The organism is Leuconostoc suionicum, from assembly GCF_001891125.1.
Classification (GTDB): Bacteria; Bacillota; Bacilli; order Lactobacillales; family Lactobacillaceae; genus Leuconostoc; species Leuconostoc suionicum.
Genome location: NZ_CP015247.1, coordinates 1583429 through 1772500, shown reverse-complemented (window position 1 = coordinate 1772500; position 189072 = coordinate 1583429). Strand labels below are relative to the sequence as shown.

The following is a 189072-nucleotide window of genomic DNA, read 5'->3' as shown; positions in this document are numbered from 1 at the left end:
GAAGAAGCATTGAAGGACGTATACGAACGTTTGCGTCCAGGTGAACCAAAGACAGCTGATTCGTCGCGTGCACTATTAGTTGCTCGTTTCTTTGATCCAAAGCGTTATGATTTAGCGTCTGTTGGCCGTTATAAGATTAATAAAAAACTGGCACTTAAGACACGTTTGTTAAACCAAACCTTAGCGGAAACATTGGCTGACCCTGATTCTGGTGAAATTCTTGCTGAAAAAGGTACGTTAGTTGATAAGGAAGTTATCTCTAAATTAACACCATATTTGGATCGTGAAGACTTTAAGACAACAACATATACTCCATCAGGTGATGCTGTTCTTGAAGAACCTGTAACCCTTCAAAAAATCAAAATCGAATCTCCCGAAAACCCAGAGAAGACATTATTGTTGATTGGGAATGGGCACATTGATGAAGATGATCGTACAGTACGTCCAGCTGATATCTTGGCAGGGATGAACTACTTCTTGAACTTGCAAGAAGGTGTTGGCCATGTTGATGATATTGACCACCTGGGTAACCGTCGTATCCGTTCCGTTGGTGAATTGTTGCAAAATCAATTCCGTATTGGATTGACACGTATGGAGCGTGTCGTTCGCGAGCGCATGTCAATTCAAGATGCCAACACGGTTACACCACAACAATTGATTAATATTCGACCTGTTGTCGCTGCTGTTAAAGAATTCTTCGGATCATCACAGTTGTCACAGTTTATGGATCAGACTAATCCTTTGGGTGAAATGAACCACAAGCGTCGTCTGTCAGCTCTTGGACCTGGTGGTTTGACTCGTGATCGCGCTGGTGTTGAAGTTCGAGATGTTCATTATACACACTATGGTCGTATTGACCCCATTGAAACGCCAGAAGGTCCTAACATTGGGTTGATTAACTCGTTGGCCACTTATGGTCGCATTAATAAATATGGTTTCGTCGAAACACCATACCGCCGTGTTGATTGGACAACTCATAAGGTTACAGATAAAATTGATTATTTGACAGCCGATGAAGAAGATAACTATATTGTTGCTCAAGCCAACTCACCATTGAATGAAGATGGTAGCTTTGTGCACAGCACGGTTATGGCTCGTTTTGGTGAAGAAAACATTGAAACACCCATTGATCGCATTGACTACATGGACGTTTCGCCAAAGCAAGTTGTTTCTGTTGGAACAGCTGCTATTCCGTTCTTGGAAAACGATGATTCCAACCGCGCTTTGATGGGTGCCAACATGCAACGTCAGGCAGTGCCTTTGCTTGATCCACATTCACCATTAGTAGGAACAGGAATTGAGTATAAAGCAGCTCACGATTCTGGTGTTGCGATGATTGCACGCGCATCTGGTGAAGTTGAGTATGTGGACGGTCGCCAAATCCGGGTTCGCCGTGAAGATGGTCAACTAGACACTTACGAATTAATGAAGTTCCGCCGTTCAAACGGGGGTAAAAACTATAACCAAAAGCCAATCGTACATGTTGGTGAGCACATTGAAGCTGATGAAGTTTTGGCGGACGGCCCTTCAATGGAACAAGGCGAATTAGCCTTGGGGCAAAATCCATTAATTGCTTTCATGACTTGGCAAGGATATAACTTCGAAGATGCCATTGTCTTAAATGAACGTTTGGTTCGTGAAGATGTTTATACTTCAATTCACATCGAAGAATACGATTCAGAAGCACGAGACACAAAACTTGGACCGGAAGAAATGACCCGTGAAATTCCTAATACTGGTGAAGATCAGTTGAAGGATTTGGATGCGGACGGTATTATTCGTGTCGGTGCTGAAGTTCATGATGGTGACATTTTAGTTGGTAAGGTAACACCTAAGGGTGTTACTGAACTTTCTGCTGAAGAACGTTTGTTACATGCTATTTTTGGTGAAAAAGCGCGTGAAGTACGTGATACATCATTACGTGTTCCTCATGGTGGTGGCGGTGTCGTTCAAAACGTTCGTATTTATACACCTGAAAATGGTGATGAATTAGCACCTGGTGTCAACATGATGGTTCGTGTTTACATTGCGCAAAAGCGTAAAATTCAAGTCGGTGATAAGATGGCTGGTCGTCATGGAAACAAGGGAACTGTTTCTGTTGTTGTGCCAGAAGAAGATATGCCATATATGCCTGATGGAACACCTATTGACATTCTATTGTCACCCATGGGTGTGCCATCACGTATGAATATTGGGCAAGTACTTGAGTTACACTTAGGATTTGCTGCCAAGAAACTTGGTATTCATGTTGCTTCACCTGTTTTTGATGGTGCAAGTGATGATGAAATTGAAATGGCTTTGCGTGAAGCTGGATTACCTCAAGATGGTAAGTCAGTTGTATATGATGGCCGTACAGGTGAAGCTTTCGATAAGCGTGTCGGTGTTGGTGTCATGCATTATATGAAACTAGCGCACATGGTTGATGATAAGATTCACGCACGTTCAATCGGCCCTTACTCACTTGTTACGCAACAGCCTTTGGGTGGTAAAGCACAATTCGGTGGACAGCGTTTCGGTGAAATGGAAGTATGGGCCTTGGAAGCTTATGGTGCCGCTTATACCTTGCAAGAAATTCTGACTTATAAGTCAGATGATGTTGCTGGTCGTGTTAAGGTTTATGAATCAATTATCAAGGGTGAACCAATTCCACGTCCTGGTGTTCCTGAGTCCTTCCGTGTCTTGGTCAAGGAATTACAAGCTCTTGGATTGGATATGCAAGTATTGGATGGTGCAGGTGATGAAGTTGAATTACGTCAAATGGATGAAGATGATTCAATTTTGCCTGTCGATGCACTTGAAAAGTTAGCCCGTACAAATCCTGATCTGTTAAACAAAGATGATGAAGAAGTTACTGCAGCCTTCTCTAAGGTTGAAGAACAAAGTCAAACATTCGAAGAAAAATAATTTAGAAAGGTAACAGCAAATAGATGGCAATCGATGTTAACAAATTCGAAAGTATGCAAATCGCTTTGGCTTCTCCTGATAAGATTCGTTCATGGTCTTATGGTGAAGTAAAGAAGCCAGAAACGATTAACTATCGAACACTTAAGCCAGAAAAAGATGGTTTGTTCGATGAACGTATTTTCGGACCTACAAAAGACTATGAATGCGCCTGTGGTAAATACAAGCGAATCCGATATAAGGGTATTGTTTGTGACCGCTGTGGTGTTGAAGTAACATCATCAAAAGTTCGTCGTGAACGTATGGGTCACATCGAATTAGCTGCTCCTGTTACACATATTTGGTATTTCAAGGGAATTCCTTCACGTATGGGACTTGTTTTAGACATGTCCCCACGTTCACTTGAAGAAATTATCTATTTTGCTTCTTATGTTGTTATTGAACCAGGTGATGCACCTGTTGAAAAGAAGCAAATGATGACGGAACGTGAGTACCGTCAACTGAAAAAAGAATATGGTGCTGGCTTTAAGGCTGGCATGGGTGCAGAAGCAATTAAAGAATTACTTGCAAACGTTGATTTAGCTACAGAAGCTGATGAATTAAAGCGCGAATTGCAAGAAGCAACAGGACAAAAACGAGTACGTGCGGTACGTCGTCTAGATATTATTGAAGCTTTCCTTCAGTCAGACAACAAGCCGGAATGGATGGTAATGGAAGTTATTCCAGTTATCCCTCCTGATTTACGTCCAATGGTTCAACTAGAAGGTGGTCGTTTTGCCACATCTGATTTGAATGATTTGTATCGTCGTGTTATCAACCGTAATAACCGTTTGAAGCGTCTGCTTGATTTGAATGCGCCAGGTATCATCGTGCAGAACGAAAAGCGTATGCTACAAGAAGCTGTTGATGCTTTGATTGATAATGGTCGTCGTGGTCGTCCAGTTGCTGGTCCAGGTAATCGTCCATTGAAATCACTTTCACACATGTTGAAGGGGAAGCAAGGCCGTTTCCGTCAGAACTTACTTGGTAAGCGTGTTGATTATTCTGGTCGTTCGGTTATTGATGTTGGACCTTTCTTGAAAATGAACCAAATGGGATTGCCTGTACCAATGGCTATTGAACTATTCCGTCCATTTATCATGAAAGAATTAACAACACGTAAGTTGGCTGGCAATGTCAAGTCTGCTAAACGTAAGATTGATAAAGCTGACGGCGACGTGATGGATGTTTTGGAAGACGTTATTAAGGAGCACCCTGTTCTTTTGAACCGAGCACCTACCTTGCACCGTCTGGGGATCCAAGCGTTTGAGCCAGTGTTAGTTTCAGGTAAAGCAATGCGTTTGCACCCATTGGTTACTGAAGCATATAACGCCGATTTTGACGGTGACCAGATGGCCATCCACGTTCCATTATCTGATGAAGCACAAGCTGAAGCACGTTTGTTGATGCTTGCTGCTGGACATATCTTGGCACCTAAAGATGGGAAGCCAATTGTTGCGCCATCACAAGATATGGTTATTGGAAACTACTATTTGACTACTGAAGAAGCCGGTCGTGAAGGCGAAGGAATGATCTTCTCAAGCGTGGATGAAGCACGAATTGCTTTTGCAAGCAAGGTTGTTCATTATCATACAAGAGTTGGTATTCAGACTTCTTCATTCCCAACTGAAAAGCCATTTACTGATGAGCAACGTTCAAAGATTATGATCACTTCGGTAGGTAAATTGTTCTTTAATGAAATTTTGCCTTCAGATTTCCCATATATCAACGAACCATCAGAAGATAACTTTAAGCGAGTTGATGATAGTTTCTTTATTGATGCTGGTGAAAATATACATGATTATTTGGCAGATACACCAGTTGTTAACTCGTTCAAAAAGGGATTCTTGTCGGATATCATCGCTGAAGTTTATAAGCGATATAAGGTAACAGAAACTTCATTGTTATTGGATCGTATGAAGGACTTGGGTTATGAAAAGTCTACGGAATCAGGGTTGACAGTTGCCATGACAGACGTTACTGATTTGAAAGAAAAGCCTGCTATTCTTGAGGATGCTCATAGTCAAGTTGCTACAGTAACAAAACAATTCCGTCGTGGATTGATAACAGATGCAGAACGTTACCAACGTGTAACCGAAATCTGGACGAAGGCAAAAGATATTATTCAAGACAAGTTGATTGAATCATTTGAGCCAACAAACCCTATTTTCATGATGCAAGATTCAGGAGCTCGTGGTAACATTTCAAACTTCGTTCAATTAGCTGGTATGCGTGGTCTGATGGCCGGACCTGGTGGTAAAATTATTGAATTGCCAGTTACAGCTAACTTCCGTGAAGGTTTGACAGTGATGGAAATGTTTATTTCTACTCACGGTGCCCGAAAGGGAATGTCAGATACGGCCTTGAAGACGGCTAACTCAGGATACTTGACACGTCGACTAGTCGATGTTGCGCAAGATGTTATTGTTCGTGAATTCGACAATGATTCTGATCGTGGTGTTGCAGTTAAAGCAATCATGGATGGTACATCAGTTGTTGAACCACTTTACGATCGTATTTTGGGACGATATGCGATGAAGTCAGTGTTTGATCCAGAAACTGGTGAAAAGATTGTTTCACGTAATGAAATGATTGATGAAGATGTTGCTAAGAAGATTGTGAATGCTGGTATTAAAGAAGTAACTATTCGTTCAGTCTTTACATCAACAACGGAACACGGTGTTTCAGTGCTTGACTACGGTCGGAACTTAGCATCTGGTGAAGAAGTTGAAGTTGGTGAAGCTGTTGGAACTGTTGCTGCACAATCAATCGGTGAGCCAGGTACACAATTGACTATGCGTAACTTCCACACGGGTGGAGTTGCCGGCGGTAATGATATTACGCAAGGTTTGCCTCGTGTTCAAGAAATTGTTGAGGCGCGTATTCCTAAGGGACGTGCAGAAATTTCTGAAGTTACGGGCACAATTACCGTAATTGAAGAAAATCCTGCAGACCGTACAAAGTCAGTTACAATTGAAGGTGAAACTGATACAAGAACTTATACATTACCTTTGACAACACGTATGCGTTTTGGTGAAGGTGACGAAATTAAGCGTGGTGAGGCTATCAACGAAGGACCAATTGATCCTAAAGAGTTGTTAGCTGTTACAGACACTTTGACAACAGAGTCATATATGTTAACAGAAATTCAAAAGGTTTACCGTTTGCAAGGTATTGAAGTTTCTGACAAACATATTGAAGTAATGATTCGTCAAATGTTACGTAAAATCCGTGTCATGGATCCAGGTCAAACAGACTTGTTGCCAGGAACATTAATGGATATCGCTGATTTCAAGCGCGCTAACGAACCAGCTTTGTTTGAAGGCTTAGTACCAGCGACTGCTCGTCCAGTTCTGCTGGGAATTACTAAGGCTGCGCTTGAGACGAATTCATTCCTATCTGCCGCATCATTCCAAGAAACAACACGTGTTTTGACAGATGCTGCTATTCGTGGCAAAAACGATCCACTTGTTGGTTTGAAAGAGAACGTTATTATTGGTAAGATTATTCCTGCCGGAACTGGTATGGCTGAATATCGTAAGATCAAGAGTAAAGTTGTCGGTGATGTTATCGCCCAACCTGAGTCTGAAAGCGAAGAAGCTTCAGATATTCCTAAGTTAGACGATGTTGCAAAAACATTTGACAACTAAAAACATAGTATTTAAAAACACTTATCATATATGATAAGTGTTTTTTTAATTATAAAAAAAGATGTTTTTAAAATAAATGTGCTTATTATGCCAAAAATGATACCATTTATGCCAAAGAGCTTCTCATATTCAGTAAAAATAGGTAAACTTAAATAGTTCTGCAGAACATTTATTGAAATTTGTACGCAAGTCAACATAATTGCGTATAATTGAATTATGCATAATTTAAATTACAGACAAATGAACGGATTATCGCTGGCTTATATTGGCGATGCAATCTATGAACTAGAAGTACGACGGCACTTATTGTCTTTAGGCTTAACAAAAGTAAATGAACTACAAAGACGTAGTAAACATTATGTTTCCGCGAAAGCGCACGCTGCGTTATTTGAGCAAATGATGGTAACCAATATCCTAACCGACGATGAATTAGATTATTTTAAACGTGGTCGCAATGCTAAGTCACATACAAAAGCAAAAAATACTGATGTCATTACGTATCGAATTTCAACGGGTGTTGAGGCATTATTTGGTTATTTATATATGTCCGAACAACATGAACGCATTTTAGAACTAATGACATGGATTTTTGAACAGGTGGAGACAGGGAGTACAAACAAATGAAACCAACAGAATCAACAGAATTCGTTTACGGGCATCATGCCAGTGTTGAATCATTAAGAAGCACGCAAGAAATCAATAAGGTTTGGCTACAAACAGGGTTACAAGACAAAATTCGTAACGAAATTACGCAATTGGCCAAGAAGAAAAAGTTGGTTATTCAGCAGGCACCAAAGTCAAAACTAGATGAACTAACCGATGGTGGTAATCATCAGGGTGTTGTTCTAAGTGTGGCGGCCTTTGAGTACGCGTCAATTGATGATTTATTTGATCAGGCTGACAAGAAAGGCGAAGCACCATTTTTTGTCATTTTAGACGGCATTGAAGATCCACACAACTTAGGGTCTATTTTGCGTACTGCTGATGCAGCTGGAGTTCACGGTATTATTATTCCAAAACGTCGGGCAGTTCAACTGACGGCAACCGTTGCTAAGACATCTACCGGAGCCATTGAACATGTTCCTGTTGCTCGAGTGACGAACTTAGTGAATGTAGTGGAAGAGCTTAAAAAGCGTAATGTTTGGGTTTTTGGAACAGACATGGCAGGTGATGATTACCGCCGTTGGGATGCAAACGGTGCGGTAGCGTTAATTATTGGTAATGAAGGAAGAGGCATTTCGCCATTATTAAAGAAAAAAGTTGATGGTATGGTTACGATTCCAATGGTAGGGCATGTTCAGAGTTTGAATGCTAGTGTCGCTGCTAGTTTGTTGATTTATCAAGGATATAATTCACGAAATCCGTTATAAGTAGTTGATTAAACTACTAATATGGCGGGAGTATATAATTGGGGAGAGATAGATTAATTGGAGCAGTTATCGCGGCGCAAAGGGGACACGAATTTGCGTATAATGTATTGATTAAACATTTGAAAGCAGCTATATTTGATGTGCATTCGCGAAAAATTAGCGGTCGAATGAAACAGGATGATTGGTATTCAGAGGGATTAGAAATCCTAATGAAGTGTGTACAAAAGTATGATTGTAGCCGACCACGTGCTAAATTTTCGACTTATTTTATTACGGCTTTATCAAATAGGGCTACTGATTTAATTCGTCATCACTACACTGAAAAAGCGCAATTTAATCATAAAATGCTGGCTATGGATGACGATTTAACTAGTATTAATATAGGAACTGACACATATAATCCAGAGCATATTTTTTCATTGCGTGAATCACTTTCAAAAATAAATATGGCTGAATCCGTTGCGTTCAAAGAAGCATTATTACAAATCATAGGGGCACTTAAATATGATATTGAAGATAGTGAAAAAAGACGATTTGAGCAAATGCAATATCGTTTAAAAAAGATCATACAAGAAATTGCTATAAAATAAAAGCAGCCCAGATGGGCTGCTTTTATTGTGGTTTTCGAAAGTTATTATTAATGTTGTCCTTAAGTATATGTTCTTGTATTAATTTCACAACTTCTGTATTTTCTGGAAGACTTGAATGTTGCGCATCATCACCAGAAACAGTAATTTGAGTATAGGATTTGACATGCTTTTGGAAAATATACTTTCCGGCTAAAACACTTTGAACTGGAACTATACCGTCATCTGTATAATCTTCTGTACCAGCTATCGAATACATAATCAAATTAGAGGGTAATTTGGTGCTTTTTTCAATAAAGTCTTTTAACATGACTGTGCGGCGTTGTGATGAGGATTCGGAGAAGTTGAAGGGGGTACCTAGCGTCATTAGAGTTGCCATATTGAAACTATCAGAACTGTAGTAGTTTTCTAAATATCTAGTCCAAATGAGTCCACCGTTTGAGTGACCAATTCCTTGGAAATTATGGAAATGGTAACGATCTTGCAAATCAATAAGAGCAGTATTTAGCCATTTAGCCTGCTTTTTAATATTGTCGTAACCATCAGCATTATTTTGAAAACCAACGACAATAAATGGTTGCTCATCACTAGATCGAATTTTGCCACTATATACCAATTTACCATCTTTAGTGACCAAAACTTTTAAAACATCGTGTCGCTGGCTCTTAGTGTTGAGCTTAGTTAATAGACTATCAAATCGATTGACTGAGGCACTTGAACCAGGAATTAGAATAATTGGTGACATATGTGATGTTTGTATCTGCGATTGTGTGGTACGAGTGTGGACAACCCAACTATGACTAAAAATGCCAATTATTATTAATAATATGAAACTGAATAAGATAATTAGTTTATTTCTCATTTTGTACCTCAGCATTATCAAGTTCGATAAATGGCTTGTAAATCAATATTGTCAATCCAAAGACTATTGCTACCACAATTAAGGAAGACAATTTACCGCTCCCTAAGAATGCAGTTAATAAATTAGGAGCATTGTTTGGTATCACTAAGACAGCCGGTTTTATCAAATGTGTGGCAATCGCTACATAGCCAACCAAGGTGCCAGCTATGCTAGACAAAATCATAGGAACCAACATCAGAGGTCTTAAGAATAGTGGTAATCCAAAATAAAGCAACTGATTATTATTGAATAAGCTAGGAAATATAGATAACAGTCCTAAATTTTGCTTTCTTTTTGACGACATAAATAAAAGCAAAAAACTAATTGCTAGTGTATTGCCAATGCCGCCAAGTAATGAAAACGTACCATACACACTATAGAGATTTTCAGGGTATGGCAATGTCGCGTGAGTATTTTTCAAAATAACATCTAAATTTTTGACGACAGCATTAATTGTTGTTTGATTAGAAGTCAGCTCGTTTGGCAATGCAATGCCTAACCAATACAGAACTGGTGCACAAGCTCCTACTAATAGAAGACCAACGAATGTTGTGAAGAAATTAGATGACAAAATGTTACTGATTAGTAACTGTAACGTAGTTTGTTGAACATACGGTTGAACCAAAAAATAGAGGGTAAGGATAAAAGCGGACCAAATCAAAAATCTTGCCGAATAGGGTTGTAGGTTTTTACGAAAGAGTCTTTGGTATTGATAGTAGGCTTCACTACTGAGCAAAGTTAATACGGTGACCACTAAATATTGTGAAACATTATGTGAAAAATTTTGTGTATTGACAGTGAAAAGGAGGTAGGTGGCCAAAAAATTGGTTAATATTGGTAATATGTTATTTTTTATGCCGCGGTAAATCAAGTAATTATTTGTTAAGGCAGCGGCAAAAATCATGAGTATAACGACATCCAAAATAGAAAGAATTATCTGCAAACCTGTTATTTTTAAATTGATGTTAAAAATGACAGAAAATAAAGCATTTGGTGCTAAAAATAATATGAACAGCAGACGTTAGTAAACGTCGATCGCCAAAACGGGAAGTGTTTGGCGCATCGCTGAGAATATTGCTTGGAAAATATGGTTCTTTAATACGATATTGTCTAGTTTAACAATAAGCGAGAAACATTTTTTAATCATAAGTAATCTATCGTTCCGTTCTTTGATATATAAGTTTAACATTCTGAAATATATATGTTATAATAAAATTCATTATATTATTGACGATAATTTAAAGTTAAATTTAATAAATTTTAAATAGACAATTTATACGGGGGTTACTGCGAATGTTAAAGCATTTTTTCCAACATCCAGTTGTTAATTTTGTTGGACGTACTGTTTTTTATTTCTTAATCATTCTATCACTTTTGTACTTATACGGCTATTCTGGCGTTGGGGAAGGACATTTTCTTTACAATGAATTTTAAATGGGGGAGCACACATGATTGATAATGTGTTAAAACAGGTTGATCTCATCGCGACAACGCAGCCTAAAAAAGTTGCGTATGATGAATTGGGAGAAAAACATACTTATGAACAGCTGAAAAAAGCATCTGACAGTTTAGCTCATGCTTTAGATGAACTAAATTTGCCTAAAAAAGCGCCAGTTATGGTATATGGTGGGCAGCAATTTGAAATGATCGCAAGTTTCTTAGGCAGTGCTAAATCAGGCCATGCCTATATTCCGGTTGATGTTAATTCAGCAGAGGAAAGATTGACAGATATTATTGAAATTGCTAAGCCTGCAGTGATCTTAGCCATTGATGAGTTACCAACATCAATTTCAGATATTTCAATAATTGATAAAGAACATCTTGATCGTATATTTTCTACGAATGTACCTTATGAATTGACACATTCTGTTCAAGACGATGATAATTTTTATATTATTTTCACTTCTGGGACAACAGGGCGTCCAAAGGGCGTTCAAATTTCACATCGTAATTTACTAAGTTTTACTAATTGGATGATTGGCGACACGTTTGATTGGCAAGAAGGCAGCAATGTGTTATCACAGCCACCATATTCTTTTGATTTATCAGTGATGGACTGGGTTCCCACTATTGTTACCGGTGGAACTTTGAAAGCATTACCCAAATCAGTAGCTGAGGATTTTAAACTATTATTTGCTACTTTACCAAAGTTAGATCTAACTACATGGGTGTCGACGCCATCATTTGCTGATGTTGCCCTCCTGGATCCAGAATTTAATCAAGCGAACAATCCAAATTTGAAGGCCTTTTTGTTTTGTGGCGAAGTTTTAACACGTACGACAGCCGAGAAGTTACTAGCGCGCTTTCCAATGGTAAAAATATATAATACTTATGGACCGACGGAAGCCACAGTTGCTGTTTCAAGCATACGCATTACTAAGGAAATCATCGAAAACTACGATAAAATGCCAATTGGTTATGTAAAGGAAGATACGGTAATTAGTATTCAAGATAGCGATGACCAAGAAGTTTCTTTTGGGGAAAAAGGTGAAATTATCATTTCAGGCCCTTCAGTTTCCAAAGGTTATTTGAACAACCCTGAAAAAACAAATGCTGCTTTCACGAAATTTAACGGTGAACAGGCGTATAAAACTGGTGATTTAGCAACAATTGATGAAAATGGTTTGTTGCATTATAAAGGACGTAGTGATTTTCAAATCAAATTACATGGGTTCCGAATTGAATTGGAAGAAGTTGCGCAACAACTACAACAAAGTCAATGGATAGAACAAGTGGTCGCTGTGCCACGTTATGACGCTGATGGTAAAGTTAAGCAGTTATTGGCCATTGTAGTGCCTAAAGAAAATGATTTTTCTAAACCTATGTTGTTAACAAATGCAATTAAAGACGACATGAAAGACATTATGATGCCTTATATGATGCCGAGTCGATTTATATATCGTGAGTCAATGCCATTGACACCGAATGGTAAAATTGATTTAAAAGGGTTGATTACTGAGGTGAACGGCAATGCTTAATCTACAACCCTATGCAGATCCGCAGTACTTCATTATTTTATTGTTGGCACTAGTGCCTCTAGCCATCGGTTTATACTTTGGAAAGCGTCTAGCTTGGTATGAAGTATTGGTCTCGCTTGTCTTTATTTTCTTGATGTTTGATGGTGAGAAATACCATGAAGGTATCGCATTAATTATCTACATGATTTGGCAATGGCTGCTTGTTTGGACCTATACTTTGTATCGTAAAAAGTACAACCAAACTTGGGTGTTTTATGTCACAACTATTTTAGTCATCTTGCCACTAGTATTAATTAAGGTTGCGCCAGTTACTAATTGGTTGCAAGTGACAACCTTACTCGGATTCATGGGTATTTCGTATTTGACATTCCGTTCAGTTGGTATGGTGATGGAAATACGTGATGGTTCGATTCAAGAATTTAAGCCTTGGCTTTTCTTGCGCTTCATGCTGTTCATGCCAACAATTTCGTCAGGTCCTATTGATCGGTACCGTCGTTTTGCAAAAGATGTTGAGAAAGCACCGACACGTGATAAGTATCTAGAAATGCTTGGCAAAGCTGTCAAATACCTTTTCATTGGTTTTTTGTATAAATTCATTGTGTCTCATGCTTTGGGAACTGTATTAATGCCAAATATTGAGCATATGGCGATTGTTTCTGCACATGCTCAAGGCGGGTGGTCATGGTGGATTATAGCGTATATGTATATTTACGGTTTGAATTTGTTTTTTGACTTTGCAGGATATTCAATGTTCGCTGTAGCAACTGGTTATGTGATGGGAATTGAAGTGCCGATGAACTTTAATTTACCATTTTTGTCCAGAAACTTAAAAGAATTTTGGAATCGTTGGCATATGACTTTATCATTTTGGTTCCGTGACTTTGTCTTTATGAGGCTCGTGTTTCTGATGATGAAGAAAAAGTGGTTTAAAAGTCGAATCACAACCTCAAATGTGGCTTATATCATTAATATGTTGATTATGGGATTTTGGCACGGATTGAAATGGTACTATATCGCTTACGGTTTGTTTCACGGTGTTGGTCTTGTTATTAATGATATGTGGTTACGCTATAAGAAAAAACATCACGTACCGCATAATAAGTTTACGAATGTATTAGCGATTGTGATAACATTCAACGTAGTAATGATTAGTTTCTTATTATTTAGTGGTTTGTTGGATAAGATCTGGTTCCAACGTTAATGTAATGGAAATAAATGGATAGTAATAGCTATTATATAAATGATAGTATTAGAATCGAGGGAAAAAATAATGGACTTGAAAGAACAAGTAGTAGAAATTTTAAACACAATTATTGGTGAAGATATTTCTGACCAAATGGACGATGATTTTTTTGAGAATGGGTTGCTAGATTCAATGGCGACGGTGGAATTGTTGCTTGATTTAGAAAGTAAGTTCAATATCCAAGCACCTGTTTCTGAATTTAATCGCGATGAATGGAATACACCAAACAAGGTAGTTGCTAAAGTTGAATCATTGATTGGATAAAAAAATGCTGAAAAAACGGGGGCTATGGTGGATATTTGGTCCAGTAATCTTGGCATTCGTCATGGTTACTGCACTATTTTTGGCACCATTTTCATTAAACTATTTATCAAATAAAGATATTCAAAAAGCGTCTGTGTCATTTTCTAAAAATGTTTTTAAAGGCGAAAGTGTCAAAATGGCGGCCTTCAGTAATTCAAAGACAAACTATGTGCCTTTCTTTGGGTCAAGCGAACTACTCCGTTTGGACACAATGCATCCATCGGTGTTGGCGGCAAAGTATAAGCGTAATTATCAGCCATTTTTGCTTGGTCAGGCTGGAACAGAATCTCTTTCGCATTACTTGGGGATGCAAGAAATGACACCGGCTTTGCATAAAAAGCAGGCGGTATTTATTATTTCGCAACAGTGGTTTACCAAACGTGATAGTAAGTGGGCATTTTCACAGTTTTACTCACCGTTACAGACCGTTAACTGGTTGCGAAACATTAAGGAAATTAGTGCAACTGATCGATTTATTGCGAAACGATTATTGGAACAAAAGCAAATTAGTGATAATAGCTTTTATGCTCGTCTCATTACAAAAATTAAAAATAATGAATCTTTGTCAGAAACTGACCAGAGCTTGTTAATGTTACGAAACAGAATGTTATTGCGCGAAGACCAACTATTCTCGAATTTTACAGTATCTAATAATTGGGATAAGCAAGTTGAGCCAGCACTAAAGTCGTTACCAAAAACTGATGACGTATCGTTGCTAGAGCGGGAAGCGATGAGAGTTGCGAAGAAGCAAACTGGTAATAATAAATTTGGCATAAAAAACTCATTTTTCAGAATGCGAGTCAAACCAAGTTTGAAGAAGCTGGAAAACTCTCAAAGTCATTTTGATTACCGACAGTCTGATGAGTATTCTGACTTTCAGGCTGTATTACAAGAGTTTGCAAAAGAGCATACTGACGTTTTGTTCATTATTCAACCTGTTAATAAAAAATGGTCAAAGTATACGGGGCTGAGCACAAAAAGATATTATCAGAGTGTGGATAAAGTAAAAAAACAGTTAAAGTCACAAGGCTTTAACCAAATTGCTGACTTTTCTCATGATGGTGGACATAAGTACTTTATGCAGGACACCATTCATATGGGATGGCGAGGCTGGGTAGCTGCTGATACGAAAATAAAGCCCTTTTTTGCACGAGGTTACCAAGAACCAACATATCATATCAATGATAATTATCTATCCAAAAAATGGCAAAATTTGATACCAACAGACACAAATCTTAAAAACTTTAAATAATAAGGGTCAAAAAGGTTAAGTGTAGGCAAAAAAACTTTGTCAACACTTGACCTTTTGTTACAATAGAACCATGATTATAGGAATTGGAAATGACACAGAAGCGATCAGCCGAGTCGCAGAAATAGTCGAGCGTCAGAAGAGTTTTATAACGCTCATTTTAACGCCAGCAGAATGTGCTGCAGCGGCTGAGCGAAAAGGTAAGCACCAAAACGAATATATTGCCGGACGTTTCTCTGCCAAAGAGGCTTTTTCAAAAGCTACCGGCTATGGAATCGGTGAGAAAGTTCAGTGGCAAGATATTGAAATTTTAAATGAGCCAAATGGTCGACCTGTAATGAAAGTGAAAAACTTCCCCTATCACACTTATGTGGCCATCACACATAGTGGTGATCAAGTGAACACGGTTGTTGTTATTGAACGTTTGACGCTGCTGGAAAAAATGAGTATAAAGCTGTTTCCTAAACGAGGAGTATTATCATGACAGACAATGATATATTATGTTTAAGGCCTACATGGCTAGATATTGATTTACAGGCAATTCAGACAAATGCTAAATTAATTATGAAGCACGCGGGCGCACAAAGATTGATTGCCGTGGTTAAAGCCAATGCTTACGGACACGGTGCAAAACAAGTTGTAGGGGCGTTACTTGAAGTGGGTGTCTATGATTTTGCGGTAGCAACGATCGGTGAAGGTGTTCAACTGCGTAAATATTATCCCCAAGCAAAAATAAATATTTTTCTGCTTGGTGTCCAAGATGTTGCCCAAACAGAAGTTATGGTGGAAAATCGTTTATCACCAGCTGTTGGAACAGTTGAATGGCTTAATGAGGCAGTAAATTACATCAAAGACGGGCAGAGGCTAGATGTTCAATTAGCTGTTGATACTGGTATGGGGCGAATGGGTGCTCATTCAGCAAGTGCTGTTGAAGACATGTATCATCTGATCCAAAGTACTAAAAAGTTTCGATTGGCTGGTGTGTTTACTCATTTTGCCACAGCTGATGATAATAATCAAAACTATTATGATGAACAAGTCCAGCGTTTTTACCAATGGGTGCAATCAGCTGGTATTCCTAAACAGTACTGGCATTTAGCAAATTCAGGGTCTGCGATTTGGCATCATGATGAAATTTATACGGATACGATCCGGGTTGGTTCTGTGCTCTACGGGTATAATCCTGGTGCCCCTGAAAAAAAGATGCCCTTACCCTTGAAACCAGCTCTACAATTGAAATCAAAGTTGGGCTCAGTGCATCAACTAAAAACTGGCGAGTCAGTAAGTTATGGTGCAACATATACGGCAAAGAAGCCACAATGGATAGCTACTTTGCCTATCGGTTACGCAGATGGCTATCTGCGTCGCATGAGTGGTATGAAAGTCTTGGTCGATGGACATATTGAACATGTAATTGGACGTGTCACAATGGACCAGATTGTGATAACATTAAAGCAGAAATACCCTGTTGGAAAAACTGTGACTTTGGTTGGCTTTGAAGGTGAGAATCAAATATCGGTAGAAGAAGTTGCGGAATATGCTCAGACGATTCCGCATGAAATACTAACAAATTTTGGTGCTCGTTTGCCTAGAATTTATTAAAAAGCGTCTCACGGCGCGTACATAGAAGTGAGAATATTATGACAGAAGAACATCAAGCAGTTATGCGTGGTGACGTATTTTACGCCGATCTAAAGCAAGGAATAGGATCTGAGCAGGCTGGTGTACGGCCCGTTTTAATCATTCAAAATGATGTAGGAAATGCCAATTCACCTACAACTATTGTCGCTGCGATAACGTCCCAAATTTCTAAACCAAAATTGCCGACGCATGTATTATTACCTGAACATATGAGCGGCATGAAAAGAGACTCAGTCATTTTAGCAGAGCAAGTGCGAACTATAGATAAGCGCCGCTTACGTGACAAAATTGCGCATATAAATGCTTCTTCAAATGAAATGCAACTGGTGGCGCATGCTTTGCGAATTAGTGTGGGGTTGAAGTGAAGTTGTCAGTATATTTAACTTATTTTTAACCTACGATTTGTATAATAAATGTAATAAAACAGGTAAATAGGAATATGAAAATGTCAAAAGCAATTAAAATACTATTAATCGAAGATGATGTCAATCTAGCAGATAATGTTGTTGGTTTTCTGCAGGACTTTGCAGATATCAATGCTGTTACAGATGGACTTGACGGTGAATTTGAGGCGCAAGAAGCGCCATATGACTTGATTATTTCTGACCTCATGCTACCTGGCGAAACTGGCTTAGAGTTGATCAAAAATTTGCGTGCAAATGATGTTGAAACACCAGTTTTGATTTTAACAGCAAAAACTTCACTGGATGATAAAATAGAAGGTTTCAATGTTGGCGCTGATGATTATTTAACCAAGCCCTTTCATCGAGAGGAATTACTTGTTCGTGTAAAAGCTCTTTTGCGCCGCTCAGGAGTCTATTCTGAGGATAATACGCTAGCGGTTGGGGATGTGATGATTAACCTAGAAAATCGCGGTGTACAAGTGCATGGTCAACCGGTTAAATTGGTTGGTAAAGAATTTGATATTTTAACTTATCTTGCACAAAACAAAAATATTATTGTCACTCGTGATCAAATTTTTGATCGCGTATGGGGTATTGATTCAGATACGACAATTAACGTTGTTAATATTTATTTGAATAATTTACGTCGAAAATTAGAAGCTGTTGGACAAAACAATTTAATTAAGACCTTACGTAATATAGGGTTTATTCTAGAGGTAGAGGATGCCGAACGCAATCAATAAAAAGCAGCAAGTACGTGGATTTATCTGGTTACTCGCCAGCTTTTTTGTTATATTTTCAATTTTAGCTAGTGTCATTTTCGTATCATACACTCGAACGGTCTTTAACAGTGCGGATCTTGCGATTAGCCAGACGATTTCAATGTATGATAGTGGCGGTCTACTATCAACATCTGATAAAGATGTTAAACACACGCAACCTGTGTATAGTAACTCAAGCACGAGAACAGAGACTTGGTTATTTGATAAAAATGGTAAATTAATTATTGATAATAATGTGGCCGATACGAGACAAGCATCGTTGCAAAAGTCTTTGCAGCAAGCAATCAAATTTGATAAAGCCACTATGACCGTTAAACCAAATACATATAAATTTTATGGTAACTACTATCGCATTATTGGTTTTAAATTCAAGAAAAATGCGGCTAAAGGTTACGATCAAATTGCTGTTCATGGGATGGTAACAGTTAACGTTACAGATACAATTAATAATTTAAATAACTTTAAAAAAGTGTTATTTTGGTCTTTTGGACTGTTTGGTATCTTATCAGTAATTGTGTCATATATGATTTCTAGAAGAAATATGAAACCAATTCTAAAATCTTGGCAACAACAACAAGATTTTGTTAACAATGCTGCTCATGAGTTAAGAACACCGATGGCTGTTATTCAAGGAAAGCTAGAAACAATGCTGACGAAACCAGAATCAACAGTTCGTGATCAATCAAATGCTATTATTTTATCTTTATCTGAAGTACGGCGCTTGAATTCATTGACTAATAATATGTTAACATTGGCAAAAACTGGTTCCAATATGACAAAAATTGAAAAAGAAGCAACAAATGTAACTCAGTTTTTGGATGATATCATTACGCCATACCAAGAAATGGCAGAATTTGAGGGAAAAAAAGTTACACTTGATGTTGATGTTACTCAAGAAATATACATCGATAAAAAACGTATTCATCAATTGCTGGTTTTGTTGTTAGATAATGCTTTAAAATATTCAGATGAAGGAGCAACTGTTTCAGTAAAAGCAGGTATCGAAAAAAAGAAATTTGTTCTTAGTGTTGCAGACACTGGTCGTGGAATTAGTGATGAGGCTAAAAAGCATGTCTTTGACAGATTCTATCGTGAGGATAAAACGGGAAATCGTCAAACAGGCGGTACTGGCCTGGGCTTATCTATTGCTGAGTGGGTAGTTCATGCTCATGGTGGTAAAATAACAGTGTCAGATAATCAGCCACAAGGTGCTGTGTTTAATATTATTTTACCGCTTTAATGTTTGATTTATTTTATATTGTTATCATTATAGTAACGAACGTACTGTATATTTTTCATGAAAACAATAATGTGCACGTATGAAAGGGCGAGTTATGAAAAAATATTCTTTAATTATGGTTGCTATTGTTTCAGCATTGGTGGCAAGTTTTGTTGTTTACTCAGGCTTGCAACCAAATTCCTGGTTTCAACAGCATTCTTATGCAACAAAAACAACGAATTCAGTTGGTACAACAACAGTAGCCAAAACAGCATATACAAGTAATGATACGGCAACAACTGCCTATAATAAAGTTAAAAATGCAGTTGTTACAGTACAAAATTTGCAGAAAACATCAACATCAAGTAGCGGTTGGTCTTCTTATTTTCAACAAAATCAACAAGAAAGTAGTTCAGAATTAGAGACGGCGTCAGAAGGTTCAGGCGTTGTTTATAAAATTTCTGGTGGCTATGCGTATATTATTACTAATAATCACGTGGTAGCTGATTCTGATGAATTACAATTAATTACCGCTAGCGGTAAAAAAATTGAAGCAACTATCGTTGGCACAGATTCAAGTAAAGACTTGGCTCTGTTAAAGGCAAAAACCACAGATATCAAAACATCAGCATCCTTTGGCAATGCCAAAAAACTGCAGTCAGGTCAACAGGTCTTAGCTATCGGCTCTCCTTTGGGTTCTGATTATGCTACTTCTTTGACTAGTGGTATTGTTTCAGCTCCACGCCGTACACTTTCGGCTGAAGAAACGGGTTCTTCAGCAACTACTGCTATTCAGACAGATGCTGCTATCAATCCTGGTAATTCTGGTGGACCATTGATTAACCTAAAAGGGGAAGTAGTTGGTATTAACTCATCAAAAATAGCTTCTTCTACGGATGGTACGAGTGTTGAAGGAATGGGATTTGCTATTCCAGCAGATATTGTTCAGACATTTATTAAGAATACCGAAAAGTAGTAACTAGTATATTAATGAAACATAAAAATAGCCTACAAGCATCACAAGTTTAGTAATTTCTTGCGATGTTTGTGGGCTATTTTTGGCACTGAAACTAAAGTGTTGAATGATACCAATCTACAATTTCTTTTGGTGTTAGGCGTTCACCGTGTCCGATACGTGAAACTTCTTGTCCATTCTCAAACAAAACAAAGGATGGAATACCACGCATGTTATGTTTTGTTGCGACATCAATATTTTCGTCTCTATCAGCATCAAACCATTCAGCAGTTTGTGTAACTTCATCTTTGATAGTTTGAATAAAAGGCTTTATGGCCTTGCAATCGCCGCACCAATCTGCAGAAAGAAACATGACATGCCGACCTGGCTTGTTTATATGTTCTTCAACAGCTTCATTTGAGTTATGTGTTGGTTCGTACATAATTTATTCACCTCACTAAATTCTAGTAGAATTGTACCATAAAGCAGTTTCTAATGCTGAATATAAAACCGAGATGAAAGAAGGTATAAGAAAATACCATGAGAAATATTAAAAACTATTGACATATATCAAATTAAAAGTTATAGTAATAATCAATATAAACGTTGAAAAGATAAGTACATCTTTGAGTCTTAGTTAGAGAGCTCGTGTTTGGTGAAAGCGGGTAAGATAATTAGTTGGAAAATGGTCTTGGAGTTTTTCACGGATACGAGCAAGCGGACACTCATATGTGTTACGCGGTAAGTTGAAATCGGGCGTCCCCGTTACTGGACAACGTATAAACCAAAGCTTTCACAGATGTTCTCGACGAAAGTTTTTGGCGTACGTTTTGAGAAGTGTAAGCTGGCAATGTTTACATAAATACCGGGTGGTAACACGTCAATTAACGTCCCGTAGTGTCTTTGGATACTACGGGACGTTTTTTATTTCTTAAGAATTTGGAGGGAACGTATGAGTGTTATATTAAATAACGGTTTGTTGAAGCGGGAAAGCTTTGTAATCGGTCGTTTTGAAATATTAGAACCGACTATTAATATACTCTTGGTCAACTTAATGCCCAATCGATTACAAACTGAAAAGCAGTTCACGAGATTATTGAGTCATTTATCTGTGAATGTGCGAGTAACATTTGCAGTACCAAGTCAGCATAAAATTCGCCACGACACGGATGCAATTATGACTAGCTATGTCACACTCAACGACATTTGGCACAAAAAATTCGATGGCATGATCGTTACAGGTGCGCCAGTGGATCGCATGAAATTTGAACAAATTGATTACTGGGATGAATTTCGTCATTTACTAGAATGGCGAAAGACACATGTAACTGAAAGTCTATTTGCATGTTGGGCAACATATGGCGCTGGTTATGCAGAGAGAAACTTTCCTGTTAAAGCCTTGTCAGAAAAAATTTCGGGCGTCTTTCAAGCTAGCCAAATTTTTAAACGTCATTCATTATTAAAAGATTTGGAGAACATTAGTATGCCGCAATCTCGTTATTTTACGGTACCAAATTTTGGTGTGGCTCGACGCTTGAAAGTTGCTGGCGACGATATTTTAGGCGCATTCATTTTGAGGGATGAACATGTAAATTCAACTTACATTACTGGCCATTTCGAATACGACACTGAGACTTTAGAGAACGAATATCTTCGTGATATAGCAATTGACCCAAACACAATTAAACCTAAGAACTATTTTTATAATAATAAACCAACTAATACATGGCAGACTTATGCTGAAAAATTTTTTGTAAATTGGGGGGAACTGTTGGTGGAAAAGATGATTGCATCAAAATCAACAATCCTAACATTAAATCAAGAGAGGAATAAGCTGGGTCTAGGGACCTCGCAATGTAAATACTTATGAGCGTTAAAATTGATACATTATTAGCACAGGGCGGTAACGGCAGTGATGACATTAAAACAGGGGCAGTAGTTAGTCCACTATATTTTTCAACAGCCTATCGACATCCTAATTTGGGTGAATCATCTGGCTTTGACTATGCACGTTTACAAACACCCACACGTCAAATATTGGAAGAGCAGTTAGCGGATTTGGAACAGGGCGTGCAGGCATTTGCTACCAGCTCTGGTATGGCAGCAATTGATCTTTTGTTTGCTTCATTGATTAAAAATGGTGACCATTTTGTTACCTCGGATGATCTATATGGTGGCACATATCGCTATTTTGATGCCATTGTTGAACAGAGTGGTGTGAACTATGATGTTTGGAATGGGGTGGATGACATTTCGAGCTTAATTAACGAAACTACGCGACTTGTTTGGTTGGAAACCCCATCTAATCCAACGATGAAAGTGATTGATATTCAGAAGTTAAGTGCAAAAGTTAAAGATATTAATCCTGATATTTTAATTGCTGTTGATAACACTTTCTTGACACCTATTTTTCAACAGCCGTTAACACTTGGCGCGGATATTGTCGTTCATTCCGCCACAAAGTATCTTGGTGGACATAATGATATTTTGGCTGGAGCAGTAATTGTTAATAGTGATGTTTTAGCTGAAAAATTAGAAGCATCATTAACAACACGTGGTCAAGTTTTAGATTCATTTAGTTCTTGGTTATTGTTGCGCAGTCTGAAAACACTGCATCTACGGATGCAACGGCACAATGAAAATGGTCAATATTTGGCCAAAAAATTACCGTGTATTCCCGGTATAGATAAAGTCTTATATGCTGGTGTTGGTGGAATGTTAAGCTTTTATTTGTCAAACAATCATGATGTAGACGCTTTTTTGAAAGGACTGCAAATCGGTTCTTTTGCGGAAAGCTTGGGTGGTCCAGAAACGCTAGTTACGATTCCTGCGGTGCAAACACATCACGATATGAGTCAAGAGCAGCGTGATCACTTGGGTATTACCAACCAATTGGTGCGTGTGAGTGCCGGGTTAGAAGATAAAGAGGACCTATTGGCAGATTTAAGGCAAGCAGTTGAAGGAGCAAAGCGATGAGTGATTGGACAAATATTATTGATGCAGCAACAACAAATGATCCACTGTCAGGTGCAATTAATACACCGATTCAACTAAGTTCAACCTTTAGTCAAAAATCTTTTGATGAATTTGGAGAATATGACTACGCTCGCTCTGGAAATCCAACTCGTGATGCGGGTGAAAAAGCAGTTGCACAGCTTGAACATGGAAATTATGGGTACCTTTTTAGTACTGGAATGGCAGCAATTAGTAGTGTGCTATTCACCTTATCAGCTGGCGATCATATTGTTGTTAGTAAACATGTTTATGGTGGCACATTTCGAGTTTTAGAAGATGTTTTGCCACGCTGGGGTATCACACACGACTTTGTTGACTTTAGCGATTTGGCAGCAATCGAGAAAGCTATTAAACCAGAGACCAAAGCATTGTATATTGAAACACCCTCAAACCCAGTTTTGAACATTACTGATATTCGTGCGGTAGTTGGTATCGCAAAGAAACACCAGTTGTTTACAATTGCTGACAACACATTCTTATCACCATTCTTGCAGAAGCCTTTGGATCTAGGTGTTGATATTGTGGTTCATTCGGCAACAAAGTTTCTGGCAGGACATTCTGATATCCTTGCTGGTGCTGTTGTAGTTAATGATAAAAAGTTAGCAGACCAAATTTATTTTGTTCAAAATGCGGTTGGGGCAACACTTAGCGTTTTTGATACGTGGCTGTTGTTGCGTGGTATAAAGACACTTGGTGTTCGTATGACACATTCAAGTGAATCAGCGTATAAAATAGCTGAGCATTTAGAGGCACATGAAAAAGTATCAAATGTCCTATACCCAGGGTTAAAAACACATAAAGGTTATGAAATTCATGCTTCACAAGCTAAAAATGGTGGGGCGGTGTTGAGCTTTGATGTGGGCAGTCAAGAAAATGCTAAGAAAGTAGTGGAGTCCTTACATATCCCAGTATTTTCGGTTAGTTTAGGAGCGGTGGAAACAATTATCAGTTACCCGCCAAAAATGAGCCACGCAGAGTTAAACGTTGATGAGTTGGCTAAATGCGGTATTACTCCTGGTTTGTTACGCTTCTCGGTTGGATTAGAGGATGCCGATGATTTGATTGCAGATTTAGATAGTGCATTAGCCTTAATTTAGCTTGATAGATTACGTGTAGGTATTAAAATACCGATGTTTAAGGAGAAAAACATGACAGCTACAGAAACAAAAAAATTAAATTATCGTTTTGATCAAGTGGGATCTTACTTACGTCCAGAAAACCTGAAAAAAGCGCGTGAGCAATACGCTCAAGGCGAAATTTCGTACGATGATTTACTAAAAGTTCAACATGATGAAATTAAAAATCTAGTTGATGAACAAGTCAAAGTTGGTTTATCAGCTGTCACTGATGGTGAATTCAATCGTTCATGGTGGCATTTAGACTTTTTAGGTCAACTTGGTGGATTTGAGTTTTATGATCAAAATGACTCGTACAAGTTTCACGGTCAAAAAACGCGATCAACTAATGTTCGTCTAAATGGGAAAGTGCATGCTAATTTAGACCATCCATTCTTTAAGGATTTTGAATATTTGAAGTCAGTGACGCCTGAAGGGGTGGAGCCAAAACAAACGATTCCATCACCGAGCTTGATTATTAATCGCGATCACCGTTCTGATTTATGGTCAAAATATTATGATTCATGGTCAGAATTTTTAGACGATTTAGCTCAAGCTTATCATGATACACTGCAGAAGTTCTATGATCTAGGCGCGCGTTATGTACAAATTGATGATACAACTTGGGCATACTTGATAGCGCAATTGAACGCTAATGCTGACAATCCCGAGGAGCGTGCAAAATTTGAAAAAACAGCAGCCGATGATGTTTATGTAATTAACAAGGCATTGGCTGGCTTGCCAGAGGACTTGAAATTAGCAACACACATTTGTCGTGGTAACTTTAAGTCGACTTACTTGTTTGAAGGCGGTTATGAGCCGATTGCAAAATATCTAGGCCAACTTAACTATGATGCCTTTTTCTTAGAATATGATAATGATCGTTCGGGTGGCTTTGAGCCTTTGAAAGAAATATACAACAATCGTCAAAATGTTGAAATTGTATTAGGATTGTTAACTTCTAAGTCAGCAGATTTGGAAGATGTTGATGAAGTCGTTGCCAGAATTGACGAGGCAGCAAACTATGTGCCCAAGTCTAACTTGGCTCTGTCAACACAATGTGGATTTTCTTCAACGGAAGAGGGAAATATCTTAACGATTCCTGATCAATGGAAAAAATTAGCGTTGATCAAACATATTGCTGATGAGGAACTTGCTTGAGAATGAACACATGTGTTAACAATCACACCTGTAAAATGTTAATATAATAATAACCGCGGCTAAAAATAAAGATCAAAAGACAGATAAAATGTTGGCAACGTTGTACCGCGCAAAAACGTTCCAACAGTATGTCACTAAGAAGTAGTATGTCACTAAGAAGTAGTATGGCATAAAGGCGAAAGTCATTAAGCCACTATCTTATCTTGAAGGAGAAAAATAATGTCAGAAACAGTTGTTGAAAGTTTTACTTTGGATCATACAAAGGTTAAGGCACCTTATGTGCGTGTGATTGAAACACAAGCTGGTCCTAATGGTGGTAGCATTACAAACTACGACTTGCGTTTAACACAGCCTAATGAAACATCTATTGAAACGGGTGGATTACATACGTTAGAACATTTATTTGCGGGTCTTGTTCGTGATGAAATTGATGGCATTATTGATATGTCACCATTTGGATGCCGTACAGGATTCCACGTTATTTCTTGGGTAAATTATGATTCTGAAACACTAGCCAAGGTTTTCAAAAAAGTATTGGAAAAAATTGTTAGTGATGAAGTAACCGAAGTGCCCGCAGCAGAAATCGAAAGTTGTGGTAACTATAAAGATCATAGCTTACATTCAGCTAAAGAATGGGCAAAAATCATCTTGGCACAAGGTATTTCCAGTGATGCGTTTGAGCGTAAAATTGTTTAACGTTTAATGAAAAAAGTATTGACAAATTATTATAATATAGTATGATTATTTTAACAAAGAAAAGATAAGTAGTGTTGTAGCGTTAAAAAGAGAGTTTACGTTTGGTGAAAGTAGACATCGCGAACACATGAAAATGGTCTTGGAGTTACTGTTATTGCGAACGCACGCTGATTCATTTGTTGAAACGACGCAAGCGATAACCGGGAGAGCCCGATATAGCGACATCAATTCTCAATATTATGTACAGATGTTCTCGAAGCATAATAAAGATGATTGATATTGAGGTGTGTAGGCTATTTGTCGACACATAAACACCGGGTGGTAACACGACGAGTCGTCCCGCAGTCTAAATTAATTAGACTGCGGGATTTTTTTATTGTCGCGAAACTGCTAAAAAAAGTACAGGGGAAAAATTATGACAACACAGACACTAAAGGCATTAGGATTTCAGCATGTTGGTTCATTTCTACGACCAGCTGAATTAAAACAAGCACGGCAAGATTTTGAAGCTGGTAAATTAACACAAGAAGAACTTGAAGGTGTTGAAAATTCAACGATTGCACATTTGGTTGATCAACAAGTGGCTGCTGGAATAGCAGTAGTAACAGATGGCGAATTCCGTCGCTCATATTGGCATTTGGATAATTTCTGGGGATTTGGTGGCGTTGAAAGATTAAGCTACGGAGAAGGTTACTTCTTCGCTCATGAGGAAACACGTGATGATTCAGCACGCTTAAATGGTAAATTGAGCTTTGACGCCAATGTACACCCATTTATTAAACATTTTAAGTTTCTCAAAGCACTTGCTGATGAAGCGGGCGTAGAGGCCAAAATTACAATTCCGGCCCCATCTCAATTTTATGCGGAACTAGTTCGTGGCACAAATGCTAATGTTGTATCGAACTTCTATGATTCTGACGAAGAATTTTTTGCAGATATTAAGCGTGTTTATCATGAAGAGATTCTTGCATTGTATGAAGCAGGTGCTAAAACAGTTCAATTAGATGACTGTACATGGGGTATGTTAGTAGATGCTGATTTCTGGGAAAAAATGGCTGGATCAGGATTTGATTTTAAACAACTAAAGGCGTTGTATTTAGACTTGAATAATGGTGCAATTGCTAACTTACCAGAAGATTTAACCATTAACACACATATTTGTCGCGGAAACTATCATTCAGATTGGGCAGCTTCTGGTGGTTATGACGCAGTTGCTGATGAATTGTTTGGGCAAGAAAATGTATCAAGTTACTTCCTAGAATATGATTCAGAACGAGCAGGTGGCTTTGAACCTTTGGCTAAAGTATCAGGGGATAAAAAAGTTGTTCTCGGCTTGATTACAACTAAAACAGGTGAATTAGAAAAGAAGGAAGATATTATTAAGCGAATCCATGAAGCGGAAAAATATTTACCATTGGATCGTTTATGGTTGTCAACACAATGCGGATTTGCTTCTACTGAAGAAGGTAATATTTTAACAGAAGAACAGCAATGGGCTAAGTTAGCACTTGTTAAAGAAATCCTCGATGAAGTTTGGGGATAGATGAATACATCATATATGGTGTGATATTTGTAAGGAGTAGAAAGATGCAAGCAACAACGCCTAATCGATTTTTTGAGACAACACGAGCATTAAGTACACTTCTTGGTTGTGGTTTAGTACAAACACGAATGTGGTATCAGTAATAAGTTTATTAAATGTTGCATAAAAATAACTCACATGAGGAAAATATTCTATGACTAATCCAGAAAAAAAATACGCATTTGAAACACTACAACTTCATGCTGGCCAAGAAGAGCCAGATTCAGCGACAGGTGCGCGTGCTGTACCAATTTATCAGACAACTTCTTTTGTCTTTAAGGATGCTAAACAAGCTGCTGGGCGATTTGCTTTAACGGATGCTGGCAATATTTATGGGCGGTTAACCAATCCAACAAATTCGGCTTTTGAGGCAAGAGTTGCAGCGCTCGAAGGTGGTACAGCGGCTATATCGTTAGCTTCTGGTGCAGCTGCAATTACCGCAGCAATATTGAATGTCGCTGGAGCTGGCGATCATATTGTTGCCGCATCAACGTTATATGGTGGCACGGTCGAGTTGTTTTCAGAAACATTGAAGAAGTTATCTATTGATACAACATTTGTTGACCCAGATGATCCTGAAAATTTTGAAAAGGCTATTCAAGATAATACAAAAGTTATTTTCTTCGAAAGTTTAGGAAACCCCAAAATAAATATTATTGATTTTGAAGCCGTTGCAGCAATTGCAAAAAAACATGGTATTATTTCTATTGTGGATTCTACTTTTGCAACACCATTTTTGACTCGTCCGCTGGAATACGGCATTGATGTAGTTGTTCATTCAGCTACTAAGTTTATTGGTGGACATGGTACAACATTGGGTGGGGTAGTGATTGAAAAAGGAGATTTCGATTACGAGGCCTCAGGACGCTATCCTGATTTCACCACGCCAACACCATCGTACAACGGTATTGTTTGGGCCGATCTAAAAGGTGGCGCATTTGTCACTAAAATTCGTGCTGAACATTTACGTGATACAGGCGCAACATTATCACCACAATCAGCGTTTTATCTGTTGCAAGGACTAGAGACATTATCTTTGCGTGTTGAGCGCCATGTAGAAAACACACGTAAAATTGTTTCTTACTTGAATAATAATGACAAAGTTGCTTGGGTCAGTTATCCAGAATTAGATGATTCTCCATACAAGCCACTCGCTGACAAATACTTTAAGAACGGTGTTGGATCGATTTTCACATTTGGCTTAAAAGCTGGCGAAGCTGGTGCAGAAACATTGATAAATAACTTAGATATCTTCTCGTTATTGGCTAATGTTGGGGATGCTAAGTCTTTGATTATTCATCCAAAATCAACAACACACGCCCAGTTAAATGATGAGCAGTTGCAAGCAGCGGGTATTACACCAGATTTGATACGTATTTCAATTGGTATTGAAAATGTAGATGATTTAATTAACGCTTTAGACGAAGCGTTATCATATGTTAAATAAGTAGTGTTTACTACTGTGGGAGAGATTTAACAGCATTTAATAGTGATTATTGCTTTTATTAAGTTATAGGCATGTTAAAATGACACTATTAATGTATTTGGGAGCGAAAGAATATGAATAAAAAAATAGTCATTGGTGCAGTAGCTATTATTGTGGTTGCTGGCATTTATGCTACAACGCGTCCGTCAAAATCAGCCAAAGGTCATACGTTAAGAGTTGCTGTTCAAAACAACATCTCAACGTTGGATCCAAATCTAGCTGATCAAGTTGGTGCGAATTGGGCAGAAGTGCAAACACTTGAGGGGCTTTATACAACATCTGCTAATGGCAAAATTATTCCGGGGGTCGCCCAAAAAATAGTTCAACCAACCCAAGGTAATAAGGTTTATACAATTAAGCTCAAGAAGAATCAAAAGTGGTCTGATGGTTCACAAGTAACGGCGTCTGATTTTGTTAATTCAGTTAAACGTCAAGTAAATCCAGCGACAAAATCTACTCGTGCTAACCATTTTAAGGATATTGCTGGGTATGATGCTGTATATAATAATAAAGAAAACGTTAATAAACTTGGTATTAGTGCACCAGACAAATACACGGTGAAAATCGAACTATCCCATCCAGTCCCTTATTTTAATTTTATATTGGCTAACCAACTGTATCCAATTAATTCGGATAAATTAAAAGAATATGGTAGCAAGTATGGCCAAACAGCTAAGACGACTGTCTCAAATGGTGCTTATACGATTAAAAAGTGGAACCAATCATCAACGACTTGGGAATTTGTCAAAAATAAGTATTATGCTGATGCTAAAAGTGTTCATTATGATACCATTAAGGCTACTCAAGTCACTGATGCAACGCTAGCTTCTAAGCAATATTTAGCGAAGAAGGTCGACGAAACAGAAATTTCTGGTGGTATTTTAACAGATTTGAAGAAGAGCCATGCTACTGATATTAAATCAACACAAAAAGGACGTGTGGCGTTTATTGTTTGGAATGCTGCTGATAAGACAGTCAGCAATACAAATCTCAAGCGAGCTTTGAGTTTAGCAATAAACCGTAAGGAGTTAACAAAGTCAGCGTTGGCTGATGGTTCAACACCTGCCAAATCAATTGTGCCAAGTGGTGAAGTAAAAGTAGATGGTAAAGATTTCAATGCGAACTTGTCGCTGCCATATAATAAGGCATTGGCTCAAAAGTATTTGAAACAAGCGCAATCAGAATTAAATCAACAAAAAATTACAATTACGCTTAATACAGCTGACACCGATGCTTATAAGGCATTAGGGGTTTACTTGAAACAGAGCATTGAAGCAACATTGCCTGATGTTACAATTAACCTAAAGCAGTTGCCATTAAACGCTGAAATTTCCGCTTTTGAAAATCATGATTTTCAGGCTGGAACTTTAACATGGTCAACAGATTATAATGATCCCATTGATTTCTTGGATATAGCTTATTCGAAGGGCGCGATTAATTTTACAAATTGGACTAATTCGGAATATGAGAGGATAATCAACAAGGTTTCTGAGCAACATGAGGCCAATGACGCCCGTTATAAGTTGGAACAACAAGCAGCCAAGTTAAACAATGATTTAAATGGTGTTACGCCATTGTATCAAGTATCTAATGTTCACTTATTACGCTCATCGGTTAAAAACTTAGATTATCCCTTAATTGGTTATCAGAACTATAAGTATGCAAAGTGAGTGGAAAGATGAAAAAAATAGGTATACCAAGTAATAATCTTGTTCATGCGAATGCTCATTTTGGCACCAATTATGTCGACTATATCCAAAAAAATTATATTGATGGTATTAGCGGTGCGAATGCGCTACCTATTGTGTTCCCAATCGGTGATATAAAGTTGGCTAAGGCATATATCGATTCAGTAGATGCTTTGCTATTAGCAGGCGGTCAAGATGTTTCACCAGTGTATTTTGGTGAAGATCCACATATTAATTTACATGAAACTGATGCTCGACGTGATGCTTTTGAAGTGGCGCTGGTAATCGAAGCGCTTAAACAAGAAAAACCAATTCTCGGTATTTGTCGTGGATTGCAAATTATTAATGTTACACTGGGTGGCACCTTGTACCAAGATTTAGGTAGTCAGTATGACGGCTTGTCAGTAAAGCATAATCAATATCCGACAAAATGGCATGTACCAACACACCATATAGTATTGCAACGTCAAAGTTGGCTGAGTGATATTTTTGATGAAAAATCACTTGTCAATTCTTTTCATCATCAAGCAGTGAAAAGATTGGCAGATGGGTTGAAGCTGGACGCCATGAGTTCGGATAACGTTGTAGAGGCATTTTCGGATGAATCACGACGTATTTATGCAGTACAGTGGCATCCAGAAATGTTATTGATGGACAATCCAGATGCTCAATTATTGTTTGATTCATTTGTGGCAAAGATTGAATAGTTTTATACGAAGAAAAGATGAGTAGTGATTGATACATTTATAGAGAGCCCGTGTTTGGTGAGAACAGGTAATGTCATATCATGAAGATGGTCTTGGAGTTTCGCTTTAGTGAGCGTGTTATGATTTTTGAAATCAAAGCGACGTAAACTATGGCCGGGAAAGCCCGTTATAGCTGTTTTGGTTTTCTAATCCTGTATTGGAAGACTGAAGTTAAGGTGTGCAACAAAGCATACGAATAACGGGTGGTAACACGAGAAATCGTCCCGCAATCTGAATTTTTTCGGATTGCGGGATTTTTTATGTTTTAAGAGTAGAGAGTTTGCTAAGGTGAGTTTAATTAGCAAGGAGAGAAGATTGTGCGCGTAAATAATCAAACAATTTATTATTTACACACTGATAAAATGACGACGGCAGTTTATTTAAATGGCAGTGGAGCCGTTGATGCGGTTATATTAACTCAATTTTCACTGATTTGGTAGTAAAAATTGAGAGGATATCTATGACTAGAATTACGGACATTTATAAAAAGAAGTCAGCTCCAGTGCTGTCTTTTGAAATATTTCCGCCAAAAACAGAAGATGGACTACACGCTTTGTATAAAACTTTACAAAAAGTAAATCCAAAAGAAACTGGCGTTGATTATATTAGTGTGACATATGGTGCAGGCGGCGGTAGTAATCATAAAAGGACTAAAGAGATTGCGGAATATATCGAAAGAAATTGCGGTATAACAGCTTTACACAATCTCACTGGTATTAACCAAACACCAAGCAGTTTAAAGGATAATCTTGAAAAGATAAGCGTGGCGGGCATTGAAAATATATTTGCACTTCGCGGTGACACACCGACAAAAGATTATGTGAATGAATATTATCCGTTTGCAAAAGATTTAATTAAAGAGATTAAAAAAGACGGACGGTTTGATATTGGTGCAGCAATTTATCCCGAAGGACACGTTGATAATCCAATGACAGGAATTAGTGTAACTGGGGTTAAAGAAAAAGTGATTAGTGGTACAGAATTTCTAATTTCTCAACTATTTTTCGATAATGGTGTTTTCTATAACATGCAAGAGGCACTGAAGGAAAATTATATTAAGGTACCAGTATCTGCTGGTATTTTGCCTATCATTAGTCGTGCGCAAGTCGAACGTATTACTTATATGATTGGTTCATCTTTACCGGCACGCTTGGCAAAGATTGTTCATAAATATGAAAATCAACCAGAAGCCCTGCAACAGGCTGGAATTGAATATGCATTGGAGCAAATTCATGATTTGTTAGATCATGGGGTTGACGGTATTCATTTGTATGCGATGAATCAACCAAATGTTTTGAAGATAATGTTGCCAGAAATTAATAAGCACATTCAATCAAAAAAATTAACGCTTTGATGCAATAAACGAAAGAAGAAGCTCATGAAAGTAACATGTCGAAAAGTCTATTACTTGCATGCTAATAAAATTCTAACGGCTGTTTTTCTTACCGGTAGTGGTTCGGTTGATCGGTTTAAATGAAGCTATTTGTCAATTACAAGCTTATTTAAAATTAGGAGAAAAACATGACAAATACAGTAAAATCATCAAACTTAGGTTACCCAAGACTAGGCGAACACCGTGAGTGGAAAAAACTACTTGAATCTTATTGGCAAGGTAAAATAGATGAAGCGCAGTTTAATGAAACTGCTAAAAAACTACGTTTGATTAATTTAAAAAAACAAATTGAATTTGGCTTGGATATTGTTCCTGTCGCGGACAATTCAAACTACGACCATGTATTAGATACGATAGCTACTTTTAACTTAATTCCTACTCGGTTTGGTAGTTACGATCGTCCCTTAACTTTAGATGAATATTTTGCAGTGGCTCGGGGGAACAAAGACAATGTGGCTGCGGATATGACAAAGTGGTTTAATATCAATTATCACTACACGGTTCCTGAATTTGATAATACAACCCCACGTTTGTTAGAAAATCGTTGGTTAAAGTACTGGCAGGAAGCTAAAGATGAATTAGATATCAATGGTAAGCCTGTCATTGTTGGTCCGGTGACATTGATCAAGCTTGGTAAGTTGAGAGGTGAATATGTATCTGCTTCATCTGACATTAATCAATTATTAGAACAAATTTTACCACTCTATGGACAGGTATTTAAGGAGCTACAAGCAGCTGGTGTGACATGGGTCCAACTAGACGAACCCACGCTAGTCAAAGCAGTGGATGAAGCTGACGTGGAACCATATCGTCGTGCTACTGAGTATTTGAATGAGGTGGCACCGCAATTAAACATTGAGTTGCAAACGTATTTTGATTCAATTGATCCTTATCAGGCAGTCACTAAATTACCCGTACAAGCGATCGGATTAGATTTCGTTCATGGTAACGGTGAAAATTTCGATAATATTCGCAAGTTTGGATTTCCAGAAGACAAAATATTGGCAGCAGGCATAATTGATGGGCACAACGTTTGGACCGCTAATTTGCAAGAAAAAGCTAATTTTGCTGAAGAACTACGTACGTTAGCACCAAAACTATGGTTACAGCCTTCCAATACGTTGCTTCATGTACCCATTACAAAAAAGTATGAAACTAAGGCTAGTCCTGAACTGTTTGGTGGATTAGCATTTGCTGACGAGAAAGTGCAAGAGTTAGTTGCTTTAACTAAGAAGTTGAATGGCGATGATGTGAAATCAATATTTGAACAGAATACCGCTGCTCTGGAGGCATTGAATAGTTCACAAGCCCGGAATAACAAAGTAGTGCAAGAAGCCATACAACATTTATCACAAGAACGGTTCGAGCGCGATTCAAAGTATGCAGAACGTTCTAAGAAGCAACAAGCCAGTTTGCACCTGCCATTGTTACCAACAACTACAATTGGATCATTCCCGCAATCAGCCGATGTACGAGCTAAGCGTGCTGCCTGGCGTAAGGGTGAACTGTCTGAGGAACAATACAATGATTTCATTGAAGCAGAAACCAAGCGTTGGATACAGCTACAAGAAGACATTGGTCTAGATGTTCTGGTCCATGGTGAGTTTGAACGCACTGATATGGTAGAATACTTTGGTCAAAAACTAGCTGGTTTCTTTGCTACACAAAATGGGTGGGTTCAATCCTATGGTTCTCGTGGCGTTCGTCCACCAGTTATCTTTGGAGATGTTGATTATACTGAGCCAATTACTGTTAAGGAATCTGCCTTTGCACAAGCGCAAACTAATAAACCCGTGAAGGGGATGTTAACTGCGCCATTAACAATTATTAATTGGTCATTTGTACGTGATGATATTCCACGGGCTACAGTTCAGAATCAGATTGCCTTATCTTTGCGTCAAGAAGTTATTAATTTGGAAAAGGCTGGTATTAAGATTATTCAAGTAGATGAACCAGCTTTGCGTGAAGGGCTACCATTGAAACAACGTAACTGGCAAGATTATTTGGACGAAGCAATTTATTCATTTAAAATCACTACAACTGGTGTGCGGGATGAGACGCAGATTCACACACACATGTGTTATTCAGATTTTGAGGATATTATCAGTACTATTTCCGGATTAGACGCTGATGTGATTTCCATTGAAACTTCGCGTTCACATGGTGAAATTATTTCAGCTTTTGAAGATGCACATTATGATAAGCAAATTGGGTTAGGTGTTTATGACATTCATTCACCTCGTATTCCTTCAGTTGCAGAAATTGCGGACAATATCCGTCGTGGCTTGAAAGTTATTGATCATAATCAGTTCTGGGTCAATCCAGATTGTGGTTTGAAAACACGTAATGAAAAGGAAACCCTTGAAGCGTTACAAAATCTGGAAGATGCGCGCGATCTAGTCTTTTCTGAGATATCTAGTAATTAAGTGATGATTAAAAAATCGGTAAAACAGCAATGAAGTAATCTTGATGAATGCCTTATGGTTTAACAATAAAATTACATTACAGAAGCTTTTATTTATAATAAGGAAAATATTCATGACGAAAACAACATTAAAACGTGCTATGAGCGCAAGACAAATACAAATGATAGGTTTAGCCAGTGGTATTGGAACGGGTCTATTTTTATCTTCAGCTTACACAATTCATACTGCCGGGGCATTGGGTACAATTTTAGCTTATACTATCGGCGCTGTTCTAGTTTATTTGATTATGTTAAGTGTTGCTGAATTATCTATAGCTATGCCGCAAACAGGCGCTTTTCATTACCATGCGCAAAAGTTAATTGGTCCAGCGACTGGGTTTTTAGTGGCCATCTCTTATTGGTTAACATGGACCATTGCATTGGGGTCTGAATTTACCGCTTCTGGAATAATTATGCAACATTGGTTTCCGCATGTCCCCGTATGGGCGTTTTCAGGTTTCTTTATTCTTATTATTTTACTCAGTAATGTTTTCTCAGTAAAAATATTTGGTGAAAGTGAGTACTGGTTAGCAGCTATCAAAGTTGTAGCTATTATTGTTTTCTTATTTATTGGCGTGTCGATTTTAACAGGTATTGTGCACACAAATACGAAAACACCAGTCGGTTTTCAGAATATTTTTAGTCATGGTGCATTTCCTAATGGGATCGGCGCAGTATTTACAACCATGCTAGCTGTTAACTTTGCTTTTAGTGGTACAGAATTAATGGGTATCACAGCAGGGGAGGCTGTTAACCCTGAAAAAGCCATTCCAAAAGCCATAAAAGCTGTTTGGTGGCGACAAGTAGTATTCTTTATTGGCAGTATTACTATTCTAGCGGCGATTATTCCTTATGAGAAAGCTGGTCTAACGGAGAGCCCATTTGTTACGGTATTCAGCATGGTAGGAGTACCGTACGCTACCGATATTATGAATTTTGTTATTTTGACGGGTATATTGTCTATGGCTAATTCGGGATTATATGCGTCAACTCGTATGTTGTGGTCTTTGAGTCATGAAAACTTAATCAGTCCAGTTTTTGAAAGAACCAATAGAAATGGTATTCCTGTTGTGGCGCTAATAGCAAGTTTGGCAGGTGGATTGTTGGCACTCTTTTCAAGTTTTGTAGCTGCGGGTTCGTTATATTTAATTTTAGTTTCGATTTCTGGTTTGGCTGTTGTGTTTGTCTGGATTGCTATTGCGTGGTCACATTTTAAGTACTATCGGCTTTTAAAAAAGGAAGATCGTATCAATGAACTACGTTATCCTAAATGGGCGTACCCAGTATTACCATTAGCTGGTTTTATTGGTTCGTCACTTTCTGTCATTTTAGTGATTTTTGATCCTAACCAAAGAGACGCACTAATTTGGTCAATACCATTTGTGTTGGGTGTCTATGCTTATTACTATATTCGCTTTAAATGGTGGCCAAAACACCAATCAGTTAAAACAGCAAATTCTAAAATAAGGCAGGTTATTGATAAATGACAAAGGTAGATCATATTATTGAAAATAATATTGTAACATTAGATGGTGGTTTGGGAAGTGAATTAGAAAAAAAGCATGTTGAAGTTAATAACAATCTATGGTCAGCCTCGGCATTGATTCAGAATCCAGGAATTGTGCGTGATATTCATAAAAGTTATTTTAATGCTGGTGCGCAATTGGCGATTACTGATACTTATCAAGTACACATACCATTTCCAAACGGTGATCAATTAAGGGGATATGAACTAATTGATTTAGCCGTTGACTTGGCCAAGGAAGCCTTAAGTGATTCAAACCAAAGACAGGAGAGTGGATTGATTGCAGGTTCCGTAGGACCATATGGTGCATACTTGTCGAATGGCGCGGAATACACAGGGGACTACCAGCTTTCTCAGTCAGAATATAAAGATTTTCATCGGGAGCGTGTCAATCGTCTAGTTCAAGATAATGTAGATGTTTTATTATTAGAAACAATGCCTAATTTTGAAGAGGCCAAAGCGGTCGTCGACCTAATAAGTACTGAATTTTCAAAAATACCTATATTTTTGTCATTTTCAACGGAATTGGGAGAACATTTGTGGGATGGAACATCTTTAAAAGAAGTGATTTCTTATTTTAATCAGAATGAACAAATTCGAGCGATAGGTGTGAATTGTACGGCTCCTGAAAATATTATAAAAGCACTTCATAATATAGCACCATACACAGAAAAGAAAATAATCGTTTATCCAAACGCGGGTGACACATATGATCCAATAAGTAAGAGATGGGTTACAGATCATGGACCGATAAACTGGTCTGAACTAGTACCCACTTGGTATGAAGCAGGTGCTTGTTTAATAGGCGGTTGTTGCCGTACTAGTCCAGATGATATTTATGAAATCAATGAGGCGGTTCAACAATTAAAAAAAAGGACTGCTAATATTAATGAACAAAAAAGATGAGCCTTGCGGTTCATCTTTTTTTAATGATTGAATTTTTGTATTTGGAAAAAATCAAGTAAGAAAGTCAAAATGGGTAATCCAATAATTAGACCCCAAACACCAAAAAAATGTTCCATGATAATTAAGTTTAATAAGATAATTAAAATTGGCATGTGTGTTTTTTGAGACATTAGGTGAGGATGTAAAAAGTAAGACTCGAACAGATGAATTAAAGCAACAGCAATTACAATGATAATCACGGTATCCCAATCACCAATGATAAAAGCAGTGATAGTCAAAGGCACTAATGAAATAACGACCCCAAATACAGGAATTAATCCCAACACGAAAATTAAAATAGTAAATCCTAATAAATAGGGGAAATGCAATGACAATAGCACTAAGAACATCAGCGCCGTATTGATGGTACAAATGATGAGTTGGATTTCAAACAACTTACCCAAAATAATAATAAAACGGTGGACGATAATATAAAACTCACCAAAAAATTTTTTGAATGGACTATGTAAAAAATTCATGCTCCACAAGCGTAATTTTGGATAAGTCATACTAAATATAAAACTAAATAGTAGCGCTAACACCAATTGATAAATCACGTGTCCAATATGATTTAATTGTGATAAACTCTCAGAAATTAAATTTTTACTATTAAAAATCGAAGTATATTGATTAACGTTTTTGTATACATTTTGCAACAGTGCATTGTCTTGCCAATTCCAATTCATGGCCAAAGTAATCATACTCTTGATTTGCTCAATTAGCGTAGCAGCGCCGTGTTGAATGGCTAATGAAACGACACTGATAAAAATAATGTAAACTAACGCAATTGATACAGCCCGAGATATTTTCAAAAAATGAGCTAATGGCTTAGCAACACTCATAGCTAGGTAAGAAAATATAATTGTTAATAACAGCAAAGACATAAACTGCTTTAAAGCAATAATCAGAAGAATGATTGCTAACAAAACACCATAACGATAAGGTATTCTTTTCTGAATAGTTTCTAGTAAATTCATGTAACTTCCCCTTAAGTAATTGTAATATCTATTATATCTAAAATTAGGGGAAATGGTTTACGTTTGTAAAAATAAAACCTTTTCTATAAATGTGTTTTAAATTAATATAATTAGACTATTGACATTTTATATTTGTCGTGTCATAATAATTTTATTAACTAAAAGGAAAAAACTCTTATGAAAAGTTTAAGTTCAACTAACTTCACACAAGTCATTAAGATCAACGTCGTCATTATTATTTGACTTCTCGGTTGGTCTACTTTTTGATGCCAGCCTTGAAGAAAGGCTGGCGTGGAGTTGTTGAATTTTTTCGACATACTTTAGGAAGCGCTAGTTTATCTAGCGCTTCCTTTTTTCTTATAGTTTTACCATAATAATTGTGCGAACAATTATGGTGGAGAGCAAATTATTGTTGATAATACAGGAGGATAAGACCATGGATGCACCATTGTCTACAACACCGGCCAAAGAAGAGGCCAAAACAGTAAGTGATATGAAAGCACAGCCACGTAAAGTGAGTGAAGTTGTTTTTGATGTTTCACAAGGAATTTCAAACGCCATTTTGGCTGTCCTCGGTATGGGACTCTTGATGTCGTCTATTGGAAGTATTTTTCATTATACCCCACTAATTCAGGCTGGCTTAATGGGCCAAAAGATGTTGGCCCCAGCCTTAGGAGTCGGTATTGCGATGATGATGCGGGCAAATATTTTGACAACTGGGGCAGCTTTGATTGCAGCCACGGTTGGATCCAACGCTGTTTATTTCACGTCAGCGGTAGCTCCAGCAACACATACAGCAACCGGCTGGGTTGCTGATCAGGCTGCAGGCTCATTGGTTATGACATCTGGACAACCTGTTTCGGCTGTATTAGCAGCCCTAGTTGCGGTACTAGTTGGTAATTGGTTGACCGGTAAAACGCCTTTGGATATGATGCTAGTTCCTTTGGGAGCGGTATTGGTTGGAACGTTCTTTGGCTTGGCTACAGCTTCTGTAACAACACCTTTCTTGAATTGGGTTTCTGAAGAACTTGCTTCTACAATGAAAATCAATCCATTCTTAGGTGCGTTCGTTGTTGCTGTGGTGTGGTTCTTATTCTTAATGACACCAGCTTCATCCGCGGCTTTGGCAATTGCGGTTATGTTAGATCCATTGTCAGGTGGGGCAGCTCTTGTCGGTACAACTGCAGGATTTGTAATGTATACAGCTATGGGCTGGAAGCAAAATAATTTAGGTGCTAACTTGGCACAAGTAATTGTTACACCAAAAGTTCAGTTTCCTAATTTATTAAAGAGTCCATTATTGCTTTTTGGTCCAGCTTTCATTGCTGGTGTTTCAGCTGTATTTGCTGTAGGTGTTTTCAGTTTTAAAGTACCTTATGCAATTGCTGGATTGGGTTTGAATGGTTTTATTGCACCTATTGCTTTAGCAACAACTGATTTGCGTGGTTTTCTCTTAATGGTTGTCTTTGGGGCCGTTGTACCAACTGTAGCAGGATTGGTATTCTACTATGTCTTGAAAAAGCTTGGCAAAACTAAGAAAAACGATTTGCATCTCGATGTGGTATAAATATAACTAAAGTTTAAAAACAGACAATCAATGCAAATGTCATCGAGTCGTCACATAGACGGCTTTTTTTAGTACAAGAAATGGCGTAGAATATGTTGAGTAATAAATAATTGTATTGAGAGAAACGATATGTTTGAAAATATCAAACGGACCTTAATTGGAAAACCCTTGAAGACACTTGATGAAGGTGGTCAATCATTATCTAAAACCAAAGCACTGGCACTTTTATCATCTGACGCTTTGTCATCAGTAGCCTATGGTACTGAGTCGATTACAACTGCTTTATTGGCTGCCGGTGCAGTGGCATTATGGTTACAAATTCCAATTGCATTGCTTGTTTTAGTATTATTAGCTGCTATTGTTATGAGTTATCGGCAGATTATACACGCTTATCCGTCAGGTGGCGGTGCTTATGCAGTAGCCAGTGAGAATTGGGGAGCAAAAGCGGGATTAATTGCTGGTGGATCATTGCTTGTTGACTATATGTTGACTGTGGCTGTTTCCGCCTCAGCTGCCGCGGATGCGATTACAGCCGCTTTCCCAGCTACGCTACCATTTACGGTGCCATTGTCAATTATTATTGTTTTGTTGCTAACTGGTATGAATTTGCGTGGGTTACGTGAAAGCGCTAATTTTTTGATGGTACCAGTTTATTTCTTCATTGTGGTAATAGTAACCATGATTGCTTGGGGTGTTTTCCAGGCACTGACTGGGCAATTGCCATATCATGCAGCCGCAAAAATTGGCACAAGTTTTAGTGGTTTATCATTGGTTTTGTTTATGCGTGCGTTTTCGAGCGGATCATCATCTTTGACAGGTGTTGAGGCAATTTCTAACGCTGTACCTAATTTCAAGGAACCAAAAGAAAAACATGCGGCCGCAACATTAGCAACAATGGCTGTTATTTTGGCGACTTTCTTTGGTGGTATCACATTTTTGAGTTACTGGTTAGGTATTACGCCAAATAGTAAGTCGACCGTGTTATCGCAGATTGCTGCGACAACATTTGGTGGGTATCACGTTGGTTTTTATGTTGTACAATTTGCAACGGCAATGATTTTAGCTGTTGCCGCCAATACTGGTTTTTCTGCTTTTCCAATGCTTGCATTGAATTTAGCTCGCGATAAATATCTCCCACATCTTTATATGGACAGGGGAGACCGGCTAGGGTATTCTAATGGTATTCTATCATTGGCCTTTGGTGCAATTGTGCTTATCATGATTTTTCATGGGTCAACAGATGCTTTGATTCCACTATATGCTGTTGGTGTCTTCGTACCATTTACACTATCGCAATCTGGAATGATTATTCATTGGTGGCGTAATAAACCACAACATTGGGTGGTTAAGGCGATTATCAATTTTATTGGTGCCTTTATTTCTGCCGTTTTGGTTATCACACTTTTTGCAACGAGAATCGAACATGTTTGGCCATACCTTTTCATTATGCCAATGATTTTGTTTATGTTCTTGAAAATTAAACATCATTATATGAGTATTGGTAAACAATTACGTTTACAATATCTAAAAAATGACAATGCTGAGCGTCACCATTACGACGGCGCAACAGTTATTGTTTTAGTTTCAAATATTACGAAGGTAACTATGGAGGCCGTTGATTACGCGCAATCTATTGGAGACTACGTAGTGGCTATGCATGTCAGTTTTGATGTTAATCCCAAAAAAGAGTTGAAAACATCAACTCAATTTAAATTAGATTTTCCTGATGTGCGTTATGTTGATATCCATTCTTCTTATCGCTCGATTGTTAAGCCTTCTTTAAGCTTTGTGGATGCTGTAGTTAAACAAGCAAAAAAGCGCAATCATTCAGTGACAGTATTAATTCCACAATTTGTACCAAAACAACCATGGCAAAATATTTTGCATAACCAAAATTCACTTCGTTTACGCGCTGCTTTCGCTGCTCGTGAGGATATTTCGGTATCAACGTATTATTACCATTTATCAGAATAAACTAATGCAGCCTAGTGGCTGTGTACATATAGTAATTTGAAAGGAAAAATGCAGGTCGCACGGTAATCTGTGTTAGTTATAATAATGTCACAAGATACAAAATTAATTCTATTTTTTATTTGGGTAGTCATTGCCATGTTGATTTCAACAGTGGGTTTGGTCATGATTATGCGTTGGTATCATAGAGAAGTTACTAAGGTTAAGAAGCAACAAGCTGAAGAACATCAGAAACAAAATAATCAGGACAAAAATATTTAAAAAGCAACAACTGTTCGGACAGCTGTTGCTTTTTTATGGTTATTAAAATGTCTCTGTTTCAATCACATTTAACTTTGCTTGCCAATCAATAGTCGGATACTTTTTATTTAAGACTGTTGTTAAGACACGCTTAGCTAAATTACCGTTGCGGGTGAAAATCGGTCCATGGAAATATGAGCCGTAGACGTTGCGGTAAATAACACCTTCGGTGTTATCCATACCATTATTACCATTACCGGAAACAACAGTACCTAATGCACGTTCGCTTTCACCTAGGAATGTGCGTCCTTGGTGATTCTCAAATCCATGGTAGGTTTCACCAGTTTCGTTGTTTTTGATCACAATATTACCAGTTAGTCGCTCGTCTTTTAGCGTTGTCAATTTTTCATCATGCATATTGGTGGTGTAGTGATCCATTACACCGATACCATCGACTTTTGTGCCATCGGCCATTAGCATATATTTACCTAACAATTGAAAACCACCACAGACAGCCAACAATGCACCATCATTCTCAATATAATCTTGGATTGGTTTCGCTTTAGATTTCAAATCATGGGCGACAATAGTCTCTTCATAATCTTGTCCACCACCAAATAAGACAAAATCATATGCGTTAGCATTAAATTCATCCCCAAGAGAGACCAAATGATAATCAACCGATACACCAATTTGCTTAGCATAGTAAGTTAAAGCAATTATGTTACCATAATCACCATATGTATTCATTAGGTTACCGTATAAATGAGCCACAGAAATATCATAATCATCCATTAGAAACCTCCTTTGATGTAACCTTTGGCACTTAATTGTTCTCTTAGTTGTAGCATGGCCGTATAAGTAGCAGCGATGTAAACCTTTTTGGTTGGTAATGACTTGATAGCTGTTACAACTTCTGAAAGATTTTCATATACGGATTGGTTTGCAAATCCAGCCATCTTTAAGCGAACTCGTAGGTCTTTATACCGTTCACCACCAGTGGCAACTGCTTGAATTTTGGTATCATGTAATTTTTCAAATTCGGCATCCCAAATCCAACTAGTGTCAATTCCGTCGGCATAATTTGCATTTAATAGGGCTAAAAGAGAAAATTCATCTTTTTCAGTTAACATCATGTCGATTACTGAATTTGTGCCAACTGGGTTTTTAATCAATACAATAATGACATCTTTGCCATCAACGTTAATTGCTTCTTGACGTCCAAAAATTTGAGCATTTGATTCAAATGCTTTTTTTATTTGTTCGGGGGCTACACCAAATTCACGACCAACTGAGAATGCTGCTAGGGCGTTGTAAATATTATATAAGCCGCCAATTTCAATACGAAGTGGTGTATTGTCAATACTAAACGTCGAGTATCTAGGTGTTAGGTCATCAATACTTGTTACTTGGTAGTCTAGTTTTGGGCGGCTAAATTCATCTGTTACACTAAAATATTTTCCTAGGTTGGCATAAGTAATGAAATCATAGTGTAGTACAGAATTGTCTGTTGGTGACAAAATGCCATCGGTGTTTATTGGCGCAACATTAGGTTGGTAATCTGATGGTGCAATTTGATTAAAACCAAAGTACCGTCGTGTATTGGTAAAATCACCACGCGTAAAGATAGGTGAATCTCCATTCGCTAAGACAAGCGCCTCAGGTGCATTTTTAATCCCAGCAACAATCTTATCGTAAGTTGTGTAAATTTCACCATAACGGTCCATTTGATCACGGAAAATATTTGTTAGTACGAACATTTTTGGTTGAATTGCTGTTGTAATTTTTTCAACGTTAGCTTCATCAACCTCGAGCACGGCTAGTGGCTTTTTACCATTTGGTGATGTTTTGATTTTAGTAGTCACTAACGTACCAGTAATACCTTGAATCATATTTGATCCAGAAGGGTTTGTAATTACATGGTATCCACCTGCCTGTAAAACACGAGTGATTAAGGCTGTCGTAAGTGTTTTTCCGTTCGTTCCTGTAACAATAATTAAATCAAAATCTTGTTGAATTGTTTTTAAAATGTTAGGGTCGATTGAAACAGCTAGTTTACCTGGCAAGCTGGTTCCACCACGATGCAAAACATTTCTTAAAAACCAATACGAAGATTTGGCTGTGGCGCGTGCAATTGAACTTTTAAGTGTCATAATATCCCCACTTTCATGTTTATAATTTTACCATGAACGGATATGTGGTGGGTGATTTCATTAAAAGGTTCTGAACAATTTTACAAACATGATACCCAGCCAACTTGTAAATTATATTTTTGGTAACCGTAATCAGCGTGGTAAAATAAAAGCTATATTGTAAAGGAGACAAACAATGGGGACTATTCATTTACCAAATATGCGCTTTTATACTTACAATGGGGTATTTGCTGCTGAAAAGCAGCTTGGGCAACCACTTTCTATTGATGTGATGGTAACGTACCCGATTGAGACAGCTGTTCACGATGATGATTTGAATACGACCATTTCTTATGTCGATATCTATCAAGAAGTTGAAAAAAAAGTAACTAGTACGCAAGTCAATTTGATAGAATCATTGGCAAATGATATATTGTTTGATTTACTGAAGCACTTTGAGTTAGCTGAGAAAGTTGTAGTTTCAGTTAAGAAGCACGCTATTCCGTTACCAGGAATTTACGATCCTTTTGTGATAACAGTTAGTGGAACACAAGGTGATTTGTTAAAAAGAGGGCAGATATGACAATTGTATATTTAAGTTTGGGATCAAATTTAGGGAATCGTGCAGATAATTTGCAGCAAGCTATCAGGTTATTACATAAAAATCCGAACATTGATATTGAAGCTACGTCGCCCATTTATGAAACTCAACCCGTTGGTGGCGTGGTGCAAGATGACTTTTACAATATTGCAGTGCGTGCGAATACATCTTTAGATGCCTATAATTTGTTAACTGTATTGCAAGAAATTGAAAAGAAGTTAAAGAGAGTGCGCTTACAACATTGGGGGCCTCGCACCATTGATTTAGATATTCTGTTGTTTGGGGATGAAAAATGGTCAACAGAAACACTCACTATTCCTCATCGTGAGATGGCAAATCGACTGTTTGTTTTAACACCATTGTTAGATGTGGTTTTACCTGAACGAAAGCATGAAGTACAGCAACTCATATCGACAACGACAGATAAAAATTGGGTGCGTCAAGTAAGTAATCAACAAATCGGGAGTTTTCATGAAGATATTTGATACTGAAACAAATCAACGTTTAGAAAAAGATGTAAAAAATGTTTTAACGACAATTGGCGATGATGTTTCACGTGATGGCTTACTAGAAACACCAGCACGTGTATCTAGGGCGTATGCTGAAATATTTGCTCATACTGGTGAAAGAATATTTCAGGATTATAAAGTGTTTTCCACTGAGAGTGATACGGATATTGTGATTGTTGAAAATATTCCATTTTATTCGATGTGTGAGCATCATCTATTACCTTTTTTTGGAACAGTTGATATTGCCTATGTTCCTAATCATAAAATTATTGGCTTAAGTAAACTGCCGCGTTTAGTTGATTGGTCTGCTCGTCGTCCCAGTGTGCAAGAAAGTTTGACAACATTAGTTGCGGATGAAGTGACTCGCATTGTGGAACCAAAAGGAGTTGCCGTAAATATTACGGCACGCCATATGTGTATGGAAATGCGTGGTATTAATCGGCCAGGTACACAGACCAATACGAGTGTGTACCGAGGGGTATTAAAAACAGATGCGCTATTGCGACAGCAGTTTATGCAGCGTGTTATTCGATAATAGGTTCAAAATTCAAGTTATATAAAAAGGAATAATCATGCAAAGATTAGTAATTGCTTCCAACAACTCAGAAAAGACACGCGAGATTCAGCAAGTATTTTCCGAATTTGGTGTTGATGTACTGAATTATCGTTCATTTATCGATGAGCAGGTCTTCCCACCAGAAACTACAGATGATCAGTACGAGAATGCATTAGCTAAGGCTTGTTTTATTCAAAAATTTTTGCCAAACGAATGGATATTGGCTGATGATACAGGGGCTTACTTTGATGCGTTTCCTGAACGTTTTGGATTAACAATTGCTAGGGAATTTAAAAGACTAGGATTGAAATCTATACGTGAAGAAGATGAGTACTTGTTGAATCTATATACGCCAGAGATGGCGCGTGGTGCTTATTTAGAAACATTATTTGTTTTACTAACACCAGACGGTCGTGCGCAAAAAGCGATTGGACGAGGAGGAGTCACATTGGCATCTGAAGAGCGCGGTAGCTTTTCAGTAGGATTCGATACCTTGTTTGAGGCTGAAAATGGTAAAACATTTGCGGAAATGCCAATGAATGAACGGGTAAATTTTTCACATCGTGGTCGTGCTGCAAAAGCATTGTTACGAGAACTAGGGGGGCTCTATGACAAGAGTTGAAGTTTTATTACCAAATAACCCTGTTTTAGCTAAATCCCAAGCCAAAGGAGAAGGCGCTTTGATTAGCGTTGACCAGTTAAGCGAGCCCATGGAAAAATTTCTATTGGAGGTTCAGGCGGTTTCAAGTGACTCAGGTTACTGGCTAAGTCGTGGTGCAATCAAAGCACTGAATCAAAAAATAGACAGTCCAAAATTAGTAAACTGGTTAAATCAAAATAATTATTTATGGCAAGCTAATAAACACAAATTGTACGATGATAATGGTATTATTTATGGCGTATTGAATGTTAGCCCTGAGTCATTTTACAATGGTGAGGATGTTGCTGATTTAGAAACAATGTTGCTACGTGTTGAGCAGATGATTCGACAAGGTGCAGATGTTATTGAAATAGGTGGTCAAACTACCAAACCAGGTTATATTGAGGCAGGCTTGGAACTGCAGCCGAAAACTGAGATTGAACGAGTTGCGCCATATATTATTGAAATCAAAAAAAGATTTCCAAGTGTAGCATTGGCGATTGATACTTATAAATACGAGGTTATGGTAGAGGCTGTCAATTTAGGTATTGATATTATTAATGATGTCAATGGTTTTACAGATGATAATCGCAAATTATCTTTTTTGGCTGGTAAATCTGTTGGCTTGCTGACTATGTGGAATCCACGTGCAGATAATGTGAAAAGTGTCGTTTCAGAAATGGGCGAGTGGTTTGAAGAAAATCTAAAAATAATGCGTTGTGCGGGAATCGATGAATCAAGAATTGCTTTAGATCCAGGTATTGGCTACGCAAAGAATTCGGACATGAATCAAGATTTGGCAATGATGAATAGTATCGATCATTTGCAACGTTTTAAGCGCCCTGTGATGACCGCTGTGTCCAATAAAGGATGGGCAAAATTCTTGTTAAATTTACCGAAAAATGAAAGGGCTGACGTTTCTTTAGTGGCTGCCACTGAGATGTTTAATCGTGGTGCACGCATTTTAAGAGTGCACGATGTACAATCTGCCAAGCAAATGACAACGGTTGTGAGAAAGATGGCTGGTAGTTTTTGGGTAAAAGAATAAGATTATTTATTATATTATTACTTCTTCAATAAACATCATTATTTATGGTGTTTTTTTAGTATAACTAAGAGATAATATTTAAAGGGAACTACTACGTATGACTCTTTCTTAAAATAGAGTTATACTGTTTGCGAGACAAACCATCTTTAATTACCAAGGAGAAAATCATTCAAATCTTGGATATAAAGTCATTTCACTAACTTATGTATAGTTTAATCTTCTTGTAAAGTACGTCTGTTAAGATATGTTTTGGGGTTGGAATTGGCTATTGTGAAGGAATTTAAGATAAATGAAATCAAGAAAAAAAACATCAAGATATAAGTCAAGAAGACGCAGGCGCCATCTGCATTGGGTGTTCATTACAATACCCATAGTTGTTGGTGCAGCAGGTGTACTAATTACCACACACATTATCAGTCTACCTGAAAGTATTCAGGAGTTACCGACAAAAGTATTGAAAACAACAGGGTTAAAGAAACTGACCGTTAAAAGTAGTTCACAACATTTCACAACTGTTAGTGGTGAAAAAGTTATAATGAAAACGACTACTCTTGGCAAAACATATTTGATTTCAGAAACAACAAAAAAGAAACTGACAGGATTACAAACCATTGGTAAAAAAGAATATTATTTTTCTCCTGAAAATAGTGAAATGGTGTACGGATTTAAAAAAATTGACGGGTATTATTATTACTTCGATGATGACGGCGTGAATGATACTGTCAAAGCTTATAAAAAAATTGCTTCCTCGGTTAAGAGTGATAATACGATTATTGAAAAAGTTATTTCAGGTGGTATGACTTTGGTCGGAAAGAGCCCCTACGCTTATGGAGGTGGTCGTACTGATAGTTCTATAGCTAAGAATGAATTTGATTGTTCATCATTCATTGCATGGTTTTATAGAAAAGCCGGGTTACCATTAGTGGTGCAATCTGCTGCTTCTACGACTTTGTTAGCACAAACAGGAACTGAGGTTGCATGGTCTGATATGCAACGAGGAGATATTCTTGTTACTCCAAGCACTTACACTGAGGATCGCCTTCATACTGCCATTTACCTCGGTAATGGATTCATTTTACATGATTCATCGCCTACTAATGGTGTCGCAGTTAGTCGTTTAAATGAATTGGTTAACTATAAAACATCTAAGACATTAACGTGGGCTGATTTATTAAAGCCAGGAACAGTACGTCGTGAAGTAACGGAATAAAGATTTATTATAGCGCCACTTAATCGTGGCTTTTTTGTTGCTGTAAATATTGGTATAATATTATTAGCAGTGTCTGCATGTCTGTGTGGATAAATATTTTAGCAAAAATATCATTCATTTATATATGGTACTCAGGCTTCATTCAAACTAATAAAAAGGGGAATAAGTGTTTATAATCTATGGATTAAACACAGTAAAGATATGGCACAATTATTTTTTGAATATGGCGCAATGAGTTCCGGAAAGTCTATTGAAATCCTCAAGGTCGCCCATAATTATGAATCACAAGGTCGGAAAGTGTTGTTGATGACACCTATTGTGGATTCACGAAATGGTGTTGGTGTTGTGGCTAGTCGAATTGGTTTGTCTCGTGAAGCAGTGACAGTTCAACCAGATCAAAATTTGTATCAATTAATTAAAAAAATGAAAAATGATAATTTAGCAGTAGTGTTAATTGATGAAGCGCAATTTTTAGCCGCTGAACAGGTTGATCAACTAGCGTATGTTGTTGATAACCTTAATATTCCTGTCATGACTTTTGGCTTAAAACAAGATGCTTTTAATCATTTGTTTGAAGGTTCAAAACGCTTAATCGAATTAGCTGATAAATTAGAAGAAATGAAAACAATTTGTTCATTTTGTGGCAAGAAGGCAACGACTCAATTACGTATTGTTGATGGAAAACCACAACGCGAAGGTGCGCAAGTTTTCATTGGTGGCGATGAAGCTTATATTCCTACGTGTCGTCACCATTGGTTTAATCCCGACTTAGATAAAATTGCTGAGATGTTTTCAACTGACCATGATCAGTGAATCAAGGGGCCATCGACCCTGTACATAAAAAATAAAATGTTGTTAGTGTGTCAGCACTGGCAGCTTCTACTGGAGAATAAAATGGATCCAATATTTCAATCTTTACAAACCGTCGTTGATCACTATGATGAGCTAAATGAGCAACTGGCTGATCCTGAAGTGATGAATGATGGTCAACATTATATGAAGCTTTCTAAAGAAGCTGGTGAAATACGCCAAACCGTTGAAGTTTATACACGTTATAAGCAGGTAATTCAAGATATTCAAGATGCCGAAGAACTTTTAAATGATGCTGAAATGGCACCTTTAGCTAAAGAAGATCTCAATACCTTGAGACCTGAAAAGGAACAATTGGAAGCGCAATTGAAAGTTTTGATGTTGCCAAAAGACCCTAACGACGATAAAAATATTATCATGGAAATACGTGGAGCAGCTGGTGGGGATGAATCGTCACTTTTTGCTGCTGACCTATTAGACATGTACCGTCGGTATGCCGAACGTCAAAACTGGTCATTGAGCATCATTGATGAAAGCAGTACTGAAGTTGGTGGTTATAAAGAAGTTGCTGTTATGATTACGGGTGACAATGTTTATTCTAAGCTAAAATTTGAATCTGGTGCTCATCGAGTGCAACGTGTTCCGGCTACTGAAACGCAAGGACGTGTTCATACTTCCACAGCAACGGTTGGTGTCATGCCAGAATTTGAAGAAATTGACTTTGAACTAAATGAATCAGATTTGGAAGAAGAATTTTTCCGTTCAGGTGGTGCTGGTGGACAAAACGTCAATAAGGTGTCAACAGCAGTTCGCTTAATTCACAAACCAACAGGTATTATGGTTAAGATGCAAGAAGAGAGAACGCAAATTAAAAACCGTGATAAGGCCCGAAAGTTATTGGCAAGTCGTGTTTATGATTTTTATGCACAACAAAATGAATCTGAATATGCAGCACAGCGGAAATCAGCGGTCGGAACTGGTGATCGTTCGGAACGAATCAGAACCTACAACTATCCGCAAAATCGTGTAACAGATCACCGCATTGGTCTGACACTGAATAAGTTGGATCGTATTATGAACGGTGAACTTGGTGAGGTTATCGATGCATTGGTTATTGCAGATCAAACAGCAAAGTTGGCGGAACTAAACAAATGACTGGAAAGCATTTTGAAACGCCAGATCAGTTTAAAAAATCTAAATCAGATTCCAAAGTACTTTCGAGCAAATTAAACACACCAAAATGGTTTGAATGGGACGACATTCAAAAACCAGTTAATTCAGCCACAGTAAAAATTTCATTGCTTGAGGCCAAAAAATGGGCTCTTTTAGAGCTGACCAGTGTTGGTATGCCGGCAGAAGATGCTAAGGATAATATTGATTTTCTTCTCAGTGGAGCACTGAATGTTAATTATGGTATGCTACGAGCAAATATGTCGCGACAAATGCCGGCAGCTTTAGCGGCACTTTGGCCCACATGGGTATCAGAATTAGTTAAAAATAAGCCGCCACAATATATTTTAGGTCATGCACCATTTTATGGCCGTGAATTTATGGTAGATGAACGTGTGTTGATTCCACGGCCAGAAACCGAGCAACTGGTTGAATGGATTTTGAAAGATGCTGGTAATGCTAAACATCCCGTTTCTGTGTTAGATATTGGCACAGGTAGTGGGGCAATTATTGAAACATTAATGCTTGAGAACCAGCGAGTGAAAGGGTTTGCCGCAGATATTTCTCAAGATGCTTTGACGGTAGCTGAAATGAATGCACAACGTTTTAATTTATCACATCTACATTTTGTTGAAAGCGATGTTTTTAGTGCATTAAGCGGATTGAAATTTGATCTTATTGTTAGTAATCCACCATATATTTCTAATAGTGATGAAGATGAGATGGATGACAGTGTGTTAACTTTCGAACCGCATACAGCTTTATTTGCTGAAAATGATGGTTTAGCAATTTACGAAAAACTTGCGCGTGGATTAGATGCGCATTTAACTGAACATGGCCGTGCGTATTTTGAAATTGGTTATAAACAAGGAAAGGCAGTACAGCAGTTACTACAAGCGGCATTGCCCAAAGCGAAGATAACTTTGCGACAAGATTTTGCAGGTCTTGATCGCATGATTCGAGTAGAAAAATGAAAACAAAAATTTTTGAAACCACTAAAAATGATATTGAAGAAGCTAGCCGACTTATTCAAAAAGGCGAAGTAGTTGCTTTTCCAACAGAAACAGTTTACGGACTGGGAGCCGATGCAACGAATGAATCAGCAATTAAAAAGGTATTTGTCGCTAAGGGACGACCTGCTGATAATCCTTTGATTATGACCGTAGCAGACGCTGCACAGTTGGATGAATTTGTAACTATTTCTGACCAAGCTAGGGGATTGATGGACCATTTTTGGCCGGGTTCGTTAACTATTATCCTACCTATCAAACCAGGAAAGGTGTCCATGTTGGTGACCGGTGGATTACAGACGGTTGCTTTTCGCTTACCTGCTAACGACGCGGCACGTACGTTAATTCGTGCTGCTGGTGTACCAATTGTGGGACCAAGCGCAAATACATCAGGAAAGCCATCCCCAACAACAGCACAGCATGTGTGGCACGATATGCAAAATAAAATTGCCGGAATTGTTGATGATGGACCGACGCAAGTAGGTGTTGAGTCAACGGTTGTCGATATGTCGATATCGACACCGATTATTTTACGCCCAGGCGCAGTGACTCAAACACAACTTGAAAATGTTTTACAAATGAAAGTTATTGATGCAACTAGTACAGAATCTGTTGCGAGCAATGTAACACCTAAGGCACCAGGCATGAAATATCGCCACTATGCCCCAGACAAAAATGTCGTAATGTTTGACGAATTAGATGCCTTAGACTTAAAACAAGTACTTGCACCAAATGATGTTGTAATGGCCCAAGATGATATGATTGAAAAAATGGGATTAACGAAGCGTCAGGCGTGGTCATTAGGAAACACCTTAGAAACGGCTACTGAACAGTTATTTGCTGGGTTACGTTTTTACGATGATGATAGTCAGATAACCACGATTTACGTTCAAAAGATGCCGCCGATTGGTATTGGTAAGGCCTTTAATAATCGTTTAGGTAAAGCAGCGGGAAATCAGGAATTTCAAAACTAAAAATAAAAGGAACTAAATCTGCTAACAGGTCTAGTTCCTTTTTATTTTTAATTAAGACAGTTTTCTAAATAATGACAAATGATGACACATTTCTTCAAATGAAATGATAAAATGATTATTAACTAAAAATATTCTAATAGGAGCTATATATGACGACACAACACGATTTATTTGATTCAGTTAAAGAGCAGACTATTTTGACACAAATAGCTGCACTTTCAGGTTGGGATGCTTTGACGGGGATGCCAAAGGATGCGGGACATTTTCGTGCAGAGATGGACGCATATCTAGCTGAGAAGTTATTCCAAGTTTCAACTGGAAGTGCTCGAAAAAAGATATTAGAAGATTTGGAAGCTGACGATTCATCATTAGATAATCTAGGTCATCTTGTGCTTCAAAAGGCACGTAAAGATTTTGATATGACAGGCAATATTCCTGAACAAGATTTTATTGCTTTTCAGAAAACACTTTCGGAAGCACAAGACTTTTGGGCAAGAGCGCGTGAGGCTAACGACTATAAAGTTTATCAGCCATATTTGGAACGAATTATTAGCTATTTGAAGCAATTCATTCCACTATGGCAAAAAAATGAAAAAACACCATACGATGTTTTATTAAATCAATATGAACCAGGACTAACTGTCGAAAAATTGGATGCAGTATTTGACCAAGTTAAGAATGGTATCACAACATTGCGTCACAAATTGTCGGCCAATGATTCGATACCGAATGATGAATTCTTAAGTCGTAAGGTCACTAAGGCACAACAAAGTAAGTATGCTATGGCGGCTGCACAAAGATTGGGTTACAACCTAAATAAAGGTCGGCTAGATGATACAATCCATCCATTTATGGAAGCTCTGAATCGTGATGATGCTCGTATCACCACACGTTGGGACGAAAATAATTTTCAAATGGCAGTTCTAGGCATTCTCCACGAGGCAGGCCACGGACTCTTTGAACAAAATGTTGATTCTAAGTATGACGATGTACGTTCAGTTTTGCCAATCAGCATGAGTATTCATGAATCGCAATCGTTGTTTAATGAAGTTATGGTTGGAAGATCAAAAGAATTTTGGGCAGTTGAATATCCAAAGTTACAAGCAATTGTGGCACCAACATTTGATGATATTAATTTTGATCAATTTTATCAAGCGTGGTTAAAAACTGAAGCCACACTGATTCGTACTGAAGCGGACCCGCTAACTTATCCACTGCACATCATTATTCGTTATGAAATTGAAAAAGCAATTTTTAACGATAACGTTGATATAAGTGATTTGCCAGCACTCTGGAATAAGAAATATAAAGAATATCTTGGTTTAGAAGTACCAGATGATTTGACTGGTATTTTACAGGACATTCACTGGGCGGGCGGATCATTTGGGTACTTCCCAAGTTATGCACTCGGTCACTTATATGCAGCTCAATTTAGAGCAACCATGACAAAGACGTTAGATTTTAAAGCTATCTTTGAATCGGGCGATTACTCACCAATTTTTGAATGGCGGAAGGAGCATATTTGGCAATATGGTGGGGCCGTAGACCCTAATAAAGTATTGGAAGATGCTACGGGAGAGCCTCTAAATCCACAGTACTGGCTAGACTTTGTTAACGGCCTGTATGAAAATGTTAATTGAGAAAAAGGCGTTGAACTGATGATGTTTAACGCTTTTTTATTGTGGATATTAGTTGTTTCAAGTATGAGCAAACCATTTTTCAGAAAAGAGAACACATAATCAATGAAAACGTTTTCATTGAAAAAGCCGGTAAATAGGCATTTCTAGCTTTAGTGCTTGATATAACAGTGATTTGTGCAATATTCTACTTGATATTTTGTAAGCGCTTTGATAAACTATATTCAGAAGCTGATTAACAGCACAAAGGAGAATTTTAAACATGGCACAATCAAAAGACTTTCATATCATCGCAGAAACAGGTATTCACGCACGTCCAGCAACTTTGTTAGTACAAGCAGCTTCAAAGTTCGCTTCAGATGTTACTTTGTCATATCAAGGTAAGGATGTTAACTTGAAGTCAATCATGGGTGTAATGTCATTAGGTGTTGGTCAAGGAGCCGATGTTACTATCAAGACTGAGGGTGCTGATGAAGAAGCAGCCATGACAACAATTGCTGAAGCAATGGCTACAGAAGGACTAGCAGAATAAAATGACGAAAAACTTCAAAGGAATCGCGGCAAGTAACGGCGTAGCAATTGCTAAAGCCTACTTGTTAGTTGATCCAGATTTGTCTTTTGAGAAGACAACAGTAACAAATGTGGCGGCTGAACAAGCACGTGTCGACGATGCTTTGAAGGCTTCTAGTGATGATGTTAAATTGATAAAGGCAAAGGCAACCGAAAGTTTAGGTGCTGCAGAGGCTGAAGTATTCGAAGCACACCTAATGGTTTTGGCTGATCCAGAAATGTCTGGTGCAATTAAACAAAAAATAGAAGATGACAAAGTTAACGCTGAGCAAGCTGTCAAAGAAGTCACAGATATGTACATCAGCATGTTTGACGCGATGACGGATAATGAATATATGCAGGAACGTGCAGCAGATATTCGTGACGTAACGAAGCGCATTTTGTCACACTTATTGAATATTTCTTTGCCCAATCCAGCATTAATTGACGAAGAAGTAATTCTTGTATCAAAGGATTTAACTCCTTCTGATACAGCACAACTAGATCGTCAGTTCGTAAAAGGTATTTTAACTGACCTTGGTGGTCGAACGGCTCATGCATCAATTATGGCACGTACATTGGAAATTCCAGCGGTGGTTGGTTCTGAAAAAGCAACAGTTGAAGTTTCTAGTGGTGATTTGGTTATTGTTGATGGCTTGACAGGTGATGTAATTGTTAATCCTGATGCCGATACACTTGCTACTTATCAAAAAAAGGCAGCCGATTATTTCGCACAACGTGCGGAATGGGCTAAATTGAAAGATGAGAAATCAGTGTCTGCTGATGGTAAAGAATTTATCGTTGGTGCTAACATTGGCGCACCAAAAGATATGCAAGCTGTTTTAGACAATGGTTCTGAAGGCGTTGGTTTGTATCGAACAGAATTCTTGTATATGGAATCTGATCATTTACCAACTGAAGATGAACAGTTTGAGGCTTACAAGGCTGTTGTCGAACAAATGGGTGACAAGCCCGTTACAGTTCGTACGATGGATATTGGTGGCGACAAACATCTTGATTATTGGAAATTACCTGAAGAAGAGAATCCGTTCTTAGGTTATCGTGCCATTCGTATTTCATTGGATCAGACTGATATTTTTCGCACGCAATTACGTGCATTGATACGGGCATCTGCGTTTGGCAACTTATGGATTATGTTCCCAATGATTGCAACACTAAGCGAATTCCGTGCTGCTAGAAAAATTTACCTTGAAGAACGTGAAAAGCTTGAAAAAGCGGGCGTGGCTACGGGTGAAGTTAAGTTGGGTATTATGATAGAAATTCCAGCTGCAGCAATTTTAGCCGATAAATTTGCCAAAGAAGTTGATTTCTTCTCTATTGGTACGAATGATTTGATTGCCTATACAATGGCTGCGGATCGTGGAAATGATCGTGTGGCGTATTTGTATCAACCTTATAATCCGTCTATCTTACGATTAATTAATACTGTGATTTCAGCTGCGCACAAAGAGGGCAAGTTTGTCGCAATGTGTGGTGAGATGGCTGGTGATCCTGTGGCAGTGCCACTATTAGTGGGTATGGGATTAGATGAGTTTTCAATGAGTGCGCCATCTGTTTTGCAAACTCGTTCCTTGATGAAAAAGCTCAACACAGCTGACATGAAAGTGTTGGCTGAAAAAGCATTGGACGTTGAAACGAACGACGAAGTGATTGAGTTAGTTAAGAAAGCAACCAAGTAATGTTTAGAAAAAGCGCCATTGGCGTTTTTTTTTGCTTTATAACCGTTTTTACAACTACTAATAAATATAACAATTCTCCTTCAAGTTTTATTATTTGTGATAAAATTAAACTTATGAAGATTTTAGCATTTGATACAAGTAACCAACCACTAACAGTGAGCTTGGCAGAAAATAATAGCGTAAAAAACGTTTTCACTACCAATGTAGCACGTAACCATTCCATTCAGTTGTTACCAGCAATTCGAGATATTGTGGCCTCTGAAAATTGGGCACTACAAGATATCGATCGTGTTGTTGTGGCTCAAGGGCCAGGATCGTTTACGGGATTAAGAATTGGTGTCACAGTGGCAAAAGTTTTAGCCGATACCTTGGATGCTGAATTATGTGGTGTATCTAGCTTAGCCATTTTAGCGGAACAAGTTAAAGCTGACGGGCTAGTGGTACCACTATTTAACGCCCGCAATAGAAACGTTTTTGCTGGTGTATATCAAAATGGCGTGAGTATATTTGCTGAATCTCATCAGCCAATTACAAATCTATTTGCTTTTTTGGAATCAAAGGACGCACCAATTACTTTTTTGGGTGATACCTCAGAATTTAGTGATGAAATGCAAACGCTTTTTGGTGAACGCGCAAAAATTTTGTCACCAGAAGAGAGTTTACCGGATGGGGTGGGTATTGTAACACTTGGGTTGCAAGAAACACCTACAGAAAATATTCAGGATTTTAATCCAAATTATCTACGCAAAACGCAAGCAGAGCTGAACTGGATTGCTGCTCATCCTGGTGAGGATAAACCAGAAAACTATGTTTTTGAAATTTAGAAAATCAAAGCATTTATTAAATAGTTTGCCAAAATATACCGAAAAAGTCGTTGATGTCCAAGGGACAACATTCTTATTAAGGCGAGCTACGATGTCAGACATCGATATGCTAATAAAAATTGAAGAAGCAGTTTATAATGGTTCAGCGCCATGGCTTTTACGTGATTTTGTGAGTGAACTGTCACGTCCCCATGTCCGACTGTATTTGGTCATTGAACGACGTGGTCAAATTGTTGGTTTTGCTGGTGCTGCTTTACGCACTGACATTCATGACATGCATATTACTAATATAGCTGTCCTGCCCGTGTGGCAAAATAGCGGCTTAGGCACGATGCTCATGCAAGAGCTGAAATTGTTTACCAAAAAAACCGATGTGTCATCAATGACTTTGGAGGCCAGAGTGTCCAACATAGGCGCACTGGCATTGTATGAACGACTAGGCTATAAGCAAACAGGTATTAAGAAAGGATATTACCTCGATAATCGCGAAGATGCGGTATCGATGGCACTACACTTTGATGATTCGACGAGCAACAACTGAAGATATTGACTTGATATGGCATATAGCCGATGCTGCTTTTGGATCATCCCCTTGGCCCAAAAGCGTTTTTGAACATGATTTAGCTAGTCCCAGGACAGCTTATTTTATCGGGGATGGTGGTTTTGTTGGTGTCACGACAATACTTGATGAAGCTGAAATTGTTAGTGTTGCAGTACATCCTGATTATCAAAAACAAGGTGTAGCACAGAACATTTTTAAACATATTTTTAATATGAAGCAAGTTACTCGATTTTTGCTTGAAGTATCAGCACAAAATGGAGGCGCCCAAGCATTATATAGAAAACTGGGATTTACAGAGTATTATCGTCGTGAAAAATATTATAGAAATGGTGATGATGCAATTATGATGGAGAAAAAAATTGACTAAAATAATTTCCTTTGAATCAAGTGCGGATGAAACAAGTGTCGCCATTGTTGAAGACGGTAACATTGTTCTAAGCAACAGTGTGGCTACTCAAATTAATTCACATCAACGCTTTGGTGGTATTGTTCCTGAAGTGGCTAGTAGACATCATATTGAATGGATTACCCGGGTACTAAATGATGCTTTAGACACGGCTCATGTAGAACCCAAAGCGCTTGATGCGGTTGCTGTAACATATGGACCGGGACTAGTCGGCTCTTTATTAGTAGGCTTAATGGGGGCGAAAACATTTGCTCTGGCGCATGGTTTGCCAGTTATTCCAGTTAATCACTTAGCAGGCCATATTGCGGCGGCAAATTTCAACAAACCAATTAAATATCCAGCCATGGCATTAATGGTTTCTGGTGGACATACTGAACTTGTATTGATGCGTGAAGAAAATCAATTTGAAGTCATTGGTGAAACACGTGATGACGCAGCAGGAGAAAGCTTTGACAAAGTTGGGCGGCTATTAAATTTGCCGTATCCTGCTGGGAAGACAATTGATGAGATGGCTCATAGAGGCCAACCAACCATTAAATTTCCAACTGCCATGGCACATGAAGATAACTATGATTTTAGTTTTTCTGGTTTGAAGAGTGCGGTAATTAATTATGTGCATCACGCCAATCAAAAAGAGGAAACAATCAACCAGGATGATTTGGCGACTAGCTTTCAAAATGCTGTTGTTGATGCATTAATTGGTCGAACAAAACGAGCATTAGAAAATTTTCCCGTTAAAAGTTTCGTATTAGCTGGCGGTGTCGCCGCAAATTCTCAATTACGTGAAGAATTGACTATGCTATTAAACGATTTTCCAAAGACAGAATTTATCCCCGTTCCGATGCAGTATACAGGGGATAATGCGGCAATGATTGGTGCTGCAGGTTATTGGAATTACAAGAAAAATATTTTTGCTGATTTAGATTTAAACACGGATCCGGGATTAGATTTTGAATTGTTACAATCTTGACATCATTGTGAAAACATCACTATCTTTTGCTAAAACCTTTTTATATATGGTATACTAGTTATGCAAAAGTTCACAAGTTTAACTAATGGAGATAATTATGACTCAACAACCTAAAATACCGCGTGCAACTGCTAAGCGGCTACCTATATATTTTCGTTATCTAACATTTTTACATGATGCTGGCAAGGAACGGATTTCTTCCTCAGAGTTGAGTGAAGCTATTAAGTTCGATGCGGCAACAATTCGTCGAGATTTTTCATATTTTGGTGCGCTAGGTAAGCGTGGCTATGGTTATGATGTCAAAGCGCTTTTAGATTTTTTTGCCAATGTATTGGACCAAGATAGCTTAATTAATGTGGCTTTAATTGGTGCTGGTAACCTTGGACAAGCGCTGTTGAATTTCAATTTCCATCAATCATCAAATATGCGTATTGCAGCAGCATTTGATGCTGACGAAAAACGTGCGGGTACAATTTTATCAGGTGTGCCTATTTATTCTATGGCAGAATTACAAGAACAGATGACAGCACAACGCATCAATATCGCGATTCTAACTGTTCCTCAAGGCGTAGCACAAGAAATAACAGACCAATTAGTAGAAACGAGCGTTAAGGGCATTTTAAACTTTACACCGGTGCGTGTAACTGTTCCGGCAGGTGTTCGTGTACAAAACGTTGACTTAACAAATGAATTACAGACGTTAGTTTATTTCATCGAAAACTACGGCTCAATTACGACAGGACTATAATTTCACATGACTATTTTAAATTTAGATGATTCCAAAAAAGTAACTGATTACCAGCAATTCGTTCGTGAAAATCCCCGTGGGCAAGTAACACAGGATCCATTGTGGGGAGAGTTAAAATCCAACTGGGGACACATTTACGTTTACCACGAAACTGACGGAAAAATTGATGCCGCTATGTCTATTTTAACCGTCGAAGCAGTGCCAGGAAAACTATTAGCTTATGTTGGCCGAGGGCCAGTAGCTGATGTTGAGGATATTGACTTGATTAAGTCAATGATTAATGAAGCATTGACGGCTTTGCCAGATAATGTATTTTTGGTACGTATGGATCCTGAGGTATCATATTCTGATGCGTTAAATCAAAAGTATATTGATGCTGGATTTAAAACAAGAAACAAACAAGTTGAGCATATGCATGGTAACATTCAACCACGTAAGAATGTTGTTTTGTACTATGATGGTCGTGGTGAAGGGGCTAAACCCATTACAAATGAAGAAGAGTTAATGCTTCATTTTAAGCCGAAAGTCAGAAATGATATTCGTCGTGCTTTTCGTGACGGGGTTACTGTTACAAGTGGTGATAGTGAAGAAGACATTCGCGCATTGTTTGATACATATGTATCGATGGCGAAGAGCCATGGTATTACCCATCGACCAATTGACTATTTCTTACGAATGCAAAAGTTATGGGCTGGCACGGGATTATTCCGTGTTTATCTAGCCCATTATGAAAATCAAGTTATTGCCAGTGGCCTTGGTTTCTCTTATGGTGATGAAATTTGGTATATGTACGCTGGTTCATATCGTGAATTTGGAAAGCATAATGCGCCTGCAGCTATTCAATATGAGATGCTTAAGTGGGGACTTGAATTAAGCAAAGTTGAGTACGATTTTGGTGGCATCGGTGAGTTTGATAATTCAGATGGATTGTACAAATTCAAGCATGAATTTGCTTACCATGATCCCCATGCTGAGTATATTGGTGAACTAGATTGGGTAATTGATGAATCTGGTTATCAAGAATATCTTAAACAATTTGAATGAAATTAGCGCTTAACGGCGCTTTTTTGGTACAATTGAAAGATAGTATTTACGAGTAGGAGACAAGGAATGTCAATTAAATTAATTGCGTCGGACATGGATGGCACGTTTTTAACGGCAAATGACGAATATAGTCAAGCTAGATTTGAACGCGTTTTATCAGTCATGAAGACACGCGATATGCGTTTTGTTGCGGCTTCAGGGCGCCAAGTTAAAAATCTACAACAATTGTTTGCCCCAACAATTAATAATGGCTTTGAAATGGATTTTGTTGGTTCCAATGGTGCAGTTGTATCAACATTTGACCAACAATTGTATTCGGTACATTTGTCAGCTAATCAATTAGAAAAGGTCATTGACTGGAATGCTAAAAATCCGGAGTCAGCGGAAAACATTATTATCATGACAGGTGATAAAGGCACATACGTGTCTAACCATGCTACGGGTCAAGTTGCGGAAATGGTTTTTCAATTTTATCCCAACGTCAAGCAAGTTGAAAAATTAATGCAAGTTGATGATCACATTTTGGGTATTACTTTTGTGTGGCCAAATAATGAAGTGCAGCAACATGTATCAGCGCTTAGAAATATTTTTGGCAACGAATTGCACGCAACTGGGTCAGGATTTGGCTCTGTTGATGTTTTAGGAAAAGGTGTGGATAAGGCAGCAGGGCTACAAGTTTTGCAGGATTACTACAATGTTTTAGATAGTGAAGTGATGGTATTTGGCGATAACGGTAATGATTTAGAGATGTTGACTAAATACGAAAATGGGTTCGTGATGCCTAATGCGGAGCCGTTTATGCAACAAAGAGTAACTAAAAAAGCCGTCGATGTGAACACAAACGACGGTGTTTTGAAGACAATCGAACAATATTTAGGTATTTAAAAAAGCGGCTCACGTCGCTTTTTTTGGTGACCAAAATCGGTTAATCGCGATGGCTATGACCACACCGATGAAAGTATCAATAATACGGTCAATGACATAAACTATGGTTGCGCCAGCTGGAATGTTTAATGAGATCATTAATAAGGCAGCCATTGCCCCAATAACACCGCTATTGTAGTTGAAGCCATCCAATAAAACGATCACAACAATAACAAGTAGAGGTAAAAGAATCATGGAAACCCAAGCAGCTTGATGCGTTTGTTGGTGAATAATGAAATAAAATAGTGCAAAAGCACCACCAACTGTGTTGGAAATTAACCGCACCTTGGCAAAGTTAAGCGTTTTATCCCAACTTTCTCGCAGTGCAAAAACCGCCGCTAAACACGCAACAAAAGGCGGACGATTAAAAAAATAAAATGACGTGATGATTAGCATAACGGCTAGAGCAGTCTTTAATGTACGTAACCCTAATCGAAAATTCCCGAATTGCATAAATTTCTCCAATTAATATTTTATTATTTTATCATAATTTTATGGTACTATCTAGTTATGAATATTATTTGGCTTCATGAAAGGATTTTACTATGTCTAACCCAACCTTAGATGTGCTTAATCAACATATGTCCATACGTTCCTTTACAGATGAAATGGTCTCTGATCAACAGGTTTCAGAAATTATTCGTGCTGCAACTGCTGGGCCTAATATGAATAATTACCAACCAGTAACTTTTGTAGAAATTACGTCACAAGATATAAAAGCCGATATTACCACTAAAGTAGGCATGAAATATATTGAAACTGCGGCAAGATATTTTGTTGTAACAGTTGACTACAATAAAGATTTAATAGGCTTAAACGATGAACAGCGCCGTCAGGCAGAAGAGAACATACAGAGCTACGCAGTACTTGAAGGTGGTATTGTGAGCGCCGGAATTGCTCTCGGACGGGCTCAGGTTGCTGCTGAATCACTGGGATTGGGCAGTGTGACAATGGCTGGTGCATTAGGGGCTTTTGAAATTTACGAAGAGCATCTTAACTTGCCACGTTATGTGAAAGCGGTGATGGGCTTTTCAATCGGTCATCCGGCGGATAACCCTGGTATTAAGCCAAAACTTGGTGAAAGCGGCTTTTTGATGAAAGATCGCTATAAGCAATCACAGTTAGAAGAGGCAGTTACTGTTTATAATAAAGTGATGGTTGAATATTACGCGAATCGAGGTATTGAACGTTCCTGGACAGAAAACAATGCCCGAATGTTAACTCGTGAACAAAAAACAACACCATTATTGACGCAGTATGCTAAAGATAAAGGATTTAACCTAAAATAAAATTTTTTAAATAAAAATGAAAGCGATTACATTATGACGATATTACATTTACAAGCAGAGTTACATGAAAAGATGTGGGGTGGAAGCGCCTTGAAAGCCTTTAATTATAAAATTCCGAGTGATCATACTGGGGAGGCTTGGACAATTGCTGCCCATAGCAATGGACAATCTACTGTAATTAACGGGGAATTAGCAGGTCAAGGATTAAGTCGCGTTTGGCAAAACCATCCAGAGTTGTTTGGTGGTCATGGACGTGATGAAGCATTTCCACTATTAGTGAAAATTTTGGATGCCCATGAAAATCTATCAATTCAGGTTCATCCGAATGATGAACAGTCTCACGAAAAATTTGGCAAAACAGAAAGTTGGTATATTTTAGATGCAAAGCCAGGATCTAAAATATATTATGGTCATCATGCGAAAACACGAGATGAACTAAAAAAGATGGTTGATCAAAAAGAATGGCACAAGTTATTGCGCACGATTCCAGTGCAGAAAGGAGATTTCTTTTATGTCGCTTCTGGTACATTTCACGCTTTAGGGGCTGGCATTATTGCTCTTGAGATACAGCAGAGTTCTGACACAACATATCGATTCTACGACTTTGATCGAATTGATGCCACCACAAAAGAAAAGCGCCCGCTCCAAATTGAAGAGGCCTTAGCAGTTACGACTGTGCCTCATGTAGATCCTACCTTAATTCAAGATACAACGATTGTTGATCAAACTGTCATTGAACGTTTGGTAGTAGCAACAAAATTTACCATAGATAAGTTGTTGGTTCGCGGTCCATCATTGTTTGAACAAACTCATCATTATGAACTGTTTACAGTGATTGAAGGGTCCGGTTTTATCGATGCCGATCAAATCAAAAAAGGTGATAGTTTTATCGTATTGAGTGATGCAAAAAACTACCGATTAGATGGTGATATGACACTCATACGCAGTTTTGTCACGCCTACAACAACAAATAAAGACGTATTTGTGAGATAAGTTTAGAAGATGTCGCTAAATTGTAAGTTATTATTTCATTAGTTTTCATCACAATTTACTTTTAGAAAAATTATTTTATGAAAAGAAAATACAAGGTATGTAAGAAAAGGTGAAAGCTTGTACTTTTTTGTAAACTAGGATTATAATTAAATATGTAAACGGTAACAAAAAACTTACTTGAAAGCGTTTACAAAACTGTTTTGTTCCGTTATAATCATATAGTAAGTATTTTAATGAGAAGGAGATAACCGTATGGTTAATCTAATTATTGCCAGTCACGGAGACTTTGCAAAAGGTATACTGATGTCGGGTTCAATGATTTTCGGTGAACAAGAAAATGTTGAAGTTGTTACATTTTTACCTAATGAAGGTCCAGATGACTTAGATAAACATTTTCAAGAAGCACTAGCCAAGTTCAACAATGACGATCAAGTCTTGTTTTTAGTTGATTTGTGGGGTGGCTCACCATTCAATCGTGCTAGTCTGATTCAAAAACAAAATCCAGAAAAAATGGCTATTGTAGCTGGATTGAATTTGCCAATGCTAATTGAAGCGTATGCTGGTCGGTTAAGTCAAGATACAGCAGCCGGTTTGGCGACTTATTTGGTTCCAGTCGCTAAAGACGGTGTGAAGTCAGTTCCGGAGGCTGAGGAGGATACCTCTGCGGATAACGCAACTAAAGCATCTACAGCAGGTTTGAAAGAGGGACACATTAATATTAAGTTAGCGAGATTGGATACTCGTTTGCTTCACGGTCAAGTCGCCACTGCATGGACACCTGATTCAAAAGCAAATCGCATTATCGTTGTTTCAGATGCGGTTGCAAAAGACGAATTACGCAAAAGTTTGATTCAGCAAGCTGCGCCTAACAATGTCCGTGCAAACGTTGTGCCAATCAGTAAAATGATTGAGGTTGCAAAAGACGATCGTTTTGGTGGCGTTGATGCTTTCTTGTTGTTTGAGACTGTTGAGGATGTTTTGGCTGCTGTTGAAGGCGGGGTTCCAATCAAAACGTTGAATGTGGGATCGATGGCACATTCAGAAGGAAAAACAATGGTCAATAAGGTCTTATCAATGGATAAGACTGATGTCGCGGCCTTTGAAAAGTTACGTGATTTAGGTGTTGAATTCGATGTTCGAAAGGTTCCTAATGATAGTAAGGCTAACTTGTTTGAATTGATTAAGAAAGCGAATGTTAAATAATTTTACATGAAAAATGTTTAATTAAGAAAGGTGTCTAATATGTCTGTTATTGCGATAGTGTTAGTCGTAATTATTGCCTTCTTTGCAGGTATGGAAGGTATTCTTGATGAATTTCAAATTCATCAACCACTAGTATCAGCCACGTTGATTGGTTTAGTAACTGGTCATCTTACGGCAGGTATTATTCTAGGTGGTACATTACAAATGATTGCTTTAGGTTGGGCTAATATTGGGGCTGCTGTTGCTCCGGATATTGCTTTGGCCTCAGTAGCCTCTTCGATTATTATGGTTAAGGGTGGCGATTTCTCAGGAACTGGTATTTCAGTGGCTGTTGCTTCTGCTATTCCGTTGGCTGTTGCCGGTCTTTTCTTAACCATGATTGTTCGTACTATTGCGGTGGGTTTGACTCACGGTGCTGATGCTGCCGCTAAAGAAGGAAAAATAGGTACAATTGAACGATTGCACTTGTTTGCTCTTATATTACAGGGTCTACGTATTGCCATTCCGGCTGCAATATTAATTGCTGTTCCTGCAGCAGCTGTTCGAGCAGTATTAACATCAATGCCTGAATGGTTGACCGGTGGTATGACAATCGGTGGTGGTATGGTTGTTGCCGTAGGTTATGCCTTGGTTATCAATATGATGGCAACACGTGAAGTATGGCCATTCTTCGCCATTGGTTTTGCACTTGCAGCTGTTAGTGAACTGACATTAATTGCTTTAGGTGCAATCGGTCTTGCTCTTGCTTTGATTTATATTAATTTGTCAAAGATGGGTGGTAACAACAACGGCGGCGGTTCAAATGGTGGCGGCGATCCAGTCGGCGACATTTTGAATAAGTACTAGAAAGGGGCAAGATAATGGCTGAAACAAAAATTGAACTAACACGAAAAGATCGTATGTCAGTTGCATGGCGTTCACAATTCTTGCAAGGATCATGGAACTACGAACGTATGCAAAACGTTGGATGGGCTTATGCCATGATTCCGGCGATTAAAAAGTTATACAAGTCAAAAGAAGATCGTTCTGCGGCCTTGCAGCGACATCTAGAATTTTTTAACACTCATCCTTATGTTGCTTCACCTATTCTTGGTGTGACATTGGCCTTGGAAGAAGAACGTGCCAACGGTGCTCCGATTGATGATACTGCTATTCAAGGGGTTAAGATTGGTATGATGGGTCCGCTAGCTGGAATTGGTGATCCTGTCTTTTGGTTTACGATTCGACCAATTATAGGTGCATTAGGTGCATCCTTAGCAATGAGCGGTAATATTCTTGGCCCTATCCTGTTCTTTGTTCTTTGGAATATTATCCGTATGGCCTTCTTATGGTATACACAAGAATTTGGTTATAAAGCTGGTAGCGCCATCACACAAGATTTATCAGGTGGCTTACTAAAAGATATTACCAAAGGTGCTTCGATTCTAGGAATGTTTATCTTAGCGGTCCTAGTTGAACGTTGGGTATCAATTAAATTTACTCTTCAGTTACCTGCAAAGAAGTTGTCCGAAGGGGCTTATATTAACTTCCCAAATGGCGCCGTTACAGGTGGACAATTACAAAAAATTCTAAGTGAACAGGCATCAGGGTTGTCTTTAACTAAAGTAGCGCCTAATACTTTACAAAGTAACTTAGATAGCTTGATTCCTGGTTTGATGGGTCTTTTGTTGACATTCTTGGCAATGTGGTTGTTAAAGAAGAAGGTTTCTCCAATTGTTATGATTATTGGTATTTTCATCTTTGGTATCGCAATGCATGCTTTAAACATAATGTAATAAAATTTCTGATAAAAGTGCTTGTCGATGAGGCGAGCGCTTTTGTCAATACATAAGAAGTTAGGGGAAAGAAATCATGGTACAATCTTTGAATACGACGGCAGAATTGACAACACCGGGGATTTCTTATCTTGGTATTGGGGCTAAATATGGTAAGATTTTAGTAGGTGATAGGGCATTTGAGTTTTTCAATGATAATAACGTTGAAGATTACATTCAAATTCCATGGCAAAATGTCACGGCCGTATATGTACACGTTTCAGGAGAACGAGTAAGTCGTCGATTTAAAATTAAAACGGATAAGGTAGATTTGGATTTTTCTGCTAAGGAGTCAGGTAGCGTACTTAAAGTAATGCGTGAGCATCTTGGAAATGAAAAAATACTACGAATGCCTACTTTATGGGACACAATCCGGTCACACTTTAAACACAAATAAATTTTCAAATGCCACAAACAATGAGGATACTAAATGAAACTACTTAAAAACTATCAAGCACTACGCTATATCGTTATTGTAATGGCACTGGAAATTGTGGCAATTAGTATCAATTTTTTCTATGCACCCGCAAAGGTTGCTGCCGGTGGTGCTACGGGATTTGCTATTTTGATGAATGAATTGGTTGGATTTGATCGTGCAGCAACTGTTTTGGTTGTTAATTTGATTATGATTGTTTTGGCGGGTGTTTTTTTAGATCGCGGTACGACGGCTCGAATTGCATTTGGCAGTATTGTGTTGCCAATTTTGTTAAAAATCACACCGAGCTTTCAAGTATTGCACGATAGAACATTTTCTGTATTAGTTGGTGGCAGTATTTTCGCGGTAGGTGTAGCATTGCTATACCGTATTGATGCCTCAAGTGGAGGTACAGCAGTACCGCCAATGATTTTTAAAAAATATTTTCGTATCTCACCAGCGTTGTCATTATTGGCAATTGATACGATTGTATCATTAGGAAACTTGGCTACTGAAGGGCTAGAAGCGCTGATTTTGGCATTGTTTTCATTAGTTATTACTGCCGTGGTCATGAATTATATTGAGACAGGATTAGATCGTCGTAAAATGGTTTATATCACGACAAATGACCGTATTGATGATCTGAAAAAGTATTTAATTGATGGCGACAAAGGTTTTACAATTATGGATGTACTTGGTGGTTATATGGGCGATGGCCGAGAAATGCTTATGGTTGTTCTTGATAATCACGAATATAATCATTTTTTGCGTGGTATTCACCAAGTTGATCCTGAGGCATTCACAATTGCTTACGATATTTCTGAAGCTCATGGTGGTACATTTTTTTAAAGACATGATGTTTATATCATGTCTTTTTTGTTGACATTTAGTACGATAGTGATATACTTAAAGTTGTAATTAGCACTCATTATAAAAGAGTGCTAAAAAAGAAAATCTCGGAGGTATGAATCCATGTTGAAGCCATTAGGTGATCGTGTGATTATTGAAGTAACGGAAGCTGCAGAAGAAACTGTCGGTGGGATTGTTTTGGCAAGTAATGCCAAAGACAAGCCTGTTACTGGTAAAGTTGTAGCTGCGGGTACGGGTTATGTCTTAAATGATGGCACAGTCCGTGATTTGACAGTTAAAGTCGGTGATGAAGTCTTGTTTGATAAGTATGCAGGACAAGAAGTGTCATTTGAGGGGCAAGATTACTTAGCATTGCACGAAAAAGACATTGTTGCAGTCGTCGAATAATTATCAAATCAAAGGAGATATTTAAATCATGGCTAAAGAATTAAAGTTTTCAGAAGATGCACGCGCAAAGATGAAGGCGGGTGTTGATAAACTAGCTGATACAGTTAAAACTACAATTGGACCAAAGGGTCGTAACGTGGTCTTGGAACAATCATACGGTGCACCAACAATTACAAACGATGGTGTGACAATTGCCAAGGCAATTGAATTAGAAGATCATTTTGAAAATATGGGTGCTAAGCTTGTAGCTGAAGTTGCTTCAAAGACAAACGATATCGCAGGTGATGGTACAACAACTGCTACTGTTTTGACTCAAGCAATTGTTGGTGAGGGCTTGAAGAATGTGACTGCCGGTGCTAATCCTGTTGGTATTCGAACAGGAATTGAAAAAGCTACTGCTGCAGCCGTTGCAAAGCTGCATGAAATGTCACACACAGTTAATACTAAAGATGAAATTGCACAAATTGCATCAATTTCAGCCGCCAATGAAGAAGTTGGTGAATTAATTGCTGAAGCAATGGATAAAGTTGGTAATGACGGTGTAATCACCATCGAAGAATCAAAGGGTATCGAAACAACACTTGATGTTGTTGAGGGTATGCAATTTGATCGTGGTTACATGTCACAATACATGGTGACTGACAATGACAAAATGGAAGCCAACTTAGATAATCCATACATCTTGATTACTGATAAGAAGATTGGTAACATTCAAGATATTTTGCCAGTATTGCAAAGTGTTGTTGAACAAGGACGTGCTTTGTTAATCATTGCTGACGATATTACTGGTGAAGCATTGCCAACACTAGTTTTGAACAAGATGCGCGGTACATTTAATGTTGTTGCGGTTAAGGCACCAGGATTTGGTGATCGCCGTAAGGCACAATTGGAAGATATCGCTATCTTAACTGGTGGTACAGTAATCACTGAAGATCTTGGTTTGAATTTGAAGGATGTTACAATTGATCAACTTGGTCAAGCTTCAAAGATTAACATCACAAAGGATAACACAACAATTGTTGAAGGTTCAGGTGATAAGGGTGCTGTCGCATCTCGTGTTGACACAATCAAGCAACAAATTGCTGAAACAACTTCTGATTTTGATCGTGAAAAGTTGCAAGAACGTCTTGCAAAGTTGGCTGGTGGTGTCGCTGTTATTAACGTTGGTGCAGCCACAGAAACTGAACTGAAAGAACGTAAGTACCGCATTGAAGATGCTTTGAATGCAACGCGTGCTGCTGTCGAAGAAGGTTTCGTTGCCGGTGGTGGTACAGCCTTGGTAAATGTTATTGCTGCTGTTTCAGCTTTGTCAGAAGAAGGCGACGTTCAAACTGGTATCAATACTGTTATTAAAGCATTGGAATCACCTGTTCGTCAAATCGCTGAAAATGCTGGCTTAGAAGGATCAGTGATTGTTAACAAGTTGAAGGAACAAAAAGAAGGATTTGGTTACAACGCTGCTACTGATGAGTGGGTAGACATGATTGCCGCTGGTATTGTCGATCCTACTAAGGTAACACGTTCAGCATTGCAAAATGCCGCCTCTGTTTCAGCATTGTTGTTGACAACAGAAGCTGTCGTTGCTGAAGAACCAAAAGATGACGCACCAGCCGCTATGCCACAAGGTGGTATGCCAGGTATGATGTAGTCATACATCTAAAAGCGACCCAATTAAGGGTTGCTTTTTTGTTTGCAAAATAACGCTTGACAATTGTATCTAATAGATATAACATGATTAAATGAATATATCTATTAGATACACGAGGATGTTTTATGTATGAACTATATATTTTAGGTCAATTGCTATTTACAGATCGCTCAGCATATAAGCTGCGTTTTGTCTTGGAAAATATTTTAGGTGCCCATCGAAAAGTTAGTTTTGGTGTTTTGTATCCCTTATTGGAAAAGATGAAAGATGCTGGGACAATTGTGATGACAGATGATATTGATTGGCGAGGCAAGAAAAAAATACATATTACCCCTGCTGGCAGAGTTCGTTTTGATGAATTGATGAGAGAACCAGTTCAGCAAAATGCGCACCTAGATGATGTTTATTTGTTCAAATTATCTGGCTTGGAGTTAGTTGATGCGCAATTAGCGCACCAAATCATTGATGATTTTCGTTCGGAAAAATTATCTCAGCGTGATGGTTATAAGGAACATTTGGCGGAATTAGAAGTACGTCACGCAGGGGCCTCATTTTTACCATCTGCGCGGAGGTTAAATCAGTTACAAATTGATTTAGCCAACACCTATTTAGATTATGTCGACAAAATTGAAAGTGAATTAGAATAATGCAAAATATAGTACACGAAAAAACAAACTCTAAGCGTTGGTTAGCATTAATTGCTATTTCACTCGGGGTGTTTATGGCGTTAATTGACACCACAGTGGTTAATGTCGCTTTACCTAGTATTCAGACCAGTTTGAATGCGTCATATTCCGACCTACAATGGGTCATTTCTTCTTATACAATTGTTTTCTCGGTGTTATTGTTGATTTGGGCAAAGCTAGGAGATTTATACGGCCGCAAATTGATGTTTATGCTTGGATTGGTCATTTTTACGATTGGTTCAGGTCTGGATGCTGTGTCAACAACAATCAGTATGTTACATATTTTCCGTGCAGTTCAAGCTGTCGGTGGATCCGCCCTCATGTCATTATCGTTTGCTTTAATTGGCACAAGTTTTGATGGCAAAGAGCGTGGCATTGCCTTAGGTATTTTAAGTTCAATTATTGGTCTTTCAACTGCTTCGGGTCCGCTCTTAGGTGGCTGGTTAGTGGATGCCTTTTCATGGCAATCCATTTTCACAATTAATTTGCCAGTTGGTATCATAACAATAATTTTGGCATGGTTCTTCATTCCTAACAAACAAACCCATCGTGCCAGTGGTCGAGTAGACTTTTTGGGTATGATATTATCAGCTGGAACCATTTTTTCTTTGGTTTTTGGCTTGGTTCAGAAGGAAATGCACGCTAATTGGAGTTGGGGTGAGCTTCAAGTGGCTGGCTATTTAGGTATGGCTGTTGTCTTGTTTGCATTGTTCATCTGGCGTCAATGGACCACTAAAAATCCCATGATGGATTTGAGTATGTTCAAATCATCTTCCTTTACAGGAGCAGTCATTATCGCATTTTTCTTAGGCGCTGGTTTGTATGGATTTTTTGCTTATCTATCTACCTTTATGCAAAACTATGTCGGCTATACAGCTTGGCAAACAGGATTACGGCAAGCAACCATATCAGGATTTTCGCTTATTTTAGGACCCATCGCTGGTATGTTAACAAACCGTTTGCGCCATGGCTATATGCTGGCATTTTCAGCCTTCTTTATAGGCATCGGCTTGTTTACCTTGAGTGCACTAACGACGGAAACGGCAACATTTGCTGATTTCTGGCCAGCCTTTATTATTATTGGTATTGGTGGTGGTTCGATAAATCCACCAATGACAACAGCAGCTATGTCATCTGTAGAACCTCATCAAATGGGTATGGCTTCTGGAATGATATCTACGTTTATGCAGGTTGGTGTGAGTTTTGGTGTGGTATTCCAAGGCTTACGTTTAGCTGATGGTTATCAAGCAGGATTGTCACAATATTTACCAAAAGTTACTGGTGCACCAACAGCAATGATTACTACATTACACCGGGTATTAGTTGATGCTGGACCATTTTCTGGTCATGCAATTGTGACAAGCAAACGAGTATTAGCAACACCTTTTGCGCACGACTTACAGACGGCTATTCGTTTGTCATTTAATCGAGGATTTATTAGTATTATGCATTTAGATGCCGTTTTGTTAATTGTCGGTGGTATTATTGCAGCTATCTTAATTAAAACAGGTGGAAATGACAACAGTTCAAAATAAAAAAACTGGGAGTTGATTATCAACTCCCAGTTTTTTTGAACAATCTTGCTGCAATTTTGAAAAAATAAAAATTCTTGTAGCCTGATTTTAAGCTAGTGCACCCATAGGATCCCATGGTGCCAAAAGTTTGGGCGTGGCGTTTTCGTAAATATCAACTAGTTTTGAATCCAGATACTTTTTTTCAACAACAATTTGATAAGCATATTCACTCATCCATTCATCTGACATTGTAAAGTAGCCTTTTTTACCAACTTTTTCACCCCAAGAGTTTTCAACTTTCCACTTTTTGGGTTTTCCTGCTTCGTCAAGATCAACACCGGTTAATACCATGGCATGAGTCATCAAACTTTGCCCATAGTCCAATCGTTGTGCTTTGGTCATACTCGAATTAACGCTGAACAATTCATCTGTCGAGAAAATATTATTAGCCATTAGACCACTGTCACGATCAACTTGAGGTCCCATATCTACACCAAACCAGACGCTCTGGCCATCCTTAAGTTGTTCAATAGCCAGATTTTTCATTTTGTTAACATCCACATTGAGATGTTTTACGTCACGACCACCAATGACATTGCCCAACATTTCAACATTATAGGTAGCATTATAGGGTTTATCTATAGTTGGCGCATTAATAACAGATACATATTCACCCAAATCCCAACCAACAAACTTTTTGTAATAGTCTTGTGGTGAAATCTGGTGTTCAACATGGAAATTATTTAATTCATCACGATATTCAAAATCAAACTTAACCGGTGGTTCGCCTAAAGTTAGAGACAAGAGACGATAAACGTTGGCAAGCATACTATTACGCATGTCCGCGATATCTTTTTCTGTGGCCTGATTAGCCACTAGGTTACGGAGAACAGTTGCATCGTGGCGTAAAAGCGTATTCAGCGTACTATTAAGCTCTTTAGTGGCAGAAGAAGAACTTGACTCAGGATAGATTGCCTGAGGGACGACGCCATATTTTTCAATAATTGAGACCATCATATCCCATTGACCGCCATCTTGTTGCGGTGTGGTTAGCAAAAAGGAGACGCGACGGGAATCCAATGATTCAGTTGCCGTTTTTAGGATGTTTTCATAAAAATAATTCGCTTTTTCAAATTTATCCCAGAACAGTGTATAACTTTGTGAAAGTTGAAACTCATCACTAACATGAAATCTGTCTTTAATATCATGTCTCATAGTATTCAATGCGGCAAACATCCAGCAACGGCCGGACTGTTTTTGGTTTGCCACTTTACCTGTGTCTAAGTCAATGGAAAATATTGGCATATTAGCGTTCACAACCGATTGATTGAAACTTGCATTGTAAATGCCATTTTTAACAACAGCGCGACGAATGACATCATTTTGATGAGTTGATGTCTGTTCGCGCAACAATTGAATTTGTTGTTCTGTAATTTCTGTTTTCAAGATAAAGGCTCCTTTTTTTAAGTAAGTATAATACAAATAATATAGCGCTTTTTATGCATAGGTTCAAGCAAGGTCAATCATCTCGCAATGTATTTTTCAGATATGGTATGATAATTAGCGAGGTAATTTTTGAGATGAATTTTTATTCTGTTGATTATTTAGTAAAACAAACTAATATAAACGATACTATTGGTAAATATCTGATGGTTGTTGTTTTTGTATTGATGGCAATAGGAGCAGTTGCTTCAGTTAGAAATCGTTTGCAAACCCGTTATCGCGAATTGAGTATTATAGCGTTATTGCTTTTTTTATTCCTAGCTGGGGCACGATACACAGACTATCAACAAGCTAAATCACAAGATGATCAAAAAACGCAAATGGCTGCTTTTGTAACTAAGTTTGCCAAAACGCAAGGTGTTTCCAAAGATAAATTATATTTTAATTCGACAACAGTGAGTGATGGTATGTTGGTTAAAATGGAAAAAAAATATTATCGACTCACAATTAGCGCTGATCAACAATCTTATAGCCTGACACGTGCATACCTAATTAACTCGAAAGTGAAGGTGGTCAAATGAGTATTTATCTACCCATATTAACTAAGCTAGCAATTGGGTTGGTGGCTTTAATAATTCAGATTAATGTTATGGGCAAGGGTAATTTAGCACCAACAAACGCGTTAGATCAGGTTCAAAATTATGTTTTGGGTGGTATTATTGGCGCAGTTATTTACTCAGACACCATCACAGTTTTTCAATTTACAATTGTATTGATTATTTGGACAATGTTAGTCATGACATTCAAGTTTTTAAAAGAACATAATCGTTACGTCAAACTATTAATTGATGGACAGCCTAAGGTTGTCATTGAACGAGGAAAAGTGAACATCAAAAACGTCCTGTCTTCTGGCTTATCAGCGAATGATTTAATGTTTAAATTACGATCACAAAGTGTTTATGATTTGTCTCAAGTTAAAAGAGCTGTGCTTGAAATAAATGGACAGCTGACAGTAATCTTAGCTGGTGAAGAGAATATGAAATATCCTATTATTTTTGATGGACAAATCAACACAGATGTATTGGAGGTCATTGATCGTGATGAGTCATGGTTAACTGACACTGTACAAAATCAAGGTTATGAAAGTATTAACGACATATTCGTTGGCGAGTATATCGACGGTAAAGTTCGCTTAACGCCATATGAAAGTAAGTGATAGTACACACTAATTCAAAGTTTAACATTTATTGTAACGACACGATGCAGTGTCGTTTTTTGTTTTCTGATACAATAAATGTCAGAGGATTTATAAAATGATGACATATAAGCAGTTCTTAGATTTGGTGGAGATTCGGGTTGTTGTACCGAGTATTGCACCATTATTAGTTGGTTTAGCATATAGCCAGTGGCAGTATGCTCGTGTTAATTGGTTGAATACATTACTGTTAATTATTGCAACGGTTGCGGTACATTTAGCAGTTAATACTTTCAATCGTTACGAGGATAATAAACGCCAAAAAGAAAACTCATTTTTGAGGGAGTCTGATGATGCTGAAGCAATTACTGATAAACAAGTATTGCATGTTGCAGAAGCTCTGGCTTTGATTGCAGTGATTGCAGGAGTTAGTGTCGCTTTGCGAACGGATTATATCACTTGGATTATTGGAATTGTTAGTTTTTTAATTGGTTATTTTTATTCTGCCGGACCAAAACCAATCACAAATACACCGTTTGGTGAAATTGTGTCTGGAATAACAATGGGCTATTTTATTTTTGTGGCTCAAGTATATGTAAACACACGCATGGTGCCGACAGGTAATGTCCTGTTTCAATGGTTTATCGTTAGTTTACCATTGACCATTTTTATTGCAGAGATTATGTTTGCTAATAACATTGCTGATTATGATGAGGATCAAGCAAATGATCGACATACGTTAGTTCACTACATAGGCATTAAAAATGCGAAAAAAATATACGTCTTTTGGGCTATTTTAGCTTTTGTTGAAATTATACTCGTGACACTAGTTGGTTGGTTGCCAACAACTTCTTATGCTTTATTAATTTTACTGCCGATTATTATCAAAAATGCACGCGCATTCGTAAATCATCCTGTCAAAAAAGAGACATTCATTTTAGCCATTAAAAATTTAGTTGTCATTTTTATGGGGATGCTTGTTACTTTATTAGTAGGCATATTTTTATAGTTGGTGGGAAGCGTTTTAATTAGTGATTGAGGTAAAGAAAATGAAACAGCTTACATTTGTTTAACGATTGTCATTTGTAAGGGGTGAATTTTTTCTGAAATCTATGCACTATATGGGATTAATCGCGTGCGTTAGCTCGTGAAATAGGGTACAATTATAGATGAAATAAAATTTTGGAGGATCTTATGAAGATTTTTGCTTACGGCATTCGTGATGATGAAAAGCCATCACTTGAAGAATGGAAAGCGGCTAACCCAGAGATTGAAGTGGACTACACACAAGAGCTATTGACACCTGAAACAGCTAAGTTGGCTGAGGGATCAGATTCAGCTGTTGTTTACCAACAACTGGACTATACACGTGAAACATTGACAGCTTTAGCTAACGTTGGTGTTACTAACTTGTCATTGCGTAACGTTGGTACAGATAACATTGATTTTGATGCAGCACGTGAATTTAACTTTAACATTTCAAATGTTCCTGTTTATTCACCAAATGCTATTGCAGAACACTCAATGATTCAATTATCTCGTTTGCTACGTCGCACGAAAGCATTGGATGCCAAAATTGCTAAGCACGACTTGCGCTGGGCACCAACAATTGGACGTGAAATGCGTATGCAAACAGTTGGTGTTATTGGTACAGGCCATATTGGCCGTGTTGCTATTAACATTTTGAAAGGCTTTGGGGCAAAGGTTATTGCTTATGATAAGTACCCAAATGCTGAATTGCAAGCAGAAGGTTTGTACGTTGACACATTAGACGAATTATATGCACAAGCTGATGCAATTTCATTGTATGTTCCTGGTGTGCCTGAAAACCATCATCTAATCAATGCAGAGGCTATTGCTAAGATGAAGGATGGCGTGGTTATCATGAATGCTGCGCGTGGTAATTTGATGGACATTGATGCTATTATTGATGGTTTGAATTCTGGTAAGATTTCAGACTTCGGTATGGACGTTTATGAAAATGAAGTTGGCTTGTTCAATGAAGATTGGTCTGGTAAAGAATTCCCAGATGCTAAGATTGCTGACTTGATTTCACGCGAAAATGTATTGGTTACGCCACATACGGCTTTCTATACAACTAAAGCTGTTCTAGAAATGGTTCACCAATCATTTGATGCAGCAGTTGCTTTCGCCAAAGGTGAGAAGCCAACTATTGCTGTTGAATATTAATATAATGGAATTCCCAGATTCAATGTTTGGGAATTTTTTATCCAAGGGGTTTGTGAAAAAATAATCAAACAATTTTGATTATAGTATCGTAGGTTTGGGAGAGAGTGTGGCGCAGTGAGGGGTGTGTCACAAATATGAATTGAAAAGAGGAAATGATAGTATGTCTATCAAAGCAGAAGGCGAGAAGTGGTCTTCCAAAGAATCGCAGGATTTGCGTAATGAAGAATATGCACGTAAAGCGAAAGAAAATGCCCCCGTTGAGTTTAGTGGTCAAACTGATTTACGTTTGAAGGACTTCTTTTTTAAGGTTTTGTCAGGTTCAGCGCAAGGTATTTTAATTGGTGTTTTACCATCAGCTGTTATGAAGTACATCATTCAGTATTCAGGTCTGGGTACTACGGCATTTGGTGCTAATTTGAGTGCTATTTTAACGTTATTCACATCATTGATTCCATTTTTGATTGGTATGGCGGTTGCTTTACAGTTCAAAATGAAGAGTTTAGATGTTGGTGTTGTTGCGGTAGCAACAGCCGTGGCTTCTGGATCAATCAAGTGGGCCGTTGCACCTAAAGGGTGGCTTAATCCAGTGACTGGCCTCAACTCTGTAGCACCTGCTAACGTTTATATAGCATCTGGTGCTGGTGATGTGATCAATGCAATGATTGTTTCCGCTATTGCGGTTTTCATTACTTGGCTTGTTGCCCGTTACCTAAAAGGATTTGGATCAGTTGCTATTATTTTAAGTCCTATCCTTGTCGGTGGTGGCGTTGGCTTGATCGGTAAAATGATTGCGCCCTATGTCGGGGATGTTACTACTTGGATTGGTCAATTAGTTGAAACATTTACTAAATTAGCTCCTATACCTATGGCAATGTTAATTGCAATGGCTTTTGCTATTATTATTATTACACCAGTTTCAACTGTTGGAATTGCTTTGGCAATTAGTTTATCAGGAATTGGATCTGGTGCGGCCGCCATGGGTGTTGTTGCTACAACCATTGTGTTATTAATTAATTCATGGAAAGTCAATAAGCCAGGTGTAACAGTTGCTATTGCATTAGGTGCCATGAAAGGTATGATGCCATCAGTATTTGCAAAGCCGGTAACGATGCTATCATTCTTGTTGGCTGCCGCGATTTCTGGTATTCCAGTTGCGTTGTTTAATATCCAGGGAACGCCAACAACAGCTGGATTTGGTTATATTGGATTGGTATCACCAATCCAATCAATGGTCAAAGATCCTACTGTACCTTCAACAGTTATGAATCACTTCATTAATCCAGCTATTGCAGTTCTGGCATGGTTGGTTATTCCTATTATTGCAGGATTCATTGCACAATTTGTGTTTAGCAAACTATTGAAACTTTATACACCAATGGATTTCCAACAAGATTTATAATAAGTAGTTAATAAAAGATACATCTAAGAGTTTAACTTTTAGGCGTGTCTTTTTTTGTGTCTTCAAAAAAAGGACTAGGAGTTTGAGTAATTGTTAAAAACTTATCAAAATTTTTTAAAGTAATATTTTGATGTAGGTACGTAGCAATACTATAGGCGTGCCTAATTTTGTTATTATTATTCTCAAACACCCCAGTCCAAAATAGTAGCCACGTTTGAAACTTAAAGTCATCGGTGTTAAATTTATATTTTTTAACTTTATCTAGTAGATATCTAGTAAAGTCATCTTTTCTTTGTATGATGCTTGTTTCTAAAGCATTAATCAATATTTTGCTCACAGTTTCAACGGATGCCATTGGCATATTATTTGTAGCGTACTGTTTAAGAATGTCAGATATGTAAGGTGTGCTTCTTTCAACATGTATCATGTTAACTACATTTTCCAGTAAACATAAGTCATAGAACTGCCAGTAACTAATATTAAAAAAGTAATCAATCAATTCATTCTGATCGTCGATTGATGCAACCAGGAAATCTAAGTGATACAAAGTAGATAGCGACATTAAATAATAATGACGCATGAAAGGGTCGTTAGGATTCTTGATCATATCATTTTGTAATAATTGTGTCAATTGATTCAGTTTTTGACGATCATTGTCTTGATAATATTGATTTAAAACAGCTGTTAGAGTTTTTAAGTTGTTTTTTTTTTTCCAAAAATAGCGGAAAAATATTCTTCAAATGAAATATTGAGGGCGTTACACAGCAAAAATACTGTGTGATCAGTTGGTTCTGTCTTATTATTCTCTATTCTAGATACCATTGATTGTGAGCCAATTAAAACACCCAACCGTTGTTGAGATATTCCTCGTATCTTCCTAATTTCTTTGATAACAGATCCTTTTTTATTATTCATATCCTTAGTAACCTATAATTATTTAATTTTTTCTATTTTATTTAAAAGCAGTGACTTATTATATATTAGAATAACCTTAATACTTTCTAATTATTCAATTCTGCATAATTTATTTTAAATATTTGTTTCATTATATATTAAAATAGTTAGTTTTAATGATTAACGTTTGTAAAAACAATTGCTGACAAAACATTCTTAGTCACAAATGTTTATGATCTCACAAACACAAATAACCGTTTTACTCGGAGAATAGTCATTTGTGTCAGAAAGGGAAAGAATGAAGGGAAGAAGTAAATGAGAAATAGAAATGTAACAAGCGTTTTCCGGAAAAAGATGTATAAATCTGGGAAAATGTTAGTCATTGCAGGGAGTGTTTCAATAATTGGTGTTACCAGTTTTATTCAACAAGCACAAGCTGATGTTTCACAAAACAATGGGGTAGTAGTAACCACGGCAGTCGATCAATCGAATGCGGGTGCGACTGACAAATCAATCACAACGAATGATAAGGCTGCAACAACAGCCGACACATCAACGAATGATAAGGCTGCAACAACAGCCGATACGTCAACGAACAATAAGGCTACAACAACAGCCGATACATCAACGAATGATAAGGCTACAACAACAGCCGATACATCAACGAATGATAAGGCTACAACAACAGCCGATACATCAACGAATGATAAGGCTGCAACAACAGCCGACACATCAACGAATGATAAGGCTACAACAACAGCCGATACGTCAACGAACAATAAGGCTACAACAACAGCCGACACATCAACGAATGATAAGGCTACAACAACAGCCGATACATCAACGAACAATAAAGCTACAACAACAGCCGACACATCTGATAATAATAATTCAGCCACGACAAGCGATAAAGATGTGAGTTCATCGGCACAAAAAAGTCAAACGAATGACAATAATTCGAACACGACCGATACTACTGCAGCATTAGAAGCTAGTTCAAAGAACCTGAAAACTATTGATGGTAAAACATATTATTACGACGATGATGGTCAAATAAAAAAGAACTTTGCTACCGTAATTGATGGTAAGGTACTTTATTTTGATAAAGATACTGGCGCATTAGCTGATACAAATGACTACCAATTTTTAGAAGGATTGACTAGTGAAAATAATAATTATACGGAGCATAATGCCTCAGTTGGTACATCTTCTGATAGTTATACAAACGTTGATGGGTATCTAACAGCCGACAGTTGGTACAGGCCAAAGGATATACTTGTCAATGGCCAAAACTGGGAATCATCAAAGGATGACGATTTACGACCTTTGTTAATGACTTGGTGGCCAGATAAGGCAACACAAGTAAACTATTTGAATGCGATGAAGTATTTAGATACCACTGAAGCGGAAACTGTTTATACTTCAGACGACAGTCAAGACGCCTTGAATAAAGCAGCACAAAACATTCAAGTGAAGATTGAAGAAAAAATTAGTCAAGAAGGCCAAACACAATGGCTCAAGGATGACATTTCAAAATTTGTTGATAGCCAATCAAATTGGAATATTGCTAGTGAATCAAAAGGAACTGATCATTTGCAAGGTGGTGCATTGTTGTATGTCAATAGTGACAAAACACCAGATGCAAATTCTGATTATCGATTACTTAATCGCACACCAACAAATCAAACAGGCACGCCTTTGTATACGACAGATCCAACTCAAGGTGGTTATGACTTCCTCTTGGCCAACGATGTGGATAATTCAAACCCAGTTGTTCAAGCAGAACAACTAAATTGGATGTATTACTTGTTAAACTTTGGATCAATTACTAATAACGATGCAGATGCTAACTTTGATAGTATTCGAGTAGATGCTGTTGATAACGTTGATGCCGATTTATTGCAAATTGCAGCTGACTATTTCAAGGCAGCATATGGCGTCGATAAGAGTGATGCAATTTCGAATCAACATGTTTCCATTCTTGAAGACTGGAGTGACAATGATGCTGAATATGTGAAAGACAATGGCGACAATCAATTATCGATGGATAATAAATTGCGTTTGTCATTAAAATATTCACTCACTATGCCACCAGTTGATCAATATGGTAATAAAAGAAGTGGATTAGAACCATTTTTGACAAATAGTTTAGTTGATCGTACAAATGATTCGACAGATAACACTGCACAACCAAATTATTCTTTTGTTCGTGCACATGATAGTGAAGTACAAACAGTTATTGCTGAAATTATTAAACAACGAATTGATCCGGATTCTGATGGCTTATCACCAACGATGGACCAATTAACAGAAGCATTTAAAATTTATAATGCTGATCAATTGAAAACGAATAAAGAATTTACACAATATAATATTCCAAGTACTTACGCCACAATATTAACGAATAAAGACACAGTGCCACGTGTGTACTATGGTGATATGTATACAGATGACGGTCAATACATGGCAACAAAGTCACTTTATTACGATGCAATTGATACTTTGCTGAAGTCTCGTATCAAGTATGTTTCTGGCGGGCAAACAATGTCTATGAAATATATGCAGGGTGATAGTAGTATGGCTGCTGATAGTTATCGAGGCATTTTGACATCAGTCCGTTATGGTAATGGTGCGATGACTGCTACCGATGCAGGGACAAATGAAACGCGTACGCAAGGTATTGCAGTAATTGAAAGTAATAACCCAGATTTGAAGTTAAGCAATACAGATCAAGTAGTTGTTGATATGGGTATAGCACATAAGAACCAAGCATATCGTCCTGCTTTGTTAACAACTAAAGATGGCATAGCTACTTATGTATCTGATAGTGATGTCTCACAAAGCTTAATAAGATATACAAATAGCAATGGGCAACTTATTTTCAATAGTTCAGATATTGTGGGTACAGCAAATCCACAAGTTTCTGGATATTTGGCGGTCTGGGTACCCGTTGGTGCTTCAGATACTCAAGATGCGCGAACTGAAAGTAGTACAGCAACAACTACTGATGGGCAAACATTGCATTCAAATGCTGCGCTTGATTCTCAAGTTATTTATGAAAGTTTCTCTAACTTCCAATCTACACCAACCACAGAAGCTGAATATGCTAATGTGCAAATTGCAAACAATACTGATTTATATAAGAGTTGGGGAATTACAAACTTCGAGTTTCCACCACAATATCGTTCAAGTACGGATAATAGTTTCTTAGATTCAATTATTCAAAATGGTTATGCATTTACTGATCGTTATGACCTTGGATTTAATACACCAACGAAGTATGGTACTGTAGATCAACTCCGTACAGCTATTAAAGCTCTGCATGCGACAGGTATCAAGGCAATGGCAGATTGGGTACCAGACCAGATTTATAATTTGACAGGTAAAGAAGTGGTTGCGGTACAACGTGTTAACAACTCGGGAATCTATAATCAAGATTCTGTAATTAATAAAACATTGTATGCTTCGCAAACTGTTGGTGGTGGAGAATATCAGGCACTATATGGTGGAGAGTTCCTTGATGAAATCAAGAAATTGTACCCTGCTCTATTCGAAAAAAACCAAATTTCAACAGGCGTACCAATGGATCCTAGTGAAAAGATAAAAGAATGGTCCGCTAAGTACTTTAACGGTACTAACATTCAAGGTCGTGGCGCTTACTATGTCCTTAAGGACTGGGCTACAAATGAGTACTTCAAGGTAAGCACATCAAGCAATAGCAGTGTGTTTTTGCCAAAGCAGTTGACGAATGAAGAATCAAATACAGGATTTGTTTCAACTGATGGTGGGATGACATATTATTCTACAAGTGGATATCAGGCAAAAGATACATTCATTCAAGATGATAAATCTAATTGGTATTACTTTGACAAGAATGGTTACATGACTTATGGTTTCCAAACGGTTAATGACAATACTTATTATTTCTTGCCCAATGGTATTGAATTACAAGATGCTATCTTAGAAGATAGTAAAGGAAATGTGTATTATTTCAATCAATACGGCAAACAAGCAATTGATGGGTACTATATGTTAGCTAATAAGACTTGGCGTTACTTTGATAAAAATGGTGTTATGGCTAATGCTGGCTTAACAACAGTAACTGTTGATGGGCAGAAGCATATCCAATACTTTGATAAAAACGGTATCCAGGTCAAAGGGACTTCCGTGAAAGACGCAGACGGAAAGTTACGCTACTTTGATACTGATTCTGGTGATATGGTGACAAATCGCTTTGGTGAAAACACAGATGGTACATGGTCATACTTTGGCGCTGACGGTATTGCTGTAACTGGTGCACAGACAATTAGTGGGCAAAAATTGTTCTTTGATGCTGACGGACAACAGATTAAAGGTAAGGAAGCGACTGATAAAAAAGGAAAAGTGCATTATTATGATGCTAATTCTGGTGAAATGATCACTAATCGTTTTGAAAAGTTATCAGATGGATCATGGGCGTACTTTAATAAAAAAGGTAACGTCGTAACCGGTGCACAGGTCATTAATGGTCAACATTTGTTCTTTGAAAGCAATGGTAACCAAGTTAAGGGTCGTGAATACACGGCTACTGATGGCAAGATGTATTACTACGATGCAGATTCTGGTGAAATGGTGACGAACCGCTTTGAACGAATATCAGACGGATCATGGGCATATTTTGGTGCTAATGGAGTTGCTGTAACTGGGGAACAAAATATAAATGGACAACAACTATACTTTGATGCCAAGGGTCATCAAGTTAAGGGGGCCGCAGTAACACAAGCTGACGGTAGCCAAAAATATTATGACGCAAATTCTGGAGAGCTGATTAAAAGCTAACTGAATTTAGCTAATAACACAAAAAAGTGTCATCAATTAATTGGTGGCACTTTTTTTATGCTAATATTTTTTCAACAAGATGTGTTATTTGACCAAGACCAAAGGCTTCAATAAAGTGAAATCGCCGTTCCCAACGTTCTTGTTTTAAGGGGATTTCTGAGAAATAAAAATCTACTAAAATTTGAATAGCATGTAAATTAGCTTCCGTTTCATCTGATAATTTTGAAAGTGGCGAAAACGCATAAGTATCATTGCTTCTTGTATAAATTAAATGAGATATTTCATGCGCAATTCTAAAATAGCGGCTGAAAGTTGTTTTATAATTGTTGTTGATGATGATAGCTCTTTTGCGACCATTGGCCACATCTGGGTCAAGTTCTGTGCCATCAATATGTATTAATGTCAAACCATTTTTTTGCACGATTTGTTCAAGATAGTTTGAAATTCTGTCATCTATGTACACTAAAAATTAATCCTTTTTTGTTTTCTCATCGGCATCTGGCAAGGTGCGGAGTATGGACAAAATTGCTTCGCGATATTCTGGGGATAAAGGTTTTCCTTCAAAAGACAAGAGTAAATCATCATCGGCAAATTGTTTGCCAAGATCTACACTGTTCGGGTGTTTAGGTGAAGTATGTGAAGTAATTCCGGCAATATGTAATATTTCATCTTTTGATATTCTTAATCCTTTAGCAATTCGATAAAGTGTTTCAACTTTGGGAATATTTTTATTGCCATTTTCGATCTGAGATAAATAAGCGGATGAAAAATTACCTTGTAGGGCAGCTTGACGAACAGTATAATGCTTTTTTTCTCTAATATGTTTAATTTTTTGGCCGAACTGTTCTTTTGTTACCATATTTGCAAACCCTCCTGTTAATTGTTTACTTTTATTATATACAAATGAAAAACAAACATAAACACAATAAGTTGCAAAGCAGTATATAAAACGTTTGACAATGTGATACAACGCCTATATAATGACACTATGATAAAAAATGGGGAAGATAAATGTCACTAACACTACAATTTCGAGATGCTACTTCAGTTAGAAAGGAAATCGCAATACGCGGGGAAAGCATTGCGATTTTTTCCAGAAGAATAGGGGTCAATTATTCATTAATGACAGAATATTTAAATAATAAGAAGCATCCATCACCACCAACGGCTAAAAAAATTGCTAAAGGACTTGATAAAGAAATCAAGGATATTTTTTTTATTTAAATGTTTGCTAAAGTTATACAATTATTGTTTAACGTTTATCAAAATGATATAATGAACACTTACAATAATTACTCGGGGGAGCATATGGGAAATAGAAAAGATCGGCATAAATTATATAAGTCAGGAAAATTATGGATAACGGCAACTGTTGCTGTGACATTGTTTAATGCATCTATAACAGTTGTCAGTGCTGATGATGGAAATACTACAGAGCAGAGCAGTTTGGTTCAAAATGATAAAGATGTCGCTCTTGTATCAGACAATCAGACATCTCTGGCTGTAGATGATACGGAAATCATCAGTGCTGTTGAATCGGCTGAAAGTGTGGGGGTTACTGTTACACAGGAACCTACCCGAAGTAATATAGTGAGCGATTCTGAGAACACGGAGGATATTGCTAAGGTCAAAAACGATATTGCAAGTGACTATGCACAACAAATTTCTGAACTACAGAATGCTGAAAAGACGCAACAGCAAAATAATCAACAATTTGATCAATATATTGAAGAATACGAATCAGCTTTACATAAGGGAAAACAGCAAAATAGGGATGGCAAAACACAGATTGCAACATCAGCTGCTAAACAGGCTTTGAATTTCGATACTTCAAAACCTGCAGATGAGAGCAGCCCAACATCGAATATAGAACCCAGTAAAGTTTACACGGGCATTGGTTCACATTCAAACCTCAGTGATAGTACAAAAGTATGGGAGTATACAGGACCACAGGTATTGAATGCAACAATCGAAAAAACGTGGTCCAGTTCTGGAAGTATCGAGGATGCTAATGGTAATAAGAGAAGTGTCGACTTTCACGAAATTTTCCATGATTTTCAATTACAAAATGGTAATTGGAATGACAGCAACAATTATAAGGAGTCTGGCATTCCGCATATAGCTATCAGTAGCAATGCTGTTGATAACGTATGGGCAACGAATCTAAATTGGCAAACAACTTTCTGGTTTACTTATAGTGATAGTCATGAAGTTGTACCGATTTCTAAAGTTCCTAGTTCAAATGAGGAGCCTAAAGTATATTTTTTGTCTGGATCCTTAAGCTCGACAAATTTCGCAGGCCCAGAGTGGGATAACTGGAATGGTAATCGCAAAGAGTATGTTCAAACGAATGATGCCAAAACAGCTATTATTAATGAGCAATCAACAATTGGCTTAGATTATATCAGCTCTGAGGGCATTGTAGACAATGCCCCTGATGGGCTTGCTTATGTAAACACAAGTGCTGATTTTCAATCTCCAAATTGGGATGAGGATACCAACCCGCAACACTATGCTATCGAAGAGGGTGTATCTTTTACAGATTTCACAACAGATAAACCAACATTGTATATTGGTGCGGTCCCGATGAATAAAAATGCGCGTTGGTGGCATGAGAATCATAATATGAATTCTGATGAACTAGCATTTTTGAAAAAGCCGGAAAAGATGGATCCAGTTACCGTTGCTTATCATTTAAACACTATAACGTACGAAAAAAACAATAATGTTCAACCATCAGTAGGAGAAATTACTAATTCAGACGACGAAGTTCATCAGGAAAATGAAGTACCAAATGATACAACAACACCTGAAAATGGGCAAAAGGGGTATGGCGCAGCGGCAAGCCCAACTTCGATGGCATCAAGCGAAAAAAATCAATCCGAAGTCGCAGTTCACTATGTTCTTAAGCGGATAAATGGTAAAGAATTACAGCCAACACAGATTATTAAAGGAACTAGTGGTCAATCTTATTACGATGAGGTCGGTAATTTCATTAGTAACAATTCAGACGGAGATGTAACCACATATGAGATTCCAGAAACACTTAATCAAGAAGTAGCAGGCATTACCGATTCTAATGACGGATTATTACACTATACTTATACTGCCGATGGTAATGGCGGTGTATTTGTTGAGCAAAAAAGTATTTCTAATCCAAAACAGAATGTTTGGGTGATTTATACTTATTCTATTGATGGCAAGAATGGTGCTGATGGCAAAGATGGCGTAAATGGTGTTGATGGTAAGAACGGTGTCGATGGCAAAGATGGCGTGAATGGCATCGATGGCAAAGATGGTGTGAATGGTGTTGATGGTAAGAACGGCGTCGATGGCAAAGATGGTGTGAATGGTGTTGATGGTCAGAACGGTGTCGATGGCAAAGATGGCGTAAATGGCATCGACGGCAAGAACGGTGCTGATGGTAAAGATGGTGTGAATGGCATCGACGGCAAAGATGGCGTGAATGGTGTTGATGGCAAGAACGGTGTCGATGGCAAAGATGGTGTTGATGGTCAGAACGGTGTCGATGGCAAGAACGGTGCTGATGGCAAAGATGGTGTGAATGGTGTAGATGGTCAGAACGGTGTCGATGGCAAGAACGGTGCTGATGGCAAAGATGGTGTGAATGGTGTAGATGGTCAGAACGGCGTCGATGGCAAAGATGGCGTGAATGGCATCGATGGTCAAAACGGTGTCGACGGCAAAGATGGCGTAAATGGTGTTGATGGCAAGAACGGTGTCGATGGCAAAGATGGCGTGAATGGTGTTGATGGCAAAAACGGTGTCGACGGCAAAGATGGCGTAAATGGCATCGATGGTCAAAACGGTGTTGACGGCAAAGATGGCGTGAATGGCATCGACGGTCAGAACGGTGTCGATGGCAAAGATGGCGCAAATGGTGTAGATGGTCAGAACGGTGTCGATGGCAAAGATGGCGTAAATGGTGTTGACGGTCAGAACGGTGTCGATGGCAAAGATGGCGCAAATGGTGTAGATGGTCAGAACGGTGTCGATGGCAAAGATGGCGTAAATGGTGTTGATGGCAAGAACGGTGTCGATGGCAAAGATGGCGTGAATGGTGTTGATGGCAAAAACGGTGTCGACGGCAAAGATGGCGTAAATGGCATCGATGGTCAAAACGGTGTTGACGGCAAAGATGGCGTGAATGGCATCGACGGTCAGAACGGTGTCGATGGCAAAGATGGCGCAAATGGTGTAGATGGTCAGAACGGTGTCGATGGCAAAGATGGCGTAAATGGTGTTGACGGTCAGAACGGTGTCGATGGCAAAGATGGCGCAAATGGTGTAGATGGTCAGAACGGTGTCGATGGCAAAGATGGCGTAAATGGTGTAGATGGTCAGAACGGTGTCGACGGCAAAGATGGCGTAAATGGTGTTGATGGTCAGAATGGTGTTGACGGCAAAGATGGCGTGAATGGTATAGATGGCAAAAATGGTGTCGACGGCAAAGATGGCGTGAATGGCATCGACGGTCAGAACGGTTTAGACGGCAAAGATGGTGTAAATGGCATCGACGGTCAGAACGGTGTCGATGGCAAAGATGGCGCAAATGGTGTTGATGGCAAGAACGGTGTCGACGGCAAAGATGGCGTGAATGGCATCGATGGCAAGAACGGTGCTGATGGCAAAGATGGCGTGAATGGTGTTGATGGCAAGAACGGTGTCGACGGCAAAGATGGCGTGAATGGCATCGATGGTCAAAACGGTGTCGACGGCAAAGATGGCGTGAATGGCATTGATGGCAAGAACGGTGCTGATGGCAAAGATGGCGTAAATGGCATCGACGGCAAGCACATTTTAGTAGATAGCCAAGAGGTCTCAAATAGTATTGAGAGCAAAGATGTTATAGACAACATTGATAATAAAAACGGGCGAGACCGTACGGAGAACTTTAAAAGTAGTACCCTAAGCACCTTCAAAATAAGCGACGATTCTATGGAGAAAATGATAGTTAAAGAAGAGCACTCTTCTACTGAAAACAACAATCAAATTCAAGAAGACCAAGTTTCAACTAATGATGTAGATAAAGTACCCAGTCAAAAATTGGCGGGTTATTATCAAGCTGATCACAATTCTGATGACAGCACTTTTCCAGTTGGCCAGCTAAAGGAAAATAATTTATCCGGTAACATTGAAGAGAAAATAGGCTCCCGCAAAAGTGAGCAAAATCAGAGTGAAATAAAAACTTCGCAGCCAAACAATTTAGAGGCAAAAGATAACTCTAGTGATGTTTCCTGCTTAAATCAAACTGCCGATGAATTAGGTTCTCAAAAAGATCTTGAAAAACATAAAATGGAACAATTCAAAGATAAAGGGCTACAGCTCCCCAAGACAAACGGACACCGAGATTCTGCATCAGTATTGGAAGCCCTTATATTAGGAATGTTGATTATAATTTCTAAATTATACAAAAAGATTAAAATTTGATGCTATAAATAATAATTACTTGTGATTATAATGGCTTTATACTTATTATTAAAAACGTGATGCAATTATAAAATACTAATTTCATTATACTTAGTATATTTATTACTAAATACACCAGTTTTATTAAATGTATTTTTTATATATCATTTACATTATGAGGGTTTATTTTATTTTATTATTATTTTATATCCAATAAAATCAATGACTAATTAATAATAATTAACATTGTTAACTTATCAACGGATAAGTTAACAATGTTTTTTTATAAAAAAATTAATGTTTGTAATATTAATATAATTCTCTGATTGCCCGTTTTTACAATGTTTTTTTAAAATATGTCGATTATGTATCGAAAATCTTACTGTTTTTACAAATGAATTAAGTTATAATTTTTCAATGTAATAGAAGAGAATATTATAGGGAGAAAACTTATGCCATTTACAGAAAAAGTAATGCGGAAAAAACTTTATAAAGTTGGGAAAATTTGGGTAGTTGGTGGGGTTTGTACTTTTGCACTGACCGCGTCATTTGCTTTAGCAACACCAAGTGTTTTGGGAGACAGCAGTGTGCCTGAGGTGAGCGCTAATAACGTTCAATCTACTTCAAATAATGCAACGGATACTACTACAGTTACAGAAGAAAATGACAAAGTACAGCTTGCAGCTACTAGTGACGATGTAACAACAACAGCTGCAAACGACAAAACACAATCTGCTGATACCAATGTGACAGAAAAACAGGCAGATGATCATACGCTTGATAATGACAAAGTCGATAACAAACAAAATGAAGTCGCTCCAACCAATGATACTAACGAAAATTCCGAATCAGTAGCCGTTTCAACTAACAGTGGTTCTGCTGAAAAGACTACAGAAGAAGTACAGCAAGTTAGCGGCAAGTACGTTGAAAAAGACGGTAGTTGGTATTACTACTTTGATGATGGCAGAAATGCTAAAGGTTTATCAACAATAGACAACAATATTCAATATTTTGATGAGGATGGTAAACAAGTCAAAGGACAGTACGTCACAATTGATAATCAAACATATTATTTTGATAAGGATTCAGGTGATGAGTTAATTGGGCTGCAAAGTATTGATGGGAAGATAGTTGCTTTTAACGATGAAGGACAACAGATTTTTAATCAATATTACCAATCTGAAAATGGTACAACGTACTACTTTGATGATAAAGGACACGCTGCTACTGGTATTAAGAATATTGGGGGTAAAAATTATTATTTTGATAATCTTGGTCAACTAAAAAAAGGTTTCTCTGGTGTGATTGATGGTCAAATAATGACATTTGATCAGAACACGGGACAAGAAGTTTCTAACACAACTTCTGAAATAAAAGAAGGTTTGACGACACAAAACACGGATTATAGCGAACATAATGCAGCCCACGGTACGGATGCCGAGGACTTTGAGAATATTGATGGCTATTTAACAGCTAGTTCATGGTATCGTCCAACAGATATTTTACGTAACGGAACAGACTGGGAACCTTCTACAGATACTGATTTTAGGCCAATATTATCAGTGTGGTGGCCAGATAAGAAAACACAGGTCAATTATTTAAACTACATGGCCGATTTAGGATTCATTAGTAATGCGGACAGTTTTGAAACTGAGGATAGCCAAAGCTTATTAAATGAAGCCAGTAACTATGTTCAAAAATCAATTGAAATGAAGATTAGTGCGCAACAAAGTACAGAATGGCTAAAGGATGCAATGGCGGCTTTCATTGTTACGCAACCACAGTGGAATGAGACTAGTGAAGATATGAGTAATGATCATTTACAAAATGGCGCATTAACTTATGTTAACAGTCCGCTGACACCCGATGCTAACTCGAACTTTAGATTACTCAACCGCACACCTACAAACCAAACCGGTGAACAAGCCTATGATTTAGATAACTCAAAAGGCGGATTCGAATTATTACTAGCAAATGATGTTGACAACTCAAATCCCGTAGTACAAGCAGAACAATTAAACTGGTTATATTATTTAATGAATTTTGGTACGATTACAGCGAATGATGCCGATGCTAATTTCGACGGAATTCGTGTTGATGCGGTGGATAATGTCGATGCTGATTTGTTACAAATTGCTGCCGATTATTTCAAACTAGCTTACGGTGTTGATCAAAACGATGCTACTGCCAACCAACATCTTTCAATTTTGGAAGATTGGAGCCATAACGATCCTTTGTATGTAACGGATCAAGGCAGTGATCAATTAACAATGGATGATTATATGCACACGCAGTTGATTTGGTCATTGACAAAATCATCTGACATACGTGGTACAATGCAACGTTTTGTAGATTATTATATGGTTGATCGGTCTAATGATAGTACAGAAAACGAAGCAATTCCTAACTATAGTTTTGTACGTGCCCACGATAGTGAAGTGCAAACAGTTATTGCACAAATTGTTTCAGATTTGTATCCTGATGTTGAAAATAGTTTAGCGCCAACAGCAGAACAATTGGAAGCAGCGTTCAAAATTTATAATGAAGATGAAAAATTAGCAGACAAAAAGTACACACAATATAATATGGCCAGTGCTTATGCGATGTTATTAACTAATAAAGATACAGTGCCACGTGTATATTATGGCGATTTATATACAGATGATGGACAATACATGGCCACTAAGTCGCCATATTATGATGCAATTAACACTTTACTACAAGCTAGAATACAATATGTTGCTGGTGGACAATCAATGTCAGTTGATAATAACGATGTCCTAACTAGCGTTCGTTATGGTAAAGATGCGATGACGGTCACTGATGCTGGCACATCAGAAACAAGAACCGAGGGTATTGGTGTCATTGTAAGCAACAATGCATCGTTACAGTTAGATGAAGGCGATACAGTTACCTTGCATATGGGTGCAGCTCATAAAAATCAAGCGTATCGTCCTTTACTGGCAACAACTGCCGATGGATTATCTTATTATGATACTGATGACAATGCGCCGGTAGAATACACAGATGATAATGGTGATTTGATTTTTACTAGTGACTCAATTTATGGTGTACAAAATCCCCAAGTTTCTGGTTATTTGGCTGTTTGGGTGCCGGTTGGGGCGCAACAAGATCAAGATGCACGAACAGCTTCTGATACAACAACGAATACGAGTGATAAAGTGTTCCATTCAAACGCTGCTCTTGATTCTCAGGTCATCTACGAAGGTTTCTCAAACTTCCAGGCATTTGCGACAGACAGCAGCGAATATACAAACGTAGTCATCGCTCAGAATGCGGACCAATTTAAGCAATGGGGCGTTACAAGCTTCCAATTGGCACCACAATATCGTTCAAGTACAGATACAAGTTTCTTAGACTCAATTATTCAAAATGGTTATGCATTCACAGATCGTTATGACCTAGGTTATGGCACACCGACAAAATATGGAACTGCTGATCAATTACGCGATGCTATTAAAGCCTTACATGCTAGTGGTATTCAAGCAATTGCCGATTGGGTGCCAGATCAAATTTATAATTTGCCAGAGCAAGAATTGGCTACAGTCACAAGAACAAATTCATTTGGAGATGACGATACAGATTCTGATATTGACAATGCCTTATATGTTGTACAAAGTCGTGGTGGTGGACAATATCAAGAGATGTATGGTGGTGCCTTCTTAGAAGAGTTACAGGCGCTGTATCCATCCCTATTTGAAGTGAATCAAATCTCAACTGGTGTTCCAATTGATGGCAGTGTAAAGATTACTGAGTGGGCGGCTAAGTACTTCAATGGTTCTAACATTCAGGGTAAAGGTGCTGGATACGTATTGAAAGATATGGGTTCTAATAAGTACTTTAAGGTCGTTTCAAACACTGAGGATGGTGACTACTTACCAAAACAGTTAACTAATGATTTATCAGAAACTGGATTTACACACGATGATAAAGGGATTATCTATTATACATTAAGTGGTTATCGTGCCCAAAATGCATTTATTCAAGATGATGATGATAACTATTACTATTTTGATAAAACAGGTCATCTAGTAACAGGTTTGCAAAATATTAATAATCATACTTACTTCTTCTTACCTAATGGTATCGAACTAGTTAATAGCTTCTTACAAAACGAGGATGGTACAACTGTTTATTTCGATAAGAAGGGTCATCAAGTCTTTGACCAATATATAACTGATCAAAATGGAAATGCGTATTACTTTGATGATGCTGGTGTAATGCTTAAATCAGGATTTACAATGATTGATGGACATCAACAGTATTTTGATCAAAATGGTGTGCAGGTTAAGGATAAGTTTGTGGTTGGCACTGATGGTTATAAGTATTACTTTGAACCAGGTAGTGGTAACTTAGCTATCCTACGTTATGTGCAAAACAGTAAGAATCAATGGTTCTATTTTGACGGTAGTGGACATGCTGTCACTGGTTTCCAAACAATTAACGGTAAAAAACAATATTTCTATAATGATGGTCATCAAAGTAAAGGTGAATTTATTGATGCAGATGGTGATACTTTCTATACGAGTGCTACTGATGGTCGCCTGGTAACTGGTGTTCAGAAGATTAACGGTATTACCTATGCTTTCGATAACACAGGAAATTTGATCACAAATCAGTATTATCAATTAGCAAATGGTAAGTATATGTTGTTAGATGATAACGGTCGTGCAAAAACGGGATTTGTATTGCAAGATGGTGCACTCAGGTACTTCGATCAAAACGGTGAACAAGTGAAAGATGCTATCGTTATGGATCCAGATACCAACTTGAGTTATTATTTCGATGCAACACAAGGTATCGCTGTAAAAAGTGATTATTTCGAGTACCAAGGTAATTGGTATTTAACAGATGCTAATTATCAACTTATCAAAGGTTTTAAAGCAGTTGACGACAGTTTACAACATTTTGATGAAGTCACTGGTGTTCAAACAAAAGATAGTGCTTTAATAAGTGCTCAAGGAAAAGTTTACCAATTTGATAATAATGGAAATGCTGTGTCAGCATAAGCTTTCTGTATATATAGTGAGAAGCTAGGGGTCATTTTGACCTTTGGCTTTTTTATTTAATTGTCTGTTTGAATTTCCTTAATGATATCAGCTAATTTAATTTTATTCATTTCTTTTTCGGCAGCTTCTTGTACTTGATTATAGTATTTATCCAAAGTTGTCTGAATGTGACGACCGATATTACAATTTTGATTTGTTTTGGTGTCAATCTTGAGAAATGAGGTGTCTTCTTCCACAGCGCGATAAATATCTAATAAACTAATTGTGTCAGCTGGACGAGCTAATTTTGGATCTGCGCGTCCATTACTTGATAATAAACAACCGTCATTTTTGAGCTGTGACATAATTCGTCGAATAACCACAGGGTTAGAGTTGACACTCTTAGCAATTTGCGTGCTTGACAGGTCGGTACCTTGATTAATGACGATATAAGTTAGAATATGTATAGCATCGCTTAACTTAGTAGAGTATTTCATGGGTATGTTCACTTTCTAGTATCTTTTCGATATTTTTTTCTTGACAAATTTTCATTATCCGTAGTATGATTTACCTGTAACAAATATTGTTACAGTCTATAATTAAAAGTATACTACAAAATGAAAGAGGTGTCACACATGGTTAATCAAGATTACATTGAAACAATTAAGAAAAGGCGATCGATTTATTCATTAGGCAAGAATGTATCTGATAACAATGAGGACATTGCCGAATTAATTCAGTCAGCAATTAAAGAATCACCAAGTTCTTTTAACAACCAAACGGTCAGAGCTGCTATTTTATTTGGGGAATCATCCGACAAATTATGGGAAATAGTTGCTGAAAGATTAAAGTCAGAAGTTCCTGATGAAGAAAGTTACAAAGCAACTCGTCAAAAAGTTGATAGTTTCAAGGCTGGCGTTGGGACAATCCTGTTCTTCACGGATGATGATATTGTTCAGCAATATCAAGAACAGCTTTCTTTATATGCGGAAAACTTTCCAATTTGGGCTGATCAAGCAAATGGTATGGCTCAGATTAATGTTTGGCAAGCCCTAGCAGCAAATGAAATTGGTGCTAGCCTGCAACACTATAATCCTTTAATAGATGACGACGTACATACAGCATTTGATATACCTAAATCATGGAACTTACGTAGTCAGATGCCATTTGGATCAATTGAAGCAACAGCGGGTACTAAAGAATACATGACGGATGATGCCCGCTTTAAGATCTTTAAATAATTAGTACCCAGAAAGAAGGTAAACATGGCGATTAAAATTGGCGTTATTGGCGCAACAGGTATGGCCGGTTCTGCAGTGTATCAAGAAGCTGTCGATCAAGAATTTGATGTTACCGCAATTGTCAGATCTACCGCCAAAGCGCATAAAACACTTGGTCAGGACGCAAAAGTCTTGGAAAAAGATGCGTTTGCATTGACTAAAGAAGAATTGTTACAGTTTGATGTAATTATTAATGCATTTGCTACAGTTCCCGCGCTGGCGTATCAACATATTGATTTGGCAGCCTATCTTATTAAGCTGCTCCGAGAAACAACTGTTCCACGTTTAATCTTTATTTTAGGTGCAGGTAGCTTGATAACTGGGGATGATAACCACCTATTGTTAGAGGATTTAAAAAAATTGCCGGATGCTGCCTCTTGGGTATCAATACCAGATAATCAGAAAAAAGAACTAGAGTTTTTACGAAATATTGATAATGTCAATTGGACTGGTGTATCACCTGGTATTACTTTCCAAGCAGGCAAAGCAACCCAATATAAGTTAGGAACAGACTATCTGCTTTTTGGTGAAGATAACGAATCCGTTACAAACAGTGGTACGATGGCCAAAGCAATTGTGTCAGAAATTATTAAACCAAGTGCTGAAAAAAAGCGTTTCACAGTGGTTAACGCTTAATATTTTGAACAATAGAGCGACCTCTTTATGAGAGTTGCTCTTTTGTAATATAAAAATAACGTGTAGTATAAAAAGTGTATTATTTTAGTTGGTAAGGGAGAAATTTATGTTGAATTTTTTGTTGGCTATCATTGTAATTGGAACGATTGCAGGGGTTATTTCTGGAATGGTTAAAATCGGCTGGGAAGCGATTTTGCCACCAAGAACACAAGAACGTGATGAAACTAATCCGCCACAGCGGTTGCTGCAACAAATGGGTATACCACGAAAATGGACACACGCCTATTTTTATTATGCTACTGATCAAAAAGTGCACTATGTAGCGCTCATCATGCACTTTTCTTTCTCGATTGTCTTCGGTGTATTGTTAGTTTTGCTTGATCAATATTTCCCAATTGTTACATTTGGACAAGGTAGTGTGTACGGTGTTGTGATTTGGATCATTTTCCATATTATTGTTTTACCAGCTACGAAAACCATTCCATCCGCTTTAAAACAACCGTTTTCAGAACACTTCTCTGAATTTTTTGGTCACATTGTATGGGCTTGGTCAATGTATTTAATAATGGTTGCGTTGATTGTGATAACTAATTGGTTGCCAAATTACTAAATATTACACATTTAGTTAAACGCTTATCAAAGTTTTGTATATTAAGTATTTTTAGACCACGTTTTTATCATTATTTGTAATATTAATGTAATATTTTGACGGCACAATGGATTACATGATGAAGAGAATAATAATAATGAGTGCCCTATTGACTGGTTTATCTTTAGTTGCTTTGGGAACGCAACTTGAAACAGAAAACCAGCCTGCTGAAGCCGCTACTATGAATCAAACCGTGAATGTCAAAGCAGTTAGTTCTGCCATTTCATCATTTACGGATGTTAAGCTTACTAAAGTTGAAGCAATACCTAAAAAAGTAGCAACTTCTAGTGAAAACAATGAAGTTAAAGCGAATTCACAACCAAGTGAAGCACAAGAAAAGGCTACAGATACAGCGCAAGTAACTAGTGTATCTTCTGAAACAGCGACAGCCGAAGGATCAAAAACAGCTGCTACAGTGAATGAGACGCAACCAACACAGGTCGTTGCAGAAAGTAATCAGTCAACACAGAATACAACAGCCGTAACAGAAACACCGGTTGTATCATCGGACATACAGTGGTTAATCCAACATGAAAGCGGCGGAAACGTCAATGCTCAAAACGGTGCATACTATGGTATCGGTCAGTTGTCTGAAAATTACTACGCGCAATATGTTCCAGGGAAAGATTATCATGGTAATTATGCAGTCCAGTTAGAAGCAATGCAGAAGTATATCTCTGCTCGCTACGGAACTGTTGCTAATGCTATTGCTCATTGGCAAGTTAATAATTGGTATTAGTCAAACACGTAACACGGCTTACGTGTTTTTTTGTTATAATAGAAAAGAATAAAATAAACGGACGATGGGATATAATGCGCTTAGAACACTTTACACCAACATATATGGTTGAACGAATTTACGATTTAACTGTCGAAGATTTGAAAGCGCGTGGTATTAAAACCGTACTCGCGGATTTAGATAATACATTGTTAGCGTGGAACAACCCAGACGGAACGCCTGAATTAAAGCAGTGGTTACAAGATTTACGGGATGGTGGTATTGAATTAATCGTGGTTTCTAATAATACTACGAAACGCGTCGAAAAAGCAGTTAAACCATTGAATGTCAAGTTTGTTTCTTGGTCGTTAAAGCCAATGCCGCGCGGTATTTTGCACGTATTACGTACGCATCATCTGAAGCGTGAAGAAGTCATTATGGTGGGAGACCAAATGTTGACTGATATTTGGGCAGCACACGGTGCGGGAGTACGTAGCGTACTTGTACAACGCCTCATTGAATCAGATATGTGGCAAACATGGTTAAACCGTAGAATTGAAAAATATGTAAAAAAAATTGTGTTTCAAGCACATCCACACCTAAAATGGGAGAAAACATTACGTGACAACTGAAATTACTGACGAATACGTTCAAGAACAATTAAATGAAGGATTGCGCTGCATTGGTTGCGGAGCTTTGATGCAAGTTGAAGACAAAAACAAGGTTGGCTATTTGCCAATGAGTGCCCTCAAAAAATCTATTAGTAGTGAAGAATTATTTTGTCAACGTTGTTTTCGTTTACGTCACTATAACGAAATTCAGCCAGTAGAGCTTACTGATGATGATTTTGCTAATTTGCTCCATCAAATCTCAGATACCAAGGCATTGATTGTTTATGTTATTGATGTGTTTGATGTAACTGGTTCAGCAATTTCTGGATTACCTCGCTTTGTTGGAAAAGATAATCCTATTTTAGTAGTAGCTAACAAGGTTGATTTATTGCCTAAGCTATTAAATAAGAATCGTTTGAAAAACTGGCTACGCGCTGAATTGAAAGCACAGGGGATTCAACCCGTCGACGTCTTTTTGACATCTGCGACCCGTCCCAAAAATTTAGATGACTTATTGGGTACCATCGATGATTTGCGTGACGGACGCGATGTCTTCGTCGTTGGGGTTACTAATGTTGGTAAATCAACATTAATCAATCAAATTATCAAGTCTCGCACAGGTATTCAAAATTTGATTACTACATCAAGATTTCCAGGGACCACACTTGATCGAATTGAAATTCCACTGGAAGATGGTCAGCAACTAATTGACACACCAGGAATTATTAAGCGCGATCAGATGGCTCATGTGCTAACCGATAAGGACTTAAAGTTTGCACTACCAAAAAATGAAATTAAGCCACGGACATATCAATTGAATCCAGAACAAACAATTTTTATTGGCGGTCTGGCACGTTTTGATTTTATCAGTGGTGCGCGTAGTGCTATAACGGCTTATTTTGAAAATAACTTGAATTTACACCGCACGAAGCTTATTGGTGCGGATGATTTTTATGAACAGCATGCAGGTGGGCTGCTAGTACCAGCACCAAGTCAACCACAAAATCTAATTAAACACGAATTCAGCATTACTGAAGACAGTGACATTGTGTTTTCAGGTTTAGGTTGGATTAGCGTACCGGCTGGTATAAAAGTGGCTGGTTGGGCACCAAAGGGCGTCAGCGTCCTCATTCGAAAGGCAATGATTTAATGCAATTAACAGGAAAACAAAAACGTTATTTACGTTCACAAGCAAACACTTTATCGCCAATTTTTTCAGTTGGGAAAAATGGATTGACTCAGAATTGGGTTGATGAAATTGTTCTGGCATTGGCTAAAAGAGAGCTAGTCAAAATTAGTTTGCAGCAAAGTGCTGACGAAACAGCAAAAGAAGTGGCTGATTTTATCGAAGCTCATTCAGATATTACGGTTGCACAGACAATTGGTCGTACGGTTGTCCTGTATTTACCAGCAAAAGAAGACAAATATAAGAAAATTTCGTTAGATCTAGCAAAAATCTGAGGAGATGGCTATGATTGGAACATCAACAACTGCACTAAAACATCAATTAGAACTAGAACCAAGTGAGACCAAACATCGTATTGGAATTTTTGGTGGTACCTTTAATCCACCGCACGTTGGGCAATTGATTCTAGCAGAATGTGTTGGGAAACAGCTTGGACTTGAAAAAGTTTACTGGATGCCTAATGCACAGCCGGTTGATGCTACTCATGCTAGCGCAATTGAACCGTCTTATCGAATGCAATTGGTTCACATGGCAATTTTGGATAATCCTTTTTTTGAACTTGAATTATTGGAAATCCGTAATGGCGGTGAATCTCATACTTACCAATCAATGAAAGAGCTTGTGGATACGCATCCAGAAAATGAATATTATTTTATCATGGGTGCAAATACAGTTAGAAAGTTACCCACTTGGGATCACATTGATGAGTTAAGTCAAATTGTTACGTTTGCTGCAGGTGTCCATTCTGGGCAAGAGACAACGTCCGATTATCCAGTGCTATGGTTTGATGTTCCAAACATTAGCGTCAGCGCCTCAGAAGTGCGGACGCGAATCCGTATGAATCAGAGTATTAATTATTTGGTGCCAGAACGAGAAGCACTATTTATTCGAGAGTACGATTTGTATAGAGGTTTATATGACTAAGTATTTTAATGGTACAATTACTGATTTAGAAGCAAAAATTTCCGAAAAATTATCTGATTATCGTTACCAGCATGTTTTGCGTGTACGAGACTATGCAGTGAAATTGGCCGAGGCTAATGATGTTGATGTTGACAAGGCGGAAGTTGCTGCTTTGGTGCACGATTATGCCAAAGAGCGATCAGATAATGATTTTATAAAGGTTATTAAAGCCCAGCATATGGATCCAGATTTAATTAACTGGGGAAATTATGTCTGGCATGGTATTGTTGGAGCGGAGATGATTCGTAACGAGCTAGGAATTGTTGATGAAGATATATTAACTGCTGTCCGTCAGCACACAACAGGTGCGGGCGCTAGTATGAATAAGTTGTCACAAATTATATTTATGGCAGATTATTTAGAATTAGGTCGTGATTTCAAGGGGGTAGAGGAAGCCCGCACAATTACTGACCAAAGTTTAGCACAGGGTGTTAAATATCAAATTGTTCATACTTTAGCACGCTTAATCCAGAAAGAAACACCTATTTATCCAAAATCACTCGAAACATACAATTATTGGGTCAAGAAAGAAAAATAAAATATGACAATAACAGCATTAGATACACAAGAAACTTTAAACACGGCCGTGCAAGCGGTTGATAACAAGAAAGCAAATAATATTGTTGCACTTGATATGCGTGAAGTGAGCTTAATGGCAGATTACTTCGTTATTGCAGACGCTGCGTCTACACGACAGGTGCAAGCTATTGCTACAGAAGTTAAAGATAAAATACAAGAAGCGGGCGGATCAGTTCGTTTTATGGAAGGGTTCCAAGCAGGGGAATGGGTTCTTATGGACTTAGGGGATGTTATCGTCCACATATTCTCCACAGAAGGTCGCGATTTTTACAATCTAGAACGTTTGTGGAATGATGCCCCCTATGTTAATCTTGATAATTTATTAACAGAAAACTAAGCAAAATCGAGGCCACTGTCTCGATTTTTTAGTTTGTAAGAATAATAATATAACCGTTCAGACCGACACCATGTTAAAATTAAAATTATGAATAATGAAATAAATAACAATTACTCCACATTTGCGGAAAAATATGACCAACTGTTTGATTCGGAATTATATCAAGAGTGGGTTGATTTCGTAACAAAAAGTAGTAAAGCTACATCTATTATGGATTTAGGTGGAGGTGCTGGACGATTAGCAGTTTTATTAGCACAGCTTGGCTACACTGTTGATGTGCTAGACTTGTCACCAGAAATGCTGTCATTGGCACAAAAACATGCTAATGATGCAAACGTTGACTTAGCTTTATTGCAAGCTGACATGCGTGATTTTTCTGATTGGAAAAAGGAATATCCTATCATTGTTAGTTTTGCGGATGCTTTAAATTATTTACCAAATTTATCTGATTTTAAATTAGCTATTCAACAAGTGTATGATCATTTAGCAGTGGGTGGACAGTTTTTATTTGATGTGATAACACCTTATCAAGTGAATGTATTGTACGATAATTATTACTACAATAATGATGACGACGATGAAAACATTTTTATGTGGACTAGTTATCCAGGTGAGCAAGAGAATAGTGTTGATCATGACTTAAAATTTTTTGTGTATGATGGGGCAATTGACGCTTTTAAGATTATGCGCGAAATTCATCATGAGCAAACCTATGATTTAAAAACTTATCAAGAAACCTTAAAAAATGCTGGTTTTCATGATATTGAAGTTTTTGCTAATTTTGGACAAAATGATATTGTTGAAAGCACAGAACGTTGGTTTTTTAGGGCGGTGAAATAATGCAAGCAGTCGGAATAATAACGGAATACAATCCATTTCATAATGGTCATATTTATCATATTCAACAAGCCAAGAAATTAACTGGTGCGGATGTAGTTGTAGCTGTTATGTCTGGTAACTTTGTGCAACGTGGTGAACCAGCCTTATTTGACAAATGGCAAAGAACACAAATGGCTTTGGAAAATGGTGTGGATTTAGTCATTGAGTTACCCACTTTTTTTGCAGTGCAACCAAGTCATATTTTTGCTGATGGAGCGATTCAATTATTATCTGCTCTTGGTGTCGATAATATTGTATTTGGCAGTGAGCATCCAGAGGTAGATTTTCTATCCATAGCTAAACAAGCACCAACAATTGAAGAAGGACAAGAATTTAAGAATCATACGCAAACCTTTGCTAGTGCGTATGCCAAACAATTAGAGGCTGAAACTAGCTTTAAACTGGAAGAGCCTAATGATATTCTAGCGCTTGGTTATGCTAGTGCTATTCTAAACCAACAGGCTAACATTGGCATTATACCTATTCAGCGCGCTGAAGCAAATTATCATGATGACAACTTTACAGACAAACAATCGATTGCCTCAGCGTCATCTATTCGTTTAGCTTTACACAAGGGAAAAACTGAAAAAATCAAAAATGTGGTGCCTGAAGCGACTAAAGTAGCATTAGCTACTGCTGCCAATACAATTGATTTCGAAAGTAAATTCTGGTCAATGCTGAAGTACCGGTTAACAACAGATACAGTTGGGCAACTTGGCCAAATTTATCAAATGGCCGAGGGGTTGGAGCATCGTTTTGCTAAAACAGCTTTAGATGATTCTGGTCCACAAAGCTATCAAAGCTTTATTAAATCGACCAAATCTAAACGTTATACGTTTACTCGAATACAGCGCACATTATTATATACTTTGCTTAATATTAAGGTAGACCAGATGCAAGCGGCTATGCAGGACCCATACTTGCGTATTTTAGGATTTACTTCAACGGGGCAGCAATACTTAAATGAAATTAAAAAACAAGTAACATTGCCTCTTTTCAGTAAAGTTGATTCAAGTTTGGCTAAAAGTAATTTGCGCTTAGATTATAAAGCTGGTAAAGTGTGGCAATTACTGGCAAATGAAGGCGCGCCGACACAAGATGTGACACGAATGCCATTATATTGGGAGAAATAGTATGAAATATGCAAAAAATCAATTATTAAAATACCGTCAAAGTCCGTTAGTTATCGAAGAAACATTGAATTTGGAGGAACAAGCTAAAAAACGTTTTTCAGAAACTGTCTTAGCGCTATCGCCCCTTGAGGTTACGGGGAGCATTAGCTATTTAGATAATGATGATATCACTCTAGATGTGAATGTTCTAGGAAATATCACAGTGCCATCTTCACGGTCATTAGACCCTGTGATTGTGCCAATTAATTTAGCATTTTCTGAATTATATATTGAGGATGAAAATCGTCTCAAGGATTTTGAAGAAACCGATGCTGTTTTTGTGCTTGAGAATGATTCTTTAAATGTGGACGATGCTATTTTGGATAATATTATAGCAACTTTGCCTTTACAAATTTTAACGCCCGAGGAAGAGGCCGGTGATAGTTTACCCTCCGGAAAAGATTGGCATGTTATCAGTCAAGAAGCTTATGAAAATGAGAAAATGATAGAAGACGAACCCGAAATTGACCCGCGATTGTCAAAATTAGACGATTTTTTCAAAGAATGAGAAAACACTTGCAAGAGTTAAACAAATGCTCTAAAATAAAGGGAAGTAATACAAATAGACTCGGCTTCTGCCGATTTAAAACATTGAGGACAAAAAATGAGTAAAGTATTGATTGTTGAAGATGAAGAAAACTTGGCAAAGTTTGTTGGTCTTGAGCTTAAACATGAAGGATATGAAGCTGAAACGGTGAATGATGGTCGTTCTGGGCTAGATTTAGCATTAGAAAATGATTATGATGTTATTTTGCTCGATTTGATGTTGCCTGAACTAAATGGTTTGGAAATTGCACGTCGATTGCGTGAAGTTAAAAAAACACCAATCATCATGATGACAGCGCGTGATTCAGTGATTGATCGTGTTTCTGGATTAGATTATGGTGCTGATGATTATTTGGTAAAGCCATTTGCAATTGAGGAATTATTGGCTCGTATTCGTTCACTTTTGCGCCGTATTGCAATTGAGACAGAAACAAACGATAAGCATCGTTCAATTATTAACTTCAAAGATCTCCGTATTGAAAAGGAAAATCGTATTGCACGCCGCGATGATCAAATTATTAATTTGACAAAGCGTGAATACGACTTGCTTTTAACATTAGTAGAAAATATTAATGTGGTTCAATCTCGTGAGCAATTATTGAAAGAAGTTTGGGGCTTTGATTCTGAAGTAGAAACGAATGTTGTTGATGTGTATATTCGTTATTTGCGTAATAAGATTGATGATCCTGAAAGTAAAGCATCATATATCCAAACAGTACGTGGTACTGGCTACGTGATGCGCAGCTAAATCTGATTAATTATGGACAATAATGAAAAAGAAACAACTAAAAAAGCTGTACGCCGATTCTCACTGCGCTGGCAGTTAGCACTTGGAATGGCGTCCGGCTTTTTTGTTATATTTATAGTATTTGCTTTATTGCTTTCTGGGTTGATCAAACATCACTATGGTGTGCTGCCGAATGAAGTTATTTTTTGGTTGTGGGTTATTATTGCTTTTGGTGGTTTGGCAATATTTATATTTGCACTTATCTTAACTAAAGTAATTTTAAGGCCGGTCCGATTAATTGAAACCACCATTGAAGCTTTTGAAGATGATCCGATGACAGAAGTACGTGCCAGTGAAGTTGGTGCAAATGATGAGTTTTCTGATTTAACACGTATTTTAAATCGCACAATTGATCGTCTACAAGCATTAATTAGTGCGCAGCAGCAATTTGTTTCAGATGTGTCCCATGAACTCCGTACACCGGTAACAATCGTGAAAGGCCACATGGAACTTCTGAATCGCTGGGGTAAAGATGATCCAGAGGTTTTGGAAGATTCAATCAAATCCTCGCTGGCAGAAGTACAACGAATGGAGACACTAATTAACGAAATGCTCAATTTAACACGTGCGGAGCAAATTCCAGTTGACAATGTGAAAGAAATTACTGATGTTGGCGGTACAATGAATCGTGTTTATGACAACTTTAAAATGATACATCCTGACTTTTCTTTTACCTTAGATGATGATTTATCAACAAAGGCAAGGGTTAAGATTCGTCAAGATCATATGGAACAAATTTTGATTATTCTAGCCGATAATGCTGTAAAGTATTCTCTAGATCGTCATGAAATTCATTTTGCCTTGTCACAGACAGCAAATCGTGTTGAAATTGGCGTACAAGACTTTGGTGAAGGATTGACACCAGAAGACGCAAAACGTGTCTTTGATCGCTTTTATCGCGTTGATAAGGCGAGATCACGAGCTAAAGGTGGAACTGGGCTGGGGCTAAGTATTGCGCAACGTTTGGTAGAGGCTTACGGTGGTACAATTGCATTAGAAAGTGCAGAAGGGTCAGGGTCAATTTTCACAGTGTATTTGCCTTTGTATGTTGAGGAAAAAAATGAAAGCAATTGAAGTTGATGTTTTTGGTTTAGTACAAGGTGTTGGTTTCCGGTGGTTTGCACAACGAGCTGCACAGGAACACAATATTGTTGGCTGGGTAAGTAACCAAACAGACGGTTCTGTTAAAATGCAAGCTCAGGGTTCACAAAGTGATTTAACAGATTTTTTGTCAGTGCTTGAGAAGGGGCCTGGCTTTTATAGTCGTGTTGACAAAGTTATCACAACAAATATTCCATTGTTTGAGGCAAATGACTTTGCTATTCGTGGATGATTCTTGCTATAATAGTATCTTGTAATTGTGCGCAATTTTTTTAACATGATTTTCAAGGAGAAACCCTGATTATGAAACAATTAAAACGCGTTCTGACGTTTGCGTTTGTTATTTTTGATATTATTTTGCTTACTGGTGGTTATAATCAACACAGTAGAATGTATCGTTGGATTGGTCAGCCATTGGCTGAATTAATGACGAATATCGCTCATTTTATCGGTGGTGTTAACGGTATTGGATGGGCAATTATCATTATAACTGCAATTTTCCGCTTGATTTTGTTACCGTTTTTCTTGAATCAACAAGTTAATACAACTGTCAACCAAATTAAAATGCAGAAGTTGAAGCCGGAAATTGATAAATTACAAACTTTATCTCGTAAGGCAGCGACGACAGAAGAACAACAAAAAGCTAGTATGGCGATGATGTCATTATATCGAGAAAATGATGTCAGTGTTATTGGTGGCATTTCATTTTTGACAATGGCGATGCAATTGCCTATTTTCTCAGGATTATATTCTGCTATTTTGCATGCACCAGCTTTACAGGGGACATCCTTCTTAGGATTTGACCTTGGGAAACCGCAATTAGTTTTTGCTATCGTTGCCGGTATTATTTATCTGATTCAAGCTTGGTTAATGATGCAACATATGCCTGAGGAACAACGTAAGACATCAGCTGCAATGATGTTTGTTAGTCCTGTAATGATTTTTGTTTTTGCTATGATTGCAAGTGGTGCTATTGGCCTATACTTCGTTATCGGCGGTATATTCGCTTTAATCCAGACATTAATTCAACACTACCAACGTCCTGGTTTAGAAAAACGCGTTACAGCTGAATTTAAAATTCAAAAGACTGCTGATGATTTAATGGCTGAAGATATTAAAGTACCAAATGCCAATGCAGGAAAAACAAAAGTCACTGATGCGCCAAACGTTGTAAAAAATCAAAACAAAAAGAATCGCAATGCTGGGAAGCAACAGCGGTCGAAGTAAGTACGTCAATTTTTTGACGTACTTTTGTCAGTTCTTAGAAAGAACAGAAAGAAATACACATGGAAAGAATTATTTCAAATCAAAATGCACGTGTGAAAGCATGGGCAAAACTTGCAACAAAGAAAGGTCGTCAAGAGAATCATACTTATTTGCTCGATGGCTTGCATTTAGTTGAAGAGGCAGTTAAGGCTGGTGCAAAATTCCATGCAATAATGGCTACAGAAAAGCAAATGGCTGACTATCTCCCAAATGTGCCTCATGGTGTTCCGGCTTTTGAAATCAGTGAAGAAGTTGCCAAACATATTGCTGGTACGAATACCCCACAAGGTATTTTTGCAGAGATTAGCTTACCCGAAAAGACATTTGATCCTAGCTATGTTCATGATGGTGCATGGTTGTTGTTAGATAAGATTCAAGACCCTGGAAATGTTGGTACATTAGTGCGAACAGCAGACGCAGCAGGTTTTAAAGGTGTTGTTTTAGGTGCTGGCACAGCTGACGCATTTGCTCCCAAAGTTGTACGTGCTATGCAAGGGTCTCAATTCCATTTAGAAGTCTTGAATGGGGACTTAAGTGAATGGGTTGCTGCCTTGACAGCTAATAATCTTCCAGTTTATGGTTCACAATTAAATGAAAAAGCAAAATCATATCGTGATGTTGAACCAAGCACACAATTTGGCTTAATTGTTGGTAATGAGGGACAAGGCATGTCAGCTGAATTGGCAGAAAAAACAACAGCCAACTTATACATTCCTATTCAAGGACAGGCTGAAAGTTTGAATGTAGCTATTGCTGGTGGTATTCTAATGTTTAGTTTGGCATTGGGAAACTAATAACATTTTGCTAAAATTGGCGATTTAGCGTAAAATTTGCTATAATAAATGTTAACGATTTAATAGAGGATATAACTGTGGAAAAACTACTTACTATTGCTCTAATTGTTGTAGGCTTTTTGCTTATTATGACAGTTATGATGCAACCAAGTAAACAACAAGATGCATTATCAGCATTATCAGGTGGCGCAGGAGATTTGTTCGCAGAGCGTAAGTCGCGTGGATTTGAAGCTGTTATGCGTCGTACAACAGCAGTGCTTGGGGCATTATGGTTTGTCATTGGATTTGCCTTAATGTACATTTCAGCACATTAAAAAATCAGTTTACGCTTTTTCGTAAACTGGTTTTTTTTATCTCAATTTATAGTAAATAACATACATATTGTATGGCAGTGAATTAAACTAACAAGGAAAACATATGGAACTAGAACAATTAAAATCACAGCTTACTGGCTTCTTGAAAGCCAACCGTGAGCAAATATTTACCGCACAAAACTTAGCTGACGGCTTAAGAATGACAGATAGCAAAGGATACAAGCAAGTTGTCAATGCTTTAAATGCTAGTGTACGTGACGGGGATGTTATCGACATCAAAAATGGTTATCAATATAATAAAAATGCTGGCTATACAATTGGCGAGTATCGCGCCAATGATAAGGGCTTTGGGTTTGTTAAATACGATGACGAATTACCTGATTTTTTCATTAATCCAGAAAACACATTACAAGCAATGCAGGGTGATACGGTACGTGTTTCAACATTAAAGCCGTCACCAACACCAGATCGTGGACCAGAAGGTAAAGTAGAAGAGATTCTTGAACATGCTTACGAGCGTATAGTAGGTACTTTTTCATTAGGATCAGAAGCTCGCAACATGATCGGTGAATTACACCTCAGTGACAAGAAAACAATGAATTTTAAAGTGTTAGTTAGCGGTGACGGATTAACACCTAATGATGGTCAAGTAGTCGTAGCGGAAGTTACTCGTTTTCCTGATAAAATCCATCCACGAGAAATAGTTGCTACGGTAACCGAAACACTTGGATACAAAGATGAACCAGGAATGGACATCTTACAAATTGTCTACAGTAAGAAAGTCCCAAATGAATTCCCGCAAGAGGTGTTAGATGATGCACTCGAAATTCCAAGTGAAGTCTCTGAATCTGAATGGGCTGGTCGAGAGGACATCACAGAGCAAACATTAGTTACAATTGATGGTGCTGACACGAAAGATATTGATGATGCTGTAGTTGCTTGGAAGTTAGATAATGGCAACTACCATCTTGGTGTGCACATTGCAGATGTTTCACACTATGTGACGGAAGGTTCTAGTATTGATGCTGAGGCTTATAATCGCGGTACATCTGTCTATCTGACTGATCGTGTTATTCCAATGCTGCCTAGAAATATATCTAACGGTATTGCATCGTTAAATCCTAACGTTGTGCGTTTGGCGATGTCTGCAGAGATGGAAATTGATCCACAAGGAAATGTAGTGAATCATAGACTTCATACTTCAGTTATGAAATCTCATGCTCGTATGACTTACGATGCAGTCAATAAAATTTTGGAGGGTGATGTTTTCGTCCAAGATGAGTACGCCAAATTAGTACCCATGTTCAAAGTGATGGGTGAGCTACATGAAATTTTGTATAGTATGCGTAAAAAACGTGGCGCAATAGAATTTGATGCACCTGAGGCACAAATTATTGTTGATGAAGATGGTAAAGCCACTGATATTAAGTTGCGAGAACGCGGTACCGCTGAACGAATGATTGAATCCTTTATGCTAGCAGCCAATGAAACCGTTGCCGAGCATTTTGATAAACTCAAAGTACCATTCTTGTACCGTATTCACGAGACGCCTGATGCTGATCGTGCTAAGTCGTTTTTTGAATTTTCAAAGGCTTTGGGTCACCCAGTTGTTGGTGATCCAAGTAAAGTAACACCAATCATGTTACAAAAGTTAATGGAAGATGTTGCTGGTGATCCTGCTGAACAAATGATTTCTACGATGATGTTGCGCGCGATGAAACAAGCGAAATATTCACCGGATCCAGTTGGACACTTTGGTTTGGGTGCGGAATATTATACTCACTTTACTTCACCAATTCGACGTTACCCCGATTTGACAGTCCATCGATTGATTAAATGGTATGAGAAACATGGTCATGGTGTTCAAGCACAAGAAAAGTATGCTAGTCATCTTGGTAAAATTGGTGAAGATACAAGCTCACGCGAGCGTCGAGCCATTGATACTGAACGTGATGTTGATGCTTTGAAGAAGGCTGAATACATGATGGATAAAGTTAACCTCGAGTTTGATGGGGTAGTCAATTCAGCGTTGAAGTTTGGTTTGTTCATTAGTCTTGAGAATACAGTTGAAGGATTGGTTCATATTTCGAACTTGACTGATGATCATTATGAGTATGACGAGTCTCACGCTGCATTAATTGGCCGTTCGAAGCATCGTATTTTCCAAATTGGTCAAAAAGTACGAGTCAAGGTTTTGCGTGTTAATAAAGATGAGCGCGTAGTTGATTTTGTGTTGGTTAATCCAGAAGATGCGCCAACAACAGATATTCGTGTAGCCTCAAAGGCACATGGTAAGTTTGGTAAAGGTCGTAATCGTGATGAGAGGCGTAAAAACGAGCGCCGTGGTAAATCAGAAGGACCACGTCCAAAGAGAGCACCCTTAGATAGTAAACAGGGGCATAAACGGGATAGCAAACGTAACTTTTAAGGTGGTTTGTCATGGCAAAAAAGAAACAAAATACTGAAAATTATCTTGCTCAAAATCGTAAAGCGCGATTTAACTATGCCATTGCGGAAACTTTTGAAGCCGGCATCTCGTTAACGGGAACGGAAATTAAGTCCGTTCGGGCGGGTCAAATTACCATAGGGGATGGATTTGTAACGATACACAATGGTAGTGCTTTGCTGACCAACGTGCATATTTCCTCTTATGTGCAAGGAAATCAATTTAATGTTGACCCATTACGTACCAGACAATTACTGCTGCATAAAAGAGAAATTCGAGTTCTTGAGAAGGCAGCACAGGAACAAGGCGTAACAATTATCCCTTTGAAGGTTTATTTAAAGCATGGCTTTGCTAAAGTATTGATCGGTATAGGTCGTGGAAAGAAAAAATATGATAAACGAGAAGATATTAAAAAACGTGATCAAGAGCGAGAACTAAGCCGTCGATTTAAAAATTAGGAGCTAAAACGCTCTTTTTTATTTTTCCAAAACAACTCACAGGTCTCTGGAATACTCTATTGACCCGTCATGAATTAACATATATACTTAATATATGTGAAATCTAATATTCACAAGCTGAAAGGATATACTAACATGGTAGTTACAGTCATTTCAGTGTTTTTCGCAATTGTGATTGGTCTTGGTATTGGATACTATGTGCGCAAGTCACAAGACGCGCATAAAGTTATTTCTGCCGAGCAAATGGCAACTAACATTCTTGAACAAGCAAATAATGAAGCTAAGAGTTTGAAACGTGCAGCGGAAGTTGATGCTAAAGATTTGGCACAAACTTATCGAAATCAAGTTAATGATTCGTATAGTGATCGCCAAAAGCATCTGCAGCAACAAGAACAAAGGCTAGAAGATCGCATCAATAACCTCGATAAAAAGGATGCGGCCTTGAATCAACGTGATGCATCGTTGATTCAAAAAGAAAATCAAGTACAGACACGCCTTGATGAAGCAGATAAAAAAGAAGTATTAGCACAGAAGTTGTTGACTACACAACAAGATAAGTTGGAAGAAATTGCTCAACTGTCTCCTGATGATGCTAAGAAACAAATTTTAAGTGAAACTAAAGCAAGTTTGACTCGTCAACGAGCAGCCTTGATTAAAGAAGCGGAAGAAGAAGCAACTAGCGAAGCTGAGAAGCGTGCTCGTAATATTATTGTGCAAGCTATTCAACGTTCCTCAGCTGATTCTGTTGCTGACGTGACCGTCTCTGTTGTCAATTTGCCAAGTGAAGATATGAAAGGAAGAATTATTGGTCGTGAAGGCCGTAATATTCGAACTTTAGAATCTCTAACTGGCATTGATTTAATTATTGATGATACACCAGAATCAGTCGTTTTGAGTGGATTTGATCCTGTCCGACGTGAAATCGCAAAAATGGCGTTAGATGCCTTAGTTGCGGATGGTCGAATTAATCCGTCTCGTATTGAAGAAATGGTTGAAAAATCACGACGTCAAATGGATGAAACGATTCGTGAAAAGGGTGAACAAGCTGTCTTTGAACTAGGATTACGAGGCATGCACCCAGACTTAATTAAGATGATAGGTCGTATGAACTATCGAACTTCATACGGTCAAAATGTGCTCCAGCATTCAATCGAGGTCGCAAAACTTGCGGGAATGATGGCAGCAGAGCTTAAAATGGATGTCGCGCTTGCGAAACGCGCTGGATTAATACACGATATTGGAAAAGCAGTTGATGCTGAGGTCGAAGGTTCCCATGTGGAATTAGGCGTCAGATTAGCTGAGAAGTTTAATGAGAAGCCAATTGTAATCAATGCAATTGCTTCTCATCATGGTGATGTTGCGGCAATATCACCGATTGCTGAGTTAGTAGCTGCGGCTGATGCTATTAGCGCTGCTCGTCCAGGGGCTCGTAGTGAGTCACTAGAAAATTATGTGCAACGTTTAAAGGATCTTGAAGCGATCGCAAATAACTATCAGGAGGTTCAAACAGCATATGCAATTCAAGCAGGTCGAGAAGTGCGTGTGATTGTTGAACCTACAAAGGTTACAGACTTGCAAGCTAAAGTATTGGCACACGACATTAAGTCGGATGTCGAAGAAAAACTTGAATATCCTGGGCATATTAAAGTTACGGTTATTCGAGAAACACGTGCAATTGATTATGCACATTAAATCATGATAAATAATACACTATTAAAAAAGTCGTTCGTAGAGCGTCTTTTTTTGTTATAATTAATGTAAGTGAGAATGTTTTAAATTTTTCATAAAAAGTTAAACAAAGTATAATCATAACTATGATATTTAGCGGAGGATTTTATGGAACCAGGACAATTAGCATTAATTATATTTGCCGTCGCCTTTCTACTTTTGGTGATTTTTATTGGCATATTCTTGTTACGTCTAACACGTTCATTGAGTGTTATAACGATGGATGTCGATACGATTGCACGTTCAAGTAATGAAATTTTGGGAAACGCTAATGTATTGCTAAATGATATCAATGGCAAAGTTAAAACCCTTGATCCAACGGTGCAGGCAATGGCTGATTTATCAGTAACTGTGTCAAAACTAAATAATTCAGCACAAAATGTTACTCACAAGTTTTCAGGTGTTAAGGCCGGTGCAACTGGTGTTGCGGCTGCTATGACTAAAAACGCAACAAAAGCAGCTATGGGTAGGTTTAGAAACAAAAAGAAGACGGAGGTCTAATTATGTCAAAGACAAAAGTATTTATTGCAGGTGTTTTAGCAACTACGGCAGCATACGTTGCTTATAAAGCATTGCCTAAAGATAAGCAGGATGAGTTGTCAGCTAAAGCACACAAAACGGGTGAATTACTACGTGATAAGGCCTATGATGCTGCATATAATGTAGCGGATGTAGCGGCTGATATGACAGAAAAGGCCAAAGAAAAAACCGCTGCCTTGAAGACGGATAGTCAAGAAAAATATGCTGACCAAATTGACGCTGCAACTGAAAAAATTAAGGATTTAACAGATCAAGCAGCACCATATGTTGATAAAGCTAAAGACTTTGTTTCACCATACATTGAAAAAACACAAGATGCACTGACTGATTTACGAGATAAATTTGCCAGTGAGGATATCGAATTAACACAAGATGATGTTGATTTGGAAGAAGCTTTGGCTGATTTAGCCGACGATGAAAGCGTAAAAAAAGATGAATCGACATCCGTTGCAGACAAAACTACTTCAGAAACAACAACAAAACCAGAAGCATAAATAAAAAGCAGAAAGTCTATAATAGGCGTTCTGCTTTTTTAGTATTGGCAAAATGTAGTTTAGCGTAGTGTTTTAAATCAATACCGCGTCGTAATAATTCCGCAGCAACAGTATCAACTTCACGTCCTGCACCAATGGGTAGTTTGATACCAGCTTCAGCACTTAATTTTGACATGGCGTCTAATTCTACTACACGAGCTAAGATAGAAGCAGCGGCAACACTCAAATGATATTGCTCCCCCTTAGTAGTGAAGTATACATTTTCATGAATTATTCGTTGTTGATTGGCTTTTTTGAGATAATTGAAGTATGTGCTTTGCTGTGCAAATTGATCAATTAAAATGGCTTGGGGTATGGTTGGAAAAATTTTATCCAATACTTTACCTAAGGCAAAGTTATGCGAAATTGCTTTCATCTGGTTCACATTGTGCAACGGTTGCAGTTGATTATATTTTTCAGGCATTAAATTAACAACATGGTGAGGCAACTTAGAAATAATTTGGGGAGCAATTTTTTTCATTCTGTCATCTGTTAAGGTTTTGGAGTCTGCAATTCCTAGTGCTCGCACCCATTCTAAGTTTTCTTTGGATACATAAACGGCGGCTGTTGTTAGTGGACCAAAATAGGCACCAGCGCCAACTTCATCAGAACCTAGAACTGACCAGTTGGCAAAATCAGCCGGGAGGCCAATAACTGTTTTTTTGGTTGTTTTAGATTTGTGTGATGAATTTGTTTGCCACTTAGCAACTTCAGTATTAACTGATCTGCCTTGAAACATGATTTTTCCTGAATAATAGCCGGTTACAGTGACAGATCCGGTGGTAACCGAAAATAAGGCCCCAGCAGGTACCTTGTTGGAAGGAAATTGGTGATAATAATTTGTTATTTGCTCTAATTGTTCTTTATTAACTTGGATAACTGTTTGCATATTAGCAGTATATCAGTTTTTTGGATCCGTGTGTTTAGATAAAAAAGAATTGTTTGGCTTTCAGTAATGTTCATTGGCTGTTAATGAAAATATTCTCAAAAATAGTTGGTAATGTGTTAATATTGTATAATTACAATGTTTTATTTAATGTAATGAGTATTATTGAATTACATTAAAAAGGGGGAGAGAATAAAGTATGTCGAAAGCTAAATCACTATTAATAGCCCTTATAACAGTAGTCATTTTTGGTGGAATATCTTTTTTGTTGTGGGAAATCACTGTTGGGGCAGATTACACAGTGGTCAATAAAAGAGATGAAAGAAATTTTTACCAGGTTCTTCATAAAACTGATGTGTCTGATAAAATTCTTCAATTTAAGATAGATGATAAAGTTATTAAAGGGGATTCGATTTTATTACAGTTGCCAAAAAATAAGAGTAAGAAGGTTAGTATTTTAGTTAAAAATAATCATATTGATAGAATATTTAAAGTTGGTGACATAATCACTGTTAAGCTTAATCACAGTATAAAAATTGACGATAATTTTTACATTGTAAGTGCTGATATTGAATAATTTTAGAAACCATACAATATCTTTTCCTTCTATAGGGTGTCTATTAATGAAGTTTATGGGGTTGGTAGTTTTCCCGCGCAATTATGGGATTTATTGTATAATTAATGTATGACAAAACAACAAAGAAGACAATACAAGGCAATTATTGCCGGTAAAACATATATTATTTCTGGAGAAGCAAGTCTGCCTCATTTTAAATCAACAGAGGAATTACTTAATAAACAGATTAAGCAAATTAAAGTTGTTGCTCCAAAGTTGTCCCAATTGGATCAGGCGATTCTTTTGACATTCAATTCAATATCTGATCAGTTGTATAAACAAGCAGAAATTGATGAATTACGTGAAAAAATTGATGAAATGCAAGCAGAAATTAATTTGCTACAATCACAAAAAGAAAGGCTGAAGCCTAAAAAAAGTGCCGTTTCAAGTATTATTGCTACAGCTAAGCAAGAGAGCCGCACGCGCGCATCAAACAAAATATTTAAGGAAACTGACAAATGATTTTATTAGGATTGGCAGTAATTTTTATTTTAATTACTATTAGAATGGGTTATCGCATGGGATTAGTCAATGCGGTGCTTCGTTTTATATTGTGGGTAATTGTTTGGTATATTGCTATTAAATTTTCTAAACCGTTTGGACAGCTATTAACCGATTTCGTCTCGGGACAATTTGTGCGAACAACAATACCGCAGAATGTTGTTGGTGACGGGTCACAATTTTTAGCCTCAGGATTAGTATTTACAATAATATTCATCTTGGGTGGCATTGTTAGTCACTGGATATTAAAATCTTTTAGCGTTGTTCGACACATTCCATTATTGGGGTGGCTTGACGCGGTCCTCGGTGGTCTGCTGTATGGTATCATGGGCGCTGTTATAGCATTTTTTGCCCTAGAACTATTGTCTGTAATGCCTAATGTCTGGATCCAAGACCAATTCTTAAAAACGCCGTTATTGAATGATATATTAGACAATATGCCATTCTTTGCTAATCAAATATATAATTGGTGGCTATAAAATCTGACATAGAACAGAATCTAGTAACATTTTTGTTCTAGATATTTGGGAAAATAAAATGAATCAAAAAGTACTACAAACATTAGAATATGATAAAATCAAGTCACAACTGAGTGATTTTTTATCAACGCCCATTGGACGACAGGAAGCAGATGCGCTGCAGCCAATTACTGATGTACATATAATTAATTATTGGCTGCAAGAAACAGCAGATGCGATGATGATTGACCGTTTGAAAGGCGGCATCCCGCTAGCTAAATTAGCCGATATCACACCGCATTTGAAAAGACTAAATATTCAAGCAAGCTTAAGTGCTACTGAATTAGCTGAAATAGGAAATGTTTTACGTAATACAAGTGCTATTTCTAATTTTTTCATTCAGATGAAAGATGAGTCAATTGGTGAATCTTTAGAAGTGCTTGTGGAACAAGCTGAGCAATTAGAAACGTTGCCTGAGGTTACTAAATCAATTCAAACTGCTATTGACTCAACTGGTCGTATTAATGATGAGGCATCATATGAGTTAAAATCAATTCGAGGTAAAATAGTCGGTCACGAAAATGCCATTAAAAATAAGATGCAGGACTTTACTAAAGGCAAAACTGCACAATATTTGAGTGATCCGATTGTTACTATTCGAGGTGATCGATATGTTTTACCGGTAAAAGCAGAGTATAGAAATCAATTTGGTGGTGTTGTTCATGATCAAAGTCAAACAGGATTGACACTTTATATCGAACCACAAGCTGTTGTTGAATTGAGTAACAAACTAAGCGAGCTTCGCGTGAAAGAAAATGCAGAAGAGCAGCGAGTGTTGCAAGAACTATCAGCAGAATTAGAGCCACATACAAATGAGATTCAACAAAATGTTCAAATTTTAGGCCATTTTGACTTTGTTAATGCCAAAGCTCGATTAGCCGCCCGCTTGGACGCTATGCAACCAACTGTCAGCGTAGATAATCACATTAGCTTGCGACAAGCTTGGCATCCATTACTGGATAAAAAAATTGCAGTAGCTAATGATATAAGCCTTGGGGATAGCTACAAAACTATCATTATTACTGGTCCTAATACTGGTGGTAAAACGATTACGATTAAGACGCTTGGGTTGTTGCAATTAATGGCTCAATCTGGATTATTTATAACGACAAGGCAACCCTCTACGGTAGGTATTTTTGATGAAGTTTTTGCAGATATTGGTGATGAACAGTCAATTGAGCAAAACTTATCCACCTTCAGCTCTCACATGGCTAACATTGTGTCAATGCTTGACCACATTGATGATAAAACATTAGTTATTTTCGATGAACTTGGCGCTGGAACTGACCCAGCAGAAGGGGCAGCACTGGCAATTGCTATATTAGACAAAGTTGCTAGCCTAGGAGCGTATACGATAGCTACGACGCACTATCCTGAGTTGAAGTTATACGGTTATAATCGACCAGAAACTAAAAATGCTTCAATGGTATTTGATGTGGAAACGTTACAACCAACTTATCAATTTTTGATGGGTGTGCCAGGACAATCTAATGCCTTAGCAATCGCGAAACGTTTAGGATTTGGTGAAGATGTCATTGGTTCAGCAATGGCTTTAACTGATGAATCGGATCAAGACTTGAATAATATGATTGCTGATTTGGTTGCACAGCGAGATGAAGTCAAAAAAAATAATGAAGAGCTTAGATTACAACTAAAGGCGACAGAAAAAAAGTCAGAAGCCTTAAGCGAAGAACAAAGCAAATTGGAAAAACAGCGCGCGCATGTTATTTTAGACGCTAAAAACGAAGCTAATCATATTGTAGCAGCTACCAAAAAACAGGCAGAGCAATTGATTAGTGAAATTCGTAAAGAGCGTTTAAGAGCAGGGCAGCGTGGTGAGTTAACTGAGCAAGAACTGCAAGCTAGAAAAGGAGAGCTAGATAAGTTACGTCAGAATGACTCTTTGGAAAAAAATAAAATTTTGCAAAAAGCTAAAAAGGTAAAAGAACTAGCCCCTGGGGATGAAATTACCGTTCGTTCTTACAGCCAGCAAGGTACTTTAGTCAAAAAGCACAAGAATGGTCAATGGGAAGTGGAGATGGGCATTTTAAAAATGCTTGTTGATGAAGACGATATTGTTAAAACTGAAGCAACTGTGAAGGCTCAAAAAGGTAAAGCTAAGAAGAAACAACAAAAAATTATTCGAAAAACAACAAGCAATGGATCAGCGCGGGCTTCTGTGAAATCATCATTGGATTTGCGTGGTGTACGTTATGAAGCTGCTTTAACCGAGTTAGATCGATATTTAGATACGGCAGTATTAGCAAACATTAGTCCTGTTGAAATTATACATGGAAAAGGCACAGGTGCGTTGCGTCAAGGTGTTACCGAGTTTTTGAGATCTGATCGTCGCGTGAAGTCGTATCATTTTGCTAGTGCAAATGCAGGTGGTGACGGTGCAACGATTGTAGAATTGAAGTAATTTAACTATTGATTAAGAAGGAGGCTTTCGACGAGAAAGCCTCCTTTTTTCGTAAGAATGAGTAATAAATTGGGATTAATACGACGAATATTGATTGTGCAATTTGATTGGTTTTTTATAGTATACTTGTATTGAAACTATTTTAAGGAAAACACATGGCAAAAGAAAAATTTAACTCTCAAGAATTTTTATCATCATTATTTCACTATGCGCACGGATTTAATTTTAATCATATTATTTTTGATGCAAACAGATATAGGGTCTCAGTTAGTTTGATGCGCAGGTCAGCAACATACGGGAACGCAGAGATGTTTTATGTGTCTGCGGATCCAAAAGAGTTTGCCCCAGTGATGTCAGCTATTAATAGCGCGATTGAAATTGCCGAATTAGAGGGCAAACAACAGGCAACTGTTGTCACACCTAATTTAGAGCGTAACGAGCAAGTATTTCAGTTCAAGTTACGCGAGTTTGGTAGTGGAAAATACAATTTAGATTTGAGTATTTAAAAAGGAGGATGTGTTGAGTGCAGATCACGAATTATAGGTGGTCTAATTTGATACTTTTATGATATGAAACAAGGAAAATCAGCGCAAATAAAAAAAATGCGTCATATAAAATCAAAGCAGAAATTTACTTCAAAAAGTGTATTGCCAGAATTTAACTATAATGATTTTGCGGGCTTTTTACGCGCACGATATTATTTGACATACAATACCAAATATTCTACAGAAACATTTGAAGTAGCTTCTTTTTTCTTGGATGACGTGATCGCTACGATTGTGCAACAAAATTTTACGAAATTTACTAGCAACGAACGCGCCACTGTTAATTTAAACGAGGTTATGCAAGCAGCATTAGTGAATAGCGATGATCGTGATTGGCGTTATTTTGTACTGTTGGTACCCGTCTTGTATGATATGCAACAATTCTTGGTAAAAGAAAGCAGTGTTAACAAGAGATTTATCGCCCACGCACCAAAGTTTGATATTAATTTTTGGCGTATGATTATGCGTACGGTAATCGCGATTAATTTTTTCAAGTGGCAAGGTAAAGATGTTGCGGAAATGATGAAAACGTCAAACGCCATTGACGAACTGCAATTTAAGTTTTTGTCAGAAAATGAAGATGATGATGATTTTAATCTTGAAATTATTAATGAGACATTCCGCGGACTATCACCTAAAATAAAGCCTTTGAAGAATACCGATGATGTGCAAAAATTGCAACCATCGTTGTCTCCAGATGAAATGCAAGCAGAGCTTGAATTTGCTGATAAAAGCCTGCAAAAGTTCCAAGAAGCTTCTGTCAAAGATGTTGTTAGTGAGAATGTCATTAATATGCTTCATGCGTTGCACGAGGGAATAGCACGTGAGTTTAACGCAACCCATAAATTATGGCGAGCAAATTTATTAAATGCATTTGTTGAAAAATATCTGTTAGATTATTGGACACCACAGTGGCGTGATTTAGATGGCATTGGTGGTGAGGTCAAATCTTATTTAACTTTTTTGAGTAGTAAAAAAGCCCTCACAGGGTTAGGTGACCTTGTAGCAGGGACTCTTGATATTGATCGTTATATTGATGTAATTGCGATTAATTCTTTACTAGAAAAGTTAGATATGAAAGAAATAGAGAAACTTAGTTAAAGTACAATTATGATTGTACTTTTTTTACGTAAAAATATGGTTGGTTGACAGTCAATTAAACGAAATATGTCGGATCATTCCTGGTTTTATATTAGAGAACTTGTGAGTCTTATAGGATTGCATGAAAAGTTGGCCATGGTTATTTTGGTAAATGTATCCCGATAACTGCGTAATGCGTTCATTGAATAAAGAATCATTAATCTGAACGGTTACAGGATCAGTTGTATTTAGTGCTAGTTCTAAGCGTACAATGATTTCCTGTGCGTTTAATTGGCGCTTTAAAGGCACTGCTTTTTTTGAAGCAACGTATTTAATAAGTTTTTGAAGTATATGATGTAATGGTGCTTGAAATTGATGTTGGACAATATAATTTTGCATACCAGTCTTCTCCACTCGTTGTTGTATAAATTTATTATACGAACAAATGTTCAAATAAGCAAATTATGAATAGTTTCTTAAATGTTTCTTGAATATTATTATGATCAGTATGTTGATAAATAGGCATAGTTTGTTTATAAAGTCTATATTTGTCTATACGAACAAATATTCACCATGGTGGCTGTATTTATGTTAACATTGATATTGTGAATGTAAATTGCTATAATATTCCTATTAGTTTATAAAGAGGAATATTATGACTCAGCGTGGTTTATTAATCGTACTTTCAGGACCCTCAGGTGTCGGAAAAGGCACTGTACGTAAAGCAATTTTTGAAGAAGAAAGCATTGATTTTCAATATTCGATTTCCGCTACAACACGACAGCCTCGTGCTGGAGAAGTAGACGGTGAAGATTATTTCTTTGTAACCCGTGAACAGTTTGAAGAAAAAATTAATAATGGTGACATGTTAGAGTATGCAAAATATGTCAGCAACTATTACGGAACACCTAAAAGCTTTATAGACGAGACATTGGCGAGCGGGCGTGATGTTTTTTTGGAAATAGACGTACAGGGTGCCTTGCAAGTTAAATCAAAAATGCCAGAAGGTATTTACATATTTTTGACACTTCCGGATCTAGCAAATCTACGTGATCGCTTGGTCGGCCGTGGCACAGATTCTGCTGATGTGATTGAAAAACGAGTTGCAGCTGCTCGTGACGAACTTAAAATGATGATTAATTACGATTATGCTGTTGAAAACGATGTGGTTTCAAACGCAGTTGAACGAATCAAATCAATCATTACAGCAGAACGCTTACGCGTAACACGTGTATTTGATAAGATACAATAAGGAGAAAGACATGTTACTATATCCATCAGTTGATAAGCTATTAGAAAAAGTTGACTCACGCTATAAGCTAATTGCTTTAGGCGCAAAGCGTGCTCGTGAATTGGATGCTGGTTTACCAGCAACTCAAGAAACATTTGAATCGAATAAGTCTGTTGGGCAAGCGTTAGAAGAAATTGAAAATGGCGCTGTCATTATTGACCCCAAATTTGAAGACGAAGTATAAACGCCAACAGGCGTTTTTTATAATTTTAGGAGAAAATTCATGGTAGATTATCCACAATTAGACGCTGCTAATTATAGTGGCCCTGTAGCAACTTTTAAAACAAATAAGGGTGATATTAGAATTAAATTGTTTTCTGATATTGCGCCAAAAACTGTCGAGAATTTCATTACACATGCAAAAAATGGATATTACAACAATGGCATTTTTCATCGTGTTATCAGTGACTTTATGATCCAAGGTGGCGATCCTGAAGGAACTGGCATGGGCGGTGAAAGTATTTGGGGCGGCAGCTTTGAAGATGAGTTTAGCAATCGTTTGTTTAATACTTATGGAGCTCTTTCGATGGCTAACGCCGGTCCTAATACAAATGGATCGCAGTTCTTTATTGTACAGGCATCTAATTTCCCATCACAAATGGCTTCGGCATTGCGTGATTTACCGGCAGAGGTCGCTGACTTTTATCGACAAAAAGGTGGTACGCCATGGCTTGATGGCAAACACACCGTGTTTGGTCAAGTGATTGAAGGATTAAATGTTGTTGATGAAATAGCACAAGTAAAAGTTGATATGATGGATAAGCCACGGAAAGACGTAGTTATCAATACGATTGAGATCGCAGGTGCATAACCTGCTTTTTTATTGTTCAAAAGAACGAACAACTAAGAGACCATGATATAATGGAATATAGAGGCAAAAAAATGAAGTATTCTGTAGGTCAAAAACTAAAAGGGCGCATAACAGGGATTCAACCATATGGGGCATTCGTATCATTAGACGATCATACACAAGGGTTGATCCATATTTCTGAATGCAAATCTGGTATTGTTCGTGATTTGAACGGTGAATTAAAAGTGGGCAAAGAAGTCAATGTCGTAATTATGGACATCGAACAGTATAATGGCAAAATAAGTTTGTCACTGCGTCAAGATGAAATGATAAACACTAACAAAAAAATGATGGGCAAAAATCATAATTTAAAAAAACGTTTTTGGACAAACTATCATTTAGAATACGGCTTTACATCTATTGCCAACAAACAAAAAGAATGGATTGAAGAGGCACTTGAGCGTCTCGGAAGGTGAGCAAACATGTCGTTAATAGCAGTTACAGCAATTGCAGTGAAGGACAATCTACCTTATTTTTTGGTGCAAAAAAAAGAAAATGGCTACCAATTTTTCACTACAAAGATGCATAAACACAATAATGATACATCCTTGGGAGCAGCACTACGCGGTTTAAAAGAGTTGGGACCAGTGAATTTTGATGATTGGCGTCTTGGTGAATTGACTAGCGTGGAAATTGAAGGTGAGTTATTATCAATTTATTCTTTTGAGGTAAAAAATACTGAGAAGATTGAACAAGAATTAAATTTTAGACTTAAATTTATGCCAGCCAACAAGATTCATGGGCTCTTAAAAACCTTAAAAACCACATTGTTTGTCAGTTTTGAAGAAAATTGAAAAAAGGGTTGACTTTTTTAATAAAGCGAGTATAGTTATAGGAGTTGTTTCATACGAAGCAACAGCGTGAAAGTAGTGAAGTCGAGAAAAACTTCTTAAAAGAAGTAGTTGACAAAGCGAAATGAGCGTGGTAAGATAATATAGTTGTCTCAGCGACAACGAGTAGCACATTGAAAACTGAACAAAACTTTGAACAAACGAATCTGTAGCTGTTACGTAAAGTAACAAAAACAAATTTGCGAAGTCAATTCGTAACAAACAATAAACGGATTACGTTATAGAGATATAGCGAAAGATAGTCAGTTTAATCGAAGAGCAATCTTCAAATTTTCAAATTGAGAGTTTGATCCTGGCTCAGGATGAACGCTGGCGGCGTGCCTAATACATGCAAGTCGAACGCACAGCGAAAGGTGCTTGCACCTTTCAAGTGAGTGGCGAACGGGTGAGTAACACGTGGACAACCTACCTCAAGGCTGGGGATAACATTTGGAAACAGATGCTAATACCGAATAAAACTTAGTGTCGCATGACACAAAGTTAAAAGGCGCTTCGGCGTCACCTAGAGATGGATCCGCGGTGCATTAGTTAGTTGGTGGGGTAAAGGCCTACCAAGACAATGATGCATAGCCGAGTTGAGAGACTGATCGGCCACATTGGGACTGAGACACGGCCCAAACTCCTACGGGAGGCTGCAGTAGGGAATCTTCCACAATGGGCGAAAGCCTGATGGAGCAACGCCGCGTGTGTGATGAAGGCTTTCGGGTCGTAAAGCACTGTTGTATGGGAAGAACAGCTAGAATAGGAAATGATTTTAGTTTGACGGTACCATACCAGAAAGGGACGGCTAAATACGTGCCAGCAGCCGCGGTAATACGTATGTCCCGAGCGTTATCCGGATTTATTGGGCGTAAAGCGAGCGCAGACGGTTTATTAAGTCTGATGTGAAAGCCCGGAGCTCAACTCCGGAATGGCATTGGAAACTGGTTAACTTGAGTGCAGTAGAGGTAAGTGGAACTCCATGTGTAGCGGTGGAATGCGTAGATATATGGAAGAACACCAGTGGCGAAGGCGGCTTACTGGACTGCAACTGACGTTGAGGCTCGAAAGTGTGGGTAGCAAACAGGATTAGATACCCTGGTAGTCCACACCGTAAACGATGAACACTAGGTGTTAGGAGGTTTCCGCCTCTTAGTGCCGAAGCTAACGCATTAAGTGTTCCGCCTGGGGAGTACGACCGCAAGGTTGAAACTCAAAGGAATTGACGGGGACCCGCACAAGCGGTGGAGCATGTGGTTTAATTCGAAGCAACGCGAAGAACCTTACCAGGTCTTGACATCCTTTGAAGCTTTTAGAGATAGAAGTGTTCTCTTCGGAGACAAAGTGACAGGTGGTGCATGGTCGTCGTCAGCTCGTGTCGTGAGATGTTGGGTTAAGTCCCGCAACGAGCGCAACCCTTATTGTTAGTTGCCAGCATTCAGATGGGCACTCTAGCGAGACTGCCGGTGACAAACCGGAGGAAGGCGGGGACGACGTCAGATCATCATGCCCCTTATGACCTGGGCTACACACGTGCTACAATGGCGTATACAACGAGTTGCCAGCCCGCGAGGGTGAGCTAATCTCTTAAAGTACGTCTCAGTTCGGATTGTAGTCTGCAACTCGACTACATGAAGTCGGAATCGCTAGTAATCGCGGATCAGCACGCCGCGGTGAATACGTTCCCGGGTCTTGTACACACCGCCCGTCACACCATGGGAGTTTGTAATGCCCAAAGCCGGTGGCCTAACCTTTTAGGAAGGAGCCGTCTAAGGCAGGACAGATGACTGGGGTGAAGTCGTAACAAGGTAGCCGTAGGAGAACCTGCGGCTGGATCACCTCCTTTCTAAGGATAATCGGAAAGCGACAGGGACTTAAGTGTCAATTTGTTTGTTTCAAAGTTTTGTTTAGTTTTGAGTGTGATACTTTAATAGGTATCATTGTCTCAAAGTGATCCTATGGGGAATTAGCTCAGCTGGGAGAGCACCTGCTTTGCAAGCAGGGGGTCAGCGGTTCGATCCCGCTATTCTCCATAGCTAGCCGAAAGGTTAGCATGTTGTACATTGAAAACTGAATAGTAACAAATTCTTTTAAAAGCAATCGAAAGATTGTACTAAAATGAACCGAGAAACAACACAAAAAGTTCTTTAAAAAGAACGGTTTAATCGCAGGTCTGAAAAATGACCAACTCATAAACTTAAACCACAACTACGGTTGTATAGGTTAAGTTAATAAGGGCGCGTGGTGAATGCCTTGGCACTAGGAGCCGATGAAGGACGTGACTAACTACGATAAGCTTTGGTGAGCGGTAAGTACGCTATGACCCAAAGATTTCCGAATGGGGAAACCTAACTCGTAAGAGTTGTCTGTATCTGAATACATAGGATATTTGACGGAATACGCTGTGAACTGAAACATCTCATTAGCAGCAGGAGCAGAAAGAAAAATCGATTCCCTAAGTAGCGGCGAGCGAACGGGGAAGAGCCCAAACCAACGTGCTTGCATGTTGGGGTTGTAGGACTGATATATAAGAGTTACAAAAGTGTTTTATAGCAGAACAAGTTGGGAAACTTGGCTATAGAGGGTGATAGCCCCGTAAGCGAAATGAAGCACACTCTTTTCAGGATCCTGAGTACGGCCGGACACGTGAAATCCGGTCGGAATCTGCGGGGACCATCCCGTAAGGCTAAATACTCCCTAGTGACCGATAGTGAACCAGTACCGTGAGGGAAAGGTGAAAAGCACCCCGGAAGGGGAGTGAAATAGTTCCTGAAACCACGACGCCTACAAGAAGTCAGAGCCCGTTAATGGGTGATGGCGTGCCTTTTGTAGAATGAACCGGCGAGTTACGGTATCGTGCGAGGTTAAGGTGGAAAGACCGGAGCCGCAGCGAAAGCGAGTGTGAATAGCGCGAATAGTACGATGCTGTAGACCCGAAACCAAGTGACCTACCCATGGTCAGGATGAAGGTGAGGTAAAACTTACTGGAGGTCCGAACCGGTGCATGTTAAAAAATGCTCGGATGAACTGTGGGTAGCGGTGAAATTCCAAACGAACTTGGAGATAGCTGGTTCTCTCCGAAATAGCTTTAGGGCTAGCCTCATTATAAGCATACTGGAGGTAGAGCACTGTTAAGCCTAGGGGCCCATCTCGGGTTACCAAAGTTTGATAAACTCCGAATGCCAGATATGTATGAATGGGAGTCAGACGATGAGTGATAAGATCCACCGTCGAAAGGGGAACAGCCCAGATCGCCAGTTAAGGTCCCTAAATATATGTTAAGTGGAAAACGATGTGATAGTGCATAGACAACTAGGATGTTGGCTTAGAAGCAGCCACCATTTAAAGAGTGCGTAATAGCTCACTAGTCGAGTGCCATTGCGCGGAAAATGTACCGGGGCTAAACATATTACCGAAACTGCGGGTGCCACTAAGTGGCGCGATAGGAGAGCGTTGTAAGGGCGACGAAGGTAGATCGTAAGGACTGCTGGAGCGCTTACAAGTGAGAATGCCGGTATGAGTAGCGAAAGACAGGTGAGAATCCTGTCCACCGAATGACTAAGGTTTCCTGGGGAAGGCTCGTCCACCCAGGGTTAGTCGGGACCTAAGGCGAGGCTGAGAAGCGTAGTCGATGGATAACAGGTTGAGATTCCTGTACCAGTTGTAATGCGTTATTACCGATGGAGGGACGCAGGAGGCTACCAGATGCGCACTGATGGATATGTGCGTGCAAGCAGTAAGTCTTGAGAAGAGTGAAATGCTTTTCTCTATAAGGACAAGCTGTGATGCGGATCGAAATAAAGTAGAGAAGTCTGAGATGTCACACTGCCGAGAAAAGCTTCTAGGAAGTATTACACTGCCCGTACCGCAAACCGACACAGGTAGTCGAGTGGAGAACACTAAGGTGAGCGAGAGAACCCTCGTTAAGGAACTCGGCAAAATGACCCCGTAACTTCGGGAGAAGGGGTGCTCATGGTAAAACATGAGCCGCAGTGAATAGGCCCAGGCGACTGTTTATCAAAAACACAGGTTTCTGCAAAATCGTAAGATGAAGTATAGGGGCTGACGCCTGCCCGGTGCTGGAAGGTTAAAAGGAGTGCTTAGCTTCGGCGAAGGTACGAATTGAAGCCCCAGTAAACGGCGGCCGTAACTATAACGGTCCTAAGGTAGCGAAATTCCTTGTCGGGTAAGTTCCGACCCGCACGAAAGGCGTAACGATCTGGGCACTGTCTCAACGAGGGACTCGGTGAAATTTAAATACCCGTGAAGATGCGGGTTACCCGCGACAGGACGGAAAGACCCCATGGAGCTTTACTGTAGCTTGATATTGAATGTTTGTGCTGCTTGTACAGAATAGGTAGGAGACGTAGAAGATTGGACGCTAGTCTAGTCGGAGTCGCACGGTGGGATACTACCCTCGTTGTATGAACATTCTAACACTGGTCACTCAACGTGATCGTGGACAGTGTCTGGCGGGCAGTTTGACTGGGGCGGTCGCCTCCTAAAAGGTAACGGAGGCGCTCAAAGGTTTGCTCAGAATGGTTGGAAATCATTCGTAGCGTGTAAAGGCATAAGCAAGCTTGACTGCGAGAGCTACAACTCGAGCAGGTACGAAAGTAGGACTTAGTGATCCGGTGGTTCCGCATGGAAGGGCCATCGCTCAACGGATAAAAGCTACCCTGGGGATAACAGGCTCATCTCCCCCAAGAGTCCACATCGACGGGGAGGTTTGGCACCTCGATGTCGGCTCATCGCATCCTGGGGCTGTAGTCGGTCCCAAGGGTTGGGCTGTTCGCCCATTAAAGCGGTACGCGAGCTGGGTTCAGAACGTCGTGAGACAGTTCGGTCCCTATCCGTCGCGGGCGCAGGAAATTTGAGAGGAGCTGTCCTTAGTACGAGAGGACCGGGATGGACATACCGCTGGTGTACCAGTTGTTCCGCCAGGAGCATTGCTGGGTAGCTATGTATGGACGAGATAAACGCTGAAAGCATCTAAGTGTGAAACTCGCCTCGAGATGAGATTTCCCATCTATTTAATAGAGTAAGACCCCTTAGAGATGATGAGGTAGATAGGCTAGAAGTGGAAGTTGAGTGATCAATGGAGCGGACTAGTACTAATAGGTCGAGGACTTAACCAAAGTCTAAAGGATAGAAATATTCGATAAGCAATTATGAGTGGTTTAGGATAGAAGAAGAATTTGTTACTATTTAGTTTTGAGTGGCTAACACTCAAGGTGTCGTGTCGATAGCATAGAGGACACACCTGTTCCCATACCGAACACAGAAGTTAAGCTCTATAGCGCCGAAAGTAGTTGGAGGATCGCTTCCTGCGAGGATAGGACGATGCGGTGCCGTACATAGCAAAGAAGTATCTCATTGAGATACTTCTTTTTTGTTAGTTGATTGCACTAGGTTCATGTACTTTGTTCAGTAATTACGGTATAATGTAATTACTAAGATTTTTGGGAGGTCAACATTCTTATGGTTACATTATTTTTATCACCGAGTTGTACCTCATGCAGAAAAGCGAAGCAGTGGTTGGAAGAACACAATATTTCCTACCTTGAAAGAAATTTAAGTAAAGAACCATTACGAGCAGAAGAAGTGAGTAAAATGTTGCGCTTAACTGAAGATGGTACGGACGAAATAATTTCTAGACGTTCAAAAGTTTTTGCAAATTTAGATATGTGTTTAGAAGATCTTACTATAAATGGGTTGATTAAGTTGATTGTGGAATATCCTTCATTACTTAAGCGACCAATAATTATTGATGATAGACGCATGCAAGTGTGTTACAATGAGGATGAAATTCGTCGTTTTCTGCCACGAACTGTTCGGCAGCGCGAATTAATCCGCGCAACATATAAGGCTGACTTTGAGGAAGAAGCGAAGAACTTAGTTGTTGAAGAAGTGTGAGATCTCTTTGAATGTAATATCAGCTCTGATCTATAAATTTTGAAAGGAATATTAATATGGAAAAGGAAAGAATTAATGAAAATACAATCCGTGTTATGATTGATAATTCTGATTTAAAAGATCGTGGAATTACTGTAATGGAATTATTAGGTAATCATGAAAAAATTGAATCTTTTTTTTATAATATTTTGTCTGAAGTAGATACTGAGCATGATTTTGAAGATGATGATCAAGTTTCATTTCAAATTTTACCAAACCGTAATGGATTGGAATTATTCATTTCACGACTAGATGAAGAAAACAAAATTTCTGACATATTAGAAAATATTACCAATTTTGCTAGCAAACAACCGGCAAATATTGATAATATTTCTGACAAGAGACGTCAAGAATTGCGTCAATCAGATAAAGGAGATATCGTGAAATCAAAAATATCTTCAAGTGATCATAAAGATGGTTCTCAAGAGAACTTTGAAAATACGCAAGTAATATTGGCGCTATCAGATTTTGAGAATGCTATTGCTATTGCGAATAGCCTTAAAATCGAAAATTTAGTCTCTGACCTATATTTGTATGAGGGCGCGTATTATTTAAATCTATTAGTTCCGGATCATTCTGTCAGTCAAGAACAATTAAAAAATGAATTGGCAATTGCTTTAGAATTTTCTCGTATCAGTCATGTTACACATGAGGTTCTGCATGAACATGGACAACTTATACTGAAGCATGAGGCACTTGAAAAAATTAAAAGTTTATTTTCTTAAACGCTACAAAGCGTTTTTTTTTTGGTACAATTAAATAAGATTATTTAAGAGGTTAAAGAGGAAAAGTATGAATAACATATTATTATTGGTAGCGACAATTGCATTTGCATGGATTTTGCTTTCATTTGCTGGTTGGCTTTGGGTGTTTGTCTCGGCAAAAATGCATGGTACATTGTTAAAGCCCATTGAATTTACTGAAAAACTAGAAGCAGATAATGGTCAAATTATTGACGTACGTGAAAGTACGTTGTATAAACGATCACATATTTTAGGATCTCGAAACATTGCCGCTATGAATTTTTTGCAGGGAAAATCTGGTTTGCGTAAAGATCGCGATATCTTTTTATACGATGATAATCTTCGTGACGCTGTGCGAGCTGCTAAATCATTAAGCAAACAAGGTTTTGAAAAAAATAAGGTTTTCATATTACGAGGCGGTTTTAATCGTTATGAAGGTAAAAAGACAAAATAAAAGAACTGCAATATTGCGGTTCTTTTTCTTAGTATCGTGATTGATGTGCAGCAACGCTTCTTCTGATAGCTGCTTTAGAGACTTCATTGTACTCTTCTTCTGCCTTTTCAATAGGCTTGATAACTTTGTGACGATATACTAAAGCACTTCCAGCAACTGCAGCAGCTGTTCCAAAAGTTCCAATGATAATACCTAATTTAAATGATTTCATATTTTCTCCACTTTCTTAAGTTTCTTTAGATACTATTATCAACCATTTTAGCGCATTTGTAAATAACTATGATTGGGTAAAACATGACAGAAATAATAGCACACCGCGGATATCGAATAGTTGCTCCAGAGAACACGCTACCCGCTTTTGAGGCGGCCTTGGCATATGATATTGATATGCTTGAAACTGATGTACATCGTACTAAGGATGGACATCTTGTAGTTATCCATGATGAAACAGTAGATCGAACAACCAATGGGACTGGTTTAGTAAAGGAACTAACACTAGCAGAAATAAAAATGTTGGATGCAGGTAGTTATAAACAGCCAGTGATGAATAATGTTGCGATCCCAACACTAGAAGAATTATTAATTTTTTTAAAAAATGAAGAGTTTAGTAAAACACTACTTTTAGAAATAAAAACAGATCATACTGAATATCCAGGTATTGAGCAAGAAGTTCTAAATTTAGTGAATCAGTTTGATCCGACATATGGTATTATTTATCAAAGCTTCAACTTAAAATCATTAAAAATAATACGGAAGCTTCAACCTAATGCTAAAATCGCTGCATTAGTATTTTGGCCTTCGCCCAAAGTTTGGTGGTTACAAATTATTGGTGTATTTAAATTTGTACATCCTGATATTAGAATACTAAAGAGAAAGCCAAAATTATTCTGGCGTATAGGATTGCCTATCCGCCCTTGGACGGTTGACAAGGAAGAAGACATGCGTGCTGTATTCAAAGCAAAATTACCGGGAATCATCACGAATCAAGTAGCGTTGGCTTGTCGAATACGTAAGGAGATACAAAAAGTTAATGAATAAAATAGTAGTGTTGACTGGGCCAACAGCCTCTGGGAAAAGCAGCTTATCTATTCAGATGGCACAACGTTTCAACGGTGAAATTGTATCAGCTGATTCGATGCAAATTTATCGCAGCTTGGACATCGGAACTGCAAAAGTGACTAAAGAGGAACAAAACATTGTTCCGCATCACTTAATTGACATTGTAGATTTAACAGCTAATTACTCTGTGGGTGATTTTATTATTGCTGCAGATAAAGTGATTGCTGACATCATTTCACGAGGAAAATTACCGATTATCGTGGGTGGCACTGGGTTATACGTTAAAGCTTTGTTAGGCTTTCAAGAACTAGAATACGCCGCAAGCGATACGGAAGAAGTGCATAAATTAAATGCTTATGAACTAGAGAAATTAGTTGTTGAATTAAAATCTTTAGATATTAATCGTGCTCAAAAAGTAGATTTAAAAAACAAGCAACGCGTTATTAGAGCGATTCAAATTGCAAAACATGGAAAAAAAGATGCAAAATTAACACAACGGCCAAAGTATGATGCGCTGGTTATAGGCCTTGATTGGCCCCGTGAGCTACTTTATGAACGTATTAATAACCGTGTTACACAAATGGTTCAAGATGGTGTATTGAAGGAAGCACAAACAATTCTGGACGCTGGTGGAGAAGAACTACAATCAGGGAAGGCCATTGGTTACAAGGAGTTTTTCCCTTACTTACGCAATCAAGTAACCTTGGATAAAGCTATTAATCAACTGCAACAAGATTCTAGGCGGTACGCAAAGCGACAATTAACCTATTTGCGTCATCAAATACCTGGATTAGTCTGGCTAAAAGGACAGACGGCTGAAATTAGATTAACAGAGATGATTGAAGGGTGGTTATCATTGAAATAATATTGGTGTTTGTAAGCAAAAAAGAACACGTCTGTGTTCTTTTTTAATGATAAAACAATAACATTGAGAAAGCTTGTAATAAGATATAGCCCATATTTTGCCAATTACCCAACTTAGCCTTCATAAACTGTAGTACAAAAGCCAGTAAGCTAAAAAGTATAACAAAGATAGTGCTGAGACCAACATGATGGCTGAACAATACAACCCAGAATAGACCAAGTGTTAAAATGCTCAATTTTCTACCATCGGGGTTTGGCATTAAAATGGGGTTGAAATAGAAAATAAAGCTGAAAAACATGGGTAATAATTGCAAAATAAATTTTTCGGTTACAAAATTATTTTGTACATAAAAAATAGCAATAGGCACTGTGAATGTCGCTAGAACGGCCAGTAAAATTAATCCTAGAATGTTTTGTAAACCAAGCCAGAGTTGTTGAACGATGACTAAAAAGACACATAAGAGTAATAATAGGACGAATATTTCATGTCTTGATTGAATTAACGAACTAAATGTGAACAAGCTACCAACAGCAAAAAAAATATAACTAATCAGACTACGGAAGTTCTGAGTCATCATAAGCGCCATACCCACTGCTATTGCTATTGTATAGCAAAATAATGGTGCAATTTGCCAAGTAATGGAACCTTGAAGAGATTGGGTATGGAGTAGGGGTAATCGCCACCAAATAATATTTAGAGAAATCACGATTACAGACAATGGTATCCAAAAACGGCGATCACGAAAATGTACCGGATAAAAATTTTCAAAACTTCTTTTGTCTTGAGCATCATTGCTTAATCGTCGAGGCATTAAACGACCATCTGGCAGGCGATGGGCCATATTTGATTGTTGAAAATAATCTTGTTCCATGACTAATATTGTACCGTAAATTTGAATTGTAAAGTTGTCGTTTTGATAACGACATAGTTACAGATGAAATATTTTAAACACTATTTGCTTTTTAATGGACCATTTGATATGATTGTCTATACAATTTAAAACAGCTATCAAGAGTAGGTGAGTGATACAGCACAATGACCCTGCACCAACCGGCAAAATAATGAAAAGCAGCTACGAGCGTGTATTTTCATCAGTTTTGACATGGTGGTCCATCTGTACAGATAGTCGTCACGTTAGCGCGTTCGACTATTCTTGTCGAGCGCGCTTTTTTATGCGACTTTTAGCTTTTTATTTTGATTTAAAGGTGACGACCAAACGTAGGAGAGTATTCATGGTAAAGTATTTCACATCGGAATCAGTTTCTGCTGGGCATCCAGATAAGATAGCTGATCAAATAGCCGATGCTATTTTAGATGCAGTTCTCGAACAAGATCCGAAGGCACGTTCAGCGGTTGAAGTGACTACTTCAACAGGAGATGTATCCATTTTTGGTGAATTATCCACGAATGCTTATGTTAATATTCGCAAAATCGCGACGGATACAATTCGTGAAATTGGATATAATCATGCTGAATTAGGGTTTACTGCCGATTCAGTCAACGTTTCTAATAAAATTGTTGAGCAATCAGGGGATATTGCACAAGCTGTCGATAATGCAGAAGATGATCCAGACCAACTTGGAGCTGGCGATCAAGGTATGGTATTTGGCTATGCTACGAACGAAACAGACAGTTATTTACCATTGACGTTGGCTTTGTCACATCGTCTAATGCGCAAGATTCGTGATGCACGTGAAAACGAAATTTTACCATATTTAAGACCAGATGCTAAAGGTGAAGTAACAGTTGAATTAGATGATAACGATAAAGTTAAGCGCATCGCTGCTGTAGTTATTTCAACACAACATGATGACGAGGTCACACTAGAACAATTGCGAGCTGATATTCGTAAACATGTCATTGATGAAGTGTTACCACAAGATTTGGTAGACCAAGACACGATTTATTATATTAATCCATCTGGAAGATTTGTTTTAGGTGGGCCACAAGCCGATTCAGGATTAACAGGACGTAAAATTATTGTGGACACTTATGGCGGTGCTGCTCACCATGGTGGTGGTGCCTTTTCAGGTAAAGACGCTACAAAAGTGGATCGTTCTGCTGCTTACTATGCTCGCTATGTTGCAAAAAACATGGTTGCAGCTGGTGTTGCTGATAAATTGGAGCTGCAAGTATCATATGCAATTGGCGTTGCACGTCCTGTATCATTGAATGTTGATTCATTTGGTACAGCCAAAGTTTCTGAAGAAAAAATCAATGAAATTATAACTAAGTTATTTGACTTCAGACCATTAGCTATTATTAACAACTTAAATTTGCGTCGTCCAATCTATAAGCAGACAGCTGCATTCGGACATTTCGGACGTACGGATATCGATCTTCCTTGGGAATCACTAGATAAGGTGAAAGAAATCAAAAACTTACTTTAATTCATGATAAAATGAAATATGGTTAAAAAAGGATCGACAATTCAATTTTTGTTGAAAGGAATGGCTGTAGGCGAAAGTATTGCCTATTTGCCAGTTCGTGAACAGGAAAAATTGTTACGAGGTGAGTCAGAGCATGAGCTGAGATGGGGTACCCAGACAAGCTTGGCACTGACAACAACCGCTAGTTTATCACGAGGGTATCAGTTAGCAGATGTAATGATTCATTTGCAAAACTGGTACAAAAAACGCCAATATGCACCAATGGGAACAATTCAAGATGTGGATGTTGTGACCAAGAAGGCGTTAGAAAACTATACTAAAAATAGAGACATATTGGCAGCAGGAATTGGTACTGATGATGCTGATAGTGAAAATATATTGTCACGCATGCTGCCAGTATCTCTCTATTTATATCATCAAGTAGGGGTTTCTTTTATTAATGATGAACAGGCCATGCTAATGTTACACAGAATAGCTGGTTTAACGCACAATGATGAGGGAGCTCTGGTCAGTGTGGGGATGCTCAGCCTTATTGTGAGTCAAATCTTAGATGGGCATTTGATATCTGATGCCGTAGAAAATGGATTAGCATTTGGATTTGAGTATTATTCTCGCCACCAAGTTTTTGTGAATGAATTGACTGCGTTTTATGATCTCAATCTACCTGATTTTTCAAATATACCAGCTGATAAAATCGAATTAAATGGTAAAGCTTCGCCAACATTGGAGGCAGTTATTTGGAGCTTGTTGAATAGTGATAGTTACACGCAAGCAGTTGAAAAATCTTTAATTCATGGTCATTCTAACAGTATTGTACCCACCCTAGTTAGTGCAATTGCTGCAATATATTATAAAGATGATTTAGTATTGGAATTGGGACAAAATCTTGTTTCAAAACGTGTGATTACGACGGTAATTGGGCAAGCTGAACGTTCATCAAGATTCAATCTATTAAATAAACCCACTAACTTAGGTTAGTGGGTTTATTTTGCAATTTAAATCCAAAATGGGTAGGATTGTTGATCAACAGTAAATGAAAAACTACCGTTTCCAAGTAATCCGCCATCAATATGTCCGGGTTGAATATCGTGAACATGAATAGCATCCCCAGGAGATAGGTTAACGTGATGTATGATGTTTGATCTTAAATCTTTATGATTAAAAATAACACCTGTGACAAATTGCATCATCTTCATTTTTCTGAGAACAGTAATTTCTATCGCAGCTTCTGTCAGGTTTCCAGTAGTAGTTGCTTTATTTGTTAAGGTTAGTAGGAAGGAGTTTGGTAGTTGCAAATATTCCGAGCAAGCGTTAATCGTTACAGGAAAACTTTTCTGATTAAAGAAGGCTTTAGTAGTCAAAAAATGATTTTTTAATACTTTAAGGTTGAATGGACTGGTATCATTGATACTATTTTTCCTGTGTTCAGTTAGTGCAGTATCAAAACCAATGCCGACTCTACTGATAAAATATTTAGTCTGATGTTTGGGTATATCACCACAGATTTTGCCAATATTTAAAAACTTGGGGTGATAAATTTGTTGCAATTGAGGTAAGGCGTTTGTTTTGTCTTTGAGACGGAGCGCAGGTTTGAAATTAGTATGGAGATCCAAAGGTATATAACTAATAGGAAGTTGATGTTGGCGTTCGACACTAAGCAGTCCATTTAATACTGCATTCAAGGCATTGTCGTTGCCAAGTACTAAAATGACATGATTTGATGATTCATCCGGTAGGTTTTTGGCCATTTTTTTTGCTATAAAAGTTACTTCTGCGTCAAATGTAGCCTCATGCCATGAAGCAAACTTTAGTGAATTTTTCACGAGAGAGACAAAATCTGCAGATTGTATATCCTGGTGTTTATCGTGAACTATATTAATAATGTGGAAATCTGGCATATTTGGACTCTTACTTTCAAACAAATTAGTATCATTGTATCAAAATTTCAATGTTAAGGCGAACTGAGAGCAAATAAAAAAAGCCTGTTCAGGCTTTTATCCAAGGAAGTGTCGTAATTGTGCCATGCGGTTAATAAGAGCTGTAATGGCAACTGGAGCACCATCTTTAAATTGAACTACTTGAAGTGCTATTTCAGCATGTTGTTGTTCTTCGCGTGTTTTAGGACCAATTTCAAACTTGAAAATACGTTGCATGATAAGAATATCTTCTTCAACTTCGGCCCAAGCAGCGTTTTGAGTTTTTAGAATTTGCAAAGCATCCATATTAACGAAGCGTGCTAATTCATTAAAGTCTTTGCTCATGCTAGGATATGAACGAACGAATACACTCAAATGATCAGCATCCAAATGCTTCAATGCGCGTCCAAAACCAATAAATTCTGGTGGTACGCCGACTGAGTAGAATGAACCAGTAAAGTTAATGGCTCTTGGTAATTCGATACCATCAACTGAACGTGAGTATCCGAGAACACCAACGTGTTGACGGCGGTCACGGCGCTTTGGGAATGCTTTGAAAATCGCTTGCATGCTAGGAACCAAATTGTCTAGCGTATTAGAATAAAACTTAGCGGATTCTTCAGCTATTTCAGTTAAAATCTTTTGATCATCAGGAGAGATTTTTAATGGTTCTGCAACAGGCAATTTTTCTTTTAATTCAGCGATGCCTTTTTGCACTTCTTCAATAGGAAAGTCGTAACGGAATGCTGATTGAACAGTTGCTGTGCGTACCCCTGGAAATTCTGTTACGTAGCAATCGATACGGTGAGGAGATAATCCACCACGGAAAATTGCTGATCCAGTTCCTGAAATTGGGAAAATTTCAATGTTTTCTTCTTCAGCAAACTCATGAAGTCGCGCAATTGCTAGTTTATTACCAGTAATTGAACTCATAAATCCAGCTGTTAAAGCAGAATCTGATCCGGCTAAGAAGACACGCATATATTTTGGTCGGAAGCCAAAATGTTCTTCGTGGAGGTTTAAATATTCCTTTAAAATTTCAGGTGCATGTAATTGCGTTTCAAAATCCTCAAAAAGAGGGATCATTTCAATATAGGGTGAGTTTTTATCAGAGCGAGTAAATTCTGCTGATTTGAAGTTTGCTAACTTCTCAAACAAAACTTGCATTTTCAAAATTTGGTCTGCACGCTGTGCCATTGGCAGAATAGCTTCAAATAATGGTCGAGAGAATCCAAGATCATGGGCGAAGTCTTCAGAACTTAAGAAGGCAGTCATTGCTTGCATTAAGTTGTAGCCCTTTTCTTCCCAAATATTAGGAAAGCGGAAAGTTAAAAACTTGTCACGACCGATTTGATGATCTTTGAAATAATCATACTCTGTGCTAAACAAGCGATCAATGACAGCTGCATCAGCATGTTTACCTTCCCAATCCCACATATACTCATCGACATTTAATTCATTAAAGTTTTCAAATGCTTCATCGGTTTCTCGATAGGCACTGATAAATGGTTGCTGAGAACTTTCCCAGAATGGCGCATTAGCATTATCTGGATGTTGCGTTCCCATGATTGAAGGGATTTTACGTGATGTCATGATAGCTCCTTAATTTGTACTGATGATATTGTAACATACTGACAAACGACAATCAGAGATAATGTCAGCTTTTTTACGAATAATTATATTAAATAAACCTTATTGTTCGAGTATCAAGGGAATAAATTTTTGATACAAATTAATTATAATATTTTGGAGAAACATTCATCTTGATAAGTAACCTAACATTTTTTAGGATAATTTTTAAAGTAGCGGCTATACTAAAATAGTAATGTTTGTTCACAACATTACTACCCCAACAGACGATTGAAATTAAATTCCTCGATATAGTCCTGCCTGTTGGGGCTTTTTTTATTATTAAAATTGTATTATGAAAGTACATGTTTTTTATGAAAAATGTGTTGACAACTAATAATTAATACATTATAATTTAATCATTGTTTATTTGATTGCTCCATAGTTCAGTGGTAGAATAACGCACTGTTAATGCGCAGGTCCTTGGTTCGAATCCAAGTGGAGCAGTTAGTAAAAGGGCAACTCACAATTCGTTGAGTTGCCTTTTTTGGTCATTTAATTTAGTTTGTAAACAAAAAATGTAAGCGTTTGCAATTTGAAGGTTTATATGCTATACTACAAGTATAGATTAGGAGGAAGTCCTAATAACAATGCGAGTTGTTGAAGTTATCCTTAACGATAGCGGGAATGGGTTTCTTTCAATCCAGGAGTAGTTTACTCAGCGTTTAAGCTAAGAATGTTAATGGTGCCTGATAGCTCTATTTCAGCAGTTGCTTAGATGAGAAAATAATAATTTACCCAGTGTAAGCTTTGGAAATTGTTGTTTGAGAGTAAGCTGCTTTTTATATTGTCAACATATTCTCGCTTAGTTCTCTAAATTAACTTTTTCCAAAAAGAGTGTTATCATTGATTGATGATGAGAGAAAAGGGGAAATCATATGATTAATGCTTATCGTGAATTTTGGACAAAAATGTTTTCTTGGCATGCAACGGCAACAAGGACGCAGTACTGGGTACCGTTAATTGTCAATTATTTTTTGGGTGGAATATTAGTTAGCATCTTGGAAAATATGCAAGGTCATTCAATTGAAGACATCTACACTGTTGGTGACTTGTCTACTAATTTGACAACAAGAATTGTAATGATAATTGTGTGGATTGCTACCTTTACTTTGAAAGCACGCCGTCTGCACGATACAAATCGAAGTGCTGGTTGGATATTTATTGATCTGATTCCGATTATCGGAAATATTTGGTTCTTTATTTTAATGATTTTACCAACGACACCGGAATCACGTTGGACGTTGAACCAAAGTAATGTGAATTAGAAATAATTTGTGAAATAAAAAACACCTAGAAAATAATCTAGGTGTTTTTTATTTAAACCAAAATTAGCATTGGCATAATCATTGGTTTTCGAGCTGTTTCTTTGAATAAGATTTAGGGGTACTGGTACGTAAGGTTTTTAGATACCCTTGTAGTAAAACTGTAGTAAATATTGAAAATTATAGTGAATTAAGAAGCGTGATGGTGTGCGAAATTTCCTTATTTCGCTTAACTTGTAAGAGGTGCAAATATGTCTTTTGAGTGATAGAGATATCTTTGTGACCTAGTCTTTCACTAATATATTCTACAGCAACCCCCTGAGAAATTAACATAGAAGCGTGGCTGTGTCTTAGTCCGTGGAAAGTAATCCTTTTGGGGATGTCTAATCGTGTTAATATTCTCTGCAGTTCACGATTGACACTGGATTGCTGACGATCAAATAATCTTTCATCGTTGTCTTTGGATAATGTAAGTAAGTAATCCGTTAACCATTCTGGAACATCTACAGTTCTGATTGAACTAGGAGTTTTAGGCTCTTTTACAATATTCAAACGTTCTTCATAAGATTTGCTGATATTGATTATTCCATTACCGATGTCATTAGGGGTAAGGGCTAATACCTCTCCCAATCGAGCACCTGATAAAGAAGCTACTAACATAATATCATGAGTTGGCTCATGGTTTTCTTTTAGATATTCTATAAAACATTTAAAGTCAGTATATTCTAAGAACTTTAGTGAGCTATCTTTGGCATTAGTACCATGCGGTTTTGCTCTTTCAAAAGGATTGACCCTTATTATTCCATCAGCTACGGCATCCTTTAATATGCCACTTAAATGTCCTTTGACTTTTTGGCTAGTAGCAAGAGAGTGAGAGAGCCCATATTCGTTTAAAAATTTTTGCGCATCGTGACGGGTTACTTGATCTAATGATGTATTTTCAAAGTATTCGCTAACAGCTTTCAAAGTCATTTCATAACCAACATGAGTTGAACGTGATACGTCTGTTTTATATGTATCAATCCATTCACTTATATAGGAAGAAAGAAGTTGTGACGGTTTAAAGTCAATGTCACCATCAATCTTAGATCCTTCCGTTTTTATAGCCCATTGGTTTGCCTCGGTTTTTGTTTTGAAACCTGATTTAGTTTTCTTTTTATATCCGCCTTGATAAGGGACGGATACACTAACGGTAAATGTTTTACCTCTTTTATATATTGAAGCCATACAAAAATCTCCCTTAAAAAGAGGACTTATATCTGTTATAATCTAATAGAACGCCCCGTGCGTTTGTAGTATACTTTTAGCACACCCAGTGAACTTTTGCAGGTTGGGGTGTGCTTTTTTATGTACGCCCATAAGGGCATTGACTAGTTATCATTCAGGTGTTGAATAGCGTAATTTGCTTCATCTTGTGTGAATTTCTCACCAGCTTCGGAAGTAAGTTGATCTCGAATAGCTCCAGCAGACATGCTCATTTCTGATTGGTATTGCTTTGCTTTTTCTAAGGCGTTTTTGTTCCAATCAGCTTTCACATTATCAACCGCGTATTGCGCAGCGTCTGCCGGAAATTGTTCTCCGGCATCAGATGTGAGTTGGTCATATATGCCAGCTTTTGACATGCTCATCATATTAGCATATTGCGTAGCCTTTGTCAGAGCTGATGTAAATTCAGCTGAAACTTTTGGCTTTTCAGAACTCGAAGAACTAGAAGCTTCTTCACTAGATGAACTTGTTTCTGACGACGTTGAATTGTCAGCCGTTTTGGTCGATTGTGTTGAACTAGATGATTTTGATGAACTTTCATTAGAATCACTGCTCATTGCGCTCGAAAAAATTGCCACAACTACTATTGCAAGAATCCAGAACCATACGCGCTTATAAAAAGGCTTCTTTTGCACGTAAGTCTTCCCATCGTCTCCAACGATTTTCTTACTCATATCTCAATATCTCCTAAAGCTTTTTAATGTGGATGCTTAGCACATAATAATTAAATTATACCTTAGATGTCAAAATGATTTGATACATATTCTGCTTGTTTTTCAGCTAACATCGTTTTCATTGACCACCTTTTGTCATCACCATACATATTGAATAAAGCGTGACCCGCCTCGTGAACAATAGTATCTATCTGTTGCCATTCAGGTTGCAAAATATTTACGAAGATAATAACTTCGTCCCCAACTTTGTTCACTTCTCCATAGTACCAGTGGTGCGGGACTTCAATTCCATAAAATGTGTAATCCGGAAATTTATCTATATAAAATTCTACGTTCGTCATACATCGTGAGCCTCACAATCTTCTTTTTGAGAGTTTTGCGATTTCGACGAGTTTTTTTATTTGCTCAATATCTTCTTTTGTAGCCTGAGGGTCAATGAAGTAGGCAACTTGTTTTTGAGGCTCTGTCAGGTCATTTGAGGCAGTGGGATTCATTTCATCAATTCGGCCAAGTAAATAGTCCATTGATACATTCAATACATCTGCTACCTTTTCGAGGTTATCCGCTTTCGGGGTTGATTTTTTCCACCCATAAATTGCCTTATTGCTCAATCCGGCTTTATAGTTGACGTCATCAATTGACATACCTCTTAAATTAGAAACTTCTTTTATTTTATCGAAAATTATTGTCATCTCAACACCTATACATTCTTTTGAATTAAAAGTTCTAAAAAACCAACAGAAATCGTTGACAAGTTGGAAATAAAGAACTATACTAATTATTGTAAGTTAGTTACTAAGTTTTAAGCAAAACAAAAACACCTACAAATTTATCTATCTTGGCGGAGTGATAAGGTTAGTAGTCCTTTGTTTATGCTTGTTTACTATGTCATTATAGTTGAATTTATCCAACTAGTCAATGATAACTTACAACTAATTATATGAAACTTACTAAGTTTTGTAGGAAAGGAGAGAGATATGGTTGAAACAATAACTAGGGAATACCAATACTTATATTTCTATGTTGACGGCAACAAAAAAATCCCCGTTGTGACAGGCGCAACTAGAGATTTGAATTTAGCTGTTTTTCCGCATAAGGGACTAGTTCGAAAAATATTTGACGATTTCAACATCAATGCAGACCTATTTGTTTGGATTGATGGTACTGAATTTTTAATCAATACCCACCGCTTTGGAGATTAATGCAGCAGCGACTTGAGAAATAATGTTTAAAGAAACACTTGAAACATTTGAAACTTGCTTTTTGGTCTCACGCCAAATTTTGTTGTCTCTGATATTGTCAAGATATTCGTGACCGGCATAAGTGAGATTTCCCGGCATGATGATAAAGAATGGATCATTATCTGCCTGATGGTTATTACCGGTTATAAAGCCGGCTTCGTTTAATTTCGCAACTGTGTATCCTATTTCGTTTTTACTAAAACCGTGTTTTTCCCGAAAATTGTTAATTTCGGATGTTGAAAATCCATAAGGGCTATCTGAATTTTCAATGTCTAATAACAAAAGCCGAACTAAGTCATGGTTAAGTTTCATATTCGTATTTTTCCTTTCGATTACTAGGCGAATGAGCCAGTAACTAAAGGATAGCATAAACACACAGAAAGGAGGCAACATGACAGAACAAATGATTGTGGACGCAGCAAAAATGTTCAAAAAGCGCGTCAAAGACGGTCTATTCGACCGAGATATGACCCAACGTGATCTAGCTAATGCGATTGGTGTTACTGAAGCAGTATTGAGTTTAGCGATTAACACCTACGCCATCAACAAACAATCACGAGAGGTGCGAGCCAAAGTTAGACAGCTGTTGGATATTCAAGATATTTAGAAAGGAAGTGAGAAACATGGAGTATAACGCAGGCAAAACAAAAACAGCCCAATTAATTGAGAGCGAAGATGTCGCCAATGTAAAAATACGACTCAAATACGCTTCAAAAGAAATTGAACTGCCAGATGATTACACATTAATTATTGTACCGAAGTATCAATAAGATAATATTCAAAAGCCTGAATTGCAACAGTTAAAACTTCTCCAGTTAAGTTAGAAGGCAATTCATCAACAGATGTAACTTTGTTGAAAGTATCAATAGCATTTTCACTTATCATATCATTTGCTAAGTCACCTATTGGTCTATCAACACCTTTGAATTCAGCTAACCAATCTCCAAATTTTATCATTGTGTTTCTCCTTTCATGTCATTAACTAAAGGATAGCACAAAACAAACATTAGAAAGGAAGTGATCGGATGGTAACGCAGCTACTTGCACAACTAGATGAAATCATAAAGTTTTTCCACAAGAGTCAATTACCAGAAATCATGGATAAAACAGAGTTGGCTCAGTTTCTAGGAGTTGGCATAAACAACGTTAATAAATATATCTATTCAGATGGATTTCCTTATATCGAACAACCAAATATGAAAGATGGTTATCCGAAAAAGGCAGTTCAGGAATGGATAGATTCACACACAAAATTTTACGGAAGGTAAATAACATGGAAGAAATTATCAAGATTAATCAAAACGATCAAGGCGAAGCGCAAGTAAATGCCCGTGAATTGTATCAGGCATTAGAAGTCAAAAAGAGTTATCGCTTCAGTCAGTGGTTTGAAACAAACGCAAAACAACTCATTGAAAATGAAGATTATCAGGGCGTGGATGTAACCACACCCCCGCAATCTAATAATGGGGCAGTACAACGAGTACAAGATTACATATTGACGGTTGATGCTGCTAAGCAAATTGCGCTGATGTCTGGAACTGAAAAAGGCAAGCAAGTTCGTATGTACTTCATTCAAGTTGAAAAAGCATGGAACAGCCCAGACCAGATTATGGCGCGCGCATTAACTATTGCACAGATGAAATTAGATCATAAGGATAACTTGATTGCTGAAATGAAACCCAAAGCATTGTTCGCTGATGCAGTGAGCGCAAGTCAAACAAGTATCTTGGTTGGCGAACTAGCTAAGTTGTTGAAACAGAACGGCATTGATACAGGCGCTAATCGATTGTTTACATGGTTGCGTGAAAATGGCTATCTAATACGCCGTAAGGGAACAGACTACAACATGCCAACTCAAAAGAGTATGGAAATGGGATTGTTTGAAATCAAGGAACATAACCACATTAACTCAAATGGGGTAAACGTAACAACTAAGACACCAAAGGTAACTGGTAAGGGACAGCAATACTTTATTAATAAGTTTTTGCAAGCAGCATAGGAGAGGTAATGGAAGCTGATCATAAAACTGGAACAAGCAACAAAATATTTTGTTCTTGGGTTAACCCCGACAGTCCACAAGAAGGCGATTTATGGATACCGGAAAGTTATCACTTGTACAAATTCACTAATGGCGCTTGGATAACGTTAGTTAGTCCTAGCCGTGTACCAAATGACGATTTGTTGGTTTTGCCACAAAAGACTTCAGGAACTCACTCAACAGTTCTTCCGCTACGTCTGGGTATCCTAGCTTCCTTGATAATACTGATGCTTCTTTTAATGATTCTATGATAATTAAATCGAAAGATTCAGAGGCGAGCATGGCGTAGTGCTCATAGTCTTTATAATCTTCACCTTCTTGATAAAAGAAATCATCGCTTGACATTAAAAATTGGTGCAATTTAGATCCGATTGTTTTGGGGACATATGCAATATTATTTCTAACCAAATCACGTAGTCTGTTATCAACTTTTACTCGTCCTTTGAATTGAAAACTTCCTTGTTTAGAAGCACCAACAGCTATGCCGTAGGAAATAGCAGAAAGTTGGTAATGAGTGAGTAAGCCCATTAACGGAGCATAGTAATTTTTATAGGCTTCCTCTTGGTTTTCAAGCTGATGTTTCTTGGATACAGAAAAGTAATAAGCACAGGCAGCAGCTAAAAAAGGTGTAAAGAAGGCTACAAGAATGGTAATCATCTGAATTTTCATATTTATCTTTCTTTCATTGGAGTTGAGCAATTTAACTAGTAATTAAATGATAGCACCACACAAACAATAAAACATTATAAAGGAGGTGTAAACATGAGCATAGTATTTGGAATCATCGTCATAGCAGTAGGAGTGAGCTACTTCATATATGACGAACATAAATTCGATATAGCCGAAGCAGAAATACTCCGTCAGTCGTTAATTGAGGACGGATACACCTACGCACAGGCGACACGAATTGTTAACAACCTTAGTGAAGATAAACCACTGAAAAGAGCAAGTGATGTTTATAGGCAAAAGAAAAGCGCCTAACTGTTGGAGCAGTTAAAGCGCTAGATATAAATTATTGGAATGAAATTTATATCTCGATTATAGCAAGAAACGAGGTAAATGCAAATGGTAGTGACATTACCCGAACCATATCAACCACGAAATGATTTTGAGCATGATTATTTTGAGGGAAAAGAAGCCGTTCCGTTTCACGAGAAATGTTTGTATGTTTATGCATTAAATAATACAGATGAAGCTGACTTTATGTGGATGACTTATGAAGAATTGCAAAAAGAATGCTACTTCGTTTATGTGGTCAAAGTCGGAACGAAAGAAGTTGTTTGTGCCGGTGAAGCACTTGGTACGTGTTTGGAAAAGAACTGCCTAAACGGTGTGTACAAAGGAATATTAACGCCTTATAGCACGTATGGTGAAGAAGCAATTAAAGAATTGGAGTGGAAGTAACTATGGCAAATGAAGTAGCACAAGTTCAAAAAATTATTAACAGTGACAAGATGCAAAAGCATTTTGAGGAAATATTGAAAGACAATGCGGCTGGTTTCTTAAGTGGATTGTCAACAGTAGTGGCATTGAACCCAGACTTAGCAAAAACAAATATGAATGATCTAACAAACGCTGCAATGCGAGCCGCCATTCTTGATTTGTCCGTCTTACCAGACCTTGGTGAAGCCTACGTCATTCCATATGGAAAGCGAGCAAAGGTAGATGGTAAGTGGGTAACCAAGGATGTTAAAGCTCAGTTCCAACTAGGCTATCGAGGAATTATCAAACTTGTACAGAATACCGGTCGTGTTGGTCGTTTGGGTGGAAGCGTTGTTTATGAAGCGAACAAGCCACATTACAACTATGTATTTGATGAATTCACAATGGAAAATGAAAACTACGATCCATATGTAGATGGTGAAAGTCCAGTAGCTGGATACTTGGCATTTTATTACTTAGATGGTGAACGCATTGTCAAGTATTGGCCAATCCAACGAGTGATTAACCACGCTTTGAAGTATAGTCAAACCTATAAGGGGCCAGACCATAAAGACAAATACGGTAAAACACCACAGACACCATGGTACACAGATTTTGATGCAATGGCGATTAAAACCGTGATGAAAGACTTGCTTAAGTTTGCTCCTAAGACAACTAAGGTTGCGCAAGCTATTGCAGAAGACGATAAGAACGAACGTGAAGCACGTGATGTTACTCCGGAAACAGAAGAAATCACTACTGACGATCAAAACGTTGAACCAGAAATTATTGATAATCAACCAGAAGAAAAAAGCGATAATCCGTTTTCTGGAGTTGATACAGGTGATGCGCCTAATCCTTTTGCTGAAAAGAATGAAGCTTTGGAGGACGTGAAATGAGTGAGCCAAAAACAGTAATGCCATTGATTAGCTTTGAAAACGGTGTGGCACAGAACTGGAACGATTTACGAGCAACGTTGAACGGTGTTGAAGTGACCACGATTAGTAGCAAGGTAGATGCTCAAAGTATGGCTGCTTTGAAAAAAGACATGAAGCAAGTATCTGACTTAATCAAGAAATCAGTGAAGCAAAATGTTAAGGATTATGAACAAGAATTAATTGAGCGCAATGGTGGTTTATTCGCCGTTAAAGATACTGCCGATTCAATCATTGAGGATATCACGGAAGAACAAAATACGTGGAATGTTGGCCGTCTAAAGCAATTACAACCAGTGTTGCAAAAAGAAATTGATGAACGTAATGAATCGTATCAACTTAAAACACCATTAACCATTAAGGCAGACTGGTTAAAGATTAGCAATTTCACTGCTACCGGTAAACCAACCGGAGCGCTAACAAAGTTGCTGAATTTAGAATTTGTTCAGGCTAAAGCATTGGAGTCTGAACCACCTAAACTAACAGAAGTTCAGGGAGTAAAAAGAGCAATTAAATATGAGTTCTCGAAACTTTGGGACGATATTCAAGATGACGATATTTACACTGGTAAAGATTTCAAACAAATGCTTTCCGAAATCGCCAAACAATTAAATTAAGGTCGTTATGACCCGATCATCGTCACTAAACTGATTAACCAGTGAAAAGAGTTTAAGTCGCTCAATTCGTTGATGTTCATTCGTATGATGACGATGTGGCGTAACCACACGAAAGGGTGTGAAGCCCAAAGGAGGTAACAGTGGCAATAAAAAGAATCGTTGATACAAGGTTTTGGAATGACAATAAAGTTATCGATACATTCTCGGTTGAAGACAAATACTTTTTATTGTATCTAATGACAAACCCTGAATCAACTCAATTAGGAATTTATAAACTAGGCAGATTGCAAGAATCATCCGAACACCGCATGTTTCTGAAAGACTTTTCGTGGTGATTGCCAGTTGAGCGTTTTCATTGGCCTGGCATTAATCCAATGATTAATTTGATCTAATTCTTTCTGACTGATGGTTTCAATTTTGCGTTCTTTTGGGATAAAACGACGGACATATCGATTTAGCACTTCATTACTACCACGTTCTTCTGGTGAATATGGGTGTGCAAAATACATCGGTATGCCTAGCTGTTCTTCTATTTCATCATATTTTGCAAACTCTCGACCGTGATCAACTGTAATTGATTTAGCATTTTTTATACCCTTGAAAAACCTAATAATAGCTGGTGTCACTGCCTGACTATTGCGCCCACTGACATGTCTCATGATATGTTGTCGACTCAATCGTTCTGTGATGGTCACTAAAACATCGCCACGTGTTTTACCAGATTGCATCGTATCAACTTCAAAATGACCAAATTCTTGTCTTAATTGGACAGCTTTTGGTCGTTTTTCAATTGAACGGCCATGAGCAAAAACACGTCTACGGCCGTCAGATTGACGTTTACGTCGAATACCTTTATCAGGTAAATCTGATAACTTAATTTTAAGCAAACCATGATGAATCCAGTTGTAGATGGTCTTGAAAGCAATGCCCAATACATGAGCAGCCGTTTCTGGTGACCACTTCAAGATACCAATGTGATGGTTCAAAAAAGCTGATATTTCAGGTGTTAGGGTCGGATGGCGACCGTGTTTGTGCCGATTACACTGGGCTAAATGATGAGCCTGTTGTGCATTGTATGGTTTAATTCGATTTAACTCGTAGGTAATAGTTGCAGGAGAACGCTTTAAGAAACGGGCTATTTCTCGAGTTGAATGATTAAGTTTGATCATTGTTTCAATGACAGAACGTTCGTGAGCTGATAAACTAGAAGACATAAGCTGCAGATCCTTTATGGTTGATTTTAGTCAATTACCATTAAAGTCTCTGCAGTTTTTTTATGCAAGGTGTTCGGTTTAATTTTACAATCTGCCACTACCAAAAAAAATAATTAGCTTTCAAACAGGATACACGCAAGAAGTTATTGCAGTGTTGATTCAACGCTTTGAAACAAAATACAAAAATATTCTATATAGTCAAAAAACTGGCGAAATATCAGTCATTAATTCATTGAAATATAGCATTGTAAAGGGCGGTAAACCAGTTAGTGACCTGCTTTCAAAAGAGTTAAACGCAGTCGAAGATAGCGAACTTATCAAAGAAACCTACGAACGTATGCAGGGTTTCTGGAACAAGTCGTTAAGGAGTTTTGATTCAACAATCAAATCATTGTTTGAGGAAGAAATGAAAAGACGGCAGTTAAAATCTAATGACAATGACAATGACAATGACAATGACAATGACAATGAAGAATCGTACCCCCATTCGTATGACGAATCGTACCACGAATCGTCAAAAATAGAGCAAAGCACAGAAACACCTGCTCAACAAATGCTAAACATCTTCAACAAAGCACTTGGTAGGAGTGTGGCAAATCAGGGTACGTTCAGTGGACTAGTCTTTAAAAATGTTAGTGTCCAAGAATTTGAAGACGTTATCAACTACGTAATGAGTTGGAACGATGATATTTTGCAGAACACGACAGCAAGCACCATAGCTCGTAACTTTGACAAGTATTCAGATAAAGCTAGTGAACTCGGATATAGAGACGGCAAGAAGCCAGTTAAGAAAACCAGCAACAAAGGATATGGCAATAAACCACAACGAGTAGAGCCACAGATGATAACCGGACCAGTAGCAGAATCGAATGTTGATGTGTCAGATGTCGCCAAAGAGCTTGCTGAATTAAAAGAGATGGGAATACAAACGAAGTTAGGAGTGAAACATGGCTAGAGAGATTAAACATATTGACGGTTCGATTGAAACGGGTGGAATCGACCAATTCAACAATGAAATTCATACGGGAGACATCCTGCTGATAGAAGAGACAGAAGATAATGGTCGATTAGTATTTTTATCAACCCATGCAAGTGTTCATCAAAATGAAGAAGGACAATTTTTTTTGCGAGGGTGGCTACGTTGGAAAATTAATAGATGTAGCAATGTGGGATAGGTTAACGATCGTCGGCAACATACACGAAAACCCAGAAATGTTGGAGGAGTGAAGAAATGACATTTGATGAAGCAAGACGTTACTTAATTGCCAACTTTGAGGATATGAATTTGGAAGCGGTTATTAGCGTTTTATCTAGCGTTCGTGAAGAATATGCTTCGACCGTGGAGATGACTCAAGAACAAGTTGATGAACTTAATTACACTAAAAATAATTTAAGAGCAAATGATTTACCAAGGGTTATTCACAATGGAGATGGTGGCGATTGGTCATATCTAGATGAGTTTAGTGGAAGATTATTTAAGCATCAGCAAGGTGGCATGACTGATAAAAATATAGAGGACATAATGCAGATTTGGTTGCACCCAGAAATAATCAAGGTAGTTGACGAATAGTGACTGAATTATTTGGACAAGTGAATAAGCTAGATCCAAACAAAGGGTTAGTCACATTGCGAATGAGCGATGAAGATTTGCGCACATTGCAGAAGTATCACACAACTAATCAGCAACAAGTTCTGTCAGTGATAGCTAGTGATGATAATGAGCCGACACCAAAACAGCGTAGATTTGCGTTTGCATTGCTCAAAGACATTTGGTTGTCACAAAAGTAGGTGGAGCATGGTTAGAGACCGTAGAAAGCACAAGAAGACACTTTTACGGCACGTACGAGTATTACCACGGTTTAGACTTTGGCGAATTTAGTCTGAGCGCAGTCAAGGGCAATAAGTCAGATACAAACGAGTTTATCAACATGTTATTAGATTATGCAGTTTTGCATAATATCGGTTTGAGTGTGAAGCCGTTGAATGAATTAGAACCACAGGAAATAGCGCATTGGGAATATCAGTGTCTGATGAACAAGTGTTGCGTGATATGTGGCAAGAGACCTAGTGACCTGCACCATTTAGACACGATTGGTCAAGGTGTAGACAGGCGCAAGACTAACCATTTGAAACTCAGAGCCGTGCAATTATGTCGTATCCACCATCAGGAGGCGCACTCCTTAGGAATTGAGACATTCTTACAGAAATACCACCTGACAGGCATCAAGATAGATGAGCGCATAGCAGAGGTTCATAGATTAAATACCAGATAGACAATAACAAGCGTTTTAAGGCGTTAAACGCTGTTTATGTACAAATACTAAACAACATTTAAAACGTCAAATAGGACGGTTTCTGTGGACGTGAAAGCAAATGAAAAGGAAGGACTATGGTAACAAAGATAAAGCCAAAAGCAGAAAGAATTTGGGCATTGTTCAAAGGTGATGAATTTATTGCAGAGGGAACACCTAGAGAAATTGCTAGAAAGACGGGTAAAAAATTTGACCATTTAATGTTCATGACACGTCCGTCTTATGTCAATAGATTTGTATCTGACAAAAAATACAAAACCAAAGGGAGGTTAGAAATGGTCGAGTTAGAAGATGAATAACAATAAAATTTATTTCAATATTGAGCAGTACCGAGATAAAACTTTGAATAAGTATATAAATGCAGAAAGAACGAATAGATATGCGGGTTCCGGATTGAAAAAGAAGGGGACGTTATATGCTAAAAGAATAGTTGAACAAGCCATGGTTAATGGCATTATATTTAATTGGCCTTGTAAATTGAAATTTGACTGGTATTTAGCAGACGGACGAATTGACCCAGATAATTGGGATTTCATAAAGAAGTTCATATTCGACGGCATGCAAAAAGCAAACGTGCGAGGGGTGACGTTTTTAGGGAACGACAATATCAAACACATCAACGGATATGATCATGATTTTTATATCGACAAAGATAACCCGCGATTGGAGATATACGAACTGGAGAAATAATAATGACGAACTATGCAGCTGAATTTTGTGACAAGGAAAGAAAATTCGGATTTGACATGGCTGCCGAGTGGATGCAGTCAAAATTAAAAATAGAACCAGGCGGTGAAAATTCAAGCCATTGGAGCGATAAACAAACGGAAACATTAATTTCTATGCTTGATGAAGGTAAAGAATTCAGGGCAATTTCGAACGCGATTGGTAAAACCACTGTTCAAATATATGTCAAGCGCAGAAAGTTAATTGAAAAAGGGCTCGTGGAAGCGCCAGAAGAAACGCCGTCAGAAGCCAAGCAAAAACGAGTAGTGAAGTTTAAACAGTTGACGAAAGCTGGCGTTACAGACGTTCATGAAATCGCTAAACAATCTGGCTGTAACGAATCATCGATATATGGTTATGCCAAAGAAATGGGTTATGAAATTAATAAAGGTAAGGTAATTTTATGAGAAAACTACAAATCACAGGACTAACAATATCTATCTTGCTAATGCTAATTAGCGTTATCGCTGGATTGTTCATGGTTATCAATTTTGAATTAGCAGTGACATACGTAATTATATTTGGTCTTGATGCAGCTGTTTTTTATGTATTTATGAGGAAGGGTGATTAACATGAACGAATGGCACAAGAAATCCACAGATGATTTACGGAAGTTTTTGGAGGGCGAAAATGACGTTTGATGAAGCGTGGAACCAAATAGTAGATAGTTCATTACCTTTTCAGATACCTGATGAAGCTAGTGATGCAGAAGTATTAATATCCGATTTAAGTGATATTTTTGAGGACCTAAAACAAGAATATGCGCCAACTGTTGAGATGCCAGCTGAAGGAAAAAAATATTTTGACAGTGCAAAGAAATATCCAGACGAACAGCTATTTGATTCGTTTGCAATCTTTGATTCTAACAGTAAACGTGAAATGCAAACCATGCTTGGGACTAGTGACATTCGTGGTCTAACAAACGGTTATCAAACAATGGCTGGATCATTTGCAAAAAATAGCGAAAGTACTGATGAAATCATGAAAAAGTATACTGTGCCATTTATGCAAGCATGGTTACACCCAGAAACAATCAAGGTAGTTGACGAATAGTTAGATGAGCAAGGTGTGGCTCAACTCAAATAATGATTTATAAAGACAAATATCAACACTTGCACCGTTATACCAAAAATAGAAATCACTTTCGTGCCATGACTATGTATTAAAAAGCCAATCAGAAGAGTAATCAGCAGTAGAATAATCATCAAATAGATTAAAGCGTGAAGTAATAGCAATGTCATGCTTAGTTATCCGATCGTTTTTTTAACATTATAACATTTAGAAGGGGGATTCATGAAAATCATAGACATAGAAGTGTACATCGTGGGTTATCGCAAGACAGATAATGACGAGTGGGAGACATCGGGTAAGACGCACGGTAATTTGATTGACGCACAAGCAGTCATGAATAAATTGAGTAAAGAGACGAAACAACAGTTGAAGCTGTTTAAATTTGGAAGGGCAGTACCAGTGGAGTAGAAAGGGTGACATGGCGGATAGAGTTGATAGCATTTTGAGAGACTACTTCTCTGGTCGTCTCGAATTAAGAATTAAACAGCGTATAGAAACGATACGGTATGACAGTCAAGAAGTTGATGAGAATATTGGAGGTGGTCGAGCACAGAATAAACACACACGTCCAGTTGATGACATGGTGATACGTATTGAGCAGGATAGATACCTTAACAGTCTCAAAAAGCAAAAGGAAGACGTTGAGCGCTGGATAGCCACGTTTGAGCCAGACAAGCAGAAAGTAGTTGCGTATTATTATGCAAGCAAGTCTGTCACGTGGGTTAAGGTAGCACAGCAGTTTCACATATCAGAAAGAACAGCAATCGCTTGGCGTACAGAAGTCAAACACATATTAGGTGCAGTCCTATAACACTGCGGTTTTTATGCAGTTTTATGCATAAATATAGGGTTATATTGTTAATATCAGATAATTTGAAACAGGGTTATTGCTAATCCATTAAAAGCAACGTTGCACACACTTCGGAAAAAGGATTAGTGGTAATGTAAAATAGATAGGTTGAAATATCTATCATTATGACAGGTCGCGGAACAGACCGCTCCAGTACCTTACATGAGCAACTGGGTTAGAAATATCGTTTGTAAGGTGCAAATCCTTACCCTGTCAATACTCCTTTTAGGAGATAACAGTTTTCACCATAGTCGCCAAAGTCTTTAAAGTGACTTCCATAGTGCGACTTTATACTAGTTAGGTGATTTCTGTGGGTGAATGTAACACAGATCCGTTTTGGCTCGGGTGAAAAAGTTGGTTCGAATCCAACCATTCACTTTACCGGTTATTTAAAATATTGGTATAATCTTCTATAGTTTTAAAAACTTAGGAGACGGTGATGGAAGAGTGGAAAATTGTTAAATGGTTAGCTGAAAATTTATCAGCTACCAATGTATTGTTGTCTATAATAGTATTAGTTTTGATTGCTTACTTGACTAAGTCACCTGATTGGTTGAGAGATAAATTTCAAAAAAGAAATGCGCAAGTACTGCAAATAGAACAATTTTATAGACAAAATTCTGGTGAAGATTTGAAAAACATTCAAAATGAATGGTTGACAATATTTAATACTATGGGTAAAAATTTTACTCAATCTAAAGCACAAGGTTTGATTACAAGAACTATTGCTGTTGCATCTGGTAAAACAACTGTTATTTTGACATCCATGCTTCAACATATTTATCAAGAAGACGAAACAGATGATACCTATATACTCATGGTTTATTTTGCTGAAGTAGTTGATTCTTTGAAAAAAGATTTTACAGGAGAAAATATGGGCGCATTTATTTTAATTCAGTCTAAAATAAATGACTTTCAAAAGGAATTACCTAAGTATAAAGAAGCTTATAAAATATATAAGATAGAAGTTAAAAGAACAAAGAGAGGAATAAAGATGCCATTAACGATAAAACTTATAATTATAGCTGCGGTACTATTTATTATTCTGGCTCTAGTTGTTTATTTTATAAATAAAATGTAGTAATAACAGTCGCTTGCATTGATTGTATACATAAAAATACACGGTCCAATTTGCGAATCTAAAACAGATACGCAGGTTGGACTTTTTGTTTGGAGAAAACTATGAAAATAGATGACGAGTATGGACTTGTCGCCAGTAATGATGAATTAAACATCTACCGCAGGTTAGACAGGCAACAAAAATATAATAAGAAACACAAGAAGGCATCTAAACGCAAGTCGAATACAGACAAGCGCAAAGATGCTTTTTACGAAGATAGGAAGTGGCAGTGATGGCCAGTATCAAATGGACTGATGAACATAAAAATAGGGTTACAGAGTTAGGTAAGCAAGGGTTGTCATCTAGCAAAATAGCTCAAAAGTTGTTTGATGAATTTGGTGTCAATTTAAGTAGACGGACTGTTTCACGATACCTATCAACAGGACATACTAGCAGTAGATATGACAAATCGAAAAAGAATACGAGCAAAGTGAAAGATGTAAAACGTGGTACTGAAATCGTCATCAATCAAGATGGTTCTCAAACATCTATCACAGGCATTCAAATGACTAGTGAACAGGCAAAAAATCCTGATTTTGTGTTACGTGCGCACGGTTTTGATTCAACTAAGTGGGACATCATTTCACTAAAAAACAATTTTTGGCAAATGGGTAGTAAGGATAGTGATCCAGTTGATTTGTATCAATCAAAGATTACTGTTAAACCGCGCGTGGTTAAATTCAATGTTGATGATTTAATTGAGGCGTTGAATCGTAATGTTAAACCTATTGAAGTGAAAAATATCCAGCAAGGTGAGACGTCTTTGGTGATTAGCCTGTTTGATTTACACTTTGGTATCACTAAATTGAATATGTTAAAAAGTCATATTAATCAGATTGGGAACATTCTGAAAAAGGGTTATAAGCGTGTGGAAATAATTGTTGGCGGTGATGTGCTACATAGTGATTTCATTACTAAAACACAGACAGCCAGCAACACACAATTAGATCACGTGAAGACGATTAAAGCATTGAATGAAGCTGAATTATTCATCGGTACAATCATTGAAATGAGCTTACAGTATTCACCCACAGTTGAGGTTAAGGCTGTGTCTGGTAATCATGATACTGATAGTCAATATCTATTTATTTGGGGGATGTCTAAAAAATATCCACAGGTTGAGTTTGATAATGAGTTGAACACGGAAAGGCTAGCATTTAGTTTTGATAAAGTCGGTATCATGGTGGCTCACGGTAATTTAGCTTTGAAACGTTTGCCGATGTTGTTTGCTAATGAATATCCTGACATTTGGGCACATTCAAAGTATCGTATGGTTGCAAGCGGACATTTTCACACAGAAAAGAAAACCGATGTTGACGGTGTCATGATGTGGCAATTTGGGACAGCAAAACCTAATGATCCATACGAAAAAGCTAACGGTTATACTATGGGACGTAAGCATTTGCAGTTGCTTGAATTTGGTAAAGAAAGGTTGTTGGCTACTTATGAGGTTGAATAATGATGATATGTGAAATTATGCTGTTTTTTTAATAAGTACAATTTTTTAATATTCTGCTAAAATTAAACTGTATTTAAATTTAGGAGAAAATAAATGGAAAAGAAGATACCATCAATTGAATATCGTAATATGGACGTAGAAGAGCGTTTGCACTTTGACTGGGACGAATATAATGCAATGTCAATTTGGGAATCTGGTAAATGGGCATTCAAAAACCCTGAAGCAAATAAGTATGCCCTTGATACATTAAAACGTGAACGTCTAGACATAAAGTCTGATGTAGATTTAAATGAGGCGCTGTCTGAAATGAAAGAAAAAAATCAAAACGAACGAGAAGCGAAACAAAAAGAGCGTGAGTCTAAACTTCAAGAACAAAAACAAATAACTTGTAAGAATTGTGGAGGGCACGATTTTCAACTAGCCGGTGACAATTCTAAAAAGTATTCATTTGGCAAGTCAGTAGCTGGATCCGTCGGATTGGGGTTGATGACTGGTGGATTGGGCTTCATTGCAGGTGGTGCGGCTGGATTTGCTGGCAAAAAAGGAAAGAAAAACACATTGGTTTGCTTAAATTGTGGGAAGACTCTAGAAGTTAAAAAGTGATTAAATGACACCGTTGAATTACAAGAATATATTTTGTGTTTTTTTATTTTCTAATCCAACCCATGTCTCTCTAGTAGTATAATTACTGCAAAAGGAGAAAATAATATGGAAATTTTCGAAGAAGAAGATAAAAAATTATTTAGAGAGATAAAACAATCGTATCTGGACGACGGTATACATGTTATTTTAGTTAAAGGGTTCTGTGACGATGATAAAGTTATAGACGTTCTTGCTGCAGCAACTCAGATCAATGATAATCCAACAATTAATTTGAGAACTAGAGTGTTAGGGCACACAAAAAATTTATTGCAAAGGGCATTTAGTAGATATTTTAAAGAAATGAAAGTAACTTTTACATCCAGTAAACCTTTTGTACTTGCTCATAAAAATATAGATGTTGACAAATGGGAGCAAAACCAGTTCTTCCCAATTAGTTCAGATATTTCAATATACTACCCGATACAGTCAGTGATTGCTCAAGGCGGAGAGCGAGATTTAGAAAAACTGCAGTCGGCAATTTCTAATGACCACTCGAAGCTGATTATCCTTGTGACTACGAATGATGTAGAGGAAGGATACTTAGATTTCTCTTTGTTAGATGATTTTGTAGACCAATCTTTCGTACTTGATTCATCAAGAAAACATCCTGAAACATACTCTATTATTTTGAACAATCTAAACCAAAATAAGATATTTTATGAATAATTAACTTAAAAGCCTGACGGCTTTTTTATTTTGTACCAGTTTTGAAAGGAGGTGACACAATGACATGAAATTAACGCCAAAGCAGAAGAAGTTTGCTGATGAGTATATCAAGACTGGAAACGCTACTCAATCAGCAATTGAAGCTGGTTATAGCAAAAAATATGCTAATACAAATGCCCCGAAATTACTACAAAATACTACTTTAAAGCAATACATAGAAAAGTGCATGGCCAATATAGCGTCAAACCGTGTTATGAGCTACACAGAAGCCGTTGAACTGCTTACTAGTATAGCTAGAGGTGAAGAGAAAGAAACGGTCGTTGTGGCAACTCCTGTGAGCGTTGAGAAAGTCGAGAAAGAAGCAGATTTAAAGACAAGAATTAGCGCTTTGAAAGAGATACTTAAACGTTATCCGAACAACGACAAGCTTATTGAACAGCAGATACGCAAGTTGAGCGCTGAAGCTGATATTGCACAAAAGAAAGCAGAGCTGCTATCTGGTAATAACGGTGACATCACTATTAACATCAATCCATTTGAGGGGGATATTTAATGCCTACAATCAATTGGAATCTACCTAAAATGGTCAGCAAAGCTTATGCACCTTTGTTTAACAGTAAAGCACGCTATATTGCCTACAAAGGTAGCCGTGGTAGCGGTAAGAGTGAGGGTGTAGCCACAAAGGTCATTCTTGATATTGTGACAAAACCATACGTGAACTGGCTTGTATTGAGACGATACGCAAACACTAACAGACAATCAACATTCACATTATTACAAAAGGTTGCTAATCGCATGGGCGTTGGTAGCCTTTTTCAATTCAATGGCTCACTGCCTGAAATAACGTATAAACCAACAGGACAAAAGATACTGTTCCGCGGTGCTGATAAACCACTGTCTATCACGTCAATATCTGTTGAGACTGGTAACTTGTGTCGCTTATGGGTTGAAGAAGCCTATCAAATGGAGTTAGAAGAATCATTTGAAACGGTTGATGAATCTATGCGTGGTGTGATTGATGATCCAGACGGCTTTTATCAAACCATATTGACATTTAATCCCTGGAACGAACGTCATTGGTTGAAACCTAAATTCTTTGATGAAGATACTAGGGTTGATAACTCATTAGCCATAACAACCACCTACAAAGACAATCCATTCCTTGATGAAGACTACGTTAATCGTCTTTTAGAGATGAAGGAACGCAATCCGAGACGTGCAAGAGTTGCTGTTGATGGCGAGTGGGGCGTTGCAGAAGGTCTGATATATGAAAACACTATTGTTGAGAAGTTTGACGTTAGAGAAGTTGTTAAAGACGCTCGTATTGTACGTGGAATGGATTGGGGATATGGACCAGACCCTACTGCATTTATCGAGTATGCAATCAATAGCAGGACAAAAGATGTTTATATCTACAAAGAAATGTATAAGCAGCACATGCTAACTGATGAAATATTTAGATGGCTCTACGTTCATGGCTATCAACAAGGTGATATTAGAGCTGATTATGCTAACGGTGGTGACCGCATGATACAAGAGTTGAAAAACAAAGGTATATCAGGCATGAAACGTGCACACAAGTATGAAATTATGTTTGGTGTTACTTATTTACAAGACTTCAAAATACATGTATTGCCAGCGCTTGAACACACCATAGAAGAACTTAATTCGTATGTTTATGATACCGACAAAGAGGGCGGTTGGGTTGGTAAGGCTGTCGATAAAAATAACCACTTGATGGACGCCATGAGATACGCAGCAGAGCCATTAATCATGACTAGAAAGAGCACCACTGATCGCATGGAAGCATTTAAGCAATTAGGATTAGGAAGGTAATTATGACAATAGATTTTTTAACTAAAACAAGGTTTGGACCGCAAGCAAATGAAGTGTTTAAAATGTCGGCTAACGACTTTGAAAATATTGTTGACATGGGTTCGACTGGATTTATTGAAAAGGTCAATGATTACATCACGTCATTTCAATCTAGGCAGTTACCACGTTTGCAAGAGTTGAAGCGTTATTATCTAGCTGACAACAACATTAAGTATCGTGACACAGGACGAGACAAAGACCGCGCTGACAATCGTATTGCTAGTGATTGGGCTAAGTACATTACCGTGTTTATGCAAGGTTATATGTTAGGCAATCCAATTACTTATGACAGCGATAGTGAAAACTTGCTTGATAAGATTAACGAATTTTCAAAGCAAAACGGTGCTGATTATCATGACGGATTGCTCGAAACAGATTTGAGTATATACGGACGTGCATATGAGCTGGTTTATTCAGATACAAATGCACAAGAGCGCATTACTAAACTTGAACCAGAGCAAACATTTGTCGTTTATGATGACACGATTGCTGCTAATTCATTGTTCGGTGTGCGCTTTTATCAAATCAGTTATAGCGAAAGCGATACAAATAGCTTCGTGGAAGTCTATACAGCAGACAAGATATATTACTATAAGTCTGAATCATCTTCGTTTAGCAGCATGACGTTTGTTGACGTTGACGAACATGCTTATAATGGTGTGCCAATCAACGAGTATAAGAATAACGAGGAACGATTGGGTGACTTTGAAAGCGTACTAGATGGAATTGATGCCTATGACCTATCACAGTCAGAACTAGCTAACTTTCAGCAAGATATGAACGACGCCTACCTAGTGTTAATTGGTAATCCAGTAACTGGAACAGCAGAGCCGGAGTATCAATTAGACGCCGATGGCAAACCGCTGCTTGATGATTTTGGTAAACCGATACTGACAGTAAATTCTAGTACATCTGTATTTGAGGATATGAAAAAAGCTCGAATGCTGATAATGGATAACAATAGTGATCCAGACGGACCCAATCCAAATGCTTTCTATTTGACCAAGACTTATGATTCAACCGGAGCTGAAGCGTACAAGAAGCGGCTAGTTGATGATATCCTACGTTTCACGTTTACACCAGATACTAATGACCAGAACTTTGCTGGTACACAGTCCGGTGAAGCTATGAAGTACAAGCTTATGGGCAATGACAATCTGCGCAAGACCAAAGAACGTCTGATGACGCGTGGAATTATGCGCCGTTTGCGTTTGCTTGGTAATGTGTGGGCTATCAAGAACAGCGTATCAACAACAGGCAAGCAAGAGGGCTTGTATGACTTGATTAACGACATTCAAGTTAAGTTCACACCAAACGTGCCACAGAATGATGAAGAACGTGTCTCGCAGCTTAAACAGCTATATGGGGTTATCAGTGAAGAGACATTATTCTCGCTACTTGAGACATTTACCGGTGTTGATGCTGATACAGAAATGAAACGGTTGTCTGATGAAAAACAACAAGAGGCTAATAACTTTCAAACGCAAACTGGTTACGCACAGTTAAAACCTGATGATGGTGGTGTAAATGGCCGATAATTATTGGGAAAAGCGCACAAAGGCAATTATGGATTTGCTAGATGTTAAAGACACGGAGCTGACTAATGCTGTGTTGAAAGAATATCAAGCTGCGTCTGATGATGTCTCACGTAAGATAGATGATTTCTATGAGAAGTATGCAGATAAGAATACAATCTCGTATGATGAAGCTAGGAAACGTGTGAGAGCTGTTGACCTTGACGACTATGTGAAACGTGCAAATGCCTATCGAAAGTCAAACAAGGACAATCCAGAGCTATTAAAACGATTGAACGCTCAGTACATGACATCTAAGATTAGTCGATTAGAACTTTTGAAGCTAGAGATTGATTTTAGGATATTACAGGCTAGCAACGCTCAATCAGAGGCGTTTACCGCGTATCTAGCTAAAGAAAGTGCATATATATACAGCGCTTTGTCGGTTGGTAATGCAATCAAAACACTGAATGAACGTGAGATTGAATCAATCCTACAAATGGAATGGAGCGGTGCTAGTTATTCGCAAAGAATATGGCGTGATAATGATGTTCTGGCTAACAAGTTGAAAGATGAGCTAGTTAAGGCAGCTATTAACGGCACTAATCCACGTGTCACAGCTAAGAAATTGCGTGATACATTTGGTGGTACTAAACCAAACACAGAACGGTTAGTAAGAACTGAATCAACTTATGTTGCTAACGCTTCAACTGCCAAGCGATACGATAATATGGGCGTTAAAGAATATGAGTTTGTGGCTGTTATGGATAATCGAACATCATCTATATGTCGTGAATTAAATGGTCAAACATTTCCAATCAGTGAATTTTTACCAGGAACAAATGCACCAGCAATGCACCCTAACTGTCGAAGTACAATCGTACCGGCGACAAGTGATTTAACTAAATACAATAAATATCTCGATTCAGACACGGTAGATGGTTTACCGGATATGGATTGGGATTTTTAAAAGGAGATAAAAATGGATAAAAGTTTTATGAGTTTTGTTGAAGATGAAATTGCAAAACAGTTGGCATGCAAAAAAGAAGAGGTCTATATGGTCTGGCAGTGCAAGACATTGCAGAACATCAAAGGGCTATTTTCGAGTGATGTTCCACAAGCAAATGGACTTTACTATGAAGCGACCTATAACGGTGATAAGGGTGAGCTTTACTTGGACACTTACAAAAAGGCCTCTAATGAAGCCATCAAAGTTGATTTATAACACTGACGAAAGTTGGTGTTTTTATTTTGACCTGAACACGTCGTTAAATCTATTCAAATAAGTGTGTATGGGCTGTTATGAACGTTGTGTGTGGGCTTAGCTGTGTGCACGGGACATTATAGTAATAACAGTGTGTATGGGCTAAAAATACAGGAGAATTTAATATGGCTGATGAAGTGACAACACCAACAATGCAAGATAATGTTAATGCTCAAAAAGGTGGAAAACCAGACGGTACATTACCTGAATCACAAGCAAACGATAAAGAAGTATATGATGACAAGTTGACGTTTACGCCAAAGGAATTTGATTCCGAAGTTGATAAGCGTATCGCCAATGCTTTGCAGACTGCTAAAGCAAAGTGGGACGAGGAAAAGCAAACAGAAATTAGTAATGCTGAAAAACTTGCTAAGATGTCTGCTGCTGAACGTAAGGAAGCAGAAGACAAGGCTAAGCAAGAAACATTGGATAAGCGTGAAAAAGAGCTTAACATGCGCGAGTATCGCTATGAGGCTAAACACCAGCTTGAAGAAAGCGGTCTGCCTGATTCGTTTGTTGATATGGTGCTATCAGAAGACGCTGAAACAACAAAAAATAATATCGGTGCCATTAAAGCAGAATTTGACAAGGCTATTGAAGCTGCTGTCAATGAAAAGCTTAAAGGCAACAATCCAAAAGCAGGTGGTCGGACTGGAGCGTTAACCAAAAGTGAAATTTTGAAAGTAGCCGACACGGTTGAACGCCAGAGACTAATTGCCGAGAACATTAATTTATTTAAATAAGGAGAACTACAAGCATGGCTGAAAATAATTTAAACGTGATGGCTGATTTGGGGACGATTAAGTCAATTGACTTCGTTAACAAATTTGGAACATCAATCAATGATCTATTAACTCTTTTGGGTGTAACTCGCAAAGAACCAATGACGGCTGATATGCAAATCAATTTGTACAAGTGGGCTGTTGATATGGACACGGCAGCAACGGTTGGTGAGGGTGAAACAATTCCTTTGTCAAAGGTAACTCGTGCGCTTGACCGTACTGTTAAGGTTGAATGGTTGAAGAAGCGCCGTGCTGTTTCTGCCGAAGCTGTGGCACGTCACGGTGCAAATATTGCTATTGACCAATCAGACAAACGTTTGATGCGTGAAATTCAATCAGGCGTTAAGACTGATTTTGTTTCTTTCTTGGGAACTACCAATACAAAGATTTCGGCCACTGATTTGCAAATCGCTTTGTCTCAATCATGGGGAAAGTTGCAACTGGTGCCAGAATTCGAAGGTCAATCATTTGTATCGTTTGTTAATCCAATGGACGTTGCTAATTTCTTATCTGGAAAGCCCGTTCAAGCAGACGCCTCGAACGCTTATGGTATGACGTTGTTGCAAAACTTTATCGGAGCTGATCGCGTTATTGCTTTGGGCTCAATTCCACAAGGTAAGGTATATACTACCGCCGTGGATAACATTGTCTTGGCATACCTTGACATGGCTAATTCACCACTGAAAGGTTCATTTGTTGATTACACAGATGAAACAGGTTTGTTGGCCGTTGTTTCTGACAAGACTGTATCTAACTTGACGTTGGAATCAGTATTTACTGGTGCATTCAAGCTATTTACTGAAATTCCAGATGGTGTTGTCGAAGCAACTATTGCAGCTGCAGCGCCCAGTACAGGCGAATAACACGGCTGATGAAACGCCAGCTAAACCAACCGATGATAATACAGTGGCTGAAATCAAGGCGTGGTTAGATGCACATGGTGTATCTTATTCATCAAGCGCTGTAAAGGCTGACTTATTAGCATTAGTCAACGACACAGACGCTTAATCTGTCGAATAGGGTGTGAAGCCTGTTAAGGAGGAGCTATGGCAGATGAAACTAATAATTTAACTAAAGTCAAACTGCTTGTTTCAATCACAGACAACAAGCAAGATGATTTATTAAATCTGCTGTTGGAAGATAGTGAAGCTCGGCTGCTAAGCTACATCAATCAAGATGGAAACAACGCTACAACGTTTCCTAATGAGATGTCATGGTTGTTGCGCGAAATCACAATCAGACGCTTTAACCGTATTGGTGACGAGGGTAAAAAGTCATCTGGTGAGAGTGACGTGACGGCTACGTGGTCTGATGATGATGTGGCTGATTATGCTGTTTATCTATCCAAGTATCGCAAGAAAAAGGGTGGCAACGGCATAGCGAGGTTTGTCTGATGAGATACAATGACCGCGTTAAAATCATTACCAATCAGAAAGTGGATAATAACGGCTGGGACGACGAAGTTAAGCTGATTACATCAGATTGGTTGCCGTGCCGAATTACTGGAGTATCACAAGCAATGAATATGGGTGTATTTGGTAAATATGACTCTAATGCACTTGCTATTCACTTTAAAAATAAAGTTGAACAAGTTGATTATGTTGTCTATAAAGAAGTTCAGAGAAAGCCACAGGCGGTTATACAAGCAAGACATAACACTGTGGTGATTATAGGTTCGGTGTAATATGGCTAAATCAAAAATGACAATCACATTTGATGGTGCTGACGACTTGATAAAAAAGTTTAATAGGCAGCCATCAATTATTCAGCGAGAGGCCGGAAATATTATTCTAAATACTGCCAACCGTGTTGAAAAAAGAGCTAAAAGTTACGCCCCTGTCGACACCGGGTATTTGAAGCAACACATTGCTTCTGAAAAAACCGGAATGTTAAGTGCAGATGTTACCTCAAGTGCTGAATATTCTGTTTATCAGGAATTTGGTACGCGTAAGATGGCAGGCAAATCATTTATGCGACCAGCCGTGAAACAGGAGTCACCGTTTCTATTTCAAAAGATTCAAAACTTGCTGAAAGGAGGGCTTAGATGACATCACCAATGAATACGTTGATAAATAGTATCCGTGACAGTCTTAAAGCTGGCGACATTCCAGTTAAATCACGACTACCTGATGCAACAGTACCTGAACCATTCATTGTGATTGGTACTCACTTTGATGATGACGCACCCTCTGGAAAGAATGGTTATGAGGTACTTACAACAGATTTACAAATTGATCTATTCTACTCAATTGACAGTAGATCGGCGCTGGAAGAATCAATTTACAGCGTTAAATTACGAATTAAACAAGCCACACCACAAATCACACGAGTGACCTCGAATACCATTACCGATGATTCGGTAGGACGAGATGTCTATCATGTGATTTTTATTGTGACAGCAATTATTTAAAGGAGATATATACATGGCATATGTAGATAATGGTGTTGAAACAACAAAAGGCACGCCCACATTAGGTAAAAAGATTTGGTACTTCATTCAAGCAACGAGCGCAGCGGTTGGAAGTAAAGCAATTTTACCTGCAGCACAAACAGATGGATCAACAAGTATTGAAGGCGACTCAATTGATGAACAAACAAAGTTTGGACGAGTTGTTATGCCTTCAACTAATGAAGATTCTATTGAATTGTCAACATACGTTGTGCCTGGTGACAAGGCAATCGACATTATCAAAGATGCAAAACACAACGGACACCAAGTGAAAGTTTGGCGGGTCAACGTAGATAAACGCTTCGCTATACAAGAGCAAGACGACGCCGAACCAGCACAAACCCATCAAGCATTTCCCGCAATGTTTGGCTATGGAGTAGTCGATAGTCTCGATATTGATGATGGGGACGATTTAGTTAGTGCTGACTACACATTAAATATCATCGGTAAATTGACCGACGGCACATTCCCATTGACTGATGAACAATTATCAGCATTGGAAGAGTTAGCCAAATTCGAACGCCCAGGTGAAACTACTGGCGATTTTGGATCTGACGACTTAGGACAATAAGGGCATATGCCCTCTACATAACAATTGAAAGAGGATTAAATCATGGAAGTAACAATCGGTAAAAACACATCAACTTTGAAATTCAATTTTAAGGCCTTGTTTAATGCTAATCGAGATTTTAGCAACGTTGATGACAACGGGAACAACCTAGGAGACGGTGCCACAAATCTATTTACTCGTATCCTGATGGGTGACACATCAGTAATTGTTGACATTATTAAAGTTGCTGGAAATGTCGGTAAAGCATCGGAAGATGACATATTTACTGCGGTTGATGAAATCACTGAAGAAGGTGAAAAGATTGATGAAACGCTAGACGAATTGAAGGATGAGTTGAAAAATAGCGGTTTTTTCAAGAAGTCAATCATCACGCAGAAGGAGAACATCGAGGAAGCCCTTCCGAATCTGAAGAAGAAGATACAAACAGAAAAGGTAGAGCAACAAGTGGCGGCCATCGAACGTATTCTGAAATTGCTGAACGACAATCTCTAATCGAGACATGTGCAAGATTCGGGATATTTGATATTGATTGGGTCTTAAGCTTATATCGATGGGAGTTGGATGCGGTAATTAAAGGCGTTCAAATGGCTAACATTGACGAACGTGAACGCTTAGCTGTATTAGCCGCAAATATCGGATATTTTAGTAATGCAAAGAAACCTAAATTTAAAAAGGTATTTGATCGCGCTAAAGAGGAGCGCTTACTCGAACAGGCATACAAGCCAGAAGAGGCACAAACTGTCAAGCAAAAGCGAATTGAGTTGTATAGCAAAGTAGCTACTGCATTTGGTGGAGAAAGGGGTGAAAATGGCAACATATAATGGCGGAGAAGTTGTTGCGCACGTTGGAGCTGATATATCAGACTATCAATCAGCGATGAAATCACTCTCCAGTTCTACCAGCAGCGCTATGAGCAGTACAAGCCAGGCCATATCTAGCATTGGTAAAACATTAGCGGTAACAGGGGCGGCAATAACGGCACTCGGGGTCAAAAGTGTTAATGGATTTGGTGACTTTCAGTCTTCATTGAACAAGGCAGCTGTTATTGCTGGAGGCACTTCAAAAGATATTCAAGGGTTAGCTGATGTCGCTAACCACATGGGTGCAGTTTTACCCATAAGTGCACAAGATGCCGCAGACGCTATGGTCGCGATGGCCCGCGATGGCGCGTCGCTTGAAACAATAAAGAAAGAATTTCCTGCTATTGCTGAAGCTGCTACTGCTGCTGGCGCCGATTTGCAGACAACCGCTAGCGTTGTTCAACAATCAATGAACATCTGGGGCGACTCGTTGGAAAGTCCTCAACAAGCGGCTGCTATTTTGACGGAAACAGCTAACTTATCTAATGCATCAATCGAGGATATGCAACAAGCATTAGCAACTATTGGTGGTACTGCATCTAATGCCGGAATCAGCATGACTGATACATCTGAAGCTATTGGATTGCTGACCAACAAAGGCTTCAGTGCTGCACAGGCATCGTTGGATTTAAACCACGCATTACTTCTTATGCAAGCTCCATCTGATAAAGCAGCAAAGCAAGCAGCTGCTTTAGGTCTTAATTTCAATGACGCACAAGGTAATATGAAGCCCTTGCCGCAAATATTAAATGAAATAGCAGATTCAATGGACGGTATGTCCTCATCTGACAAGGCGGCTGCATTAAAGACTATGTTTGGTTCATCTGGTATGGCTGCCATATTGCCTTTGATGAAATCTATCAAAGATAAGACCGACAATACCACTACCAGTTGGGACGCTTATAGCAAGGCAATGCAACTCGCTTCAGGAGATACTGCAACCGCCACTTCATTTCTTAATAATCAAGCCAACGAAATGCAGAAAAACTTGGGGTCAAAGATTGAACAAGTTGGTGGTAACTGGGAAGCGCTTAGAAATGCTGCAATGGCAGGGAGTGCCGGTGTTATTTCTAGTATTGTTGACATGATGAGTAGCACATTGGAATGGGCTACTACATCTAACAGTGCAATAGGAAGTGGAATAAGAACTTTCTTGGGATTGTCTCCAATTATAGGTGCAGCGACTCTGGCAACAGGGTCGTTTTTAACTGCTGCAACTAGAATAGGCAGTGTTATGAGTACTGTGGGGACAGCGTTGAAAGGTTTGTTTATAAGCCCGGTAGGTCTTGCCGTATTGGCACTAGCTGCATTAGTGGCCGCTTTTGTCTACGCCTATAACACTAGTGAACAGTTTAGAAAGACTATTCAAAACTTAGCTAACTCGTTTAAAACAGCGCTAGCGCCTGCGTTTAATTTTATTAAAAACACGGTTATGTCGTTTGTCGATACTGCCGTTTCTGGGTTCAAAAGTTTTGCTGATAATGCCATTAGGTCATTTTCTAAGGTGACAACTGGAATGAACTTTAATAAACTTTCAGATACTGTTGTTGTGGTTTTTAGCGCTCTTATGGATATCGTTATAGCATTTGGTAATATCGTTACTTCAGTTATTACCGTTATAAGTAACACAGGATCAATTAAATCGTCTTGGCTGTCTGTCGGTTCTGTTTTATCAGCTGTAGAAACCGTTATTGGGGTAGTTAGAGATTCGGTGGTTTCGTTAATCACTGGATTTTTGTCAACAGGAGCCATACAATCGGCTTGGAACGCGGTTACAGCTGTAATCGGAGCTGTTGTTTCAATTGTTTCTGCGTTATGGTCAGTTATTAAATCTACAATACAATCATTTGGGGGTGTCGGAACAGCTGGTCAGGTATTTGTAAACGTTGGTCAATTCATTGGTAATGTTGTAACAATCATAGGAACTGTTATAACAGCAGTGGCTAATTTTATTTCTGCTGCTATGAAAATACAAGCAGTCAGAGATATTATCCAAGCTGTCATTGTAACAGCTGGCGCTCTATTGGTTGCCTTTAAGGCTTATTCAATCGTTGTAACCATCATAACAAGTGTTAAGTCGGCTATTGAAACAGCAAGAATTGGAATGATGCTATTTAACGCAGCCCTAGTCGCCAATCCTATAGGATTGGTAGTCACCGCCGTTGTCGCCTTAGTAGCCGGTCTGGTTTATTTCTTTACAATGACTAAAACAGGTCAGGCGCTATGGGCTGGTTTTGTGTCGTTTTTACAGTCATCTTTAGCTAATTTGGTTTCTATATTTCAAGACATTTGGAATACAATCCTGATTGTCGTACAAACAGTTATATTAGGCATACAAATGGCTTGGGTCGGATTAGGTGTTCTGCTTGGTGCACTATGGCAAGGAATTGTAGTTGTATTTAGCACAATTTGGAACGGAATAGTCGCAGTAGTTACTGCTATCGTCAATGGAATTGTAGCTGCTTGGAACTTTCTAGCGCCTTACCTATCGGCGGTATGGCAAGCAAACGTCATTTTGTTTACTACAATATGGAATGTGTTGGTAACGGTAATCACGACAATCGTTAATGCTATTGTGGCTGTTTGGAACGGTTTCGCTGGAATTATAAGTGCAATATGGAATGGTATTGTGGGGGCGGCAACAGCAATATGGAACGTAATATTAACGACTATTACAACGATAGTAACCACAACCGTTAATGTTGTATCGTCCATATGGAACGGATTGATAGCAATCGCTTCAGGAATATGGAATGCGGTATCGTCTGTCGTTTCTTCAGTTTGGAGCACAATCGTTAGTATTGTTAGCTCGATGGCAAGCAATGCTGTACACACACTACAATCAATTTGGTCTGCCATAGCAGGAGTTGTTTCATCTATTTGGAATTCAGCCAAAGGGATAATTTCTGGAATATGGAGTGCGATTGTTTCTGTAGTTTCATCAATGGCAAGCAATGCTTTTAATTCACTTCGTGGCGCTTGGAGTGGAGTATCAGGATTTGTAAGTGGATTGTGGAATTCAACAAGAAGTGCAATATCTGGTGCTTGGAGTGGAATAGTATCGACAATTAGAAGCATGGCAAGTAATGCATTTGGTAGTTTGCGTAGTGCTTGGGGCGGTGTTGTTGGTTGGGTTTCTGGAATATGGAACAGTGTTAAAGGCGCAATTATGGGAGCGATGAACTTTAGTTTGTTTGGAGCCGGTAGTGCAATCATGAACGGATTCTTAAATGGTTTGAAGTCTGTTTGGGGAGCTATAACTTCTTTCGTTGGTGGTATCGCTAGTTGGATCAAAGCCCATAAGGGGCCGATTAGTTATGATAAAAAATTGCTTATTCCCGCCGGTACTGCAATTATGGGTGGATTTGGAAGCTCCTTAAATGCAAGCTTTGCTGATGTTAAAAAGTCGGTTTCGTCTTATGCAGGGCAGATTGCTGATGAGTTTGGACAACAGAAATACGTGGCTAGTGCTCAACTGACAGCAAGTAGTACAGGAGTGGCTGGACAAATAAATGGTGGGTTATCTGCATTAAGCGATGAGGTTGCTGAACAATCAACACAAGCACCGGTCTTTGAAGTTCACAACGAAATCGTTGGGGATAAAATTACGACGACAGTCAACAGTAAAAATGCACGTAGGCAGGCTACGACAAAATTGATTACAGGAGGTATTTAATGGATTTATTGATTACAAACAACGCGACGAGTGTGAGATTAAGCAGTAAAAACATTGTCACCTTTGATTTCGATGAAAGTACGCCTAGTCTTACTGCAAATACTATATCTTTCAAAGGGCGTAACGGGAAATTGAATTTTGGCGGCGGCTATCTGGAGAAAAAGTTAACTTACACTGGTTATATGCAAACAAGTAGCCAATCGGATTATGAAACTAAACATAATTGGTTGTATCAGCTTTTAGGCAGTGCAACACCCTATTACATCACACCAATCTATTCTGATGCTGCTCAATATGGTTTTGAGAGACCGGGGCAAACAACGGGCAACAAGTTAGGACAAACAGGTGGCGTGGAAAGCAACAAGCGCTTTTATGTAACACTTGAGGACACATTTGCACCAGAATTAGCTGGGAGTGTCAATAATAACCAAATTTATAAGTTAAGCATTAGTTTCATAACGGCTGTATTACCATTTGGAGAATCAAAACCAAAAACGGCTACTGTTACAAATGCAATACCTTATGCAGGAACAGTCACGGCATCTCAATTGGAGGTGCCTTTTTACATACAATTAACTGCTAAGCAGGCAGCAAGTTTTATTTCCCTCAAAGTAGGTTTGCGAACATGGACTTATAGCGGAACTGTGGCAAGTGGCGATGTGTTCAAGATAGGCGGCGTGTATAATCTCAAAAACACACTATCAATCAATGACAACACCAATCTTGAATACTTTGTACTAGAACCGTCAACAGGCGGCACGGTGGCTGTTACGTGCTCAATTACGGCAACACTGGAAATTCATGATTACAAGGAGTTATACCTATGATTACATTTAAAAATATCGCTGGTAATAAATTTCTTGCGGTCGGGACTATACAACGTAAAAGTGCGCTGAACGGCGAAAAATCACTAACTGGTACGTTGTATGATGGCGATGATGTATTAAATAAAATTGACAAAGGCTGGTCGCTTGAATTTGACAATGAACCTTATATAGTCACTTATTTTGAACGTAATGATAACGATAATAGTGTCTCGTTCGATGCAATTCACAAGTTTTTCTGGGACATGGCAAAAAATGTTCTCTATTCAGAAACCAGCGGCAGCCACACGATTAAGTGGTATTTAGATCAAATATTTGCTAACACGGGTTATTCCTATGCACTAAATTTCAACCCTAATGCTATTGCAAAAGACAATTGGGGGATGAAGAATAAGCTTTCCTTGTTCAATGACGTTATTACTAGCATTGAGGGGGAATTTGAGATAAATGGCACGCTTGTTTCAATATTTAAAAACATTGGAACGGACCTATCTACTATTGTTCGATATGGTTTCAACTTGTCCGATATGACAATAGAAAATGATGCATCAGGTTTTGTCACTTATGGTGAAGGTTTTGGAGCTTACGCGGACCAAGAAAATATGACTGGTGACAGGTTGCACGTGACCTACACAAGCCCATTAGCAAGTGTGTACGGAAAGTTACAAGCAGAACCTATTGACGACCAACGCTATACAATTGAATCTAATTTATTAGATGCTGTCAAATTTCAAGTTGATACTAGTTTCTCTATTTCCGTTAATTTGTCTTTATATGATTTATCTGTCGCTGGGTATCCTTACAAAATGGCTAACGTCGGTGATTGGCTTACTGCCGTTGACGAGAACCTAGATTTCAAACAAAGAATTCGCATTATCAGTATCGACGATGAATTTGCTGCTGACGGTACACGTATTAGTTATAGTGTTACAGCTGGGGATATTGGCTTAACGAAAAAATATCAAGATGCTAACGCTTCGATAGCCAATAAGGTAGAAGATGCGGTGATTTCTGCTGGACAGGCAGCAACAGATGCTAACATTGCTTTAATTGCGGCAAATGGAAAGAACAAATCATATCATCTAAATGACATTAACGATTTACCAAAAACTGCCAACGAGGGTGATCTTGCATGGGTCCAAAGCGGCGATGGACGAGTATTATACATCTATACTAAAAAAGCAGACGGAACGTACTACTGGGAAAAACGTATTGATCCAGAAATGGGTGAGCAAATCGAGGCTGGCGTAAATGAAGCGATAGCACAGGCAAATGAAAACACTGCCACAGCAATCGAAGAGAACAATATTTCCCAACAAGAAGTGATGAACGACATTGCTAAGTCGCAGGCTGATTTAGCTATCAAAGATGGGGATTTCAATAACAAGGCACAGGCTATGGCTGATAAAGCTTTGTCTGACGCGAAAGCAAACACTGCCGTGGTTGCTAAAGAAACGTTAGATACAGCCACTGACAATCTAAACACTGCCAAGCAATCGTTGACAGCGGACCTGCAAAAAGAAGTCTCTGATAGAACAACTGCGGTAGCTACACTAGATTCTAAGGCGCAAGGATATGCTGACTCGGCTAAACAAGATGCAATAGCTGCCGCTACGACAGCTGATGGTACTATCAATAAGAAGATTGACGAAACAGCTTCTAGTTTGACTTCTAAAATAACGCAGAATAAGCAAGACGCCGATGGCAAGATTACAACAGCGCAATCAACCGCTACGCAAGCGTTGAATGAAGTTAAGACCAAGGTTAGCCAAACCGAATACAACACCAAGACTGGTCAATTGACTACTGATGTCAACTCGGTTACGCAAACGGCTAATCAATCCAAACAGGATATCGTTTCTATCAATCAAAAAGATGGCCAACAAGATTCTAGAATGAATACGATTGAATCTGACGCGAATGGTACCAAGCAAACGGTCAGCCAATTACAGGCTGTTCAAGGTCAGCAATCAGGTTCAATTAGTACACTGCAACAACGTGCTGATGGGTTCGATGCAACTGTTACAAAGGTTGATAACCTGGCTGTAGGTAGTAGAAACTTATTAGTTAATTCTAAACTATTGACTTTTACTAACGGTAATAACACCGCCACAACCACCACTAAAGTAGCTTATGACGCCACAACTAATATGTGGCATATAACTTCACCAAAGGGTGGTTCTGGTAACGCCGGTATATATTTTAGTCAATCTGTAGTAGCTAAGGGTCAGTCGTGGTCATTGAGCTTTGATATAAAAGGAACTGGTGTATATTCTGATAAACATATAGGGGTAGAGGCTTCAACGCCTTTTAATAGCCCTACAGGAAATGTTCCAAGTGATTGGACTAGAATATCATCAAATGGTGTGGCTAATGGAAGTAATCCAGTTATTATCTATTTTAATAGTTTTAACACAGCTTTGGATGTATATGTTAAATTACCTAAGTTGGAATCTGGAAACATACCAACTGATTGGACTCCTGCTCCAGAGGACGTAGATAGTGCAACTGCTAAAGCACAGCTAACAGCAGACCAAGCAACAACTGCACTAAATGCCTATAAGACTGATGCAGATGGACGTATAACCAAGGCGCAATCTGATATTACTCAAACGGCAACTCAAGTGGCCACGAAAGTAAGCCAATCAGATTACAACGCTATGACAAGTGAGTTAACGACCAAGGTTTCGACAGCACAACAAACTGCTGATTCTGCGGTAACAACAATTGGTTCGTATAAAACTTCTAACGATAACAGAGTATCTTCTGCTGAAAGTAAAATTTCTCAAAATACAACTGCTATTAATCTCCGTGCCACAAAGACGGATTTGGATAATGCAAAGTCTGATTACACTGCGAAAATATCGCAGATAAACGTTGATATTAATGGGATAAATTCAAGCGTTAATTCGATTCAAGGCAAAATAAACGCTATGGGTCAAATAAATCAGCTCGTCAATACAGAGTTTTCTCCTGATTTTGCTGGCTGGTACGATCGCGGTTTGCACGGAAAAGATATCAAGGCTTCCTTAGGAACTCCGGTTAACGGATCTAACGTATTAGTTAAAATTGATGGTTCTCCGACAAGACTACAATCAGAACCGATAGCTGTTAAATCGGGAATGAAAGTTTCTTATTCGGTTAATAAGTTATCCAGTATTGTTATTTGGTCGTATATTAACTGTTCCGATAAGGACGGTAATATCATAAACGTTCCTAACACAAACTCTAATGAGATAGCGGGAGCCAGTCGTTCTAATACAGGATTCGTCAAGGTAGAAGGAATAACAATACCTGATGGTGTTTATTACATATCGTTAGGATTCCTGATTGCTTCAACAATTCCTAACGGAAGTTTATTCCAGCAACCAATGCTGGTATTCAATAGTACGATTGGTGATTATGTTCAAGGTAATTATAATAATAATATTAAGGTTTCTAACCAACAATTAACCATCGATGGCATAACAAATACAGTTTCTAACCAAGGGACTAACATTAGTAACCTGACCAGCAGAGTTCAAACAGCAGAAGGAACCTTAAGCACGGCGACTAATAACATTTCTGGTATGCAAACCAAGATAAACCAAACGTCAAACCAGATTTCACAAGAAATAACTGACAGAAAAACTGGCGATTCTAATACTTTGCAAAGTGCTAAAGACTTCACTCAAAGCAGCATAACTTCTAGTGAGACTGGAATGAAATCTGTCATATCTCAAACTGCTGACGGAATATTGGCCAAAGTTGGTTCATCTAACCTTTTCCCCAATTCGGAGTTCTCTCAAAGTTACGGTTATGCAGCGAGCGGAACGGTTAATATATCTGGAAGTACAAAATACAATACAGAAAACAGATATAGCGGGCAAGTTTCTGTTAAGTCAACATCAGCTGGCTATCAAGGTTACTGGACTAAAAAAATACCAGTTTACGGTGGCAAGAAGTATAGTGCTTCTGTATTAGTTCATTACACTAATGGTGGATTAGCCGACGGAATGGCAATGCTGGATATTTGGTTTCATGATAAGGACGACCAAAGAATATCGAGTGCTTCAAGGTTTACTAGTCAAGTAAGTAGTCCGTATTGGGTCAAGTTATTTAACGAAGGTTTTACAGCTCCAATCAATGCAGTGACAGTACAGGTATCATTAATTGTGAATGCTGCGGGCGCGGGTCAAGTGGCTACATTTGCGCAACCAATGGTAACAGCTACCGAAAAGCTACAGGAATACACACCTAACGATGACATTTCTTCACAATTATCATTGTTGAAAGATAATTGGAGTATTGGTATCACTGATAATATCGGAGCCATAACCAGTGGAATTGTTGGAAACAACAATAGCATGTCTCTGATTAGCAAGAATGTTATTATCGACAGTCCAAGCACGCAAATCACCGGAACGGCATGGATTAATTCGGCCATGATTAAAAATGGATCGATTGGTACGGCACAGATTGGAGACGCTTCAATAACAAGTGCTAAAATAATCAGTCTTGATGTTGCTAGACTGACTGGTAACGTGTCGAACTTCATTCAGTCAAACTGGAATGGGCTTTACCAAAGTACGTATATCACATCTGACGGAATGACGGTTTCATCTGGTACCGTCACCACTTCGTTTGGTTCGCAAGGTATGAGGATCACGATGGGTGGTAACGGAGGGGTTGTTATACAAGGCTCTACAAGGTTGAACGGAACACAAACCGGTGTCTTAATCGGAATGAACGTCGGTTCTACTTTCACATCATTCGGGTTCCAATCATCGTCCAACTATTTGTATAACGATGAAATGGTTATCTTAAAAACCGGTAGTGCAGCAGCTGGTGACTATAATATCGGTGGTGGTGTCGCGTTTAATCACAACGTTTCGTTCATGGATAATATTTACATGAAATATGGTAAGGGTTTCTATGGAAAATGGGGTGATCCACAACAAGCAATATTCTTCCAAACTATAAATAGTGGAATTCCAGCTATCATGCACATATCAGGTGCCGGAATAGCTTTCGGACATAAAGGTGATTTGTATATGCTATCTCACGGTGGCTATCAAGACTTCAACAATTCAAGTATCAAGGGAAGCTATACTGTTGACCAACCATGGATTACAGGATAAACAATAGGAGAAAAAACATGAACATTAAGAAATATAACTTATCTGCTTACTATAAATTTTTGGTTGGACTATCACTTGTTGGTGTTAAGTCAAGAGCGCGAACAAAGCTTACCAAGGATATGGACGGCGCCTTGACAGAGTTATCTGCTGATGAAAAAACTTTAGCCGAAGAAGTTGAAGCAGATGTTGATGAAACAGGGCTTGTGACCTTCAAACATCCAGAGGATCAAATTACATTCGAAAAAGCTCAAAAAGAACTTAGGGAAGAAGAAGTCATTTTCGAAGAAAAAACGATTGACCAATTCGAAAAACTTAAAGAAGCTTTACTTGAATATGATAAAGAGCTTTCCGGCGTCGACGCTATCACTTACGATTCTATATTAGACGATTTGGAATAATAATCATCTTGGCCAGTATGCCAAAACAAACTACCGCGTGGGTGTAACGCCCGATAAATAAAAGCACATAGGAGAAATAATCATGAATATGGCAGTTGGAGATTTACAATTTAGCTTTGTTGACGGTAAGTTGACGTTAAAGTATGCGTCTGTTTCATTCAACGCAGGCACATTTCCAAACAGCTTGAACGGTAACTTGCAGGTTACACCAAAAGACGGTGTTAGTATTACATCAACAGAAGATGACATCAAGGCAGCAGCCAAGACGAAGATTCAAGCGCTTATCGCAGACGCTCCGGCAGAAACAACAGAGTAACTCGTATGGCGATAAAGGAATTATTTGATGAGATAGGTTGGTTTGGGGCTTTGATTGTAGGTTTAACTGGTACGTCAATTTTTGGGTGGATCAAAGTTTGGAGTGGACAATTTAAGTTGCTGAAAAATGCTAGTTTAGCAACGCTTCATTCACAACTTTATGAGAAAGGCGGTCATTATATCGTCCGTGGTGCTATTACGTTGAGCGAGTTAGATGACTTAGAGTATACCTGGCAAGCTTATAAAGGTTTAGGCGGTAACGGCACTGGTGAGAAGATATATCAAAAGTGTCGTGAGTTACCAATTTCTGATTACGTTCCCAACAAGGCGTTTAAAGAGGTCGAGGACGTAGCAGCAGAACACGAAGCTAAGCGTAATGCCTAGCTTTTTTATTTGGAGGAAAACAAATGAATAAATTAAAACGATGGGTAGTCGCTTCAATCGGAGCGGTTGCCTTTTTTGGTGCAATGATCACAGGCGTGTCAGCCAATACTAATGGGATTGATGTTGCCAGTTATCAAGGTGATACAGCAAGCTACTTCAACTCATTCAAGCAAGTTGGCGACAACTTTACTATGGTTAAGCTAGGTGGACGAGGTGGCGGTGAGGGTGCTCATTATAGTAACCCTAAAGCCTACGCACAAATTCATAACGCTGATGCAGTCGGCATGCAAACGGGTGGTTACTTCTGGGCACAAGTAGGTGATTCAGTCAGTGAAGCTACTTACTCGGCTCAATTAGCCGTTCAAGACGCACAAAATGCAGGGCTAGCTAAAGGTTCATACATCGCTATGGATTATGAAGCAGGTGCTGGTGCGAATAAGGCCAACAACACAACAGCTATTCTAGCGTTTATGGATCAGATTTATGCCTCTGGGTATAAGCCTATGTTTTATAGCTACACTAGCTACGTGAACTCATATGTTGATTTGAGCCGTATCAATGCACGTTATCCAAACGCTTTGTGGATGGCTTGGTATTTAACTACAGCACATCAAGCAACACCACCTATGCAATATCTCCCTAACTATTCCAACGTGAAGATTTGGCAATACGCTGATAATCACTATGGTGTTGATGGGAACGTGATGGTCGTTGGCTCATTGGATAACAATACGCCAGCTGAAAAGGTAGCGTCAAAGGCGACACAGTCAACTGCTGATACATCAACAACAACTTCAACGACAAAGTATGCAACATTTAGTGGTGTATATGTCGCCGATTACTGGACTAAGTACAATAACAAAATGTACGGTGTCAACATTGATATGAGTATTCCAGTGATTGATTACAACAACTATATTCCTATCTCAGCCTTAACTTTGACTGATAAATATGGCAATAAATTGCGTAACCAATACATTCAAGGCAATAACGGACGTATGGAGTACTTCACTTTGAACGGTAAGTACAAAGTGATTAGTCAAACAGCAACAACTATCAATGTTGAAATTGGCGGCGAACCAGTCAGCATGATGAAGGCGTTTGCGACAATTAAATAAGGAGAAATAATGACATTTAATATAGATTCAAATATCGCAATTCTAGTGATCGTATGGTTGATTGTTCAGGTGTTGAAACCTACTAAAATTAATAATCATCTGTTACCTTTGATTGCTGTAATTGTAGGTGCTATCGTAGCAACAGGGCTATCGTTTTACACCAAAGATACAAAATTAGTGCAAGACATTGTGTTAGGTGTATGGGCTGGTTTTGCTTCAACAGGATTGAATGAAACGGCCACTAAATCTATCACATCAATTATTGATGGCTTTGCAAATGGTTTTGGTAAGGCAGAAGATAAGAAAACTGAATAAACTAAAAAAAACCAACTAGATTATTTCTGGTTGGCTTTTTTATTTGCAATAAAGAACAAGTGTTCGTATAATGTCATAGAGGTGACATTATGAACTACGACGACAAACTAATCGAAGAAATCAAGAAGCGATTCACGAAACAGAAGAATACCCTATATTGGGTGCGCATCGTGTATCAAAAATATTCCAAGCAGTTAAACGTGTTCTTTGAGTACGCCAAAATAGGTATGGCCACACATTCTGAACAAATAGGTAGGTACGTTGAATCTGAAAAGGATCGCATGCCTGAATTAGCGAAACGTATCAAGGAAGAGACAAACGTAAATGTAGAACTTGGCGATTTTTGATGGATTTAATATTAGCTATTGTTTTCGGAGAATTTATTGGTTAAAATAATCATGTAATTATATTAAAAGTAATTACGCGGCCCGATAGCATTCCGAGAAGCTTTACCCCTATCGGGTCTTTTTATTACAAAATATTTAAAAACACTTTTTAAAATTAGTAGTGTATAATTATTTTTAAGCCTAACAGACTTTCTTCGCTCTATAAGTATAATTACCTGAGTTATTTTTGTTCGCTTATTCATCTGTTAGGCTTTTTACTTGCAAAAATGCATGTCAATATAGTATAATTATTTTACGCCTAGCTGGCAGTCAAACTCCATGATAATATCCTACCAAGGTGATTATCAATTTATTGCGCATCCTGCTAGGTTTCTATATAGATGAAACTCGTTAAAAAACCGGCTAGAAATTAATCTAGTCGGTTTTTTATTTGTAGTAAATTTGTAGCAAATGTAGTAAATTTTAAGTGAAAAATAATGAATAATAGTGAATTTTTAGAAAATAAGTAAAACAAAAACCGCTAATCAACTTCTTGTAAATGTTGATACATAGCGGTTTTATTTAAACCAAAATTAGCATTGGCATAATCATTGGTTTGCGAGCTGTTTCTTTGAATAAGAAACGAGATAAATCATCGATTACAGCTTGACGAATATCTGACTCACTATTATTTGAGCTGTTCATAACACGTCGCATGGTACTGAAAATAACACGTCGACCTTCGTTAATAAGTTCACCTGACTCACGCATGTAGACAAAACCACGAGATAGGATATCTGGTCCAGATAGAATTTCTTTCTTTTTCAAATCGATTGTTGCTGTAACAACAACTAAGCCATCTTGTGACAGTTTTTGACGATCATGTAACACAACTGAACCGATATCACCGATTCCTGAGCCGTCAATGTATGTGTCATCGCCAGGGAAATGTCCAGCAACTCGTGCATTTTCACCATCAAGAGCTAAGACATCACCATTTTCTAAAATGAAAGTATGGTCTTCTGGTACTTCTAGCTCATGTGCTAATGAAGCGTGGACCTTTAACATACGATATTCACCGTGAACAGGCATGAAGAATTTAGGCTTCAACAAAGCAATCATTAACTTTTCTTCTTCTTGACCACCGTGACCAGAAGTGTGGATGTTATTAACTTTACCATAGATGACATTAGCGCCACCTTCTTGTAATTTATTAATAACAGCGTTTACGGATGCCGTATTACCCGGAATTGGGGAAGAGGAGAAAATAACATTGTCTTTTGGCTTCAAACGAATTTGCTTATGTGTTCCTTCAGCAATTCGTGCTAAGGCAGCCATTGGCTCACCTTGAGAACCAGTTGATAGAATAAGCAATTCATCGTCAGGAATATGTTTGATTTCTGATTGTTCGACCAGCATGTCATCAGGGATATTTAGATATCCCAGGGCACGGCCATTAGTAACAGCTGATTCCATTGAACGACCAAATACCGCAATCTTACGCCCATGTGCAATAGCTGCATCTGTAGCCATGCGAACACGGTTCATATTAGAAGCAAACGTTGCAAATATAATACGTCCATGTTGAATTTTATCAAATATATGGTTAACAGATTTTGCTACCCATGCTTCTGACTTTGTCCATTCAGGGCGCTCAGCATTGGTTGAATCACTCATCATGAGTAAGACGCCATTTTCACCGATACGGGACATGGACCAAAGGTTAGGTGGCTGTTTAGTAGTAGGTGTCAGGTCAAACTTAAAGTCACCAGTTTCGACAATAGTACCAACAGGTGTGTGTACAGCTACACCAAATACATCAGGGATAGAGTGGGTAGTACGGAAAAACTCGACACTTAACTGATCAAATTCCAGTACTGATCCATCAGTAATTTCATGAAGTTCGACGCGATTAAGCATCTGTTTTTCTTCGAGTTTGTTCTTAATTAATGCCATTGCTAATGGGCCAGCGTATACTGGAACATTAACAGCTTGTAAAAAGTAGGCGATTGCACCGATGTGGTCTTCGTGTCCGTGGGTGATAACCAGTGCTTTAACGCGATCGATATTATCAACTAAATAAGTATAGTCAGGAATAACGTAATCAATACCGAGCAATTCGTCTTCTGGGAACTTAATGCCCGCGTCGACGACGATAATTTCATTTTGATACTCGATACCATACGTGTTCTTACCAATCTCGCCTAAACCGCCTAGCGCATAAACTGCGACTTCGTTAGGTTTGATATCTACAGAATATGTCATTAGAATGTTGTAACTTCGAAGTTGGGATTGGCTTTTTCATAAGTCACAGCCTTATCAGATAATTCTTCGATAAACTCCACATTGTATTCTGTGTTTTCCTCAACAATTTCACGTGCTTGTGGCAAACTTTCGGCCTCAACGTACATTGAAATTGTTGTTTCACGCTTTGGATTGCGCTCAGGGTGTTCTTGGTAGTAAATTTTATAAATCATAAATGCCTCCATTAAAATAGTATAGTAATTTGTCACGAACAAAACCTTATTTTCTAGTTTACCACATAAACTAAGATTTCAGCTACTTGCTTGATTAATAAAGCAATAATTGATAAATTATTATTAGGGATAAATATATGAAAATTTCATCTATTGGCGTTTTTATGGGATCACAATCGGGTAATGACCCACAGTATATAGAGGCAGCAGAAGAACTTGGTAAAAGGATTGCTCTGAAAAAAATCAAGTTGGTTTTTGGTGCAGGGAAAGATGGCTTAATGGGTGCCACCGCGAGAAGTGCCATGGAAGCCGGTGGTTCAGTTCTAGGGATTTCACCTCGTAATCTTGCTGAGGAGGCAGTTGAGGCTTCAGAAATTACGCAGTTAATAGAGGTGAACACGATGACAGATCGTAAGCAACTATTAATGGATAATTCTGATGTTTTTATTGTGCTACCAGGTGGTTTTGGAACCTTAGAGGAGATAGCACAAGTTATCAGCTGGTCAAAAATTCATTTGCACGACAAACCGTTGGCACTTTTTAACGTTAACGGCTTCTATGATAAATTTTGGGCATGGTTAAATGAAGTTTACGAAGATGGTTTTGTAAGTGAACATGATATGAGATGTATTCAAATGTTTGATTCAATTGATGCAATGTTTGAGTATTTAGAAAATTTTGAAGGTTAACGTTAACAAAGTAATGAAGATGTTGTTATCATTGAACTAAGTACATAAGGATAAAAGCGTTTACCCAGTATTGGGTAAACGCTTTTTTATACTTTAAATTAAGTAGGATGCCCAAACTTAATTACTTCCTGCTAAATTTTTAATAACTATTTCATTGGCGATTAATGCTGATTTTATTTCCTTGGCCATTTGCACGGATCCAGCCGTGTCACCGTGTAGTAGAAGAGAACTGCCATTGACATCAATATCTTGTCCGGTTATGGAAGTAACTTTACCTTCTTTTACCATTCGAATAACACGTTTAGTGATAGTATCGCTGTCATGCAAAACAGCACCTTCATGACTTCGACTAACCAATGAACCGTCATCATTGTAAGCACGATCCGCAAAAATTGTATAGGCAATCTGGAGTCCTTTTTTCTTGGCTGCTTCAGCGAGTTCACCAGGTAAAGTTACAACGATGAGGGAGTCATCAAATTTTGCAATTGCTTCGGCAACCGCATTAGCATATTTTGCATCTTCGACAACAAAATTGCCAAGCTTGCCATGTGGTGTAACATGCTGTAATTTACCCCCAAATGCCTTAGTAAATCCACTCAAAGCGCCTATTTGATAGAGCATGTCAGTTTCAACTTCCAATGCGGATAAGTCCATGCCACGTCGTCCAAAACCAACCCGATCAGGAAAACTAGGATGCGCACCAATTGCGACATTATTGAGTATGCATTTTTGAACAGTGCTAGCCATGGTTCGTGGATCACCTGCATGAAATCCACAAGCAATGTTTGCTGAAGAAACAATTTTCAATAAACTATCATCATCCGCGATTTGATAACTACCGAAACCTTCGCCTAAATCTGAAACAATATCTAAACTTTGTACCATATTCAACTCCCAATTTATAATTTAAATTTCTGGTGTATTTGCGTTAACTTTATTGGCAAATAATTCTTTAGCATCTTTTTTAGATAAAGCATCATAAGCAATTTCTTCAGCTGATTTATTACGTGTTTCAATACCAAGAGACGCCAATATAACAGCAACGACAAGCATTATCACCGCAATAGTTAGAAAAACAGATATTTCACCAAACTTTGACAGCAAAAATGCTACACCGTATGGTGTTAATATTGCAAATCCTCTTCCAATAGCTGTACAAAAACCTGCACCGCGTAAACGAATTTCTGTTGGCCATAATTCCGGTACATAGACAGCACTCGCAAAACATACATAAATATATAAAAATGAAATTAAAGCAAATCCGAAAATGACGATTGTTATTGGATTCGTTTGAATGGCATAGATTACAGAAAAGATAGCGATTAAAACGAGCATGATTGTTCCAAACCATTTTCGTGGGAATTTATCAATAACTTTTGTAGCGATAAAAACGCCGACTGGGGCACCAAATAAAATTAAGGTAGTCATGAAGATCGAGGTTGTCACTGAAATACCACGTTTGACAAAAAGAGTGGGGATCCACGTCGTAATAGTGTACAAGGATATATTCATGCCAATTAGTACTGAAATTCCAACAATGGTGCGAAGCAGTAGTGGCTTTTTGAAAAGAGTTGAGAAAGGAATCTTAACCTGTTCTTCCTCCTCTTGATAAACATCATCAACAGGTGGTAATGAAAATTTCATTTCTGCTTCAATTTCGTGTTCAACGTCGGTAACAATTTTATGTGCTTCGTCAGTTCGACCTTTTGTGGCCAACCAACGAGGAGATTCTGGCATGGCTTTACGTAAAAACCAAACAACAAAAGCTGCAATACCAGCGATTAAAAACATTGCTCGCCAGCCATATGTAGGTCCAAATGCTGGAATAATAATAAGTCCGATTAGTGTGGCTACCGGAGGAGCACTGTTGCCAATCAGTGATAACATGCTAACCCATTTACCACGTGTTTTGGATGGTAAAAACTCAGTAAATGTTGAGAAACCAACCACAATTTCGGCACCCAAACCAACGCCAATAATTGCACGTATGCCAATTAGCATAACCATATTTACTGAAAAAGCTGCGATAATTGAGCCGATGCCAAATATTAGTAAATTAATTTGGTAAGTTGTTTTACGCCCAAATTTATCTCCCAAAAATCCAGCAAGCAAACTTCCTACAAATAATCCAGCCAACGTTGCGGAAGAGAATGCTGCGTTGTAATAATCGTTTGACCAACCAATTTTAGTCAGTTGAGCCAAAATAACGCCACCGATGTAATTATCAAACCCATCAATAATGAGACCAAGACCAATTAGCCATAATAACTTTCGATGCCACTTTGAGACTGGTAATCGATCCAGCCGGGCACCTATTTCGTAATTTTTAATAACCATGGAGAACCTCCTTTTATAGCACTGATTTTTAGTGAAAGTGCAACTTACATGTGTTTTATTCGTCGTACTTTAAAATAACTTTGATACCTTGCCGGTTTTTCATTAGTTCAAATCCTTCTTGCCAATCTGACAAAGGTAAAATATGCGTAATCATTGATTTTGCATCAAACATTTTTCGTTCTAAAAGTGTCAATACATGTTTTAAGGAAACGGTATTGTAGGCCATATGACCGACAAGATCAATAGCTTTCATAGATAGATCATTAATTGAGAAGTTGAGTGGCAAAAAGCTCATACCTACACGAATAATTTGTCCATTTGTTCGTAATATATTAAGTGATTGTTTTAAAACGGATGGTGATCCGGCGCAATCATAAACGATGGGGATGTTGTTTTCGCCAACTAACTCAAGGATTTTTTCTTCAACATTTTCTTTATCGTAAGAAATGCAATGTGTTGCACCAAATTTTTTGGCGACTGGGAAACGAACTGCCTCGTTGGCACTTGAGGCAACCACAATAATTTCAGCCGCTCCCATAATTTTTGCCATTTGTACGCAACCAAGGCCTAGCGTACCTGCACCGAAGACAACAACATTGTCACCAGGCAGCAAATTAGAACGTTGTGCCACTGCCATATAGGCATTGCCAATTGGATCCAACATAGAAGCCTCTTCAAATGAAACATTTTCTGGAATTTCAAAAAGGCAATTTTTGTAGAGATTCATAATATAACCGGGGACTTTGACATATTTAGTGAAACCGCCATCAGTATTTGGGCTTAGTCCAAATGAACGTTTATAAGGACATACTAGAAAATTTCCAATTTCACAAGCGTGACATTTTCCACAAGCATAAGCAGTGTTTTCTGAAACAACGCGTTGACCAACATGCCAATCGGTAACATTTTTCCCTGCTTTGACAATAACGCCTGAAAATTCATGACCAGCGATTCGTTTATTATCAGTAGCACCATTTTCAATACCGTAGTGTTTGAAATCAGCACCACATATGCCGGCAGCCTTTACTTCAATTAAAATATCGTCATCTGTAATTTCAGGTTCAGGTAATCCTCTTTCGAATTTAAATCCACCAATTTCAGTACCGTATCGTGTTAAAGCATTCATGATAATATATCCTCCATAATTTTCGATGAAAATTTGTTTTAAATTATAAGAAACACATTCTTTTATAATTCATAGTTTATTTTTAACAAACTTTCTTATGAAATACACTACATCTTATTATTTAAAAAATAAAATTCAAACGACTAATAATAAAAATCAACAAAATTGATTTTTATTATTATGTTAGATTAATTAACAAATTAATAGAGATTTATTATTTTATCGTGTAACATGATTTTGAGTATACAAATTATGAATGATTTTTAGTATTTATGCACAAATGGTGTTGAATGCAAATATTTGAATTCAAATTTTTGTAAATGAAAAAGAGGGATTTCATGAATTCAGTTGATATTGAGATATTCTTAGCAGTTGTTAACGCAGGTACATTAACAGAGGCAGCCGATGCATTGTTTATTTCCCAATCAACCTTAAGCTATCGAATTGCAAAGCTTGAAAAAGATGTTGGTATGGATTTAATTGAACGAGGGCGCGGATTTAGAACTTTGAATCTAACGCCTGATGGACAAAAATTTTTAAACATTGCTCGACATTGGATGGACTTAGTGCATGAAACGAGAGCTATTAAATACAAGCAACAAAAAATCACATTATCAATTGGCGCAATTGATTCGGCACAGTCTTATATTTTGCCGCCTATTTATTCTATGATTAAGCATTTTAAGGAAACGATTGATATGCATATTATTACTGGGCAATCAACAGATCTTTATGCTGCTTTAAATAATCGAAAAATCGATATTGCCATTGGTCATTTTGAACAACCTGATCCTGGGATGATTAATAGCAAATTTTCGGGAGAAAAAATGGTTGTTGTGTGTAAAGGGAAATTAAAAACGGTAAATAACAGATTAATTGATGCAGAGCTAGATACGAAGGAACAAGTTTTTTTTGGGTTTAATGTTTTTTTTCAATCGTGGTATGATCGCTGGATTGAGAATCGCCCTTATCCAACAATACAAATTGATACAGCTAATCTATTGACTACATTTCTAGATGATGATAAAAAGTGGGCTATTGTGCCTT

201 protein-coding genes, 2 tRNA genes, 3 rRNA genes and 1 other annotated feature (2 of these 207 only partly in view) are annotated in these 189072 nt (G+C 38.1%); of the genes, 174 read left to right on the top strand and 32 right to left on the bottom strand.

Features of this window, described 5'->3' with window-relative positions; translation table 11 throughout:
• From rpoB to A6B45_RS08860, 5 genes are all read left to right on the top strand, one after another.
• Positions 1-2904, top strand: the 3' portion of a protein-coding gene (gene rpoB, locus A6B45_RS08880; RefSeq protein WP_072614245.1) for a DNA-directed RNA polymerase subunit beta. It extends 705 nt beyond the left edge of the window; 2904 of the gene's 3609 nt are visible here — the last part of the coding sequence; its start codon lies off the left edge, out of view; it ends in the stop codon at positions 2902-2904.
• 23 nt (positions 2905-2927) lie between these two features.
• Positions 2928-6590 (top strand): DNA-directed RNA polymerase subunit beta', encoded by a 3663-nt coding sequence (gene rpoC, locus A6B45_RS08875; RefSeq protein WP_072614244.1) that lies wholly within the window; start codon positions 2928-2930, stop codon positions 6588-6590.
• 216 nt (positions 6591-6806) lie between these two features.
• Entirely contained in the window at positions 6807-7214 is a 408-nt protein-coding gene (locus A6B45_RS08870; protein WP_072614243.1) for a Mini-ribonuclease 3, read from the top strand.
• Positions 7211-7960: a 23S rRNA (guanosine(2251)-2'-O)-methyltransferase RlmB gene (gene rlmB / locus A6B45_RS08865; protein ID WP_072614242.1), complete on the top strand. Its 750-nt coding sequence runs from the start codon at positions 7211-7213 to the stop codon at positions 7958-7960. Before A6B45_RS08870 ends, rlmB begins: the two co-directional genes overlap by 4 nt.
• A gap of 38 nt (positions 7961-7998) precedes the next feature.
• Positions 7999-8550 carry a sigma-70 RNA polymerase sigma factor region 4 domain-containing protein gene (locus A6B45_RS08860; RefSeq protein WP_072614241.1) on the top strand — a complete coding sequence of 184 codons (552 nt, stop codon included), beginning with the start codon at positions 7999-8001 and terminating at the stop codon, positions 8548-8550.
• 22 nt (positions 8551-8572) lie between these two features.
• Here the strand turns inward: A6B45_RS08860 and A6B45_RS08855 are convergent, their stop codons facing one another.
• On the bottom strand, positions 8573-9409 hold the full coding sequence (locus A6B45_RS08855) for an alpha/beta hydrolase (RefSeq protein WP_072614240.1): 837 nt from the start codon (positions 9407-9409) through the stop codon (positions 8573-8575).
• Positions 9399-10352: a PTS transporter subunit EIIC gene (locus A6B45_RS08850; protein WP_237048950.1), complete on the bottom strand. Its 954-nt coding sequence runs from the start codon at positions 10350-10352 to the stop codon at positions 9399-9401. Before A6B45_RS08850 ends, A6B45_RS08855 begins: the two co-directional genes overlap by 11 nt.
• Positions 10353-10741: 389 nt before the next feature.
• Here A6B45_RS08850 and A6B45_RS08845 point away from each other — a divergent pair, with 389 nt between their 5' ends.
• The 11 genes from A6B45_RS08845 (at position 10742) to A6B45_RS08795 (ending at position 20243) form a co-directional block, all read left to right on the top strand.
• Positions 10742-10882: a teichoic acid D-Ala incorporation-associated protein DltX gene (locus A6B45_RS08845; RefSeq protein ID WP_072614239.1), complete on the top strand. Its 141-nt coding sequence runs from the start codon at positions 10742-10744 to the stop codon at positions 10880-10882.
• A gap of 14 nt (positions 10883-10896) precedes the next feature.
• Entirely contained in the window at positions 10897-12426 is a 1530-nt protein-coding gene (gene dltA / locus A6B45_RS08840; RefSeq protein ID WP_072614238.1) for a D-alanine--poly(phosphoribitol) ligase subunit DltA, read from the top strand.
• The gene (gene dltB, locus A6B45_RS08835; RefSeq protein WP_072614237.1) at positions 12419-13627 is read left to right on the top strand and encodes a D-alanyl-lipoteichoic acid biosynthesis protein DltB; all 1209 of its coding nucleotides are present in this window, start codon (positions 12419-12421) and stop codon (positions 13625-13627) included. The genes dltA and dltB overlap by 8 nt, the downstream gene beginning before the upstream one ends.
• Positions 13628-13696: 69 nt before the next feature.
• A complete protein-coding gene (gene dltC / locus A6B45_RS08830; protein ID WP_072614236.1) occupies positions 13697-13933 on the top strand; it encodes a D-alanine--poly(phosphoribitol) ligase subunit DltC in 237 nt (78 codons plus the stop codon).
• Positions 13934-13937: 4 nt separating this feature from the next.
• The gene (gene dltD / locus A6B45_RS08825) at positions 13938-15224 is read left to right on the top strand and encodes a D-alanyl-lipoteichoic acid biosynthesis protein DltD (RefSeq protein ID WP_072614235.1); all 1287 of its coding nucleotides are present in this window, start codon (positions 13938-13940) and stop codon (positions 15222-15224) included.
• A gap of 70 nt (positions 15225-15294) precedes the next feature.
• A complete protein-coding gene (gene acpS, locus A6B45_RS08820; RefSeq protein WP_072614234.1) occupies positions 15295-15705 on the top strand; it encodes a holo-ACP synthase in 411 nt (136 codons plus the stop codon).
• Positions 15702-16823: an alanine racemase gene (gene alr / locus A6B45_RS08815; RefSeq protein ID WP_072614233.1), complete on the top strand. Its 1122-nt coding sequence runs from the start codon at positions 15702-15704 to the stop codon at positions 16821-16823. The genes acpS and alr overlap by 4 nt, the downstream gene beginning before the upstream one ends.
• Before the next feature lie 38 nt (positions 16824-16861).
• Positions 16862-17227 carry a type II toxin-antitoxin system PemK/MazF family toxin gene (locus A6B45_RS08810; RefSeq protein WP_002815839.1) on the top strand — a complete coding sequence of 122 codons (366 nt, stop codon included), beginning with the start codon at positions 16862-16864 and terminating at the stop codon, positions 17225-17227.
• Positions 17228-17307: 80 nt separating this feature from the next.
• On the top strand, positions 17308-18009 hold the full coding sequence (locus A6B45_RS08805) for a response regulator transcription factor (protein ID WP_011680398.1): 702 nt from the start codon (positions 17308-17310) through the stop codon (positions 18007-18009).
• Positions 17990-19288, top strand: coding sequence for a sensor histidine kinase (locus tag A6B45_RS08800; RefSeq protein WP_072614232.1), 1299 nt, complete (start codon positions 17990-17992; stop codon positions 19286-19288). The genes A6B45_RS08805 and A6B45_RS08800 overlap by 20 nt, the downstream gene beginning before the upstream one ends.
• Before the next feature lie 94 nt (positions 19289-19382).
• Entirely contained in the window at positions 19383-20243 is an 861-nt protein-coding gene (locus tag A6B45_RS08795) for a S1C family serine protease (RefSeq protein WP_072614231.1), read from the top strand.
• Positions 20244-20337: 94 nt separating this feature from the next.
• On the opposite strand, the gene A6B45_RS08790 is transcribed toward A6B45_RS08795, so the two are convergent.
• Positions 20338-20664 (bottom strand): thioredoxin family protein, encoded by a 327-nt coding sequence (locus A6B45_RS08790; protein ID WP_072614230.1) that lies wholly within the window; start codon positions 20662-20664, stop codon positions 20338-20340.
• Between the two features lie 155 nt (positions 20665-20819).
• Positions 20820-21120, top strand: a binding site (T-box leader).
• A gap of 54 nt (positions 21121-21174) precedes the next feature.
• On the opposite strand from A6B45_RS08790, the gene A6B45_RS08785 reads away from it, so the two are divergent.
• The 13 genes from A6B45_RS08785 to mmuM all read left to right on the top strand — a co-directional run bounded on the left by A6B45_RS08785 (position 21175) and on the right by mmuM (position 37999).
• Positions 21175-22092: a homoserine O-succinyltransferase gene (locus A6B45_RS08785; protein WP_072614229.1), complete on the top strand. Its 918-nt coding sequence runs from the start codon at positions 21175-21177 to the stop codon at positions 22090-22092.
• The gene (locus A6B45_RS08780) at positions 22089-23198 is read left to right on the top strand and encodes a trans-sulfuration enzyme family protein (protein WP_072614228.1); all 1110 of its coding nucleotides are present in this window, start codon (positions 22089-22091) and stop codon (positions 23196-23198) included. Before A6B45_RS08785 ends, A6B45_RS08780 begins: the two co-directional genes overlap by 4 nt.
• Complete coding sequence (locus tag A6B45_RS08775) at positions 23195-24334, top strand: trans-sulfuration enzyme family protein (protein WP_072614227.1); 1140 nt, start codon at positions 23195-23197, stop codon at positions 24332-24334. Before A6B45_RS08780 ends, A6B45_RS08775 begins: the two co-directional genes overlap by 4 nt.
• Positions 24335-24385: 51 nt before the next feature.
• On the top strand, positions 24386-25513 hold the full coding sequence (locus tag A6B45_RS08770) for a vitamin B12 independent methionine synthase (protein ID WP_072614226.1): 1128 nt from the start codon (positions 24386-24388) through the stop codon (positions 25511-25513).
• Between the two features lie 219 nt (positions 25514-25732).
• Positions 25733-26209 carry an S-ribosylhomocysteine lyase gene (locus A6B45_RS08765; protein WP_002815828.1) on the top strand — a complete coding sequence of 159 codons (477 nt, stop codon included), beginning with the start codon at positions 25733-25735 and terminating at the stop codon, positions 26207-26209.
• A gap of 415 nt (positions 26210-26624) precedes the next feature.
• Complete coding sequence (locus A6B45_RS08760) at positions 26625-27752, top strand: 5-methyltetrahydropteroyltriglutamate--homocysteine S-methyltransferase (RefSeq protein ID WP_072614225.1); 1128 nt, start codon at positions 26625-26627, stop codon at positions 27750-27752.
• A gap of 193 nt (positions 27753-27945) precedes the next feature.
• Positions 27946-29238, top strand: a complete 1293-nt coding sequence (locus A6B45_RS08755; protein WP_072614224.1) for an O-acetylhomoserine aminocarboxypropyltransferase/cysteine synthase family protein — start codon at positions 27946-27948, stop codon at positions 29236-29238.
• A 113-nt stretch (positions 29239-29351) separates the two neighbouring features.
• Positions 29352-30947, top strand: coding sequence for a peptide ABC transporter substrate-binding protein (locus A6B45_RS08750; RefSeq protein ID WP_072614223.1), 1596 nt, complete (start codon positions 29352-29354; stop codon positions 30945-30947).
• Between the two features lie 8 nt (positions 30948-30955).
• The gene (locus A6B45_RS08745) at positions 30956-31672 is read left to right on the top strand and encodes a gamma-glutamyl-gamma-aminobutyrate hydrolase family protein (protein ID WP_072614222.1); all 717 of its coding nucleotides are present in this window, start codon (positions 30956-30958) and stop codon (positions 31670-31672) included.
• A 499-nt stretch (positions 31673-32171) separates the two neighbouring features.
• A complete protein-coding gene (locus A6B45_RS08740; RefSeq protein ID WP_072614221.1) occupies positions 32172-33065 on the top strand; it encodes a methylenetetrahydrofolate reductase in 894 nt (297 codons plus the stop codon).
• 167 nt (positions 33066-33232) lie between these two features.
• On the top strand, positions 33233-35530 hold the full coding sequence (gene metE, locus A6B45_RS08735) for a 5-methyltetrahydropteroyltriglutamate--homocysteine S-methyltransferase (protein ID WP_072614220.1): 2298 nt from the start codon (positions 33233-33235) through the stop codon (positions 35528-35530).
• A gap of 112 nt (positions 35531-35642) precedes the next feature.
• Positions 35643-37055, top strand: coding sequence for an amino acid permease (locus A6B45_RS08730; RefSeq protein WP_072614219.1), 1413 nt, complete (start codon positions 35643-35645; stop codon positions 37053-37055).
• The gene (gene mmuM, locus A6B45_RS08725) at positions 37052-37999 is read left to right on the top strand and encodes a homocysteine S-methyltransferase (RefSeq protein WP_072614218.1); all 948 of its coding nucleotides are present in this window, start codon (positions 37052-37054) and stop codon (positions 37997-37999) included. The genes A6B45_RS08730 and mmuM overlap by 4 nt, the downstream gene beginning before the upstream one ends.
• A gap of 20 nt (positions 38000-38019) precedes the next feature.
• Here mmuM and A6B45_RS08720 read toward each other — a convergent pair whose 3' ends face one another.
• Positions 38020-39015: an AI-2E family transporter gene (locus A6B45_RS08720; protein ID WP_072614217.1), complete on the bottom strand. Its 996-nt coding sequence runs from the start codon at positions 39013-39015 to the stop codon at positions 38020-38022.
• A gap of 436 nt (positions 39016-39451) precedes the next feature.
• Here A6B45_RS08720 and A6B45_RS08715 point away from each other — a divergent pair, with 436 nt between their 5' ends.
• The 3 genes from A6B45_RS08715 to A6B45_RS10490 all read left to right on the top strand — a co-directional run bounded on the left by A6B45_RS08715 (position 39452) and on the right by A6B45_RS10490 (position 42814).
• On the top strand, positions 39452-40582 hold the full coding sequence (locus A6B45_RS08715; protein WP_072614216.1) for a PTS transporter subunit IIC: 1131 nt from the start codon (positions 39452-39454) through the stop codon (positions 40580-40582).
• A gap of 129 nt (positions 40583-40711) precedes the next feature.
• A complete protein-coding gene (locus tag A6B45_RS08710; protein ID WP_072614215.1) occupies positions 40712-42556 on the top strand; it encodes an APC family permease in 1845 nt (614 codons plus the stop codon).
• A gap of 84 nt (positions 42557-42640) precedes the next feature.
• Positions 42641-42814, top strand: coding sequence for a hypothetical protein (locus A6B45_RS10490; protein ID WP_165784765.1), 174 nt, complete (start codon positions 42641-42643; stop codon positions 42812-42814).
• A 42-nt stretch (positions 42815-42856) separates the two neighbouring features.
• Here the strand turns inward: A6B45_RS10490 and A6B45_RS08705 are convergent, their stop codons facing one another.
• Entirely contained in the window at positions 42857-43588 is a 732-nt protein-coding gene (locus tag A6B45_RS08705; RefSeq protein WP_072614214.1) for a type 1 glutamine amidotransferase, read from the bottom strand.
• Entirely contained in the window at positions 43588-44946 is a 1359-nt protein-coding gene (locus A6B45_RS08700; protein ID WP_072614213.1) for a Mur ligase family protein, read from the bottom strand. The genes A6B45_RS08705 and A6B45_RS08700 overlap by 1 nt, the downstream gene beginning before the upstream one ends.
• A 175-nt stretch (positions 44947-45121) precedes the next feature.
• On the opposite strand from A6B45_RS08700, the gene folB reads away from it, so the two are divergent.
• The 20 genes from folB to A6B45_RS08600 all read left to right on the top strand — a co-directional run bounded on the left by folB (position 45122) and on the right by A6B45_RS08600 (position 62778).
• Positions 45122-45508, top strand: a complete 387-nt coding sequence (gene folB / locus A6B45_RS08695) for a dihydroneopterin aldolase (RefSeq protein ID WP_072614212.1) — start codon at positions 45122-45124, stop codon at positions 45506-45508.
• On the top strand, positions 45505-46011 hold the full coding sequence (folK, locus tag A6B45_RS08690; RefSeq protein WP_072614211.1) for a 2-amino-4-hydroxy-6-hydroxymethyldihydropteridine diphosphokinase: 507 nt from the start codon (positions 45505-45507) through the stop codon (positions 46009-46011). The genes folB and folK overlap by 4 nt, the downstream gene beginning before the upstream one ends.
• Positions 45998-46570, top strand: coding sequence for a GTP cyclohydrolase I FolE (folE, locus tag A6B45_RS08685; protein ID WP_072614210.1), 573 nt, complete (start codon positions 45998-46000; stop codon positions 46568-46570). Before folK ends, folE begins: the two co-directional genes overlap by 14 nt.
• 37 nt (positions 46571-46607) lie before the next feature.
• Positions 46608-47213 (top strand): non-canonical purine NTP pyrophosphatase, encoded by a 606-nt coding sequence (locus tag A6B45_RS08680; protein ID WP_081371192.1) that lies wholly within the window; start codon positions 46608-46610, stop codon positions 47211-47213.
• Positions 47200-48279, top strand: a complete 1080-nt coding sequence (folP, locus tag A6B45_RS08675; RefSeq protein WP_072614208.1) for a dihydropteroate synthase — start codon at positions 47200-47202, stop codon at positions 48277-48279. Before A6B45_RS08680 ends, folP begins: the two co-directional genes overlap by 14 nt.
• A gap of 289 nt (positions 48280-48568) precedes the next feature.
• Positions 48569-49489, top strand: a complete 921-nt coding sequence (locus A6B45_RS08670) for a C40 family peptidase (protein ID WP_072614207.1) — start codon at positions 48569-48571, stop codon at positions 49487-49489.
• Positions 49490-49690: 201 nt separating this feature from the next.
• Entirely contained in the window at positions 49691-50302 is a 612-nt protein-coding gene (locus tag A6B45_RS08665) for a thymidine kinase (protein ID WP_072614206.1), read from the top strand.
• 81 nt (positions 50303-50383) lie between these two features.
• On the top strand, positions 50384-51454 hold the full coding sequence (gene prfA, locus A6B45_RS08660) for a peptide chain release factor 1 (protein WP_072614205.1): 1071 nt from the start codon (positions 50384-50386) through the stop codon (positions 51452-51454).
• Positions 51451-52443 (top strand): peptide chain release factor N(5)-glutamine methyltransferase, encoded by a 993-nt coding sequence (gene prmC / locus A6B45_RS08655; protein ID WP_072614204.1) that lies wholly within the window; start codon positions 51451-51453, stop codon positions 52441-52443. Before prfA ends, prmC begins: the two co-directional genes overlap by 4 nt.
• Positions 52440-53453 (top strand): L-threonylcarbamoyladenylate synthase, encoded by a 1014-nt coding sequence (locus A6B45_RS08650; RefSeq protein ID WP_072614203.1) that lies wholly within the window; start codon positions 52440-52442, stop codon positions 53451-53453. The genes prmC and A6B45_RS08650 overlap by 4 nt, the downstream gene beginning before the upstream one ends.
• Before the next feature lie 149 nt (positions 53454-53602).
• Positions 53603-55093, top strand: a complete 1491-nt coding sequence (locus A6B45_RS08645) for a carboxypeptidase M32 (RefSeq protein ID WP_072614202.1) — start codon at positions 53603-53605, stop codon at positions 55091-55093.
• Positions 55094-55352: 259 nt separating this feature from the next.
• Complete coding sequence (locus A6B45_RS08640; RefSeq protein ID WP_002815800.1) at positions 55353-55622, top strand: phosphocarrier protein HPr; 270 nt, start codon at positions 55353-55355, stop codon at positions 55620-55622.
• A gap of 1 nt (position 55623) precedes the next feature.
• Positions 55624-57339, top strand: a complete 1716-nt coding sequence (gene ptsP, locus A6B45_RS08635) for a phosphoenolpyruvate--protein phosphotransferase (RefSeq protein WP_072614201.1) — start codon at positions 55624-55626, stop codon at positions 57337-57339.
• Positions 57340-57452: 113 nt separating this feature from the next.
• Positions 57453-58163 (top strand): tRNA (adenosine(37)-N6)-threonylcarbamoyltransferase complex dimerization subunit type 1 TsaB, encoded by a 711-nt coding sequence (gene tsaB / locus A6B45_RS08630; protein WP_072614510.1) that lies wholly within the window; start codon positions 57453-57455, stop codon positions 58161-58163.
• Positions 58147-58704 carry a ribosomal protein S18-alanine N-acetyltransferase gene (rimI, locus tag A6B45_RS08625; RefSeq protein WP_072614200.1) on the top strand — a complete coding sequence of 186 codons (558 nt, stop codon included), beginning with the start codon at positions 58147-58149 and terminating at the stop codon, positions 58702-58704. Before tsaB ends, rimI (A6B45_RS08625) begins: the two co-directional genes overlap by 17 nt.
• A complete protein-coding gene (rimI, locus tag A6B45_RS08620) occupies positions 58682-59092 on the top strand; it encodes a ribosomal protein S18-alanine N-acetyltransferase (protein WP_011680374.1) in 411 nt (136 codons plus the stop codon). Before rimI (A6B45_RS08625) ends, rimI (A6B45_RS08620) begins: the two co-directional genes overlap by 23 nt.
• Positions 59085-60101, top strand: a complete 1017-nt coding sequence (gene tsaD, locus A6B45_RS08615) for a tRNA (adenosine(37)-N6)-threonylcarbamoyltransferase complex transferase subunit TsaD (protein WP_072614199.1) — start codon at positions 59085-59087, stop codon at positions 60099-60101. Before rimI (A6B45_RS08620) ends, tsaD begins: the two co-directional genes overlap by 8 nt.
• Positions 60102-60198: 97 nt before the next feature.
• Entirely contained in the window at positions 60199-60849 is a 651-nt protein-coding gene (locus A6B45_RS08610; RefSeq protein ID WP_072614198.1) for a redox-sensing transcriptional repressor Rex, read from the top strand.
• 6 nt (positions 60850-60855) lie between these two features.
• Positions 60856-61893 (top strand): lipid II:glycine glycyltransferase FemX, encoded by a 1038-nt coding sequence (locus A6B45_RS08605; RefSeq protein WP_072614197.1) that lies wholly within the window; start codon positions 60856-60858, stop codon positions 61891-61893.
• 66 nt (positions 61894-61959) lie between these two features.
• On the top strand, positions 61960-62778 hold the full coding sequence (locus tag A6B45_RS08600; protein WP_072614196.1) for an HAD-IIB family hydrolase: 819 nt from the start codon (positions 61960-61962) through the stop codon (positions 62776-62778).
• Between the two features lie 9 nt (positions 62779-62787).
• Here the strand turns inward: A6B45_RS08600 and A6B45_RS08595 are convergent, their stop codons facing one another.
• Positions 62788-63270, bottom strand: a complete 483-nt coding sequence (locus A6B45_RS08595) for an FUSC family protein (protein WP_072614195.1) — start codon at positions 63268-63270, stop codon at positions 62788-62790.
• 92 nt (positions 63271-63362) lie between these two features.
• On the opposite strand from A6B45_RS08595, the gene A6B45_RS08590 reads away from it, so the two are divergent.
• From A6B45_RS08590 to A6B45_RS08540, 11 genes are all read left to right on the top strand, one after another.
• Positions 63363-64106, top strand: a complete 744-nt coding sequence (locus tag A6B45_RS08590) for a nitroreductase family protein (RefSeq protein ID WP_072614194.1) — start codon at positions 63363-63365, stop codon at positions 64104-64106.
• A gap of 33 nt (positions 64107-64139) precedes the next feature.
• The gene (locus A6B45_RS08585; RefSeq protein WP_072614193.1) at positions 64140-65099 is read left to right on the top strand and encodes a type I phosphomannose isomerase catalytic subunit; all 960 of its coding nucleotides are present in this window, start codon (positions 64140-64142) and stop codon (positions 65097-65099) included.
• 252 nt (positions 65100-65351) lie between these two features.
• Positions 65352-66302 carry a mannose/fructose/sorbose PTS transporter subunit IIA gene (locus tag A6B45_RS08580; protein WP_072614192.1) on the top strand — a complete coding sequence of 317 codons (951 nt, stop codon included), beginning with the start codon at positions 65352-65354 and terminating at the stop codon, positions 66300-66302.
• Between the two features lie 39 nt (positions 66303-66341).
• Positions 66342-67148 carry a PTS mannose/fructose/sorbose transporter subunit IIC gene (locus A6B45_RS08575; RefSeq protein WP_072614191.1) on the top strand — a complete coding sequence of 269 codons (807 nt, stop codon included), beginning with the start codon at positions 66342-66344 and terminating at the stop codon, positions 67146-67148.
• Positions 67149-67162: 14 nt separating this feature from the next.
• On the top strand, positions 67163-68077 hold the full coding sequence (locus A6B45_RS08570) for a PTS system mannose/fructose/sorbose family transporter subunit IID (RefSeq protein WP_072614190.1): 915 nt from the start codon (positions 67163-67165) through the stop codon (positions 68075-68077).
• 76 nt (positions 68078-68153) lie between these two features.
• Positions 68154-68513: a DUF956 family protein gene (locus tag A6B45_RS08565; protein ID WP_072614189.1), complete on the top strand. Its 360-nt coding sequence runs from the start codon at positions 68154-68156 to the stop codon at positions 68511-68513.
• A gap of 33 nt (positions 68514-68546) precedes the next feature.
• Complete coding sequence (locus A6B45_RS08560; protein ID WP_072614188.1) at positions 68547-69380, top strand: YitT family protein; 834 nt, start codon at positions 68547-68549, stop codon at positions 69378-69380.
• Between the two features lie 123 nt (positions 69381-69503).
• Complete coding sequence (groES, locus tag A6B45_RS08555; protein ID WP_002815782.1) at positions 69504-69788, top strand: co-chaperone GroES; 285 nt, start codon at positions 69504-69506, stop codon at positions 69786-69788.
• Positions 69789-69816: 28 nt separating this feature from the next.
• The gene (gene groL / locus A6B45_RS08550) at positions 69817-71436 is read left to right on the top strand and encodes a chaperonin GroEL (protein ID WP_011680362.1); all 1620 of its coding nucleotides are present in this window, start codon (positions 69817-69819) and stop codon (positions 71434-71436) included.
• A gap of 125 nt (positions 71437-71561) precedes the next feature.
• Complete coding sequence (locus A6B45_RS08545) at positions 71562-72083, top strand: PadR family transcriptional regulator (protein ID WP_072614187.1); 522 nt, start codon at positions 71562-71564, stop codon at positions 72081-72083.
• The gene (locus A6B45_RS08540) at positions 72083-73657 is read left to right on the top strand and encodes a DHA2 family efflux MFS transporter permease subunit (protein WP_072614186.1); all 1575 of its coding nucleotides are present in this window, start codon (positions 72083-72085) and stop codon (positions 73655-73657) included. Before A6B45_RS08545 ends, A6B45_RS08540 begins: the two co-directional genes overlap by 1 nt.
• 87 nt (positions 73658-73744) lie before the next feature.
• On the opposite strand, the gene A6B45_RS08535 is transcribed toward A6B45_RS08540, so the two are convergent.
• Entirely contained in the window at positions 73745-75082 is a 1338-nt protein-coding gene (locus tag A6B45_RS08535) for a C1 family peptidase (RefSeq protein ID WP_072614185.1), read from the bottom strand.
• 134 nt (positions 75083-75216) lie between these two features.
• Between A6B45_RS08535 and A6B45_RS08530 the strand changes: the two genes are divergently transcribed.
• The 5 genes from A6B45_RS08530 (at position 75217) to A6B45_RS08510 (ending at position 79863) form a co-directional block, all read left to right on the top strand.
• Positions 75217-75660, top strand: coding sequence for a DUF3290 domain-containing protein (locus tag A6B45_RS08530; protein ID WP_072614184.1), 444 nt, complete (start codon positions 75217-75219; stop codon positions 75658-75660).
• Positions 75657-76295 carry a DUF421 domain-containing protein gene (locus tag A6B45_RS08525; RefSeq protein WP_072614183.1) on the top strand — a complete coding sequence of 213 codons (639 nt, stop codon included), beginning with the start codon at positions 75657-75659 and terminating at the stop codon, positions 76293-76295. The genes A6B45_RS08530 and A6B45_RS08525 overlap by 4 nt, the downstream gene beginning before the upstream one ends.
• Before the next feature lie 100 nt (positions 76296-76395).
• A complete protein-coding gene (locus A6B45_RS08520; protein WP_072614509.1) occupies positions 76396-77283 on the top strand; it encodes a prenyltransferase in 888 nt (295 codons plus the stop codon).
• 185 nt (positions 77284-77468) lie between these two features.
• Positions 77469-78464 carry a D-2-hydroxyacid dehydrogenase gene (locus A6B45_RS08515; RefSeq protein WP_072614182.1) on the top strand — a complete coding sequence of 332 codons (996 nt, stop codon included), beginning with the start codon at positions 77469-77471 and terminating at the stop codon, positions 78462-78464.
• Positions 78465-78624: 160 nt separating this feature from the next.
• Positions 78625-79863: a PTS sugar transporter subunit IIC gene (locus A6B45_RS08510; protein ID WP_072614181.1), complete on the top strand. Its 1239-nt coding sequence runs from the start codon at positions 78625-78627 to the stop codon at positions 79861-79863.
• Positions 79864-79894: 31 nt separating this feature from the next.
• Here A6B45_RS08510 and A6B45_RS08505 read toward each other — a convergent pair whose 3' ends face one another.
• On the bottom strand, positions 79895-80494 hold the full coding sequence (locus tag A6B45_RS08505; RefSeq protein ID WP_237048949.1) for an Rgg family transcriptional regulator: 600 nt from the start codon (positions 80492-80494) through the stop codon (positions 79895-79897).
• Between the two features lie 62 nt (positions 80495-80556).
• Positions 80557-80778 (bottom strand): helix-turn-helix domain-containing protein, encoded by a 222-nt coding sequence (locus A6B45_RS10520; RefSeq protein ID WP_072614179.1) that lies wholly within the window; start codon positions 80776-80778, stop codon positions 80557-80559.
• Positions 80779-81072: 294 nt separating this feature from the next.
• Between A6B45_RS10520 and A6B45_RS08495 the strand changes: the two genes are divergently transcribed.
• Positions 81073-85575, top strand: coding sequence for a glycoside hydrolase family 70 protein (locus tag A6B45_RS08495; protein ID WP_072614178.1), 4503 nt, complete (start codon positions 81073-81075; stop codon positions 85573-85575).
• A 55-nt stretch (positions 85576-85630) separates the two neighbouring features.
• On the opposite strand, the gene A6B45_RS08490 is transcribed toward A6B45_RS08495, so the two are convergent.
• Both A6B45_RS08490 and A6B45_RS08485 read right to left on the bottom strand, forming a co-directional pair.
• On the bottom strand, positions 85631-86038 hold the full coding sequence (locus tag A6B45_RS08490) for an ImmA/IrrE family metallo-endopeptidase (protein ID WP_072614177.1): 408 nt from the start codon (positions 86036-86038) through the stop codon (positions 85631-85633).
• Between the two features lie 6 nt (positions 86039-86044).
• Entirely contained in the window at positions 86045-86434 is a 390-nt protein-coding gene (locus A6B45_RS08485; RefSeq protein ID WP_072614176.1) for a helix-turn-helix domain-containing protein, read from the bottom strand.
• Positions 86435-86586: 152 nt separating this feature from the next.
• Between A6B45_RS08485 and A6B45_RS08480 the strand changes: the two genes are divergently transcribed.
• From A6B45_RS08480 to A6B45_RS08470, 3 genes are all read left to right on the top strand, one after another.
• Positions 86587-86799 carry a helix-turn-helix domain-containing protein gene (locus tag A6B45_RS08480; RefSeq protein WP_072614175.1) on the top strand — a complete coding sequence of 71 codons (213 nt, stop codon included), beginning with the start codon at positions 86587-86589 and terminating at the stop codon, positions 86797-86799.
• 84 nt (positions 86800-86883) lie between these two features.
• Positions 86884-91026, top strand: coding sequence for a KxYKxGKxW signal peptide domain-containing protein (locus tag A6B45_RS08475; RefSeq protein ID WP_167361464.1), 4143 nt, complete (start codon positions 86884-86886; stop codon positions 91024-91026).
• A 431-nt stretch (positions 91027-91457) separates the two neighbouring features.
• Positions 91458-96035, top strand: coding sequence for a glycoside hydrolase family 70 protein (locus tag A6B45_RS08470; RefSeq protein WP_072614173.1), 4578 nt, complete (start codon positions 91458-91460; stop codon positions 96033-96035).
• 56 nt (positions 96036-96091) lie between these two features.
• Here A6B45_RS08470 and A6B45_RS08465 read toward each other — a convergent pair whose 3' ends face one another.
• A complete protein-coding gene (locus A6B45_RS08465; RefSeq protein WP_072614172.1) occupies positions 96092-96511 on the bottom strand; it encodes an Rrf2 family transcriptional regulator in 420 nt (139 codons plus the stop codon).
• 138 nt (positions 96512-96649) lie between these two features.
• Between A6B45_RS08465 and A6B45_RS08460 the strand changes: the two genes are divergently transcribed.
• From A6B45_RS08460 to A6B45_RS08345, 24 genes are all read left to right on the top strand, one after another.
• Positions 96650-97255 carry a nitroreductase family protein gene (locus tag A6B45_RS08460; protein WP_072614171.1) on the top strand — a complete coding sequence of 202 codons (606 nt, stop codon included), beginning with the start codon at positions 96650-96652 and terminating at the stop codon, positions 97253-97255.
• 24 nt (positions 97256-97279) lie between these two features.
• The gene (locus A6B45_RS08455; protein ID WP_072614170.1) at positions 97280-97930 is read left to right on the top strand and encodes an NAD(P)-dependent oxidoreductase; all 651 of its coding nucleotides are present in this window, start codon (positions 97280-97282) and stop codon (positions 97928-97930) included.
• A gap of 106 nt (positions 97931-98036) precedes the next feature.
• Positions 98037-98540 (top strand): YagU family protein, encoded by a 504-nt coding sequence (locus tag A6B45_RS08450; RefSeq protein WP_072614169.1) that lies wholly within the window; start codon positions 98037-98039, stop codon positions 98538-98540.
• Positions 98541-98646: 106 nt separating this feature from the next.
• Positions 98647-99318, top strand: a complete 672-nt coding sequence (locus A6B45_RS08445; protein ID WP_072614168.1) for an aggregation-promoting factor C-terminal-like domain-containing protein — start codon at positions 98647-98649, stop codon at positions 99316-99318.
• A 74-nt stretch (positions 99319-99392) separates the two neighbouring features.
• Positions 99393-99929 carry a YqeG family HAD IIIA-type phosphatase gene (locus tag A6B45_RS08440; protein ID WP_072614167.1) on the top strand — a complete coding sequence of 179 codons (537 nt, stop codon included), beginning with the start codon at positions 99393-99395 and terminating at the stop codon, positions 99927-99929.
• Positions 99919-101058, top strand: coding sequence for a ribosome biogenesis GTPase YqeH (gene yqeH / locus A6B45_RS08435; protein WP_072614166.1), 1140 nt, complete (start codon positions 99919-99921; stop codon positions 101056-101058). Before A6B45_RS08440 ends, yqeH begins: the two co-directional genes overlap by 11 nt.
• Positions 101058-101369, top strand: a complete 312-nt coding sequence (gene yhbY / locus A6B45_RS08430; protein ID WP_002815764.1) for a ribosome assembly RNA-binding protein YhbY — start codon at positions 101058-101060, stop codon at positions 101367-101369. The genes yqeH and yhbY overlap by 1 nt, the downstream gene beginning before the upstream one ends.
• 10 nt (positions 101370-101379) lie before the next feature.
• The gene (locus A6B45_RS08425) at positions 101380-102018 is read left to right on the top strand and encodes a nicotinate-nucleotide adenylyltransferase (RefSeq protein WP_025268453.1); all 639 of its coding nucleotides are present in this window, start codon (positions 101380-101382) and stop codon (positions 102016-102018) included.
• Positions 102011-102595 carry a bis(5'-nucleosyl)-tetraphosphatase (symmetrical) YqeK gene (gene yqeK / locus A6B45_RS08420; protein ID WP_072614165.1) on the top strand — a complete coding sequence of 195 codons (585 nt, stop codon included), beginning with the start codon at positions 102011-102013 and terminating at the stop codon, positions 102593-102595. The genes A6B45_RS08425 and yqeK overlap by 8 nt, the downstream gene beginning before the upstream one ends.
• 3 nt (positions 102596-102598) lie before the next feature.
• Positions 102599-102973 (top strand): ribosome silencing factor, encoded by a 375-nt coding sequence (rsfS, locus tag A6B45_RS08415; RefSeq protein ID WP_072614164.1) that lies wholly within the window; start codon positions 102599-102601, stop codon positions 102971-102973.
• 87 nt (positions 102974-103060) lie between these two features.
• A complete protein-coding gene (locus tag A6B45_RS08410; RefSeq protein ID WP_072614163.1) occupies positions 103061-103813 on the top strand; it encodes a class I SAM-dependent DNA methyltransferase in 753 nt (250 codons plus the stop codon).
• Positions 103813-104985, top strand: coding sequence for a nucleotidyltransferase (locus tag A6B45_RS08405; protein ID WP_072614162.1), 1173 nt, complete (start codon positions 103813-103815; stop codon positions 104983-104985). Before A6B45_RS08410 ends, A6B45_RS08405 begins: the two co-directional genes overlap by 1 nt.
• A gap of 1 nt (position 104986) precedes the next feature.
• The gene (locus A6B45_RS08400) at positions 104987-105532 is read left to right on the top strand and encodes a YceD family protein (RefSeq protein ID WP_072614161.1); all 546 of its coding nucleotides are present in this window, start codon (positions 104987-104989) and stop codon (positions 105530-105532) included.
• Between the two features lie 96 nt (positions 105533-105628).
• The gene (locus A6B45_RS08395; RefSeq protein ID WP_072614160.1) at positions 105629-106318 is read left to right on the top strand and encodes a response regulator transcription factor; all 690 of its coding nucleotides are present in this window, start codon (positions 105629-105631) and stop codon (positions 106316-106318) included.
• Between the two features lie 12 nt (positions 106319-106330).
• Entirely contained in the window at positions 106331-107431 is a 1101-nt protein-coding gene (locus tag A6B45_RS08390; protein WP_072614159.1) for a sensor histidine kinase, read from the top strand.
• On the top strand, positions 107418-107690 hold the full coding sequence (locus A6B45_RS08385; RefSeq protein WP_072614158.1) for an acylphosphatase: 273 nt from the start codon (positions 107418-107420) through the stop codon (positions 107688-107690). Before A6B45_RS08390 ends, A6B45_RS08385 begins: the two co-directional genes overlap by 14 nt.
• 71 nt (positions 107691-107761) lie before the next feature.
• On the top strand, positions 107762-108685 hold the full coding sequence (gene yidC, locus A6B45_RS08380) for a membrane protein insertase YidC (RefSeq protein WP_072614157.1): 924 nt from the start codon (positions 107762-107764) through the stop codon (positions 108683-108685).
• Between the two features lie 59 nt (positions 108686-108744).
• Positions 108745-109518: a TrmH family RNA methyltransferase gene (locus tag A6B45_RS08375; protein WP_072614156.1), complete on the top strand. Its 774-nt coding sequence runs from the start codon at positions 108745-108747 to the stop codon at positions 109516-109518.
• Positions 109519-109595: 77 nt separating this feature from the next.
• Positions 109596-109832 carry a preprotein translocase subunit SecG gene (gene secG / locus A6B45_RS08370; protein WP_002815749.1) on the top strand — a complete coding sequence of 79 codons (237 nt, stop codon included), beginning with the start codon at positions 109596-109598 and terminating at the stop codon, positions 109830-109832.
• Between the two features lie 103 nt (positions 109833-109935).
• The gene (gene rnr / locus A6B45_RS08365; protein WP_072614155.1) at positions 109936-112260 is read left to right on the top strand and encodes a ribonuclease R; all 2325 of its coding nucleotides are present in this window, start codon (positions 109936-109938) and stop codon (positions 112258-112260) included.
• 11 nt (positions 112261-112271) lie between these two features.
• On the top strand, positions 112272-112736 hold the full coding sequence (smpB, locus tag A6B45_RS08360; protein WP_072614154.1) for an SsrA-binding protein SmpB: 465 nt from the start codon (positions 112272-112274) through the stop codon (positions 112734-112736).
• A 135-nt stretch (positions 112737-112871) separates the two neighbouring features.
• Positions 112872-114428, top strand: a complete 1557-nt coding sequence (gene rny, locus A6B45_RS08355; protein WP_072614153.1) for a ribonuclease Y — start codon at positions 112872-112874, stop codon at positions 114426-114428.
• Between the two features lie 144 nt (positions 114429-114572).
• Positions 114573-114965: a DUF948 domain-containing protein gene (locus A6B45_RS08350; protein WP_072614152.1), complete on the top strand. Its 393-nt coding sequence runs from the start codon at positions 114573-114575 to the stop codon at positions 114963-114965.
• Positions 114966-114967: 2 nt separating this feature from the next.
• The gene (locus tag A6B45_RS08345) at positions 114968-115498 is read left to right on the top strand and encodes a hypothetical protein (protein WP_072614151.1); all 531 of its coding nucleotides are present in this window, start codon (positions 114968-114970) and stop codon (positions 115496-115498) included.
• Positions 115499-115514: 16 nt separating this feature from the next.
• On the opposite strand, the gene rnhC is transcribed toward A6B45_RS08345, so the two are convergent.
• Positions 115515-116426 carry a ribonuclease HIII gene (gene rnhC / locus A6B45_RS08340; RefSeq protein WP_072614150.1) on the bottom strand — a complete coding sequence of 304 codons (912 nt, stop codon included), beginning with the start codon at positions 116424-116426 and terminating at the stop codon, positions 115515-115517.
• Between the two features lie 196 nt (positions 116427-116622).
• Between rnhC and A6B45_RS08335 the strand changes: the two genes are divergently transcribed.
• From A6B45_RS08335 to A6B45_RS08310, 6 genes are all read left to right on the top strand, one after another.
• A complete protein-coding gene (locus A6B45_RS08335) occupies positions 116623-117000 on the top strand; it encodes a hypothetical protein (protein ID WP_072614149.1) in 378 nt (125 codons plus the stop codon).
• A gap of 108 nt (positions 117001-117108) precedes the next feature.
• Positions 117109-117501: a cell division protein ZapA gene (locus A6B45_RS08330; RefSeq protein WP_072614148.1), complete on the top strand. Its 393-nt coding sequence runs from the start codon at positions 117109-117111 to the stop codon at positions 117499-117501.
• Complete coding sequence (locus A6B45_RS08325; RefSeq protein ID WP_072614147.1) at positions 117498-118019, top strand: CvpA family protein; 522 nt, start codon at positions 117498-117500, stop codon at positions 118017-118019. The genes A6B45_RS08330 and A6B45_RS08325 overlap by 4 nt, the downstream gene beginning before the upstream one ends.
• Positions 118020-118077: 58 nt before the next feature.
• On the top strand, positions 118078-120480 hold the full coding sequence (locus A6B45_RS08320) for an endonuclease MutS2 (protein WP_072614146.1): 2403 nt from the start codon (positions 118078-118080) through the stop codon (positions 120478-120480).
• A gap of 155 nt (positions 120481-120635) precedes the next feature.
• Entirely contained in the window at positions 120636-120986 is a 351-nt protein-coding gene (locus tag A6B45_RS08315; RefSeq protein ID WP_010279689.1) for a hypothetical protein, read from the top strand.
• Between the two features lie 63 nt (positions 120987-121049).
• Entirely contained in the window at positions 121050-122126 is a 1077-nt protein-coding gene (locus A6B45_RS08310) for a metaphase chromosome protein 1 (protein WP_072614145.1), read from the top strand.
• 51 nt (positions 122127-122177) lie between these two features.
• Here the strand turns inward: A6B45_RS08310 and A6B45_RS08305 are convergent, their stop codons facing one another.
• Positions 122178-122504: a hypothetical protein gene (locus A6B45_RS08305; protein WP_072614144.1), complete on the bottom strand. Its 327-nt coding sequence runs from the start codon at positions 122502-122504 to the stop codon at positions 122178-122180.
• A gap of 256 nt (positions 122505-122760) precedes the next feature.
• Between A6B45_RS08305 and gmk the strand changes: the two genes are divergently transcribed.
• From gmk to A6B45_RS08245, 12 genes are all read left to right on the top strand, one after another.
• A complete protein-coding gene (gene gmk / locus A6B45_RS08300; RefSeq protein WP_011680324.1) occupies positions 122761-123357 on the top strand; it encodes a guanylate kinase in 597 nt (198 codons plus the stop codon).
• A 10-nt stretch (positions 123358-123367) separates the two neighbouring features.
• Positions 123368-123580 (top strand): DNA-directed RNA polymerase subunit omega, encoded by a 213-nt coding sequence (gene rpoZ / locus A6B45_RS08295; protein ID WP_011680323.1) that lies wholly within the window; start codon positions 123368-123370, stop codon positions 123578-123580.
• Positions 123581-123619: 39 nt separating this feature from the next.
• Positions 123620-124207, top strand: a complete 588-nt coding sequence (locus tag A6B45_RS08290) for a peptidylprolyl isomerase (RefSeq protein ID WP_072614143.1) — start codon at positions 123620-123622, stop codon at positions 124205-124207.
• A 71-nt stretch (positions 124208-124278) separates the two neighbouring features.
• Positions 124279-124662: a CvfD/Ygs/GSP13 family RNA-binding post-transcriptional regulator gene (locus A6B45_RS08285; protein ID WP_072614508.1), complete on the top strand. Its 384-nt coding sequence runs from the start codon at positions 124279-124281 to the stop codon at positions 124660-124662.
• A 6-nt stretch (positions 124663-124668) separates the two neighbouring features.
• Positions 124669-125040 (top strand): hypothetical protein, encoded by a 372-nt coding sequence (locus A6B45_RS08280; protein WP_072614142.1) that lies wholly within the window; start codon positions 124669-124671, stop codon positions 125038-125040.
• Positions 125041-125371: 331 nt separating this feature from the next.
• A 16S ribosomal RNA gene (locus tag A6B45_RS08275) occupies positions 125372-126922 on the top strand.
• Between the two features lie 114 nt (positions 126923-127036).
• Positions 127037-127109, top strand: a tRNA-Ala gene (locus tag A6B45_RS08270).
• A gap of 188 nt (positions 127110-127297) precedes the next feature.
• Positions 127298-130214, top strand: a 23S ribosomal RNA gene (locus A6B45_RS08265).
• A 97-nt stretch (positions 130215-130311) separates the two neighbouring features.
• Positions 130312-130428 (top strand): 5S ribosomal RNA (gene rrf, locus A6B45_RS08260).
• Together the 16S, 23S and 5S rRNA genes with 1 tRNA gene alongside form the textbook arrangement of a ribosomal RNA operon.
• 129 nt (positions 130429-130557) lie before the next feature.
• On the top strand, positions 130558-130992 hold the full coding sequence (gene spx / locus A6B45_RS08255; protein ID WP_072614141.1) for a transcriptional regulator Spx: 435 nt from the start codon (positions 130558-130560) through the stop codon (positions 130990-130992).
• Between the two features lie 56 nt (positions 130993-131048).
• Positions 131049-131756 (top strand): adaptor protein MecA, encoded by a 708-nt coding sequence (locus tag A6B45_RS08250; RefSeq protein ID WP_072614140.1) that lies wholly within the window; start codon positions 131049-131051, stop codon positions 131754-131756.
• Positions 131757-131823: 67 nt separating this feature from the next.
• Entirely contained in the window at positions 131824-132228 is a 405-nt protein-coding gene (locus A6B45_RS08245; RefSeq protein WP_072614139.1) for a rhodanese-like domain-containing protein, read from the top strand.
• Between the two features lie 28 nt (positions 132229-132256).
• On the opposite strand, the gene A6B45_RS08240 is transcribed toward A6B45_RS08245, so the two are convergent.
• Entirely contained in the window at positions 132257-132439 is a 183-nt protein-coding gene (locus A6B45_RS08240) for a DUF3042 family protein (RefSeq protein WP_072614138.1), read from the bottom strand.
• A gap of 83 nt (positions 132440-132522) precedes the next feature.
• Between A6B45_RS08240 and A6B45_RS08235 the strand changes: the two genes are divergently transcribed.
• Together A6B45_RS08235 and miaA are read left to right on the top strand one after the other, a co-directional pair.
• Positions 132523-133266 (top strand): glycerophosphodiester phosphodiesterase family protein, encoded by a 744-nt coding sequence (locus A6B45_RS08235; RefSeq protein WP_072614137.1) that lies wholly within the window; start codon positions 132523-132525, stop codon positions 133264-133266.
• On the top strand, positions 133259-134152 hold the full coding sequence (gene miaA / locus A6B45_RS08230) for a tRNA (adenosine(37)-N6)-dimethylallyltransferase MiaA (protein WP_072614136.1): 894 nt from the start codon (positions 133259-133261) through the stop codon (positions 134150-134152). The genes A6B45_RS08235 and miaA overlap by 8 nt, the downstream gene beginning before the upstream one ends.
• 43 nt (positions 134153-134195) lie before the next feature.
• Here miaA and A6B45_RS08225 read toward each other — a convergent pair whose 3' ends face one another.
• Complete coding sequence (locus A6B45_RS08225) at positions 134196-135023, bottom strand: hypothetical protein (RefSeq protein WP_072614135.1); 828 nt, start codon at positions 135021-135023, stop codon at positions 134196-134198.
• Between the two features lie 361 nt (positions 135024-135384).
• On the opposite strand from A6B45_RS08225, the gene metK reads away from it, so the two are divergent.
• Both metK and A6B45_RS08215 read left to right on the top strand, forming a co-directional pair.
• Complete coding sequence (gene metK / locus A6B45_RS08220; RefSeq protein WP_072614134.1) at positions 135385-136542, top strand: methionine adenosyltransferase; 1158 nt, start codon at positions 135385-135387, stop codon at positions 136540-136542.
• Positions 136543-136560: 18 nt separating this feature from the next.
• Positions 136561-137520 (top strand): ADP-ribosylglycohydrolase family protein, encoded by a 960-nt coding sequence (locus A6B45_RS08215; RefSeq protein WP_072614133.1) that lies wholly within the window; start codon positions 136561-136563, stop codon positions 137518-137520.
• Between the two features lie 17 nt (positions 137521-137537).
• On the opposite strand, the gene A6B45_RS08210 is transcribed toward A6B45_RS08215, so the two are convergent.
• Both A6B45_RS08210 and ppcA read right to left on the bottom strand, forming a co-directional pair.
• Complete coding sequence (locus tag A6B45_RS08210) at positions 137538-138440, bottom strand: diacylglycerol kinase family protein (RefSeq protein WP_072614132.1); 903 nt, start codon at positions 138438-138440, stop codon at positions 137538-137540.
• 96 nt (positions 138441-138536) lie between these two features.
• Positions 138537-140051, bottom strand: a complete 1515-nt coding sequence (gene ppcA / locus A6B45_RS08205; RefSeq protein WP_072614131.1) for a phosphoenolpyruvate carboxylase — start codon at positions 140049-140051, stop codon at positions 138537-138539.
• Between the two features lie 411 nt (positions 140052-140462).
• Between ppcA and A6B45_RS08200 the strand changes: the two genes are divergently transcribed.
• Positions 140463-140534 (top strand) — tRNA-Asn (locus tag A6B45_RS08200).
• Positions 140535-140965: 431 nt separating this feature from the next.
• Entirely contained in the window at positions 140966-141355 is a 390-nt protein-coding gene (locus tag A6B45_RS08195; protein WP_010286910.1) for a DUF805 domain-containing protein, read from the top strand.
• A 177-nt stretch (positions 141356-141532) separates the two neighbouring features.
• Here the strand turns inward: A6B45_RS08195 and A6B45_RS08190 are convergent, their stop codons facing one another.
• From A6B45_RS08190 to A6B45_RS08175, 4 genes are all read right to left on the bottom strand, one after another.
• On the bottom strand, positions 141533-142579 hold the full coding sequence (locus tag A6B45_RS08190; protein WP_072614130.1) for a site-specific integrase: 1047 nt from the start codon (positions 142577-142579) through the stop codon (positions 141533-141535).
• A gap of 143 nt (positions 142580-142722) precedes the next feature.
• On the bottom strand, positions 142723-143292 hold the full coding sequence (locus tag A6B45_RS08185; protein ID WP_072614129.1) for an Ltp family lipoprotein: 570 nt from the start codon (positions 143290-143292) through the stop codon (positions 142723-142725).
• Positions 143293-143354: 62 nt separating this feature from the next.
• Complete coding sequence (locus A6B45_RS08180) at positions 143355-143633, bottom strand: hypothetical protein (protein ID WP_061515070.1); 279 nt, start codon at positions 143631-143633, stop codon at positions 143355-143357.
• 12 nt (positions 143634-143645) lie between these two features.
• Entirely contained in the window at positions 143646-143984 is a 339-nt protein-coding gene (locus tag A6B45_RS08175; protein WP_061515069.1) for a helix-turn-helix domain-containing protein, read from the bottom strand.
• 285 nt (positions 143985-144269) lie between these two features.
• On the opposite strand from A6B45_RS08175, the gene A6B45_RS08170 reads away from it, so the two are divergent.
• Positions 144270-144494, top strand: a complete 225-nt coding sequence (locus A6B45_RS08170; RefSeq protein ID WP_072614128.1) for a hypothetical protein — start codon at positions 144270-144272, stop codon at positions 144492-144494.
• Here A6B45_RS08170 and A6B45_RS08165 read toward each other — a convergent pair.
• Positions 144465-144845, bottom strand: a complete 381-nt coding sequence (locus A6B45_RS08165) for a DUF2513 domain-containing protein (protein WP_072614127.1) — start codon at positions 144843-144845, stop codon at positions 144465-144467. The genes A6B45_RS08170 and A6B45_RS08165 overlap by 30 nt on opposite strands.
• 79 nt (positions 144846-144924) lie before the next feature.
• Between A6B45_RS08165 and A6B45_RS08160 the strand changes: the two genes are divergently transcribed.
• Both A6B45_RS08160 and A6B45_RS10385 read left to right on the top strand, forming a co-directional pair.
• Positions 144925-145140 (top strand): hypothetical protein, encoded by a 216-nt coding sequence (locus tag A6B45_RS08160; protein WP_072614126.1) that lies wholly within the window; start codon positions 144925-144927, stop codon positions 145138-145140.
• A gap of 16 nt (positions 145141-145156) precedes the next feature.
• The gene (locus A6B45_RS10385) at positions 145157-145303 is read left to right on the top strand and encodes a hypothetical protein (RefSeq protein WP_157884980.1); all 147 of its coding nucleotides are present in this window, start codon (positions 145157-145159) and stop codon (positions 145301-145303) included.
• Here the strand turns inward: A6B45_RS10385 and A6B45_RS08155 are convergent.
• Complete coding sequence (locus A6B45_RS08155; RefSeq protein ID WP_072614125.1) at positions 145281-145490, bottom strand: hypothetical protein; 210 nt, start codon at positions 145488-145490, stop codon at positions 145281-145283. The genes A6B45_RS10385 and A6B45_RS08155 overlap by 23 nt on opposite strands.
• Positions 145491-145558: 68 nt before the next feature.
• Between A6B45_RS08155 and A6B45_RS08150 the strand changes: the two genes are divergently transcribed.
• Positions 145559-145801, top strand: a complete 243-nt coding sequence (locus A6B45_RS08150) for a hypothetical protein (protein WP_072614124.1) — start codon at positions 145559-145561, stop codon at positions 145799-145801.
• 5 nt (positions 145802-145806) lie between these two features.
• Positions 145807-146532, top strand: coding sequence for a phage antirepressor KilAC domain-containing protein (locus tag A6B45_RS08145; protein WP_072614123.1), 726 nt, complete (start codon positions 145807-145809; stop codon positions 146530-146532).
• Between the two features lie 156 nt (positions 146533-146688).
• Here the strand turns inward: A6B45_RS08145 and A6B45_RS08140 are convergent, their stop codons facing one another.
• Positions 146689-147240, bottom strand: a complete 552-nt coding sequence (locus A6B45_RS08140; RefSeq protein ID WP_072614122.1) for a hypothetical protein — start codon at positions 147238-147240, stop codon at positions 146689-146691.
• A gap of 93 nt (positions 147241-147333) precedes the next feature.
• Here A6B45_RS08140 and A6B45_RS08135 point away from each other — a divergent pair, with 93 nt between their 5' ends.
• From A6B45_RS08135 to A6B45_RS10380, 5 genes are all read left to right on the top strand, one after another.
• Complete coding sequence (locus A6B45_RS08135; protein ID WP_072614121.1) at positions 147334-147552, top strand: hypothetical protein; 219 nt, start codon at positions 147334-147336, stop codon at positions 147550-147552.
• A gap of 84 nt (positions 147553-147636) precedes the next feature.
• Complete coding sequence (locus A6B45_RS08130) at positions 147637-147975, top strand: hypothetical protein (RefSeq protein WP_228117375.1); 339 nt, start codon at positions 147637-147639, stop codon at positions 147973-147975.
• A 2-nt stretch (positions 147976-147977) separates the two neighbouring features.
• Entirely contained in the window at positions 147978-148892 is a 915-nt protein-coding gene (locus A6B45_RS08125; RefSeq protein WP_072614119.1) for a recombinase RecT, read from the top strand.
• The gene (locus A6B45_RS08120; RefSeq protein WP_072614118.1) at positions 148889-149545 is read left to right on the top strand and encodes a hypothetical protein; all 657 of its coding nucleotides are present in this window, start codon (positions 148889-148891) and stop codon (positions 149543-149545) included. The genes A6B45_RS08125 and A6B45_RS08120 overlap by 4 nt, the downstream gene beginning before the upstream one ends.
• A gap of 140 nt (positions 149546-149685) precedes the next feature.
• On the top strand, positions 149686-149880 hold the full coding sequence (locus A6B45_RS10380) for a hypothetical protein (protein ID WP_157884979.1): 195 nt from the start codon (positions 149686-149688) through the stop codon (positions 149878-149880).
• Here A6B45_RS10380 and A6B45_RS08115 read toward each other — a convergent pair.
• A complete protein-coding gene (locus tag A6B45_RS08115; protein WP_012268558.1) occupies positions 149839-150759 on the bottom strand; it encodes an IS30 family transposase in 921 nt (306 codons plus the stop codon). The genes A6B45_RS10380 and A6B45_RS08115 overlap by 42 nt on opposite strands.
• Positions 150760-150910: 151 nt before the next feature.
• Here A6B45_RS08115 and A6B45_RS08110 point away from each other — a divergent pair, with 151 nt between their 5' ends.
• The 42 genes from A6B45_RS08110 (at position 150911) to A6B45_RS07925 (ending at position 181417) form a co-directional block, all read left to right on the top strand.
• Entirely contained in the window at positions 150911-151714 is an 804-nt protein-coding gene (locus A6B45_RS08110) for a hypothetical protein (RefSeq protein WP_072614117.1), read from the top strand.
• Positions 151707-151934, top strand: coding sequence for a hypothetical protein (locus A6B45_RS08105; RefSeq protein WP_072614116.1), 228 nt, complete (start codon positions 151707-151709; stop codon positions 151932-151934). The genes A6B45_RS08110 and A6B45_RS08105 overlap by 8 nt, the downstream gene beginning before the upstream one ends.
• The gene (locus tag A6B45_RS10695; protein ID WP_409359794.1) at positions 151912-151986 is read left to right on the top strand and encodes a hypothetical protein; all 75 of its coding nucleotides are present in this window, start codon (positions 151912-151914) and stop codon (positions 151984-151986) included. The genes A6B45_RS08105 and A6B45_RS10695 overlap by 23 nt, the downstream gene beginning before the upstream one ends.
• 4 nt (positions 151987-151990) lie before the next feature.
• Positions 151991-152329 (top strand): hypothetical protein, encoded by a 339-nt coding sequence (locus A6B45_RS08100; protein ID WP_072614115.1) that lies wholly within the window; start codon positions 151991-151993, stop codon positions 152327-152329.
• Entirely contained in the window at positions 152329-152547 is a 219-nt protein-coding gene (locus tag A6B45_RS10585; RefSeq protein WP_237048948.1) for a hypothetical protein, read from the top strand. The genes A6B45_RS08100 and A6B45_RS10585 overlap by 1 nt, the downstream gene beginning before the upstream one ends.
• Positions 152529-153032: a putative HNHc nuclease gene (locus A6B45_RS08095; protein ID WP_237048947.1), complete on the top strand. Its 504-nt coding sequence runs from the start codon at positions 152529-152531 to the stop codon at positions 153030-153032. The genes A6B45_RS10585 and A6B45_RS08095 overlap by 19 nt, the downstream gene beginning before the upstream one ends.
• A 116-nt stretch (positions 153033-153148) precedes the next feature.
• Positions 153149-153370, top strand: coding sequence for a hypothetical protein (locus tag A6B45_RS08090; RefSeq protein ID WP_072614114.1), 222 nt, complete (start codon positions 153149-153151; stop codon positions 153368-153370).
• Entirely contained in the window at positions 153363-153761 is a 399-nt protein-coding gene (locus tag A6B45_RS08085) for a hypothetical protein (protein ID WP_072614113.1), read from the top strand. Before A6B45_RS08090 ends, A6B45_RS08085 begins: the two co-directional genes overlap by 8 nt.
• Positions 153762-153763: 2 nt before the next feature.
• Positions 153764-154204 carry a hypothetical protein gene (locus A6B45_RS08080; RefSeq protein WP_072614112.1) on the top strand — a complete coding sequence of 147 codons (441 nt, stop codon included), beginning with the start codon at positions 153764-153766 and terminating at the stop codon, positions 154202-154204.
• On the top strand, positions 154201-154368 hold the full coding sequence (locus tag A6B45_RS10485) for a hypothetical protein (protein WP_167361463.1): 168 nt from the start codon (positions 154201-154203) through the stop codon (positions 154366-154368). Before A6B45_RS08080 ends, A6B45_RS10485 begins: the two co-directional genes overlap by 4 nt.
• 59 nt (positions 154369-154427) lie before the next feature.
• Positions 154428-154850, top strand: a complete 423-nt coding sequence (locus tag A6B45_RS08075) for a hypothetical protein (protein WP_072614111.1) — start codon at positions 154428-154430, stop codon at positions 154848-154850.
• A 240-nt stretch (positions 154851-155090) separates the two neighbouring features.
• Positions 155091-155276 (top strand): hypothetical protein, encoded by a 186-nt coding sequence (locus A6B45_RS08070; RefSeq protein WP_072614110.1) that lies wholly within the window; start codon positions 155091-155093, stop codon positions 155274-155276.
• 10 nt (positions 155277-155286) lie between these two features.
• The gene (locus A6B45_RS08065) at positions 155287-155679 is read left to right on the top strand and encodes a DUF722 domain-containing protein (RefSeq protein WP_072614109.1); all 393 of its coding nucleotides are present in this window, start codon (positions 155287-155289) and stop codon (positions 155677-155679) included.
• 478 nt (positions 155680-156157) lie between these two features.
• Complete coding sequence (locus A6B45_RS08060; RefSeq protein ID WP_072614108.1) at positions 156158-156799, top strand: hypothetical protein; 642 nt, start codon at positions 156158-156160, stop codon at positions 156797-156799.
• Between the two features lie 101 nt (positions 156800-156900).
• On the top strand, positions 156901-157071 hold the full coding sequence (locus tag A6B45_RS10480) for a hypothetical protein (RefSeq protein ID WP_167361462.1): 171 nt from the start codon (positions 156901-156903) through the stop codon (positions 157069-157071).
• Complete coding sequence (locus A6B45_RS08055) at positions 157071-158297, top strand: metallophosphoesterase family protein (RefSeq protein WP_072614107.1); 1227 nt, start codon at positions 157071-157073, stop codon at positions 158295-158297. The genes A6B45_RS10480 and A6B45_RS08055 overlap by 1 nt, the downstream gene beginning before the upstream one ends.
• A 93-nt stretch (positions 158298-158390) precedes the next feature.
• Positions 158391-158900 (top strand): hypothetical protein, encoded by a 510-nt coding sequence (locus A6B45_RS08050; protein WP_072614106.1) that lies wholly within the window; start codon positions 158391-158393, stop codon positions 158898-158900.
• A 105-nt stretch (positions 158901-159005) separates the two neighbouring features.
• Positions 159006-159605, top strand: coding sequence for a hypothetical protein (locus A6B45_RS08045; protein WP_072614105.1), 600 nt, complete (start codon positions 159006-159008; stop codon positions 159603-159605).
• Between the two features lie 64 nt (positions 159606-159669).
• Positions 159670-160158: a terminase small subunit gene (locus tag A6B45_RS08040; RefSeq protein ID WP_072614104.1), complete on the top strand. Its 489-nt coding sequence runs from the start codon at positions 159670-159672 to the stop codon at positions 160156-160158.
• The gene (locus A6B45_RS08035; RefSeq protein WP_072614103.1) at positions 160158-161441 is read left to right on the top strand and encodes a PBSX family phage terminase large subunit; all 1284 of its coding nucleotides are present in this window, start codon (positions 160158-160160) and stop codon (positions 161439-161441) included. The genes A6B45_RS08040 and A6B45_RS08035 overlap by 1 nt, the downstream gene beginning before the upstream one ends.
• Before the next feature lie 2 nt (positions 161442-161443).
• The gene (locus A6B45_RS08030) at positions 161444-163018 is read left to right on the top strand and encodes a phage portal protein (RefSeq protein ID WP_072614102.1); all 1575 of its coding nucleotides are present in this window, start codon (positions 161444-161446) and stop codon (positions 163016-163018) included.
• Complete coding sequence (locus A6B45_RS08025; protein WP_072614101.1) at positions 163008-163964, top strand: minor capsid protein; 957 nt, start codon at positions 163008-163010, stop codon at positions 163962-163964. Before A6B45_RS08030 ends, A6B45_RS08025 begins: the two co-directional genes overlap by 11 nt.
• A gap of 12 nt (positions 163965-163976) precedes the next feature.
• Positions 163977-164219: a DUF6275 family protein gene (locus tag A6B45_RS08020; RefSeq protein ID WP_072614100.1), complete on the top strand. Its 243-nt coding sequence runs from the start codon at positions 163977-163979 to the stop codon at positions 164217-164219.
• A gap of 164 nt (positions 164220-164383) precedes the next feature.
• Positions 164384-165001 (top strand): DUF4355 domain-containing protein, encoded by a 618-nt coding sequence (locus A6B45_RS08015; RefSeq protein WP_081371188.1) that lies wholly within the window; start codon positions 164384-164386, stop codon positions 164999-165001.
• A 14-nt stretch (positions 165002-165015) separates the two neighbouring features.
• On the top strand, positions 165016-165903 hold the full coding sequence (locus A6B45_RS08010; RefSeq protein WP_072614099.1) for a phage capsid protein: 888 nt from the start codon (positions 165016-165018) through the stop codon (positions 165901-165903).
• Complete coding sequence (locus tag A6B45_RS10375; RefSeq protein ID WP_373364400.1) at positions 165872-166048, top strand: HeH/LEM domain-containing protein; 177 nt, start codon at positions 165872-165874, stop codon at positions 166046-166048. Before A6B45_RS08010 ends, A6B45_RS10375 begins: the two co-directional genes overlap by 32 nt.
• A 38-nt stretch (positions 166049-166086) precedes the next feature.
• The gene (locus A6B45_RS08000) at positions 166087-166434 is read left to right on the top strand and encodes a phage head-tail connector protein (protein ID WP_072614098.1); all 348 of its coding nucleotides are present in this window, start codon (positions 166087-166089) and stop codon (positions 166432-166434) included.
• Positions 166434-166724 (top strand): hypothetical protein, encoded by a 291-nt coding sequence (locus tag A6B45_RS07995; RefSeq protein ID WP_072614097.1) that lies wholly within the window; start codon positions 166434-166436, stop codon positions 166722-166724. Before A6B45_RS08000 ends, A6B45_RS07995 begins: the two co-directional genes overlap by 1 nt.
• 1 nt (position 166725) lies before the next feature.
• Positions 166726-167088, top strand: coding sequence for an HK97-gp10 family putative phage morphogenesis protein (locus A6B45_RS07990; RefSeq protein ID WP_081371186.1), 363 nt, complete (start codon positions 166726-166728; stop codon positions 167086-167088).
• The gene (locus A6B45_RS07985) at positions 167085-167450 is read left to right on the top strand and encodes a hypothetical protein (protein ID WP_081371185.1); all 366 of its coding nucleotides are present in this window, start codon (positions 167085-167087) and stop codon (positions 167448-167450) included. The genes A6B45_RS07990 and A6B45_RS07985 overlap by 4 nt, the downstream gene beginning before the upstream one ends.
• Before the next feature lie 13 nt (positions 167451-167463).
• Complete coding sequence (locus A6B45_RS07980; RefSeq protein WP_061399458.1) at positions 167464-168060, top strand: phage major tail protein, TP901-1 family; 597 nt, start codon at positions 167464-167466, stop codon at positions 168058-168060.
• Positions 168061-168102: 42 nt separating this feature from the next.
• Positions 168103-168552, top strand: a complete 450-nt coding sequence (locus tag A6B45_RS07975) for a tail assembly chaperone (RefSeq protein ID WP_072614096.1) — start codon at positions 168103-168105, stop codon at positions 168550-168552.
• 92 nt (positions 168553-168644) lie between these two features.
• Positions 168645-168881: a hypothetical protein gene (locus tag A6B45_RS07970; protein WP_061399460.1), complete on the top strand. Its 237-nt coding sequence runs from the start codon at positions 168645-168647 to the stop codon at positions 168879-168881.
• Entirely contained in the window at positions 168868-172596 is a 3729-nt protein-coding gene (locus A6B45_RS07965; protein ID WP_072614095.1) for a phage tail tape measure protein, read from the top strand. The genes A6B45_RS07970 and A6B45_RS07965 overlap by 14 nt, the downstream gene beginning before the upstream one ends.
• Positions 172596-173423, top strand: a complete 828-nt coding sequence (locus A6B45_RS07960; protein ID WP_072614094.1) for a phage tail domain-containing protein — start codon at positions 172596-172598, stop codon at positions 173421-173423. The genes A6B45_RS07965 and A6B45_RS07960 overlap by 1 nt, the downstream gene beginning before the upstream one ends.
• Complete coding sequence (locus A6B45_RS07955) at positions 173420-178540, top strand: phage tail protein (RefSeq protein ID WP_072614093.1); 5121 nt, start codon at positions 173420-173422, stop codon at positions 178538-178540. The genes A6B45_RS07960 and A6B45_RS07955 overlap by 4 nt, the downstream gene beginning before the upstream one ends.
• Positions 178541-178557: 17 nt before the next feature.
• Positions 178558-178938 (top strand): hypothetical protein, encoded by a 381-nt coding sequence (locus A6B45_RS07950; RefSeq protein ID WP_072614092.1) that lies wholly within the window; start codon positions 178558-178560, stop codon positions 178936-178938.
• Between the two features lie 82 nt (positions 178939-179020).
• Positions 179021-179254 carry a hypothetical protein gene (locus tag A6B45_RS07945; protein WP_072614091.1) on the top strand — a complete coding sequence of 78 codons (234 nt, stop codon included), beginning with the start codon at positions 179021-179023 and terminating at the stop codon, positions 179252-179254.
• A 5-nt stretch (positions 179255-179259) separates the two neighbouring features.
• Positions 179260-179637 (top strand): hypothetical protein, encoded by a 378-nt coding sequence (locus tag A6B45_RS07940; protein ID WP_055307748.1) that lies wholly within the window; start codon positions 179260-179262, stop codon positions 179635-179637.
• A 23-nt stretch (positions 179638-179660) separates the two neighbouring features.
• Positions 179661-180755 (top strand): GH25 family lysozyme, encoded by a 1095-nt coding sequence (locus tag A6B45_RS07935; protein ID WP_072614090.1) that lies wholly within the window; start codon positions 179661-179663, stop codon positions 180753-180755.
• Between the two features lie 9 nt (positions 180756-180764).
• Positions 180765-181070: a phage holin family protein gene (locus A6B45_RS07930; RefSeq protein WP_072614089.1), complete on the top strand. Its 306-nt coding sequence runs from the start codon at positions 180765-180767 to the stop codon at positions 181068-181070.
• An 89-nt stretch (positions 181071-181159) separates the two neighbouring features.
• Positions 181160-181417 carry a hypothetical protein gene (locus tag A6B45_RS07925; protein WP_072614088.1) on the top strand — a complete coding sequence of 86 codons (258 nt, stop codon included), beginning with the start codon at positions 181160-181162 and terminating at the stop codon, positions 181415-181417.
• Positions 181418-181978: 561 nt separating this feature from the next.
• On the opposite strand, the gene rnjA is transcribed toward A6B45_RS07925, so the two are convergent.
• Positions 181979-183661 (bottom strand): ribonuclease J1, encoded by a 1683-nt coding sequence (gene rnjA, locus A6B45_RS07920; RefSeq protein ID WP_072614087.1) that lies wholly within the window; start codon positions 183659-183661, stop codon positions 181979-181981.
• Positions 183661-183873 (bottom strand): DNA-directed RNA polymerase subunit epsilon, encoded by a 213-nt coding sequence (locus tag A6B45_RS07915; RefSeq protein ID WP_014325069.1) that lies wholly within the window; start codon positions 183871-183873, stop codon positions 183661-183663. The genes rnjA and A6B45_RS07915 overlap by 1 nt, the downstream gene beginning before the upstream one ends.
• A gap of 137 nt (positions 183874-184010) precedes the next feature.
• Here A6B45_RS07915 and A6B45_RS07910 point away from each other — a divergent pair, with 137 nt between their 5' ends.
• Positions 184011-184562: an LOG family protein gene (locus A6B45_RS07910; protein WP_072614086.1), complete on the top strand. Its 552-nt coding sequence runs from the start codon at positions 184011-184013 to the stop codon at positions 184560-184562.
• Positions 184563-184679: 117 nt separating this feature from the next.
• On the opposite strand, the gene A6B45_RS07905 is transcribed toward A6B45_RS07910, so the two are convergent.
• The 3 genes from A6B45_RS07905 to A6B45_RS07895 are packed head-to-tail and all read right to left on the bottom strand — an operon-like array spanning position 184680 to position 188025.
• A complete protein-coding gene (locus A6B45_RS07905) occupies positions 184680-185447 on the bottom strand; it encodes a LamB/YcsF family protein (protein WP_072614085.1) in 768 nt (255 codons plus the stop codon).
• A gap of 21 nt (positions 185448-185468) precedes the next feature.
• On the bottom strand, positions 185469-186899 hold the full coding sequence (locus A6B45_RS07900; RefSeq protein ID WP_072614084.1) for an MFS transporter: 1431 nt from the start codon (positions 186897-186899) through the stop codon (positions 185469-185471).
• 55 nt (positions 186900-186954) lie between these two features.
• Positions 186955-188025, bottom strand: coding sequence for a zinc-binding dehydrogenase (locus A6B45_RS07895; RefSeq protein ID WP_072614083.1), 1071 nt, complete (start codon positions 188023-188025; stop codon positions 186955-186957).
• A 338-nt stretch (positions 188026-188363) separates the two neighbouring features.
• On the opposite strand from A6B45_RS07895, the gene A6B45_RS07890 reads away from it, so the two are divergent.
• On the top strand, positions 188364-189072 hold the 5' portion of the coding sequence (locus tag A6B45_RS07890; RefSeq protein ID WP_072614082.1) for a LysR family transcriptional regulator. The gene runs 224 nt beyond the window's last position; only the first 709 of its 933 coding nucleotides appear in the window; the start codon lies at positions 188364-188366; its stop codon lies beyond the right edge, outside the window.

Bases quoted from the DNA above. Each gene is read 5' to 3' on its own strand.
- A6B45_RS08760 (WP_072614225.1), top strand. From the start codon at position 26,625: ATGACAACACAGACACTAAAGGCATTAGGATTTCAGCATGTTGGTTCA.
- A6B45_RS08425 (WP_025268453.1), top strand. From the start codon at position 101,380: ATGATTGGAACATCAACAACTGCACTAAAACATCAATTAGAACTAGAA.
- A6B45_RS08285 (WP_072614508.1), top strand. From the start codon at position 124,279: ATGAAGTATTCTGTAGGTCAAAAACTAAAAGGGCGCATAACAGGGATT.
- A6B45_RS08645 (WP_072614202.1), top strand. From the start codon at position 53,603: ATGACGACACAACACGATTTATTTGATTCAGTTAAAGAGCAGACTATT.
- rimI (WP_011680374.1), top strand. From the start codon at position 58,682: ATGATTCGACGAGCAACAACTGAAGATATTGACTTGATATGGCATATA.
- smpB (WP_072614154.1), top strand. From the start codon at position 112,272: ATGGCAAAAAAGAAACAAAATACTGAAAATTATCTTGCTCAAAATCGT.
- ptsP (WP_072614201.1), top strand. From the start codon at position 55,624: ATGACGAAAAACTTCAAAGGAATCGCGGCAAGTAACGGCGTAGCAATT.
- A6B45_RS08190 (WP_072614130.1), bottom strand. From the start codon at position 142,579: ATGGCTTCAATATATAAAAGAGGTAAAACATTTACCGTTAGTGTATCC.
- A6B45_RS08805 (WP_011680398.1), top strand. From the start codon at position 17,308: ATGTCAAAAGCAATTAAAATACTATTAATCGAAGATGATGTCAATCTA.
- A6B45_RS08120 (WP_072614118.1), top strand. From the start codon at position 148,889: ATGAGTGAGCCAAAAACAGTAATGCCATTGATTAGCTTTGAAAACGGT.
- A6B45_RS07945 (WP_072614091.1), top strand. From the start codon at position 179,021: ATGAATATGGCAGTTGGAGATTTACAATTTAGCTTTGTTGACGGTAAG.
- A6B45_RS08800 (WP_072614232.1), top strand. From the start codon at position 17,990: ATGCCGAACGCAATCAATAAAAAGCAGCAAGTACGTGGATTTATCTGG.
- A6B45_RS08775 (WP_072614227.1), top strand. From the start codon at position 23,195: ATGAGTGATTGGACAAATATTATTGATGCAGCAACAACAAATGATCCA.
- A6B45_RS08580 (WP_072614192.1), top strand. From the start codon at position 65,352: ATGGTTAATCTAATTATTGCCAGTCACGGAGACTTTGCAAAAGGTATA.
- A6B45_RS08185 (WP_072614129.1), bottom strand. From the start codon at position 143,292: ATGAGTAAGAAAATCGTTGGAGACGATGGGAAGACTTACGTGCAAAAG.
- metK (WP_072614134.1), top strand. From the start codon at position 135,385: ATGGTAAAGTATTTCACATCGGAATCAGTTTCTGCTGGGCATCCAGAT.
- A6B45_RS08045 (WP_072614105.1), top strand. From the start codon at position 159,006: ATGGAAATTTTCGAAGAAGAAGATAAAAAATTATTTAGAGAGATAAAA.
- A6B45_RS08385 (WP_072614158.1), top strand. From the start codon at position 107,418: ATGAAAGCAATTGAAGTTGATGTTTTTGGTTTAGTACAAGGTGTTGGT.
- A6B45_RS07980 (WP_061399458.1), top strand. From the start codon at position 167,464: ATGGCATATGTAGATAATGGTGTTGAAACAACAAAAGGCACGCCCACA.
- A6B45_RS08100 (WP_072614115.1), top strand. From the start codon at position 151,991: ATGACATTTGATGAAGCAAGACGTTACTTAATTGCCAACTTTGAGGAT.
- miaA (WP_072614136.1), top strand. From the start codon at position 133,259: ATGAATAAAATAGTAGTGTTGACTGGGCCAACAGCCTCTGGGAAAAGC.
- A6B45_RS08280 (WP_072614142.1), top strand. From the start codon at position 124,669: ATGTCGTTAATAGCAGTTACAGCAATTGCAGTGAAGGACAATCTACCT.
- A6B45_RS08025 (WP_072614101.1), top strand. From the start codon at position 163,008: ATGGCCGATAATTATTGGGAAAAGCGCACAAAGGCAATTATGGATTTG.
- A6B45_RS08335 (WP_072614149.1), top strand. From the start codon at position 116,623: ATGTCGAAAGCTAAATCACTATTAATAGCCCTTATAACAGTAGTCATT.
- A6B45_RS07910 (WP_072614086.1), top strand. From the start codon at position 184,011: ATGAAAATTTCATCTATTGGCGTTTTTATGGGATCACAATCGGGTAAT.
- rny (WP_072614153.1), top strand. From the start codon at position 112,872: ATGGTAGTTACAGTCATTTCAGTGTTTTTCGCAATTGTGATTGGTCTT.
- A6B45_RS08795 (WP_072614231.1), top strand. From the start codon at position 19,383: ATGAAAAAATATTCTTTAATTATGGTTGCTATTGTTTCAGCATTGGTG.
- A6B45_RS08020 (WP_072614100.1), top strand. From the start codon at position 163,977: ATGGATAAAAGTTTTATGAGTTTTGTTGAAGATGAAATTGCAAAACAG.
- dltD (WP_072614235.1), top strand. From the start codon at position 13,938: ATGCTGAAAAAACGGGGGCTATGGTGGATATTTGGTCCAGTAATCTTG.
- A6B45_RS08665 (WP_072614206.1), top strand. From the start codon at position 49,691: ATGGCACAATTATTTTTTGAATATGGCGCAATGAGTTCCGGAAAGTCT.
- A6B45_RS08575 (WP_072614191.1), top strand. From the start codon at position 66,342: ATGTCTGTTATTGCGATAGTGTTAGTCGTAATTATTGCCTTCTTTGCA.
- mmuM (WP_072614218.1), top strand. From the start codon at position 37,052: ATGACAAAGGTAGATCATATTATTGAAAATAATATTGTAACATTAGAT.
- A6B45_RS07940 (WP_055307748.1), top strand. From the start codon at position 179,260: ATGGCGATAAAGGAATTATTTGATGAGATAGGTTGGTTTGGGGCTTTG.
- A6B45_RS08610 (WP_072614198.1), top strand. From the start codon at position 60,199: ATGACTCAACAACCTAAAATACCGCGTGCAACTGCTAAGCGGCTACCT.
- tsaB (WP_072614510.1), top strand. From the start codon at position 57,453: ATGAAGATTTTAGCATTTGATACAAGTAACCAACCACTAACAGTGAGC.
- A6B45_RS08175 (WP_061515069.1), bottom strand. From the start codon at position 143,984: ATGACAATAATTTTCGATAAAATAAAAGAAGTTTCTAATTTAAGAGGT.
- A6B45_RS08055 (WP_072614107.1), top strand. From the start codon at position 157,071: ATGGCCAGTATCAAATGGACTGATGAACATAAAAATAGGGTTACAGAG.
- rpoC (WP_072614244.1), top strand. From the start codon at position 2,928: ATGGCAATCGATGTTAACAAATTCGAAAGTATGCAAATCGCTTTGGCT.
- A6B45_RS08080 (WP_072614112.1), top strand. From the start codon at position 153,764: ATGACGAACTATGCAGCTGAATTTTGTGACAAGGAAAGAAAATTCGGA.
- A6B45_RS08680 (WP_081371192.1), top strand. From the start codon at position 46,608: ATGCAAAGATTAGTAATTGCTTCCAACAACTCAGAAAAGACACGCGAG.
- A6B45_RS07900 (WP_072614084.1), bottom strand. From the start codon at position 186,899: ATGGTTATTAAAAATTACGAAATAGGTGCCCGGCTGGATCGATTACCA.
- A6B45_RS08560 (WP_072614188.1), top strand. From the start codon at position 68,547: ATGAAACTACTTAAAAACTATCAAGCACTACGCTATATCGTTATTGTA.
- yhbY (WP_002815764.1), top strand. From the start codon at position 101,058: ATGCAATTAACAGGAAAACAAAAACGTTATTTACGTTCACAAGCAAAC.
- A6B45_RS08150 (WP_072614124.1), top strand. From the start codon at position 145,559: ATGGTAACGCAGCTACTTGCACAACTAGATGAAATCATAAAGTTTTTC.
- A6B45_RS08235 (WP_072614137.1), top strand. From the start codon at position 132,523: ATGACAGAAATAATAGCACACCGCGGATATCGAATAGTTGCTCCAGAG.
- A6B45_RS10520 (WP_072614179.1), bottom strand. From the start codon at position 80,778: ATGAATAATAAAAAAGGATCTGTTATCAAAGAAATTAGGAAGATACGA.
- A6B45_RS08065 (WP_072614109.1), top strand. From the start codon at position 155,287: ATGGCGGATAGAGTTGATAGCATTTTGAGAGACTACTTCTCTGGTCGT.
- A6B45_RS08480 (WP_072614175.1), top strand. From the start codon at position 86,587: ATGTCACTAACACTACAATTTCGAGATGCTACTTCAGTTAGAAAGGAA.
- A6B45_RS08810 (WP_002815839.1), top strand. From the start codon at position 16,862: ATGACAGAAGAACATCAAGCAGTTATGCGTGGTGACGTATTTTACGCC.
- dltA (WP_072614238.1), top strand. From the start codon at position 10,897: ATGATTGATAATGTGTTAAAACAGGTTGATCTCATCGCGACAACGCAG.
- A6B45_RS07935 (WP_072614090.1), top strand. From the start codon at position 179,661: ATGAATAAATTAAAACGATGGGTAGTCGCTTCAATCGGAGCGGTTGCC.
- A6B45_RS08060 (WP_072614108.1), top strand. From the start codon at position 156,158: ATGGAAGAGTGGAAAATTGTTAAATGGTTAGCTGAAAATTTATCAGCT.
- A6B45_RS08710 (WP_072614215.1), top strand. From the start codon at position 40,712: ATGTTTGAAAATATCAAACGGACCTTAATTGGAAAACCCTTGAAGACA.
- A6B45_RS08730 (WP_072614219.1), top strand. From the start codon at position 35,643: ATGACGAAAACAACATTAAAACGTGCTATGAGCGCAAGACAAATACAA.
- A6B45_RS08525 (WP_072614183.1), top strand. From the start codon at position 75,657: ATGAGTATTTATCTACCCATATTAACTAAGCTAGCAATTGGGTTGGTG.
- A6B45_RS08105 (WP_072614116.1), top strand. From the start codon at position 151,707: ATGGCTAGAGAGATTAAACATATTGACGGTTCGATTGAAACGGGTGGA.
- dltC (WP_072614236.1), top strand. From the start codon at position 13,697: ATGGACTTGAAAGAACAAGTAGTAGAAATTTTAAACACAATTATTGGT.
- A6B45_RS10490 (WP_165784765.1), top strand. From the start codon at position 42,641: ATGTCACAAGATACAAAATTAATTCTATTTTTTATTTGGGTAGTCATT.
- A6B45_RS08145 (WP_072614123.1), top strand. From the start codon at position 145,807: ATGGAAGAAATTATCAAGATTAATCAAAACGATCAAGGCGAAGCGCAA.
- A6B45_RS10480 (WP_167361462.1), top strand. From the start codon at position 156,901: ATGAAAATAGATGACGAGTATGGACTTGTCGCCAGTAATGATGAATTA.
- A6B45_RS08125 (WP_072614119.1), top strand. From the start codon at position 147,978: ATGGCAAATGAAGTAGCACAAGTTCAAAAAATTATTAACAGTGACAAG.
- folP (WP_072614208.1), top strand. From the start codon at position 47,200: ATGACAAGAGTTGAAGTTTTATTACCAAATAACCCTGTTTTAGCTAAA.
- A6B45_RS08240 (WP_072614138.1), bottom strand. From the start codon at position 132,439: ATGAAATCATTTAAATTAGGTATTATCATTGGAACTTTTGGAACAGCT.
- A6B45_RS08035 (WP_072614103.1), top strand. From the start codon at position 160,158: ATGCCTACAATCAATTGGAATCTACCTAAAATGGTCAGCAAAGCTTAT.
- A6B45_RS08850 (WP_237048950.1), bottom strand. From the start codon at position 10,352: ATGATTTTTGCCGCTGCCTTAACAAATAATTACTTGATTTACCGCGGC.
- A6B45_RS08410 (WP_072614163.1), top strand. From the start codon at position 103,061: ATGAATAATGAAATAAATAACAATTACTCCACATTTGCGGAAAAATAT.
- A6B45_RS08770 (WP_072614226.1), top strand. From the start codon at position 24,386: ATGACAGCTACAGAAACAAAAAAATTAAATTATCGTTTTGATCAAGTG.
- A6B45_RS08165 (WP_072614127.1), bottom strand. From the start codon at position 144,845: ATGAAACTTAACCATGACTTAGTTCGGCTTTTGTTATTAGACATTGAA.
- A6B45_RS08330 (WP_072614148.1), top strand. From the start codon at position 117,109: ATGACAAAACAACAAAGAAGACAATACAAGGCAATTATTGCCGGTAAA.
- A6B45_RS08030 (WP_072614102.1), top strand. From the start codon at position 161,444: ATGACAATAGATTTTTTAACTAAAACAAGGTTTGGACCGCAAGCAAAT.
- rnhC (WP_072614150.1), bottom strand. From the start codon at position 116,426: ATGCAAACAGTTATCCAAGTTAATAAAGAACAATTAGAGCAAATAACA.
- rnr (WP_072614155.1), top strand. From the start codon at position 109,936: ATGGAACTAGAACAATTAAAATCACAGCTTACTGGCTTCTTGAAAGCC.
- A6B45_RS08740 (WP_072614221.1), top strand. From the start codon at position 32,172: ATGACTAGAATTACGGACATTTATAAAAAGAAGTCAGCTCCAGTGCTG.
- A6B45_RS08395 (WP_072614160.1), top strand. From the start codon at position 105,629: ATGAGTAAAGTATTGATTGTTGAAGATGAAGAAAACTTGGCAAAGTTT.
- metE (WP_072614220.1), top strand. From the start codon at position 33,233: ATGACAAATACAGTAAAATCATCAAACTTAGGTTACCCAAGACTAGGC.
- A6B45_RS08085 (WP_072614113.1), top strand. From the start codon at position 153,363: ATGAATAACAATAAAATTTATTTCAATATTGAGCAGTACCGAGATAAA.
- A6B45_RS08670 (WP_072614207.1), top strand. From the start codon at position 48,569: ATGAAATCAAGAAAAAAAACATCAAGATATAAGTCAAGAAGACGCAGG.
- yqeK (WP_072614165.1), top strand. From the start codon at position 102,011: ATGACTAAGTATTTTAATGGTACAATTACTGATTTAGAAGCAAAAATT.
- A6B45_RS08040 (WP_072614104.1), top strand. From the start codon at position 159,670: ATGAAATTAACGCCAAAGCAGAAGAAGTTTGCTGATGAGTATATCAAG.
- A6B45_RS08650 (WP_072614203.1), top strand. From the start codon at position 52,440: ATGAAAACAAAAATTTTTGAAACCACTAAAAATGATATTGAAGAAGCT.
- A6B45_RS08450 (WP_072614169.1), top strand. From the start codon at position 98,037: ATGTTGAATTTTTTGTTGGCTATCATTGTAATTGGAACGATTGCAGGG.
- A6B45_RS10485 (WP_167361463.1), top strand. From the start codon at position 154,201: ATGAGAAAACTACAAATCACAGGACTAACAATATCTATCTTGCTAATG.
- A6B45_RS08130 (WP_228117375.1), top strand. From the start codon at position 147,637: ATGGTAGTGACATTACCCGAACCATATCAACCACGAAATGATTTTGAG.
- A6B45_RS08705 (WP_072614214.1), bottom strand. From the start codon at position 43,588: ATGGATGATTATGATATTTCTGTGGCTCATTTATACGGTAACCTAATG.
- A6B45_RS08210 (WP_072614132.1), bottom strand. From the start codon at position 138,440: ATGCCAGATTTCCACATTATTAATATAGTTCACGATAAACACCAGGAT.
- A6B45_RS07970 (WP_061399460.1), top strand. From the start codon at position 168,645: ATGGCTAACATTGACGAACGTGAACGCTTAGCTGTATTAGCCGCAAAT.
- gmk (WP_011680324.1), top strand. From the start codon at position 122,761: ATGACTCAGCGTGGTTTATTAATCGTACTTTCAGGACCCTCAGGTGTC.
- A6B45_RS08345 (WP_072614151.1), top strand. From the start codon at position 114,968: ATGTCAAAGACAAAAGTATTTATTGCAGGTGTTTTAGCAACTACGGCA.
- A6B45_RS08465 (WP_072614172.1), bottom strand. From the start codon at position 96,511: ATGAAATACTCTACTAAGTTAAGCGATGCTATACATATTCTAACTTAT.
- A6B45_RS08475 (WP_167361464.1), top strand. From the start codon at position 86,884: ATGGGAAATAGAAAAGATCGGCATAAATTATATAAGTCAGGAAAATTA.
- A6B45_RS07985 (WP_081371185.1), top strand. From the start codon at position 167,085: ATGACATCACCAATGAATACGTTGATAAATAGTATCCGTGACAGTCTT.
- A6B45_RS07915 (WP_014325069.1), bottom strand. From the start codon at position 183,873: ATGATTTATAAAATTTACTACCAAGAACACCCTGAGCGCAATCCAAAG.
- A6B45_RS10385 (WP_157884980.1), top strand. From the start codon at position 145,157: ATGGAGTATAACGCAGGCAAAACAAAAACAGCCCAATTAATTGAGAGC.
- A6B45_RS08315 (WP_010279689.1), top strand. From the start codon at position 120,636: ATGGCAAAAGAAAAATTTAACTCTCAAGAATTTTTATCATCATTATTT.
- A6B45_RS08590 (WP_072614194.1), top strand. From the start codon at position 63,363: ATGTCTAACCCAACCTTAGATGTGCTTAATCAACATATGTCCATACGT.
- A6B45_RS07930 (WP_072614089.1), top strand. From the start codon at position 180,765: ATGACATTTAATATAGATTCAAATATCGCAATTCTAGTGATCGTATGG.
- A6B45_RS08170 (WP_072614128.1), top strand. From the start codon at position 144,270: ATGGTTGAAACAATAACTAGGGAATACCAATACTTATATTTCTATGTT.
- acpS (WP_072614234.1), top strand. From the start codon at position 15,295: ATGATTATAGGAATTGGAAATGACACAGAAGCGATCAGCCGAGTCGCA.
- A6B45_RS08015 (WP_081371188.1), top strand. From the start codon at position 164,384: ATGGCTGATGAAGTGACAACACCAACAATGCAAGATAATGTTAATGCT.
- A6B45_RS08245 (WP_072614139.1), top strand. From the start codon at position 131,824: ATGAATAACATATTATTATTGGTAGCGACAATTGCATTTGCATGGATT.
- A6B45_RS08870 (WP_072614243.1), top strand. From the start codon at position 6,807: ATGCATAATTTAAATTACAGACAAATGAACGGATTATCGCTGGCTTAT.
- dltB (WP_072614237.1), top strand. From the start codon at position 12,419: ATGCTTAATCTACAACCCTATGCAGATCCGCAGTACTTCATTATTTTA.
- A6B45_RS07895 (WP_072614083.1), bottom strand. From the start codon at position 188,025: ATGAATGCTTTAACACGATACGGTACTGAAATTGGTGGATTTAAATTC.
- A6B45_RS08765 (WP_002815828.1), top strand. From the start codon at position 25,733: ATGTCAGAAACAGTTGTTGAAAGTTTTACTTTGGATCATACAAAGGTT.
- A6B45_RS08325 (WP_072614147.1), top strand. From the start codon at position 117,498: ATGATTTTATTAGGATTGGCAGTAATTTTTATTTTAATTACTATTAGA.
- spx (WP_072614141.1), top strand. From the start codon at position 130,558: ATGGTTACATTATTTTTATCACCGAGTTGTACCTCATGCAGAAAAGCG.
- A6B45_RS08585 (WP_072614193.1), top strand. From the start codon at position 64,140: ATGACGATATTACATTTACAAGCAGAGTTACATGAAAAGATGTGGGGT.
- A6B45_RS08460 (WP_072614171.1), top strand. From the start codon at position 96,650: ATGGTTAATCAAGATTACATTGAAACAATTAAGAAAAGGCGATCGATT.
- A6B45_RS08470 (WP_072614173.1), top strand. From the start codon at position 91,458: ATGCCATTTACAGAAAAAGTAATGCGGAAAAAACTTTATAAAGTTGGG.
- A6B45_RS08600 (WP_072614196.1), top strand. From the start codon at position 61,960: ATGTCAATTAAATTAATTGCGTCGGACATGGATGGCACGTTTTTAACG.
- rimI (WP_072614200.1), top strand. From the start codon at position 58,147: ATGTTTTTGAAATTTAGAAAATCAAAGCATTTATTAAATAGTTTGCCA.
- A6B45_RS08010 (WP_072614099.1), top strand. From the start codon at position 165,016: ATGGCTGAAAATAATTTAAACGTGATGGCTGATTTGGGGACGATTAAG.
- A6B45_RS08400 (WP_072614161.1), top strand. From the start codon at position 104,987: ATGAAATATGCAAAAAATCAATTATTAAAATACCGTCAAAGTCCGTTA.
- rlmB (WP_072614242.1), top strand. From the start codon at position 7,211: ATGAAACCAACAGAATCAACAGAATTCGTTTACGGGCATCATGCCAGT.
- alr (WP_072614233.1), top strand. From the start codon at position 15,702: ATGACAGACAATGATATATTATGTTTAAGGCCTACATGGCTAGATATT.
- A6B45_RS08405 (WP_072614162.1), top strand. From the start codon at position 103,813: ATGCAAGCAGTCGGAATAATAACGGAATACAATCCATTTCATAATGGT.
- A6B45_RS08595 (WP_072614195.1), bottom strand. From the start codon at position 63,270: ATGCAATTCGGGAATTTTCGATTAGGGTTACGTACATTAAAGACTGCT.
- A6B45_RS08495 (WP_072614178.1), top strand. From the start codon at position 81,073: ATGAGAAATAGAAATGTAACAAGCGTTTTCCGGAAAAAGATGTATAAA.
- A6B45_RS08115 (WP_012268558.1), bottom strand. From the start codon at position 150,759: ATGTCTTCTAGTTTATCAGCTCACGAACGTTCTGTCATTGAAACAATG.
- A6B45_RS08250 (WP_072614140.1), top strand. From the start codon at position 131,049: ATGGAAAAGGAAAGAATTAATGAAAATACAATCCGTGTTATGATTGAT.
- A6B45_RS08390 (WP_072614159.1), top strand. From the start codon at position 106,331: ATGGACAATAATGAAAAAGAAACAACTAAAAAAGCTGTACGCCGATTC.
- rsfS (WP_072614164.1), top strand. From the start codon at position 102,599: ATGACAATAACAGCATTAGATACACAAGAAACTTTAAACACGGCCGTG.
- A6B45_RS08155 (WP_072614125.1), bottom strand. From the start codon at position 145,490: ATGATAAAATTTGGAGATTGGTTAGCTGAATTCAAAGGTGTTGATAGA.
- A6B45_RS08485 (WP_072614176.1), bottom strand. From the start codon at position 86,434: ATGGTAACAAAAGAACAGTTCGGCCAAAAAATTAAACATATTAGAGAA.
- A6B45_RS08755 (WP_072614224.1), top strand. From the start codon at position 27,946: ATGACTAATCCAGAAAAAAAATACGCATTTGAAACACTACAACTTCAT.
- rnjA (WP_072614087.1), bottom strand. From the start codon at position 183,661: ATGACATATTCTGTAGATATCAAACCTAACGAAGTCGCAGTTTATGCG.
- A6B45_RS08790 (WP_072614230.1), bottom strand. From the start codon at position 20,664: ATGTACGAACCAACACATAACTCAAATGAAGCTGTTGAAGAACATATA.
- A6B45_RS07950 (WP_072614092.1), top strand. From the start codon at position 178,558: ATGAACATTAAGAAATATAACTTATCTGCTTACTATAAATTTTTGGTT.
- groES (WP_002815782.1), top strand. From the start codon at position 69,504: ATGTTGAAGCCATTAGGTGATCGTGTGATTATTGAAGTAACGGAAGCT.
- A6B45_RS08000 (WP_072614098.1), top strand. From the start codon at position 166,087: ATGGCAGATGAAACTAATAATTTAACTAAAGTCAAACTGCTTGTTTCA.
- ppcA (WP_072614131.1), bottom strand. From the start codon at position 140,051: ATGACATCACGTAAAATCCCTTCAATCATGGGAACGCAACATCCAGAT.
- A6B45_RS08640 (WP_002815800.1), top strand. From the start codon at position 55,353: ATGGCACAATCAAAAGACTTTCATATCATCGCAGAAACAGGTATTCAC.
- A6B45_RS08215 (WP_072614133.1), top strand. From the start codon at position 136,561: ATGGTTAAAAAAGGATCGACAATTCAATTTTTGTTGAAAGGAATGGCT.
- A6B45_RS07965 (WP_072614095.1), top strand. From the start codon at position 168,868: ATGGCAACATATAATGGCGGAGAAGTTGTTGCGCACGTTGGAGCTGAT.
- A6B45_RS07960 (WP_072614094.1), top strand. From the start codon at position 172,596: ATGGATTTATTGATTACAAACAACGCGACGAGTGTGAGATTAAGCAGT.
- yidC (WP_072614157.1), top strand. From the start codon at position 107,762: ATGAAACAATTAAAACGCGTTCTGACGTTTGCGTTTGTTATTTTTGAT.
- A6B45_RS07975 (WP_072614096.1), top strand. From the start codon at position 168,103: ATGGAAGTAACAATCGGTAAAAACACATCAACTTTGAAATTCAATTTT.
- A6B45_RS07925 (WP_072614088.1), top strand. From the start codon at position 181,160: ATGAACTACGACGACAAACTAATCGAAGAAATCAAGAAGCGATTCACG.
- A6B45_RS07905 (WP_072614085.1), bottom strand. From the start codon at position 185,447: ATGGTACAAAGTTTAGATATTGTTTCAGATTTAGGCGAAGGTTTCGGT.
- A6B45_RS08520 (WP_072614509.1), top strand. From the start codon at position 76,396: ATGACATATAAGCAGTTCTTAGATTTGGTGGAGATTCGGGTTGTTGTA.
- A6B45_RS08290 (WP_072614143.1), top strand. From the start codon at position 123,620: ATGGTAGATTATCCACAATTAGACGCTGCTAATTATAGTGGCCCTGTA.
- A6B45_RS07955 (WP_072614093.1), top strand. From the start codon at position 173,420: ATGATTACATTTAAAAATATCGCTGGTAATAAATTTCTTGCGGTCGGG.
- A6B45_RS08160 (WP_072614126.1), top strand. From the start codon at position 144,925: ATGACAGAACAAATGATTGTGGACGCAGCAAAAATGTTCAAAAAGCGC.
- A6B45_RS08570 (WP_072614190.1), top strand. From the start codon at position 67,163: ATGGCTGAAACAAAAATTGAACTAACACGAAAAGATCGTATGTCAGTT.
- A6B45_RS08180 (WP_061515070.1), bottom strand. From the start codon at position 143,633: ATGACGAACGTAGAATTTTATATAGATAAATTTCCGGATTACACATTT.
- A6B45_RS08445 (WP_072614168.1), top strand. From the start codon at position 98,647: ATGGATTACATGATGAAGAGAATAATAATAATGAGTGCCCTATTGACT.
- A6B45_RS08750 (WP_072614223.1), top strand. From the start codon at position 29,352: ATGAATAAAAAAATAGTCATTGGTGCAGTAGCTATTATTGTGGTTGCT.
- folK (WP_072614211.1), top strand. From the start codon at position 45,505: ATGACAATTGTATATTTAAGTTTGGGATCAAATTTAGGGAATCGTGCA.
- A6B45_RS08745 (WP_072614222.1), top strand. From the start codon at position 30,956: ATGAAAAAAATAGGTATACCAAGTAATAATCTTGTTCATGCGAATGCT.
- A6B45_RS08350 (WP_072614152.1), top strand. From the start codon at position 114,573: ATGGAACCAGGACAATTAGCATTAATTATATTTGCCGTCGCCTTTCTA.
- A6B45_RS08375 (WP_072614156.1), top strand. From the start codon at position 108,745: ATGGAAAGAATTATTTCAAATCAAAATGCACGTGTGAAAGCATGGGCA.
- A6B45_RS08855 (WP_072614240.1), bottom strand. From the start codon at position 9,409: ATGAGAAATAAACTAATTATCTTATTCAGTTTCATATTATTAATAATA.
- A6B45_RS08785 (WP_072614229.1), top strand. From the start codon at position 21,175: ATGAGTGTTATATTAAATAACGGTTTGTTGAAGCGGGAAAGCTTTGTA.
- A6B45_RS08545 (WP_072614187.1), top strand. From the start codon at position 71,562: ATGTATGAACTATATATTTTAGGTCAATTGCTATTTACAGATCGCTCA.
- prfA (WP_072614205.1), top strand. From the start codon at position 50,384: ATGGATCCAATATTTCAATCTTTACAAACCGTCGTTGATCACTATGAT.
- A6B45_RS08135 (WP_072614121.1), top strand. From the start codon at position 147,334: ATGAGCATAGTATTTGGAATCATCGTCATAGCAGTAGGAGTGAGCTAC.
- A6B45_RS08565 (WP_072614189.1), top strand. From the start codon at position 68,154: ATGGTACAATCTTTGAATACGACGGCAGAATTGACAACACCGGGGATT.
- A6B45_RS08700 (WP_072614213.1), bottom strand. From the start codon at position 44,946: ATGACACTTAAAAGTTCAATTGCACGCGCCACAGCCAAATCTTCGTAT.
- A6B45_RS08510 (WP_072614181.1), top strand. From the start codon at position 78,625: ATGTCTATCAAAGCAGAAGGCGAGAAGTGGTCTTCCAAAGAATCGCAG.
- A6B45_RS07990 (WP_081371186.1), top strand. From the start codon at position 166,726: ATGGCTAAATCAAAAATGACAATCACATTTGATGGTGCTGACGACTTG.
- folB (WP_072614212.1), top strand. From the start codon at position 45,122: ATGGGGACTATTCATTTACCAAATATGCGCTTTTATACTTACAATGGG.
- A6B45_RS08715 (WP_072614216.1), top strand. From the start codon at position 39,452: ATGGATGCACCATTGTCTACAACACCGGCCAAAGAAGAGGCCAAAACA.
- A6B45_RS08540 (WP_072614186.1), top strand. From the start codon at position 72,083: ATGCAAAATATAGTACACGAAAAAACAAACTCTAAGCGTTGGTTAGCA.
- A6B45_RS08310 (WP_072614145.1), top strand. From the start codon at position 121,050: ATGAAACAAGGAAAATCAGCGCAAATAAAAAAAATGCGTCATATAAAA.
- A6B45_RS08050 (WP_072614106.1), top strand. From the start codon at position 158,391: ATGGAAAAGAAGATACCATCAATTGAATATCGTAATATGGACGTAGAA.
- A6B45_RS08530 (WP_072614184.1), top strand. From the start codon at position 75,217: ATGAATTTTTATTCTGTTGATTATTTAGTAAAACAAACTAATATAAAC.
- A6B45_RS08075 (WP_072614111.1), top strand. From the start codon at position 154,428: ATGACGTTTGATGAAGCGTGGAACCAAATAGTAGATAGTTCATTACCT.
- groL (WP_011680362.1), top strand. From the start codon at position 69,817: ATGGCTAAAGAATTAAAGTTTTCAGAAGATGCACGCGCAAAGATGAAG.
- A6B45_RS08225 (WP_072614135.1), bottom strand. From the start codon at position 135,023: ATGGAACAAGATTATTTTCAACAATCAAATATGGCCCATCGCCTGCCA.
- A6B45_RS08090 (WP_072614114.1), top strand. From the start codon at position 153,149: ATGGTAACAAAGATAAAGCCAAAAGCAGAAAGAATTTGGGCATTGTTC.
- folE (WP_072614210.1), top strand. From the start codon at position 45,998: ATGAAGATATTTGATACTGAAACAAATCAACGTTTAGAAAAAGATGTA.
- A6B45_RS07995 (WP_072614097.1), top strand. From the start codon at position 166,434: ATGAGATACAATGACCGCGTTAAAATCATTACCAATCAGAAAGTGGAT.
- A6B45_RS08515 (WP_072614182.1), top strand. From the start codon at position 77,469: ATGAAGATTTTTGCTTACGGCATTCGTGATGATGAAAAGCCATCACTT.
- A6B45_RS08140 (WP_072614122.1), bottom strand. From the start codon at position 147,240: ATGAAAATTCAGATGATTACCATTCTTGTAGCCTTCTTTACACCTTTT.
- A6B45_RS08320 (WP_072614146.1), top strand. From the start codon at position 118,078: ATGAATCAAAAAGTACTACAAACATTAGAATATGATAAAATCAAGTCA.
- prmC (WP_072614204.1), top strand. From the start codon at position 51,451: ATGACTGGAAAGCATTTTGAAACGCCAGATCAGTTTAAAAAATCTAAA.
- A6B45_RS08605 (WP_072614197.1), top strand. From the start codon at position 60,856: ATGACTATTTTAAATTTAGATGATTCCAAAAAAGTAACTGATTACCAG.
- A6B45_RS08720 (WP_072614217.1), bottom strand. From the start codon at position 39,015: ATGAATTTACTAGAAACTATTCAGAAAAGAATACCTTATCGTTATGGT.
- A6B45_RS08070 (WP_072614110.1), top strand. From the start codon at position 155,091: ATGAAAATCATAGACATAGAAGTGTACATCGTGGGTTATCGCAAGACA.
- A6B45_RS08845 (WP_072614239.1), top strand. From the start codon at position 10,742: ATGTTAAAGCATTTTTTCCAACATCCAGTTGTTAATTTTGTTGGACGT.
- A6B45_RS08440 (WP_072614167.1), top strand. From the start codon at position 99,393: ATGCGCTTAGAACACTTTACACCAACATATATGGTTGAACGAATTTAC.
- A6B45_RS08195 (WP_010286910.1), top strand. From the start codon at position 140,966: ATGATTAATGCTTATCGTGAATTTTGGACAAAAATGTTTTCTTGGCAT.
- A6B45_RS08780 (WP_072614228.1), top strand. From the start codon at position 22,089: ATGAGCGTTAAAATTGATACATTATTAGCACAGGGCGGTAACGGCAGT.
- rpoZ (WP_011680323.1), top strand. From the start codon at position 123,368: ATGTTACTATATCCATCAGTTGATAAGCTATTAGAAAAAGTTGACTCA.
- A6B45_RS08305 (WP_072614144.1), bottom strand. From the start codon at position 122,504: ATGCAAAATTATATTGTCCAACATCAATTTCAAGCACCATTACATCAT.
- A6B45_RS08455 (WP_072614170.1), top strand. From the start codon at position 97,280: ATGGCGATTAAAATTGGCGTTATTGGCGCAACAGGTATGGCCGGTTCT.